This window comes from Serinicoccus sp. JS2-9 (assembly GCF_059025165.1).
Map to the genome: position 1 here is coordinate 2,579,943 of NZ_CM180091.1, position 229,279 is coordinate 2,809,221.

Genomic DNA, 229,279 nt, shown 5'->3' on the forward strand with positions numbered 1-229,279 from the left:
TGCTGCTCCTCGCCGTCGCCCTGCCGACGCTCCTCACCCGGGCGTGGCTCTCGGCACCGGTCGTGCTCATCCTCGTCGGTGCGCTGGTCGGGCTCCTCCCCTTCGGCTCGGGGTTCGCCTTCGACCCCACCGATCAGCGCGAGATGATCGAGCACGTCACGGAGCTGACCGTGCTCCTGGCCCTCATGGGTGTCGGCCTCGCGCTGGACCGACCGCTCTCCCTGCGCCGACGTGCCTCGTGGCGGACGTGGGCCGCCACCTGGAAGCTGCTGGGCATCGCGATGCCGCTGACCATCGCGGGAGTCTTCCTGCTCGGCTGGTGGGGCCTGGGGATCGGGGCGGCTCCCGCCCTGCTGCTGGGTGCCGTGCTGGCCCCGACCGACCCGGTGCTGGCCGGGGACGTCCAGGTGGGCGGGCCGAAGATCACCCGGCGCACGGACGGCGAGGAGGAGCTGAGCGACCAGGTCAGCCCAGATGAGATCACCGACGACGACGAGGTTCGTTTCGCCCTGACGTCCGAGGCGGGACTGAACGACGCCCTGGCGTTCCCGTTCGTCTACGCGGCGATCTTCCTGGCGACGATGGGACCGCTCAGCCAGTGGGGCCTGCGCTGGCTCGCCTGGGAGCTGGTCGGCAAGATCGTCCTCGGCGTCATCGTCGGAGTCGGCGTGGGGTGGCTCATGGCCTACCTCGCCTTCCGGTCCCGAGGTCGCGCGCTCCGGCTGGCTGAGCAGGGCGAGTCGCTGCTGGCGCTGGCGGCGATGCTGCTCGCCTACGGCGTCGCAGAGGTGGTCCAGGGATACGGCTTCCTCGCCGTCGTCGTCTGCGCCATGACGATGCGATCACGCGCCCGGCGGCACGAGTTCCACGAGCACATGCACGGCGTGGTCGAGCGCCTGGAGCGCCTGTTCACCCTCATCGTGCTGCTCTTCGTGGGCATCGCGCTGACCGACGGTGCGTTGCAGTTCCTCGACTGGCGTGGGGTGCTGGTGGGCGTCAGCCTGGTGCTGGTCATCCGCCCCGTCGCCGGCTGGGTCGCGTTGGCCGTCGGAGGGTGGCGGCTCGCCGAGCCCGCGCACCGGCCCCTGGCACCGCGTGAGCGCGAGATCACGGCGTTCTTCGGCATCCGCGGCGTCGGCACGCTCTACTACCTCGCGTATGCCCTCTCCGAGACCGCGTGGACCGGCGAACGGTGGCTCTGGGCCACCTGCGTCTTCACCATCGTCCTGTCGGTCGTGCTGCACGGGGTGCTCGTCACGCCCGTCATGTCGCGGCTGGAGCGCGACCGCGCTCGGTTGCGGGACTGAGGTCCGCAGCCGCACGCCTCCGCGATCAGGCGACGTCGACGAGGTCGACGACGAAGATCAGCGTCTCGCCACCCTTGATGGCGTTGCCGGCGCCGCGATCGCCATACCCGAGGTGCGGCGGGATGGTGATCTTGCGGCGACCGCCGACCCGCATGCCGAGCAGACCCTGGTCCCAGCCCTGGATGACCTGGCCGACCCCGGCGGTGAAGGTGAGCGGCTGACCGCGGTTCCACGAGGCGTCGAACTCCTCGCCGGTCGACCAGGCGACGCCGACGTAGTGCGCCGAGATCGTGGAGCCGGCGGTCGCCTCGGCGCCCTTGCCGACCTCGAGGTCCTCGACGACGAGCTCCTCCGGCGGGGTGTCGCCGGGGAAGTCGATCTCGGGCTTGGCCTTCTGGACGCGGCCGAAGGGTGAGTCAGTCATGGATCCTCCTGGTGTCGGTATGACGCATCGTAGGCGAGCGGGCCAGGCTGCCGGAGTGGCAGGCGAGGCTGCCGGTCAGTAGGCGCCGAGGATGTCCACGACGAAGACCAGGTCTTCGCCCTGCAGCTCGTCGCCCGGGACCGCCGTCTCGGCGGCGTCCTCCGCCGGTGCCTCGCCGTAGGCCATGGAGGCCGGGATCACGAGCAGCACGCGGGAGCCGACGGTCTGACCTACCAGGCCCTCGTCCCACCCGGTGATGACCTGGCCGCCACCGACCTGGAACTCGAAGGGCTCACCGCGCCCCTCCATGAGCGAGGAGTCGAACTGCTCGCCATCGGAGAGCTTCACGCCCGTGTAGTGGACCTTGAGGGTCTGCCCGGCCACGACCTCCGGGCCCTCGCCGCGGATGAGCGGCTGCACGACCAGGCGTTCGGGAGCCTCGACGCCCTCGACGTCGATCTGCGCGGGGCTGGTGCCGTCGGCCTCGACGGTGGGCAGGCCCTCCTCGGGCTCGACCTCCTCCCCCTCGGCCTGGGTCAGCGGCTCCCCCGTGGAGACGATCTCGAGGTAGAACAGGAGCGTGTCAGTGGGGCCCACACCCAGCTGGGGATTGCCCATCTCGCCGAAGGCGTCGGCGGCCGGGATGGCCATGAGCAGCTCGTCGCCGACCTGGCTGCCGGGCAGCTGCTCTCGGAAGGCGGGGAAGAGCGCCTCGTCGGAGAGGTCCATCGTCACCGACTCGTCCTCGGTGAAGGTGGAGACCAGCTCGGCGCCGTCGGTCCCGTTGACGGTGAGGTAGCGGACCTGGACCTCGTGGTTGTCGCCCACCTCGTCGCCGTCACCCGCGGTGACCTCGGCCACCTCGGTCGCGCCCGCGACGAAGGGCAGGTCGCCGTCCGCGAAGGGCTCGTCGTCCCAGGTCAACGCGGGAGTCTCACCGTCGGTGTCCACGCCGACGTCGGCCAGGTCGCCGTTCGGAGCGCCGGACGTCGCCGCCGCGTCGTCGGGCCCGCTGGTGCCCGCGGCGTCGGTGTCACCCCCACCGGACTCGGGGCTGCAACCCGCGATCGAGATGAGGGCCGCGGCCGTGGCCGCGGCACACAGGAACCGCTGACGGGAAGAGCGCACGTGCGCGTCCTTTGCTGTCGTCGAAAGGGGGCAACCCTGCCAGACTACCCCGGTCAACCTGGGCGTCAGGTGTGAGGTGCGCCGCCTCGGATGTGGGCGATGAGCTCGTCCACCCGGGGGTCGACGCTGGCGAGCGGGTCCTTGCAGATCACGGTGCGCTGGGCGGCGTCGTTGAGCTTGAGATGGACCCAGTCGACGGTGAAGTCGCGCCGGTGCTCCTGCGCCGCACGCACGAAGTCGCCCCGCAGCCGTGCCCTCGTCTCCGGCGGCTCGGTCGCGGCGCGCCGGACGCGCTCCTCGTCGACGACCGTGCGCGCGGCGCCGGAGCGCTCCAGGATCCGGACCAGGCCGCGGGTGGCGTGCACGTCGTGCCAGGCGAGGTCGAGCTGCTGCAGCCGCTCGTCCCAGGGCTCCAGATCGTGCCGTGTCGCGTAGGAGTCGAGCAGCTTCTTCTTCATCACCCACTCGATCTCGGTGTCCACGAGGTCGAGCCGGTCGGTCTCGATGGCGTGCAGCCCGCGCTCCCACAGCTCCAGCACGTCACGGTATGGCGCAGCCTTCTCCAGTCCCGCGCCCTCGGCATAGCGGGTGACCAGTCCGAGCACCTCGCGCTGCAGCTCCAGGGCGGTCACGGTGCCACCGCGGCGCAGGGCCAGCGCGGTCCGCCCGGTGGGGTCCCGGCTCACCTGGCGGATGGCCTGCATCGGGTTGGCCAGCACCAGGTCGGGCAGCACGGTGCCGGCCTCGAGCATCTTGAGCACGAGGTCGGTGGAGCCGAGCCGCAGCATCGTCGTGGTCTGGCTCATCGTCGAGTCACCGACGATGACGTGCAGCCGCCGGTGCTTCTCCGGGTCGGCGTGCGGCTCGTCACGGGTGTTGATGATGGGCCGGGACCGGGTGGTCGCCGAGCTGAGGTCCTCCCACATGTGATCGGCGCGTTGGGAGACGAGGTAGGTCGCGCGCTGCTCGACCACGTGCAGCCGGCCCGCCCCGGTCACCAGCTGCCGGGTGATGAGGAAGGGCACGAGCAGATCGGTGAGCCGCTCCATGCGGGTGCGCCGCTCGATGAGGTAGTTCTCGTGCGAGCCGTAGGAGTTGCCGCGGCTGTCGACGTTGTTCTTCAGCACGTAGACGGTCGCCTCGAAGCCCTCCTCGGCGAGCCGCTGCTCGGCGTCGTCGGCGAGATCCTGGACGATCGCCTCACCGGCCCGGTCGTGGGCGACGAGGTCGAGCAGATCCGTGCACTCGGCGGTGGCGTACTCCGGGTGCGACCCGACGTCGAGGTAGAGCCGCGAGCCGTTGGAGAGGAAGACGTTGGAGCTGCGGCCCCAGGCCACCACCTTGCGGAAGAGATAGCGAGCCACCTCCTCGGGCGAGAGCCGGGACCCGCCCCGGAACGTGGCGTTGACGCCGAACTCGGTCTCGACGCCCATGACCCGGGTCAGCACGGCCCGATCATCTCCGCCCTCCCCTGGCGCCGGCCCGGTGCGGCGTCACCTCACTCGCCGCCTTTCTGCACGAACCCGTGCACGAACTCGCTGGCGTTGGTCTCCAGGACGCCGTCGATCTCGTCGAGGAGAGAGTCCAGGGCCGCGTCGCGCTGGGTGCTCTGGACCGCCGGGGCGGCGGGCGGTGGCTCGGGCGCCTCCGGGCCGTCCCCGTCTCCCCCGCGGCTGTGCCGGTCGAACTGCTGCTGTGACATGACCTGATCCTAGACGTCCTCGCTCGCCAGCTCGGTGAGCAACGACTCCGCCGAGGTATGCCGTGCCAGCAGCTCCTCCGTCGCGGCCCGGGTGCCGCTGGTCGGCTCCGGCAGCCGCACCCGTCGCGGGGTGCCGCGGCCGTCGAGCACGACCACGGAGTCCCAGGACGCGGCGCGCACTCCCCCCTCCGGGCCGTAGCGCCGGACGCACTCCCCCCGGAACCAGGCGCGGGTGTCGACCGGCGGGTCGGTGACCGCCGACGCGACGGCGTCGTCGCCGACCAGCCGCTCGAGCTGCCCCGCGGCGCGGAGCTTCTGGGCCAGCCCGCGGCCGGGGTCGAGGTCGTGCCACTGGATGTCCATGGCCGCCAGCCGCGGGTCGTCCCACCCGCTGCCAGCCCGCTCCCGGAAGCGTTCGAGGAGGCGCTGCTTGGCGACCCACTCGACCTGACCGGCGGCGTCGGCCGGGTCGCGGCGAAGCGTGTCGAGGACCGACCGCCACCGCCGCAGCACGCCCGCGCTCACCTCGCGGCCGGGACCCTCCCACGCCTCGTGCCCGCTGTCGTGAGCACTCTCTGCCGCCTGCAAATGGGCCTCCACCAGGTCCAGCCCGGTCAGCGCCCGCCCGTCCGCGAGGGGCACGGTCACTGTCAGGGACGGGTCGTGGCTGATGGCCTGGGCGGCGGCGACGGCGTCCGCGAGCGCCAGGCCGTCGAGCAGGCCGGGGTGGGTCTCCACGACCCGCAGCACCGCCGAGAGCGAGCCCACCGCCAGGTAGGTCGTCACGTCCGCCATCGTCGCGTCGCCGACGATGACGTGCAGCCGACGGTGCAGGTGAGGGGTGGCGTGCGGTTCGTCCCGGGTGTTGACGATGGGACGGCGCAGCGTCGTCTCCAGGCCGATCTCGGCCTCGAGGTAGTCGGCCCGTTGCGAGAGCTGGAACCCGGGCCGCTCGCTGGCCTGCCCGAGCCCCACCCGCCCGGCCCCCGCGATGACGGGTCGGGCGACGAGGAAGGGCAGCAGCAGCGCGGCCAGCCGCTCGAAGGGCACCGAGCGCGGCACGAGGTAGTTCTCGTGCGTGCCGTAGGAGGCCCCCTTGCCGTCGACGTTGTTCTTGTAGAGGCGCACCTCGCGCCCCTCCGCGGCGAGCTGGGCCAGGGCTGCGAGCCCGACCTGCTCCCCCGCCCGGTCGTAGCGCACCGCCTCCAGAGGGGTGGTCACCTCGGGCGAGGAGTACTCCGGGTGGGCGTGGTCGACGTAGAACCGTGCGCCGTTGGACAGCACGGAGGTCGCGATCGTGGGGTCGTCCACGTCGGTGAGCTGGGAGCGGTGCGCCAGCGCGCGCGCCATCTCGAAGCCGCGTGCGTCGCGCAGCGGGGTCTCGTCGGCGTAGTCCCAGCCCGCGCCGGCCGGGAGAGCCGCGCCTGCGGGTGAGGCCGCGGCATACGCCTGCACGACCTGGCCGGAGAGCACCATCGGCGTGACCGGTTGCCCCGCCGGGTCCACCTGGGTGCTGGTGATCCCCAGCTCGGTCTCGATGCCCATGACCCGGCTGACTCCCATGGGCGCGATCCTCGCACGGTGGGACCTCGAGCACCGACCTGCGGCGGGGCGTCCCCGCGGTGGCGCGGGTGACGGATCACCAAGTGGCGGCCTGGAGAGCCTCATCGAGCACACCGGGGTGCCGGCCCGGTGGGAAGGGAGGCAAGGAGTCCCAGCGCTCGAAGAGCTGCTCGGCGAGCAGCTGGGCGAAGGAGAGCAGGTGGTCCCAGATCCCGGTCATCGGGACGACGACGTGCTGCCCGCGCACGACGCCGACCACGGTGAGCGCCGAGAACCGCCCCGGTGCTGGAGAGTCGAGATGGCGCCCGATCGTCGGGAAGCCCAGCACGCTCCCTGGGGCACGGCCCTCCAGCACGTGGCTCACGCGAGTCACGCTACCGGTCCGGGGCCGCCCGAGGTCGACGCCGGGGGACGCGTCGGTAGCGTGCCGGGGGTGAGCCCGAGCTACCGCTACGAGGAGGCCGTCGACCGTGCCCGGGGCGCGCTGCCGGCCCCGGTCCTGGAGTATCTGCTCACCGGGGCCGGGGAGGGGCTGAGCGCCGCCGAGGCGGAGGGCGCCTGGCGTCGGCTGCGGCTCCGGCCCCGGGTGCTGCGTGACGTCCGGGAGGTCGACCTCACGGCCCGGGCGCTGGGCGAGGAGGTCGCGGTGCCCTTCGCGGTCGCCCCGACCACCCTGCAGCGTGCCGTGCACCTTGAGGGTGAGGTCGCCATGGCCCGCGCCTGCGCGGCGGCAGACCAGCTGCTCGTCGTCTCCAGCAACGCCGGCTCCCCCTTCGCCGCGATCGGAGCCACGGGTGTCCGGTGGTGGCTGCAGGCCTACCTCACCCAGGACCGGGAGCGCTCGCTGCCCGTGCTGGAGGGCGCGGTGTCGTGCGGGGCGCGGGCCGTCGTTCTCACCGTCGACACCCCGGTGGTCAGCACCAAGAGGTATGCGGGCAGCACGGTCTGGGAGTCCACCGACCCGGCTCTGCTGCGCGTGAACTTCCCGCCCGGCACCGAGAGTGTTCCCGGTGCGCAGAAGGCGGCCGACCTCTCCCCCGACGATCTCGGCTGGCTCCGGGACCGGACCGGGCTGCCCCTGGTGGTCAAGGGCGTGCTGCGCGGCGACGAGGCCCGGCGCTGCCTCGACGCCGGAGCCGCGGCGGTGTGGGTGTCCACCCACGGCGGGCGCCAGCTGGACCGCGTCGTCCCCACGGCCGTCGCCCTTCCCGAGGTGCGGGCCGCCGTCGGCGACGACGCCGAGGTGTATGTCGACGGGGGCCTGCGCAGCGGGCTGGACGTGCTCCTCGCGCTCGCGGGCGGTGCGGACCTGGCCTTCGCCGGACGGGCCCCGGTGCTCGCGCTGGTCGAGGGCCAGGAAGGTGTCAGGCAGTGGCAGGACACGTGGCGCTCGGAGCTGGAGGAGGCGCTGCGCCTGGCCGGGGAGTCTTCGGTCGCCAAGCTGCGCGAGGCGGGTCTCCTGGGGTGAGACGATGACCGGATGAGCGCGACGACCACCCCGACCCGAGCCACCAGCGCGACCAGCCCGCGGCGTCTCTTCGGCGTCCTCGCCGTGGCCGAGGCGGCCACCTGGACGCTGCTGCTGCTCGGGATGCTCGGCAAGTACGTCCTCGACCTCGGAGCCCTGGGTGACCTCGGGGTGCGGATCGGCGGCGGGCTGCACGGCTTCGTCTTCCTGGCCTACTGCCTGGTCACCCTGCTCGTCGGCGTGGACCAGCGGTGGGGTCCCGCGCGGATCGTCACCGGGTGGGTGAGTGCGGTCGTGCCCTACGCGACGATCCCCTTCGAGCGCTGGGCGGACCGTCAGGGCCTGCTCGGTCCGACCTGGCGGCTGCGCGCCGAGCCCGCGGACGGGTCGGTCGGGCGCGTGGTCGCCTGGGTCGTGCGGCACCCGGTGCCCGCGGCGCTGGTGGGGATCGTGCTCGTCGCCGCGGTCTTCAGCGGCCTGCTGGCGCTCGGCCCACCAGACGAGTGGTTCGCCGCCTGAGACCCATCGGGCGTCGCGAGTGGTTGCTCTCCGCCCCACCGAGCGTCGCGAATGGTTGCTCTCGTCGCCTCAGGCGTCGACCCGCGGTCGCGGCACTCCGGTGACGATGTCGAGGTCGAGGGTCGTCGACGTCGCCAGGACCGTGAGGGCCCGGGAGCGGGTGCGGCCGGTCTCGTGGTCGACGGCCGTCAGCACGTAGCGTCCCGGCGGTGGCAGACCGATCTCGTAGTGCCCGTCCTCGTCGGTGTGCGCCGTGCCCACGAACTCCCCGGAGTGCTTGATGAGGGAGATGAGCACGCCCTCCATCGGCGCCCCGTCGTCGAGGATGCGACCGGACAGCAGCAGCCGTTTGGCCATCATCACGTCCTCCTGGTGGCCGACGGCGAGCTCGACCAGGGCGGACTGCGGTGCCCAGCCGTCCGCGGAGACCACCAGCAGGTAGGGGCCGGGCCCGGGCAGCGCCAGGGTGTAGCGGCCGTTGTGGTCGGTCCGTCCCCAGTCGATGTGGCGTCCGTCCGGGCGCAGCACGGTCGCCACGGCCTGTCGCAGCGGTCGGCCCTGCGGCCCGACGACGTGGCCGCGCACCAACAGCTCGGGCAGCTCGCCACCCAGCTTGACCTCGGTCCGCTCCCCCACCGGCGCGGCCGGGTCGCCCTCGGAGACGTCGGCAAGCGCGCGCTGGGGGCGCCGGATGAAGGCCGCGATGAGCGCGCCACCGAGTGAGGCTCCCGCACCCGCCCAGAAGATGAGCTGGTATGCCTCGAAGCGCGGCGCCTGCTCCCCGCTCGCCGTGGTGATCATCGAGGCGGCGAAGACCGCCGCGACCAGCGCCGACGCCGAGGACGTCCCGAGCGACCGCAGCAAGGTGTTGAGGCCGTTGGCGGACGCGGTCTCGGTGATCGGCACGGCCCGCATGATGAGCGTCGGCATCGCGGCGAAGGCGAGCGCGGTGCCGAGCGAGGCGATGCTGGAGGTGAGCACGACCTCGAGCACGCTGCGGTGCAGCAGCGAGCGCCCGATGAAGCCGATGGCGATGGTCACGGCACCGGCGATGAGCACGGCCCTGGGGCCGAAGCGGGTGATGAGGCTGGCGGACACCGGCGACATCGCCACCATGAGCAGGCCGGACGGCAGCATGACCAGCCCGGTCGAGATGACCGAGAGCCCGAAGCCATATCCGGTCTCGGCCGGCATCTGCACCTGCTGGGCCGAGGTGAGGAAGTTGGCGAACATCGCGAAGCCGATGAGCACCGAGGCGGCGTTGGTGAGCAGCACCGTGCGGCGGGTCGAGGTGCGGATGTCGACCAGCGGCTGCCCCACCCGCAGCTCCCAGGGCACCCAGGCCGCGAGCACCAGCCCCGCACCGGAGAGCAGGCTCAGCGTGATCGGCGAACCCCAGCCCCAGCTGCCCGCCTTGCTCACGGCCAGCAGGAAGCAGGTCAGGGCGACCGACAGCAGCAGCGCACCGACGTAGTCGAAGCGTCCGCGGGTCTTGACGGTCGACTCCGGGACGACGAGGTGCACCGCGACGAGCATGACGATTGCGAACCCGCCGGAGACGTAGAACAGCGCGTGCCAGTCGAAGTTCTGATAGATCAACCCGGCCAGCGGCATACCGATCGCGCCGCCGATGCCCAGCGTCGCCGACATGAGCGCGACGCCGGAGCCGACGCGCTCCGCCGGCAGGTGGTCGCGCATGATGCTGATCCCGACGGGCACGAGGCAGGCCCCGAGGCCGCTGAAGGCCCGCCCCGTGACCACGAGCGCGAGGTCGGCGGAGAGCGCCGAGATGACCGACCCGGCGATGACCGCCCACATGCAGACGACCAGCATCAGTCGTTTGCCGAACATGTCGGCGAGGCGCGAGACGATCGGCGTGCCGACCGCCGCGGTGAGCAGGGTGACAGTGACCAGCCAGGACGCGTTGTCGCTGGTCGTGTCCAGGATCTCGGGGAAGTCCGGCAGCAGCGGCAGCACCAGCGTCTGCTGCAGCGAGACCAGAGTCCCGCAGAACGCGAGGACGACGATGATCGCCGTGGTCCGGGTGCTCTGGGAGGCGCTGCGCTCCGGCTCGGACGGGGTGCTGGTGCGTTCGTCTGCGGGGGCGCTCACCCGCCGATCCTAGGCCACCCTCACCGCTCGCCGAGGTCGACCGAGCGGCCCGGGTGAGTGCCTGTGGCATCGCCCACGAGGGTCCGGATGTAGGTGATCCGCTCGCCCTTCTTGCCCGAGATCCGGGCCCAGTCGTCCGGGTTGGTCGTGTTGGGCAGGTCCTCGTTCTCCTTGAACTCGTCGAGGTAGGCCTGCTCCAGGTGCGCCTCGGTGAGGCCCTCCTCCCCGAGCGTGAGGTAGTCCTTGATCGCCAGCTTCTTGGCGCGGTCCACGATGTTGTGCACCATCGCGCCCGAGGCGAAGTCGCGGAAATAGAGGACCTGCTTGTCGCCGCCGGCGTAGGTCACCTCGAGGAAGGCGTTGGCCGGCGACACGGCATACATCCGCCCGACCACACCGTCGATGAGGGCACCGACGGCACGCTCCGGGTCGCCGCCGTGGGCCTCCACGGCGGAGGTATGCAGCGGGATCCCAGGGGTGAGGTACTTGCCGAAGATGTCGCGGGCACCGTCGGCGTCGGGCCGCTCGATCTTGATCTTGACGTCGAGCCGGCCCGGGCGCAGGATCGCGGGGTCGATCATGTCCTCCCGGTTGGAGGCACCGATGACGATGACGTTGTCGAGCCGCTCGACCCCGTCGATCTCGGCGAGCAGCTGGGGCACGATCGTCGTCTCGACGTCGGAGGACACCCCCGAGCCGCGGGTCCGGAACAACGACTCCATCTCGTCGAAGAAGACCACCACGGGATCACCCTCGGCCGACTTCTCCCGGGCCCGCTGGAAGATGAGGCGGATGTGCCGCTCGGTCTCGCCGACGTACTTGTTGAGCAGCTCCGGACCCTTGATGTTGAGGAAGTAGCTGCGGGCGACGGCGCTCTCGTCCGAGCCGCGCTGCGCGGCCGCCTGCCGGGCCAGGGACGCGGCCACCGCCTTGGCGATGAGCGTCTTGCCGCAGCCGGGAGGGCCGTAGAGCAGGACGCCTTTGGGCGGTCGCAGCTGGTGGCTCTCGTAGAGCTCGGCGTGGAGAAACGGCAGCTCGACCGCGTCGCGGATCTGCTCGATCTGCCCGGTGAGCCCGCCGATGTCGTCGTAGGAGATGTCCGGCACTTCTTCGAGCATGAGCTCGGTGACCTCGGGCCGCTCGATCCGCTCGGTCACGAAACCGGTGCGGGAGTCCAGCAGCAGGGCGTCGCCGATGCGGATGGGCTCCTCGAGCACCGTGCCGGCCCGACGCGCGATGCGCTCGTCCTCGCCGCGCACCACGACCGTGAGCCGCCCGTCGTCGAGCACCTCCTTGCAGAGGACGACGTCACCGGCGCGTTCGTAGTCACCCACCCCGACGACCGACTGGGCCTCGTTGAGCAGGACCTCGCGTCCTGGGCGCAGCTCGGCGGTGTCGACCTCGGAGGAGATGAGCGTCCGGATCCGCCGCCCGGAGACGGACACGTCGGCGGTGCCGTCTCCGACAAGGCGGAGCACCAGCCCCATGGTCAGCGGCGGGGTGGCGAGGGCGTCCAGGTCCTCGCGCAGCCCGACGATCTGAGCCTTGGCGCTCTTGAGCGTGGTGGTGAGGGCGTCATTCTGAGCCTTGAGCTCGGACACCCGGCTGGACAAGGTCTGCACCTGCTGCTGCAGGTGCCGCTCGCGGCTCGTCGTCTGCTCGGTCACGCTGGGTCCCCCTCGTCGGGCCGGGTCCGCGCCGCGGTCGCCTCGGCATCGCGCCGGGTGCGGCGCAGGCGCTTGTCGGAGACGGGACGTTCGCCGAGGTCCGCAGGGCCCCAGTCGCCGTCAGCCGGTGTGTAGTCCTCACCGTAGGCACCCGGTGCCGGGCGCTTCTTGCGCAGCGGCGCCTCGGTGTCGGGGGCCAGTCGACGCAGCGTGAGCAGGAAGCCGGTGTGCCCGTGCATCCGGTGCTCGGGCCGGACCGCCAGGCCCTCAAGGTGCCACCCGCGCACGAGGGACTCCCACGCCTGCGGCTCGGTCCACCCCCCGGCGACCCGGGCGGTCTCGGCGACGCGGGAGAGCTGGGTCGTGGTGGCGACGTAGCAGATGAGGACTCCGCCGGGGGCGAGCGCCTGGGCCACCACCTCCAGGCAGTCCCACGGGGCGAGCATGTCGAGCACGACCCGGTCGACGGTGCCCGGCTCCACCGCCGGCGGTAGCGCCTCGACGAGGTCGCCGACGGTGACGGTCCACGCCGGGTGGTCGGCGCCGAAGAAGGTGCGGGCGTTGGCGCGCGCGATGTCGGCGAAGTCCTCGCGCCGCTCGAAGCTGAGCAACCGTCCGTGCTCGCCCACCGCCCGGAGCAGCGACAGGGACAGAGCCCCCGACCCGACCCCGGCTTCGACCACCGTCGCACCCGGGAAGATGTCGGCATACGTGACGATCTGCCCGGCGTCCTTGGGATAGACGACCTGGGCGCCGCGTGGCATGGACAGCACGAAGTCGGAGAGCAGCGGGCGCAGCGCGAGGTAGTCGGCGCCCGACGTGTGCCGGACGACCGAGCCGTCGGGGGACCCGATGAGGTCGTCGTGCTTGACGTGGCCGCGGTGGGTGTGGAACTCCTTGCCCTCCTCGAGCGTGATCGTGTGCAGCCGGCCCTTGGGGTCGGTCAGCTGCACACGGTCGCCCGCCCGGAAAGGTCCGCGCCGCAGTTCGGCGCCTGTCGGCCTGCTCACCGGGTCAGTCTACGAGCGACCACCGACGACATCGTGGGCGCTCACCACACCCCACGGGCGCCCGTCGGCGTCCAGCAGCGCGAGGATCCCCGAGCCGCTGGAGCGCATCACGTCGATGACGCCGTCGAGCCGGGCCTCAGGGTCCATCGGGACCGCCCACCCCTCCGGCAGCCGCACCCCGACCGCCGACGCCGGAGTGGCGGGCCACGCCTCCCGGGGCACCTCCTGCAGCGCCGGTGGGTCGACCAGACCCTCCGGCTGACCGTCGGGACCGAGCAGCACCCAGAGGGGGTGATCGTTCCACGGGACCGTGTGCAGCAGCGCGTCCGTCTGGACCAGGCCGGGGCGGTGGGCGGCCTCCGAGACGCTGCGGCGCGAGGCCTGCAGGCCCTGCCGCCCGACCCGGATCGCCTGGCTCGCGCCCCGCCACAGGAAGAGCCCGATGAGGCCGGCCCAGGCCAGCCGGGTGATGCTGAGCTCGGCGCCCTGCAGCAGCGGTGGCACGACGACGTAGAGGCCCACCAGGACGACGACGAGGCGGCCGAACCACCCGGCGACCATGGTGCCCAGGTGCCGGTTGCCGGAGACCGCCCACACCAAGGACTCCAGCAGGTAGCCACCGTCGAGGGGCAGCCCCGGGATGAGGTTGAAGACGGCGACGAAGGTGTTGGCCCACGCCACGGCATACGCGAGCAGCAGGACGACGCCGATGTCGCCGCCGCGCAGTCCTGACACCAACCACCAGCCGAGCAGCGCGAGCGCCGCGTTGGACAGCGGCCCCACCACCGCCACCGCGGCGCTGCGGCCGGGGGTGCCTCCGGCCCCGTCATGGGCGGTGTGGCCACCCCAGAAGTCCGCGACGATCCGGGACACGCCGAAGCCCACCCGTTGCGCCATGAGGGCGTGCGCGGCCTCGTGGACCAGCACCGAGACCAGGAGGAGCACCACGAAAGCCAGGGCGACGACGAAGCTCAGCGGCCCGAGCTCGGGCATGATCCGCGACACGGTCGGGCCGAAGAGGGCGACCATGAGGATCGCGACGAGGATCCAGCTGCGGCCGAGGTAGATCGGGACGCCGGACAGCGTGCCGATGCGCCAGCCCGGTGATCTGTCCATGGCGGCGAGCGTAGCCGCCCTGTCTGACAGACCTCACCGGCCCGGCGGACCTGTCGGTGCTGCTGCGTAGAGTGCAGCACCATGGATCAGGCGGTGCAGACCCGGGCGTTGTCGCCCTCCCGTGCCGCCGACTTCATGCAGTGCCCGATGCTCTACCGCTTCCGGGTCGTCGACCGGTTGCCCGAGCCCCCGAGCGCGGCCGCCGCGCGGGGCACCCTCGTCCACGCCGTCCTCGAGCGGCTCTTCGACCTGCCCCCTCAGGAGCGCACTCCCGACGCTGCCGTCTCGCTCGTCCCCGGCGAGTGGACCCGGATGCTCGAGGCGGAGCCCACGCTGGCCGAGCTGGCGCAGGAGGAGACCTGCGGCGACGCCGAGACGCTGCTGCAGAAGTGGTTCCGCCTGGAGGACCCGACCCGCTTGGAGCCCGCCGAGCGCGAGCTCTACGTCGAGGCCGACCTGGACGGCCTGGTCATCCGGGGGTATGTCGATCGGCTGGACGCGGCGCCGGACGGCCGGTTGCGAGTCGTCGACTACAAGACCGGGCGGGCGCCGTCGGAGACCTTCGAGGGCCGCGCGCTGTTCCAGCTCAAGTTCTACGCGCTGGCCCTGTGGCGCAGCCGAGGCGTGCTGCCCTCGCGCCTGCAACTGGTCTATCCACGGGACGGCACCGTGCTCTGGATCGACCCGACCGAGGCCGAGCTGCTCGCCACCGAGCGCAAGATCCGGGCGCTGTGGGCGGCGATCGAGCAGGTCGCCCGCAGCGGTGACTGGACTCCCCGACGTGGTGCGTCTTGCCGCTGGTGCGCCCACCAGGCGGTCTGCCCGGCCTGGGGCGGCACCCCGCCCGCGCTGCCGGAGCACGCCACCCAGCTGGCGCTGGACCCGCGGTCGGCCGGACGCACCAGCGCCCGGGCCGACGACGGGGACTGAACCCCTGCGCTCAGCCGGCCGGAGTGCCGTCGTCGCGGCGTCGCAGGTAGCGCTCGAACTCCTTGGCGATCGCATCACCCTGGGCCTCGGGCAGGTCGGCGGTGTCCTGCGCCTCCTCGAGCTGGCGGACGTAGTCGGCCACCTCGTCGTCGGTCGCGGCCAGCTCGTCGACGCCACGCTCCCACGCCTGGGACGCCTCGGAGACGGCGCTGTCGTCGATGACGCAGTCGAGCAGCTCCTCGACCTGCCCCAGCAGGGCGAGCGAGGCCTTCGGCGAGGGCGCCCCTCCGGCGTAGTGCGGGACGGCCGCCCAGCAGGACAGGGTGGGAAGGTCGTGCTGGCGGGCCTCGTCGGAGAGCACGCCCACGATGCCGGTGGGTCCTTCGTAGGTGCTGCGCTCGATGTCGTCGCTCTCGGCGAGCAGGTCGGCGTCCTCGGAGGTGACGCTGACGGGGATGGGACGGGTGTGGGGGACGTCCGCGAGCAGTCCTCCCAGGACGACGAGCAGCGTCGAGCCCTGGTCCAGCAGATAGCGCAGCAGCTCGCCCGCGAAGGTGCGCCACCGCACCGAGGGCTCGATGCCGAGGATGAGCAGCACGTCGCGCCCCACCGGGGTGTCCCTGGCGAGCATGACCCGCGTCGTGGGCCACCGGATCATCCGTCGGCCGTCCACGCTGAGCACCTGCGGCCGGTTGACCTGGAAGTCGTAGAACTCCTCGGGGTCCACCGCGGCGACCACCTCGGCGTCCCAGACGCGGGCCAGGTGTTCGACGACCCCCGAGGCGCACTCTCCGGCGTCGTTCCACCCCTCGAAGGCGGCGATGACGATCGGGTCGCGCAGCTCACCGGTGTCGTGCAGCTCGATCATGTCTCACCTTCCTCGGGCCCCGCGTGCTCGTCGGCGTGCGACCACCCTACGTGTCGACCGATAGCGTGGGCCGGGTGACGCGCCACGACCAGCACCGGACAGACCTGCCCGCCGCCGTGCTCTGGGACATGGACGGCACGATCGTGGACACCGAGCCCTACTGGATCGCCGAGGAGTACCTCCTCGTCGAGGCCGCCGGCGGGACCTGGTCCGACGCCGACGCGCACGATCTCGTCGGCCAGGACCTGCTCACCTCGGCCCGGATGATCCTGGAGCGCACGCCGGTGCAGGGCACCCCGGAGGAGGTCGTGCGCCACCTCTTGTCCGCCGTCGTGGACCGGATGCGTCAGCACGTCCCCTGGCGCCCGGGCGCGCGCGGACTGCTCGCCGCGGTCGGGGCCGCCGGCGTGCCGAGCGCCCTGGTCACGATGTCGTGGACCGAGCTGGCCGACGTGCTCGTGCAGCAGCTGCCCGAGGGCACCTTCGCCGCGGTCGTGACCGGTGACCAGGTGAGCCGTGGCAAGCCGCACCCCGAGGCCTACGTGGAGGCGACCCGCCGACTGGGCGTCGACCCCGCGCACGCGATCGCGATCGAGGACTCCCCCACCGGTGCGACCGCCGCGACCGGCGCCGGCGTGCCGACGCTGGTGGTGCCGCATACCGTCCCCGTGCCCGAGATCCCCGGCGCCCTGCACACCGGCACCCTCGCTGGGCTGACCCTCGGCGACCTCGGTGCCGTGGTCCGGCAGCTGGGCTCAGAGCTGCACCCCGAGCAGGGCGTCGACGGCCGCGACCACGAGGCCTGAGGCGGGCTCCCCGGCGGCCACATTGGTCGCCCAGGCGTCCACCGCCGCCAGCGCGCCCGGCGTGTCGAGGTCGTCGGCGATCCTCGCGCGCATCTGCGTGACGGTCTGCCGACCCAGCGTGGTGATCGAGTCGTGCGCGGCCATGTCCGCGGCGTGCTGCCAGAGCAAGAGCCGGTCCTGCGCCTCCCGCAGCAAGCCGTCGGTCCACTGCCACTCGGTGCGGTAGTGCTGGGCGAGCAGGGCCAGGCGGATCGCCATCGGGTCGACCCCGGTGGACCGCAGCCGGGAGACGAGCACCAGGTTGCCCCTGCTCTTGCTCATCTTCTCGCCGTCGAGTCCGACCATGGCCTGGTGGACGTAGGCCCGGGCGAAGCAGTCGTCGCCGCACAGCGCCGCGGCCTGCACCGCGCTCATCTCGTGGTGCGGGAAGACGAGGTCGGTGCCCCCGCCCTGCACGTCGAAGGCCGGCCCGAGGTAGCGCTGGGCGATCGTGGAGCACTCGATGTGCCAGCCCGGTCGACCCTGCCCCAGCGAAGCGCCGTCCCAGTGCGGTTCGCCCTCGCGTCCGGCGCGCCAGAGCAGCGGGTCGAGGGGGTCGCGCTTCCCCGGGCGCTCAGGGTCGCCGCCGCGCTCGGAGAAGACCTCCAGCATCTCCTCGCGGCTCCAGCCCGAGACCGCGCCGAAGCTGGGCTGCGTCGACAGGTCGAGGTAGACATCGCGGCGCTCGGCCCCGGCGACGGTCACCTGGTCGTCGGGGACGTCGACGCGGTATGCCGTGCCTGCCGCGAGCAGCCGCTCCACCGCCGTCACGTCGTCGGGGATCCCCTCGACGGCGCCGACGTAGTGGTCGGGAGGCAGCACCCGGAGTGCCTCCATGTCGGAGAAGAACAGCTCGATCTCCCGCGCCGCCAGCTCATCCCAGCCGACGCCGTCGCGCTCGGCCCGCTCCAGCAGCGGCTCGTCCACGTCGGTGACGTTCTGGACGTAGGTGACGTCGAGCCCGGCGTCGCGCCAGACCCGCTGGAGCACGTCGAAGGTCACGTAGGTCGCGGCGTGCCCCAGGTGGGTCGCGTCATAGGGCGTGATGCCGCAGACGTAGAGGCGCGCGGTGCCGTCCTGCCCGTCGACAGGCACCTGCTCGCCGGTCGCCGTGTCGTGCACCCGCACGACCGAGCCGTCGTGGTCGAGCGAGAGGCGGGGGACGTCGGTGGTCGACCAGGTCTTCACAGCGGCGAGCCTAACTGTCGGCCCCGACCGTCCCGAGCGACGCCCCTGCGACGCGTTGACGGCCCAGGGTCGCCGGCATGGGGCGAGTCCTACCAGAGCGGCCAGGGCAGGGGATATCGCTCCTGCGGGGGCATCGGAAGCACCCCGGCCGCGAGCAGATTCGCCACCCGTCGACGCAGCGCCACGACCTCGGGCACCGACAGCAGCTCGCCCAGCCGGGCCGCGTCACCCGCCGGGACCGGCTCCTCCGGGTGGTGCCCGGTCGGGCTGGGCGTCGCCCCCACCCGGTCCAGGGCTGCAGTCAGCCGCTCGAGCCGCGCCAGGTCGTCCGGTGCCACCGGCTCGCCGGCGAAGCCCCACAGCACCGTCCGCAGCTTGTCGTCCTCGTGCAGCGCCAGGCCGTGGTCGAAGCCGCGCAGGCGCGACCGGGTGTCGAGCGTCAGGTGCGCCGCCTTGCGGTCGGCGTTGTTGAGCACCACGTCGAGGGTGGCCATCGTGCGCAGCGCCGGATCGTCGGCGTGGGCCACGAGCACCGCCGCGCCGTCCTCCGCTTCCCCGCTGACCACCGCTCGCCAGCCGGGCGGCAGCTCCTCGGAAGCCATGACCTCCACCAGACCGGCCGCCGGGTCGGCCAGCCGCTCCGGCTCCTGCTCGACCCACAACTGCAGCGAGCCCCTGCCGAGCGGGCCGTCACGCAGCACGGTCGGCGGCACCAGGTCGAAGCCCCCGACCCGGGAGATCACGTAGGCCGCCGCCTCCCGGGCGGCGAGGCTCCCGGGTGGGAAGTCGTGCAGCGGCCGCTCGCCGCGGGCCGGCTTGTGCACGGCTCGGTGCCCCGTCTCCTCTCCCGCACCGTCCAACAGGTCGACGAGGAGGGTAAGGTTGGAGGCCTGCGTCAGGACCCCGATCGGCTCGATCGTCGCGGTCTGCAGCAGCGCGAGCGCCGCGTCGTCCTGCACGTCAGCGGCGGTAGCCGTTGGCGCGGGGGCAGATGTGGCCCGAGGGGTCCAGGGGCTGCCCGCAGAAGGGGCAGGAGGGCCGCCCACCCTCGATCGAGGAGGTGCAGCGCAGCGCGAACGCCCGCGCCGGGCCCGGGGCAAGGACCACCCGCAACGACTGCGGCGGCATACCCGACCAGGGAAACTCCACCGCCTGGTCCGACTCGGCCTCGCTCTCCAACTCGGCGAGATCGTCGACGCTGGGGCGGTCGAAGGCCTCCAGCACGACCTTGCGCCGCCCCGCCTCCCACGCCACGGACAGTCGCTGCACCCGGAAGTCGTCCTCGATCGGGGTGTCGAGGGGCGCGTTGTCGGTGAAGGAACCGGCCGCGTCCTCGCTGCCGTCGGGACCGGCCACGTCGTCGAGCATCTCGGCGAGTGACTCACCAAGTAGCCTGACCTGCTCCTTCTCCAGCGACACGGTCATGACGCGGGAGCCCTCAGTGGCCTGGATGAAGAAGGTGCGCTGGCCGGGTGGGCCCACGCTGCCGGCGACGCAGCGCTCCGGCGGATCGAAGACGTGCTCGGACATGCCCTCAGCCTACGTCGCCGACGGCGTCGACCCCGCCTGACCCGAGCCGCCGCCGACGTCCGCGTCGCCGGAGGCGCCCTCGGCGGTGAGGCGCGCCACCAGACCGCCGAGGTCGACGGGGTCGGTCCCCGTGTCGTTGGTGCGCAGCACGAAGGGCCGGCGAGAGGTCCGGTGGACGATGCTCAGCGAGGCCGGATCGACGACGATGCGCTGGAATTCGTCCAGCGGCGTCGCGAGAGCATCGGCGAGCACGGCCTTGATGACGTCACCGTGGCTGACCGCGACCCAGACGGCGCCCGGCCCGTGCTGGGCCTCGACCCGGCCGTCCCAGGAGCGGATCGCCTCGGTCGCCCGCGCGGCCATCTGGCCCATCGACTCGTGCGCGAAGACGTCGTCGACCGGGAAGGTCACGGCGGAGGGCTGGTCCTGGACCTGCGTCCACAACGGCTCCCCAGCGAGTTCCTTGAGGGGTCGCCCCGTCCACGCGCCGTAGCGCGCCTCGCCCAGGGCCTCCTCGGTATGCCGTGCCACCTCTCGCCCTGCTGGCTGTGCGGCGAGCACCGCAGCCGCGGTCTCCTGGCAGCGTTGCAGCGGGCTGGCGACCACCGCGGCTAGCGACACGCCGGCCAGGCGAGCACCGGCCGAGCGGGCCTGCTCGCCCCCCTTCTCGTCCAGTCCGATCCCCGGGCTCCAGCCCGCGAGGACCCCGTCGGCGTTCGCCTGGGTCCGCCCGTGCCGCACCAGGATGCAGATCGCCATCAGGAGGCTCCTTCAGCAGGCTCCGGTGCGGTCTCGAGGCGGGAATGCGCCTCGACCGCGGCCTCGAGCCCAGCCATCCGGGCGTCGAGGTCGGCGCCCCAGGGCGCGACGGTCAGGGTGGTGATGCCGGCATCGCGATAGCGACGCATGCGCTCGGTGATGCGGTCGACGTCACCGAGCAGGCTGGTGTCGTCGACGAACTGAGCGGGCAGGGCCTCGGCGGCCTCCGCCCACTTCCGGGCGAGGTAGAGCTCCTGCACCCGGGCCGCCTCGGCCTCGTAGCCCATCCGGCAGGCGAGCTGGTTGTAGAAGTTCTGCTCCTTGCTGCCCATGCCCCCGACGTAGAGCGCCGGGTAGGGGCTGACCGTGCGGGCGCAGGCCTCGAGATCGTCACCGACCGCCAGGGCGACGGTCGCATCGCTCTCGAACGGGTTCGGTGGCGGCTCGGCCCGCTGGTCCAGGCCCGCCCGCAGGTGGGCCCGCTGCTCGGCGAAGAAGTCCGGGGCCACGAAGACCCCGAGCCACCCGTCGGCGATCTCCCCCGCGAGCTCGAGGTTCTTCGGGCCGACGGCCGCGAGGTAGATCGGCACCTGGGGTCGGTGCGCGTGGGTGAGGCGCAGCGGCTTGCCCGGGCCGTCCGGCAGCGGCAGCGTGAAGTGCTCTCCGTCGAAGACGACCGGTCGGTGCCGCAGCGCGGTGCGCACGATGCTGGCGTACTCGCGGGTGCGGGCCAGCGGCTTGGCGAAGCGGACGCCGTGCCAGCCCTCGGAGACCTGGGGTCCGCTCACGCCGAGGCCGAGGCGAAAGCGACCGCCGGACAGACTGTCCAGGCTGACGCTGGCCATGGCGGTGGCGGCCGGACTGCGTCCTGGGATCTGCAGCACCCCCGCGCCGAGGCCGATGCGTTCGGTCTGCGCCGCGAGGAAGCCGAGGATGCTCACCGCGTCCGGGCCATAGGCCTCGGCGACCCAGGCGACGTCGACGCCGAGCTCGTCGGCGCGCCGCACCAGCGCGAGGTTGTCCGCGTCGCGGCCCTGCCCCCAGAAGCCGCAGCTGAGTCCGAGCCGCACCCCGTCAGGTCCTCGGAGACTCGTCGACGTCGTCGTCCTCGTCGTCGAGGCCCAGATACTGCTCGTCCGCCTCGACCTCTTCGTCGTCGTCGATCAGGTCGATGTCGTCGTCCTCGTCGTCGTCCTCATCGAGGTCATCGTCATCGTCATCGTCATCGTCATCGAGGTCGTCGTCGTCCTCGTCATCCTCATCGAGGTCGTCGTCGTCCTCCTCGTCATCGTCGTCCTCGCTCTCGGAGGCGAGGTCGTCGTCGTAGACCTCCAGCGGCGTCACCTCGCCGAAGGCGTCCATGAGGGCGTCGTCGTAGGCGGTGAAGGCCTCGGCGATGCGCTCGTAGGCCTCGACGACCGCGGGGTCGTCGTCGCCGCGGCTGACCGCTGCAGTCTCCAGATGTGTCTGGAGGGCGGCGACGAGGGTGGACAGGGCTGCACGGGGGTCAGCGGTCATGAGGTGACGGTAGCGCGAAAGTGGCTCCGGCGGCGCGGTTTTTCCACGTCGCGACGCGCAGGTGCCTATGCTGTCGCTCGATGGTCGAGTACGAGTACCGCGAGCTCACCTTCCACCGCGACCAGGGCCGGGGTGAGGTGCGTCAGGCCCTGACCGAGCATGCCGAGTACGGCGCCTGGGAGCTAGCCCGCGTCCGGGTCTACCTCGGCGGCGTTCGCAAGGTCATGCTGCGCCGCAAGATCATCCGCGTGCGCCGCACCGCCTGACCCCACCCCCTCCATCCCCGACTGGCCGCGCGATATGCCGTGACCGGCCGCGCGGTATTTCGTGACCGACCGCGCGGTATGCCTCGACCGACCGCGCGATATGCCTCGACCGACCGCGCGGTATGCCGTGACCGGCCACGAGCTCTGCGGCTAGCAGTCGGCGACCAGCTGGCCCAGGACGCGGGTGCCGAAGCGGATCGCGTCGACCGGCACCCGCTCGTCGACCCCGTGGAACATCCCGACGAAGTCGAGGTCCTCCGGCAGGCGCAGCGGCGCGAAGCCGTAGCCGGTGATACCGAGCCGCGACAGGTGCTTGTTGTCGGTGCCGCCGGACAGGCAGTAGGGCAGGACGTGGGCGCCGGGGTCCTCCTTGAGCAGCGCTCGCTTCATCGAGTCGACGAGCTCCCCACTGCTCGGAGCCTCCAGCGCGACGTCCTTGTGCTCGATCTCCACCTCGACGTGCTCACCTGCCAGCTCGCGGACGGTGTCGAGCAACTCGTCCTCGTGCCCGGGGAGGAAGCGGCAGTCCAGCGATGCGGAGGCGGTCTGCGGGACGACGTTCATCTTGTAGCCCGAGTCCAGCATCGAGAAGTTCGAGGTGTCCTGCAGCGTCCCCTCGACGAAGCGCCGCGCGCCACCCAGGCGCTGCAGCACCTCCTCGATCGACTCCTCGCTCCACGGCTCACCGGTGACCTGCGCGACCCCGTCGAAGAGCTCACGCACGGAGGCGATGTAGGTCCGTGGCCAGGTGTGGGCGTCGATGCGGGCGATCGCCTCGGCCAGCCGGACGATGGCGTTCTCGGGGTTGGGCACGGAGCCGTGGCCGGCGCGCCCCTGGGCATGCAGCCGGAGCCACGCGATGCCCTTCTCCGCCGTCTGCAGCAGGTATGCCCGTGTCGGCGCCCCGGTCGCGTGGTCCGGGAGGGTGATGCTGAAGCCACCGACCTCGCTGATCGCCTCGGTGCAGCCCTCGAACCATTCGGGGTGCTCGGCGACGACGTGCCCCGCGCCCTTCGTGCCCCCGGCCTCCTCGTCGGCGAAGAAGGCCCACACGATGTCGCGCGGTGGCTTCTCGCCCGACCGCGCGAGCTGCCGCAGCGTGGCCAGCAGCATGGCGTCCATGTCCTTCATGTCGACCGCCCCGCGACCCCAGATCATGCCGTCCTTCTCTTCGGCGGCGAACGGGTCGACGGACCAGTCCTTGGCCTCGGCGGGCACGACGTCGAGGTGACCGTGGAGCACCAGGCCGGGACGAGAGCTGTCCCGACCTGGAGTCCGCACCACCACGCTGACCCGCTCCGGGTGGTCGGCCGGAGCCGTCACCTGAGGATCGAGACCCACCTCACGGAGCAGCTCCACGACATACTCCGCAGCGGCGCGCTCCCCCGGCCCGCTGCCGTCGCCATAGTTGCTCGTGTCGATCCGGATGAGCTCCTTGCAGATCCGGACCGCCTCCTCCTCGGCGGTGCTGGAGGGGTTGAGGTCGTGTTGGGTCGAGGGCATGACGCCACACTAACCAGCCCGGGACTGGGCAGCCCGGGGAGGATCGGTCCAGGTGGACCGATCCTCACGGGTATGCCGTGCATCCTCAGTCGATCTCGGGATCTCGTCCGCCGCTCCCCACAGGGACGGGACCGGCGTGCGGCTCACTCATGCTCCTCCGCGAAGAGCTCCAGGTGGCGACACTCGCGGCACCGGAAGGCGCGCACCAGGACGCGCTCGGAGCCCATCGAGCTCCAGCCACCGAACAGGCCGGTGTCGCGCGCCCCGGCGACCCAGCGGACATACCCCTTGGCGCCTTCCCCGGTGTCGGCGAGGAATCCCTCGTCGAGGAGCTGGTGGCTGCCGCAGGCGGTGCACGTGGAGCGGGCGCGCTGCCACTGGTCACCGGCGCCGCCCGCGCCGAGGCGGTGCATGCCGTCGGCAGGCACCGCCTCGGCACCAGGCTCGTCGCTCACGCGCGGCTCATCCCGGCGAGCTTGCCCTCGATGCACTCGACGAACTGGCCGAGCAGCTTGTCCGAGACGCTCTGCATAACACCCCGGCCGAACTGCGCGGGCTTGCCGGTGATGTTCATCAAGGTCGTGACGTCGGCCTTGGTGCCCGACCCCTCCGGCTCCAGCTCCAGGGTGACGGTCGCCGACGCGTTGCCGAGACCGCGCATACCCTTGCCGAGGCCCTCGATCACCGCCCGATGCGCCTCGTCGTCGCGCTCCAGGAACTTGCCCTCGCCCTGGTAGGTGACGCCGATCGGCCCCAGCTTGACCTTGACGTTGCCGGTGAAGGCCTCCTCGGTCGCCGAGGTGACGGTCGCGCCGGGGAAGCAGTTGCCGACCTCCTCGAGATTCATGAGCAGCGCCCAGGTGTCCTCGGGCGAGGCGTCGACGGTGAAGGTGTGGTGCAGCTCCATCGCCATCGCGTCACGCCCCTGCCGCAGCGAGCACCGCGCGCCGGGTCAGCACCCCAGCGACGTGCTTGCGGTAGTCGGCCTGGCCGTTGAGGTCCGAGGGCGGGTCGGTGCCCTCGCCCACCTGGGCGCACACCTCGGCGATCGCGTCTGCCGTGGCCTCCTTGCCGACGAGCGCCTGCTCGACGCCACTGGCACGCAGCGGGGTCGCGCCCATGTTCGTCAGCCCGACCTTCGCCTCGGCGATGGTGCCGTTCTCGACGCGCACGGCCGCCGCGATGCCGATGATCGCCCACTGGTGCGAGACCCGCACGAACTTCTCGTAGTGCGCGCCCCACCCGGTGTGCTTGGGGATCTCGACGGCGACGAGGAGCTCGTCCTCACCGACGGCGGTCTCGAAGAGGTCGACGAAGAAGTCGCTCCCCTCGACGGTGCGCTCTCCGTCCTGACCGCGGATGACCATGCGGGCATCGAGCGCCAGCACGGGGGCTCCGACGTCCCCGGCCGGGTCGGCGTGCACCAGCGCACCGCAGACCGTGCCGCGGTGCCGGATCTGCGCGTCGGCGACCTCGGAGAGGGCGTCGTGGAGCAGCTCCAGGTGCTCGGAGACCAGGTCGGAGTCGAGGACGTCCTGGTATGTCGCCCCCGCGCCGATCCGGATGGCGTCACCGGTGTCGGTGACCCCCTTGATCTCTTCGATGCCGGAGATGTCGACGATGATCCCCGGCGCGTTAAGCCGCATCCGCAGCACCGGCAGCAGCGACTGCCCGCCGGACATCACCTTGGCCTCGTCGCCGTGCTCGGCCAGCAGGCCGAGCGCCTCGTCGACCGTCGACGGGGCGGCGTAGTCGAACTCTGCGGGGATCATGCCTGACCGCCTTCCTGCTCAGCACCGGCCGTGGTGCCCGGATCGTCCTGGTTGGGCTCGCCCTCGGCGAAGTGGCCGGCGGCGTCCTCCGCGGTCTCGCTCCGCGCACCAGCGTTCCCATCCTGGATGGCTCGCCACACCCGCTCCGGCGTGCACGGCATGAGGATGTCGTCGACGCCGAACTGCCGGATCGCGTCGAGCACGGCGTTGACCACCGCCGGGGTGGAGGCGATGCAGCCCGCCTCGCCGACGCCCTTGACGCCGAGGTCGTTGGACGTCGCGGGCGAGGTGGTGCGGTCGGTCACGAAGTTGATCGTGTCGGCGGTCGTCGGCAGGGTGTAGTCCACGAACGAGCCGGAGACCAGGGTGCCCTGATCGTCATACACCGCCTCCTCCCACAGCGCCTGGGCGATGCCCTGGACCAGCCCGCCGTGCACCTGGCCCTCGACGATGAGCGGGTTGACGACGTTGCCGATGTCGTCGACGCAGACGTACTTGCGCATCGTCGACGCGCCGGTCTCCGTGTCGATCTCCATCGCGCACAGGTGGGTGCCGTGCGGGAAGGAGAAGTTGACCGGGTCGAAGGTGGCGTCGGCGTCCAGGCTCGGCTCCATGCCGTCGGGCAGGTCGTGCGCGGCGAAGACGGCGAGCGCCAGCCCCGCGAGTCCGATGCCCTCCTGGTCGGCGCCGGCACCCTTGACGGTGAACTTCCCGTCTGCGAACTCCAGGTCGTCGACGTTGGCCTCGAGCTGGTATGCCGCGAGCGGCTTGGCCTTCTCGATCACCTTCTTGGCGGCGTTGATCACCGCCTGCCCGCCGACCACGAGGGAGCGGGAGCCGTAGGTGTCCAGGCCCTTGTGGCTGATCTGGGTGTCCCCATGCAGCACCTCGACGTCCTCGAAGGGCACGCCGAGCTGGTCGGCGACGATCTGGCTCCAGGCCGTCTCGTGCCCCTGCCCGTGGGCGGAGGAACCGGTGATGACCTCGACCTTGCCGGTCGGCAGCATCCGCACGGACGCGTGCTCCCAGCCGCCGGCGCCGTAGTCGAGCGAGCCCAGCACCCGCGAGGGCGCCAGACCGCACATCTCGGTGAACGTCGAGATGCCGAGACCGAGCTGCACCCGGTCGCCGCTCTCCCGCCGCTGCTGCTGCTCGGCCCGGAGCTCGTCATACCCGAAGAGTTCCTTGGCGCGCTCGGTGGCCGCCTCGTAGTTGCCCGAGTCGTACTCCAGCCCGCACACCGTGGTGAACGGGAACTCGTCGTGGGTGATCCAGTTCTGCTCCCGGACCTCCATCGGGTCGCGGCCGAGCTCGAGCGCGAGCTCGTCCATGATCCGCTCGATGGCGAAGGTCGCCTCCGGTCGCCCCGCACCGCGGTAGGCGTCGGTCCACGTCTTGTTGGTGAAGACGTTGGTGCAGGCGAAGTGGTAGGCGGGGAACTTGTAGATCGAGTTGAACATGAACGCGCCGAGGATCGGCACACCTGGCGTGACGAGGCCGAGGTAGGCGCCCATGTCGGCGAGCAGCTCGACCTTGAGGCCGGTCACGGTGCCGTCCTGCTTCGCCGCGAGCGTGAGCTTCTGCCACTGGTCGCGCCCGTGGTGGGCGGAGAGCAGGCTTTCGCTGCGCGTCTCGGTCCACTTGCAGGGCTTGCCGGTATGCCGCGCCACCAGGAAGGTGATGACCTCCTCCGGGGTGACCTGCAGCTTGCCGCCGAAGCCTCCGCCCACGTCGGGCGCGATGACGCGCACCTTGCCCTCGTCGACACCGAGGGTCATGGCGAGCATGAGGCGCAGGATGTGCGGCACCTGGGTCGCGGACCACATGACGAACTGCTCGCCGGTCGGGTCGACGACGGTGGAGCGGGGCTCCATGAAGGCGGGGATGAGCCGCTGCTGGCGGAACTCCCGCTCGACGACCACGTCGGCGTCGCGGATCGCTGCCTCGACGTCCTCCCCGGTCCCCGCCTCGGCGGAGTCGAAGATCCAGGTCGCGGACCGGTTGGTCCCCAGGTCGGGGTGGGCCAGGGTCTCGTCGGCGGCGGCGGCCTTGAGGTCGAGCGCGGCGGGGAGCTCGTCGTAGTCGACGTCGACCAGCTCGGCGGCGTCCCGTGCCGCCGCGGCGGTGCGGGCGGCGACCACGGCGACGATCTCACCGGAGAACGACACCCGGTCCACGGCGATCGCCGGGTGCGGCGGGGCCTTCTGGTCGGGGGTGATCGGCCAGGCGCAGGGCAGGCTGCCCTGCACGTCCTTGACGTCCTCGCCGGTCAGCACCGCGATGACGCCCGGCGACTCCTTCGCCGCCGTGGCGTCGACCCCGGTGATCCGGGCGTGCGCGACCGGGCTGCGCACCATGGCCAGGTGCAGCATCCCCTGCAGCTGCAGGTTGTCGGTCCACTTGGTGCGGCCGGTGATGAGCCGCTGGTCCTCCTTGCGGCGGCGGTCCTTGCCAACCTCACCCGTGGGCGCGTCAGCGACGTCTGTGACCGGCCTGTCGTCGACGGCAGTCATGCCTGCTCACCTCCGGTGGCGACGGTCTCCCGCTGGCCCGAGGCCTGGAGCACCGCCTTGACGATGTTGTGGTAGCCGGTGCACCGGCACAGGTTGCCCTCCATGCCTTGGCGCACCTCGGCCTCGGTCGGCTGGGGGTTGTGCTCGAGCAGGTCGGTGGCCTGCATGATCATGCCGGGGGTGCAGTAGCCGCACTGCAGCGCGTGGCAGTCGCGGAAGGCCTCCTGGACGGGGGTGAGCGTCTCCCCGTCGGCCAGCCCCTCGATCGTCGTGACCTCGTGGCCATCGGCCTGGACCGCGAGCACGTTGCACGACTTCACGCTGCGGCCGTCCAGGTGCACCGTGCAGGCCCCGCAGTTGCTGGTGTCGCACCCGACCACGGTCCCCGTCTTGCCGAGGGTCTCGCGGAGGTAGAAGACGAGCAGGGTGCGGGGTTCGACCTCGTCGGTGTATGTGGTGCCGTCGACTTTCACGGTGATCTTCATACGGCTCTCCCGTCGGGAAGCTGGGGACGTCATTGTCCCTGCCGATCCTGCCGTGACCCAGGTCACTCCGCAACAGATGTCTGACAGGTGTCCAGAGAATTCACGCGGTACGCCTGTGGCTGCCTTCGACGAAAGCACCAGGAGGTCCTCACGCCCGCTGTCGCAGGACGCGGGCCTGTCAGACCGTCGCGGCAGACTCCTGAGAGTGTGCAGGAGTGGGGACGGACACGGTGGAAGGAGTGGGGAAGGTGGAGGGGCATGAGGTGGGATTGGTTTGGGCGTGGTCGGTCGCGATGGCGGTGGCGATCTCCTTCTCGGTGATCGCACTCGCTCAGGCTTGGGTACGGAACAGGCTGACGTCGCGGTTCACCGATGATCCGTTGGAGCTCGCGCACCCATGGACGCGAGTGGCCTTCGTCATCCCTGCCACGGGATACCTCGCGGCACTGGCGCTCGGGCTTGCTTTGTCCGGCCTCGAGATCCCGGTAGTCATGCGTGTTGTCCTTGTGGCGTCAGACTTCACCGTGTTCAGCGCAGCAACGATTGTCGGGCTGCTCGTCTGGCCGAGGTCCGAGGAAGCGGAGCGCGGCATGTCCCCACAGGATGTGGTCGAGCGATCCATCGTGAGCGGGCTCACGATGACCCAGCCCCTTCTGGCCCAGTCCTTGGACCGCGCCGCGTCGGAGGCGGAGTCGGCGGACAGGGAGCTGGCGGGACTGCCAGAGCCTCTGGCCACGTATTTCCGATCAGCGCAGGCAGGACCCCCGCCCAGACTGCGCAGCATGTCTCGCGACGCTCGAGGCCCGTATGCTGCCATCTCCACCAACGACGTCCTCACGCATGCGCACTGGTCCCTGCCGGCAACCTTCGGCGTCGCAGCCGTAGGCGTCGTCCTGTCCATGCCTCTGGGCTGGAGGTTCGTGGCCCTCAGCATCGCGAGCGCAGTGTGTGTCGCCGTGCTGCTCTATCAAGCGGCGCGCGGTCACCTTGTCCACCGCGCGCAGAAGGCCGCGCTGACATCTGAGCGGGCGCACCGGGCTTCGGAAATACTCGCTGGACTCGGGAAGCCACTCCCACGGTGGCGTGTCATCTTCAGCCGGAGTGAGCGTGAATGGCGCCGGACGTATCGCGCAGCGGTTCGCCGCCGCCGCCCCAGCGCAGGGCGATGATCTCCGAGGCGATGCTCACGGCCGTCTCCTCTGGGGTGCGTGCCCCCAGGTCGAGGCCGATCGGGCTGTGGAGACGGGAGAGCTGCTCGTCGGTCACGCCCACCTCGCGCAGTCGGGCCAGCCGGTCGTCGTGGGTGCGGCGCGAGCCCATGGCGCCGATGTAGGCCAGTTCGGGCGCGTCGTCGCCGAGGAGCACCTGGAGCAGGGGCACGTCGAACTTCGGGTCGTGGGTCAGGACGCAGGCGACCGTGCGACCGTCGAGCGCGTCCTGCGCGACCTGCTCCTCGACATACCGGTGCGGCCAGGAGACCACCACCTCGTCGGCCTCGGGGAAGCGGCTCGCGGTGGCGAAGACCGGGCGCGCGTCGCAGACGGTCACCCGATAGCCGAGGAAGGTGCCGATGCGCGCGACGGCGGCGGCGAAGTCGATCGCGCCGAACACGAGCATGCGAGGGCGGGGAGCGTAGGACGCGACGAACACGCGCATGCCCTCGCCCCGGCGCTCGCCGTCGGGGCCGTACTCCAGGGTGGCGGTGCGACCCTGGGCGAGCATGCCGCGGGCGTCGTCGGCCACGGCGGCGTCGGCGCGGCCGCTCCCCAGCGTGCCGCCGACCGGCTTTCCCTCGGGTCGGACCACCATGCGTCGACCCAGGTGGCCGGCGTCCGGATGGGCCACCACGGTGGCGACGGCGACGGGCCGGGCCTCGATGTCGGCGGCCACCTCGCCCAGCTCGCGGAAGTCCCCGCGTGAGACCCGCTCGACGTAGATGTCGAGGATGCCGCCGCAGGTGAGCCCCACGCCCATCGCCTCGTCGTCGGACACGCCATACCGCTGCAGGACGGGAGTGCCGGAGGCGATCACCTCGCGCCCGAGCTCGTAGACGGCCCCCTCCACGCATCCTCCCGAGACCGACCCGACAGCCTCACCGTCGGCGCCGACCAGCATCGAGGCACCCGGCTGCCGGGGCGCCGACTTCCACGTCCCGACGACCGTCGCCATCGCTGTGGTCTCGCCCGACTCCCACCACGGCAGCAACCGGTCCAGGACGTCTCGCATGCGGCTCAGAATGTCATGCGTGTCCCGGTCCGTCCTGGCACAGCCGCCGGGTAGGGCTCACCGCCCGAGCTCGCGAGCGTGAGCGTCCCGTGGGAGTCGGGGACGGTGCCGAGTCTCACGGGACCGATCTCGGGCGCTGTCCGCCTCAGGCTCGCTCAGGCCTCGGCGATGCGGTCGAGCACTTCCACGAAGGCGGCGAGCGAGTGCCCGGCGACCAGCTCGTCGACGTGCGGGAGCGCCGCGACGATCCCCGCCTGCACCGGCTCGTAGCCGGCCTTGCCGCGGTGCGGATTGACCCAGATGACACGGTGGGCCAGGGCGCGCAGCCTCCGCAGCTGCTCCCCCAGCGCCTCGGGGGCCTGCCGCTCCCAGCCGTCACTGAAGATGACGACCACTGCTCCGCGGGCCATCCCGCGTCGTCCCCAGCGGCGCAGGAAGACCTCGACCGCCTGCCCCAGGCGGGTGCCGCCGGACCAGTCCGGGACGGTCTCCCCGGCGGCCAGCAGCGCGCGGTCCGGATCGCGCTCCCGCAGGGCCCTCGTGATGTGGGTCAGCCGGGTGCCCACCGTGAAGACCTCGGTGGTGTGGGGGCTGGCCTGGACGACGGTGTGGGCCAGCCGGAGCAGGGCATCGGCGTAGCCGCTCATCGAGCCAGAGACGTCGACCAGCAGGACCACACGACGGCGTCGGATCGCCTTGTCGCGCAGCCGGATCCGCGTGGGCTCCCCCAGGTTTCGCAGGTGCGCGCGGACGGTGGCCCGACCGTCCACCTCCCCCCTCCTGCTGGAGGTATGACGTCTTGCCGGCCGGGTGGGTGGCCGCGGTTTCAGCGTCGCGAACTGTCGGCGCAGGGCGGCCCGGTCTGCCGGCGCCAGACCGGCGACGTCCCGGTGGCGCAACACCTCCTCTGTGGAGGCGGCGGCCCGCACGACCTGCTGCTCCTCATCTCCTGAGTCCCCGTCTCCCCCAGGCTCTTCCAGCGAGGCCTGCACCGTCGTCGGCCGTGGAGAGTCCTGCGAGCTGACGGAGTGCATCGGGCGTCCGCCGAACCACCCGGTGAACACCTGGTCGTAGGCCCCGAGATCCGCCGGCGACGCGGTGAGCGTGGCCCGCCCCGCCCAGTAGACGCCTCGTCGATCGCCGAGACCTGTTGCGGCACAGGCTCTGAGGAAGGTCCGCTCCCGATCCGCAGTGACGGGCAGTCCGGCCGCTCGGCACGCCCGCGCGAAGCCGCCCAGGGTCTGCCCGACGCTCCACCCCGGCGCCTGCTCCGACGGTTCGCTCACGGCATACCCGTCAGCGGGTGAGCATTCGGTCCAGGGCGACCCTGACCCGTTCGGTGTCCTCGCGATACTTCACCGCGGCACCCATCGTCGCGGCAGCCACCTCGGGATCGAGCCGGCTCTGCCCGAGCGCGGTCAGAGCACGCACCCAGTCGAGCGTCTCGGCGACACCCGGCGGTTTGACGACCTCGTCGTCGGAGCGGACCTGCTGCACCAGCGTCACCACCTCCCGCGCCAACGTCTCCTCGACCTCCGGAAGCCGCGCCCGGACGATCGCCAGCTCCCGCTCCAGGCCGGGGTGCTCGATCCAGTGGTAGAGGCAGCGCCGCTTGAGCGCGTCGTGCAGCTCGCGAGTGCGGTTAGAGGTCAGCACGACGAAGGGCGGCGTCGCGGCCGCGACCACGCCGAGCTCGGGGATGCTCACCGACCACGTCGAGAGCACCTCCAGCAGGAACGCCTCGAACTCGTCGTCGGCCCGGTCGATCTCGTCGACGAGCAGCACGCACGGCGCCTCGCGCAGCGCCCGGAGCACCGGCCGGGCCTGGAGGAAGCGCTCGTCGAAGAGCTCGGCCTCCAGCTCGCCCGCGTCCCGCCCCTCCCGCCCGAGCGCCTCGACCGCGCGCAGGTGCAGGATCTGCCGCGGGAAGTCCCAGTCGTAGAGCGCCTGGCTCGCCTCGATCCCCTCGTAGCACTGCAGCCGGATCAACGGCACGTCCAGCAGCTGCGCGATCGCCTCGGCCAGCGCGGTCTTGCCGGTCCCGGGCTCCCCTTCCAGAAGCAGCGGCCGTTGGAGCGTGTGGGCCAGCCACGTCACCGTGGCGAGCCCGTCGTCCGCGAGGTATGCCGTCTCCGCCAGCGCGGCGCTCAGCGTGTCCGGGCTGGTCAGGGCGTCGGCGTGCATGTGCGCCAGCATTGCGGACGGCTTCCGCGTTGTCCATGGCGGGTGGTTGCGGGCTGGACGCCAGGGCGCTTATTGTCTTAGTCAAAAGTGACACAGAAGGGAATGGGGACATGTTCTGGTTCGTCCTGGCGATGTGTCTGGGAGTGCCGCTCGTCGGCTATCTGACGCGCCGCTCAGACGCGCAGCGCCAGCTGCAGCCCCTGCGCGCCGCCGGATGGGAGCCGGATCACCCGGTGCTCGGGCGCGCGCGGGCAGCACTGGCCCGGCAGCAGATCTTCATGACCACGGGGGCGGGGCTCGGAGCCCTGCTGACGCTCTTCGCCCTGGAGGCCGCTGCCGAGCCGTCGACCTACGGGCTGCTGGGTTTCGGCTTCGTCACCGGAGCCATCCTCGGCAACGTCGCCGGTCATCTGTCTGGTGGCCGGATCGTGCCGGGACGCCGGGTGGCCGAGGCTGCGCCACGCAGGCTCGGTCACTACCTCGGCCGGGCGCACCTGGTCGCCCTCGCCATCTGGGCCGTGGTGTCGGCGGTCTGCGTGCCCTGGTCGCTCCAGCGCGCCGGCTCGGTGCCGGGCGGGGCCGCGTGGGTGGTGCCTGCCGCCCTGCTGGTGGGGGCCATCTGGCTGCTGATGGTGGCCGTCATGGCCGTGGCCGTGCTGCGCCGCCCCACCAGCGCTCGAGCCGAGGGCGACCTAGCCTGGCAGGAGTGGCTGCGGGCCAGGGTGCTGGGCGACCTGGCCGGCTCCGTGTGGCTGTCGGTGTGCAGCGTCGGCGGGGCGTTGTGGATCGCCCTCGTCGAGGGATCCGCATCAACGCTGGCTCTGGAGCTCGCAGGGTGGATCACCAGCCTCGCAGTCGTCGGCCTGGTGGCCTATTGGATGGCTCGCCTGGTCATCCCTACCGCGGTCAAGGAGGCGCTCGCATGCTGATCTCGATCGACCCCGACCTCAGCACACCGGTCTTCGAGCAGATCGTGGAGCAGGTCGTGGCCGGCGTTCGCGCAGGCGACCTCGTCCCGGGCGAGAAGCTGCCCCCGGTGCGCCAGCTCGCCGGCGACCTGGGCATCGCCCCCAACACGGTGGCGAAGGCATACCGGCAGCTCGAGGAGGAGGGGCACGTGGAGACCCGTGGCCGCGGCGGCACCCTGGTGCGCGACGAACTCGCCCCGACTCTGCCCAGCCGCGGCGCCGCCGAGGACTTCGTGCGCGCCGCCCGCGCGTCCGGGCTCGACCTCTCCCAGGCGATCGGGCTGCTGCGCCGCAGCTGGTGAGCGGCGCGTCCGAGAGTCGCCGTGGCCAGGCGCCCCTAGTCTGACGTCGTGCCCAGCCGCAGCAGAACCGCTAGGTATGCCCGCCGCCGCTCCCGGCGGATGGCGAAGGTGGAGCACGACCTCACCGCCGAGCAGTGGGCCGCGCTCGTGGATGCCTGGGGCGGCTGCGCCTACTGCGGCGCCACCGACGGTGCCCTGCAGAAGGACACGATGCTGCCGATCTCCCGCGGTGGCCGCTACACGCTGGCCAACGTCGTGCCGGCATGCCGTTCCTGCAACGCGAGCAAGTGCAACGCCGAGCTCACCGGGTGGATGCGACGCACGAAGCTCGACGAGCGCGGGTTCCTGTGGCGACAGCACGAGGTCTTCGCGTCCCTGTCTGCCACGGCTGCGCCGGGGATCCACACCACGGAGGGAGGGGCCGCGCAGCCTCTCGATCCCGTGACCCCGCGCCCCTGATCTGGCGTCAGCGCACGCTCGCTGGCGTGTCCACGTCCTCACCGCTCGCCAGGTCGCCGCACTCCACCAGCGCCGGGCGGGAGCGACGCAGATAGGCGCGCGCGCCCGAGTCTCCGCGCGCATCCGCGAGCACCGGCTGCCAGTGCTCCTGACCCAGCGCCACCGGATGACCCGGCACGCTCTGGTATGCCGCTCGCGCCAGCGTCGAGGGGCGCGCCCCTCCTTCGTCGATGAGGCGGGCCACCACGTCGCCGCCCACGTCGGGCAGGTCGACGAGATGCACCACGGCGAGGAGAGGCACGGTCCGACCCCGGGAGACGAGCGACGTGAGCCCGGCCCTGAGCGACTCCCCCATGCCCTGCTCCCACGTGCCGCAGAAGGAGGTGGCGACCTGCGGCATACCCGCATCATCGAGGACCGCATCGACGCGCTCGGACTCGGCGCCGGTGACGACGAGCACGTCCCCGCACCCCCCATCCAGCAGCGCGCGCGCCGACCGCACCACCCACGCCTCGCCGTCGGTCTGCGCCAATGCCTTGGGGCCGCCGTAGCGGCGCCCTGCCCCGGCCGCGAGAAGCAGTCCGGTGATGCGGGTCGCAGGTGTCGCCATGGCTGTCAGTGTGCCCCGTCATGATGGAGCCATGACCAGCGAGGTGAAGCTGACCGGCACGCTGCACTGCTGCGACGATGCCGACACCGCGGTGGTGCGTCACGCTGCTCCCGAGCACATCCGGCCCAGCCGGGCGGAGCCGGGCTGCCTGGCCTTCGACCTGCACGAGACGGCTGAGCCTGGGGTGTGGCGCGTGGCCGAGCGGTTCGTGGACCGTGGCGCGTTCGAGGCGCACCAGCGTCGGACGCGAGGGAGCGCCTGGTGGTCGGCCACCGGTCATCTCAGGCGTGACTTCGCGGTCACCGGCATCCCCGAGGACACCAGCGTGCCCCTTGCTCCCACCTCTGGCCGCGTGCAGGTCGGTCTGTCCTCCCTCCCTGACGCCCTGCGGCACGATCCGGTGGTCGTCCTCGACGGAGGCCTCGGCACGCATCTGGAGAGGCGCGGGCTCGACGTCTCCGGTGTGCTCTGGTCGGCATCGTCGAGGTGAAGGCCCTCATCGCGGAGCTGGCCGCAGCGGCCACCCCGGCTGCCCTCAGTCTTACCGTCCGCGACGGTGTCCTCGGCGACGGCACGCCGATCGAGGAGACTGCGCCGCTGCTGGCGGACAGCACTCTGGTCGCGGTAGGAGTCAATTGCTGCACGGTGCCGGATGCCCTGGGGACGCTGAGGATCCTCCGCGAGCGGACCGACCTGCCGCTGCTGGCCTATCCGAACAGCGGCGAGAGCTGGGACCACGACACCAGGACCTGGCGTGCAGGCGCGGGCTCGGTGGAGCAGAGCGATCTCGTGGCCGCGGCTCCCGAGCTGCTCGCGACCGGGGTGCGCCTCCTCGGTGGCTGCTGCCGGGTCGGCCCGGAGCAGATCGCTCGCCTCGCCGAGGCCGCACGCCGGGACGGTGTGTCTGGCGCGTACGGCAGGATGCAGACATGAGCATCGTGGTGGACCTGGACGACCTGGCCGAGGCGATCAAGAAGCACGCGACGGCATACCTCGTGCTGTCCGGCGGGGACCGACCGCACGTGGGAGAGGTCGCGATCTCCATGCGCGACGGCGTGCTGGTCGCCCAGGCGCCGGGGCGGACGGCGCAGCGGACCGTCCCTGATCGCCCGGCGGTGACGCTCCTGCTGCCGCCCGTGCAGACTGGCGGATACAGCCTCATCGTCGACGGCCAGGCTGCCATGTCCGCAGCCGAGCTCATCATCGAGCCGAGCCATGCCGTGCTCCACCGCAGGCCGCGCGAGGACTCACCGCCCTCGGCGACCGGGTGCGGCAACGACTGCCAGCCGCTGGGATCGGACGACGAGGGCGCCCGGTGACCGACCCCCATCGCCCCCGGCCCGCCGCAGACGTGGGGCCGATGACGGTCCGCTATCCGTCGACCACCTTCCCGGCGCCGCCACCCTTCAGCCTCGACCTTCCCGGCGACTGGCACCCGGTGACGGTGCCGGACGCGGAGCTGTCGGCGCGCTCGCCCCGCACCAGCTCCGGCTTCCACGCCAACGTCGTCGCGCGCGCCCGGCGGGTGGCGCCGGCGCCGGACGATGCGACCGCCTATCTGCGCCGGGAGGTCGTCGGTGACCTGCTGCGGGGCCCGCACGAGGTGCTCCGGACCGAGCTCCTGGGCCGCCTTGATCACCCCGCCCAACAGGACGGCCATGAGGTCAGCATCCCCACGTCGGCCCGGGCGGAGGAGGCGTGAACACCGGAGACGCGGCGCCCGCGGAGACGCACAGACAGACCATCGTCGACGAGGACTGGTATGCCGCAGAGCTCGACGGCCGCACCTGGAGCGACTGCACCTTCCGTGAGGTGGACCTGACCGAGGCCGTGACGTCGGGATGCCGTTTCACCGACTGCACCTTCGACCGGTGCCGGTTCAACGCCTCGGTCCACCGGCAGACGGCCTTCGTCGCGTGCACCTTCACCGACACCTCGTTCTTCGACGCCACCCTGGAGGGCTGCCGCCTCGACGGGAGCAGCTTCGCCGGGTGCGACCTACGGCCGATCACGGTCTCCGGCGGTTCCTGGTGGGGGGTGTCACTGCGGGGGGCCGATCTGCGCGAGCAGGACCTCTCCGGCCTTCGGCTCATCGAGGCCGACCTCACCGAGGCCGACCTGCGCAAGGCCACCCTTCGCGGCAGCGACCTCACCGGAGCGTTGCTGCGGTCAGCCCGCCTCGAGGAGGCCGACCTGCGGGGGGCCACGCTCGTCGGCGCGGACCTCACCGAGACCGCCGTCCGCGGCGCCCGGCTTGACCTGGCCGGAGCTCTGGCCCTCGCGGAGTCCCTGGGGGCCCGGATCGACGCCTGAGTTGGCACGCGTCGGGGTGTGCCGGCGGGTACGCTCGTGCGTTTGTGACCACCCCCGCCTCCACGACGCTCGCGCCTGCCCCGGCGCGCGCCTACTGGAGGCTGCTCGCCGCCGGCTTCCGCCAGCAGAGCGCCTACCTGGGGGCCGCGCTCGGGGGCCTGGTCGCCAACGTGACGTTCGGCTTCCTCAAGGCCGCCATCCTGCTCGCGACGCTCGCTGCCGCAGGCGGGACGCTGGGCGGTTACGACACCGGCCGGATGCTCGCCTACGTCTGGCTCAGTCAGGCGATGCTCGGGCTCATCAACGTCTATGGGCGTGACGTCCTCGGCGAGCGGATCAGGTCAGGCGACATCGCCGTCGACTTCCTGCGCCCCCTCGACCTGCAGCTCGCCGGACTCTCGACGTACCTCGGCAGCCGCCTCTTCACCCTGCTCCCCCGCGGTCTGCCCACCCTGACGGTCGGCCTGCTCACGACCGGCTTCGTCCTGCCACGCGGCGCCTGGCCCTACCTTCTCGGAGCCGTCAGCGTCCTGCTCGCCATGGCCATCTCCTACCTGTGCGTCTACGCCCTGAACATGACGGCGCTCTGGCTGGTCGAGATACGCGGGTTGCAGGTCGGCTACGGCATCATCGCGAGCTTCTGCTGCGGGCTCTACATCCCGGTCGGCATCTTCCCCGACTGGCTCGAGACCATCGCGCGGCTGACGCCCTTCCCATCGATGCTGATGACGCCGATCGAGATCCTCTCCGGGTATGCCGTCGGCAGCGACGCGCTGCGTCTGGTCGCCGCCCAGGTCGGCTGGGTCGCGGCCGTCGCCCTGCTCGGCCACCTGCTCACCCGCGCCGGCCGCCGCCACCTGGAGGTGCAGGGTGGCTGAGCCGAGCACGCTGCGGGCGGACGCGACGGCATACCGTGCGGTGCTCGCGTCCCGGATCCGGGCGCAACGGAGCTATCGCACCTCCTTCCGGCTCGACCTCATCGGCGCCGGGCTCATCACGCTCGTGGAGTTCGGCGAGGTGTGGGTCCTCTTCGGGCAGGTCGACGCGATCGGTGGTCTGACGCTCGCCTCGGTCATGCTCGTCTTCGGGCTGGCCGAGATGACGTTCAGCCTCGCCGACCTCCTCGTGGGCCACGTCGACCGGCTCCCGCCCTACATCCGAGCCGGCACCATCGACGTCTTCTACCTGCGGCCGCAGCCGGTGCTGGCCCAACTCATCACCAGTGACCTGGACCTGCGACGGCTCGCGCGGGTCGCCGGTGGGGCGGTGATCCTCGGCCTCGGGCTGACCGTGAGCGGCGTCGAGTGGACCCCCACCAACGTCGCCCTGCTCGCGCTCACGATCCCGACGGCGACCGCGATCTACGCCGCGATGTTCGTCACCGCGGGTGGCCTGCAGTTCTTCCTCGTCAACGGTGCCGAGACGACCAACGCCTTCGTCTACGGCGGTCGGTATGCCGCCAGTCAGCCGGCGTCGGTGTGGCCGCGATCGCTGCTCCTGGTCTTCGGCCTCATCTTCCCGGTGGTCTTCACGGGCTATCTGCCGGCACTGTGGCTGCTGGGTCTGCCCTTCCCCTTCGGCCTGCCGGCATGGGTGGCGTGGCTGACGCCGGTCGCCGCGCTCTGGGCGTGGGCGCTGGCGCTGACGTGCTGGCACTGGGGCATGCGGCACTACCAGGGAGCGGGCGGATGAGCAGGTCGGTGGTGGAGGTCGGCGGACTCACTCGTGACTTCGTCGTGCGCTCGCGTGGGAGCCGCCTCCGGGGCCGGCGCGTGCGCGCCGTCGACGACCTGACGTTCCGGATCGAGCGGGGCGAGGCGGTCGGCTACATCGGCGCCAACGGAGCCGGCAAGTCGACGACGATCAAGATGCTCGCCGGCATCCTCGTGCCGACCTCCGGCGAGGTGCGGACCTGCGGCCTGCGTCCCGTGCAGGAGCGGCGGGCGCTGGCCCGGCGGATCGGCGTCGTCTTCGGGCAGCGCTCCCAGCTGTGGTGGGACCTGCCGGTGGAGGAGTCCTTCCGGATCCTCGCGGCGATCCACCACCTCGGCCGCGAGGCCGAGCGGTCCCGCACGGACGAGCTGGTGGAGCGGCTGGAGATGGGATCCTTCCTCGACACCCCCGTGCGTCAGCTCTCGCTCGGGCAGCGGATGCGCGCCGAGGTCGCGGCTGCGCTGCTGCACTCGCCGGAGCTGGTCATCCTGGACGAACCGACGATCGGCCTCGACGTGCTGTCCAAGCAGCGGCTCCGGGAGTTCCTCATCGAGGAGCGGCGCGAGCACGGCACCACGCTGCTGCTCACGACGCACGACATGGGCGATGTCGAGCGCCTCTGCCCGCGGGTGCTGGTCATCGACGACGGCCGGCTGGCCTACGACGGCTCCCTGACCGGCTTGTCGCGGACCGCCGGTGCACGACGGGTGCTCGTCGTCGACCTGGAGCGGCCCACGGACGACCTGCACTGCATACCGCACGCCGAGCATCTGAGCAGCGAGGGGCAGGGGCTGCGGCAACGGCTGGCCTTCGACCAGGAGCGCACCACGGCCGCTGCCGTGCTCGCGGCGGTGTCCGAGCTCAGCGAGGTGCGAGACCTCGCGATCGAGGAGCCCGACATCGAGGACGTCGTGCGCCGGATCTACGCCTCCCGGCGGTGAGGCGCCCACTCACCACCCATTCCTGGAGACGGCGAAGCCCTCGGCGCTGACCTGTGTCAGAGCCGAGGGCTGCTCGGTCGGTCGGTGTCCGGAGGGGGACTTGAACCCCCACGCCCGTTAAGGGCACTAGCACCTCAAGCTAGCGCGTCTGCCATTCCGCCACCCGGACAGGTGTGCTGCTGCGGCACTCGTGGGAAGTGCGCAACGACCGACAAGGTTAGCACGCTCACGAGGGTGGATCACGCCAGTCCGGGGGGTCCGCGACGTGCAGCGCGGGATCGTCCTCGGCGAAGGATCGCACCGGTCCTGGTGACGTCCGGGGCCCCTCGAAGCGCACGGTCACCACGCCACGCCCGCTCCCCCACACCCAGCCGGTGCCGTGCTCGTCGTGGCGCACGTCCTGACCTGTCCGCCACCCGGGCAGCAGACGCCCGGCCACCGCCCGGGGCCGCTCCACCTCGGTGCCGTCATGACGTGTCGTCACCTCGGCGTTGACCGCCTGCTCGGTCCCCTCCACTTCCTCCGCGTCCGGCAGGTCGTCCACGGCCAGACTGACCGCATCAGGCAGCGCCACCTGCTCGGCGAGAGGGTACGCCGTCTCGAACGCCAGCTCCTCCTGCGCGTGCACGGTGAGTCCCGCGACGCCGAGCCCCAGCAGCCGCAACCCCGAGCTCACGTCCACCGAGCCCAGCAGCCGTCGGCCCTCCCGGAGGATGACGGACTCGTCGCCGGTCGCGAAGGGCAGGGTGCCCGACCGGGTCTGGGTCGTGAAGTCGTGCTGGCGCGCCTTGACGGTGATTGTGCGGGCGAAGACACCGGCGGTGACCATCCGTCGGGCCAGGCCACCTGCCATCCGGGCCAGCTCGGCCTCCAGGGCCTCTCGGTCGGCCACGTCCGTCTCGAAGGTCTCCTCCACGGAGATCGACTTCGCCTCGCGTTCCACCACGACCGGCCGGTCGTCCTCGGCCTGCGCGAGCCGGTGCAGAGCCGTCCCGTGGGCCGTCCCGAAGATCGAGACGAGGTCGGGCTCGGCCATGCGCGCGAGGTCGGCCACGGTGTCCACGCCGAAGGTGTGCAACCGGGCCGCCGTCGCCGGACCGATCCCGGGGATCGCCCGCACGGAGAGGGTATGCAGTACACCCAGCTCCTCCCCCGGCCGCACCACGGTCACGCCGGCGGGTTTGTCCATCTCGCTGGCGAGCTTGGCCATCATCTTGCTCGGAGCCAGCCCGATCGACGCCGTCAGCCCTCCGGTGGCCTCCGCGATCTGCGACAGCAGCACGTGGCACCACTCGGCAGGCTCCTCCGCGTCCCAGCCGAGCGGTCCTGCGGGCGGCGTGAGATCGACATACGCCTCGTCGACCGAGACCTGCTCCACCAGCGGTGACTGCTCCCGCAGGATCGCCATGACGACCTCCGAGCTCGCGCGGTAGGCCGCGAACCGCCCGGAGAGGAAGGCCGTCCCGGCCGGGCAGCGCCGCCGGGCCTCGATCGTCGGCATCGCCGAGCGCGCGCCATACCGCCGCGCCTCGTAGGACGCCGTGGCGACGACTCCGCGTCCGCCGAGCCCGCCCACGATCACCGGTCGACCGCGCAACGACGGCTTGTCGCGCTGCTCCACCGCCGCGAAGAAGGCGTCGAGATCGAGGTGCATGATGCACCGTCGCGCGTCGCCCGGCGAAGTCACGCCGACCACTGTGTCACGCTCCACCGACACGCCCTTGATGGCCTCCCTGCGGCGTGCGGGTGTCGGTGCGGCGGGTTAGGTTCGGGGCATGAGTCTTGAGCGCACGACCGCACCGCACCCGACCGAGATCCTGCCCGCCGCGCCCGCGGAGCTGCAGGTCACCAGCGAGGACTTCAGCGACGGCGAGGCGCTGCCGCAGAGCGCCGGCTACGGCCAGGGCAACGTCTCCCCGCAGCTCTCCTGGAGCGGCGCGCCGGAGGGCACGAAGTCCTACCTGCTCGTCTGCCACGACCCGGATGCCCCCGTGGTGGGTGGCTTCGACCACTGGGCGATCCTCGGGATCCCCGCCGACGTCACCAGCTTGGCCTCCGGCGCGGGCGAGTACGGCCAGCAGCACGGCTCCGGCGCCCTAACCCTGGCCAACGACTTCGGCACCAAGGACTGGGGCGGCTGCGCCCCGCCCGAGGGAGACGTGCCCCACCGCTACGTCTTCACCGTCTGGGCGCTCGACACCGACAACACCGGCCTGGACGCCAACAGCTCCGTGGCCAAGGCGCAGTTCACCACCCTCGGCAACATTCTCGCGCGGGGCTCGATCACGGGGACCTACCAGCTGTGACGCTGGAGTGGACCCCCGCACTGGATAGGCCTGAGCTGCTGGCCGATCCCGTCGTCACCGCCCTGGGGCAGATGCGTGTCGCTGGCGTCGTCGAGGTCGACCACATCGAGGTCGCCGAGATCGACCCCGACCAGGCCGACACCGCCGTGCTCGTCGAGGCGATGGGGTGGGACCTGGAGGACATGGCCAACTGCATCGTCATCGCCGGCTCGCGCAGCGGCGAGGAGCGCGTGTGCGCGGCGCTCGTGCTCGGGCACACCCGGGCCGACGTCAACACGACGATCCGCAAGGCGCTCGACGTCCGCAAGTGCTCGTTCATGCCCATGGACGACGCGGTGGCCCGCACCGGGATGCAGTACGGCGGCATCACCCCCGTCGGGCTCCCGGACGACTGGCCGGTGCTGGTCGACGCCCGGGTGCTGGACCGCGAGGAGATCGTCATCGGGTCCGGCCTGCGACAGAGCAAGCTGCGACTGCCCGGTTCGCTGACGCGCAGCCTGCCGGGGGTCCAGGTCGTGGACGGCCTCGCGCTGGAGATCAGCACCTGACCGCAAGCCAGATGGTCACGTGAGAGTCGGACCCCTTGCCGACGCTCACGGGACGTTCCTTCGAGCGATCGGTTGACCAGATGTCGACACCGACGGACACGACGATTGAGGACCGCAGCGCCTAGCGCCCCCCGCTCGTAGGCCTAGGCGTCAGCATGCTGCTGACGCCCCTCGCACCCGCCGGCTGGTCGGCGAGTGCCTGCCGGTCGACGGCGTCGGCATGGCCACCACTATCGTGCCTGGCGCTCGGGTATGCCGTGGGGTCACCCGCCTCGGCGAGCGGTCGGCACGCACCCTGGCCATCGAGGCCGGTATGCAGAACTCCGGCCTGGCCTCGGGCCTCGCCGCCACCTTCTTCACCCCCGTCGCGGCCCCGCCCGGCGCGGTTCAGCGGCGACGATACCGGTCCACCGTGGTGACGTAGGGGATCTCGACGATCTGATCGGCGCCGGCGCCGGGGAACTGCCGGGCGAGCGCGGCCTCCACCGCGCCGTCGATGCCGGCCCGCTCAGCCGCCGTCCCTTCGAGGTAGTAGGACCGGGTCCGGACCTGCAGCCGCAGGTCCTCCAGTGGCCGCCGCTCGGACCACCGCACGAGATCCCGCTCGCGAGGCGCGAAATCACCACCCGGAGGCACCGCCTTCACCCCTCCGGCCGGCTCGGGCCGCCAGGCTCGCAGGCTGGCGTGCATCGCCGCCTCGACATCGGCCATCCAGGGGACGGTGCTGTCGAACATGTTCCACACCATCCCCAGCACGCCGCCCGGGCGCAGCACCCTGTGGGCCTCCCTGCCTGCAGCATCCGGGTACGTCCAGTGCCAGGCCTGGGCGTAGGTAACGAGGTCGATGCTGGTGTCCTCCAGCCCCGTCTCCTCACCCGTGGCAGCAACGACGCGCACTCGCGGCAGCACCCGGGCCAGCGTCGCGCACATCGCCGCCGACGGCTCCACGGCCACGACGCGGTGGCCCCGCCCCACCATCGCACGCGTGAGCTTGCCGGTCCCCGCGCCGACGTCCGCCACGTCCAGCCCGGCCCCCGGCGCCAGCAGCTCGACGGCGGCGTCGGGGTAGCCGGGCCGCAGCCGCTCGTAGTCGTCGCCGCCCTCGGCGAAACTCCCGACGACCCGACTCATGCTTCGGGCGCCGGCTGGAGGTACCCGGCGACGAGCTCGGTCACGCTGGCGATGTGGAGAAAGTCGCGATCCGCTCGCGATAGACCAGATGTTCCTGGTGAGTTCGGGCGCTGTGACAGAACTCCAGCACCTGCGGCGGGCAGGTGAGAAAGAGGTCGGACGGCGACCGTTCGATGCGCCGCACGCACCGGACCACCCCCGGGTCACCTGCGGCGAGCCGGGCCCAGACCGAGTTGTCGACCAGGTAGTCCGTCAACGGGGCTCACGACGGCGATCCGGATCCACCACGGGCGCACCGAGCTCCTCCTCGAGATCGGTCAGACGCGCGATCCCGTCGACCATGTCACGCTTCTGCTTGGCCGCGATGAGCCGGCGCAGCGCCAGGTCCAGGACGGCGCGGTTCGACCGCTCACCGGTGAGGGCACGCGCCCGCTCGATCAGTTGCGGATCAAGATCGACACTCGTCACCGCCATGATCGACCACCCTTTCTATATCACAAACTATATAGCACGAGGACGCAACGCCCAGAAAGCGACGGCGGATGCGGCGGCGACGTTGAGGCTGTCGACGCCCCCGCCCATGGGGATGCGCACGGTCAGGTCCGCCGCCTCGACGGTCCGCCTCGACAGGCCGTCGCCCTCGGTGCCCAGCACCAGGGCGAGGCGCTCTGGCGGGTCGGCCTCGAGCTGCTCCAGGCTCACCGCGTCGTCGGCGAGCGCCAGCGCGGCGACGGTGAACCCCATACCCCGCAGTGTCTCGACCCCACCCGGCCACGGGTCGATCCGGGTCCACGGCACCTGGAAGACCGTGCCCATCGAGACCCGCACCGCGCGGCGGTAGAGCGGGTCCGCGCAGCGGGGGGTCACCAGCACCGCGTCCACCCCGAGCGCCGCCGCGGACCGGAAGGCCGCGCCCACGTTGGTGTGGTCGACGACGTCCTCGAGCACGGCCACGCGGCTCGCTCCGGTGACGACCTCGGCCACCGGAGGCAGGTCGGAACGGTGCATCGCCGCGATCGCGCCCCGGTGCAGGTGGAAGCCCGTCATCTGCTCGATCACCTGCGGACTCCCGACATACACCGGTATGTCGTTCGCCAGCGCCGGCTGGACCAGCTCGGTCAGCTCGGTGGCCCAGCGGGGTGTGAGGAGCAGCGAGCGCATCCGGTGACCGGCGGCGAGGGCGCGGCGGATCACCTTGTCGGACTCGGCGAGGTAGAGGCCCTTCGCGGGCTCGAGGACGCGGCGCAGCGCGACGTCGGTGAGCTGGAAGTAGTCGCGCACCCGCTCGTCGCGGGGGTCGTCGATCCAGGTGGCGCCGTCGGGGATCGCAGGAGGGTCGGTGCTCATGTCAGGAGCAGGTTGACGATGGCGATGGTGCCGATGACGACGATGACGCCGCGGAGCAGGTTCGGCGGCATCCGGCGGCCGACCCGCGCACCGATGACTCCCCCGAGCAGCGAGCCGATGCTGATGAGGAGCACCACCACCCAGTCGACGAGCTCCGGCGCGACGACGAGGAAGACGAGCGCGGCGACGAGGTTGGCGATCGTCGCCAGGACGTTCTTGATCCCGTTGATCTGCTGCAGCGACAACGGCAGCAGGATGCTCATGATCCCGAGCAGGAGCACCCCCTGGGCGGCGCCGAAGTAGCCGCCGTAGACCCCGGCGGCCAGGATGCCGACGATGAGGGCCACCCACCGCCCGGTCGTGATCCGCTCCGCATGCTGCTGCGCGGCCCAGCGCTGCAGCCGGGGACCGAAGACGACGAGGAGCAGCGCGACGAGGATGAGCGCCGGCACGATCGCCTCGAAGGCCGCAGGCGGCAGCCAGAGCAGCAGCAGGGCCCCGATGACCGAGCCCACGAGGCTGGCCGGGCCGAGCCGCTTCAGCATCGGCCCGAGGCTGCGCAGCTCGTGGCGATAGCCCCACGTGCCGGTCAGGCCGCCCGGGACCAGGCCGAGGCTGTTGGAGACGTTGGCCGCCACCGGCGGGTAGCCGAAGAAGAGCAGGGTCGGGAAAGTGACGAGGGTGCCTGACCCGACGATGGTGTTGATGGTCCCGGCCGCCAGGCCCGCGAGGATGATCGCGACGACCTCGAAGACGGTCACCGGGGGGCGTGCTCCCCGACGCCGAGGCCTGCGCGCTCCCCAGGCTGCGCGGCGCGGGCGGCCCACCGGTCGCCGTGGCGGTCCACGACGAGCGGTAGGCCGAACGTCCGGGACAGGTTGTCGGCCGTGAGGGTGACCTCGATCGGTCCGGCGGCGACGACACGGCCCTCGTTCAGCATGAGGATGTCGGTGAAGCCCGGAGGAATCTCCTCGACGTGGTGCGTGACCAGGACCATCGCCGGAGCCTCCACGTCCTGGGCCAACAGGCTGAGGCGCCCCACGAGATCCTCCCGCCCGCGCAGGTCGAGCCCGGCGGCGGGCTCGTCGAGCAGCATGAGCTCCGGATCCGTCATGAGCGCGCGCGCGATCTGCACCCGCTTGCGCTCCCCCTCCGACAGGGTGCCGAAGCGGCGGGTCGCGAGGTGCGCCACCCCGAGCGCCCCCAGCAGCTCGGCGGCGCGGGCCTCGTCGGTCTCGTCATACTCCTCGCGCCAGCGGCCCAGCACGCCGTAGGCGGCGGTCACGACGACGTCGCTCACCCGCTCCTCGTCGGGGATGCGGTCGGCCACCGAGGCGCTCGAGACACCGATGCGCGGGCGCAGCTCGAAGACGTCGACGGTGCCCAGCACCTCGCTCAGCACGCCGGCCACCCCAGTCGTGGGGTGCATCCGGGCGGCGGCCAGCTGCAGCAGGGTCGTCTTGCCGGCGCCGTTCGGGCCGATGACGACCCAGCGCTCCCCCTCCTCGACCGACCAGTCCACGCCCGTGAGCAGGTCGGTCGTGCCGCGGCGCACACCGACGCCGGCGAATTCGAGGACATCGCTCATGGCGGTCCACTCTAGTCGGCGCCCACGTCCTAGCATCGCCCCCATGCGCGACCACGAGCTGCCCGCGAGCTGCCGCGTCGCCCTGTGGGCCACCACCGCCTTCGCCGGCCGGATCGACGTGGCCCAGGTGGCGGTCCGGGCTCTGCCGGACCTCGACGACTGCACGGGCCTGGAGGAGCCGCTGGCGATGTGGCAGAGCCTCGGCGAGCGGGCCGTCCTCGTGGCGCTCCCCCGCCCCGGCGACCTGGCCGGTATGCCGCGTGCCGGGGCCGAGCTGCAGGCGGCGGCGGCCGTCGCGCAGGAGTGCGTCTTCATCCCCGGGCTCGGCGGCGCGCTGGTGCCGACGGTCGAGCCGTTCGGGCCGGAGGGCGACCAGGGATGGGCGGCCCGGTGGCAGACGTATGCCGCAGAGCCTTACCCGACGCACCGGGTGGAGGCGCTGGACCTGGGTCAGGTCGAGCTCTCGCTGCGGACAGAACTGGCCGACCGGACCGAGGAGCTGCTGGCCGCGGGAGCGACTCCGTTCGGTGCCCCCACCGAGCGCGGGCTGGGGCGGGTGCGAGCGGCCCAGGACGAGGACTGGGGCCTGCCGCCGGGGATGCCGGGGCGGGCGGCGCGGCTGATCAGTCTCGCCGGAACCGTGCTGACCATGGCCGACGCCGGGCTCGACCCGGCCCTGGAGTCGGTGGACCTGGCGAGCACGAGCGCGCGTGGGCATACCCTGCGCCGGCTGCAGTCCCAGGCCGCCACCGCCCTGGCCGACGCGACCAACCTGGCGGTCCTGCACCTGGCCGGGTGGCGCTGAGGCTTGACCTTTCCCTGACCAACCCTTTGCCACGTCCAGACCATCTGCAGACCCCCTCCTGACCCACGCCGCCCTAGCGTCAGGGGGACACGTTCACATCTCGGACACCGTCTTCGTGCAGGCCGTCTGCAACACCTTCCTGAGCTCGGGGATCGCCGTCGACAGCGACTGGGGTCCCAACACCCAGCGAGAGGTCACCACGCTCAAGAACCGGCTCGGGGTCAGCGGGGACCTGCAGAGCAACCGGACCGCGGTCAACAAGCTGCTCCGGGGCATCGCCCTGCACGGCTCCCGCGACCAGGCGATCTGACGGTATGCCGCGCGATGCCGCCCAGCTGACCGGGCGGCATCGCGCGGTGAGTCAGTCGGCGACGGCGAGGAGGGCCTCGCAGGCGTCCGCGCAGGCCCGGCACGCATCGGCGCACGCCTGGCAGTGGTCGTGCTCGTGCGAGCCGCACTCCTGCGCGCACTCGCGGCAGGTGGCGATGCAGGCGCGCACGATCTCCTCCCAGCTGTCGCCGTTGGGGCCGGGGCGGGAGAGCACGTCAGCCGTCGTGCGGCAGATGGCGGCGCACTGGGTGCAGAGGTCGATGCAGCGGACCATGTCGGTCACGTGCTCGCCACGCAGGCACGCGTCGGCGCAGGTGCCACAGGTGCTCGCGCAGGAGGCCGCCGCGTCGATGGCGGCCCGGAGCTCGGCCTGGTCGAAGGAGTCGCGGGAGGGGTGCATGGAGAGGATGTCGCTCATGCACCGACGGTAGGGCGCGGCCGCGGAGGCAGCGACCCGGAACGACGCGTCAGCCGACCTCGGGGAGGTCCGGCATACGACCCTCCAGCACGGCGCGGTAGACCTCGACCGTGCGCTCGGCGACGGTGGTCCAGCTGAACTGCTCGACCGCGCGGGCCCGACCGGCCTCTCCCCGACGGGAGGCCTCCTCACCGTCCGAGCAGGCCTCGACGAGCGCGCGACCCAGGTCGGCGACGAAGCTCTCCTCGTCCCGGGGAGTGCCGGTGCCGTCGTCGTGCTGGTCGATGGGGACGAGCCATCCGGTCTCCCCGTCGACCACCACCTCGGGGATGCCTCCGGTGGCGGTCGCGACGACGGCGGCGCCGCACGCCATGGCCTCGAGGTTGACGATGCCGAGCGGCTCGTAGACCGAGGGGCAGACGAAGACGGTGGCGTGCGACAGGACGGCGATGACCTTGTCTCGCGGCAGCATGTCGTCGATCCAGACCACCGGTGCGGCACCCTCGCCGCGGTCGTCCCGGAGCTGGTCGACGAGCCCGATGACCTCGGTCTTGATCTCCTCGGTGTCCGGTGCTCCGGCGAGCAGCACCACCTGGACGTCGTCGTCGAGGGCGCGCAAGGCCTTGAGGAGGTAGGGCAGCCCCTTCTGCCGGGTGATGCGACCGAGGAAGACCACGGTGCGGGCGTGCGGGTCGATGCCCTGGGAGCGCACGAACTCGGCGGCGCCCTCCGAGGTGTCGCGTTGCCACAGGTCGGCGTCGATGCCGTTGTGCACGACGTGCACCCTGTCGGGGTCGACCGAGGGATAGGCCTTGAGGATGTCCCGGCGCATGCCCGCGGACACCGCGATGATGCCGGCGGCACTCTCGTAGGACACCTTCTCCGCCATCGAGGAGACGCCGTAGCCGCCGCCGAGCTGCTCGGCCTTCCACGGTCGTAGCGGCTCGAGACTGTGGGCGCTCACCACGTGCGGGATCTCGGCCAAGAGGCCGCCCAGGTGCCCGCCCATGTTGGCGTACCAGGTGTGGCTGTGCACGAGGTCGGCTCCGCCGGTGGCGACGTCGCGCGCCATGAGCAGATCGACGCCGAGCGTGCGCAACGCACCGTTGGCGTCGGTGAGGTTTTGCGGCACGGCATACCCGGTGGTGTCGGGCTCGTCCTCTGGCTCGTCGAAGGCTCTGACCTGCACCTGCGTCCCCTCCAGGGAGCGCAGGGCCCGGGTCAGCTCGGCGACGTGGACGCCGGCTCCCCCGTAGACGTTGGGCGGGTACTCGCGGGTGAGGATGTCGATGCGCACCCCTCCAACCTAGCCGTCAGACCCTCCCCTCGCCACGCGTTGACGTAGCGTCTAGGTTGGTGCCATGGCAGCGCAACGAGGCACTCGACTGAAGGTCCTGGCGATCGTGCTGGCGGGGGGCGAGGGGAAGCGGCTCATGCCGCTCACCGCGGATCGCGCCAAGCCGGCCGTCCCCTTCGGCGGCATCTACCGGCTCATCGACTTCGCCCTCTCCAACATCGTCAACTCCGGCTATCTCAAGATCGTGGTGCTGACGCAGTACAAGTCGCACAGTCTGGATGCCCACATCACCAAGACGTGGCGGATGTCTACCCTCCTGGGCAACTACGTCGCACCGGTCCCGGCCCAGCAGCGGCTCGGCAAGAGCTGGTTCGCCGGGTCGGCCGACGCGATCTACCAGAGCCTCAACCTCGTCCACGACGAACGCCCCGACATCGTCGTCGTGGTCGGTGCCGACCACGTCTACCGCATGGACTTCGCCCAGATGGTGCAGCAGCACGTCGACACCGGCGCCTCGTGCACGGTGGCGGCGATCCGCCAGCCGATCAGTCTGGCCGACCAGTTCGGCGTCATCGACGTCGACCAGGAGGACCCACGGCGCATCCACGAGTTCCTCGAGAAGCCCCAGGACCCGCGGGGTCTCCCGGACGCCCCGGACGAGGTGCTCGCGTCGATGGGCAACTACGTCTTCACCGCGGACGCATTGGAGGCCGCGGTGCGCGCCGACGCCCTCAACGAGGGTTCCAAGCACGACATGGGGGGCGACATCGTCCCGGCGTTCGTCGAGAAGGGCGATGCCTGGGTCTACGACTTCAAGGACAACGAGATCGCCGGGGCCACCGACCGGGACCGCGGCTACTGGCGCGACGTGGGGACCCTCGACTCCTACTACGAGTCCCAGATGGATCTCATCTCCGTGCACCCGGTCTTCAACCTCTACAACGAGGCCTGGCCGATCTACACCACCCACGGTCCCCATCCGCCCGCGAAGTTCGTCCACGGGTCAGGTGACCGCGTCGGGCACGCCGTCAACTCGGCGGTCTCCCCCGGCTGCGTCATCTCCGGCGCGACGGTCAGCGACTCGGTCCTGTCCCCCGGCGTCACGGTGCACAGCTTCAGCCACGTGACGGGGTCGGTGCTCATGGACCGCGTGGAGATCGGGCGGTCCTGCCAGATCCACCGCACCATCATCGACAAGGGTGTGTTCGTCCCGCCCGGCGTCCACATCGGCGTGGACCACGACCACGACCGGGCGCGAGGCTTCGCTGTCACCGACTCCGGCATCGTCGTCGTCGGCAAGGGCACGGTCATCACCGGCTGATCCGGCTCGCGGCAGCAGACGGCAGCGCGGGCGGCTGGTGCCGCCCGCGCTGCCGTCGTCCGGGTGGGTGAGGTCCGGCGCTCAGAAGCCGGTGGCGTGGAAGCCGCCGTCCACGTGGACGATCTCGCCCGTCGTGGCGGGGAACCAGTCGGAGAGCAGCGCGACGCACGCCTGGGCCGCGGGCACCGGGTCCTTGACGTCCCAGCCGAGGGGCGAGTGCTCGCTCCACCTCGCGAACTGGTCGAATTCCGGGATCGACTTCGCGGCCGTCGTCGAGATCGGTCCGGCGGAGACGAGGTTGCAACGGATCCCCTTCGGCCCGAGATCGCGCGCGAGATAGCGGCTGGTGGCCTCGAAGGCGGCCTTGGAGACCCCCATCCAGTCGTAGACCGGCCAGGCGTACTGCGCGTCGAAGGTGAGTCCCACGACGCTGCCGCCTTCCCGCATCCGGGGCAACGCGGCCACGGCGAGTGCCTTGAGCGAGTAGGCGCTGACCTGCATGGCGGTCGCGACGTCCTCCCACTGGGCACCGAGGAAGTCGAAGGCTCCCTGCGGGGCGAAACCGATGGAGTGCAGGACGCCGTCGATGTGGTCCAGGTGCTCGCCGACCCGGTCGGCCAGGCTGTCGAGGTGCTCGGTGTCCTGGACGTCGAGCTCGAGGACCGGTGCCTCCCGCGGCAACCGGCGCGCGATCGCCTGGGTGATCCGCATGGTGCGCCCGAACGACGTCAGCACGACCTCCGCGCCCTGCTCCTGGGCCAGTCGGGCCACGTGGAAGGCGATGGAGGTGTCCATGAGGACACCGGTGATCAGGAGCTTCTTTCCCTCGAGCAGCATGAGCGGAACTCTAGTGCGTCGCTCGCGGCCCCCGGCCCCTGCTCCCGCACGTGTCGCTCAGTGCCCCATCCCGAGCCCACCGTCGACCGGGATGACCGCCCCGCTGATGTATGCCGCGTCCGGCCCGGCGAGGAAGCGAACCACCCCGGCCACCTCCTCCGGCGCCGCGAAGCGCCCCGACGGGATCCCGGCCAGGTAGCTCTTGCGCCGGTCCTCCGGCAGCTGCTCGGTCATCTCGGTCTCGATGAAGCCCGGGGCTACGACGTTGGCGGTAATCCCGCGTCCGCCCAGCTCACGGGTGATGGAGCGGGCCAGGCCGACCAGCGCGGACTTGGAGGCGGCGTAGTTGGCCTGCCCCGGCGAGCCGTAGAGTCCCACGACCGAGGAGATGAGGATGATGCGGCCGGCCCGCGCCCGGATCATGCCCTTGGAGGCGCGTCGCGCGCAGCGGAAGGCACCCGCCAGGTTGGTGTCGACGACGTCGTCGAAGTCCTCGTCGCTCATCCGCATGAGGAGGGTGTCCCTGGTGATGCCGGCGTTGGCGACGAGCACGTCGACGGGGCGGCCCAGGATCTGCTCGGCCTCGGTGAAGGCGGCGTCGACCGAGGCGGAGTCGGTCACGTCGCAGCGGACGCCGCGCAGCCCCTCGGGCGGCTCGCCGCTGCGGTGGGTGATGACGACATCGTCGCCCGCCTCGGCGAAGGCGCGGGCGATCGCGAGCCCGATCCCCCGGTTTCCCCCGGTGACCAGAACGGCTGACGGTGAGCGGTGGGTGCTGGTGGGATTCGTCACCCGGACACCGTAGCCGTATCGTGGAAGGGTGCCCACCACCTCCTCCCCCCACGGCAAGACGCGACGCCCCGCGCAGGCTGTGACGAGTGCGCGACGCTCCGTGGAGCAGGACAGGTCACGCCGGATGCGGCAGTACCTCATCGCGATGGTCATCCGCACGGTCGCCTTCCCGGTGGCGGTGTGGGCGTTCATGACCGAGCGGTATGCCATCGCCTGGGTGGCGGCCTTCCTCGCGATCGTCATCCCGAGCTTCGCGGTGATGATCGCCAACGCGGTCGACCAGCGGCAGGCTCCTCGCACCGACCGGCCGCAGTCGCCGACGCGCCGGCTCGGCCCGGCTCCGCAGCGTCCGGCCGAGGAGTCGGCTGACGCCGCCCAGGTGCTCCGCGGTGAGGTCGTCGGCGGTGTGGTCGTGGGTGGAACGGTGGCGGCCGAGGGTCGGGCCACGTCCCCCGACGAGTCCGCCGGTGCCTCGCGGTCGTGACCGGCCCCGCCACCCCCGAGCTCGTCTGCAGCGCCAAGGCCTGCCGGCACACGGCCGTGCACGCGGTCGTCTGGCGCAACCCGGCACTGCATACCTCCGATCGACGCAAGGTGTGGCTCGCCTGCGAGGACCACGTCGACCACCTGCGTGACTTCGTGCAGCTGCGCGGCTTCCTGCTCGAGGTGATCGGCGTCGAGGCGCTCACCGAGGCGGACGGCTGACGTGTGGCGGGTGCTGCGTCGGCCCCGGTGGGTGGGCTACCTCGCCCTCGCCGTGGTCTTCGGGGTGATCACGAGCCTCCTGGGCCTGTGGCAGTGGACCCGGCACGAGGAGCGGCTGGAGCGACGAGCCCTGGTCGAGGCGAACTACGGGGGTGAGGCCGTCCCGCTCGACGACGTCGTGCCGGATGGAGCGCCGCTCGACCCTGCGGATCGGTGGACCCGCGTCAGCGCCAACGGACGGTATGCCGCGGCCGATCAGCACCTCGTGCGCAACCGTCCGCACGAGGGTGTCTACGGGTACGAGGTCCTGGTGCCGCTGCTGCTGGACGACGGGACCGCGGTCGCGGTGGACCGCGGCTGGGTCCGCAACGCGGCGACGGCGCAGGCGCTGCCCGAGGTGCCCGCCGCCCCCGAGGGACCGGTGCGGGTGACGGGGTGGCTGCGACCCTCCGAGCCCGATCTGGACCGGGAGCCGGTCGAGGGGCAGCTCGCCTCGATCGATCTGGCAGGGCTGGAGGAGGAGACCGGCCTGTCCTTGCGCGGCGGCTATGTCGTCCTGGAGGCCGAGTCGCCGGCGCCTGCTGCGCGACCGGAGCCGTTGGAGCCGCCCGACACCGGCCTCGGCTCGCACCTGGCCTACGCCCTGCAGTGGTGGCTCACCGTCCCCGTCGGCCTCGTCCTCGTGCTCGTCATGGCTCGCCGCGAGGCCCAGGACGAGACCAGGGCTGTGGGGCGGACGTCGCCGGACGACACAGCAGCAGATCGACGCCCTCGGAAGGTTCGTATCTGGGACGAGGAAGACGCCTGACAGCCGCACCGGACGCGCGTTGGTCACGCACCGGACGCGCGTTAGTCACGAACTGGCGTCACCAACGCGCGTCCGGTGCGTGACTCACGCGCGTCCGGTGCGGGGGTTGGGTCAGTCGCGGAACTGGGTGCGGTAGAGCGCGGCGTAGAGGCCGCCCTCGGCGAGCAGCTGCTCGTGGGTGCCTTGCTGGACGATCTCGCCGTGCTCCAGCACCAAGATGAGATCGGCGTCCCTCACCGTCGAGAGCCGGTGCGCGATGACGAGGGAGGTCCGGCCCTGCAGCGCCTCGTCCAGGGCACGCTGCACCGCGGCCTCCGACTCGCTGTCCAGGTGCGCGGTCGCCTCGTCGAGCACCACCACCGCCGGTGACTTGAGCAGCAGCCGCGCGATCGCCAGCCGTTGCTTCTCGCCTCCGGAGAGCCGGTGCCCCCGGTCACCGACCACCGTGTCGAGGCCATCGGGCAGCCGCCGCACCAGGTGCGCGATCTGCGCCCCCTCGAGGGACCGCCAGATCTCGACTTCCGTCGCCTCCGGCCGGGCGTAGAGCAGGTTGGTGCGCACGGTGTCGTTGAACATGTGCGCCTCCTGCGTCACGACCCCCACCGTGTCGCGCAGCGAGTCGAAGGTCGCCTCCCGCAGATCGACTCCCCCGATCCGCACCGCTCCTGCCGTCGGGTCGTAGAGCCGCGTCACCAGCGTCGTCAGCGTCGTCTTGCCGGCGCCCGAGGGCCCGACCAGCGCGACCATCGACCCGGCCGCGACGTCGGCGCTGACGTCCCGCAGCACCTCATGCCCGTCCAGAGTCTCGGCCTCCGGACGCTGCTCCAGGGACGCGATCGACACCTCGTCGGCGGCGGGGTAGGCGAAGCGCACCCGGTCCAGCTCGATCCCCACGGGGCCGACCGGGATCGGACGTGCCTGCTCGGACTCGCGCACCAGCGGTCTCAGATCGAGCACCTCGAAGATCCGCTCGAAGCTCACGAGGGCGGTCATGATGTCGACGCGCACGTTCGACAAAGCCGTCAGCGGGGCATACAGGCGGGACAGCAGGGCGGCCATGGCGACCAGCGTCCCGAGGGTCAGCTCGCCGGCCACCACCATGACCCCACCCAGCCCGTAGACCAGCGCCGTCGCCAGCGCCGCCACCAGGCCCAGTCCGGCCATGAAGAAGACGCGGTTCACGGAGATCGACACGCCGGCGTCGCGCACGTCGGCCGCGCGCTCGGCATACTCCTCGTCCTCGGTCGCCGGACGCCCGAACAACCGCACGAGCAGGGCCCCGCCCACGTTGAAGCGCTCGGTCATGCGAGCCTGCATGTCGGCGTTGAGCCCCATCTGGGTGCGGGTCAGCGCGGACAGCCGGGCGCCCATGAAACGGGCGGGCACGATGAACAGCGGCACGAGCAGCAGCGCCAGCACGGTGATCTGCCAACTCATCGACAGCAGCGCCGCGAGGATGAGCACCATCTGGACCAGGCTGCTCACCAGACCGGAGAGGATCGAGGTGAAGGCGGTCTGCGCGCCGATGACGTCGTTGTTGAGCCGTGAGACCAGCGCCCCGGTCTGGGCCCGCGTGAAGAAGGCGATCGGCTGGCGGAGCACGTGGGCGAAGACCTCACGTCGCAGGTTGTAGATCAGCCCCTCACCGATCTGCGACCCGAACCAGCGCGTCACGACGGTGACGACCGCCTCCAGCACGGCCAGCCCGGCGACGACGATCCCGAGCCGAATCACCAGATCCCGGTCCCCCGGGGTGACCCCGTCGTCGATGATCCGCTGCAGCAGCAGCGGCACCGCGGTCACCAGCGCACCGGCCAGGACGGTCAGGGCGAGGTATGCCGCGATCCGGCCGACGAACGGCCGCCCGTAGGACGCCACGCGCCGGGCGGTCTCGCGTCCGATGTGGTGGTCGCGGACGCTCTGGTCCTTGGCGAAGCTGCGGAAGGCGCCTCCGCGCATCCCCATCGTCATCCGATCACCTCCGTCCGTCGCGGGTCAGGCGAGGGCGATGAGCTCCTCGTAGTCCCGGCCCCACAGGTCCTCGACACCGTCGGGCAGCAGCAGCACGCGCTCGGGCTCGAGCGCCTGCACGGCACCTTCGTCGTGGCTCACCAGGACGACCGCGCCCTCGTACGAACGCAGCGCGGCCAGCACCTCTTCCCGCGAGGCCGGATCGAGGTTGTTGGTCGGCTCGTCGAGCAGCAGGACGTTGGCCGCGGACACGACGAGGATCGCCAGCGCCAGCCGGGTCTTCTCCCCGCCGGACAGCACCCCAGCGGGCTTGTCGACGTCGTCACCGGTGAAGAGGAAAGAGCCGAGCACCTTGCGCGTCTCAGTCTCGTCCAGGTCGGGCGCGGCGGACTTCATGTTCTCCAGCACGGTGCGGTCGACGTCGAGGGTCTCGTGCTCCTGGGCGTAGTAGCCGAGCTTGAGCCCGTGACCGGGCACGACCCCACCGGTGTCCGGCGTGTCGATCCCGGCCAGCAGCCGCAGCAGCGTGGTCTTGCCGGCGCCGTTGAGCCCGAGCACCACGACCTTGGAGCCTCGGTCGATCGCCAGGTCGACGTCGGTGAAGATCTCCAGGCTGCCGTAGGAGCGGGACAGCCCCCCGGCGGTCAGCGGAGTCTTCCCGCACGCGGCCGGCGTCGGGAAGCGCAGCTTGGCGACCCGGTCGGACTGCCGCTCACCCTCCAGCCCGGCCATCATCTTCTCGGCCCGGCGCGCCATGTTCTGCGCCGCGACCGCCTTGGTGGCCTTGGCCCGCATCTTGTCGGCCTGGGCCAGCAGTGCCGCGGCCTTCTTCTCGGTGTTGGCGCGCTCCCGGTGCCGCCGCCGCTCGTCCGCCTCCCGCTGGGCCAGGTAGGTCTTCCACCCCATGTTGTAGACGTCCATCACCTGTCGGTTGGCGTCCAGGTAGAACACCTTGTTGACGACCGTCTCGATGAGGTCGACGTCGTGCGAGATGACCATGAGTCCGCCGGTGTGCGCCTTGAGGTGCTCGCGCAGCCAGACGATGGAGTCGGCGTCGAGGTGGTTGGTCGGCTCGTCCAGCAGCAGCGTGTCGGCGCCGGAGAAGAGGATCCGGGCGAGCTCGATCCGCCGCCGCTGACCACCCGAGAGGGTGCGCAGCGGCTGGGTGAGCACCCGGTCCGGCAGGCCCAGACTGCTGGCGATCGACGCGGCCTCGGACTCGGCGGCATACCCGCCCTTGCTGGTGAACTCCGCCTCCAGCCGCGCATACCGCGTCATCGCCTTGTCGCGCGCCTCGCCCTCCCCGAGCGCCATGGTCTCCTCGGCGGCACGCATGCCGCGCACCACCTGATCCAGGCCGCGCGCCGAGAGGATGCGGTCGCGGCCGAGCACGTCGAGGTCACCGGTCCGCGGGTCCTGCGGCAGGTAGCCGATGTCACCGCGGCGGGTGATCGTGCCCGCGACGGGCTGGCCGTCCCCGGACAGGATCTTCGTCAAGGTGGTCTTGCCCGCCCCGTTGCGCCCCACGAGGCCGACCCGGTCCCCCGCGCCGACGCGGAACGTGACGTCCTCCATGAGCAGCCGGGACCCGACGCGGATCTCGACTCCGGACGCGCTGATCACGAGGCTTCCTCCTGCACGGGTGGCGGGCAGCCTGGACCTGGCTGCGCGGGGTGGGTATGCGGCGCGCCCGGCACAGCGGCTACGGCTGCGTTCACGGGGGCCGGGTCGCTAGTCTACGCGCTAGGCCTTGGTCGTCCGACCAGTGCCGCAGCACCGAAAGGCAGCACGGATGACCTTCAGGGAGAACGCCAACATCGGCTCCGGCCGGGCGAGCCGTGGCGGCGGTGGCGGAGGGATGGCCGTCGGCGGTGGCCTGGGCGCCCTGCTGCTCGCGCTGGTCGTCATGCTCTTCGGTGGTGACCCGGGTCAGATCTTGGGCGGCGGCGAGACGCAGCAGCAGCCGCAGTCGGAGAACGTCGACCTCGCGGAGTGCCAGACCGGCGCCGACGCGAACGCCGACGTCGACTGCCGGATGAAGGCGACGATGGTCTCGCTCGAGGACTACTGGACTCAGGTCCTGCCCGACGCCGACCCGACCAACGCCATCCTCTTCAGCGGGCAGGTGCAGACCCAGTGCGGGGCCGCCACCAGCGCCGTGGGGCCGTTCTACTGCCCCCTCGACCGGCGGATCTACCTCGACACGACCTTCTTCAACCAGCTGGAGGGCCAGCTCGGCGCGGACGGCGGCAACTTCAGCCAGATGTACGTCCTCGCGCACGAGTACGGCCACCACATCCAGAACTACACCGGCGCGCTGCAGTACTCCCAGCAGGATCCGCGCGGTCCCGAGTCAGGTGCCGTCCGGGTCGAGCTGCAGGCGGACTGCTTCGCCGGTGCCTGGACGGGCAACGCCACCCAGACCGAGGACTCCGAGGGCAACGTCCTGCTCGAGCCCCTCACCCGCGAGGACATCGAGTCCGCGCTCTCGGCGGCTGCTGCCGTCGGCGACGACTCGATCCAGGAGCGGATGCAGGGGCAGGTCTCACCGCATACCTGGACCCACGGCTCGTCCGAGCAGCGGATGGGCTGGTTCATGCGCGGCTACGAGTCCCGGGACGCCAACCAGTGCGACACGCTCAACGCCGCGAGCGTCGACGACCACTGAGCGGCGGCCAGCTGTGGCGTGAGCGAGGTCACAGCACGATCGCAGGAATAGCTCTCCCATAACCGCTCGTTGGGATGGGCGGTGCCGCAGCGCAGGTATGCGCGTGAGCGACGCGGCGCCGGTCCGCCTGCGGCCACGATGGCCGACTCGCCCCCCAACGGAAGGTCCCACCTCGTGCTGTCCAGACTGCGCCGGGTCTCCTTCGGCACCCAGGTCCTCATCGGCCTGGTGCTCGGAGTCCTCCTCGGCCTCGTCGCCCGCTCGACCGGCGCCAGCGCCGACAACCCCACCTGGCTGTCGGAGACGCTGGCGATCATCGGTTCCTCCTTCGTCAGCCTGCTGCGCACCATCGTCCCGCCGCTGGTGTTCCTCGCCATCGTCTCCTCGATCGCCAACCTGCGTGAGGTGACCAACGCCGCCCGGCTGGCCTGGCAGACCCTCCTGTGGTTCGCCATCACGGCCCTGGTCTCCGTCTCCATCGGTATGACGGTCGGCTGGCTGGTCGACCCGGCTCGCGGCGCCGGGGTCACCGAGGCCGATGCCGCTGCGCCATCCAGCACGGGCGGGTGGCTCGACTTCCTCACCGGCCTCATCCCCGCGAACGCGCTCGGCATCTACGCCCGGGAGGGCGACCAGGGCGTGAGCCTCAACTTCAACGTCCTGCAGATCCTCGTCCTCGCCATCGCCGTGGGCATCGCCGTGGTCAAGGTGGGCAAGGACGCCGACCCCTTCCTGGCGTTCACCCGCTCGGCCCTCAGCGTGGTCCAGAAGGTCCTGTGGTGGGTCATCCTGCTCGCGCCGATCGCCACCGTCGGCCTGCTGGGCAACGCCATCGTGTCCTACGGCTGGGAGACCATCGGCTCGCTGGGCCGGTTCACCCTCGCGATCTACGTGGGCCTGCTGCTCGTCGTCGGGGTGCTCTACCCCGTCCTGCTGCGGGTGCACGGTCTGTCGGTGAAGCAGTTCTTCACCGGTGCCTGGCCCGCGATGCAACTCGCCTTCGTCTCCCGCTCCTCGATCGGCACGCTGCCGGTCACCCAGGCCGTCACCGAGCGCAACCTCGGGGTGCCCCGGGCCTACTCCTCCTTCGCGGTGCCGCTCGGCGCCACGACCAAGATGGACGGGTGCGCCGCGGTCTATCCGGCCATCGCCGCGATCTTCGTGGCGGAGTTCTTCGGTATGCAGCTCGGCGTCACCGACTACCTGCTCATCGCGATGGTCTCGGTGCTCGGCTCGGCCGCCACCGCCGGAGTCACCGGCGCCACGGTCATGCTCACGCTGACGCTGTCGACCCTCGGCCTGCCCCTGGAGGGCGTGGGTCTGCTGCTGGCCGTCGACCCGATCCTCGACATGGGCCGCACCGCGACCAACGTCACCGGCCAGGCGCTGGTGCCGACGATCGTGGCCAAGCGCGAGGGCATCCTCGACCAGGAGACCTACGACGCTCCGCGCACCGGTCAGCCCTGGGCGCGTGACGACGCGGACGCGCAGGTCCCGGCGGGCGCCTCGGCCTGACCGACCCGCTCGGCCCGAGGCCGGCCCGGCATCACGCCGGGCCGGCCTTCCGCCCGTCGGCCGAACCGGACGTCGCGCATGGTTGCTCCAACCCTCACCGAACGTCGCCTCTGGTTGCTCGCGCCGAGCGGCCCCCACCATTCGCGACGCTCGGTCGGGTGGAGGGCTACTATTCGCGACGCTCGGTCGGGTGTGAGGCAACCATTCGCGACGCTCGGTGGGATGAGGGTCAGGCGTTGTGCACCGTGACGCGGACGGCGCGGCCGCGGCGGATGGCCTCGTCCAGGACAGCGCGTCGCGGGTCGGGAAGGTCCCAGAGCTCGCGTACGGGTAGCTCACTCATCCACGCCCATGGCTCTCGCGCCACCCCGGTGAGCACGTCGGCAGCCAGGGTGCGGTCGCCGCCGAGCACCAGTCCGCCGAGCACCAGTCCGCCGACCGTCACCCCGCCCTGCCCAGGTATGACGTCGCTCGCCTCGAGCAGGCGCCGCGCGTGGCCGACGACGGCCTCGACGAGGGCGTCGGCCTGGTGTCCGCGTCGCCGGGCGTAACGTTGCTGGCTCCACCCGCCGGCCGCCGTCCGGGACTGGACGTGCCGGGTCCCGACCTTGTGCGCGAAGAGTTCTCCGTCGTCAGAGACGAGCGCCACGGCATACCCAGCGCGGCGGACCAGCAGGACGAGCAACGGCGGCGGGACGGCCCACTCCCCCAGTGACACCCCCTCGACGGCGTCACGCCACCCGGTCAGCCGCCCCCACGAGCCGTCCTCGGCGCGCAGCTGCCAGGGGACCGTCGCACTCGGTTCCCCTCGACCGACCGATGCGGTGACCTCTCCGTGCGAGGCCCCGAAGCGCTCCACCCACCCGGCGAGTCGCTCCGGAGGGACCTCCACCTCACGGGTGCTCGTCACCGCTGCTCCGTCCGTCCAGGGTCGTCGCCCGCGGCCGCGTCACCCGCAGCCGCCGGCCCGGTCGGGAGCGGCTGGGCACGCGCTCGCGCGATCGGATCAGACGTTGAAGCCGAGCGCCCGCAGCTGCTCGCGACCGTCCTCGGTGATCTTGTCCGGGCCCCACGGGGGCATCCAGACCCAGTTGATCCGGTGCGAGGTCACGAGCCCCTCGAGGCTCTGCGCGACCTGGTCCTCGATGACGTCGGTGAGCGGGCATGCCGCCGACGTCAGCGTCATGTCGATGACGGCGTGGCTCGCGGCGTCGACGGTCACGCCGTAGACGAGACCCAGGTCGACGACGTTGATCCCGAGCTCGGGGTCCACGACGTCGCGCAGCGCCTCCTCAAGGTCGGCGACGTTGGGCGGGGTGGTGGTGGTCATGCTTCCTCCCGAAGAGGTCGGTGTGGTCGGTGGTCAGGGGCCGAGCAGCGGACGCCCCTCACGGAGCGGCACCGCCGGGGTGGCTGGCGCCGGAGATGTCGACCCCGGCGCGGGCCAGGGCGTCGAGATAGGCCGTCCACGGCAGCAGCGCGCACTTCACCCGGGCGGGATAGCGCGCGACGCCGGCGAAGGCGACGCCGTCGCCGATCTGCTCGGGGTCGCCCGGGTCCTGCCCCTTGCTGGTGAGCATGGCGTGCAGGTGACGGTAGGTCTCCAGCGTGTCGGCCACCGGCTCGCCGATGGCCTCCTGCGCCAGCATCGAGGCCGACGCCACGGAGATCGAGCACCCGAGCGCGTCGTAGGACAGATCGGACAGGACCGGTGTGCCGTCGGTCGCGCCACCGGTCACCGTGCCGAGGTGCACCCGCAGGCTGATCTCGTCGCCGCAGGTCGGGTTGACGTGGTTGACCTCGACGTCGTAGGGCTCGCGCAGCCCGGCGTGCTGGGGCCGCTTGGCATGGTCGAGGATGAGCTCGCCGTACAGGTCCATCAGGCGCTCTCCCCCATCCCGAAGATCCCGGGCACGCGGTCCAGCGCGGCCGCGAAGGCGTCGATCTCCTCCAGCGTCGTGTAGACGCCGAAGCTCGCCCGGGTCGAGGCCGGCACCCGCAACCGCCGGTGCAGCGGCCAGGCGCAGTGGTGGCCGGTGCGGACCGCGACCCCGGAGTCGTCGAGCACCTGACCGACGTCGTGCGGGTGCACCCCGTCGACGACGAAGGCCACGGCGCCGATGCGCCGCGCCGGGTCCTCGGGCCCGAGCACCCGGGCCCAGGGGCGCTCCCCCAGCACCTCGAGGGTATGCCGCATCAGCTGCTGGTCGTGCGCGTGCACCCGGTCCATCCCCACCTCGCTGAGGTAGTCGAGTCCGGCGGCCAGGCCGACGGCCTGGGCAGCCATGGGCACGCCGGCCTCGAACTTCGTCGGCGGCGGCGCCCAGGTGGACCCCTCCATCCGGACCACCTCGATCATCGAGCCGCCGGTGAGGAAGGGCGGCATCGCCTCGAGCAACCCGCGCCGGGCCCAGAGCACCCCGACCCCGCTCGGCCCGAGGGTCTTGTGGCCGGTGAAGACCAGCGCATCCACCCCGGAGTCCGGCGCCGTCAGCGCGGTGATGTCCAGGTGCGGCGCCGACTGGCAGGCGTCGACCACGACGAGCGCACCCGCGGCGCGCGCGGCGGCGAGCACGGGCGAGTCCGGCCCGAGGTCGTTGAGCGTGCCCAGCACGTTCGACACGTGCGTCAAGGCCACGACCTTCGTCCGCGCGCCGATCACCTCGGGGAGTGCCGTCGTGTCGAGCTCGCCGTCGTCGGTCACGCCGATCCAGCGCAACGTGGCGCCGGTCCGGCGGCACAGCTCCTGCCACGGCACGAGGTTGGCGTGGTGCTCCATCTCGGTCACCACGACCTCGTCGCCCGGCCCGAGCCGGAGCCGGTCGGCCCACTGCGCAGAGGCGCCGTCGAGCGCGCCGGGCGCCGCCGCGTTGGAGAAGGCGTAGGCCAGCAGGTTGAGCCCCTCGGTGCCGTTCTTGGTGAAGACGACCTCGCCGGGGTCGGCCCCGAGGAAGCGCGCCACCGTGGCCCGCGCGCCCTCGAAGGCGTCCGTCGCCTCCTCGGCCAGCTGGTGCGCGCCGCGGTGGACCGCGGCGTTGTGCCGCTCGTAGAACTCCCGCTCCGCGTCGAGCACCACCCGCGGCTTCTGCGAGGTGGCGCCGCTGTCGAGGTAGACGAGCGGCCGATCACCGCGGACACGGCGCGCGAGCAGGGGGAAGTCGGCCCGCACCCGGGCGACCTCCACCTCACTCAACGGCTGCGCCGCGGCGATCGTCGTCATACCGTGCTCGCTCCTCAGGCGCCCGCGGCGGTGAGGAAGCGGTCGTAGCCCTCCTCCTCGAGCCGCTCCGCGAGGTCGCGGCCACCGGACTCGGCGACCCGGCCGTTCACGAAGACGTGCACGAAGTCGGGCTCGATGTAGCGCAGGATCCGGGTGTAGTGCGTGATGAGCATGACGCCCAGCCCGGTCTTGTCCTTGACCCGGTTGACGCCCTGGGAGACCACCTTGAGCGCGTCGACGTCGAGCCCGGAGTCGGTCTCGTCGAGGATCGCGATCTTGGGCTCGATGAGCTCCATCTGCAGGATCTCGTGGCGCTTCTTCTCACCGCCGGAGAAGCCCTCGTTGACGTTGCGCTCGGCGAAGGCCGGGTCCATCCGGAGCGACTCCATCGCGCCCTTGACGTCCTTGACCCAGTGCCGCAGCTTCGGGGCCTCGCCGTCGATGGCGGTCTTGGCGGTCCGCAAGAAGTTGGACACGGTCACGCCGGGGACCTCGACGGGGTACTGCATCGCCAGGAACAGCCCGGCCTGCGCGCGCTCGTCGACGCCCATCTCCAGGACGTCCTCACCGTCGAGCAGCACCTGGCCGCCGGTGACGGTGTACTTCGGGTGCCCGGCGATGGCGTAGGCCAGGGTCGACTTGCCGGACCCGTTGGGGCCCATGATCGCGTGGGTCTCGCCGGAGTTGATGGTCAGGTCGACGCCCTTGAGGATCTCCTTGGCGGAGTCCTCGGTCTCGACGCTGACGTGCAGGTCCTTGATCTCCAGGGTGGTCATGCTTCTCCTTGTTCGGTCCGGTCAGGTATGTCGTGGGGCCCGGTGGCGGGCGCCGTCACCCGCGGCTCGCGGGCTGGGTGTCGCGGAGGGTCACCAGCACGCTGCCGGCCTCGTCCACGGTGATCTCGTGCACGGCGATCGGCACGGTCGCCGGCAGCTGGACCGGCTCGCCCGTCGTCATGTCGAACTGCGAGCCGTGCAGCCAGCACTCGATGAGCTGGCCCTCCACCTCACCCTCGGCGAGGCTGACGTTGGCATGGCTGCAGGTGTCGTCGACCGCGTGGAGCTCGCCGGCCGAGTCACGGGCGATGGCCACCCGACGACCCTCGATGTCGGCCACGACGGCCCCCACCGAGGTAGGGAGCTCATCGACGGCGCAGATGCGCACCGGCTCGCTCATCCGAGGTCCTGTGACGGCTGGCTCCCCATGGTGAGCGAGAGCTCCTCCTCGATGGCGGCCATGAGCGGCTCCACGACCTCGGGCACGCCGATCTTGGCGATGATGTCGGCGAAGAAGCCGCGCACGACGAGGCGGCGCGCCTCGTCCTCGGTGATCCCGCGGGACATGAGGTAGAACAGCTGCTCGTCGTCGAAGCGACCCGTCGAGCTGGCGTGGCCAGCCCCCTCGATGTCGCCAGTCTCGATCTCGAGGTTCGGGACCGAGTCGGCGCGGGCGCCGTCGGTGAGCACCAGGTTGCGGTTGAGCTCGTAGGTGTCGATGCCCTCGGCCTCGGCCCGGATGAGCACGTCGCCGACCCAGACGGTGCGGGCGGTCTCGCCCTGCAGCGCGCCCTTGTAGGTCACCAGCGAGGTGCACCGAGGGGCGTTGTGGTCGACGAACGAGCGGTGCTCCAGGTGCTGACCGGCGTCAGAGAAGTAGACCCCGAGCAGGGTCGCGTCCCCGCCGGGACCGGCATACCGGACGTTGGAGTTCATCCGGACGATGCCGCCGCCGAGGGAGACCGCGATGTGCTTGTAGGTCGCGTCGCGACCGACGAGGGCCTCGTGCTGGGCCAGGTGCAGCGCCTCGTCGTCCCAGCGCTGGAGCGAGACCACGGTGAGCTCGGCACCATCACCGACGAGGACCTCGAGGTTGCCGGTGTGGTCCGTCGCGCCGGTGTGGTCGAGGATGACGAGTGCCTTGCTGTGCGCGCCCGCCTCCAGGACGTGGTGCGCGTTGCTGCGTCGGCCCGCGCCGCGACCGGCGATGTCGACCCGCACCGGGGTGGACAGCTCCGCCTCGGGGGCGATCGCCAGGTGCAGCGCCTCAGCCGTGTTCGCCGAGGCGACGGCCGCGCCGCGATCCTCGGGCACGAGCACGGTGCCGCGCGGGGCCTGTCCCGGCGCCAGCGTGGACACGCTCACCTGCTCACCCGCCTGCACGGCATACTCCGCGGCGGCGTCGCCCTCGCGGTCGTCGGTGGCGGTGTCGCTGAAGACGTTGCCGAGCCGGTCGACGGGGGTGAAGCGCCACTCCTCCTCGCGCCCGGTCGGCACGCCGAAGTCGTCCACGTCGAAGGACCGGGTGCGAGCGGCGCGGCTCTGATCGGGGATGCGGTGCTCCCCGCCGATCTGGGCCTGCGGGTCGCTGTGGGTGGTGGTGTCTTCTCCGATGAGAAGCGACATCAGCCGACTGCTCCTTCCATCTGCAGCTCGATGAGGCGGTTGAGCTCGAGGGCGTACTCCATGGGCAGCTCGCGGGCGATCGGCTCCACGAAGCCGCGCACGATCATCGCCATGGCCTCGGTCTCGGACAGGCCTCGGGACATGAGGTAGAACATCTGGTCCTCGGACACCTTGGAGACGGTCGCCTCGTGTCCCATCTGGACGTCGTCCTCGCGGACGTCGACGTAGGGGTAGGTGTCGGACCGGGAGATCTGGTCGACCAGCAGCGCGTCGCAGACCACGGAGGACTTGCTGTGGTGCGCGCCCTCGTTGATCTGGACCAGGCCGCGGTAGGACGAGCGGCCACCACCGCGCGCCACCGACTTGCTCACGATGGTCGAGGAGGTGTGCGGGGCGGCGTGCACCATCTTGGAGCCGGCGTCCTGGTGCTGGCCCTCGCCGGCGAAGGCGACGGACAAGGTCTCGCCCTTGGCGTGCTCGCCGAGGAGGAAGACCGCGGGGTACTTCATCGTCACCTTGGAGCCGATGTTGCCGTCGATCCACTCCATGGTCGCGCCCTCCTCGCAGGTGGCGCGCTTGGTGACGAGGTTGTAGACGTTGTTCGACCAGTTCTGGATCGTGGTGTAGCGCACCTTGGCGTTCTTCTTCACCACGATCTCGACGACCGCGCTGTGCAGGCTGTCGGTCTTGTAGATCGGCGCCGTGCAGCCCTCGACGTAGTGCACCGAGGAGCCCTCGTCGGCGATGATGAGCGTCCGCTCGAACTGGCCCATGTTCTCGGTGTTGATCCGGAAGTAGGCCTGCAGCGGGATCTCGACGTGCACGCCCTTGGGGACGTAGATGAACGAGCCGCCGGACCACACCGCGGTGTTGAGCGCGGAGAACTTGTTGTCACCGGCGGGGATCACCGAGCCGAAGTACTCGCGGAACAGCTCCTCGTGCTCACGCAGGCCGGAGTCGGTGTCGAGGAAGAGCACGCCCTGCTCCTCCAGGTCCTCACGGATCTGGTGGTAGACGACCTCCGACTCGTACTGCGCCGCGACACCCGCGACGAGGCGCTGCTTTTCCGCCTCCGGGATGCCGAGCCGGTCGTAGGTGTTCTTGATGTCCTCTGGCAGGTCTTCCCAGCTCGTGGCCTGCTTCTCGGTGGACTTCACGAAGTACTTGATGTTGTCGAAGTCGATGTCCGACAGGTCAGCGCCCCAGCGCGGCATGGGCTTCTTGTCGAAGAGGCGCAGCGCCTTGAGCCGCTGCTCCAGCATCCACTCCGGCTCGGACTTCTTGCCCGAGATGTCGCGGACGACGGCCTCGGAGAGGCCGCGCTGCGCGGAGGCGCCGGCCTCGTCGCTGTCGGCCCAGCCGTACTCGTACTTGCCCAGATCCTTCAGGCCTGGGTTGAGCTCCTCGATGTTGGTGCTCATCTCACGTCCTCTCGTCGGCGGGGTGTGTCACAGGTGGTGGTCAGGTGGCGGGCGGCGCGGATGCATCGCCGTCACCCGGGGTCTCGTCGCGATCGCTCGACCGTCTCGGTATGACGAACGGCGGGGCGGTCGCTCTTTCTTCCGCGCTCGGCGGTCCGGTGCCGAGCGCGCCGGTCGGCACGAAGGTGGTGCAGACGTGCTCGCCGCCCGCGAGGGTGGCCAGCCGCTGGACGTGCACGCCCAGGATCCGGGCGATCGCCCGGGTCTCCGCGTCGCAGAACTGCGGGAACTCCACGGCGACCTCGCGCACCGGGCAGTGGCCCTGGCACAGCTGCAGGCCGGCCAGGCCGGTCCCCTGTCCGACCGGCCGGGTGGACGCGGCATACCCTTCGGCGGACAACGCCCGCGCCAGCGCAGTCGTGCGGGTCTGCAGGTCATCGGTGCCGGCGGCGGTCACGGCTTCCTCGACGACAGCGCGCAGCCGGCCCTCCAGCTCGCGGATCTGGGTCTCGGCGAATCCCTCCACCGCCTGCGAGCCGACCTGGTCGGCGAGGAAGTGCAGGGCCGCGTTGGCGACACCGTCGTAGCTGGTGGTGAACTGCTCCTGGCCCAGCGCGGTGAGGACGTAGGCCCGGGCCGGACGACCGCGCCCCCGCTTGCCCGGGGGTGGGCCGTCGTGCTCGGCGATGAGGCCGGCCTCTTCCAGGGCGTCCAGGTGTCGTCGCACGGCCGCCGGGGTGAGACCCAGGTCCTGGGCGAGCACGCTGGCGGTGACCGGCGCCTGCTCCCCCACGGCGCGGCGCACGCGGTCCCGGGTACGGGACTCGTCGTGCACGTGGTCGTGCACCTGCGCCAAATTCACCATGTCAGTGTGACGTATTCACGGCCCCGACCGAAAGGTAGGTGACCCTCACCTAGACTCGTCCGTCGTGACCGCCTCAAGACCCGCCCTGATGATGGACGGCGTGACCCGTCGCTTCGGACGGACCGAGGCGCTGCGCGGGCTCTCCTGGACCGCCCTGCGCGGCGAGGTGACCTGTGTGCTCGGACCCAACGGCGCGGGCAAGACGACGGCGGTCGAGATCGCCGTGGGCCTGCAGCGGCGCGACGCCGGGGAGGTCCGGGTGCTGGGCACGGACCCCTGGGCGGCGTCGGCAGAGCACCGGGCGCGCGTGGGGGTCATGCTCCAGGACGGCGGCCTGCCGCAGGCCGTCGCCCCACGAGCCCTGCTGCGGCACCTGGCCCGGTTCTGGGCCACCCCCACGGACGTCACCGCGCTGTCCCGACGCCTGGGTGTCGACGCCTTCGCGCTCACCCCCGTGCGCCGGCTGTCCGGTGGCCAGCGACAGCGCGTCGCCCTGGCTGCCGCACTCGTGGGTCGCCCGGAGGTCGCCTTCCTCGACGAGCCGACCGCCGGGCTGGACCCCCACGCCCGCCGCGAGGTCCACGCCCTCATCACGGAAACGGCGGGGGCCGGGACGGCGATGGTCGTCACGACCCACTCCTTCGAGGAGGCCGAGCGCCTCGCCGACCGGGTCGTGGTCATCGCCGCAGGCCGGGTGGTGGCCGAGGGCAGCGTGGCGCAGGTGGCTGGAGGGCCGGGGCGGGGGCTCGAGCGCGCCTACTTCGCCCTCACCGACGGTGACGCGGCATGAGCGCCGGATCACCTGACGGCGTCGGAGAGGCAGACGGCATGGGCACGAAGCACCCTGACGTTGCTGGAGCCGCGGCCGCACCCTCGGCCAGCCCCGTCGCACCCCCGTTGCGACGGGTGCTCGCCCAGGCCGGCTTCGAAGCCCGCGGGCTGCTCCGACACGGGGAGCAGCTGCTCGTCTCGATGGTCCTGCCCGTGCTGGCCCTCGTGGGACTCGCCCTGTCGCCGTATCCCCCGCTGGCCGTCGGGCCGTGGGACGGGGTCGCGCGCATCGACGTGCTGGCGCCGGGAGTCCTGGCGCTGGCGGTGCTGTCGACGGCCTTCACCGGTCAGGCCATCCTGCTCGGCTTCGAGCGCCGGTGGGGCGTGCTGCGGCTGCTCGGCACAACGCCGCTCGGTCGAGGTGGCCTGCTGCTCGCCAAGGCCCTGTCCGTCCTCGTCGTCCTCGCGGTGCAGCTGGTCGTCATCGGGGCCATGGCCGTGGCCTTGGGCTGGCGCCCCGACCTCACAGGCACGCTGCCCGCCCTGTTCGCGGTCGTCCTCGGCGCCGCGGCCCTGGCCTCGCTCGCGGCCTGCCTCGGAGGCTCGCTGCGCGCGGAAGCGGTGCTCGCCCTCGCCAACCTCGTCTGGGTCCTGCTGGCCGCCGGTGGCGGCGCCCTGCTACCCCCGGAGGCGCTGCCCGGTGCGCCGGTGGTCGCCCTGCTCCCCACCGCTGCGCTCGGCGACGCGCTCCGCCAGGCCTTCGTCCATGGCGGCTGGGACGGCCCCGCCCTGCTGCTGCTGCTCGCGTGGTGTCTGGTCGGAGGCGCGGCCGCCCGGTTCCTGCTGCGCTGGTCCGACTGACCGCGTCCGCCGGCTCAGCTCCGGCCGTCCGCCGGGGCGGACACGGCATACATCTTCTCCACCGTCATGGCGGCGACGGCGCACAGGGCCGCGGCCCCCACGAGGTGGAGCGCCACGGCGACGACCGGCAGCCCGGTGAAGTACTGGTAGTAACCCACGGCCCCCTGGAGCAGGACCACCACGCTCAGCACCCCCAGCATGACCATCACCGCCCGGGGCCAGCGCGAGCGGAGTCCCCGCACCAGCGCGAGCACCAGCGTCCCCACGAGCAGATAGACCGGCAGCACGTGCGCCCGCGTCACCCAGTAGGCGTCGAAGGCGTGCCGAGCCACGTCGCCGGCGTCGCCGGAGTGTGGCCCGGTGCCGGTCACGAGCGTCCCGAGGTAGACCGCGGCGAAGGCGCTCACCCCCAGGACCGCCCCTGCGGCGCGCATCCCGGAGCCCCGCCCGGCCTGCCCTGAGCGCTCGGCGCGGGCGACCTCCGGGAGGGTGACCCGCCGGACCCGGTTGACCAGGACCCCGCCGAGGGCGATGAGGACCGCCGAGACGAGGAAGTGGATCCCGACCACCCACGGGTTCAGCCCGGTGAGGACCGTGACGCCCCCGATGACCGCCTGGACCGGGATACCGAGGCCCATGACCAGCCCCAGCACGAAGAGATCGCGGTGCCGGCGCCGGATCCGCCACACCGCGAGGAAGGTGAGCACCGCCACCGCGACGAGCACGAAGGTCAGCAGCCGGTTGCCGAACTCGATGTAGCCGTGCACCCCCATCTCCGGCGTGTTGGTCCAGGACTCGTCGGTGCAGCGCGGCCAGGTCGGGCAGCCCAGCCCGCTGGCGGTGAGCCGGACCAGACCGCCGGTGAGGATGAGCAGGGAGTTGGCCACGAGCGAGGCCCAGGCCATGGTGCGCAGCCACCGGCCCGGTGCCGGCGGCGCGATGCGGTCGACGACCCGGGTCGGGTATGCCGTGCGCGGCCGATGGGTCGTCGTCATCGCAGCGCGAAGTACAGGAGGGGGTCGACCGCCACGCCGAGGAAGAGCAGCGTGAGATAGCTGATCGAGTAGTGGAAGAGGCGCATCGCCCCGAGGGCCGGCCCGGTGACGCCGGCGCGGGCTCGCGCGAGGAGCCGGTGCGACTCGAGCACGAAGAGTCCGCCGGAGAGGACGGCGACCACGGTGTAGACCCAGCCCATCGGCGCCACCGGGATGAGGGTGAGCGACGTGAGCACGGTGACCCAGGCATACCCGACCACCTGGCGACCGACCGCGACGTCCTCCGCGACGACCGGCAGCATCGGCACCCCGGCGGCCGCGTAGTCCTCCTTGAACCGCATGGACAGCGGCCAGTAGTGCGGCGGCGTCCAGAAGAAGACGACGAGGAAGAGGATGAGCGCCGAGAAGGAGAGGCTGTCGGTCACGGCCGACCAGCCGATGAGGACCGGCATGCATCCGGCCACCCCACCCCAGACGATGTTCTGGCTCGTCCGCCGCTTGAGCACGATCGTGTAGAACACGACGTAGAGGGTGATGGCCCCCAGGGCGAGCCACGCCGACAGCCAGTTGACCACCAGGCCGAGCCACAGCACGGCGGCGACGCCGAGCACCACCCCGAACGCGAGCGCCTGTGCGGGGCGGATCGCGCCGGTGACCAGCGGCCGCTTCGAGGTGCGGTCCATCCGGGCGTCGATGTCGCGGTCCAGGTAGCAGTTGAGGACGTTCGCGGACGCCGCGGCCAACGTGCCCCCGACTAGGGTGGCGACGATGAGCCACACCGCGGGGACCCCGCGCTCGGCGAGGAACATCACCGGGAAGGTCGTGACCAGGAGCAGCTCGATGATGCGCGGTTTGGTCAGCGACACGTAGTCGCGCAGGACCACGCGCCACCCGCGCCCACCTCGGGCCTCTGCCGGCCGCCCACGCGGGGACCGTGCGAAGCGAGGATCGAGCGTGGTCACGAAGGTCCTTCGAAGAGCGGCAACAAGGTCGGCGGGAGGGGCACCCACAGGAGCCATGGTACGCGGCGACCGGGGCCCGCCGGGGCCGGGTGGGGAGACCCCCCGGCCCCGGTCGACGCCACGGCAGGAGGGACTAAGGTCGGGGGTATGCAGGGCACGACGGGGTCGTGCCCTGGCCACGAGCCCTCGCCACGTCAGGAGCTGAATCAGTGAGTACCTCCACCGAGACCTTCACCGCCCGCCGCGACGAGTCGCTGGCGCGGCCCGTGTGCGACCAGGTGGGGTGGTCCGACGCCGACGTCAGAGCGGTGGACACGGCCCGTCTGCTGGCGGCCGACGCCGTGGAGAAGTGCGGCAGCGGGCACCCGGGGACGGCGATGAGCCTGGCCCCACTGGCTTACCTGCTGTACCAGAACGTCATGGTCCACGACCCGTCCGATCCGTACTGGCTGGGGGCGGACCGTTTCGTGCTGTCGGCCGGGCACTCCTGCCTCACCCAGTACATCCAGCTCTACCTGTCCGGGTACGGGCTGGAGCTGGACGACCTCAAGGCGCTGCGCACCTGGGGCTCCAGGACGCCCGGTCACCCGGAGGTGCACCACACCCCCGGCGTCAACATCACCACCGGTCCGCTCGGCTCCGGCCTGGCCTCCGCGGTGGGCATGGCCATGGCGCAGCGTCGCCAGCGCGGCCTGCTGGATCCGGACGCGCCGGACGGTGAGTCGCCCTTCGACCACCAGATCTGGGTCATCGCCTCCGACGGCGACATCATGGAGGGCGTCTCCTCCGAGGCCTCCTCGCTGGCCGGTCACCAGGAGCTCTCGAACCTCACGGTGATCTACGACCAGAACTTCATCTCGATCGAGGACGACACCGACATCTCCTTCAGCGAGGACGTGGCGGCCCGCTACGAGGCGTACGGGTGGGCCACCGAGGTCGTGGACTGGCGCCTGACCGAGCCTTACACCGAGAACGTCGACGAGCTCTTCGCCGCCCTCCAGGCGGCCAAGGCGCGCACCGACCGGCCGACCCTGGTGCTGCTGCGCACCATCATCGCCTGGCCGGCCCCGGACGCGCGGGACACCGGCGCGGCGCACGGCTCCGCCCTGGGCGCCGAGGAGATCTCGGCCACCAAGCAGCTGCTCGGCTTCGACGCGCGGCGCACCTTCGAGGTCGAGGACGAGGTGCTGGCCCACGCGCGCCGGGTCGCGGACCGTGGCCGCGAGGCGCATCAGGTCTGGGACGAGCGCTACGACGCCTGGCGGGCGGCCAACCCGGAGCGCGCCGCGATGCTGGACCGCGTGCGCGCCCACGAGCTACCGGCGGGTCTGGACGCGGCCATCCCGACCTTCGAGGCCGACGCCACGGGGATGGCCACCCGGAAGGCCTCCGGTGCCGTGCTCGACGCGATCGCCGAGGTCATGCCAGAGCTGTGGGGTGGCTCCGCCGACCTGGCCGGGTCCAACAACACGACGATGTCCGGCGTGCCCTCGTTCGTGCCCAGCAGCAAGGCCACCGACATGTTCCCCGGCGACGAGTACGGCCGGACGCTGCACTTCGGCATCCGCGAGCACGGTATGGGCATGATCCTCAACGGCATCTGCTTGGAAGGGCTCACCCGCCCGTACGGCGGGACGTTCCTGACCTTCTCCGACTACATGCGCCCGTCGCTGCGACTCGCGGCGATCCAGCAGATCAACCCGATCTACGTCTGGACCCACGACTCCATCGGCCTGGGTGAGGACGGTCCCACGCACCAGCCGATCGAGCACCTGGCAGCCCTGCGGGCGATCCCGGGGCTGGACGTCGTCCGGCCGGCTGACGCCAACGAGACGGCCGTGGCCTGGCGCACGGTGCTCGGCATCACCGACCACCCCGCTGCGCTGGTGCTGACCCGGCAGAACGTCCCGACCTTCTCCCGCACCGAGATGGGCTCGGCCGACGGGACGGCCCGGGGCGGTTACGTGCTCGTCGACGCGGTGGGCGGCTCCCCCGACGTCATCCTCGTAGGCACCGGATCCGAGGTGCAGCTGGCGGTGCAGGCGCGGGAGCAGCTGGAGGCCAGCGGCGTCCACACCCGGGTGGTGTCGATGCCGTGCCGCGAGTGGTTCGACGCCCAGGACCAGGCCTACCGCGACCAGGTGCTGCCCGGCTCCGTGCGCGCCAGGGTCAGCGTCGAGGCGGCGGTGGCGCAGGGCTGGCGCGAGGTGGTCGGCGACGCCGGCCGCATCGTCTCGCTCGAGCACTACGGCGCCAGCGCCGACTACCAGCGGCTCTACCGCGAGTTCGGCATCACCGCCGACGCCGTGGTCGCCGCGGCCCGTGACTCTATCGAGGACGCCTCCGGCACCCCGGTCCCCGGTGGTGCCCAGGTGCTGGACCCCAGTGGGCCTGAGGCCCCCGGCGCCTGAGGGAACGCACCGCTTCCACACACCCCAGACCTGAAGGAGAGCACCATGAGCACCGAGAGCACCCGCACCACCCTCCACGACCTCGCCGACGCGGGCGTATCCGTCTGGCTCGACGACCTCAACCGCCCGATGATCACCAGTGGCGACCTGCAGTCCTACATCGACCGCGGCGTGCTGGGGGTCACCACCAACCCGACGATCTTCGCTAGCGCCCTGTCCGAGGGCGACGCCTACGACGACCAGATCGCGAGCCTGGCCTCCGACGGGGCCGACGTCGACGCCGCCGTCTTCGCCCTGACCACGGAGGACGTCCGCAACGCCTGCGACGTCTTCCTCCCGGTCTACGAGCAGACCGACGGCCGGGACGGCCGGGTGTCCATCGAGGTCGACCCGGGGATGGCCAAGGACGCCACGGCCACCGCTGAGATGGCGCAGCGCCTGTGGCGGGAGATCGACCGGCCCAACCTGTTCATCAAGATCCCGGCCACCGTCGAGGGGCTGGGAGCCATCTCGCAGACGCTCGCCGAGGGCATCAGCGTCAACGTCACGCTGATCTTCTCCCTCGACCGCTACCGGGGGGTGATGAACGCCTACCTGACCGGCCTGGAGCAGGCTCGCGAGCACGGCAAGGACCTGTCCACGATCCGGTCCGTCGCCAGCTTCTTCGTCTCCCGGGTGGACTCCGAGATCGACGACCGGCTCGACGCGATCGGCACCGAGGAGGCCGAGGCGCTCAAGGGCAAGGCCGGGCTGGCCAACGCCCGGCTGGCCTACCAGGCCTTCGAGGAGGTCTTCGGCACCCCCCGCTGGCAGAACCTCGCCGACGACGGTGCGCACGTCCAGCGCCCCCTGTGGGCCTCGACCGGTGTCAAGAACCCGGACTACGAGGACACCATGTACGTCACCGGGCTCGTGGCACCCCACACCGTCAACACCATGCCGGGCAAGACCCTCGAGGCGACCGTCGACCACGCCGAGCTGCAGGGTGACACGGTCACCGGTGGGTATGCCGAGGCGCAGCAGGTCCTCGACGATCTCGAGCGCGTCGGCGTCTCCTACGCCGAGGTGGTCGAGGTGCTGGAGGTCGAGGGTGTCGACAAGTTCGAGAAGTCCTGGAGCGAACTGCTTGAGACCGTCGAGGAGCAGCTCTCCGCGAGCGGTGACGACACCGCCGGGAAGGACGCATGAGCACCCTCACCGTGACCGCCACCGGGGCGGCGGCCGAGGCGGTGGCCGCGCACCTGCCCGCCCTGGTGGAGGAGTCCTTCGCCTCCCGGCTCTTCGACCAGGACGCCACACTGTGGGGTCCCGAGGCCGAGGACGAGGCCGGCAAGCGCCTGTCGTGGGTCGGTCTGGCCCGCTCCTCCCGGCCGCTCGTCGGTGAGGTGGAGGCGCTGCGGGAGGAGCTGCGCGAGCGCGGGGTCACCCGCGTCGTCCTGTGCGGCATGGGCGGGTCGTCGTTGGCTCCCGAGGTCATCACCGCGACCGCCGGGGTCCCGCTGGTGGTGCTGGACAGCTCCGACCCGGACATGGTGCGCGCCGCCCTCGCCGAGGACCTGGAGCACACGGCTGTCGTGGTGTCGTCCAAGTCGGGCTCGACGCTGGAGACCGACAGCCAGCGCCGGGCCTTCGTGCAGGCCTTCACCGACGCCGGGATCGATCCCACCGACCGGGTGGTCGTCGTCACCGACCCCGGCAGCCCGCTGGACGAGCAGTCGCGGGCCGACGGCTACCGCGTCGTCAACGCCGACCCCGACGTGGGGGGGCGCTACTCCGCCCTCACCGCCTTCGGTCTGGTCCCCTCCGGCCTGGCCGGGGTCGACGTGGGCGCGCTCCTCGACGAGGTCGAGGAGGTGGCCGATCTCCTCGCCGAGGACGACGAGGCCAACCCGGGCCTCCGCCTCGGCGCGGCGCTGGGTGGCACCGAGCCGTTGCGCGACAAGCTGCTCTTCACCGACGCCGGGTCGGGCATCGAGGGGCTCGGCGACTGGGCCGAGCAACTGATCGCCGAGTCGACCGGCAAGCAGGGCACCGGAGTCCTGCCCGTCGTCACGCCCCCGGGTTCGGAGCCCACGGCCGGCATCCAGGACCTCTCCGACTGCACCGTCGTGGTGCTCACCGGTGAGGACTCTCCGGACGTCGACGGGTCCGGGCCGCCCTCGGCCGGGTCCCGGGTGGACGTCGCGGGGTCGCTCGGTGCGCAGCTGCTGCTGTGGGAGGTCGCGACCGCCGTCGCCGGGCGGCTGCTCGGCATCAACCCCTTCGACCAGCCCGACGTCGAGAGCGCCAAGCAGGCGGCCCGCGACATCATGGCGGAGGGGACCGGCGGCGGTGAGCAGGCCCGCCTCACCGACGGCGCGGTCGAGGTGCGCACCGGCGGGGGCGACTGGCTCCCCGCGGACGCCACCTCTGTCGCGGACGCGGTGAGCGCCCTCCTGGACCAGCTGGACGCCCAGCGGGGCTACCTCGGCGTCATGGTCTACCTCGACCGGGTCGAGCACGCCGATCTCAGCGAGGTGCAGGCCGCGCTGGTGCGACGCACCGGCCGACCGGTCACCTTCGGCTGGGGGCCGCGCTTCCTGCACTCGACCGGGCAGTACCACAAGGGCGGGCCGGCCCAAGGGGTCTACCTCCAGGTGACCGGCACCCCGGGGGAAGACCTCGAGGTGCCCGGCAAGGACTACACCTTCGGGCAGTTCATCGCCGCCCAGGCTGCCGGTGACGCCGCGGTGCTGGCCGACCACGACCGACCCGTGCTGCGCCTGCACCTCACCGACCAGTCGGTCGGCCTGGCCCAGCTGCGTGACGTCCTCACCTCGTGAGCGGCTCCCCCACGCCGGTCACGGCGGAGAGCAACCCGCTGCGCGACCCCGACGACAAGCGCCTGCCGCGCATCGCGGGGCCGTGCAGCATGGTGATGTTCGGCGTGACCGGCGACCTGGCACGCAAGAAGCTCATGCCGGCGATCTACGACCTCGCCAACCGCGGCCTGCTGCCCCCCGGCTTCTCCCTGGTCGGCTTCGCCCGCCGCGACTGGGAGGACCAGGACTTCGCCAAGGTGGTGCACGACTCGGTGCGTCAGCACGCGCGCACCGAGTTCCGTGAGGAGGTATGGCGCTCGCTCGCGGACGGCTTCCGCTTCGTCCCCGGCTCGTTCGACGACGCCGAGGCCTTCGAGCTGCTCGCCCGCACCGTCGACCAGCTCGACGAGGAGCGCGGGACCGGTGGCAACCACGCGTTCTACCTCTCGATCCCCCCGTCCTGGTTCGCCGCGGTCTGCACCCAGCTGCAGGAGTCCGGGTTGTCCGACCCCCGCCCCGGCACGTGGCGGCGGGTGGTCATCGAGAAGCCGTTCGGGCACGACCTGGAGAGCGCGCAGGAGTTGAACTCCATCGTCGAGGGTGTCTTCCCGCCGGACGCGGTCTTCCGGATCGACCACTACCTGGGCAAGGAGACGGTCCAGAACATCCTGGCGCTCCGCTTCGCCAACCAGCTCTTCGAGCCGATCTGGAACGGGAACTACGTCGACCACGTGCAGATCACCATGGCCGAGGACATCGGCATCGGCGGTCGGGCCGGCTACTACGACGAGGTCGGAGCCGCCCGGGACGTCATCCAGAACCATCTCCTCCAGCTGCTGGCGCTCACCGCGATGGAGGAGCCGGTCGCCTTCACGGCCGACGCGGTGCGGGCCGAGAAGGAGAAGGTGCTCGCCGCGGTGAGCCTGCCGCCGGACCTGGACACCGCGACCGCCCGGGGTCGCTACTCCGCGGGCTGGCAGGGCACCGACAAGGTCGAGGGCTACCTGGACGAGGAGGGCGTCGACCCCGCCGCCGACACCGAGACGTATGCCGCGCTGCGGGTGGACGTCCGCACCCGCAGGTGGGCCGGTGTGCCGTTCTACCTGCGCACTGGAAAACGGCTGGGCAAGCGGGTGACGGAGATCGCCGTGGTCTTCCGCCGCGCACCGCACCTGCCCTTCACCTCGACGGCGACCGAGGAGCTCGGGTCCAACGCGATCGTCATCCGGGTGCAGCCGGACGAGGGGATGACGATGCGCTTCGGCTCCAAGGTGCCGGGCAGCCAGATGGAGGTGCGCGACGTCACCATGGACTTCGGCTACGGCAGCTCCTTCACCGAGTCCAGCCCGGAGGCCTACGAGCGTCTGATCCTGGACGTCCTGCTCGGGGAGCCCCCGTTGTTCCCCCGCCACGCCGAGGTGGAGCAGTCGTGGCGGATCCTGGACCCCGTCATCGACCACTGGGCCGCGAGCGAGGACCCCCCGCAGGACTACCCCGCAGGCACCTGGGGCCCGCCGGACGCCGATGAGCTCATGCGTCGCGACGGACGTGAGTGGAGGCTCCCGTGATCGTCGACCTGCCCGGAACCACCGCTGGTGATGTGGCCAGCAACCTCGTCCGTCTGCGCAACGACGTCGGCGCCATGGCCATGGGGCGGGTCCTCACGCTCCTGGTGATCGTGGACGAGGACGTGGCCGACGACGCGCTGGAGATGGCCAACGAGGCCACCCGCCAGCACCCGGCCCGCATCCTCGCCGTGGTCAGCTCGACCGCTCGTGGCCGCAGCCGGCTGGATGCCCAGATCCGTGTGGGCGGAGACGCCGGAGCCTCCGAGATCGTCGTGCTGCGGCTCTACGGCGAGCTCACCCGGCACGGCCCGGCCGTCGTGACCCCGCTGCTCCTGCCCGACTCCCCCATCGTCGCCTGGTGGCCGGGTGGAGCCCCGTCCGACGTGGCCGGCTCACCCTGGGGTCAGATGGCGCACCGCAGGATCACCGATGCGGCGGCCGGGGACGTCACCCCGGCCAACGAGCTGCGCCGCCGGGCCAAGCACTACCGGGCCGGGGACACCGACCTGACCTGGACCCGCATCACCCGGTGGCGCGCTCTGCTCGCGGCCGCGCTGGAGACCGAGCCCTACGAAGCCGTCGAGTGGGTCACGGTGGCGGGTGAGCCGGAGTGCCCCAGCTGCGACCTGCTCGCCGGATGGCTCGCCCAGGCGCTGAACTGTCCTGTCGAACGCGTGCGGACGCCCGTGGGCAGCGGTGTGCAGAGCATCCGGCTCCAGCGGCCTTCCGGACCGGTGGACCTCGTCCGTAGCGAGGACGGAGCGGACACCGCGATGCTCAGGGCGGTGGGGAGCCAGCCGAGGCTGGTGGCGCTGCACACCCCCAGCGCCTCCGGAGCCCTGGCCGACGAGCTGCGCCGCCTGGACCCGGACGAGGTCTACGCGCGCGCCCTGTGCGGCGGGCTTCCCGCCATCCGACGGGGTAGCACACGCAGCGAAGCCGTCCGGGCCGGCCAGAGCCCACCAGCGGACTGACCTCGGCGGCTCCCGAGGTCGGGGGCACCCGGGACCGGGTGGTGCGGTGGACTCAGCCCCCCGAGGAGGATCCGCCGTAGCCGCGGTCCCGCAATCGACCGAGAGCCTCGTCCAGGAGCGCTGCGCCGTCCGTGGCGCTGCGCCGCTCCTTGACGTAGGCGAGATGCGTCTTGTAGGGCTCGGTTCGAGGCGCCTCAGGTGGGTTGTCGGCGTCACGCCCCGCCGGGAGACCACAGCGCGGGCAGTCCCAGGTGTCCGGGACCTGCACCTCACCGTGCTCGGCGAAGCTGGGTTGGGTGAGGTGGCCGTGGGCGCACCAGTAGGTCACGGTGAACCGGGGGGCGGAGTCACCGCGCTCGCTCTCCCCCATGGGCCCTGACCCCACCCGGGACCCGCGGATCGCATTGGTGTTGACCATCGTGGTGCCTCTCTCGCCGTCGGGACGCAACGGGGTGAGCCTACTCCCCCGGTGCCGCCCCACCACGGAAGGGCGGGCCCACGCGGGTCAGCTGAAGCGGACGAGCACCCCGAGCCCGACGATCACCGCGACCCAGATCAGGGCCATCGCGACGGTGATCCGGTTGAGGTTGCGCTCGGCGACCGAGCTCCCGCCCAGGCTGCTGCTCATCCCGCCGCCGAACATGTCCGACATGCCTCCCCCACGGCCCTTGTGCATGAGGATCAGCAGCACCAGAAAGCAGCTGGTGATGACCAGCAGGGCGTCCAGGAACCAGCGGACGTACTCCACGTGGGCACACCTCGTCGTCGGAGTTGACACGGACAGCGACGGCGACCGGATCACCATCTGATGCCCCGGGCCGGAGCCTCCGGGGCATCAGACAGCGTATCTCAGCCGGGCGGCTGGGCCGAACCGCGGCTCAGCCCGTGGTGCCCGCGTGCTGCTGGTAGCGGCAGATCGAGGAGAAGTCGTCGACCGAGAGCGAGGCACCGCCGACCAGCGCACCGTCGACATCCTCCCGGGCCATGATCTCGGCTACGTTGGCCGGCTTGACCGACCCGCCGTAGAGCACCCGCAGCCCGTCGGCCACGTCCTGTCCCACCAGGTCGGCCACGGTCGCACGGACCGCGGCGCAGACCTCCTGCGCGTCGTCGGGCGTGGCCACCTCGCCGGTGCCGATCGCCCAGACCGGCTCGTAGGCCACGACCACCCGGGCGACCTGCTCGGCGTCCAGGCCTTCCAGCGCCGCACGGAGCTGGGTGACCACGTGCTCGACGTGCTGCCCGGCCTGTCGCACCTCGAGCGGCTCGCCGACGCACAGGATCGGGCTCAGCTCGTGCCGCAGGGCGGCCCGCACCTTGGCGGCCACCATCTCGTCGGTCTCCTGGTGGTAGTCGCGTCGCTCGCTGTGGCCGACCACGACGTAGGTGCACCCGAGCTTGGCGAGGAAGGCACCGGAGATCTCGCCGGTGTAGGCCCCTTCGTCGTGCTCGCTCAGGTCCTGACCGCCGTAGCCCAGGGCCAGTCCGTCCCCCTGGACCAGGGTCTGGACCGACCGTAGGTCGGTGAACGGTGGCACGACGACGACCTCGACGGCGGCGTAGTCGTGCTTGCCGTCGCGCAGGGTCCAGTCCAGCTTCTGCACCATGTGCGTCGCCTGGAGGTGGTCGAGGTTCATCTTCCAGTTGCCCGCCATCAGCGGGGTCCGCGAGCTGCTCGCCATGTCCTCAGTCCTCCAACACCTGTAGTCCGGGGAGCTCTTTGCCCTCGAGGTACTCCAGGCTCGCCCCACCACCGGTGGAGATGTGGCCGAAGTCGTCCTCGGCGTGGCCGAACTCCCGCACCGCGGCAGCGGAGTCTCCGCCACCGACCACGGTCATCGCGCCGTCCGCGGTGCGCTCCACCAGGGCCTGCGCCACCGCACGGGTGCCCGAGGCGAAGGGCTCCATCTCGAAGGCGCCCATCGGGCCGTTCCAGAAGATGGTCCGGGCGTCGGCGAGGCGCTCGATGAAGAGCCTCTCGGAGTCCGGCCCGATGTCCAGCCCCATCCGGTCGGCGGGGATGGCGTCGGCCGGGACGACCTCGTGCGCCGTCTCGGCGGAGAACGCGTCGGCCACGACGACGTCCGTGGGCAGGACGATCTCGACGCCTCGCTCCTCGGCGGTCTCCAGGTAGCCCTTGACCACCTCGACCTGGTCCTGCTCCAACAAACTGGTCCCCACCTCGTGGCCCTGGGCCTTGAGGAAGGTGAAGACCATCCCGCCTCCGATGAGGAGCCGGTCCGCGACGGTGATGAGCGACTCGATGACGCCCAGCTTGTCGCTGACCTTGGCGCCGCCGAGGATGACGGCATAGGGGCGGGCCGGGTCCTCGCGCAGCGCTCGCATGATCTCGACCTCGGAGCGCACGAGGCCGCCCGCCGCGTGCGGCAGCAGCCGCGCGACGTCGTAGACGGATGCCTGCGCACGGTGGACGACCCCGAAGCCGTCGGAGACGTAGGCGTCGGCGGGCTCGGCGAGCGCGCGGGCGAAGTCGGCCCGCTCCTGCTCGCCCTTGGCGGTCTCCCCCGGGTTGAACCGGAGGTTCTCCAGGACGAGGACGTCGCCGTCGGACATCCCGGCCACCGCCGCGGCGGCGCGTGGCCCGACGGTCTCCTCGACGAAGTCGACCGTCACGTCGTCACCCAGGAGCTCGTCGAGCCGACGCGCGACCGGGGCCAGGGAGTAGGCCGGGTCCGGCGTGCCCTTGGGCCGACCCAGGTGGGCACACACGACCACGCGTGCACCCTGGGCGGTCAACGTCGAGATCGTGGGCACCGAGGCGCGCACCCGGCCGTCGTCGGTGATGGTCTCGCCGTCCAGCGGGACGTTGAGGTCGCTCCGGACCAGCACCGTGCGTCCGGACAGCCCGCCGAGCTCCTCGCTCAGCTGCTCGATCGTCCGCATCAGAGCTTGCTGCCCACCAGGGCGACGAGGTCGACCAGACGGTTGGAGTAGCCCCACTCGTTGTCGTACCAGCCAACCACCTTGACCTGGTCGCCGATCACCTTGGTGAGCCCGGCGTCGAAGATGCAGGAGGCGGGGTGGGTCTCGATGTCCTTGGACACGATGGGGTCCTCGGTGTAGGTCAGTATGCCCTGAAGCGGGCCCTCTGCCGCCTTCTTGACGGCCGCGTTGACCTCCTCCACGGTGACCTCACGGCTCGTCTGGAAGGTGAGGTCGGTCGCCGAACCGGTCGGCGTCGGGACCCGCAGCGCGTAGCCGTCGAACTTGCCCTTGAGCTCGGGCAGGACCAGGGCGACAGCCTGAGCGGCCCCGGTCTTGGTCGGGACGATGTTGAGCGCCGCGGCCCGCGCCCGGCGCAGGTCCTTGTGCGGGCCGTCCTGCAGGTTCTGGTCCGCGGTGTAGGCGTGGATGGTCGTCATCAGGCCCTTGACGATGCCGAACTCGTCGTTCAGGACCTTGGCCATCGGGGCGAGGCAGTTCGTCGTGCACGAGGCATTCGAGATGATCGTGTGCGCGTCCGCGTCGTAGTCCTGCTCGTTGACGCCCATCACGACGGTGATGTCCTCGTTCTTGGCGGGGGCCGAGATGAGGACCTTCTTCGCTCCGGCGTCGATGTGCGCCCGCGCCTTGGTGGCGTCGGTGAAGATGCCCGTCGACTCCACGACGACGTCCGCACCGAGCTCGCCCCAGGGCAGCGCCGAGGGGTCCTTCTCGGCGAAGCTCTTGATGACGGTCCCGTCGACGCTGATCTCGTCCTCGCTGGCGGTCACCTCGCCCTCCAGGCGCCCCAAGATCGAGTCGTACTTCAGCAGGTGGGCCAGGGTGTGGTTGTCCGTGAGGTCGTTGACGCCCACGATCTCGATGTCGGCCCCGGAGGCCAGCACGGCGCGCGTGAAGTTGCGGCCGATGCGACCGAAGCCGTTGATACCTACGCGAACGGTCATGGAAGAACCTCTCCTCGATGAATTGCTGCGGCACGCCCGATGCGGACCGCTCGGTCAGACGCCGTCGTCCTGCTCCCAACCTATCCGCACCTCCCCCCGGGTTCCAACCGGCGGTTGACCCGGGTCAGTCGTCCAGCATGTCCGCGGTGAGATTGGCCTCGGTGCCCTCGATCCCGAGCTCCTCGGCACGCTTGTCGGCCATCGCCAGCAGTCGCCGGATACGGCCCGCGACGGCGTCCTTGGTCATCGGCGGGTCTGCGAGCTGCCCCAGCTCCTCGAGGCTGGCCTGCTTGTGCTCCAGGCGCAGCGCCCCGGCGACACGAAGGTGCTCGGGGACCTGCTCTCCCATGATCTCCAGGGCCCGCTCCACACGGGCACCGGCGGCGACGGCCGCCCTGGCCGACCGGCGCAGGTTGGCGTCGTCGAAGTTGGCGAGCCGGTTGGCGGTGGCCCGGACCTCACGCCGCATCCGCCGCTCCTCCCAGGCCAGCACCGCGTCGTGAGCCCCCAACCGGGTGAGCATCGCCCCGATCGCGTCACCGTCGCGGATCACGACCCGGTCCACCCCACGCACCTCCCGCGCCTTGGCCTGGATCCCGAGCCGGCGCGCCGCACCCACCAGTGCCAGGGCCGCCTCCGGCCCCGGGCACGTCACCTCCATCGCCGAGGACCGGCCGGGCTCGGTGATCGAGCCGTGCGCGATGAAGGCACCACGCCACGCCGCCTCGGCGTCGCACACCGAGGCACCGACGACCCGAGGCGGCAGTCCCCGGACCGGCCGGCCGCGGTGGTCGATCAGCCCGGTCTGGCGTGCCAGCGCCTCACCGTCGGAGGTGGCGCGCACGACATACCGCGTCTGCTTGCGCAACCCGCCGGGGCTCATGACGACCAGCTCGCTGCTCGAGCCGTAGACCTCGGCCATGAAGGTCCGCAGCCGGCGGGCGCTCTGCGCCGTGTCCAGCTCGGCCTCGATGACGATCCGACCGCCCACGATGTGCAGGCCCCCGGCGAAGCGCAGCATCGTGGAGACCTCCGCCTTGCGGCAGCAGGTCCGAGTCACGGGCAGCCGGCTCAGCTCGTCCTTGACCTTCGCGGTCATCGCCACGGCGCTGATCCTCCTCGGTCGGTCCGTCGGTCGGTCGGTGGCCGGACGATGCTCGGCCGACCCCGGCAGGTTACCCCCTGGTAACTGTCCTGGCGTCACAAGCCCTCCTCTGCCATGACGTCACGATAGGCGGCGGCCAGCCGCAGCGTGTCGTGGATGCCAGGGTGCCCCATCTTGCCAACCGTCGTCACCACCAGTCGTCCCCCGACCTGCTTGACGGCCGCCTCGAGCGCGGCCCGATCCTGCGCGGTGCGCAGCACCTGCGGGTCGGCGATGACGTGGTCGAAGGTCAGCCCCGGGGCGTGGGCCGCGATGGTCGCCACGTGCTCGGCGACGGAGTAGCCGGCGGCCTCGCCGTCGTGGAGGCTGACGTTGAGCGTGAGGATGCGACGGGCTGGCGTGTCCTGGAGCGCCTGGCGCAGCTCGGGCACGAGCAGGTGCGGCATGACGGAGGTGAACCACGACCCCGGGCCGAGGACCACCAGGTCGGCCAGCGTGATCGACTCCAGCGCCTCCGGGCAGGCCTGCGGAGCCTCCGGGATGAGTCGCACCGAGGTGACCTTGCCGGGATGGCTCGCGACCTTGGACTGGCCGCGCACCGTGACGACCGCGTCCGGATCGCCCTGGCCGCCCTGCAACGTGGCCTCGATGTCGAGCGGGTCGAGCGCCATGGGCAGGACCCGGCCCCGGGTGTTGAGCAGCCGACCCACGAGGTCGAGCCCGCGCACCTTCTCCTCGGGTCGGAGGTCCCAGAGGGCGGTGATGAGCAGGTTGCCCAGGGCGTGGCCACCGAGGTCCCCGTCGCCCCCGAAGCGGTGCTGCAGGACCCCGGACCACTGGTGTCCCCACGAGGTGTCCTCGCACAGGGCCGCGAGGGCCATCCGCAGGTCTCCTGGCGGGAGGATGTCGAACTCCTCACGCAGCCGACCGCTGGAGCCGCCGTCGTCGGCGACGGTCACGACCGCGGTGATCGCTTCGGTGAGGTGCCGCAGCGCGTGCAGGGAGGCGGAAAGTCCGTGGCCGCCACCGAGCGCGACGACACGAGGGCCGCTCACTCGCGCCCCAGGTCGCGATGGAAGGTGGACAGCTGCGTGTCCTGGTCCTGCAGGTCGGCCAGCCGCAGGGCCAGCTCCTCGGCGGTCGCCACCGACCGGTGCTTGCCGCCGGTGCAGCCCACCGCCACCGTGACGTAGCGGCGCCCCTCCGCCAGATACCCGGCGACCGCCGTGCGGAGCAGCGCCTCGGCGTGCTGCACGTACGTCTGGGCCAGGTCCTGTCCGAGCACGAAGTCGCGGACCTCGCTGTCCTTGCCGGTGTAGGCGCGCAGCTCGGGGATCCAGTACGGGTTGGGCAGGAAGCGCAGGTCGAGGACGACGTCGGCGTCCAGGGGGATGCCGTACTTGAAGCCGAAGGACATCACCGCCAGCCGCAGCCGGACGTCGACGTCCACGGCCAGCAGGTCGTCGATCTTCGCCGACAGCTCGTGCACGTTGTAGTTGGAGGTGTCGATGACCAGGTCCGAGTTGGAGCGCAGGTCACCCAGCATGCGCCGCTCCCGGCGGATGCCGTCGAGCAGCAGCCCCTCGCCCTGCAGCGGGTGGGGCCGTCGCACCGCCTCGAAGCGCCGGACCAGCGACTCGTCGCCGGAGTCGATGAAGATGACCCGGGGCTGCCAACCGCGATGCTCCAGCACCTCGAGGGCGCCGGCGAGCTCGGTCGTGAAGTCCCGGCTGCGCACGTCGACCACGACGGCTACGCGCTGTCTCTGAGGGTCGTCCGCCGTGGCCTCCATGAGCTGGACGATCATGGCCGGCGGGAGGTTGTCGACGACGTACCACCCCCGATCCTCGAGGACGTCCGCCGCCGTCGTCCGGCCGGCACCGGACATCCCCGTCAGGATGACGACCTCGGCCCGCCGGGTGACGTCCGCGGCGCTGGGCGCGTGCTCCCCCACGTCTGGTGGCGATCCCGTCACGGTCGGACTCCTTCGCGGCTCCGGGAGGCGCGCCCGGCGTCGGTCACCGGGTCAGTCGAGCACCTCGCCCGTGCTCAGGTTAACGGCCGGGTCAGGTGTCTCGCCCGCCAGCCGCTGCGCGATGACCTCGGCCAGGGCCGGCCCGACGCCGGGAACCTCCTGCAGGGCCGCCGGGTCGGCGGCGCGCACCGCCTTGACGGACCCGAAGTGGCGCAGCAGCGCCTGCTGCCTCGCCGGACCGAGGCCCGGGATCCCGTCCAGCGCGCTCGCCGTCATGCTGCGGGAGCGGCGCTGGCGGTGGAAGGTGTTGGCGAAGCGATGCGCCTCGTCCCGGACCCGCTGCAACAGGTAGAGCGCCTCGCTCGTGCGGGGGAGCACGATCGGGAAGGGGTCGTGCTGATCGGCCGACCACACCTCTTCCAACCGCTTGGCCAGACCCACCACCGGGAGATCGCCGGCCCCCACCTCCGCCAGGGCCGCCTGCGCGGCCCGCACCTGCGGGGCCCCGCCATCGACCACGACGAGATTGGGTGGGTAGGCGAACTTCGCCGGTCGTCCGTCCTCGTCGGTGCCAGGTGCGGGAGCCTGCGCCAGGTGCCGGAAGCGCCGGGTCAGCACTTCGTGCATCGCCGCCGTGTCGTCCCCCGTCCCCTGACGCACGATGAACCGCCGGTACTCGCTCTTCCGGGCCAGGCCGTCCTCGAAGACCACCATGGAGCCCACGACGTCGCTGCCCTGGACGTGACTGATGTCGAAGGACTCGATGCGCAGTGGCGCATCCTCCAGCTCGAGCAGTTCCTGCAGCTCCTGCAGGGCTTGCGACCGCAGGGTCAGGTCGCCGGACCGGGCGACCTTGTGCCGGGCGAGCGCCTGCTCGGCGTTACGACCGACGGTCTCCATGAGGGTCCGCTTGTCCCCGCGGCGTGGCACGCGGACCGCCACCCGGGACCCGCGCAGACCGGCCAGCCACTCCTCGACGTCCGGATGGCCTTCGGGGAGCACCGGGACCAGTACCTCGCGGGGGACCTCCTCCCCCCGCTCGCCGCCGTAGACCTGCTGCAGCAGGTGCTCCACAATCGAGCCCAGATCCTCGGCACCCTTCTCGCTCACCCAGCCGCGCTGTCCACGGACGCGCCCGCCGCGTACGTGGAAGACCTGCACCGCGACCTCCAGCTCGTCCTCGGCCAGGGCGTAGACGTCGGCGTCCGTGGCGTCGGGCAGCACGACGGCTGAGCGCTCCAGCGCGCGGGTGAGAGCGCCGACGTCGTCCCGCAGCCGGGCGGCCGTCTCGAAGTCGAGCTCCTCCGCCGCCCGCCGCATCCGTTCCTCCAGGCCCCTGACGAACCGGGCGGTGTCTCCTGCCATGAAGGCGCAGAAGTCCTCGGCGATCCGTCGGTGCTCCTGCGCGTCCACCCGGCCCACGCACGGCGCCGAGCACTTGTCGATGTAGCCCAGGAGGCAGGGCCGACCCACCTGTCCCGCCCGCCGGAAGACTCCGGCGGAGCAGGTCCGCACGGGGAAGACCCGCAGCAACGTGTCCAGCGTCTCCCGGATGGCCCAGGCGTGGGTGTAGGGACCGAAGTACCGCGTCCCGGCTCGCTTGGTACCCCGCATCACCTGGGCCCGCGGGAACTCCTCCCCCAGGGTCACCGCGAGGTAGGGATAGGACTTGTCGTCGCGGTACTTGACGTTGAACCGGGGGTCGAACTCCTTGATCCAGGAGTACTCCAGCTGCAGCGCCTCCACCTCGTTGCGGACCACGGTCCACTCCACGCTGGCCCCGGAGGTCACCATCTGCCGGGTGCGCGGGTGCAGAGCCGAGAGGTCCTGGAAGTAGGACGTCAGCCGGGATCGCAGCGATCGTGCCTTGCCGACGTAGATGACCCGGTGGTGCTGGTCGCGGAAGCGGTAGACGCCCGGGTCCGTCGGGATCTCCCCGGGTGCGGGCCGGTAGCTCTGGGGGTCAGCCACGGATCAGCGGGGTCATGCGGTCGACCGCCGGTCCAGCCCGAGCACCGGGGCGAGGAAACGGCCGGTGTGGCTCTCCGGGATGATGGCGACGTCCTCGGGCGCTCCGGCTGCCACGACGGTCCCGCCGCCGCGCCCACCCTCGGGCCCCATGTCGATGATCCAGTCGGCGCTCTTGATCACGTCGAGGTTGTGCTCGATGACGAGGACGGTGTTGCCCTTGTCGACCAACCCCTGGAGCACGCCCAGGAGGCGCTGGATGTCCTCGAAGTGGAGGCCCGTCGTCGGTTCGTCCAGGACGTAGATCGTGCGTCCCGTCGAGCGCTTCTGGAGTTCGGAAGCCAGCTTGACCCGCTGCGCCTCGCCGCCGGAGAGCGTGGTCGCGGGCTGCCCGAGCCGGACGTAACCGAGCCCCACCTGCACCAGGGTCGTGAGGTGGCGGGCGAGCACGGGCACCGCGGCGAAGAAGTCGGCGGCCTCCTCGATCGGCATGTCCAGCACGTCCGCGATCGTGCGTCCCTTGAAGTGCACCTCGAGGGTCTCGCGGTTGTAGCGCCGGCCGTGACACACCTCGCAGGGGACGTAGACGTCCGGAAGGAAGTTCATCTCGATCTTGAGCGTGCCGTCACCGGAGCAGGCCTCGCACCGGCCCCCCTTCACGTTGAAGGAGAAGCGGCCGGGCTGGTAGCCGCGTACCTTCGCCTCGGTCGTCGTCGCGAAGAGCTTGCGGATGTGGTCGAAGAGCCCGGTGTAGGTGGCCGGGTTGGACCTCGGGGTCCGCCCGATCGGGCTCTGGTCGACGTGGACCACCTTGTCGAGCTGGTCCAGGCCCTCCACGCGGCGGTGCCGCCCTGGCACGTGGCGGGCGCCGTTGAGCTGGTTGGCCATGACCCGGTAGAGGATGTCGTTGACCAGGGTCGACTTGCCCGACCCGCTCACGCCGGTGATGGCGACGAGGTTGCCCAGCGGGAAGGCGACGTCGATCTCCTGCAGATTGTGCTCACGGGCCCCCCGGACGACCACCTCGCGGCCGTTCTGCGGGCGCCGCTGCTCCGGCGTGGCGATGGCCCTGCGCCCCGAGAGGTACTGCCCGGTGAGCGAGCTCGGGTGGCGCAGGAGGTCCGTGACGCTGCCGCTGTGCACGACGTGCCCACCGTGCTCCCCGGCCCCGGGTCCGATGTCCACGACCCAGTCCGCCGTCGCGATGGTGTCCTCGTCGTGCTCGACGACGATGAGCGTGTTGCCCAGGTCACGCAGCCGGGTCAGGGTCTCGATGAGGCGTCGGTTGTCGCGCTGGTGCAGCCCGATGCTCGGCTCGTCCAGGACGTAGAGCACCCCGACGAGCCCCGACCCGATCTGGGTCGCCAGCCGGATGCGCTGCGCCTCCCCGCCGCTCAACGTGCCCGCCGGCCGGTCCAGCGAGAGGTAGTCGAGGCCGACGTCGAGCAGGAAGCCCAGCCGCGCGTCGATCTCACGGCTCACCTGACCCGCGATCGCGGCCTCGCGCTCGGTGTAGTCGACCGAGGTGAGGAACTCGGCACACTGGTCGATCGGCAGCGCGCAGACCTCGGCGATGCTCTTGCCACCGACCAGGATCGCCAGGATCTCCGGCTTGAGCCGGGCACCGCGACAGACCGGGCAGGGCACCTCCCGCATGTAGCCCTCGTAGCGTTCGCGGCTGCTCTCCGACTCCGTCTCCCCGTGCTTGCGCTTGACGTAGGGGATCACGCCCTCGAAGCCGGTGGAGTAGCTGCGCTCGCGGCCGAAGCGATTCTTGTAGCGGACGTGCACCTTGTGCTTGTAGCCGGTGAGGATGGCGTCCCGGGCACGGCCCGGCAGCTCCCGCCAGGGGACGTCCAACCGGAAGTCGAGATCGTCCGAGAGGCCCCCGAGCACGCGGAGGAAGTAGTCGCTGAGCCCGGACGCGGTCGACCATGGCACCAGGGCCCCACCGAGGATGCTGAGGTCCTCCCGCACGACCAGCTCGGGGTCGACCTCCAGCTCGACGCCGATGCCGGTGCACTCGGGACAGGCTCCGAAGGGGCTGTTGAACGAGAAGGACCGGGGCTCCACCTCGTCGATCGACAACGGGTGATCGTTGGGGCAGGCCATCCGCTCGCTGAACCGCCGCTCGCGCGGCAGCGGTTCGCCCCGCTCGTCGACGGGGCGGGGCCGGTCCGCCGAGGTCGCCTCGGCGTCGGGCCCGCTCACGTCGTCGCGGACGTCCACGAACTCGGCCACCATGACGCCGCCGGCCAGGGACAGCGCGGTCTCGACCGAGTCGGTCAGCCGGCGGGCGTAGGCCCGGTCCACCTCCTGCGCGTCCCCCTTGGTGACGAGTCGGTCCACGACGACCTCGATGCTGTGCTTGCGCTGCTTGGCCAGGGTCGGCGGCTCCGTGAGCGAGACGAGCTCCCCGTCGACGCGGGCCCGCGCGAACCCCTTGGACTGCAGCTCGGCGAAGAGGTCGACGAACTCGCCCTTGCGTCCACGCACCACCGGAGCGAGCAGCTGGTAGCGGGTGCCCGCCGGCAGCTGCAGCATCCGGTCCACGATCTGCTGCGGAGTCTGTCGCTCGACCGGCTCCCCGCAGACCGGGCAGTGCGGTCGACCGACACGGGCGTAGAGCAGCCGGAGGTAGTCGTAGACCTCGGTGATCGTCCCGACCGTCGAGCGTGGGTTGCGGTTGGTCGACTTCTGGTCGATGGACACGGCCGGCGACAGTCCCTCGATGAAGTCGACGTCCGGTTTGTCCATTTGACCGAGGAACATCCGGGCGTAGGCCGACAGCGACTCGACGTAGCGGCGCTGTCCCTCGGCGAAGATGGTGTCGAAGGCGAGCGAGGACTTGCCGGAGCCGGACAGGCCGGTGAACACGACGAGCGCGTCCCGGGGGATGTCGACGGACACGTCCTTGAGGTTGTGCTCCCGGGCGCCCTGGACGACCAGTCGGTCGTGGCGTGCCCGGGAGACGGCGGAGGAGGCAGACTTGGGCACGTGTCCACTGTAGGTGTCCTCACCGACACACCTCGCTCGCACCGGCTTTTCCGTGAGGGCAACTGCATAGGTATGCTGACCCCTACATATTTTCCTCGCCGGGCCAGAGCTGCCCCGCGCGTGCAGTCCAGGCTCGCTGCTCCTCGCGCGGCGGCCCCGTTCCGAAACCGGTGATCCCATGACAGAGACGATCTCCTCGACCTCCTCTGCCCTTCGTCCCGTTCCGGGAGCGGCCCCCCAGGGCCTCTACGACGGCGCTCACGAGCACGACAACTGCGGCGTGGCCTTCGTGGCCACGCTCGACGGCGTGCCTCGCCACGACATCGTGGCCCAGGCCCTGACCGCCCTGCACAACCTCGACCACCGCGGTGCGGTCGGCAGCGAGGAGAACACCGGCGACGGTGCGGGCATCCTCACCCAGGTGCCCGACGCCTTCCTGCGGGAGGTACTCCCCTTCGAGGTTCCGGAGGCGGGGCACTACGCCGTCGGGATCATCTTCCTGCCCGCGGACGGCCTCGCGGACGAGGTGGCCGCGCAGGTGGAGCAGATCGTGACCGACGGCGGGCTCCGGGTCCTCGGGTGGCGCGAGGTCCCGGTGGTCAGCGACATGATCGGACCGACGGCGCTGTCCGTCATGCCGGTCATGCGCCAGCTGGTCGTCGGCGCGGGCGAGGAGAACCCGGGTGAGCACGGCATCGAGCTCGAGCGACGTGTCTGGCTCGCCCGCAAGCTCATCGAACGCCGCACCACGGCATACCCGGTCTCGCTCTCGACCCGGACCATCACCTACAAGGGCATGCTGACGACCGATCAGCTCCCGGCCTACTTCCCGGACCTGCGCGACGAGCGGTACGCCAGCGCGCTGGCGGTCGTGCACTCGCGCTTCTCCACCAACACCTTCCCGTCCTGGCCGTTGGCCCACCCGTACCGCGTCATCGCCCACAACGGCGAGATCAACACGGTCAAGGGCAACCGCAACTGGATGCGCGCGCGCCAGTCGGCGCTGCGCAGCGACCTCTTCCCGGGGCCGCTCGCGGACGCGCTGCCGATCTGCACCCCCGACGCCAGCGACTCCGCCACCTTCGACGAGGTCGTCGAGCTGCTCAGCCTCGGGGGACGGTCGCTGCCCCACGCGGTCCTCATGATGATCCCGGAGGCGTGGGAGAACAACCACGAGATGGAACCGCGGCTGCGGGCCTTCTACGAGTACCACTCGATGCTCATGGAGCCGTGGGACGGTCCGGCCAACCTGGTCTTCACCGACGGGACCCAGATCGGCGCGGTCCTGGACCGCAACGGGCTGCGCCCCTCGCGCTACTGGGTGACCGACGACGGGCTCGTCATCCTCGGCTCGGAGTCCGGCCTGCTCCCCATCCCGCCCGAGCGGGTCGTGCGCAAGGGCCGGGTCGCGCCCGGACGGATGCTCCTCGTCGACCTGGAGCGCGGTGAGGTCCTCGATGACGACGTCGTCAAGGAGGAGCTGGCGACGCGGCAGCCCTACCAGGAATGGCTCGACGACCAGCTGGTGCGGATGGAGAGCCTGCCCGACCAGGTGCACGTCCGGCATACGCACGCCTCGGTCACGCGCCGGCAGCAGATCTTCGGCTACACCGAGGAGGAGCTGCGCATCATCCTGGCCCCCATGGCCCAGACCGGCATCGAGCCGATCGGGGCGATGGGCACGGACACGCCGATCGCCGTCCTCTCGGACCGCCCGCGGCTGCTGTTCGACTACTTCATCGGTGCCTTCGCCCAGGTGACGAACCCGCCGCTGGACGCGATCCGCGAGGAGATCGTCACCTCCCTGGGCTCGTCCAGCGGCCCCGAGCCGAACCTCCTGGAGGAGACCCCGGCCCACGCCAAGCAGGTCGTGCTCCCCTTCCCCGTCATCGACAACGACCAGCTCGCCAAGCTGCGCCGGATCAACGTCGAGGGTGACCACCCGGAGTTCGCCCCCGTCGTCGTGCGCGGTCTCTACCGCGTCGACGGAGGGGCCGAGTCGCTCCAGGCGCGGCTGGAGGAGATCTGCGCGGAGGTCGACGAGGCCGTCGAGCGCGGTGCCTTCTTCGTGGTCCTCAGCGACCGGCACGCCAACCGGGAGCTGGCGCCCATCCCCTCGCTCCTGCTCACCAGCGCCGTGCACCACCACCTGGTCCGCAACAACACGCGCACCCAGGTGGGGCTGCTCGTGGAGGCGGGCGACGTCCGCGAGGTGCACCACGTGGCGCTCCTGGTGGCCTACGGCGCGGGCGCGGTCAACCCCTACCTGGCCATGGAGACGGTGGAGAACCTGTGCTCCGCCGGTCAGGTCCTGGACGGGCTGCACCCCGACGTCGCGATCCGCCAGCTCATCAAGGCGCTCGGCAAGGGCGTGCTCAAGGTGATGTCCAAGATGGGCATCTCGACGATCGCCTCGTACCGCGGCGCACAGACCTTCGAGGCCGTCGGCCTGTCCCGGGACGTGGTCGACCGCTGGTTCACCGGCACCGTCAGCCAGATCGACGGCGTCGGGCTGGACGTCATCGCCGAGGAGGTCGCCCGGCGGCACTCCCGGGCCTACCCCCTGTCCGGCATCCCGCCCTACCACCGCAGCCTCGAGATCGGCGGCGAGTACCAGTGGCGCCGGGAGGGGCCACCCCACCTGTTCTCCCCCGAGGCGGTCTTCCGGCTCCAGCACGCCACCCGCCAGGGCCGGTACGACGTCTTCCGCCAGTACACCGACCTGGTCGACGACCAGGCGGCCGACCTCATGACCCTGCGCGGCCTGTTCCGGCTGCGGTCGGACCGCGACCCGATCGACGTGGACGAGGTCGAGCCGGTCAGCGAGATCGTGCGCCGCTTCGCCACCGGGGCGATGAGCTACGGCTCCATCTCGCAGGAGGCCCACGAGACTCTCGCGATCGCCATGAACCGGCTCGGCGGGAAGTCCAACACCGGTGAGGGCGGCGAGGACGTCGAGCGGCTGCTCGACCCGGAGCGCCGGTCGGCAATCAAGCAGGTGGCCTCGGGACGCTTCGGTGTCACCTCCCCCTACCTGGTCCACGCCGACGACATCCAGATCAAGATGGCGCAGGGGGCCAAGCCCGGCGAGGGGGGCCAGCTTCCTCCGGGCAAGGTCTACCCGTGGGTGGCCAAGACTCGGCACTCGACACCAGGCGTGGGCCTCATCTCCCCTCCCCCGCACCACGACATCTACTCGATCGAGGACATCAAGCAGCTCATCCACGACCTCAAGAACGCGAACCCGAAGGCCCGGGTCCACGTCAAGCTGGTGAGCCAGATCGGCGTCGGAACCGTCGCGGCCGGCGTGTCCAAGGCGAAGTCCGACGTCGTCCTCATCTCCGGGCACGACGGCGGCACGGGCGCCTCTCCCCTGACCTCGCTCAAGCACGCGGGGACCCCGTGGGAGCTCGGTCTGGCCGAGACCCAGCAGACCCTCCTGCTCAACGGCCTGCGCGACCGCATCGTCGTGCAGTGCGACGGCCAGCTGAAGACCGGCCGGGACGTGCTCGTCGCGGCGCTGCTGGGCGCGGAGGAGTACGGCTTCGCCACCGCACCGCTCGTCGTCTCGGGCTGCATCATGATGCGGGTCTGCCACCTGGACACCTGCCCGGTCGGGATCGCCACGCAGAACCCGGAGCTGCGGGAGCGCTACACCGGGAAGGCCGACTACGTCGTGAACTTCTTCCAGTTCATCGCCGAGCAGGTGCGCGAGATGCTGGCCGAGCTCGGCTACCGCAGCCTGGACGAGGTCATCGGGCGGGCCGACCTGCTGGACACCTCGGCCGCGGTCGAGCACTGGAAGGCCGACGGCCTGGACCTCGCGCCGATCCTGCACCTGACCGACGTGCCCGCAGCGGCCGCACGGCGCTGCATCACCACGCAGGATCACGGTCTGGACGCCGCTCTCGACAACCAGCTCGTCGAGCTGGCCGCCCCGGCGCTGGAGGACGGGACCCCCGTCAGCGGGGCGTTCCCGATCACCAACGTCAACCGCACGGTGGGCACCCTCCTGGGCCACCACGTGACGGTGAACGCCGGACCGGACGGCCTGCCGGACGGAACCATCGACCTGACCCTCACCGGGTCCGCCGGGCAGTCCCTCGGCGCCTTCCTCCCCCGCGGCATCACGCTGCGGCTGGTCGGAGACGCCAACGACTTCGTCGGCAAGGGACTGTCGGGTGGCCGGATCGTCGTGCGTCCTCCCGAGGAGGCACCCTTCGTCGCCCGTGACCAGGTCCTCGCCGGCAACGTCATCTGCTACGGCGCCACCGGCGGGCAGGTGAACCTGCGCGGCACCGTCGGTGAGCGCTTCTGCGTCCGCAACTCCGGCGCCACCGCGGTGGTCGAGGGGGTGGGAGACCATGCGCTGGAGTACATGACCGGCGGACGCACGCTCATCCTCGGACGGACGGGCCGCAACATCGGGGCCGGCATGTCCGGTGGCACGGCCTTCGTCCTCGATCTCGACCACGGCCGGATCAACCCGCTCGCCGCGGCCCAGGGCGACCTGGTGCTCGCCCCGCTGCGGGAGACCGACCACGTGGACGAGGTGCGTTCCCTCATCGAGGAACACCTCGAGCTGACCGGCAGCACGGTCGCCGCGGCCGTGCTCGACGACCCAGACTGGGTGGACCGGGTCACCGTCGTGACCCCTCGCCAGTACGCCAGCGTCCAGCGCATCCGCCGCGAGGCGGAGGAGCGCGGCGACGACCCCAACGGACCCCACGCGTGGTCGCTCATCCTGGAGGACTCCCATGGCTGATCCCAAAGGCTTCCTGACCCATCGAGAGCGGGAGAACCGGCCTTCCCGCCCCGTCCCCGTCCGGATCATGGACTGGCACGAGGTGCACGGCGAGCAGGAGACGTCGATCCTGCAGCGGCAGGCCAGCCGCTGCATGGACTGCGGCATCCCGTTCTGCCACACCGGCTGCCCGCTGGGCAACCTCATCCCCGAGTGGAACGACCAGACCCGGCGGGCGAACTTCGCCGAGGCCATCGAGCGGCTGCACGCCACCAACAACTTCCCGGAGTTCACCGGGCGGCTCTGCCCGGCCCCGTGCGAGACCTCGTGCGTCCTGGGCATCAACCAGCCCCCGGTGACGATCAAGCAGATCGAGGTCTCCATCATCGACCGGGCCTTCTCCAACGGTCGGGTGACGCCGCAGGAGCCCGAGTGGCTCTCCGGCAAGACGGTGGCCGTCGTCGGCTCCGGCCCCGCGGGACTCGCGGCCGCGCAGCAGCTGGGCCGGGCCGGGCACACCGTCGTGGTCTACGAGCGTGCGGATGCCGTGGGCGGGTTGCTGCGCTACGGCATACCCGAGTTCAAGATGGAGAAGGCGGTGCTGGACCGCCGCCTGGTGCAGCTGCGCGGCGAGGGGATCCGCTTCCTCACCGGCGTCACCATCGGTGGCGACGGACCGGACGACCTGAGCCTGGACGAGCTGCGTGAGCGGTTCGACGCCGTGGTGCTCGCCACCGGCTCCACCGTGCCGCGCATGCTCCAGGTGCCCGGCGCCGACCTGGACGGCGTGCACGCAGCGATGGACTTCCTCGTGCCCGCCAACAAGGAGGCCCTGGGAGCCGAGCGCGGGATCGACGCCGAGGGCAAAGACGTCGTCATCATCGGTGGCGGCGACACGGGCGCGGACTGCCTGGGCACGTCGCACCGGCACGGCGCCCGCTCGGTGCTGCAGCTGGAGATCATGCCGACGCCACCCTCCGAGCGCCCCGAGGACCAGCCCTGGCCCACCTACCCCATGCTCTACAAGGTGACCGAGGCTCACGAAGAGGGTGGTGACCGGTCCTACGGCGTCTCGACCGTGGAGGTGCTCGGCGACGAGTTCGGCGCCGTGCGCGGCCTGGTCATGGTCGACGGGGCCTTCGTGGACGGTCGCTTCGAGCCGCACGAGGGCTCCGAGCGCGAGATCCCCGCGCAGCTCATCCTGCTCGCCATGGGCTTCGTCGGTCCGGACGACAGCGCGGCGCCCGCCCAGGCGCTGCCGCGGACCCCGCGCAACACCTACGAGCGGGACGCCGCCTTCGCGACCCCGCTTGAGGGCGTGTATGCCGCGGGTGACTGCGGCCGTGGCCAGTCGCTGATCGTCTGGGCGATCGCCGAGGGCCGCGCCTGCGCGGCCGCGGTGGACGCCTACCTCACCGGCTCCACGACCCTGCCGGCACCGATCCGCCCGACGGACCGTCCCCTCGCCGTCTGACCGGACGCACGCTCTGCGCCGAGGGGCGCCCGCTGTGCGTGACCGGCCGCACGCCCTGCGCGCAGCGGGTGCGCCGGTCACGGGGGGGAGGCGCAGCGCGTGCGGACAGTCCACGTTCTAGGGTGGGCTCCGTGATCCACGACGACCTCACCGGCCACGTGAGTGGCTCCCGCCAGACATGGACGGTCGACCTCGGCTCCGCGACGGTGCGCAAGTGCAGCGTGGGCCCGATGGACAACAACGTCTACCTCATCACCTGCTCCGCGACGGGCGAGCGGCTGCTGGTGGACGCCGCCGACGACGTCACCCGCATCCTCGACCTCCTGAGGGAGGACTCGGGGGACGTCGTCGCCGACCACGGCACGCTGAGCCAGGTGGTGACGACGCACCGGCACGCCGACCACCACCGGGCGCTGGCGGCGCTCGTCGAGGCCACCGGCGCCCGCACGCTCGCGGGCGTCGCCGACGCCGACGACCTGCCGGTGCCGGTCGACACCCGCCTGCGCGACGGCGACACGGTCCGCGTCGGTGACCTCGTGCTCGACGTCATCGGGCTGCGCGGGCACACCCCGGGATCGGTGGCGCTGGCCCTGTCCACCGCGGCCGACAGCACGACCACGCTGCTCTTCACCGGCGACAGTCTCTTTCCTGGAGGGCCCGGCAAGACCGGCTCACCGGAGGACTTCACCCGCCTCATGAACGACCTGGAGCGCCGGGTCTTCGACGTCTTCGACGACGCCGTGGTGCTGCCGGGTCACGGCGACAACACCACCCTCGTCGCCGAACGCCCCCAGCTGACCCGCTGGCGGGAGCGCGGCTGGTGACAGCCCCCTCCTCGGCGGCGGGGCAGGGTGCTTCGGCGCGCCCTCCGGTCCCCCCGGTGGTGCTCGTCCTGCTGGCCGTGGCCTCGGTGCAGTTCGGCGGGGCACTGGCCGCCACCCTGCTGCCGCTGGTCGGTGTCCTCGGCTCGGTGGCGCTGCGACTGACCCTGGCCGCCGCGCTGTTGTGGGCCTTCGTCCGTCCCCGCGTCCGCGGGCGCAGCCGGGCCGACTGGGGCGTGGTCGCTCTCTTCGCCATCGCCCTGACCTGCATGAACCTGGCGTTCTACGGCAGTCTCACCAGGCTCCCTCTCGGCGTCGCCGTGACGATCGAGTTCCTCGGGCCGCTGCTCCTGGCGGCTGCCACCTCCCGCCGCGGCCAGGACCTCGCCGCCGTGGGGGCGGCCCTCGTCGGCGTCGTGCTCATCTCGGAGGCCGTGTCCGCCCCGTGGGGCGAGCTCGACGTCGTCGGTATGCTGCTCGCCGCCACGGCCGGAGCGTGCTGGGCCGCCTACATCGTGCTGAGTCGGCGCACCGGCGCCCGCTTCCCCGGGCTCGACGGGATCGCGATCTGCCTGGCGCTGGGTGCCGTCGTCACCCTGCCGCTCGGACTCGCCACGGCTGGAGTCGCGCTCTTCAGCCCGGATGCTCTGCTGCGCGGACTGGGGATCGCCATGCTCTCCTCCGCCATCCCCTACAGCCTGGAGTTGCTCGCCCTGCGCCACCTGGCCTCCGGGACCTTCGGGGTGCTCCTCAGCCTCGAGCCCGCCGCCGCAGCGTTGGCCGGGCTGCTCGTGCTCGGACAAGTGCTGAGCGCCCCGCAGCTCGCCGGGATGGCGCTCGTCGTCGTCGCCAGCGTCCTCGTGCTGGGACGACCTCCGCGCCTGGGCGGTCGACGTCGGCGCGCCAGCCCCGACCTCGTCTAGCGCCGCCGCCGCCCTCGGCGCGTCAGTCGGAGCCTGGCCGGGACCCGGTCCGGTCCTGCGGTGAGCCGTCGTGAGCGCCGCCCTCGCCGCTCGCCGCGTTCGGGTGCTTGTGGTGCTGACCCCCACCCAGGAGACCGACCTCGTTGATGTCGAGACGGGACTCGTCGCTGTCCGGGGTGATGCCCTTGGCGGCGTCGACGCGGGACTTGACGAGGCTCGCGATCGCCGTGACGCCGAGGATGCCCACGATGGCGGTCAGGGACAGCCAGATCGGGATATCGGGGACGTCGAAGTGCTCGCCTCCGTTGAGGAAGGGGAGCTCATTCTCGTGCATCGCGTGCAGGATGAGCTTGACCCCGATGAAGGCGAGCAGCACCGAGAGTCCGATCCCGAGGTAGACCAGACGCTTGAGCAGGTCGCCCAGGAGGAAGTAGAGCTGGCGCAGGCCCATGAGCGCGAAGACGTTCGCCATGAGCACGAGGTAGGGCTCCTGGGTCAGGCCGAAGATCGCCGGGATGGAATCGAGGGCGAAGAGCAGGTCCGTGGTGCCGAGTGCGATGATGACGATCGCCATCGGCGTCAGCACCCTCTTGCCGCTCTCCACGACGCGCAGCTTGGTGCCACCGTCCCACGACTGCGTGACGGGGAAGTGACGCTCGACGAAGCGCAACAAGGCGTTCTCTTCGTACTCGTCCTCCTCGTCGTCATGCCCGAGGTTCTCCATCGCCAGCTTGATCGCGGTGTAGATGAGGAAGGCACCAAAGATGTAGAACACCCAGGACCAACGCTCGATGGCTGCGGCCCCCACGAGGATGAAGATCGCCCGCATCCCGAGGGCCATCACGATGCCGACCATGAGCGCGAACTGCTGGTACTTCCTCGGCACGCCGAACTTGGCCATGATGATGAGGAAGATGAACAGATTGTCGATCGATAGGGAGTACTCGGTCAGCCATCCGGCGAAGAACTCTCCGGCGTACTGGCCCCCGGAGGTGACCAGCACGCCCAGGCCGAAGAGGATCGCCAACCCGATGTAGATCGACAACGCCACCGACACCTCGCGGCGGGACGGCTCATGGGGCCGCCGGCCCAGCACGACCAGGTCGAAGGCGAAGACGAAGGTGGTGAGGACCAGGGTGACGGTCCACACCCATCCAGGCACATCCATGCGTGAGCGCTACCTTCCGATCTTCCCCACCGGCGAACCTCCCCATGATGACACAACGTCAGCCGGTGGCCTCGCGCATCTGACGGAGCTCCTTCTTCAGGTCCCCGATCTCGTCGCGGAGCCGGGCTGCGAGCTCGAAGTGCAGGTCGGTCGCGGCCTGGTGCATCTGCTCGGTGAGCTCGTGGATGAGGGAGGCGAGCTCGGTGGCCGGAAGGTCCTCGGTGGACCGCCGCTCGATCGCCGTGGTCCCGACAGCCGCTGCGCCCGCCGCGCCGCGGCCCCGGCCACCGCCCTTCCCGCGGGACTGGCTACGCCCGCTGCCCATGAGCGCTGCGGTGTCGGCGTCCTCGCGCTCCAGCATGTCCGTGATGTCCGCGATCCGCTTGCGCAGCGGCGTGGGGTCGATGCCCTGCTCGGCGTTGTAGGCCAGCTGCTTCTCCCGTCGGCGGTTCGTCTCGTCGATCGCCTCCTGCATGGAGGGGGTGACGCGGTCGGCATACATGTGCACCTGGCCGGAGACGTTACGGGCGGCGCGCCCGATGGTCTGGATGAGCGACCGGGTCGAGCGCAGGAAGCCCTCCTTGTCGGCATCCAGGATGCTGACCAGCGACACCTCCGGTAGGTCCAGGCCCTCTCGGAGCAGGTTGATCCCGACCAGGACGTCGTACTCCCCCAGCCGTAGCTCGCGGAGCAGCTCGACCCGGCGCAGCGTGTCCACCTCGGAGTGGAGGTATCGCACCCGGACGCCCTTGTCGAGGAGGTAGTCGGTGAGATCCTCCGCCATCTTCTTGGTGAGGGTCGTGACCAGGACGCGCTCGTCGCGCTCGGTCCGCTGCCCGATCTCGTGCAGCAGGTCGTCGATCTGGCCCTTCGTCGGCTTGAGCACGACCTCGGGGTCCACGAGCCCGGTCGGGCGGATGATCTGCTCCACCACGCCGCCGTCGGCCTTGGCCATCTCGTAGTCGCCGGGTGTGGCCGACAGGTAGACGGTCTGACCGATCCGGTCCAGGAACTCCTCCCACTTCAGCGGCCGGTTGTCCATCGCGCTGGGGAGCCGGAAACCGTGGTCGACCAGGGTCCGCTTGCGGGACATGTCGCCTTCGTACATCGCCCCGATCTGAGGCACGGTGACGTGCGACTCGTCGATGACGAGCAGGAAGTCCTCCGGGAAGTAGTCCAGCAGACAGTTGGGGGCCGACCCTGACTCCCGTCCGTCGATGTGGCGGGAGTAGTTCTCGATACCCGAGCAGGACCCCACCTGCCGCATCATCTCGATGTCGTAGGTGGTGCGCATCCGCAACCGCTGGGCCTCGAGCAACTTGCCCTGCCGCTCGAAGGTCTCCAGCTGGGTCGCCAGCTCGCTCTCGATCCCCGAGATCGCGCGCTCCATGCGCTCGGGGCCCGCCACATAGTGCGAGGCCGGGAAGACATACATCTCCTGCTCCTCGCGCACGACCTCTCCGGTGAGCGGGTTGAGGGTGTAGAGACGGTCGATCTCGTCACCGAAGAACTCGATCCGCACGGCCAGCTCTTCGTACTGCGGGATGATCTCGACGGTGTCTCCCCGCACCCGGAAGGTCCCGCGCGAGAAGGCCATGTCGTTGCGGGTGTACTGCATCGTGACGAACCGGCGCAACAGCTCGTCCCGGTCGACGACGTCGCCGACCTTGAGCCGCGCCATCCGATCGACGTACTCCTGCGGCGTGCCCAGACCGTAGATGCACGAGACCGAGGCCACCACCACGACGTCGCGTCGCGTGAGCAGCGAGTTGGTGGCGGAGTGGCGCAGCCGCTCCACCTCGTCGTTGATCGAGGAGTCCTTCTCGATGTAGGTGTCCGTCTGCGGGACGTAGGCCTCGGGCTGGTAGTAGTCGTAGTAGCTGACGAAGTACTCCACCGCGTTGTGCGGCAGCAGCTCCTTGAACTCGTTGGCCAGCTGCGCCGCGAGCGTCTTGTTGGGGGCCATGACCAGCGTCGGGCGCTGCACCTGCTCGATCATCCACGCGGTCGTCGCCGACTTGCCGGTGCCCGTGGCGCCCAGGAGGACGATGTCCTCCTCGCCCTGCCCCACCCGCGCGGCGAGATCGGCGATGGCCGCCGGCTGGTCGCCGCTGGGCTGGAACTCGGAGACCACGCGGAAGGGGTTGACCGTGCGCTGCAGGTCGGTGATCGGTCGCATGGTTCTACGGTACGCGCGCGGTCCGACAGACCTGTCCGCGGCGATGTCGACGGCCGCGATGCTGAAGGCCCGGGCGGCATCGCCGCCCGGGCCTTCGATCGATCACCGGTGCCGGTGGGTCCGGCGCTCCGTCACGTCTGGCGTGGGGCGTCCGCGGGATCCGGCACGCCCTCCATCTCCTGAGCCTCGTAGGCGAGCTCACGCGCCATGACCTTGCGCTCGATCCGATCACGCTCCCGGTCCTCGGCGATGAACGCCTTGACCAGGGAGATGCACATCCCGATCATCACGAGGGTGAACGGCGCGGCCGTGATGATGGCCATGGTCTGCAGCGAAGCGAGCCCGCCACCCTCGACCCCGGCAGCGGCGCCAGCCACGATGAGAACCGCGGCGATCGCGCCCTCGAGCAGCGCCCACATGACGCGGCTCCACACCGGCGGGTTGGGGTTGCCGCCATTGGCGATCATGTCGACCACGAACGAGCCGGAGTCCGAGCTCGTGACAAAGAAGATGATGATCATGATGATCGCGAGACCGGCGAGGAACGGTCCGCCCGGCAGGCCGTCGAGCATCTGGAACAACGCCTCATTGGTGGACACCGAGCCGTCGTCGCCGATGAGGCCGCCCCCGCCGAAGATCTCGCGGTGCAGGGCGGTCCCGCCCATGATCGTGAACCACGCGGTGGTGAGCAGCGTCGGGACGAGAAGCACACCGGTGATGAACTCGCGCACCGTCCGGCCCTTGGAGATCCGGGCGATGAAGATGCCGACGAACGGGGACCAGCTGATCCACCAGCCCCAGTAGTACGTCGTCCAGCTGCCCAGCCAGACCGGGCCCTCCTCCTGGTAGGCGAAGGTGGAGAAACTCATCGAGAAGAAGTTCTGCAGGTAGTAGCCGATCGACTGGACCATGTCGTTGAGCAGGAACAGCGTCGGACCGGCGACGAGCACGAAGACGAGCAGCAGCCCGGCGAGCGAGAGGTTGATGTTGGACAACCACTTGATGCCCTTGTCCACACCCGAGACCACGGAGGCGGTGGCGATCACCGTGATGCTGGCGATGAGCGCGACCTGGAGCCAGGCGCTGCTGCTGTCGACGATGCCTATGAAGTTCAGACCCGCGGAGACCTGCGCGACGCCGAAGCCGAGCGAGGTCGCGACGCCGAAGAGGGTGCCGACGATCGCCACGATGTCGATGAGGTCACCGATCCAGCCCTCGGCGCGATCGCCGAGCAGGGGCTTGAGGGCATACCGGATGGAGACCGGCAGCTTGCGGCGGTGCACCGCGTAGGCGACGCCGAGGCCGACGATGATGTAGATCGCCCAGGCGTGCAGACCCCAGTGCAGGAAGGTGCGGCCCATGGCGGCGTTGGCCATGTCCGCGGCACTGCCCTCCTCGGTGCCCGGGGGCGGCCCGGCGAAGTGGAACAGCGGCTCGGCCACGCCCCAGAACATCAGGCCGATACCCATGCCCGCGCTGAACAGCATCGCGAACCACGACAGGTAGCCGAACTCGGGCTCTTCGTCGTCCTTGCTCAGCTTGATGTCACCGTACTCGCTGATCGCCAGCCAGATGGCGAAGATCACGAAGACGAAGGTCAGCAGGACGTAGTACCAGCCGATGGTGTTGACGACGTACTCGTTGGCCTTCGCGAGGCCGTTGTTCATGCTCTCCGGCCAGATGACGGCGGCCAGCACGAAGCCGATGATGATGGCCGAGGAGGGCACGAAGACCCGCAGGGCCAACCCTCCGGACTGGGCGGTGGCCAGCTCCTCGGACGTGTCGGTCGAGGTGGTCACGGATCGCCTCTCTTTCGGTTGATCGATGAGGGGTTTGCGTATGTCGAAACTCAGTCAAAAAAAGGGCAAATGTCACCGTAGCACAGCGAATTTCCAGGGAAATGTGAAAGGGCCCGACACCTCGTGAGGTGTCGGGCCCTCGGCCGTCCCGAGCAAGCCGCTCAGACTGGGCGGTCCCGTCCGGAGGGTTGTGCGATCAGTTGCCGGTGAGCTTCTCGCGCAGGGCGGCCAGAGCCTCGTCGGAGGCCAGGGTGCCGCCTTGGTCGTCGTCATCCTGCTCCGGCTGGGCCGAGGAGTAGGACGCGGACGCCGGGGCAACCTCGACACCGGCGGAGGAGTCGGCCTCGGAGGCGGCCTCCACCTGCGCCTTGTGCGCCTCCCAGCGCTCGTGGGCGTCGGCGTACTCCTTCTCCCACTTCTCCCGCTGCTCCTCGAAGCCCTCGAGCCACTCGTTCGTCTCGGGGTCGAAGCCCTCGGGGTACTTGTAGTTGCCCTGGTCGTCGTACTCCGCGGCCATGCCGTACAGCGTCGGGTCGAACTCGGCGGCGACCGCCTCGTTGGCCTGCTTGAGCGACAGCGAGATGCGGCGGCGCTCCAGGTCGATGTCGATGACCTTGACGAAGACCTCGGCGCCGACGGTGACGATCTGCTCGGGCAGCTCGACGTGACGCTCGGCCAGTTCGGAGATGTGGACCAGGCCCTCGATGCCGTCCTCGACACGCACGAAGGCGCCGAAGGGCACCAGCTTGGTCACCTTGCCCGGCACGACCTGGCCGATGGCGTGGGTGCGGGCGAAGGTCTGCCACGGGTCCTCGAGCGTCGCCTTGAGGGACAGCGAGACGCGCTCGCGGTCCATGTCGACGTCCAGCACCTCGACGGTGACCTCGTCGCCGACCTCGACGACCTCGCCGGGGTGGTCGATGTGCTTCCAGGACAGCTCGGAGACGTGCACCAGGCCGTCGACGCCGCCACCGAGGTCGACGAAGGCGCCGAAGTTGACGATGCTCGAGACGGTGCCGGTGCGCACCTGGCCCTTGCCGAGCTCCTTGAGGAAGGTCGTGCGGACCTCGGACTGGGTCTGCTCCAGCCAGGCGCGACGAGACAGGACCACGTTGTTGCGGTTCTTGTCCAGCTCGATGATCTTGGCCTCGATCTCCTTGCCGACGTAGGGCTGGAGGTCGCGGACGCGACGCATCTCCACCAGCGACGCCGGGAGGAAGCCGCGCAGGCCGATGTCGAGGATGAGGCCGCCCTTGACGACCTCGATGACGGTGCCGGTGACGACGCCGTCCTCCTCCTTGATCTGCTCGATCGAGCCCCAGGCGCGCTCGTACTGCGCACGCTTCTTGGACAGGATGAGGCGGCCTTCCTTGTCCTCCTTCTGGAGGACCAGGGCCTCGACCTCGTCACCGACGGTGACGACCTCGGACGGGTCGACGTCGTGCTTGATGGCCAGCTCGCGCGAGGGGATGACGCCCTCGGTCTTGTAGCCGATGTCGAGCAGGACCTCGTCACGGTCGACCTTGACGATGACCCCCTCGACGATGTCGCCGTCGTTGAAGTTCTTGATCGTCGCGTCGATCGCGGCGAGGAGTTCCTCCTCAGAACCGATGTCGTTGACAGCGATCTGGGAGCTGGCCTTCTCGGCCGTGGTGGCAGTCATGTAGTAGGGACTCCGATTGTGGACACTGGGTATGGATGATGGCTGTGCTCAGTGATCGGGCCGACCGGCTGACGCCGGGCAGCACGAAACGCACGAGTCGTGCCTCCCCAGGGTATCGGCGGCTCTGCGCCAGGTCAAAAGCGGTGCGCATGCGCAGGGCACACTGGCGGTATGCCGGAGCACAACTCAGGAGCAGCACCTCCCTCCCCCGACCGGGTGGTCCGCCGACCGGTCGCCCATCCGGACTCCGTCACCGCCAGCCGGGCCTGGTGGGACGCCGAGGCCGAGCAGTACTACGCCGACCACCGCGCGGATCTCGGCGACACCGAGCTCACCTGGGGGCCGGAGGGCTGGACCGAGGCCGACCTGGGGCTGCTGGGGGACCTCGCCGGGACGGATGTCCTCGAGGTCGGTGCGGGAGCGGCGCAGGGGGCCCGCTGGTGCGCGGAACGAGGCGCCCGTGTGGTGGCGACCGACCTCTCCGCGGGGATGCTCGCGGTGGGGCACCGCATCGACGCGGAGGTGCGCGGCCACGGAAGCCCGGCGCCGACGGCATACCTCCAGTGCGACGGAACCCGGCTCCCGCTCGCCGACGCCTGCATGGACCGCGTCATCACCGCGCACGGCGTCCTGGCCTTCGTGCCCGATGCTGCGGCCGCGCTGCGCGAGTGGGCCCGGGTGCTGCGCCCCGGCGGACGATGCGTGTTCTCCCTGCCCCACCCGTTCCGCTGGACGCTGCCCGACTCCCCCGGTGCGGACGGGTTGGTGGTCCGGCAGAGCTACTTCGACCGGTCGGCCTACGTCGAGGAGACGGCCGACGGAACCGTGACGTATGCCGAGCACCACCGCACCCTCGGTGACCTCGTGCGGGGGGTGCGCGGCGCCGGCCTCGTGCTCGTCGATCTCGTCGAACCGACGTGGCCGGACGGGCTCGAGCGGGTCTGGGGCGGGTGGAGCCCGCTGCGGGGCCGGATGATCCCGGGGACCGCCATCATCGTGGCGGAGAAGCCGTCCCGGCTCACGTAGGGGCAAGGTCACAGTTTGGTGACAAAGGTCTGATCCCGGGCCGATGCGGCCTAGGGTGAAGTCCCGTGGACGGGCGATGAGGCCCCCCGACTGTGAGAGAGGCATCACATGCGTAGGAAGACCCACCTGAGGGCAGTGGCAGCGCTGTCCGCCGTGGCCCTGTTGGCCGCGTGCGGCGGCGACGGCGACGACGAGGGCGCGGAGGACACCACCTCCGCCGAGGAGACCGAGGCTGAGGAAGGCACCGACGACGACGCTGCCAGCAGCGACGGCGGCGAGGCCACCAGCGAGGCCCCCATGGCCGGCGGCGACGGCAACACCGGCGACACCTTCACCTTCGGCTACGTCCTGCCGGAGACCGGCCAGCTGGCGTTCCTCGGACCGCCCCAGATCGAGGCGCTCGGCCTGGCCATCCAGGACATCAACGACGCCGGTGGCGTCCTGGGCAACGAGGTCCCCGACCCCATCGCCGGTGACGAGGCCGGACAGGACGCCGCGGCCCAGCAGGCCGCCGACCGCATCCTGGCCGAGCAGCCCAGCGCCATCATCGGCGCTGCCGCGTCGGGCATGTCCCTGGCGATCGTGGACCGGGTCACCGGTGCGAACGTCATGCAGTGCTCGGGCTCCAACACCGCGCCGACCTTCACCGACTACGACGACAACGGCCTCTACGTGCGCACCGCGCCGTCGGACGCGCTGCAGGGTCCGGTGCTGGCCAACACCATCGTCAACGACGGCTACAGCAACGTCGCGATCGTCGCCCGTGCGGACGACTACGGCGCCGGCCTGGCCGACGCGACGGCGACCGCTCTGGAGAACGCCGGGGCCACGGTGGCCCTCAACGAGGACTACGACCCGCTGGCGCGAGAGTTCAACGCCGTGGTCTCCTCGGTGGAGGCGGCCCAGCCCGACGCCGTCGTGGTCATCGCCTTCGAGGAGGGCGGCCAGATCCTGCAGGGGATGTTCGAGGCCGGGCTCACGCCCGACGCCGTGGGTGTCTACGGCGCCGACGGCATCCGCTCGGCCGACCTCGGCAGCATCGTCAACGAGTCCGACCCGACGGTGATCGCCGGGATGAAGGGCACCGCACCGGCGTCCGCGGACAACCCCGACTTCATTACCCGGCTGCAGGAGTTCGCGCCGGATCTGGAGGAGACGCAGTTCGCGCCGCAGGTCTACGACTGCGCGGTCACCCTGGCCCTCGCGGCCGAGGCCGCAGGCTCGGTCAACGCCGCCGACTTCAAGAGCGAGGTCAACGGCGTGACGATGGAGGGCACCGCCTGCACGTCCTTCGAGGAGTGCAAGGGGCTGCTGGAGAACGGTGAGGACATCGACTACAACGGCATGAGTGGTCCGCTGGACTTCACCGACGCCGGCGAGCCGAGCACCGCCACCATCGAGGTCTACGAGTTCGACGACGCGGGAGAGCTCACCACGGCCGAGACCGTGGAGTCCAACCCGTCGGAGTGAGGTGAGTCGGCCGGGCCCCTCGGGGCCCGGCCACTCCCCGACCGCACGGCAACGGCCCGGCGCCCATGAGGGTGCCGGGCCGTTGGCCGTCGTGGCGCGGGAGTGGGCTCAGCCGTCGATCCGCGCGAGGGTCCCGAGGTAGAGCTCGATCACCTTCGGGTCCGTGGCCAGCTCCTCCCCGGTCCCGGTGTAGGCGTCCTGGCCCTGGTCGAGGACGTAGGCGCGGTCGGAGATCTCCAGGCACTGCCGGGCGTTCTGCTCCACCATGAGCACCGAGACCCCGGAGGAGTTGATGCGGGAGACAGCCTCGAAGACCGAGTCCTGCATGAGAGGAGACAGCCCGGCCGACGGCTCGTCGAGGAAGAGCACGTGGGGGTTGGTCATCAGGGCTCGCCCCATCGCGACGACCTGGCGCTCACCACCGGACAACGACCCGGCGCGCTGCGCCCGCCGGTCGGCGAGCAGAGGGTAGAGGTCGCTGACGTCGCCGAAGCGCTCGTCGAACTCCTTGGGGCGCAGGTAGATGCCCATCCGGAGGTTCTCCTCGACGGTGAGCGACGGGAAGACGTTGTTATTCTGCGGGACGTAGCCCAAGCCGTCCTCGACCAGCTTGTGCGCGGGGCGCGAGGTGATGTCGGTGCCCTGCAGCATGACGCGACCGGACCGGATCGGCACCAGCCCGAACATCGCCTTGATGAGCGTGGACTTCCCGGCACCGTTGGGTCCGATGATGCCGACCAGCTCCCCCGGTCGCACCTCGACGGTGCACCCGCGCAGGATGTCGACGTCAGGGATGTAGCCAGCGACCAACTCCTCGGTCCACAGGACCGGCTCCGCACTCTCCGCGGCGCTCTTTTCGGCGTTTTCCTGGGCCTCGCTCACGACTCGGACTCCTTCTCCTCGTGCAGCGCCCGGTGGCTCCCGAGATAGGCCTCGATGACGGCCTCGTCCTTGCGGATGTCGTCCGGGCGACCCTCGGCGATGACCTTGCCCTGGGCGAAGCAGACGACCCAGTCGCTGATCGACATGATGACGTCCATGTCGTGCTCGACGAGGACGATCGTCATACCCTCGTCGCGCAGCGCCTCGATGTGCCCGAGGAGCGACTGCGTCAGGGCGGGGTTCACGCCCGCCATCGGCTCGTCCAGCAGGATCATCTGCGGGTCGACCATGAGGGCACGCGCCATCTCCAGCAGCTTGCGCTGGCCGCCCGACATGGTCCCGGCGAACTCGTCGCGCATGTGGGCGAGGTTGAAGCGATCCAGGAGCTCCTCGGCCCGCTCCTGGATCTCGGTCTCCTGCGCCGACCAGCTCGGCCGCAGCAGAGACGCGAGCATCCCCTCCCCCCGCTGGCCGGTGGCGCCCAGCATGAGGTTCTCCAGGCTGGTCAGGCGGGTGAGCGCCTTGGTCAGCTGGAAGGTGCGCACCATCCCTTGCCGCGCGATGCGGTAGGACGGCTTGCCGCTGATGTCCTTGCCGTCGAAGGACCACGTCCCGCTGTCGGGGCTGTCGAAGCCGGTGATGAGGTTGAAGAAGGTCGACTTGCCCGCGCCGTTGGGGCCGATGAGGGCGGTGATGGTGCCCCGCTGCACCTCGAGGTGCTCCACCTCGACGGCCCGGACGCCGCCGAAGAACCGCGTCATGTCATCGGCGACGAGGATGGCGTCCGGCTTGGCGACTCCGGGCCGGTTGTCGACGTCACGCAGGGCCTCGGCGGCGCGCCGGGCACCCACCGAGAGCTCGTGCTCGGCGGCGCGGTCCGCGTCGTGGGCGGCGGCGCGCTCGGTCACGAGGTCGGGCGACTGGTCATCGGACATCGAGGCGCAGCTCCTTCTGGTTGCCGATGAGGCCGGCGGGCCGGAACATCATGAGCAGCATGAGCCCGAGGCCGACCGCGGCGAACCGGACGGCTCCGATGTCGCTCGGCACCAGGATGCTGCCCGGGATCCACCCGGCGGACATCGCGCTGCGGAGGAAGGCATCGAGGAAGGTGAGCAGGAACCAGAAGACCACCGAGCCGATGATCGGCCCGACGACCCGGCTGGCCCCGCCCAGGATCATGATGGTCCAGAGATAGAACGTGATGATCGGGATGAAGGCATCAGGGGTGATCGCCTGGCTGTTGATCGCGAGCAGCGCTCCCGCCAGGGCACCGAGCACGCCGCCCAGCACCAGGGCCTGCATCTTGTAGGCGAAGACGTTCTTCCCGAGGCTGCGGGCTGCCTCCTCGTCCTCCCGGACCGCCCGGAGGACACGCCCCCAGGGGCTGTGGATCAGCAGCCACACGAGTGCTGCGGCCAGGAAGGTCGCTCCCCAGGCCACCGTCATGAGCCACAGGGCACGTTCGCTGAAACGCAGCGGTCCGAGCTCGAGCGGTCCACCGAAGGGGTTGAGGTCGTAGAACCCGTTCGCGAACTGCACCAGGCCGTAGACCCCACCCGTCACCGGCTCGGCGAAGGAGGACCGGTAGAGGTAACGCAGCACCTCGGCGGCAGCGATCGTGGCGATCGCGAGATAGTCGCCGCGGAGGCGGAGGGTCGGGATGCCGAGGATGAGTGCCAGCACGACGGCACAGGCCATCCCGACCAGCACCCCGGCCCACAGCGGGATCCCCAGCGACAGCACCGAGATGGCCGTGCCGTAGGCCCCGACCAGCATGAAGCCGACCTGGCCGAAGTTGAGCAGCCCGGTGTAGCCGAAGTGCACGTTGAGCCCGATCGCCGCCAGGGCGTAGATGGCCGCCTCGGGACCCAGGGCACCCCGGATGGCCACCGACAGCACGGAAAGGAAATCCATCGTCGTCTCCTCAGCCGACCCGCTCACGGCGGCCCAGGATGCCCTGGGGTCGCACGAGGAGCACGATGATCATGACCAGCAGGGCCCACATGTAGGCCAGCGAGGCCGGGAACCACAGCGTCGACAGCTGGGACACCAGGCCGATGACCAGCGATCCGAGCATGGCGCCGTAGGCACTGCCGAGCCCGCCGAGGATGACGCCGGCGAACATCAGCAACAGCAGCTCGAAGCCCATCTCGCTGTAGATCGCCTGCGTCAACCCGAAGAAGACGCCGCCGATGGCCGCGAGCGCACCACCGAGGACCCAGACCACGAGGACGACCCGTTGCACGTCGATCCCGGAGGCCTCCGCCAGATCGCGGTTGTCGTTGACGGCGCGCATGGCCGTCCCGATACGCGTGCGCTGCAGCATGACCGCCACCGCGATCATGATGGCGAAGGCCAGGACGGTGATGATGAGGTCGCGTGGCGTGATCCGGACCGGCCCGATGTTCCAGGCCGTCTGCAGGGAGTACTCGTCGTACTGCTGCCGCCGCGACCCGAAGATGATGAGCACGAGGTGGCGGAGCAGGAGCGACAGGCCGATGGCGACGATGAACATCTGGATCAGGCCGGCGCCCCGTCGACGCAGGGGCCGCCAGAGTGCCACCTCGAAGCCGCCCGCGACGGCCCCACCGACGGCCATGGCCAGGACGGCCGCCAGGACGATCGGCAGGTTTCCGGGCGCGGTGCTCAGGAAGTAGGCGGCCACCGCCCCGATGGTCACGAACTCGCCGTGGGCGAAGTTGATGAGCTTGGTGGTGCCGAAGACCAGGGACAGTCCGACGGCGGTGATGGCGATGATGGCCCCGAACTTGATCCCGTCGACCACGAGCTGCAGCACCCGCCCGACCGGGAGCCCGCCTCCGCCGGTGTCCGCCTCGCCCGTCCCCAGCTGGAAGATGACGCCCTGCGAAGCGCCGGGGCGCACCGTGACCCCGTCGAGGACGTCTCCGCCCTCCGCCCTCGGGACCACGCCGTCCGGGAGTCCGGAGGTGTCGAGCGTCACGGTGTAGGAGCCTGGGCCGGGGAGCGGGACGGACCACGTACCCTCCCCGTCGGTCGTGGCCGAGCCCACCTCGGCGCCGTCCTGCGTCACCGTGATCGTGACCCCCTCCAGGGGTTCACGGTCCGGGTCGCGCAGGGTCCCTTGCACCGACTCGTCGGCCTCGTCGGCCGACGTCGAGACGGCATCGGGCCCGGCCGCCGGAGCAGCGGGGGACGGCGCCGCGACAGCAGGCCCCGCGACGACGAGGACGCCGAAGAGGATGGCAGCGATCGCTGCCCACAGACGGGCGGTCACGGGATCTCCTTCGATGCGGACACCCGGGAGTAAACCACAGGTCGTCGTCCCTGCCTAGCACGGTTCGGTCACATTCCCTCTTGACGCAGCGGGCCCCTGCGTCAACCGGGAGGCACCGGAGCACGCAGGCCCGAACAGGTGGTCCCGGCAACGTCGGCGACCACGTCGGCCTGGGACGCACCGGAGGCCTCAGTGGGCCGCGTCGTGCCAGCTCCGCCCCAGCCCGACGCTCACGTCGAGCGGCACGGTGAGATCGGCGGCCGAACCCATCTGCGTGCGCACGATGCGCTCCACCTCGTCCTGCTCGCCCGGTGCCACCTCGAGCACCAGCTCGTCGTGCACCTGGAGCAGCATGCGGGACGCGAGTCCCGCCTCATCCAGCGCGCGCTCGGTGCGCAGCATGGCGACTTTGATGATGTCGGCGGCCGAGCCCTGGATGGGGGCGTTCAGAGCCATCCGCTCGGCCATCTCCCTGCGCTGACGGTTGTCGCTCGTGAGGTCGTGCAGGTGCCGACGGCGTCCGAGGATGGTCTCGGTGAACCCGGTGCGCCGCGCCTCGGCCACGACGTCGCGCAGGTAGTCACGCACGCCACCGAAGCGCTCGAAGTACTCCTCCATGAGCTCCTTCGCCTCACCGGTGGTGATCCCCAGCTGCTTGGACAGCCCGAAGGCGGACAGCCCGTAGGCCAGTCCGTAGCTCATCGCCTTGACCTTGGAACGCATCTCCGCGGTGACGTCTGCCTGGTCGACCCCGAACACGCGGGCTCCCACGAAACGATGGAGGTCCTCTCCCTCGCGGAAGGCCTGGATCAACCCGTCGTCGCCGGAGAGGTGGGCCATGATCCGCATCTCGATCTGGCTGTAGTCCGCGGACATGAGCGAGGCGTAATCCAGGCCGGTCTCCCGGTCCGTGCCGACGACGAAGATCTCCCGGATCCGGCGACCGGCGGCGGTCCGGATGGGGATGTTCTGGAGGTTGGGCTCGGTCGAGCTCAAGCGCCCTGTCGCCGCGATCGTCTGCTGGAAGGTCGTGTGCACCCGGCCGTCGTCGGCCACGGACGAGATCAGCCCCTCCGCGGTGACCCGCAACCGGGTGGTGTCTCGGTGCCGCAGGAGCGCCTCGAGGAAGGGATGCTCGGTCTGGGCGTAGAGCCCGGCCAGGGCGTCGGCATCGGTGGTGTAGCCGGTCTTCGTGCGTCGTGTCTTGGGCAGTCCCAGCGTCTCGAAGAGCACCGTCTGCAGCTGCTTGGGCGAACCCAGGTTGATCGTGTCGTCGCCGATGGCGTCCCAGGCATCCTGCTGGGCCCGGCCCATCGCGTCGGCGAACTGCTGCTCCAGCCCCTCGAGAGCCGGCAGGTCGACCGCGATCCCGACGCGCTCCATCCGCCGCAGCACCCCCACGAGCGGCAGCTCCACGTCGCGCAGGAGGTGCTGCTCCTCCTCGTCCGCGAGCTCCTCGTCCAGCGCGTCGGCGAGGTCGTGCACCGCCCGGGCCCGCACCATCGCCGACCTGGCCGCGGCGGCCCGGGCGTCGTCGCCCCCGTCAGCGTCGAAGCTGAGCTCCAGCTCGCCCTGGGACGAGGCACCGCTCTCCTGCTCGCCAGACTCCTCGCCGTCGGCCCGCAGCTCCCTCTTGAGGTAACGCAGGGACAGGTCGGCGAGATCGTAGGAGCGCTGGTCGGGCCGGGCGAGATAGGCCGCGAGGGCCGTGTCGCTCACCACGCCCTCGACCATCAGGCCTGCCACCTCCAGACCAGCGATCGCCTCCTTGCCTCCGTGGACGGCCTTGGCCTGCTCGGCGTCGGACAGATAGGTGCGCAGCGCGACCTCGTCGGCTGGATCCAGGTCCTGAAGAGCGAGGTATGCCGCGTCCTCGGGACCGGCCAGCGCCAGCGCCGTCGCCTCCCCCGGGCCTGCCGCCGTGCGGGGCTCCGCGTCGACGACGACGGCCAGTCGTGCGTCGCTGGTGGCGTGCCGGTCCAGCCAGCCGGCGACCTCACCGGCACCGAGGACGTCTCCGGCCACCGCGATGCCTTCGTCCGCCTCGGTCTCGGCCGACTCCAGCGTGGCGAAGAGCCGGTCGCGGAGGACCCGGAACTCGAGCCCGTCGAAGACCCGGTGCACCTCTTCGCGGTCCCACCCGCGGGCCTGCAGCTCGGCGATGGTGACCGGCAGCTCGACATCGCCCACGAGCTGGTTGAGGCGTCGGTTGCGGATGACCTGGTCCAGGTGGTCCCGCGTGGCCTGCCCCGCCTTGCCGGTCAGCTGGTCCGCATGGTCGACGATGCCTGAAAGGTCACCGAACTGCCCCAGCCACTTGGCCGCCGTCTTCGGGCCGACGCCCGGGACCCCGGGCAGGTTGTCGCTCGACTCCCCCACGAGGGCGGCGAGGTCGCTGTAGCGCTCCGGGAGCACGCCATACTTCTCCTGCACCGCCTGGGGAGTCATCCGGGCCAGGTCGGACACCCCCTTGCGGGGATAGAGCACCGTGGTCCGCTCGTCCACCAGCTGCAGCGCATCGCGGTCCCCGGAGCAGATGAGGACCTCCATCCCGTCCTCCCGGGCCTGGGTCGTCAGGGTCGCGATCACGTCGTCGGCCTCGAAGCCGGCCACCTCGACGTGGCTGATCCGCAACGCGTCGAGCACCTCCTTGATGAGGTCCACCTGGCCCTTGAACTCGTCCGGGGTGCTCGAGCGCCCGGCCTTGTACTCGGCATACTCGTCGCTGCGGAAGGTCTGGCGGGAGACGTCGAAGGCGACTGCGAGGTGCGACGGCGCCTCGTCCCGCAGCACGTTGATGAGCATCGAGGTGAAGCCGTAGACGGCATTGGTGCTCTGGCCGGTCGTCGTCGAGAAGTTCTCGACCGGGAGCGCGAAGAAGGCCCGGTAGGCCAGCGAATGTCCGTCCAGCAGCAGCAGTCGACTCACGCATGGCAGCCTATGTCGTATGACTGACAGTCCGTCGCCGCCCTCCGCCGCCGTCGACCCCGCCCAGGTCCCACGGGGCGATCTCGCCGAGCGGATGGGGATGGAGCTGGTGCAGGTCGGCGCGGACCGGACCGTCGCCACGATGCCGGTCGCGGGCAACACCCAGCCCTACGGCCTGCTGCACGGTGGCGCCTCGGCCGCCCTGGCCGAGACGGTCGGGTCGGTCGCCGCAGCGGCTCATGCCGGGCCTGGTCGCATCGCGGTGGGCGTCGACCTCAACGCCACGCACCACCGGGCGGTCCGCGACGGCCTCGTGACCGCCGTCGCCACCCCGCTGGCTCTCGGCCGCTCGGTGGCGTCCTACGAGATCGTCGTGACCGACGACCGGGACCACCGCGTCTGTACGGCGCGGCTCACCTGCGCGCTCAGAGACCGCCCACCGGCATCCTGACCGCACCCGCGCCGTAGCCTGCAGCCATGGACGGTCTGTTCCCCGGTGCCGGCACGGTCGTCAACATCATCGCCGTGCTCGTCGGCGCCACGCTCGGCATGGCCGTCGGGCACCGCCTCCCGGAACGGGTCCGCACAGTGGTCACCGACTGCCTCGGACTGCTGACGCTGGTCGTGGCCATGCTCTCCGCCTTCGAGGTGACCAGCCCCGTCCTCATCGAGACGGTCGGCGAGGGAGTGCCGGTCCTGATCGTCCTCGGCTCGCTGCTCATCGGCGGGATCGTGGGATCGCTGCTGCGCATCGAGGAGCGGTTGGAGTCTCTCGCGGGCGGGGTGCAACAGCTGGTGCGCCGGTATGCCGGCGGCGACGGCGGGTCGGCCGCGCGGGAGCGGTTCATCGAGGGCTGGCTCACGGCGTCGCTGCTGTTCTGCGTCGGCCCGCTCACCATCCTGGGCTCGCTGTCCGACGGACTCGGCCGGGGCATCGACCAGCTCGTCCTCAAGTCGGCCCTGGACTTCTTCGCCTCGTTGGCCTTCGCCTCGACGTTCGGTGTCGGGGTCCTGCTGTCCGTCGTCTCCATCGCCGTCGTGCAGGGCGGCCTGACCGTGGTGGGCTTCGCGCTGGGCGAGGTCGTGCCGGAGGCACACATCGCCGCGCTCACCGCGGTCGGCGGCCTGCTGCTCGTCGGCATCGCGCTGCGGCTGCTGTCGATCCGGCAGGTCCCTGTCGGCGACCTGCTCCCCTCGCTGGTCGTCGCACCGCTGCTGGTCTCCGCCGTCGCGGCGCTCACCTGACCGAGAGAGTCCCTCGACGCCGCACCCGACGTGGTCGGCCATGCCTTCTCGTGGCCACGCACGGAGAGGGCAGGGTCGACAACGGCTACTTCTTGCCCGGCATCCCGGAGATGACGGCGTCGGCCACCTCGCGCATCGAGAGCCGCCGGTCCATCGCCGCCTTCTGGATCCAGCGGAAGGCGTCGGCCTCGCTCAGCTTGAGCTGGCTCATGAGCAGGCCCTTGGCGCGGTCCACCCGCTTGCGGGTCTCGAACCGCTCGCCCAGGTCGGCGACCTCCGACTCCAGCGCCTTGCGCTCGGCCCACCGGGCCCGGCCGATGTCGATCGCCGGGAGCACGTCGGCGGCGCTGAACGGCTTGACGACGTAGGACATGACACCCGCATCGCGAGCCCGCTCGACGAGGTTCTTGTCGCTGAAGGCGGTGAGCATGACGACCGGGGCCAGTCCGTCGCGCCCGATCTGCTCCGCCGCGGAGATGCCGTCCATGCCCGGCATCTTGATGTCCATGACGACGAGGTCCGGCTTCACCTCCCGGGCCAGCGCAATCGCCTGCTCCCCGTCGGCGGCCTGACCCACGATCTCGTGCCCGGCCTCGGCGAGCATCTCCGCGAGGTCCATCCGGATCAGGGCCTCGTCCTCGGCCAGCAGGATGCGAAGCCCCGTCTCCGGACCGGGCAACGCCTCGGCCCCCTCCTTCTCGTCCTCGGCCCCGGCCGCAGCCGGTGCCCCCTCCCCGTCGCCGTCAGCGGACTGAGCGCCGACGCCACCCACGGTGGCCTCCGTCGTCTCGTCCGGTCCGGCGGTCTCCTTGCGTGCATCGTTCACGTCGTGAACCCTATCTGTCGGCATCGGGTCCGGCCAGCAGACGCGGGCCGGGCGGTGGTGCCGGGAGCGGGACTTGAACCCGCACGCCCTTGCGGGCAGAGCATTTTGAGTGCTCCGTGTCTGCCATTCCACCACCCCGGCGGGCGGGCGCGCCGTGGCGCCGCGAGAAGAGCCGTACCAGCATACCGGCCGGCTCGCCCCGGTCTGGCCCCTCACCCCTCCGGCTGTGGATCGTGCCGGTAGGCGGGTGCGTCGCCGAGGATGGCATCCCCGACCCGGTGCATCCGCAGCGCGTTGGTGGTGCCGGACTGCCCGGGAGGCGACCCGGCCACGATGACGACGATGTCGCCCTCCTGGCACCGCTCCTCGCGCAGCAACGTCTCCTCGACCTGCTTGACCATCTGGTCGGTGTGCCACACGAAGGGGACGATGAACGTCTCGACCCCCCAGGTGAGCGCCAGGCGGGACCGGGTGTGCTGCTCGGTCGTGAAGGACAGCATCGGCGTGCCGGGCCGCACCCGGGCCATGCGCATCGTCGTGTCGCCGCTCTTGGTGAAGGTGACGAGGAACTTCACCTGGTCACCCAGCGCGTCGGCCAGCGAGATCGCCGCGCGCGTCACCGCACCGCCCGGGGTCTTGGGCTTGGTGACGATCGGTGCGATGCGGTGCAGCCCGTGCTCCTCGGTGCTCTCGATGATGCTCGCCATGGTCTCGACCGCGCGGATCGGCCACGCTCCCACGGATGTCTCACCGGACAGCATGATGGCGTCGGCACCGTCGAGCACCGCGTTGGCGCAGTCGCTGGCCTCGGCGCGCGTCGGCCGCGGGTTGTCGACCATCGACTCCAGGACCTGGGTCGCCACGATGACCGGCTTGGCCTTCTCGCGGCACAGCTGGATGGCGTCCTTCTGGACGAGGGGCACCTGCTCGAGCGGCAGCTCGACACCGAGGTCACCGCGGGCCACCATGACGCCGTCGAAGGCATCCACGATCTCGGTGAGGTTCTCGACCGCCTGCGGCTTCTCGATCTTGGCGATGATCGGCAGCTGGCGACCCTCCTCGTCCATGATGGCGCGGACGGCGTCGGCGTCCGCCGCCGACCGGACGAAGGAGAGGGCGACGAAGTCCACCCCGGTCCGCAGCGCCCATCGCAGATCCTCCTCGTCCTTCTCCGACATGGCGGGCACGCTGACCGCGGCCCCGGGCAGGTTGATGCCCTTGTTGTTGGAGACGACGCCGCCGACGACGACCTCGCACTCCACGTCGGTCTCGCTCACGGCGGTGGCGCGCAGCATGACCTTGCCGTCGTCGATGAGCAGGTCGTCACCGATCTCGACGTCGCCGGGCAGGCCGGCGTAGGTCGTGCCGACCTCCGTGGGGCCACCGGGCACGTCGCGGGTCGTGATCGTGAAGGTGTCGCCGCCGGCCAGCGTCACGGGTCCACCGGCGAAGGTGCCGGTCCGGATCTTGGGACCCTGCAGATCGGCCAGGACCGCCACGGCGTGGTCGGTCGCGTCGCTGGCCTCGCGGACGCGGATGTAGCGCTCGTAGTGCTCCTCGTAGGAGCCGTGGGAGAGGTTCAGCCGCGCCACGTCCATACCGGCGAGGACGAGAGCCTCGATCTGCTCGTAGGAGGCGGTAGCGGGACCCAGGGTGCAGACGATCTTGGCTCGACGCATGCCGCCTACCTTAATGGTCTCAGGTGTGGTGGTTGACACCCCCTGCCGCTGCGTCAGGAGTGGGCGTCCAGGACGTCCTCGACGGTGCTGCTGCCGTCCATCAGCGCCTGCATCTCCTCGGCCGTCAGCTGCTCGCCGTCGATCGTCACCGTGGGGGTCCCGCTGACGCCGTCGCGGTTGGCGCGCTCCTGCATGGCAGCGACGTAGTCGCCATAGCGGTCCTCGGCCAGGCAGCTGCCGAAGGTGTCCAGATCGTCCCCGGTGATGCCCGCCTCGCCGGCGAAACCGAGGAGCTCGTCATCGGTCCACCCGGTGCCCTCTTCCGCCGGCTGGCCGGCGAACACCGCCTCGTGGAAGGGGAGGAAGGCACCCTCGTCGTCGGCGCAGAGCGCCGCGTTGGCCGCTCGGGTCGAGGAGTCGTTGCCCAGGCCGGAGTCGAGGAAGGACATGATCGTGTAGGTCACGTTGAGCTCGCCCGCCTCCGCCCGGTCGGCGAGGTCCTCGCCGATCGCCGCCTCGAGACGACCGCACCACGGGCACTGGAAGTCCTCGTAGACCCGCACCTGGGGCACGTCCGCCTCGACGCCCGGCCCGATGCTGACGCCCCCGCCCTCGGCCAGCACGCTGGAGCTTCCGCCGGCCTGCAGGTCACTGTCCCTGGTGACCGCCCAGAGGACCAGCCCACCGACGAGGGCGACCACGAGCACGACCACGGCCGCGATGAGAGCTGTCGGTGGCCCGCCCGGACGGTCGGGCGATACCTTCGGGGCTGGGGGGCGTGGCATACGTCAGAGGCCTTTCTGCAGGAGACGGTCGAGGGACAGCAGGGTGCGGGGACGGACGACCAGCCAGGCGGCGAGGAGCAGGAACCCGAGGTCGCGGACGATGTCGGCGAGGTATGCGGTGTCCTCGGGCGCGACCGGGCCGCCGGTGCCGAAGCAGCCACAGTCGATAGCCAGCCCTCGCGCCCACGCGGACACGATGCCAGCGACGAAGACGACGAGGAGGGCCGCCGTGGCCGCCGCGCTCGCTCGGGTCAGCAGCCCCACGAGCAGCAGCGCCCCGAGCGCCAGCTCGACCACCGGCAGCAGGATCCCGATGAGGCGAGAGACCTCATACCCGAAGAGCTCGTAGGCGAGGACGTTCTGGACCGATCCGGTCAGGTCGGTCACCTTGCTCCAGCCGGCGTAGAGCATGACTCCGGCCAGGGCGAGCCGGACCACCAGGCCGGCGAGGTCCAGGCTCGTGACCCGGCGCTCGCCGCGCGTCTGGAGGGCGTGCGAGGTCACCGCTCCCGGACGCCCTGGGCGAGCTCTTCGGTGAGCCGTGCCAGCGCCCCGGTCGAGGGGTCGTCGGTCAGCGCGCGCACCAGGGCGGACCCGACGATGACGCCATCGGCGTAGCCGGCCACCTCGGCGGCCTGCGCCCGCGTGCTCACCCCCAGCCCGACGGCCAGCGGCAGCTCCGTGACGGCACGGGTCCGGTCGATGAGCGCGTGCGCGCCCCCACCCACCGCGTCGCGGACCCCGGTCACGCCCATGGTCGAGGCGACGTAGACGAAGCCGCGACAGGCGGCGGCGGTCATCGCCAGCCGGTCGTCGGTCGAGCTCGGCGCGACCAGGAAGATCGGGCACAGCCCGCGGGCGGCGGCCGCCTCCCGCCAGTCGGTGGCCTCGTCGGGGATGAGATCCGGGGTGATGATGCCGGCGCCTCCAGCCTGACCGAGCTGGTCGGCGAACCGGTCCACGCCCCACCGCAGCACGGGATTCCAGTAGGTCATGACGACCGGGACGGCGCCCTCGTCCCGGACGGCGGCGACGACCTCGAAGACGTCCGAGAGACGGAAGCCCGCCGACAGGGCGCTGCTGGCGGCACGCTCGACCACCGGACCGTCCATCAGCGGGTCGGTGTAGGGCACTCCCACCTCGACGACGTCGGCGCCGTGCCGCACCAGGATGCGGACCGCCTCGATCGACCGGGTGAGGTCGGGATAGCCAGCGGGCAGGTAGGCGACCAGGGCCGCCCGATCCTCGACCCGGGCGGTCGCGAAGACGGAGTCGAGGGGGTTCACGCGGTCTCCCCGTCGGTCTCGGCCCGGCCGTCCTCGTCGAGGAGGCCGAACCACCGGGCAGCGGTGTCGACGTCCTTGTCCCCCCGCCCGGAGAGGTTGACCAGCACGGTCGCGCCCGGACCCAGGTCGGGGCCGATCCGGAGGACCCCGGCGAGCGCGTGGGCGCTCTCGATCGCCGGGATGATGCCCTCGGTGCGACACAGCAGCTGGAAGGCCGCCATGGCCTCCGCGTCCGTGACCGGCAGGTAGCGAGCCCGCCCGGTGTCGTGCAGGAAGGCGTGCTCCGGGCCGACCGAGGGGTAGTCGAGACCGGCCGAGACCGAGTGGGTCTCCAACGTCTGACCGTCCGCATCCTGCAGGACGTAGGTGGCCGCACCGTGCAGCACGCCGGGCTCACCACCGGAGAAGCGTGCCGCGTGCCGCCCGGTCTCGACGCCCTCTCCCCCGGCCTCGAAGCCCCAGAGCGCGACGTCGGGGTCCTCCCGGAAGGCGTGGAAGATGCCCATGGCGTTAGATCCCCCACCGACGCAGGCGCACACGGCGTCCGGCAGACCCCCGATCGTGTCCTCCACCTGCTTGCGCGCCTCCTCTCCGATGACCGAGTGGAAGTCACGCACCATGGTCGGGAACGGGTGCGGCCCCGTCACGGTGCCCAGCAGGTAGTGGGTGTGCTCGACGTTCGTCACCCAGTCGCGCATCGCCTCGTTGATCGCGTCCTTGAGCGTGGCGCTGCCCGTGGGCACGGCCACGACCTCGGCACCGAGCAACCGCATCCGCGCGACGTTGAGCGCCTGCCGCTCGGTGTCCACCTGGCCCATGTAGACGGTGCACTCGAGCCCCATCAGGGCGGCGGCGGTCGCCGCCGCCACGCCGTGCTGCCCCGCGCCCGTCTCGGCGATGACCCTCCGCTTGCCCATCCGGACGGTGAGCAGGGCCTGACCGAGCACGTTGTTGATCTTGTGGGATCCGGTGTGGTTGAGGTCCTCCCGCTTGAGGAAGACACGGGGCCCGCCCGCGTGGGCCGCGAACCGCGGCACCTCCGTCAGCGGGCTCGGCCGGCCGGTGTAGTCGCGCTGGAGCCGGTCGAGCTCGGTGCGGAAGTCAGGGTCGGCCATCGCGGCCAGACGCGCCTCGTCGAGCTCCTCGAGCGCGGCGACCAGGGCCTCCGGCACGAAGCGGCCGCCGAACTCGCCGAACCGAGCCGCGCGGTCTGGTGTCGCCGCACTCATCGGCGGCCACCTCCGCGCGCCTGCAGGGCGCCGCCGCGCAGCGCCGGGTGGGCGCCGGCCGCCACCAGCTCGGCGACCGCCTCGCGGGGCGTCCCGACCGTGACCAGGGCCTCTCCCACGAGCACCGCCTGGGCGCCGGCCTCGGCGAAGCTCATGACGTCCAGGGGCCCACGCACGCCCGACTCGGCCACCGCGACGCAGCCGGAGGGCACCCGAGGGGCCAGCCGGGCGAAGGTGCCGCGGTCGACCTCCAGCGTCTTCAGGTTGCGGTTGTTGACCCCCACGATCCGAGCCCCCGCAGCCAGGGCGCGATCGAGCTCCTCCTCGTCGTGCACCTCGACCAGGGCCTGCATGCCGAGGGACTCGGTCCGCTCCAGGAGACCGACGAGCTGGTCCTGGTCGAGTGCCGCCACGATGAGCAGCACCAGGTCAGCACCGTGCGCGCGCGCTTCCCAGACCTGGTAGGGATCGACCACGAAGTCCTTGCGCAGGACCGGGACCTCGACCCGGGTCCGGACCGCGTCGAGGTCGGCGAGCGAGCCGCCGAAGCGTCGCCCTTCGGTCAGGACGCTGATGACGCTGGCGCCGCCCGCGGCATAGTCCGCAGCCAACGAGGCCGGCTCCGCGATGGCGGCCAGAGCACCCTTGGACGGGCTGCTCCGCTTCACCTCCGCGATGACGTGGATGCCGTCGTGACGGGTGAGGGCACCCCAGGCGTCCAGCGGACCGGTTGCGGCCGCCGCCAGGTCCTTGACCTCCTCCAGCGGCACGTCCACGCGCCGATCAGCCAGATCCTCGCGGACCCCCTCGATGATCTCGTCAAGCACTGTGCGCACCCGCCCAGCGTAGACGGCCTGTGCCGGAGTCCCGGCACGGACCCTCAAGGTCTCAGCCGTGGGCGCGGTCGGGGTCCTCGCCCATCCCGGCACGGTCGAGCAGATACCAGGCCAGCGCACCCGCGACGCCCACGGCGAGGCCGACCCACAGCAGGACATCCGGCTCGAAGACGACACCCCAGCAGGCGACCAGCGTGCCCACCAGCATCAGGGCCACCCCGACCCAGGCGGCGACGCTGTGTCCGTGGCTGTCCTCGTGCATGTGGTGCTCCTTGACTGGGGATGTGTATCCGGCCCGGCCACCCGGGCCGCCTGCCTCCATTGTGCCAGCACCCCCTCGGCACCGGCGTCGCGGACGCGCCGGTGGCGCCGGGCCCGCGACTCAGGCTCCGGTCTGCTGCGCGGCCCAGGAGGCGTGCATCCGGGCATACACTCCCTCCCGCTGCACGAGGTCGCGGTGGTGCCCGAGCTCGACGACGCGGCCCGCGTCGACCACCACGACGACGTCAGCGGCCTCGGCGGTGGAGAGCCGGTGCGCGATGGCCACCGACGTGCGCCCCCGCGTCAGTCCCTCCAGCGCCCGCTGCACCCGGACCTCGGTGGACGGGTCGACCGCGCTGGTCGCCTCGTCGAGCACGAGCAGGTCCGGGTCCGCGAGATAGGCCCGGGCGATGGCCACGAGCTGCCGCTCCCCCGCCGACAACGACTCTCCGCGCTGACCGACGGCGGTGGCCAGGCCGTGCGGGAGGCCCTCGACCCACGCGTCCAGGCCCAGCTCGGTGATGGCCAGCGCCAGGTCCTCGTCACTCGCCTCGGGACGCCCAAAGCGGATGTTGTCCGCGAGATCGGCGTCGAAGAGGAACCCCTCCTGCGGCACGAGGACGACGCGTTGCCTGAGGCTGGCGAAACTCACCTCACGCAGGTCCGTGCCATCGAGCCGGACGACGCCCTGGCTCGGATCCATGAGGCGGGTCAGCAGCTTGGCCAGCGTCGTCTTGCCGGATCCCGTCTGCCCCACCACGGCGACCCGGGTGTGCGGCGCGATGGTGAGGTCGACGTCACGCAGCACCGGCGGTCCCCCGGGATAGCTGAACCACACGTCCTCGAAATCGACCGTGATGGGTCCCCGGTCGAGGTGCACCCCCTCCTCGCCCGGGTCCGCGACGTCGGCCGGCGTGTCGATGACCCCGATGACACGACGCCAGCCGGCGACGGCATTCTGCATCTCGTTGAGGATCTCCGTCGCCATGAGCACCGGCTGGGTGAAGAGGTTGACCAGGAAGAGGAAGCCGAGCAGCTGGCCCAGCGACACCTGGTCGCGGGTGGCCAGGACCGTGCCGACCACGAGCACCACAGCCGTGGTGATGCCGGCGAACGCCTGCCCGGAGACGAACGCCATCACCGAGCGGATCTGCGCTCTGATGGCCGACGACCGGTGCGCCTCGATCGCCGCGTCGATCCGCGCGGCGGTGCGATCCTCCACGCCGTAGGCCCGGATGGTGGTCGCGCCCACGATGGACTCGCCGATCGACCCGAGCAGGTCGCCGACCCGCTCCCGGACCGTGCCGTAGGCGCGTCCCAGGATCGGCTGGAACCGCCGCACGAGCACGACGAGCGGGACGAAGCACAGGTAGACGACGAGCGTGAGCAGCGGGCTGTAGAACAGCATCAGTCCCGTGGCGAGCAGGATCTGGGCCGTGCTCACGAGCAGCATGAGGCCACCGAACTGCACGAACATCGAGATCGTGTCGACGTCGCTGGTCACGCGGGACACGAGCGCGCCGCGACGCTCCGTGCTCTGGGTCAGCACGGACAGGTCGTGGATGTGCCGGAACGCCTTGAGCCGCAGCGTCGCCAGCCCGGACTCGGCAGCGGTGAAGAGCCGCACGTTGACGACATACTGCGCCAGCGAGGTGAGGAGCACCACGCCCGCCGCGACGGCGATCGCACGGACGACGTAGCCGACATCTACTCCCTCAGGGGCGTTGATCCCGTTGTCGGTCGTCTGCTGCACGACGAAGGGGATGACGACGCGCCCCACCGTGGCGACGACTGCCAGGGCGACGGTGACCAGGAGCCCCGTGCGCAGCTCCGGTGAGAGCTGCAGGCCGCGACGGAGGGTGGCCAGGGTCCCGAGCTCCCCCTGTCCGTCGATCCGGCTCGATCCTGGCTCGGTGGGGGCGCTCACGACCCGGCCTCCTCGTGCCGGGCGACCGCGTCGCGCTCCGCAGCCTCCCGGGCGTAGGCGTGGACCAGGTCGGCGTAGCCCCGGCAGCGGTCGACCAGCTCGTCGTGGGTGCCGCGGTCGAGCACCTCGCCGTGCTCGACGTAGACGACCTCGTCGGCCAGCAGGATGGTGGCCATGCGGTAGGCGACCACGAGGACCGTCATCCCGCCCCGGGCCTCGCGCAGACCGGCGAGCACCGCCTGCTCGACGGACGGGTCGACCGCGCTCGTCGCGTCGTCGAGCACGAGCAGCCGAGGTCGGCGCCAGATCGCTCGGGCGAGGGCGATCCGTTGCCGCTGCCCGCCGGAAAGCGTGCCTCCCCGCTCACCGATGACCGTGTCGAGGCCCTGCGGGAGATCGCGCACGAAGCCGTCGGCCTGGGCCACCCGCAACGCCTCCCAGACCGTGGTGTCGACCGTGCCCCGGTCCTCGGCGCCGAGATCGTCCCCCAGCGTGACGTTGCCCCGCACGGTGTCGTCGAACATGAAGGTCTGCTGGGCCACCAGGGTCGCCACGGCAGGGACCTCTCCCTGAGCCAGGTCACGGACCTCGGCATCGTCGAGCCGCACCGACCCCGCGTCGGTGTCCACCAGCCGGAGGGCCAGGTTGGTCAGCGTGGTCTTGCCGGAGCCGGTCGGGCCGACGAGGGCGACGGTCCGACCCGAGGGGATGTCCAGGGAGACCCCTCGGATGGTCGGTCGTTCCTCACCCTCGTGCGCGTAGACGACGTCCTCCAGGCTCGACGTGGCGGCGGCGGTCGAGCGAGGAAGGCGGGCCGAGCCGTACGGCATACCTCCCTCGGCGCGGAGCACGTGCTGCACCCGGTCGTGGCCGACGACGGTCCGCGGCAGCTCGGCGAGGACCCAGCCGAGCGCGCGGACCGGGAAGGCCAGGACGGAGAAGAGATAGGCCATCTGCACGACCTGGGCCGCGCCCAGCTCGCCGCGGGACACCTGCCAGGTGCCGACCCCGAGCACGGCCAGGGTGCCCAGCGTCGGGATCGCCTCGATGACCGGCTCGAAGACGCCCCTGGTCCGCCCCACGAGGATGAGGGCGTCGCGCAGCTCGTGCGTCACGCGGGCGAAGCGGGCGGTCTCCTGCTCCTCACGCCCCATGGCCTTGACGACCAGCCCGGCGTCGAAGGACTCGTGCGCCACCTCGGCGACCTCGGCCCGCAGCTGCTGCGCCCGGGTGATCCGGGGTGACATGACCCGCTGGAAGACGAGGTTCGCCAGGAACAGGCCGGGAAACACGAGCAGCCCGATGAAGGCGAGGAAGGGGTCGACCAGCACCATCATCGTGCCGGCGATGACCAGCATGAAGAGCACGCCGATCGCCATGGGCAGCGGGTTGAAGACCTGCCAGGTCGCCTCGACGTCGGCGTGGGCGTTGGAAAGCAGCTGACCGGAGGGGTGCGCGTGGTGCCAGGACAGCGGCAGCCGGAGGTACTGCCGCGTGACGCCGCGACGGTAGGACGCCTGGAGGTTGAAGCCCGAGATCGTGGCGTAGACGCGTCGCAGGATCACCCCGAGGACGTTGACGGCCAGCACTGCGAGCAACAGCCCCAGGATCGTCCACAGCTGGCCGGCGCGCACCTCCCCTGCGTCCACCGCCGGCGTGACGATGGTGTCCGTCACCCAGCCGATCGCCCAGGCGGTGCCCACCGTCGCTCCCGCCCAGAGCACCGAGCCCACGACGGCGACGCCGAACGGCCGGCGCTGCGCGACCATCCCGCCCCAGATGATGCGCAGTCCGCGCCGGAGCACCGCGCGGCTGGCGACAGGGCGGGGCACCGGATCAGTGGCGGTGGACATGCCGAGGAGGACCTCCAGACGAGGTGAAGAGGGGTGGACGACGCCAACTCCCTATCCAATCACGACACACCGACAGACCTGGTCCGTGGTGAGATGAGGTATGCCTCACCACCTCCGAGACCTCGTCGCCGACACCGCCACCCGGCTCGGCGGCGACGCCCCCACCCTCTGCTCCCCGTGGCGTGTCCGTGACCTTCTCGCGCACCTGATCGTGCGGGAGTCCCGCCCGGATGCCCTGCCAGGCATCGGCCTGCCCGTGCCCGCCCTGCAGCGGCATACCGAGTCGCTGCAGGAACGCACGGCCGCGCAACCCTTCGGACAGCTCGTGGACCAGGTCCGGCACGGGCCGGCGGCGCTGTGGCCCACCCGGATCCCCGCCGTTGACCGCGCCGTCAACCTCGGTGAGTTCAGCATCCACCACGAGGACATGGTCCGGGCCCAGCAGGAGTGGGAGCCGACGCCCCTCCCGCCGGCGGCGCAAGAGGGTCTGTGGCGCACCGTGCGGATCGCCGGGCGGATGCTCTACCGCACCGCCCCGACCGGCATCGTGCTCGTCGCTGACGGGCACGGCAGGGTGGCCCTACGGCGTCCGCCCGAGGGCGCCGGGACAGTCGTGCTGCGCGGGACTCCGCTGGAGCTGACGCTGCACGCCTTCGGCCGCACCGAAGTGGCACGGGTGCGCTCCGAGGGCGACGATCGTGACCGCGACGCCCTGGAGCAGCACCGCCGGTCAGCCTGAGCGCAGGCTCCTGCGCCAGACTGGGCCCATGAGCAACGCGCGGGAGCAGGCCCGTGCCGCGGGCCACTTCGTCCTCGACCCCGTCCTCGACGAGATGCGTCCCGGAGCCCTGCGCACCCGGCTGCTGCGGTTGCGCGTCCGCATCTGGCTCATCGCCCAGGCCGCCGTGGGCGCCACCCTCGCGTGGTTCGTCGCCCATGACCTCCTCGGGCATCCGCTGCCGTTCTTCGCCCCCATCACCGCCATGGTGTGCCTCGGGCTCACGTACGGCGACCGGGTGCGGAGGATCATCGAGCTGACCTTCGGCGTGGCCATCGGGGTCGCGATCGGCGACCTCTTCGTCCACGTCTTCGGCAATGGCCTGTGGCAGATCCTCGCCGTGGTGACCGTCGCCATGTCGCTCGCCGTGCTGGCCGGCGCGGGGCAGCTGCTCATGATGCAGGCGGGCATCCAGGGGGTGATCATCACCACGCTCGTCGCCGGTGAGGGCGAAGCCTTCAGCCGATGGCTGGACGCCGCGGTCGGTGGCTCGGTGGCCCTCCTCATCGCCATGCTCGCGCCCGTGCGCTCCACGACACAACGGCCGCGGGAGCGCATCATCACCCTGGTGGGCCACCTGGCGGAGGTCCTCACCGACACGGCCCAGAGCCTGCGCAACCGGGACGTCGGTCGCGCGACCCGCGCTCTCGAGACGGCGCGCGGTCTGTCCACCGAGCTCGAGAGCCTACGCACCACCACCGCCGAGGCGGCCGCCGCGGCCCGGCTGGCCCCCTTGCTGTCCGGTGTCCACCGGGACGAGGTGCGGGAGATCCAGGCGTTGCTGCAACCCCTCGATCTGGCCATCCGCAACGTGCGCGTGCTGTCCCGACGTGCCGAGGCCGCGGTCGGGGCCCGCGAGTTCGTCCCCGACACCTACATCGACATGGTCGAAGGGCTGGCCGAGGTCACGGCCGTCATCCAGGAGCAGCTCGAGGAACGCGAGCCCCTGGACGACGCCCGGGAGGACCTGGTCCACCTGGCGCGCCAGTCCACGTGGAGCCATCCGCGCGCCGAGCTGTCGGCCGAGGTGCTGCGGGCGCAGGTGCGCTCGACCGTCGTGGACCTGCTCACGCTGTCAGGCATGTCCCTCGCCGACGCCCGACGCCGGGTGCCGCCGACCAGGGATGAGATGGACCCGGAGGGCTAGCTGCGCCGCTGATGGTGCGCGACGAGCGCCGCCAGCCGGGACGCCTCACGCCGGGCCCGCTCGCCGTCCGCGCGCTGGATCGCCATCACCGCGACCTCGTCGGTGTCGGTGAGCTCCAGCACCGCCCACGGGGCACCCCCGGAGAAGCCGACACCGACGATCTGCGCCCACTCCAGCTGGTGCCGCTGCACCAGGTTGACCACCGTGAGCCCGGTGCGCGTGGGGACCGCGCGGATGACGGCATACCGCCAGAGGAAGCCGCCCAGGGCCAGACCGAACACGCCCACGAAGACCCGGTTGAGCAGGTCCATCGTCGCGGTGGCCCCGGTGTAGGCGGGCGCGAGGAACGCGACCAGGCCGAAGACCACCACCGAGGCGAGGGCGCTCCCTCGCGCCACCCAGGCCCCGGTGAGGGGTCGAAAGGTGGCGTAGGGATCGGCGGCGCGGTTCGAGGGGGTCACCGCACCAGCGTACGGTCCCCCTCCGCCGGTCCTGCGCCGGTCACGGCACCCTGCGGACGCTCGTCCCGCGCGGCACGGGACCACACGATGAAGCCCCAGAGCACGAGGCCGCCGTACACCGCATACATCACGGCAGAAGGGTAGTAGCCGCTGTGCCACAGCAGCGGCACGCCGACCAGGTCCACGGCGATCCACACCAGCCAGAAGTCGACCCATCCCCGCGCCATCGCGTAGGTCGCGAGCATGGAGCCGACGAAGATCCAGGCATCGGTCCAGTAGTACCAGCGCGGTGCCGGCCATCCGGCACCGATCTCGGCGAAGACCCACTGGGTGAGGACGATGAGCAGCACCGCCGCGAGGAGGTATGCCGTGCGCTCCCGCAGGGTGGCCCAGCGCGGCGTGATCGCCGGCTCACCCTTCGCGCGGCCCTTGCGGGACTGCTGCCAGCGCCACCAGCCGTAGACGCTGGTCGCGATGAAGAAGACCTGGCGCGCGGCCTGCCCGAAGAGACTGTGCTCCTGGGGGTTGCTGAACCACACGCCCATGAAGACGGTGAAGAGCAGCAGGTTGCCGATGATGCCGACGGGCCAGGCCCAGACGGTGCGGCGCATGCCGAGGATCGCGGAGGCGAAGCCGAAGCCGTTGCCGACGACCTCCCGCCAGGCGATCGGGTGGCCGAACACGGTGAGCTCGGCGAAGAAGATGTCGTTCCAGACGTCCACAGGTGTTCCTCTCAGGTGGCGAGAGGGACCATCCCCCACGCCGGGGTGTGGGCGCCGGGGGTGTGCGTGAAGCGGACGAGACGACCGGACGTCGCCGGGGCACGGGCCGGACGCCCGCGCACCACCGCCGTCGGAACGGCTCGCGTGCTGCCTCCCATCCAGACTGTGACTGTCGGTCCTGGAGTTTCACCAGGTCAACCGACCGCTGGCTGCGGCCGGGTCGCGGACTCTCACCGCCGGCTCGGAATTTCACCGACCCCGGAGCACGTGTGCAGCACGCAGTCTAGCGCGGCGGGTGACCGCAGACGGCGCGGGCGGTCACGGCATATCGTGCGGGCGGTCACGGCATACCGCGCGGGCGGTCACGGCATATCGCGCGGCCGGTCACCGCATACCGCGCGGCCGGTCACGGCATATCGCGCGGCCGGTCAGGGGTGGGGGTGGTGGTGGCGGGCGGCCTCGTCGCGGAGGCGCGCGATGGCTCCGCCGACGTCGTCGGCGCCGAAGACCGCCGAGCCGGCCACGAAGACGTCGGCCCCCGCCTCGACGCACCGGCCGATCGTGTCGTCGGCCACGCCGCCGTCGACCTGGATCCAGATCTCACCACCGCGCCGGCGCACGGCCTCGCGCACCGCCTGCACCTTGGGCAGCTGGTCGGCCATGAAGGACTGGCCCCCGAACCCCGGCTCGACGGTCATGACGAGCACCATGTCGACCTCGTCGAGCAGCTCCTCGTAGGGCTCGAACGGGGTGGCCGGCTTGAGCGCGAACGCCGCGCGCGCCCCCTCCGCCCGGATCGCCCGTGCGGTCGCCACCGCGTCGGCGACCGCCTCGATGTGGAAGGTCACCGACCGGGCCCCCGCCTCGGCATACCCCGGCGCCCACCGGTCCGGATCCTGGATCATGAGGTGGCAGTCCAGCGGCACCGGGCTCACCCGCGCCAGCGCCTCTACGACCGGGCGCCCGAGCGTGAGGTTGGGCACGAAGTGGTTGTCCATGACGTCGACGTGAGCCCAGTCGGCCGTGCCCATCCGGTCCAGCTCGGCCTGCAGGTTGGCGAAGTCCGCCGACAGGAGAGAGGGACTGATCTGTAACGACGCGGCGCTCATGGCGGCCAGACTAACGGGCACCCCGGCCCCTCCGGCGACCGCCTCAGCGCCGTCGCAGCAGGGCCACGAACATGCCGTCGGTGCCGTGCAGGTGCGGCCACAGCTGCGCCCACGGGCCGTCCCCGGTGTCCGCGAGGACCCCACCGACCCGGTCGCGCAGCAGCGGGCGCACGTCCTCGGCGACGACGTCGTCGCGACCCCTGAGCACGTCGCGCACGACCAGCTCGGTCTCGGCCAGGTGCGGCGAGCAGGTGGCATAGGCCACCAGCCCTCCGGTTCGGGTCGCGTCCAGCGCCGACCCGAGCAGCGCGCGCTGCAGCGGTCCCAGGGTGGTGAGGTCCTGCGGCGACCGCCGCCACCGCGCCTCGGGGCGGCGCCGGAGGGCTCCCAGACCCGTGCACGGCGCGTCGACGAGCGCGCGGTCGTAGCGCCCTGGCTCCTCCTGCCCCACCTCGCGACCGTCCCCCACGGTCACCTCGACGCTCGAGCCCGCCTGCACGGCCCCCACGAGGGTATGCCGCACCAGCTCGGCCCGGTGCTCGCTCACCTCGTTGGCCCGCAACGAGGCGCCGCGCTGCGCGGCGAGGGCGGCGAGCAGGCCGGCCTTGCCGCCTGGCCCGGCACACAGGTCGAGCCAGCGGGCATCGGCGCCCTCCAGGGGAGCCTCGACCAGGGCGAGCGTCAGCAGCTGCGAGCCGGCGTCCTGGACGGCGGCCCGACCATCCCGCACGGGCCCCAGGCCACCGGGATCTCCCACCGGCAGCTCCCAGGCGGTGGGGGCGATCGTCGCCGGAGACGCCCCCGCCGAGGTCAGCTCGTCGTCGGTCACCAGGCCGGGCCGGGCGGCGAGGATCACCGGGCCGGGGGCGTTGTGCGCCTCCAGCAGCTGGGGCAGCTCCCGGTCAGCCTGCTCGGCCCCCCGAGAGGCGACGAGCGCGGCCCGCAGGGCCCGGACCACCCACTCCGGGTGGGAGTGCTCGACCGCCAGCCGCGGCACGGTGTCGTCCAGGCCCGCCGTCACCTCATCGACCCAGGCGTCCCGGTCCTGCCCGCTCACCCGGCGCAGCACCGCGTTGGTGAAGCCGCCCGCGCCCTGACCCACGTGCTGGCGCGCCAGCCCGACGGTGGCGCTGACCGCCGCGTGGTCGGGCACCCGCATCCCGAGGAGCTGGTGCACCCCGAGCCGGAGGACGTCGAGCACCGGAGGGTCGATCCGGGCGGCCGGACGCTCCGCGGCTCTGGAGATGACGGCGTCGTAGAGGCCCCGCAACCGGATCGTGCCGTAGGTGAGCTCGGTCGTGAAGGCGGCATCGCGACCGTCCAGGTCGGCGGCCCGGATCGCCGCCGGCAGGACCAGGTTGGCGAAGGCGTCGTCGCTGCGCACCCGGCGCAGCACCTGGTAGGCGACCTCGCGCGCCGGGTCGCCCCGCCGCGCGCGTTGCGACGGAGCCTGGGCGGAGCGCTGCCGTGGGCCCCGACGGCGCCCCTCGCCGCCTGCACGCCCTCCCCCGTCGTCTCGCCTGGGGGCGTCACGTCCTGACCGGCGCTCCCGCTCAGGCATCGAAGCACTCCCCTTGCTCCGGACGCACACCACGGGCCCAGTCGGTGGCGGGCATCGACCGCTTCCCCTGCGGCTGGACCTCCCCGAGCCGGACCGGCTCCGAGGCGGTGCCGACCCGGACCTCGCGGCGCTCGACGTGAAGCTCCCCCGGCGCGAGCGCACCGCTCCCGGCCGCGTGGCCTGCCGAGTCGGCAGGACCGGGGGTCAGCGGTGCCACCTTGAGGCGCTCGCCGCGGAAGGTCGTCCACGCCCCCGGCGCCGGTGTACAGGCACGGACCAGCCGGTCGACGGCATACCCCGGGCGGGTCCAGTCCACCCGGGCATCAGCCACCTCGAGCTTCGGCGCCAGGCTCACCCCGTCCGCCGGCTGCGGCTCGGCGACCAGGGTGCCCGTCGCCAGGCCGTCGAGCGTCGCGACGAGCAGCGACGATCCCGCCACGGCGAGCCGGGCAAGCAGGTCACCGCTGGTGTCCCGCGGGCGGATCGTCTCGGTGAGCCGACCCAGCACCGGGCCGGTGTCCAGCCCTTCCTCGAGCACGAAGGTCACCGCGCCGGTGACCTCGTCGCCGGCGCGCACCGCGTGCTGCACGGGCGCGGCTCCCCGCCACGCCGGCAGCAGCGAGAAGTGCAGGTTGATCCAGCCGTGCTCGGGCAGGTCCAGCAGTGTCGGCGGCACCAGCTGGCCGTAGGCCACGACCGCGCACACCTCAGGCGCCCAGGAGCGCAGCTGGTCCTGCGCCTCGGGGTCGCGCAGGCCTCGCGGGGTGGCCACGGGTATGCCGTGCTCCTGCGCCACCGCGCGCACCGGCGAGGGACGCAGGGTCCGACCGCGGCCGGCGCGCGCATCGGGCCGGGTGAGGACCCCGACCACGTCATGCTCGGAGGCCAGCAGGGCACGCAGGCTGGGCACCGCCGGGCCCGGGGTGCCGGCAAAGACGACTCTCACGCGGGCGGGTCAGCCCCGACGCTGGGGGTCGGACTCGTCGACCTCGACGACCTCTGCCTCGCCCGAGGACTCGTGGAAGTTCTTGCCGTCCACCCGCAGCTCGACGACCTCCTCGCCCTGCTCCCGCAGCAGCTCGTGCCGGTCGCGCCGACGCCGGCCCTGCTCGATGGGGTCGGGCACCGGCGCGGCGGCGATCAGTCGCTGGGTGTACTCCTCCTGCGGGTGCTCCATGATCTGCTCCCGCGGCCCAGCCTCGACCACCCTGCCGTTCTGGAGCACGACCACCTTGTGGGCCAGCAGGTCGATGACGGCCAGGTCGTGGCTGATGAAGAGGCAGGCGAAGCCGAACTGCTCCTGCAGCTCGGCGAAGATCTTGAGGACCCGGGCCTGGACGGACACGTCGAGCGCCGAGGTCGGCTCGTCGGCCACCAGGAGCTCGGGGTCCAGCGTCAGCGCGCGGGCCACGGAGATGCGTTGCCGCTGCCCGCCGGAGACCTCGTGGGGATAGCGGTTGTAGACCTCGCGCGGCAGGTGGACCGCGTCCAGCAGCTCGTAGACCTTCTGCTCGCGCGACTTGCGGTCCCCCACCTTGTGGACGACGAGCGGCTCGGCGATGCACTCGCCGATCGGCAGTCTGGGGTTCAGCGAGGCGGCCGGATCCTGGAAGATGACGCCGATGCGCTTGCGCAGGGGCTTGAGCTGGCGGCGGCTGAGCTGGGTGATGTCCTCTCCGAGGAGGCGGAACTCGCCCCCGGCCGCCGGGATGAGGCCCAGCGCGCACCGTCCGATGGTGCTCTTGCCGGAGCCCGACTCGCCCACCAGGCCGACGATCTCCCCCTTGCGCACGTCGAAGCTGACGTCGTCGACCGCGCGGAAGGGCGACTTGCCGAGGCGTTGGTACTCGATGACGAGGTTCTTCAGCTCGATCGCCAGGGGGGCGTCCTCGTCGACCTGCTCGTTGACGCTGATGCCCATCTGGCCGCGCCCGGCACCCATCCTCGGGACGGACCCGAGCAGCATCTGCGTGTAGTCGTGCTGAGGGTGGAGGATGACCTCCTCGGCGGTCCCGCGCTCGACGATCTCACCCTTGAACATCACCGCGACGCGGTCGGCCATGTCGGCGACGACGCCCATGTTGTGGGTGATGAGCAGGATGCCGGTGTTGAGCTTGTCCTTGAGGGAGCGCAGCAGGTCGAGGATGTCGGCCTGGACGGTGACGTCCAGCGCCGTCGTCGGCTCGTCGGCGATGATGACCTTGGGGTCGCAGCTGATGGCGATGGCGATGACCACGCGCTGCCGCTGGCCACCGGACAGCTCGTGCGGATACTTCTTCATCTGCCGCTCGGGCTCGGGTATGCCGACCATCCCGAGGAGCTCGATGGCGCGGGACCACGCGTTGGCGCCGCGGGCGACGCCGTGCAGCTCCATCGACTCCACCATCTGGGTGCCGATGGTCAGCACCGGGTTGAGTGCCGTCATCGGCTCCTGGAAGACCATCGCGACGTCGTTGCCGCGCAGCCGCCGCATCGCCGACTCGGTCAGCCGGCCCACCTCGTGCCCGGCGACGTCGACCTGGCCACCGATGGTGGCGTTGCGGGGGAGCAGCCGCATGGCGGTCATCGAGGTGACCGACTTGCCGGAGCCGGACTCCCCGACCAGCGCCACGACCTCACCGGGGCGCACCCGGAGGTCCACGCCCTTGACGGCGTGCACGCTGCCGAACTCGGTCTTGAACCGCACATCGACGTCGGAGAAGGAGAGGACGACCTCCTCGCCCTCGGTGGGAGTGCCGGACCCGGTGTAGACGGGCTCGCCGGAGTTGCTCTGCGTCGTCGTGGTCATCAGTCGGCAGTCCTGTTCTGGCGGGGGTCGAAGGCGTCGCGCAGACCGTCGCCGAGGAAGTTGACGGACAGGGCGATGGCGAGGATGAGCAGGCCCGGCCACCAGAACAGCCAGGGCCGGGTGAGGAAGGCGTTCTGGTAGGTCGAGATGAGCAGACCCAGCGAGGTGTCTGGCGACTGCACCCCAAAGCCCAGGAAGGACAGGGCCGACTCGAGCAGGATCGTGGTCGCGATGGTCAGCGTAGCGCTGACGATGATCGTGCCGACGGTGTTGGGCAGGATGTGCTTGAAGATGATGCGACCGGAGTTGGTGCCGATGGCCTCGGCCGCGGTGACGAACTCGCGCTCGCGCAGCGAGAGGACCTCGCCGCGCACCAGCCGGGCCAGCCCGGTCCAGCTCACGAGGCTGAGGACCAGGGCCAGGGGCCAGATGCCACCACCGGCCATCTTGCCCAGCACCGCGGCCAGCACCAGCAGCGGGATGACGATGAACAGGTCGGTCACCCGCATGAGGATCGCCTCGACCCACCCGCGGTAGAAACCGGCGATCGCGCCGATGAGGGTTCCGACCAGGGTCGCCAGGATCCCGACGGTGAAGGCCACGATGAGCGAGCGCTGGGTGCCGCGCATCGACAGCGCGAAGTAGTCCTTGCCGATGGTGTCCTGGCCGAAGGGGTGCTCCCCCACCTGGAAGGGCCACAGGCGCAACGTCGGCGCGCCACCGTCGATGGCGGTCCCCGCCTCCCAGTAGTTCTTGTCCCACCAGCCCGGCAGCCAGCCGTAGCCGATGGAGGTGAACGCCATGGCGGCGACGAACAGCAGCATCACCAGCGAGACCATGGCCCCGCGGTGCCGGAAGAACCGGCGCCGCACGAGCTGCCCCTGCGAGTAGGACTTCTGCGACAGGTCCAGCTGCTTCTCGACGGAGAAGCGTTCCTCGACGCTGGTCGCCGCCGGGGTGTGGTCGGCCGGTTCGTCCGGACGGGTGGGGTCGCTCATCGGGTGGTCCTCCCAGGCTGGTGGTCGGCGGTCGTGGGGGCGGTGGGGTGCTGCATGCCGCTCACCGCCGGATCCGCGGGTCGAGGAAGGCATAGGCGATGTCCGCCATCATGTTCATGAGCACCGCCGCGCCCCCTGCGACGAGGTAGTAGGCCATGACGGGGTTCGGATCGACCAGGTCCAGACCGGAGGCGAACATCGCCCCGAGGCCGCGCCAGCCGAAGATCGTCTCGGTGATGACCGCACCGCCGAGCAGGGAGGCGAAGTCGAAGGCGACGATGGTCGTGATGGGGATCAGCGCGTTGCGCAGCGCGTGCTTGGTGTAGACGACCCGGTCCGACAGGCCCTTGGACCGGGCGGTGCGGATGTAGTCCTGGTTGATGGTCTCCAGCATCGAGCCACGCGTGTAGCGGCTGTAGGCGGCGATCGAGATGAGCGTCAGGACGATCGTCGGGAGCACCAGCTGCACCCCCCAGTTGAAGACTCCCTCCCAGAAGGTGCCCTCGAAGCGCTCCGGGATGATGCGGTTCTCCCCGATGGTGCTGACGGGACGGTTCCCGGTCATCTCCAGGAAGCCGTTCCACGCGCGGAGCAGCTGATCCATGAAGACGAGGAAGCCCATGCCGACGGCGGTGCCGATGCAGACCCAGATCGCGGTCCGGCGCTCGTAGCCCCCCATGAGCCAGCCCACCGCGGCCCCCACGGCGACCGTCACGGCGAGCAGGGCCAGGATGACCCACCAGCTGGACGGGTCGTCCAGGATCGGCCCGGTCACGAAGTAGGACACCAGGCCGAGCGCCACGGTGACGAGCCCGGCATACATCACCTTGCGGTTCTGCAGACCGACCGTCATCACGAGCATGAAGCCGAGCGCGGCCAGGCCCCCCAGCAGGATGAGCGGCAGCCCGAGGGCCGGGTAGATCCACCAGTCGACCCGGTCGAACCAGAAGATGGCCGCGAGCAGGACGACCGAGGTGATGAGGAAGGTCAGCGCCTGTCGCCGCAGGTCACCCCCCAGCACCGAGGCGACCAGCAACCCGAACACGAGCGAGATCACCACCATGACGACCGTCGTCACGCTCGGATCTGCCATCCAGTTGTTGAAGCGGATGGCGCCGAAGTCCTTGAGCAGCACCGCTGCCCAGAAGACCGGCAGGGAGAAGAAGAGGAAGGCGAGGAAGGTGATGACGTAGTCGAAGCCGGAGTACTGCCGGATCGCCGAGAGCACACCGAGGGCGACTCCGATGAAGATCGCCAGGAAGGTCGCGATCGTCACCAGACGCAGACTGGCGCCGGCCGAGTCGAGCAGCAGGCTGTTGACGTTGGCACCGTCCCGGGTGGTCCCGAGGTCGCACTGCAGCACGACGCACCGGCTCACCCCCGACAGCCACCCGAGATAGCGCTGGTACCACGGCAGATCCAGCCCCATGTTCTCGGTGCGCGCGTCCATCAGCTGCTGACGGTTCTCCCGCCGCGACTCGCGCAGGTCCTCGAGTGGATCACCCGAGTTGATCGTGAGGACGTACATCAACACAGATCCCAGGAACAGGATGAGCGCCGAGACGGCGATCCTGCGGAGGATGAACTGGAGCACGAGAAGAACCTTCCTGAGGACTCACGGCGGTGTGGCGTCGACGGAACTGTAGCGCGTCGGTCGGGGGGGTGGTCACGTCGGCGCTGACGTGCACGCGTCCCGGCGACGCAAGGGACGGTGGGTGGGGACGCGCGACGGGGCGGGAGGGCGTTGCCCTCCCGCCCCATGCTGCCTCAGTCGTCGTGACCGGCCAGGAGCCGGCGCGACGGACGGGGAGCGTCCAGCGTCAGCTGGCGCGCACCCACTGCTCGGCGTTCCACGAGACACCGGTCTGGACGGACGTCGGCATGACGTTCTCCAGGGTGCTGTCGTAGCCCGTCACGCCCGGGTGGGCGAAGAGCGGGATGCCGTGCAGGTTGTCCCACAGCAGCTTCTCGATGACCTTCACCTGCTCCAGGTGCACCGCCGGGTCGTTCGACGTGGCCAGGGTGTCCCAGGCAGCGTCGACCTCCTCGTTGGAGAAGCCACCGAAGTTCTGGCCACCGTCGGTCGAGAAGATCGGCTGGCCGGAGGCCACCTGACCGGAACCGGCCCAGGCGAACAGCGCGATCTCCCAGTCGCCGGTCTCCAGCGGGCCACCGGCCTCGAAGAAGGTCGAGTCGCCGGCGTCGACGATCTCGAAGCCCGCCTCGTCACAGGAGGCCTTGATCGCGCTGACCTCCTCGGTGCGACGCTGGTTGGGGGCGGAGTAGCCGATCCGGACCTCGACCGGGGTCTCGAGCCCGGCCTCCTCCAGCTTGGCCGCCGCGCCCTCGATGTCGACCTGGTCGTAGCGACCGTCGTAGGCCGCGTCCACGACCTCCTGGTAGTCGTCCATGAACGGGAACTTCTCGCGGAGGTTCATGACCTCGGCGCTCTCGTTGATGGGCTTGATCAGGTTGTCGACGATGTTCTGCCGCGGCACGCACATCGCGAACGCCTCGCGGGCGGCGAGGCCACCGTTGGCGTCGTTGAAGGGCGAGTCCTCGGCGAAGTTGTAGTCGAGGTGCTCCCACGTCATCTCGTCGGTGCTCTCGACCGCGATCGAGTCGCCCATGCCCTCGAGCTGCTGCTTGGTGTCGACCGTGGCCTGCGGCTCGATGACGTTGATGTCACCGTTCTGCAGGGCCTGCACGTGGGTCTCCGGGGCGGCGAACTTGAAGACCAGGTTGCCGGTCGCCGGGGCCGGTCCGTAGAAGGACTCGTTCGGCACCAGCGCGAGCTGGCTGCCGGTCTCCCACGCCGCACCCTGCAGCGTGTAGGGACCGGAGGAGGGCACCAGGGCCTCGTCCTCGATCTGGTAGTCGGGGAAGAGCCAGCCGGTGTTCCAGAACTCCGAAACCTCGGCGACCGTCTCGGTCTCACCGTCGAGGATGGCCTGCGCCAGGGCGTCCGGCTCGAGGCCGGCCTGCTCGGCGGCGACGTGCGAGGGCTTCGCGGCCGCGACGACGAGCTCCCAGTCCGGGTAGGGCTCGGGGTAGACGACCGTGAAGGTCTTGCTGCCCGGCTCGGTCTCCGGAGCCTCGGGGACGTACTTGCCAAAGGTGTCCGACACCGGGTCGAAGCCGAGCGCGTCGGCACCGCCCAGGCCCTCCGGGTTCGAGGAGGCCCACTCGAGCAGGTAGTCGTTCGCGGTGACCGGCGTGCCGTCGGACCAGACGGCGTCGTCGGAGATGGTGTACTCGACGGTCAGCGGGTCCTCAGAGGTCTGCTCGTAGGAGCCGAAGTGCTCGTTCGGGTAGATCGTGCCGTCGGTGCCCCAGTACCAGAAGCTCTCCTGGAGCTGGTTGTTGACGACCGAGTTGTAGGTCGAGTTGGTCGCGGAGGTGTCGCCGTTGAAGGCGTTGTACTCCTCGGCACCGCTGGAGAACGAGACGGAGTCGTCGTTGGTGGTGATGTCACCGAGGTCCGCCTTGGCGGTGGAGCCGGTCTCGCCACCCATGTCGTCACCCGAGGTCTCGCCCGAGTCGTCACCGGCAGCGGCGCTCTCGTCGGCACCGTCACCCTCGTCGGAGCCGCCCTCGGCAGCGGTGTCGTCGTCAGTACCCGTGTCGGACGTGCAGCCGGCCAGCGCCAGGGCACCGGCCGCCACGACGGCCATGGTCGCGCGCCTGATCTTCAATGTTCCTCCTAGTGAATGGGCATCGTCCGGGGAGTCGGGCCGTCCCGGCCTGACCCAGCGCGACGACGCACCTGGGGTTACGAGATGAAATTTAGGCATGCGCCCGCGTGCGATGCCACTGTCGTGCCCACACGGTGACGTGATCGTTACCCTTTTGAGACTTACGTAGCGGTGACGCTACGTCAATCCGACCGCCACCCCGAAGGCGCTCACCTGAGCGGGTCCTCGGCCTCCACGACGATCCGGACGGCCTCGGTGGCCTTGCGCGCGCTGCGCTCGGCCCGGACGCGGCGCACGGCGCCCGCGAGGCTCCCCGGACTCGTCTCGGCCACGGTCGCCCAGGCCGCGGGGCCACCGCCGTCCTGAGCGGATCCTGAGCCGCTGCCCAGCACCTCCTGCCCGGTGGCTGCGATGGCCGTCGCCACCTCGCGGACGGCTGGCCCAGCACCGCGGAGCACGGCGTGCCGGCGGGCCGGTGGGAGACCCAGCTCGACCCGTTCAGCGAGCTCGCGCGCGGCCAGCCAGGCCGGATCCCACCGCACCAGGGCCTCGACCGCCGGGATGGACGCATGTGGGGGGACCCCGGCGAGCACCACCGATGCACCGTGCCGAGTGGTCCGGGCCAGGGCCGCCGCCGTGCACCAGCGACGCAGCGCCTCAGGCTGGGCCTCCAGCGAGGCCCGCTCCAGCAGGCGCCAGCCGTCGAGCAGCGCGACCGCCGCATAGCCGGCGGGGCACCACGGCTCGGCTCCTGGGGTTGCCACCACGAGTGCCGGTGCCTCGTCGACCTCGGGCACGACGTGGTCACCGCCGGAGCTGATGACGCTGACCCCCGGGAAGGCTCGGCCCAGCTCCTCGGCGGTCCGTCGTTCACCGACCCCCGTCACCCGGGTGCGGGTGGATCCGCACCCGAGGCACTGCCGCTCACCCACCGCCTCGGCACCGCACCATCGGCACGCGGCCACGCCGCCCGAGCCCGGGCTTCCGACCGGACCCTGGCACCGGACGCAGCGCACCTGCGTGCGGCAGTCCTGGCAGGCCAACCCCACGACATACCCCTGCCGCGGCACCTGGACCAGCACCGGGCCCGCCTCGAGCCCCGCCTTGAGGGTCCGCCACGCCAGGCTGGGGATGCGGGCCGTCCGGGCCGCCGGGTCGCGGTCCTGCTGGTGGCCCTCCCCGGCCACCACCACCCGGGGCGCACACGCGCGGAGAGTATCGGCCCGGGACACCACCGACGCGACCGCGCCGGCGGCCACCCAGGCCTGCACGGCGACGCTGCGGGCGTAGCCGCCGAGCAGCAGGGCGGCTCCCTCCTGCTCGGCCCGAAGCCGGAGCACCTCACGGACGTGCGGGTAGGGGGCCCGCGGCTCGTGGTGGAGGTCGTCGCCCTCGTCCCAGCACACCAGCAGGCCGAGGTCGCGGACGGGGGCGAAAGCGCTGGCCCGGGTGCCGACGACCACCGGCGCCTGCCCGCGCAGGACCCGGAGGAACGCGCGGTACCTCGCCTCCGGCCCGAGGTCGGCCGTGAGGCGCACCACATCATCGTCCGCGACCACCTGCTCCAGAGCGGTCAGCACGCGGTCGACGTCGCGCCGGTCCGGGACCACCACGAGAGCCCCGCGGCCCCCGTCCACGGTGGCGGCGACCGCATCCGCTACCGCGTCGGGCCAGTCCGCACCGGGACGTCGGGTCGGCAGCGCCAGCCAGGACGCCGCCGGCGCCTCTCCTCCGCGAAGCCGCCGCAGGAGCGCACCTCCGGCCGGGTAGGCCTCCCACGCCGCCGGGTGGCGCCGCTCCTCGGTGCGGGCTGCGGGGTCACGCTCCGACCGTGGGGCCGAGGCTGCCTCCGTGGACTCAAGGTCCTCCTCGGGGCCGCCTCCTGGGCCGCCAGGCACCGAACGCTCGGCGCGCGCGTGGCGCGCCGGGACGGCCAGCCGGAGCGTGTCGGACAGCGTGCCGCCGTAGTGGTCGGCCACCGCCCGCGCCAGCTCCGCGACGTGCGGGGTCAGCACGGGCTCCGGGCTCACGACCGAGCGCAGCGGCGTCAGCCGACCGCTGTGCTCTGCCTCGTCGGCCCGCCCGAGCAGGAACCCGTCGTGGTCCCGACCAGCGAGTCGGACCCGGACCCGCGCGCCTGGCACCGCAGCCGCGTCCAGGTCGGCGGGTACGGCGTACTCGAACGGCCGGTCGAGGTGCGCCAGCGGCGTGTCGACGGCGACCGTGGCCACCGGTGCCCGCTCCGCGAGCGGTCGATCGGAGGCGGGGCCCGCCCGCCGCCGCCGCGGGCAGGGAGCGGGCACCAGCTCGAGCTGCTCGCCCCTCCCGGGCGCGTCGGCCTCGGGCGACTCCGGGGTCACACCGCCGCGCGCAGAGCGTCGACCCGATCCAGCCGCTCCCAGGTGAAGGCATCCTCCACGCCTGGGGCGCTGGTGCGGCCGAAGTGCCCGTAGGCCGCGGTGGGCCGATAGATCGGTCGCAGCAGGTCGAGCTGGTCCACGAGGGCGGCGGGCCGCAGGTCGAAGACCTCGGTGACGGCGCGCTGGATGGTGTCGACCGGGACCGCCTCGGTGCCGAAGGTCTCGACGTAGAGGCCGACGGGGCGGGGGTAGCCGATAGCGTAGGCGACCTGGATCTCGCACCGGCGTGCCAGCCCCGCGGCCACGACGTTCTTGGCCACCCAGCGCATGGCATACGTGGCGCTGCGGTCCACCTTGGAGGGGTCCTTGCCGGAGAACGCCCCGCCCCCGTGCCGGGCCATGCCACCGTAGGTGTCGACGATGACCTTGCGGCCGGTCAACCCGGCGTCCCCCATGGGCCCACCGATGGTGAAGACTCCGGTGGGGTTGACGAGCATGCGGTAGCCATCGGTCTTGAGGTCGACGCCGGCCTCGTGCGCCGCCGCCAGCACCGGCGTGATGACACGCTCGCGGATGTCGGGGGTGAGCTGCTCCTCGAGGTCGATCCCCGTCGCGTGCTGCGTGGAGAGCACCACCGTGTCGAGCCGCACCGCCCGGTCCCCGTCATAGGCGATGGTCACCTGCGTCTTGCCGTCCGGGCGGAGGTAGTCGAGCTCTCCCGAGGTGCGGACGGTGCTGAGCTGCTCGGCCAGCCGGTGCGCCAGGAAGATGGGCAGCGGCATCAGCTCGGGCGTGTCGTCGCACGCGTAGCCGAACATGAGCCCCTGGTCCCCTGCTCCTTGGTGGTCGTAGTCGTGCGCGCCGTCGTCACCACGGGTGGACACCGCGTCGTCGACCCCCGTCGCGATGTCGATCGACTGGTCACCGATGGAGATCTCGACGCCGCAGGTGCGACCGTCGAAGCCCTTGTGCGAGTTGTCGTAGCCGATCTCGAGGATCGTCTCCCGGACCAGCTGGGCGATGTTGGCGTAGCCGTCCGTGCGGACCTCTCCGGCGACGTGCACCAGCCCGGTCGTCACCATGGTCTCCACCGCCACGCGCGACTGCGGGTCCTGGCGGAGCAGGTCGTCGAGGATCGCGTCGCTGATCTGGTCGCAGATCTTGTCCGGGTGCCCCTCGGTGACGGACTCGGACGTGAACAGACGGGTCATGCGATGAGGCTCCTTCGCGGGGTGGCACACGGAGTGCGGTGCAGCGGCTGCTGGCTGTCGCGAGTCTACGGCCGAGGGGCGACAGACCTGGTTCAGGGCAGGGCCGGCGCCACGGCGTCCCAGATCGCCTCGGCGACGTCCCGCTTCGGTCCGGGCCCCACGGTGACGACGGCGTCGTCGGCCTGTCCGGGCCACAGCAGGTGCGCCGTGCTGTCGTCCTGACCGAAGGTGGTGTCGACCCCGACCTCGTTGGCGACGAGCAGGTCGCACCCCTTGCGCTCCAGCTTGGCGCGCGCCAACTGGAGGACGCCGCCGGTGGCATCGCCCGTCTCGGCGGCGAACCCGACGAGGAAGGGCCGGGCGGCGTCACCCCGGGAGCGCACCAGGCCGGCCAGGATGTCGGGGTTGCGGACCAGCTCGATCATGGGCGCCGAGCTCTCCTCCCCGTCGGCGTGCGACTTCTTGATCTTGGTGTCGGCGTAGGTCGCCGGTCGGAAGTCCGCGACCGCAGCCGCCATGACGACGGCGTCCACCCCGGCGCCGACGAGAGCGCCCAGCGCCTCCTGCAGCTCCAGCGCGGTCTCGACCGGCACCACGTCGCACCCCTCCGGCGCCGGCAGCGCGACGTTGGCGCTGACCAGGCTCACGCGGGCGCCCCGGCGCGCCGCCGCAGCGGCGACGGCATACCCCTGCTTGCCGGAGGACCGGTTGCCGAGGAAGCGGACCGGGTCCAGCGGCTCCCGCGTGCCCCCGGCCGACACGACGACGTGCCGCCCGGCGAGGTCACCCGCGCCGCCGGCCGCCGTCATCTGCTCCCGGTCCACCGCGGCGAGGGCCGCGGCCACGATCTCCTCCGGCTCGGGAAGCCGCCCTGGTCCGGTGTCGGTTCCCGTGAGCCGCCCCGACGCGGGCTCGACGACGCTGACCCCGCGCTCTCTCAGCTGCGCGACGTTGGCGACGGTCGCCGGGTGGGTCCACATCTCGGTGTGCATGGCCGGCGCCAGCACGACCGGGCAGCGGGCCGTGAGCAGGGTGTTGGTCAGCAGGTCATCGGCGAGCCCGTGCGCGGCACGGGCCAGCAGGTCCGCGGTCGCCGGAGCGACCAGGACCAGATCGGCCTGCTGACCGAGCCGGACGTGCGGGACGGACGGCACGTCGTCCCAGACCTCCGCGGAGACGGCGCGGCCGCTCAGCGCCTCCCAGGTGGCGGCACCGACGAAGTGCAGGGCCGCCCCGGTGGGCACGACCGTGACCTCGTGACCCGCCTCGGTGAGCAGGCGCAGCACCGAGCAGGCCTTGTAGGCGGCGATTCCCCCGGCCACGCCGAGCACGATGCGCATGGGTCGCAGGCCTGTCGCCGACGTCGCCGGGTCAGCTCTCCGGGGAGCTCGTGTGCAGCTTGCCCTGGTCGACCTCGTGGAGGGCGATCGACAGCGGCTTGTCGGTGGCGTCCGCCTCGACGAGCGGGCCGACGTACTCCAGCAGGCCCTCGCTGAGCTGGGCGTAGTAGGCGTTGATTTGGCGGGCCCGCTTCGCGGCGTAGATCACCAGGGCGTACTTGCTGTCCGCCCGCTGGAGCAGGCTGTCGATCGGCGGGTTGGTAATGCCGTCGGGGTGGGCGATGGTGCCGGTTCCACTCACGTTCGTCTCAGTCCTTCGCTTGGGGGTCGACCATCAATGATACGAGTTCCGCGGAGGCCCGGGCGACATCGTCGTTGACGATGGTCACATCGAACTCCGGAGCGGCAGCCAGCTCGGTCCGCGCGGTCTGGAGCCGACGGGTGCGCTCCGCCTCGGACTCGGTGCCGCGACCGACCAGCCGCTGCACCAGCTCGTCCCACGAGGGCGGGGCCAGGAAGACGAAGAACGCCTCCGGCATGGCGGCCCGGACCTGGCGGGCACCCTGCAGATCGATCTCCAGCATCGTGGGGCGTCCGGCGGCCAGGGAGTCCTCCACCGGACCACGCGGGGTGCCGTAGCGGGCCCGTCCGTGCACCGTGGCCCACTCCAGCAGCTGCCCCTCCTGCTCGAGGCGGTCGAACTCCCGGTCGTCGACGAAGAAGTAGTGCTCCCCGTCCACCTCCCCCGGTCGGGGCCGCCGGGTCGTGGCGGACACCGAGAGCCAGACCTCCGGATGGTGCTCGCGGACGTGGGCGGCGACCGTCCCCTTACCGACCGCCGTCGGCCCGGCGAGCACCACGAGGCGCCCGCCGGCCGGTCCTGCAGGACGCGGGCGACCGTGCGCTGCCTGCGCGCTCAGCGGCCGTCGAAGTGCTCGAGGAGCTGGTGCACCTGGTTGGCGCCCAGCCCGCGGACCCGCCGGCTCTCGGAGATCCCGATCTCCTCCATCAGCTGCCGGGCCCGCACCCGACCGACGCCGGGCATGGACTCCAGCAGCGCCGAGACCTTCATCTTGCCGATGACGTCGTTCTCCTTGCCCTCGGCGATGACGTCCTGGAGAGAGCCCTGGGCGTTCTTCAGGCGGTTCTTGACGGCTGCGCGCTCGCGTCGAGCGGCGGCCGCCTTGGCCAGCGCGTCGGCGCGCTGCTCGGGCGTCAGCTCGGGAAGGGCCACGGTCCTACTCCTTGTCGGTCGTCGCAGGTGAACCCTGCTGCGTCGAACATAGCGATCCGGTCGGCGCTCTGCCAACCCTGCCCGCCTGCTCAGGGCCTGAGCGCGGAGCGCAGCCGCTGCGTCCACCCGTCCACCGCCGTGGCCAGGGCCCCCGCCTCCGGGCCGGCCGTCAGCACACCCCTGCTCACCGGCACGAGCACGCGCCCGGCGCACCCGGAGAAGCGTCGCGCGACGTCCGCGGCGTCGGCGCCCTGGGCACCCACCCCCGGGGCCAGGACCGGTGCCCGCGACGCGGCCAGATCGAGCCCGGCGGCCGCGACGTCGACGGTGGCACCGACGACCACGCCGACGTCACCGCAGGCGAGCTGACCGGCGTTGTCCCGGGCGACCTCGGCGAGGACGCGCTGCGCGACGGTCGGAGAACCCGCCTCCTGCACCTGCCCTCCCTCGGGGTTCGAGGTGCGGACCAGCACCCACACCCCCCGACCTGAGGCCCGCGCCATCTCGACCGCTGGGCGGAGCGGCGCATACCCCAGGTAAGGACTCAGGGTGACCGAGTCGGCGGCCAGGGGGGAGCGCTCGGAGAGGTAGGCCTCGGCATACCCGTCCATCGTCGACCCGATGTCGCCGCGCTTGGCGTCGAGGACGCTGAGCAGGCCGCGCTCGCGGCATCCGGCGAGCACCTCTTCCAGCACCGCCACCCCGGCCGACCCGTGGCGCTCGAAGAAGGCCGCCTGCGGTTTGACCGCCGCGCAGCGCCCCGCGGCGGCGTCGAGCACCCGAGCGGAGAAGTCCCGGACCCCGGCCGCGCTGTCGGGCAGGCCCCAGTCGGCGAGGAGCCGGGCGTGCGGGTCAAGGCCGACGCAGAGCGGGCCGTGGGCGGCGATCGCCCGCGTGAGACGGTCGCCGAAGCGGGTCGCGGTCATGTCTTCTCCTCCGGTGGGTGGCGGTCGGCCTGCATGGCGAGCTCGCCCTGCAGGCGGTGCAGCAGGGTGGGGTCGGCCCACAGCGCCGTGCCGAGCATCACCGAGCCGGCACCGGCGCCGAGAGCAGCGCGAGCGCTGGCGGCGTCGTGGACACCTCCGGCGGCGACGAGGGGGACGGCGGGCCAGCGTTGCTCGGCGGCGGCCTCGGCCAGAGCCCGCACACCAGCCCGGCAGACCGCCGCGGTCGACGGTCCGGACCACCACCGGCCGGGCGCCAGGGGGACGGAACCGCACACGACCAGCGCCCCAGCGCCCCCGGCCACCGCCCCGCGGGCCACCGCGACCAGGTCGGGCTGCAGCGCGGACAGCCGCGCCAGCAGGAGCAGGTCACGCGGCGCCTCCTCCCGCACCCGCGCGAGCACCTTGAGGGCGTGCTGGTCGTCGCCTCCCCGCAGGTCGACCTCCACGGCGCCGACGGCATCGCCTTCGAGGCTGCGGCACAGCCTGCCGACCACCGCGGCCGCCTCCCCCGGTGCGCCGCCGCGGACGCAGACCGCCGCCCGCAGGGAGCGCCCCGCCGCCCAGCGCAGCCGGTCGATCGCCGAGGTCAGGTCGATGCCCGGGGCGCCGGCGTGCTCGACCCCTCCGACGCCCACGGCGTGCACCGTCCGTCCCCCGCGAGCGGTGCGGCCATCCAGGACGACCGGACCGACCGGCACGAGCACGTCGTCGAGCGGCCCGAACCGCAGCAGGCCTCGTGGGTCACTGACCGCCCCGGGCGCGAGCCAGAGGACCGGCAGCCGCTCACCGCGCCGCATCGAGCCACCACTCCCCCGGGACCACCGGGCCCTCGAGGCACGCGCGCAGCGCCCGGGCGCCGCGACCGTCCTCCACCACGACGTCGCACTGCCCGCACACTCCGGTGCCGCACACGACACCGGAGCCAGGGTCGAGCGCCGTCATCCGCACCGGCCGACCGGCCGCGACGGCCACCGGGACCACCTGGTCCAGCACCCGTCGGGGACCGGAGGCGAAGACCACGGCGGGGGCCTCGGCCCGGTCCGCGTCGGCCCCGTCGAGCGCACGGGCCACGGCGGATCCGACCTGGGACGGGGAGGTCAGCACGAGGGACGCAGCCCCGCGCCGCAGAGCCGGGAGGTCGAGATGGCGATCGGGGTCGTCTGCGGACAGGACGACGTGCGCGGGGCAGCCTCGGTCGCGCAGCAGCGTGCTGAGCCAGCGCAGCGGCACGGCGGACCTTTCGTGTCCGACGAGAAGCGTGGGGACCGGCTGACGAGGCAGCGAGAAGCCCTGCCCCAGCGGGGCGAGGAGCCGCAGCCGGGCACCGGTCACCAGTCCGTGCCCCTCCTCGAGCACGAGATCGACGGACGTGCCGTGGACCGGATCGAGAGTGACCCCGGCCACCCAGTGCACCGCGGGGAGCAGCTGCCCCTCCGCCGGGTCGGCAGGCAGGACCACGAGCTGCCCCGGACGGCACCCGTCCCACGCCGGGTCGGCGGGGACGGCCAGGCTCACGACGTCGTAGGTCCCGGTCGCCCGCACGAGCGTGACCTGCCCGTCGACGACGCGACGGGGTGACCGGCCGAGCACCGCCCCACCGCTCACCCGGTCGCGCCGACCCGGCCGTAGAGGTCGAGGGCGCGGGCGTGCTCCTGCAGTGGGGCGACGCCCAGTGGCCCCTGCCGCATGGCCTCGATCCCGAGCACGGCGACGGACAGCTGCTGCACCGTGGTGATGATGGGCTTGTCCAGCGAGGTGGTGGCGGCACGGATGGCATACCCGTCGGCCCGCGCGTCGCGCCCGGACGGGGTGTTGATGACCATGTCGACCCCCCCGGCGGCGATCCGGTCGACGATGGTCTCGACGACGTCGGTGCCGTCTCCGCTGACGGCGTCGGCGCCCGGCGCCTGCAGACGCTGCCCCTCGCTGTGCTTGCGCACCACCTCGGCGGGGATGCCGTTGCGCCGCAGCACGTCGGCGGTGCCCTCCGTGGCGAGCACGGAGAAGCCGAGGTCGACCAGCCGCTTGATCGGGAAGATCATCGAGCGCTTGTCCCGGTTGGCGACGGAGACGAAGACCGTGCCCTCGGTCGGCAGGCTCGAGCCTGCCCGCAGCTGGCTCTTGGCGAAGGCGGCCCCGAACGCCGCGTCGATGCCCATGACCTCGCCGGTCGAGCGCATCTCCGGACCGAGGATCGAGTCGATGGCCTGGCCGGTCTGGGTGCGGAACCGACGGAACGGCAGGATCGCCTCCTTGACCGAGAACGGAGCGTCCGCCGGAAGGGCACCGCCATCCACGTCGTGGGGCAGCACGCCCTCGGTCCGCAGCTCGGAGATGCTGGCGCCGAGCATGACCCGCGCCGCGGCCTGGGCGAGCGGCACGCCCGTGGCCTTGGCGACGAAGGGCACGGTGCGGCTGGCGCGCGGGTTGGCCTCCAGGACGTAGAGGACGTCCTGGGCGAGGGCGAACTGGACGTTGATGAGCCCGCGCACGCCGATCGCGTCCGCGAGCGCGCGGGTCGCCTCGCGCACCGCCTCCAGCTCGGAGCGGCCCAGGGTGAACGGCGGCAGCACGCAGGCCGAGTCGCCGGAATGGATGCCGGCCTCCTCGATGTGCTCCATGATGCCGCCGACGTAGAGCTCGGTGCCGTCGTAGAGCGCGTCGATGTCGATCTCGACCGCGGTGTCGAGGAAGCGGTCGATGAGGACCGGGTGCGCCTCGTCGTCGCTCGCCGCCGTCGCCCGGCCGACGTAGGAGGTGAGGGAGTCGTCGTCGTAGACGATCTCCATACCGCGGCCGCCGAGCACGTAGGACGGACGCACGAGCACGGGGTAGCCGATCTCGTGCGCCACGTCGAGCGCGTCCTCGACGGAGTATGCGGTGCCGTGTCGGGGCGCGGTGAGGCCGGTCTCGGCGAGCACCCGGCCGAAGGCCCCACGGTCCTCAGCGAGGTGGATCGCCTCCGGGGAGGTGCCGACGATCGGCACCCCCTCGGCCTTGAGCGCCGCGGCGAGGCCGAGCGGCGTCTGCCCGCCGAGCTGCACGATCACCCCGCCCAGCGGGCCGGCCTGCCGCTCCGCGTGCACGACCTCGAGGACGTCCTCGAGGGTGAGCGGCTCGAAGTAGAGCCGGCTGGAGGTGTCGTAGTCGGTAGAGACCGTCTCGGGGTTGCAGTTGACCATGACCGTGTCGAAGCCGTGCTCGCGCAGGGTGAGCGAGGCGTGCACGCACGAGTAGTCGAACTCGATGCCCTGCCCGATCCGGTTGGGCCCCGAGCCGAGGATGAGGACGGCCGGACGCTCCCGCGGCGCGACCTCGGTCTCCTCGTCGTAGGAGGAGTAGTGGTAGGGCGTCTCCGCCGCGAACTCGCCGGCGCAGGTGTCGACGGTCTTGTAGACCGGGCGCACCCCGAGCGCGTGCCGGACGCCGCGCACGACCGCCTCCTTGAGACCGGTGAGCTGCGCGAGCTGGACGTCGGAGAAGCCGTGCCGCTTGGCCAGCCGGAGCAGCTCGGGCGTGAGCTGCCCACCGGCAGAAGCGCGGGCCTGGTCCCGGACCTGGGCGGCGATGGCGTTGATGAGCTCGATCTGGTCGAGGAACCACGGGTCGATCCCCGTCGCGTCGTGCACCTCGGAGACGCTCACGCCGCCGCGCATGGCCTGCTGCACGAGCACGAGCCGGCCATCGGTCGGGATCCGCGCCTGGTCGAGGAGGGCCAGCGCCATCTCCCGGGTCGGCATCTCCTCCTCGCGCCAGTGGAAGGCCGTGTGCTTGGCCTCGGTCGAGCGCAGGGCCTTCTGCAGCGCCTCGGTGAAGTTGCGGCCGAGGGACATCGCCTCCCCCACCGACTTCATCGTCGTCGTCAGCGTCGCGTCGGCGAGCGGGAACTTCTCGAAGGCGAAGCGGGGCACCTTGACGACGACGTAGTCGAGCGTCGGCTCGAAGCTCGCCGGCGTCTGGCGGGTAATGTCGTTGGGCACCTCGTCGAGGGTGTAGCCCAGCGCCATCTTGGCGGCGATCTTGGCGATCGGGAAGCCCGTGGCCTTGGAGGCGAGCGCCGAGGAGCGGGACACCCGGGGGTTCATCTCGATGACGATGATGCGGCCGTCCTCGGGGTTGACCGCGAACTGGATGTTGCAGCCGCCGGTGTCGACACCGACCTCGCGGATCACCGCGATACCGATGTCCCGCAGCCGCTGGTACTCCCGGTCGGTGAGGGTCATGGCCGGGGCGACGGTGATGGAGTCACCGGTGTGCACCCCCATGGGGTCGAGGTTCTCGATCGAGCAGACGACCACGACGTTGTCGGCGCGGTCGCGCATGACCTCGAGCTCGTACTCCTTCCACCCCAGGATCGACTCCTCGAGGAGCACCTCGGTGGTCGGGCTGTCCTGCAGGCCGGCTCCGGCGATCCGGCGCAGGCTCTCCTCGTCGTGGGCGAAGCCGGAGCCCAGGCCACCCATGGTGAAGGACGGGCGCACGACGACCGGGTAGCCGAGGTCGTTCGCCGCGGCGAGGACCTCCTCCATCGTGTGGCAGATGGCCGACCGGGCCGACTCGGCGCCGCAGCGCTCGACGACACCCTTGAAGGCCTGCCGGTCCTCGCCGAGCTGGATCGCCTCGACGTTGGCGCCGATGAGCGGTGCGCCCAGCCGCTCCAGCGCGCCCGACTCGTGCAGCGCGATCGCCGTGTTGAGGGCGGTCTGCCCGCCGAGGGTGGCGAGCACGGCGTCGGGGCGCTCGCGCTCGATGATCGACTCGACGATCTCCGGGGTGATCGGCTCGACATAGGTCGCGTCGGCCACGCCGGGGTCGGTCATGATCGTCGCCGGGTTGGAGTTGACGAGGACGACCCGGATGCCCTCCTCGCGCAGGACGCGGCAGGCCTGGGTGCCCGAGTAGTCGAACTCCGCGGCCTGGCCGATGACGATCGGGCCGGACCCGATGACGAGGACGCTGCTGATGTCGTCGCGCTTGGGCACGCTCAGGACTCCTGGGACGGGGTGGCGGAGGCGGAGGTCTCCTGGGTGGGGTGGGTGCTCGTGGCGGCGGCACCGGTATGCCGTTCCAACAGGTCGACGAAGCGGTCGAAGAGATACTCGGCGTCGTGCGGCCCGGCGGCGGCCTCAGGGTGGTACTGCACGCTGAAGGCGGGCACGTCGACGCAGGACAGCCCTTCGACCACGTCGTCGTTGAGCGCGACGTGGTCGCAGCGGACCGGGCCGTAGGGGGTCTGGGCCGGCTCGTCGGTCGGGACCCCCTCGGGCCAGGCGATGGCGAAGCCGTGGTTGTGGCTGGTGACCTCGACCTTGCCCGTGGTGCGGTCGAGCACCGGTTGGTTGATGCCGCGGTGGCCGAAGGCCAGCTTGTAGGTGCCCAGCCCCAGGGCTCGGCCCAGCAGCTGGTTGCCGAAGCAGATCCCGAAGAACGGGATGCGGTGTCCGAGGACCTCCCGCAGCAGCTCGACCTCGTGCTCCGCGGTCGCCGGGTCACCGGGTCCGTTGGAGAAGAAGACACCGTCCGGCTCCAGGGCCAGCAGCTCCTCGGCGGTGGTCCGGCTCGGCACCACGTGGACCTCGATGCCGCGCTCCGCCATGAGTGCGGGCGTCATCCCCTTGATGCCCAGATCGAGCGCCGCCACGCGGAACCGCGTCGCGGTCCCCTCGGGCGGGGACACGACATACGCCTCGGGGGTGGAGACCTCCGCCGCGAGCGCCGAGCCGGCCATCCGGGGCGCCTCCGTGACGGTGCGGAGCAGCTCGTCGGCAGAGGCGGCGGCGGCCTGGCCGGAGAAGATGCCGACGCGCATCGCGCCGCGGTCGCGCAGGTGACGGGTCAGCGCCCGGGTGTCGACCCCACTGATGCCGACGACACCGGCGTGCTCCAGCGCCTCCTGCAGGTCTCCCTGGGAGCGCCAGTTGGACGGGCGCAAGGCGGGGTCGCGGACGACGTACCCCGCGACCCAGATCCGCTGGCTCTCCATGTCGGTGGTGTTGACCCCGGTGTTGCCGATATGCGGGGCGGTCATCACGACGACCTGCCGGTGGTAGGACGGATCGGTCAGGGTCTCCTGGTAGCCGGTCATGCCGGTGCAGAACACCGCCTCGCCCACCGTCTGGCCGGTGGCGCCGTAGGCCTCGCCACGGAAGGTGCGGCCGTCCTCGAGGACGAGGAGGGCAGGCGTGGGTGTGCTCGTCATACGTCTTCCTCGTGGTCGCGTTCCTCGGTGCTCCGGGGCCTCGCTCATCCTTCGCTCGTGTCCTCGCACTGTCGTCACCGCTCCTCATCCCCCCAGACCAGACCCTCGCGCTGCGTCACGGCACCGCGGAGCATGGTCAGGTGGACGGCTCCGGTCAGCTGCCGACCGTGCCAGGGGTTGTTGCGGGCGAGCGACCGGGACCGGGCCCGGTCGACGGTCGTGGTGCGGGTCGGGTCCACCAGCGTGAGGTTGGCCGGGGCGCCCGGCCGGATGCCCTGACCCTGGTCGGTGAGCCGCGCGATCCGGGCCGGTGCCGAGGACATCGCGCGGGCCACGTCGGTCCATCCCATGCGCCCCTCGGCGACCATGACGGTCGACACCACCGGCAGCGCCGTCTCCAGGCCGAGCATGCCGAAGGCCGCGTCGGCGAAGGCGTGCTCCTTGTCCTGCCGGACGTGCGGTGCGTGGTCGGTGGCGACCGCGTCGATGGTGCCGTCGGCCAGCGCCTCGCGCAGGGCGAGCGTGTCCTCCGTCGGGCGCAGCGGCGGGTTGACCTTGAAGGTCGGGTCGTAGCCCGTGAGCAGGTCCTGGGTCAGCATGAGGTGGTGCGGCGTGACCTCGGCCGTGACGTCGATGCCCTGGGCCTTGGCCCAGCGGATCACCTCGACGCTGCCCGCAGTCGAGACGTGCGCCACGTGGACCCGGGAGCCGGTGTGCCGGGCCAGCATCACGTCGCGCGCCACGATGGTCTCCTCGGCGACCGACGGCCACCCGGGCAGCCCCAGCCGGCCGGAGAGCTCACCCTCGTGGCAGCAGGCCGTGCCGTCGGCGAGCCGGGGGTCCTGACTGTGCTGGGACACCACCCCGTCGAAGGCCTTGACGTACTCCAGCGCACGGCGCATGAGCCGTGCGTCGTGCACGCATCTGCCGTCGTCGGAGAAGACCCGGACCCGGGCGCGGGACCGGGCCATGAGCCCGAGCTCGGCGAGCTCCTCCCCGGCCAGGCCCTTGGTGACGGCGCCGACCGGGCGCACGTCGACATACCCGGCGCGTCGCCCCAGGTCGAGCACCGTCTCGGCGACCTCGGCGGAGTCGGTCACCGGGGTGGTGTTGGCCATGGCGAGCACGGCGGTGAAGCCGCCGACCGCTGCTGCCTGGGAGCCGGTCTCGACGGTCTCGGCGTCCTCGCGGCCCGGCTCCCGGAGGTGCGTGTGCAGGTCGACCAGTCCCGGAAGGAGCACGAGCCCGTCGGCGTCCAGCCGCTGTGTCTCCTGGGGCGCGTCCGAGGCGGCGTCCGGCCCGGCGGCGCGGATGGTGCCGTCGACGACGAGCACGTCCGCGGTCCCCTCCCCGACGACGTCGGCGCCCTGGATGAGGATGGGGGGCGTGGCGCTCACAGTGTGTCTCCTTCGCCGACGAGGAGGTGGTAGAGGATCGACATGCGCACGGCGACACCCGCGCTCACCTGGTCCAGGACCAGCGAGCGGGCGAAGTCCGCCGCGTCCGCCGAGATCTCCAGGCCGCGGTTCATCGGGCCGGGGTGGCAGATCACCGCGTGGTCCGGGAGGAGGCCGAGGCGGCGCGGCGTGAGTCCGTAGGTGACGGCATACTCCTTGGCGGTCGGGAAGTAGCCGCCGCTCATCCGCTCGCGCTGGACCCGCAGCATCATCACCGCGTCGACCTGCGGCAGCACGGCGTCGAGGTCGTAGGACACGTCGAAGCCGTCCGCCTCGGCCCAGCCGGAGACGCCGCTGGGCATGAGCGTCGGCGGCGCCACCAGGGTGATGTGCGCCCCGAGGGCACGCAGGCACAGCAGGTTGGAGCGCAGCACCCGGGAGTGCGTGAGGTCGCCGACGATGGCGACGTGCCGCCCGGCGAGGTCGCCGAGCGCCTTGCGGAGCGTATAGGCGTCGAGCAGCGCCTGGCTGGGGTGCTCATGCGTGCCGTCGCCCGCGTTGACGATAGAGCACGAGGTCCAATCCGCGATCTGCGCCGGGGCGCCGCTCGCCGGGTGCCGGATGATCATCATATCGACACCCATGGCGTCGATCGTGAGAACGGTGTCGCGCAGCGACTCACCCTTGGAGACCGACGTGCCCTTGCCGGTGAGGTTGATCGTGTCGGCGCTCATCCACTTCCCGGCGATCTCGAAGGAGGCCCGGGTGCGGGTGGAGTCCTCGAAGAAGAAGTTGATGATGGTGCGGCCGCGCAGCGTCGGGAGCTTCTTGACCTGGCGGTCCTGCACCTCGTGCATCGAGACGGCCGTGTCGAGGATGGCGGTGATCTCCTCGGCGGTGAGGTCGGCGATGGAGAGCAGGTGCTTCACGCGATCCACACCCCCTCGACGTCGTCGGTGGCCGAGAGCCGCACCATGACCCGCTCGGACCTCGAGGTGGGGAGGTTCTTGCCGACGTAGTCGGCCCGGATGGGCAGCTCCCGGTGACCTCGGTCGACGAGGACGGCGAGGCGGACGGTGCGCGGACGGCCGAGGTCGGCCAGCGAGTCGAGCGCCGCGCGGACGGTACGGCCGGAGTAGAGCACGTCGTCGACCAGGACCACCACCTTGCCGTCGATGCCCTCCTCGGGCACGCTCATCGGCTCCGGGGCGCGGGTCGGCTGGGTGCGCAGGTCGTCGCGGTACATGGTGATGTCGAGCGACCCGGTCGGCACCGACGCCCCCTCGACCACCCCGATGGCCTCGGCCAGCCGGGTGGCGAGCGGAACGCCGCGGGTGGGGATGCCGAGCAGGACCAGGTCCGCAGAACCCTTGTTGGCCTCGAGGATCTCGTGGGCGATCCGCTTGAGCGCCCGCTGGATGTCGTCGGTGGTGAGGACCTCACGTCCTCCGGGCGACCCAGCAGCCGGGGTGCTCTCCTCCGGTTCGGGCTCACGGGCAGGGCTCATCGATCCCCACTCTCCTTCCCCGCCTCACAGGACGGTGGTTAAAGGACGTGTCGGTTGTCGAGGATGCTACCGCCACTCCCGCCTGGCGCCGCAGCCGCCCCCACGCCCTCCACCCCGCCACCCCTGACTGGCCGCGCGGTATGCCGTGACCGACCGCGCGGTTTGCCGTGACCGACCGCGCGGTATGCCGTGACCGACCGCGCGGTTTGCCGTGACCGACCGCGCGATATGCCGCCGCCGTGGAGTTATCCACAGTTCCGTGACCTCCGGCAGCGACGGATCGGCATACCCGTCCAGGATCGGTGGCATGGAACTGACAGGAGTGCCGGACATCTTCACCCTGCAGGAGGCTCGCACCGCCGGACATACCCGGTCGGGGCTGGAGCGCGCGGTCGCGGCCGGGTCGGTCACCTGGCTCTGCCACGGCTGGTATGCCCGGACGCGGCACGGCGAAGCGCCACTGGTCGAGGAGTGGGAACAGCACCATCGGGACCACCTCGCTCAACTGGATCTCGAGCTCCGCCGTCGCCCGGGGCACGCGGCGAGTCATACCAGCGGGGCCCTCGTGCATGACCTCGCGGTCAGCATCGCGCCCGACACCCCGGTGGACGTGACCGCAGTCCGGCGAGCTCCGGTGTCCCGACGCGAGAGAGACCTCGGAGTCCACAGCGCTCGGACGAGCACGCCGGCGACGACCGTCGACGGCAGGCTGGTCACCACGCTGCCGCGCACCGTGGCCGACTTCCTCCGGGTGCGCACCCTTCCGCACGGGCTCGCGCTCCTGGACGACGCGTTGCGCCGGGATCGCATCGACCTGCTGAGCGTGCGGCAGGAGCTGGATGCGCAGCGACGCTGGCGCGGCCGTCCGAAGGCCCTCGCCGTCGTGAAGCTCGCCGACCCGCGGCGGGAGTCGTGGGCCGAGTCGTACAGCTTCGGCCAGCTTCACCTTCACGGCATTCCCATCCCGCTGCACCAGGTCGACATCCTCGATGAGCAGCAGAACTGGCTGGCCCGCGTCGACGGGTTGTGGCCCGCAGAGGGCGTGGTCGGAGAATGCGACGGCCGATCGAAGTACTTCCTCCGTGACCCCGGCGACTCACGCCCGACCGAAGAGATCGTCCGCGAGCGGTTGGAGGCGGAGCGCCGACGCCAGGCGCCGATCGAGGCTCTCGGCCTGCCTTTCGTGCGGTGGACGCCGGATGAGGTGCGCGACGATCCCGACCGGGTCCGTGGGCGCGTCAGGCGCGCCTTCGCCAGCGCTCACCCTGAGCAGTTCCGCGGGTATGCCGTCTGGCAGGGAGAGGCGCGCCGGCTCCCCTTCTCGGTCGAGACGCCCTCGGTGAGCGAGGAGGACCTGCGATATCCGCGGCGGCCGCGTCGGCGGCGGTGACCGCACACCGCGCGGGCGGTCACGACAAACCGCGCGGCCAGTCACGGCATATCGCGCGGGCGGTCACGGCATATCGCGCGGGCGGTCACGGCATATCGCGCGGGCAGTCACGACATACCGCGCGGCCAGTCACGACATACCGCGCGGCCAGTCACGGCATATCGCGCGGCCGGTCAGAGGAGGGTGGGCTTGACCTCGGAGATGCGGGCGAGCAGTCCGTTGACGAAGCCCGGGGAGTCGTCGGTGCTCATCGTCTGGACCAGCTCGACCGCCTCGGAGACGGCGACCATGTCCGGGACCTCGTCGTTCCAGAGGATCTCCCAGGTGCCGACGCGCAGCGCGGCGCGGTCGACGGCAGCCATCCGGTCCAGGCTCCAGCCCTGCGACCAGGTCGACAGGATCTCCTCGATCTGGGTCCACTGCGAGAGCACGCCGCGGACGATCTCGACGGTGTAGTCCGGCAGCGGGTGCTGCGTCGTCGGCGCCTCGATCCGCTGCTCCAGCAGCTCACCGACGTTGACGCCGCGTTGCTCGGCCTCGAAGAGCAGCTCTAGGGCCCGCTTGCGGGCGCGGGTACGCGCCGCCATGCGTCAGTTCACGCGGCCGAGGTAGGACCCGTCGCGGGTATCGACCTTGACCTTCGTGCCGGTCTCGAGGAAGAGGGGCACCTGGATCTCCGCGCCGGTCTCCAGCGTGGCCGGCTTGGTGCCGCCGGTGGATCGGTCGCCCTGCAGGCCCGGGTCGGTGTGGGTGATCTCGAGGACCACCGAAGGCGGGAGCTCGACGTAGAGCACGCGTCCCTCGTGCTGCGCGATCATCGCGCGGTTGTTCTCGAGCAGGAAGTTGGCCGCGTCGCCCATCGCCTCGGGCGAGACCGGGACCTGCTCGTAGGACTTCTCGTCCATGAAGATGTAGTCGGTGCCGTCGTGGTAGAGGTACTGGTAGTCCGACCGGTCGACGGTCGCCGTCTCCACCTTGGTGCCGGCGTTGAAGGTCTTGTCGACGATCTTGTTGGTCAGGACGTTCTTGAGCTTGGTCCGCACGAAGGCCGGCCCCTTGCCGGGCTTGACGTGCTGGAACTCCAGCACCTGCCACAGCCCGTTGTCCATGTCGAGGACCATGCCGTTCTTCAGGTCGTTCGTGGTTGCCACGCGTGTCTTCCTTCGGTATGCCGATCAAGCGAACTCAAACCCGCGCAAGTCTACCTGCGGCGGGCACCGGCTCGTCCTCCCGGCGGGGAGCGACGGCATACCCCACACTGAGCGGTATGAAGTGGCGCACCGCCCTGGCGCTCCCCGCCGCCGCACTCACGGCGCTCGCGGTGCGGGACCTCACGCAGAAGTCGCACGCGATCCTGCGCAACTACCCCGTCATCGGGCACGCCCGCTACCAGCTGGAGAAGCTCGGGCCCGAGCTGCGGCAGTACATCGTCACCGGCAACGACGACGGTCGGCCGTTCAGCCGCGACCAGCGGCGCTGGGTCTACGCCAGCGCCAAGCAGGAGAACCCCTACTTCGGCTTCGGCACCGACAACGACGTGGAGCGCGACGAGGGCTACGCCATCCTCAAGCACGCGACCTTCGCCGAGGTCGCCCCGGCGGTGCACCCCCACGCCGGCGAGAGCACCGACCTGCCCTGCGCCAAGGTCCTCGGCGCCGCGAGGCACCGGCGGCACGCGTTCCGCCCCCGCTCCACGATCAACGTCTCGGCGATGAGCTACGGCTCGCTGTCCGGCCCCGCCGTCGAGGCGCTCAACCAGGGCTGCCGGGAGGCCGGGGCGCTGCACAACACCGGCGAGGGCGGGATCAGCGCGCACCACCAGCACGGCGGCGAGCTGATCTTCCAGATCGGCACCGCCTACTTCGGCTGTCGCGACGAACGCGGCCGCTTCGACCTGGCGCGACTGCGCGACCTGGTCGCGCAGAACCCCGTCCGCGCCCTCGAGGTCAAGCTGTCCCAGGGCGCCAAGCCCGGGCTGGGCGGGCTGCTCCCGAAGGACAAGATCACCGAAGAGATCGCGGCGATCCGCGGGATCTCGCGCAACCGGGACTGCCACTCCCCCAGCCGGCACGCGGAGTTCGGCGACGTCGACAGCATGCTCGACTTCGTCGAGCTGCTGGCGGAGGAGACCGGCCTGCCGGTCGGCATCAAGTCGGCGGTCGGCGACCAGCAGCTCTGGGTCGACCTCGCGCGCCTCATGGAGCGCGGCGACCGCGGCGTCGATTTCGTCACGGTCGACGGCGGCGAGGGCGGCACCGGCGCCGCCCCGCTCACCTTCTCCGACTCCGTCGCGCTCCCGTTCCGGGTCGGCTTCCCGCGGGTGTATGCCGAGTTCGCCCGCCGCGGCATCGCCCAGGACGTCGTCTTCGTCGGCGGCGGCAAGCTCGGGCTGCCCGACAACGCCGCCGTCGCCTTCGCCCTGGGCGTCGACCTGTGCGGCGTCGCTCGGGAGTCGATGATGTCGATCGGCTGCATCCAGGCCCAGCGCTGCCACGACGACCACTGCCCCACCGGCGTGGCCACCCAGAATTCCTGGCTCACGCACGGCCTCGACCCGGACCTCAAGTCGGCCCGCGCGGCCAACTACCTGCGGTCCTGGCGTCGGGAGATGCTCAAGCTGGCCCAGGCCTGCGGGGTGGTCCATCCCGGCCTCATCCGCAGCGACATGGTCGAGATCCTCCTCGGTCACCGCAGCGCGACGCCGCTGTGGCAGCAGGTCGGCTACGACTCACCCGACTGGGGCCTGCCGAGCACCGCCCAGGTCGAGCAGCTGCGGGCGCTCATGGGCGCGGCCCCGCGCGGCGGGTCAGCCGAGCCCTCCGCCACCGCGCGCCCGTGAGGCCGGGCCGGGGCGTCAGCGGCTGGCGCTGACGGCGGCGTAGGCGGCCACCAGATCCTCCTCGCTCGGCCCGACGAGCCGGGTCGGCCGAGCCAGGCCCTCCAGCGCCACGAAGCGCAGGGTCGAGCCCCGGGTCTTCTTGTCGCGCGCCATCGCGGTGCGCAGCTCGTCCCAACGACCGGGGCGGTATGCCGTCGGCAGCCCCACGGCGTCCAGCACCGCTCGGTGCCGCGCCAGGAGGGGGGCGTCCGTCACCCCCGCACGGTGCGCCAGCTCGGCGACGTAGACCATCCCCACGGCCACCGCGTCGCCGTGCCGCCAGGTGTAGTGCTCGACCTGCTCGATCGCGTGGGCGAAGGTGTGGCCGTAGTTGAGGATCTCGCGGAGCGAGGACTCGGTGAGGTCGGCCGCCACCACCTCGGCCTTGACCTGCACGGCCCGGGCGATGAGCTCGAGGGTCAGCCCGGGGTCGGCGGTCGGGTCCACGGCGGCGGCCGGGTCGGCCTCGACCAGCTTGAGAATCCGAGGATCCGCGATGAACCCGCACTTGATGACCTCGGCCAACCCGGAGACGTAGTCGGGCCGCGGCTGGGTCGCCAGCCAGTCGGGGTCGCACAGCACCTCGACCGGCGGGTGGAAGGCTCCGACGAGATTCTTGCCCTCCTCGGTGTTGATCCCGGTCTTGCCGCCGACGGCGGCGTCGACCACGCCGAGCAGCGAGGTCGGGACCTGCACCACCTCGACCCCGCGCAGCCAGCTGGCCGCCACGAAGCCCGCGAGATCCGTGGTCGCCCCACCGCCCACGCCGACGACGAGATCACTCCGCGTGAAACCCGCCCGACCGAGGGTCCCCCACAGCTCGGCCAGCACCTGGACCGACTTGGCGGCCTCCGCGTCCGGCACCGGCGCGAGCAGCGGACTCGCCCCCGCGGCAGCCAGCACGTCGGCGGCCGCGCCGGCCAGCTCCCCGCGGCCCTCCTGGTGCACCACGAGCACCCGGCGCCCCTCGCCCGCGTGCTCCGCGAGGCGGTCCAGGACCCCGGGGCCGAGGCGCACGGCATACGGCTGCGCCCCGCCCACCTCGACGACGCGCCCGCTCACCGCAGCCACTCCTGGACCTCGTCGGCCACCTGCTCGGGCGTGCGCCCGGCGGTGTCGGCGCGCAGCCCGGCGAGCGACTCGTAGGTCGGGCGGCGAGCGTTCATGAGCCGGGTCCACGAAGCCCGCGGGTTGACGAGGAGCAGCGGTCGGGAGGAGTCGAAACCCACGCGGGTCGAGGCGTCCGCGATGCCCACGTCGAGGAAGACGACCCGGTGACCGCCCTCCCGCAGCGCGTCGGCGACCGGCTCCTGCATCACCGCGCCGCCGCCCAGGGCGAGCACGCCGTCCTCCTCGGTGAGGGCCCGGACCACCTCGGCCCGCTCCAGCGCGCGGAAGGCGGCCTCGCCGTCCTGGACGAAGATGTCGCTGATGGCCCGCCCCTGCGCCGCCTCGATCGCCGCGTCCGTGTCGTGCAGCGCCACGCCGAGCCGCTGCGCCAGCACCCCGCCGACGGTCGTCTTGCCGGACCCGGGCGGGCCGATGAGCACGACCGCCGGACTCACAGCGGCTCCGTGGCCGGCGTGCGCTGGTGCTCCGCGATCGCGGCGAGGTAGGCCGCGTGGTTGCGCGCCACCTCGCTCACCGAGTCCCCACCGAACTTCTCCAGGACGGCCTCCGCCAGCACCAGCGCGACCATGGCCTCGGCCACCACGCCGGCTGCGGGGACGGCACAGACGTCGGAGCGCTGGTGGATGGCGGTGCCGGCGTCGCCGGTGGCGGTGTCGACCGTGCGCAGGGCGCGAGGGACGGTGGAGATGGGCTTCATCGCGGCCCGCACCCGCAGCACCTCGCCGGTGCTCATCCCGCCCTCGGTCCCGCCGCTGCGCAGGGTGGCGCGCCGGACCAGTCCGTCGTCACCGCGGTCGATCTCGTCGTGCGCCTCGCTGCCGCGGCGGGCCGCAGTGCGGAACCCCTCGCCGACCTCGACGCCCTTGATCGCCTGGATCCCCATGAGGGCCCCCGCGAGGCGGGCGTCGAGGCGGCGGTCCCAGTGGACGTGCGAGCCGAGGCCGGGCGGCAGGCCGTAGACCACCACCTCCACCACGCCGCCGAGGGTGTCGCCGGCCTCCTTCGCGGCGTCGACCTCCGCGACCATGGCCGCCGAGCGCTCCGTGTCGAGGGTCCGCACCGGGTCGGCGTCGACCCGGTCGACGTCCTCGGGCCGGGGCAGGTCATCGAGGATCGGAGCGTCGTCGTCCGCGGAGGCCAGCCCGGCGCGCCCGATGCTCACCGTGTGCGAGACGAGCCGCACCCCCACGGTCTGCTCCAGGAAGGCCGCGGCCACCGCGCCGAGCGCCACCCGCGCCGCCGTCTCCCGCGCCGAGGCCCGCTCCAGGATCGGCCGGGCCTCGTCGAAGCCGTACTTCTGCATCCCGACGAGGTCGGCGTGCCCGGGCCGTGGCCGGGTGAGGGAACGGTTGCGCGCGAGCTCCTGCGGGGCGCCCACGTCGTCGGCCCGCTGCAGCGCGTCGTCGCCCACCGGCTCCGGGCCCATGACCTCCTGCCACTTGTGCCACTCGGTGTTGTCGATCTGCAGGGCCAGGGGTGACCCGAGGCTCAGCCCGTGCCGCATGCCGCCGAGGAAGTGCAGCCGGTCGGCCTCGAAGGACATCCGTGCCCCCCGGCCGTAGCCCAGGCGGCGCCGGGCCAGCGCACCCTCGACGGCCGTGCGCTCGATGCGCACGCCGGCGGGCAGACCCTCGATCACGGCGGTGAGGGCAGGGCCGTGCGACTCCCCCGCGGTCAACCAACGAAGCATGCCGAGCATCTTCCCATGCAGCGCCGACACCCCCGCGACGCACCCGGGCATCGTCCCGGCATACCCGCCCGAGCTCAGCCCGCGAGCATCGACGGGCCGACGAGCAACCCCAAGAGCGCGCCCAGCATCATCGCGGGACCGTAGGCGAAGTGGCCCCGCCAGCTCACCCGCCGCGCCACCAGGAGCCCCAGCGCGAACAGCCCGCCCACGAGGAAGCCGGCATAGATCCCGACGATGGCCTCGGCCCACCCGAACCAGCCGAGCGCCGCACCCAGCACCACCGCGAGCTTGACGTCCCCCAGCCCCAGCGCCAGCGAGCCTCGGGCCAGCGACAGCAGGGCGATGAGCAGGTAGAAGCCGCCGGCGGCCAGCCCCGCGAGCAGCGCCCGCAGCAGCGGGTCGACACCCCCGCCGACCAGCGCCGCGACCGGCAGCCCCACGGCGAGGGTGCCCATCGTCGGCCACATGATCCGGTCGGGCAGCCGGTGCACGTCGAGGTCCATCGCCGCCAGGCAGACCGTCGCCAGCACCACGACGAGCAGGGTGGCGGTGAGCGCGGTCGCGACCAGCCAGGTGGGCACCGCGTCGTCGGGCACCTGCCAGATGCGGTGCATCACGGCGCCCGCGCTCAGCCCCAGCGCCACCGGCACCCACCAGCGGCGCCCCGGTGAGGGCATGTCCAGCTCGTCCGGCTTGCGATAGGTCGTGTCGTGCAACCAGCGCGCCACAGGCACGCCGAGCACCCCCACGACCACCGCCACGAGGGAGGGCAGGACGAGGTCGGTCACCGGGGACCGTCCAGGTGCGGCGCGAGCGCGCCCGCCATGGCCTCCACGGGCGCGGCCCGTCCGGTCATCAGCTCGATCTGTCGCGCGGCCTGATGCAGCAGCATGCCGGTACCCCTCACGACCGTGACCCTACCGGCGCTCACTGCCGCGACCGCACGGGCCAGGGCGCTCGGCCACGGGGCGTAGCTCACGTCGAGCACGACCGGCGCGTCCCCCGACCCCGGGTGCAGCGCCGGGGCGGGTGCGGTGCCGGGCAGCGTCCCGACGAGGACGTCGACCTCACCCCCGCCCAGCGGTATGCCGTCCGCGAGCCTCCCGACGCTGGTCTCGAGCTCGAGCCGCTCCAGGCAGGCACGGGTGTCGGGCCGGACGTCGTCGCGCACGAGCAGGCGCACCTCGCGGACGCCGAGCGCCCGCAGCGCGAGGACCGTAGAACGGGCCGTGGCGCCGCCTCCCAGGACGACCGCGCGGCGGGGTGCCGGCGCGCCGGCCTCGACCAGCGCGGTGGCCAGGCCGTGGACGTCGGTGTTGTCGGCATACCACCCGCCGTCGCGCGGCAGCAGCGTGTTGGCCGCCCCGGCGAGGACCGCCACCTCGCTGGCGTCGTCGGCGACGGCGAGCGCCTCCTCCTTGCCGGGCATGGTGACCGAGAGCCCGGCCCACTCGGGGCCGAGCGCCCGGACGTGCCGTGCGAGGCCACCACGGGGCACCTCCGTGCGGTCATAGCTCCAGCCGGTGAGCCCTAGGGCGGCGTAGGCCGCCCCGTGCAGCACCGGTGACAGTGAGTGGGCCACGGGTGACCCGATGACGCCGGCCCGCCGGGTCAGCACTGGTCCGGGTTGTCCTCGCACCACTGCAGGAACAGCTCCTGGTTGACCAGGTGCTCCTCGTAGGTGTCGGCGAAGCGCGTCTCACCCGTCGACGGGTCGACGGTGACGAAGTAGACCCAGTCACCAGGCTCGGGGTTGAGCGCCGCGTCCAGCGCGGCCTCCCCCGGGCTGTTGATCGGCCCGGGCGGCAGGCCCGGCGTCCCGTAGGTGTTGTAGGGACTGTCGTTGGCGCGCTGCTCCTCGGTCGTGCCAGCGAGCCCGCGCTCCTGGTAGATGAAGTGGACGGTCGAGTCCATCTGCATGTAGCCGTTGGTCTCGGAGTTGCCCTCGAGCCGGTTCTCCATGACCCGCGCGATTCGCGGCAGGTCCTGGGCGAACTGCCCCTCACCCTGCACGATGCTCGCCTTGATGACCACCTCGCGCAGGTCCGTCTCGGGTATGCCGAGCTCATCGTAGGTCTGCACGCCTCGGTCGATCATCGCCTGGAGCTGCTCCTGCGGCGTGGTCTCGGGGGTGAACTCGTACGTGCTGGGGTAGAGGAAGCCCTCGAGCTCACCCTCGGCTGCGGCCGGAAGGTCCAGGCTCGCCGGGTCGACCGCCTCGTAGTCGGCGACGTCGTGCTCGGTCCCCTCGGCGAGGACCTCGAAGGTCTCGGCGACCCAGAGACCCTCACGGACCGTGACGCCGTCGAACTGGCGGTACTCCGGGTCGAGCAGGCGGTCCAGCGCCGCATCCGAGCTCATCTGGTTGGCCATCCGGTAGACCCCGGGCTGGATCGACGAGGAGTCCGGGTTGGCCGACAGCGCCGCGGTGAAGATCTCGGCCGAGCCGACGACATCCTCATCGACCAGGATCTGGGCGATCTGCTCCCCCGCGGCTCCCTGCGGGATCTCGATCATCACCTCGCCGGTGCCCTCGCCCTCGTAGTCCGTGGCGGAGGAGCCGCCACCCCCGAGAGAGACCTCGGGCAGGATGGAGCGCACCGCTCCGAAGGAGTAGACCGAGGCCACGACCACGACGACCGCGGCGAGGATGAGCGCGAAAGCCTTGAGCACCGGGTTGCGCCGCTTGCGCCGGCGCGGACGGAACATGTGCGCCTCGGGGTCGGGCTGGGGGTCGACGATCTCGTCCGCGAGGGACTCGTCGTACTCCGGGGTGCGCCCCAGGCCGAGCACGCTGTCGTCGTAGCGCGCGCCGGGTCCGCGCGCGTCGTACTCGTCCCAGTCGTCGTGCCCACCAGGTGGCTGGCTCATCTGAAGTCCTTCGCGTCAGGGTCGCGAGACCGTCGTGCCCGGGGCTTGCGCGCCTTCAGGGGTGCGCCGGCGGGACGGCCGGCACGGCGCGAGTCCAGGGCTCCCTGGAGGATAAGCACCGCCGCGGCCTGGTCGACGACGCCACGCTGGTCCCGTCCGGCCACGCCGCTGGCGTGCAGCGCCCGGTGGGCGTCCACCGTGGACAGTCGCTCGTCCCACAACCGCACCGGCACCTCCAGGCACCGTTGCAGCCGCTCAGCGTACCGGCGCGCCCGCTGCGCGGCCACTCCTTCGCCCCCATCGAGGGACCGTGGCAGCCCGACGACCACCGTGACGGCACCTCGCGCGCGGGCCTCGTCGGCGATCTGGGTCAGGTCCCGCTCGGCGTCGTGGTCCCGGGCGAGGGTGGCGACGGGGTGGGCGAGAAGGCCGAGCGGGTCGGACGCGGCCAGGCCCACGCGGGCCTCGCCCACGTCCACCCCGAGGAGCACGCCCTCGGTGGCCTCGCCGCCGTCCTCGCTCACGCGCGCAGCGCGTCCTCGACCGCGGTCAGCGCCGCGCCGGTCTGGCTGGGGTCCTGACCGCCGCCCTGGGCGAGGTCGTCCTTGCCGCCTCCGCCGCCGCCGAGGGTCTGGGCGGCGACCTTGACGAGCGCACCGGCCTTGACGCCCCGCTCCCGGGCCGCCTCGTTGGTGGCCACGACCACGACCGGCCGTCCGCCGGACGCACCGGTGAGCGCGACCACCGCGGGCCGGTCGCCGCCGAGCCGGGCCCGCAGGTCCGTGACGAGGCGGCGCAGATCGTCCGCGGCCGCGCCGTCGCCGGCGTCGTGACCGAGGTAGGTCACGCCCGCGACGTCCCGAGCCTGCTCGACCAGCCCTGCCGCCGCGGACAGCACCTGGCTGGCCTTGGCCTGGGCGATCTGCTTCTCGGCGTCCTTGAGCCGCGTCATCAGCTGGGCGACGCGGTCCTGGAGCTCGTCCGGCCGGACCTTGAGCGTGTCGGTCAGCTGGTTGACGATGACGTTCTCGCGGGCGAGGTGCTGATAGGCGTCCGCCCCCACGAGGGCCTCGACCCGGCGCACGCCGGAGCCGATCGAGGCCTCGCCCATGATCTTGACCAGCGAGAGCTGGGCGGAGTTGAGCACGTGCGTGCCACCGCACAGCTCCAGGCTCCAGGGGCCTCCGACCGAGACCACCCGCACGACGTCGGGGTAGCGCTCGCCGAAGAGCGCCATCGCGCCCATCTCGCGTGCCTCGGCGAAGCTCATCTCCGCCGCGCTGACCTGCAGGTCGTCCATGAGGCGCTCGTTGATGCGCGCCTCGACGGCGGCCAGCTCTGCCGCGTCCAGCCCGCGGGTCGCCCGGAAGTCGAAGCGGAGCCGCCCGGGCGCGTTCTCCGAGCCGGCCTGGGTCGCGGTGTCGCCGAGCGTCTCGCGCAGCACCTTGTGCACGATGTGGGTCGCGGTGTGGGCCCGGGACACCGAGGCCCGTCGGAGCACGTCGATCTCGCTCGACGCGGTCTCGCCGACGGCGATCTCCCCCTCCCGGAGTCGGCCACGATGGACGACCAGACCCGGGATGGGCCGCTGCACGTCGGTCACCTCGAAGAGGCCGCCGCCCGCCAGCCGGATGGTCCCGTGGTCGGCGAGCTGACCTCCGGCCTCGGCGTAGAACGGGGTGCTCCCGAGGACCAGCTCCAGCTCGGCCCCGTGCTCGGCGTCCGCGCACTCCACGCCGGCCCGGTCGACCTCGACCCCGCCGGAGAACACCGCCGCGACGGGCGCCTCGCCCGACATCGCGTCATACCCGGTGAACTCGGTGGCCGCCCCGAGGCGGTCGGCGACGGAGCGGTATGCCGTGGTGTCACCACGCCCGGACTTGCGCGCCCGCGCGTCGGCCTTGGCGCGCTCGCGCTGCTCGGTCATGAGGCGGCGGAAGCCGTCCTCGTCGACCGAGAGCCCCTGCTCGGAGGCCATCTCGAGGGTGAGGTCGATGGGGAAGCCGTAGGTGTCGTGCAGCGCGAAGGCCTCGGCGCCGCCGAGGCGGGTCGACCCGGACTTCTTGGCCTGGGCCACCGCAGAGTCGAGGATGGAGGTCCCGCTCTCGAGGGTGCGCCGAAAGGCGTCCTCCTCGGCGTAGGCGACCTCCTGGATCCGGCCCCACTGCTCCTTGAGCTCGGGGTAGGACTTGCTCATGACGTCCTTGCTCACCGGCAGCAGCGCGGGCAGGGCCGGGTCGTCGACGCCGAGCAGTCGCATCGAGCGGACGGCACGGCGCAGCAGGCGCCTCAGGACGTAGCCGCGGCCCTCGTTGCCGGGGACCACGCCGTCGCCCATGAGCATGAGGCCGGAGCGGACGTGGTCGGCGACGACGCGGAACCGCACGTCGTCGTCGTGGTCCTCGCCGTAGGTCTTGCCGCACATCTCCTCGGCACGCTCGATGACGGGGTAGACCTCGTCGATCTCGTAGAGGTTGTCCACGCCCTGGAGCAGGTAGGCGACCCGCTCCAGACCCATGCCGGTGTCGATGTTCTTGCTGGGCAGCTCCCCGACCACGTCGAAGTCGGTCTTGGAACGGACCGCCGAGAGCTCCTCCTGCATGAAGACGAGGTTCCAGATCTCCAGGAAGCGGTCCTCGTCGATCGCCGGACCGCCGTCGGGGCCGTACTCCGGCCCTCGGTCCACGTAGATCTCGCTGCAGGGACCGCCCGGGCCGGGCACCCCGGTCGACCAGTAGTTGTCCTCCAGGCCCCGCTCCTGGATCCGCTCACGCGGCAGCCCGGCGACGCGGCTCCAGATCTCGATGGTCTCCTCGTCGCCCTTGAGCGCGGTGACCCAGATCGACTCCGGGTCGAAGCCGAGGCAGCCGTCGTCCTGCGAGCCGGTGATGAACTCCCAGGCGTAGGCGATCGCGCCTTCCTTGAAGTAGTCGCCGAAGGAGAAGTTGCCGTTCATCTGGAAGAACGTGCCGTGGCGGGTGGTCTTGCCGACCTCCTCGATGTCGAGGGTGCGCACGCACTTCTGCACGCTCGTGGCGCGCTTCCACGGCGGGGTCTGCTGGCCCGTCAGGTAGGGGATGAACGGCACCATGCCGGCCACCGTGAACAGCAGCGTCGGGTCCTGGCTCACCAAGGAGGCGCTGGGCACCACCGCGTGCCCCTTGCTCTCGAAGAACGACAGCCAGCGGCGGCGGATCTCGGCGGTTTCCATGATCTCCTCGACGGACGGAAGGCGGGCCTATCCACTCTAGACGACGCAGCCCTCGCGCCCCCGCACCCCATCACCCCCGATCGGCAGCCCCGTCTGCACGCTCCGGCAGCCCCGTCTGCACGCTCCGGCAGCCTCGGGTATGCGGTCAGTCGCGGTCCCGGGGCGCCCCCCGGATGATCCGGCGCAGGTCGCGCCAGCGCGGGCCCAGCCGCTCCTCCCACCCGCGCGTGGTGGGCTGGTAGTAGTCGGCCTCCACCAGGTCGTCGGGCAGGAACTGCTGCTGCCCCACCCCGGCCGGCTCGTCGTGGGTGTAGCGGTAGCCCTCGCCGTGACCGAGGCGCGCGGCCCCGGCATACCCCGTGCCCCGCAGGTGCGGCGGGACGGGTCCGCCCTTGCCCGCCCGGACGTCCGCGATGGCGGCGTTGATCGCCGCGTAGGCGGCGTTCGACTTCGGCGCGAGCGCGTTGTGCACGACCGCCTGCGCCAGGATGATCCGCGCCTCCGGCATGCCGATCTGCGCCACCGCGTGCTGGGCGGCGACCGCGGTCTGGAGGGCCGTGGGGTCACCCATGCCGACGTCCTCGCTGGCCGAGATGACGATGCGCCGGGCGATGAAGCGGGGGTCCTCCCCCGCCTCGAGCTGCCGGGCCAGGTAGTGCAGCGCCGCGTCGACGTCGGAGCCTCGCATCGACTTGATGAAGGCGCTGGCGACGTCGTAGTGCTGGTCACCGGCCCGGTCGTAGCGCACTGCAGCCTGCGCCATGGCCTGCTCGACCTGGGCGAGGGTGATCTCCGTGACGTCGTCCTCGCGCCCCGCCGCCCGGTCGTCGGCGGCCACGCCGGCCGCCGCCTCAAGCGTCGTGAGAGCCCGGCGGGCGTCGCCCCCGGCCATGCGGACGACGTGCTCGGTGGCCTCCTCGGCCAGCGTGTGGGCACCGCCCAGACCACGCTCGTCCTCCAGCGCCCGCCCGATGACCCCACGCACGTCGTCGTCGTCGAGCGAGGTGAGCGTCACCAGGACCGACCGGGACAGCAGCGGCGCGATGATGGAGAAGGAGGGGTTCTCGGTCGTCGCGGCGACGAGGATGACGGTGCGGTTCTCCACCCCGGGCAGCAGGGCGTCCTGCTGGGCCTTGGTGAAGCGATGGATCTCGTCGAGGAAGAGCACCGTCTGCCTGCCGTGCAGCGAGCGCTCCTGGACGGCCTGCTCCATGACGGCGCGCACGTCCTTGACCCCGGCGGTCACGGCAGAGAGCTCGACGAAGGTCCGGTCGGCGGCGTGGGCGACGAGGTGGGCCAGGGTCGTCTTGCCGGTGCCCGGTGGCCCCCACAGGATCGCCGACAACGGTCCGGCCGCTCCCCCGCTGCCCTCGATGAGCCGGCGCAGCGGGGAGCCCTGCCGCAGCGCGTCGCGCTGGCCCACCACCTCGTCGAGGGTGCGGGGTCGCATCCGGACCGCGAGGGGCGCGAGCAGCGCCCCGCTCGCGTCGGACGCGCTCGGATCGCTTGCGGCGGAGGTGAACAGGTCCGTCACGCCTGTCAGGCTAACCCCGTGCCCCGACAGACCCCGCCTCGGCAGGTCACCCACGCCGAGCTGCTCGAGCGCTCGGCCGCCGACCCGTGGGTGCGCTGGTGCCTCCCCGATCCCCTGCCCGGCGAGGCGTGGGTGCACGACGACGTCGCGGTGGTGCAGCGGCGAGGGCACCGGCCCGGTTTCTGGATCGCTCCCCTCCCCTCCGGTATGCCGTCACGCACCGAGAGCGACCGCGTCCGGTCGGCGCTCACGGGGCTCCGCGACGGCGACCACCTCAGGCGTCTCGGCGCCCGCTCGGTCTCCGTGCCACAGGCCCATGCCGCGATGGCGCACGCCGTCCTGGACCTGGCCGACGGAGGCGACTGGGAGTGGCGCTGGACCGAGGACGAGCCGCCCGTCGACGCCCGCGAGCGACACGTCATACCCCTGGACGACCGGGAGGACGAGGCCGAGCTGCGCGCCTTCACCGAGCGGCACAACCCGCGGGTGTGGACCGAGATCGGGACCGGTCGGGTCCACCGATGGGTCGGGCTGCGCGACCCCGCGGGCGACCTCGTCGCGATCGGCGGGGCCGAGCGGGAGGCGACCGGCATCCCCCACCTGGCCGGCATCGTGACCGCGCAGCACCGGCGCGGCGAGGGGTTGGCGTCGGTCGTCTCGGCGGCCCTGACCCGATGGTCCCTGGCCGAGCACGGCGTGTGCACGCTGGGGATGTTCAGCGACAACGCCGCTGCCCGGGCGGTCTACGACCGGCTCGGCTACCGCACCGCCCGCGCCTGGCACTCGCGGATGCTCACCTGACGACCTCCTCGGCGTGTCGCGCACAGGACAGTCATGCCCTGCTGCCTGTCGCTCGCCCGCACGTGCATCACGCAGCAGGCACCCTGCAGCAACACAGCCCTGGACCTCCGGCTCACTGCTGTGCCGACTCCTGCTCCGCCGCAGCCGGGCTACTCGGCGCTTGCCTCGTCCGGCTCCGGCTCGGCGTCCACGCCGGCCTCCGCGCGCTGCTCGGGCGTGATCGGGGCCGGCGCGGCGGTCAGCGGGTCGAAGCCCCCGCCGGACTTGGGGAAGGCGATGACGTCGCGGATCGAGTCGGTGCCGGCGAGCAGCGCCACGATCCGATCCCAACCGAAGGCGATGCCGCCGTGCGGGGGCGCGCCGAACTTGAAGGCCTCGAGGAGGAAGCCGAACTTCTCCTGCGCCTGCTCCGGCGTCAGGCCCATGATCGCGAAGACCCGCTCCTGGACGTCGCGGCGGTGGATACGGATCGACCCGCCGCCGATCTCGTTGCCGTTGCAGACGAGGTCGTAGGCATACGCCAGGGCTGAGCCCGGGTCCGACTCCAGGGTGTCGAGGAACTCCGCCTTCGGCGAGGTGAAGGCGTGGTGCACGGCGGTCCAGGCGCCGGCGCCGACGGCCACGTCGCCGGAGGCCACCGCGTCGGAGGCCGGCTCGAAGAGCGGCGCGTCGACCACCCAGAGGAAGCTCCAGGCGCCCTCGTCGATGAGCTCGCAGCGGCGCGCGATCTCGCCCCGGGCCGCGCCCAGCAGGGCCCTGGAGGGCTTGGTCGCACCGGCGGCGAAGAAGACGCAGTCACCCGGCTCGGCGCCGACGTGGGCAGCCAGGCCGTCCCGCTCGGCGTCGGAGAGGTTCTTGGCCACCGGCCCACCGAGCGTGCCGTCCTCGGCCACGGTGACGTAGGCCAGGCCCTTGGCCCCGCGCTGCTTGGCCCACTCCTGCCAGGCGTCGAACTGGCGCCGCGGCTGACTGCCACCGCCGGGCATGACCACGGCGCCGACATACTCGGCCTGGAACACCCGGAACGGCGTGTCCGCGAAGTAGTCGGCGCACTCGGTGATCTCGACGCCGAAACGCAGGTCGGGCTTGTCCGAGCCGTAGCGACGCATCGCCTCGGCGTAGGTCATCCGCGGGAAGGGCGTCGTCAGCTCCACCCCGATGGTGCGCCAGACCGCGGCGGCGACCGCCTCGCCGAGCTCGATGACGTCGTCCTGCTCGACGAAGCTCATCTCGATGTCGAGCTGGGTGAACTCCGGCTGCCGGTCGGCGCGGAAGTCCTCGTCGCGGTAGCACCGGGCGATCTGGTAATAGCGCTCCATCCCCGCGACCATGAGCAGCTGCTTGAACAGCTGCGGGCTCTGCGGCAGGGCGTACCAGCTGCCCGGCTGCAGCCGCGCGGGCACGAGGAAGTCGCGTGCCCCCTCGGGCGTGGACCGGGTGAGCGTGGGGGTCTCGATCTCGACGAAGTTGCGCTCGGCGAGCACGGTGCGTGCAGCGGCGTTGACCTTCGACCTCAACCTGAGGTTCTGACCCGCCGCGCTGGCGCCGGGCCGGCGCAGGTCGAGGTAGCGGTGCCGGAGCCGCGCCTCCTCGCCGACACTGACCCGCTCGTCGATCTGGAAGGGCAGCGGCGCGGCCTCGCTCAGGACCTCGATCTCGGCGGCGACGACGTCGATGCCGCCGGTGGGCAGCTCGGGGTTGACGTCCTTCTCGGCGCGGTCGGTGACCTCGCCGGTGACCTTGACGCAGTACTCGCTGCGCAGGTCGTGGGCGGTCCCGGTCAGGACCTCGTCGCGGGCCACCACCTGCACGACACCACTGGCGTCGCGCAGGTCGATGAAGGCCACGCCGCCGTGGTCGCGGCGCCGGGCCACCCATCCGGTGAGGGTCACGGTGGTGCCGACGTGCTCGGGCCGCAGGGTGCCGGCCTCGTGGGTGCGAAGCATGATCTCTCTCCTCTCGGCGCGGCACGCCGGAGAGGGTGGAGGACCACCGCCCGGCGATGCCGCTGTGGGCAGCCCGGGAGGTGTGGGCGGGGGCCAGGTCGCGGTGCCACCACACCTTTGCCGAGGAGTCCTCGGCCTCTGCTCGTCGGTCTCGCCGGACGCGCGGCGCCGGTGGCGAAGGAACTGCCGCGGTATGCCGTCGGCCCCCGTCACCGGCGGGTCGTCACCCCGCGCCGGACGCGCCGCCCAGTCTACGCCGTGTCAGGATGAAGCATGACCAGGGACAGCCAGCCCTCGACCGCCGACGCCGAGGCCCCGGCGGGCCCTGGCAGTCAGCCCCTCGCCGAGCCGGGCGGCTCCCCCGAAGCGCCCCCTGACTCCCGACGTCGGCTGCCGGTGCGGGCGATGCTGTCCCTCGCGGTCGCGCTGCTCTGGGCGACCCATGTCGTCGCGTCCTGGGGCGGCGGATACCAGCTCGTCAGCCAGGGGGTCGCCGAGCAGGAGCTCCAGGACGGCACGGTCCGCTCCTACGTGCTCTCCGAGGAGCGCCCAGGCGCACCGTCGGGCCTGGCCACCTGGTGGCAGCGGACCGAGGTGCACACGACCTCGGACCAGGACCGTCTCGACCGGGGCGACGTCACGGTCATCTATGCACCCTCCGGCGCGCGGCCGAGGATCGTCGTCCCGGAGTATGGCCTCCCCGAGGTCGGGAGCTACTTCCAGCTCACCGCCGAGGACGCCAGCTGGTTCGAGCAGGAGCTGGAGGAGCAGGTGGGTGAGCCTGCGAGCACGCTCTGGACCGGCAGGGTGGGGCAGGTCGCTCTCGTGAGCGGACTCCTGCTCGTCGGCGGGGCCCTCATCCACCTGGTCAGCGGGACGCGACCACGCCACGGCACCCGATGGTTCTGGTTCTGGGTGCTCGGCCTGCCCGGGGGCCTCGGCGTTCTCGCCTACGCGCTCTGGGAGATCGGCGGCTGGCGCGACCATCGGGCACCGACCCCGGACACTGTGACGAACCGCGGTGGCTACGGCGTCGTCGTGCTGCTGGTCGGGGGCGGCCTGCTCATCATGACCACCCAGGTGATCTTCCTTCTCATGGGAATCTCGGTCGTCCCGCTCTGACCTGCCCGGTCAGCCCCGCCCCGCCAGCTCCGCCCCGCATTCGACCACCGCTTCTCGCGCACCGGCGCGAGAACCCATGGTCGAATTCTGAGGATGAGTCGCGTCAGCGCTGGTCGCGGGTATGCAGCGCCAGGACCGAGATCATCATCGGTCCGTTGCGCACCTGGCCTCCCAGCACCGCCGCGACGGCGTCGGAGAGCGTGACCCAGCCGCACGGCATACCCGCCTCCTCGCCCTCCCGCGCGTGCCGGTCGGCCTGCGGCACGTCCGACAGACCGGTCGCGACGAAGACGTGGATCGTCTCGTCCAGACCGCCGGGCGAGGGGGTGAAGCTGACCAGCGGCTCCCAGTGCTCGGCCCGCAGGTCGGCCTCCTCGGCCAGCTCGCGGCGGGCGGCCTCGACCGGGGGCTCCCCCTCCACGTCGAGCAGCCCGGCGGGGATCTCCCAGTCCTCGGTGCCGATGGGGTGGCGGTACTGCCGGATGACGAAGAGCTCCGGCTCCCCGCGGTCCTCACGCACCGCGAGCACGGCGACCGCGCCGGTGTGGTGGACGTACTCGCGAGTGGCGAGACCGTCCTCCAGCTCGACCTCGTCACGGAGCACGTCCCACACCGCGCCGTGGACGGCGACCTCGCTGCGACGCACCGGCCGAGGCCCGGGCAGGTCGACGAGCTCGCTCCGCGCGAGCCGTCCGGCGCCGAGCGTCATGCGCGGGCCGCGGGCAGCTCGTGCTGGCGCGGCCTGCCCTCGACCTCGACCAGCCGCTGGCTGCGCTGGGCGTCCAGCGCCGCCTCGACCAGCCCGGCGAAGAGCGGGTGCGCGTGGTCGGGCCGCGACTTGAACTCCGGGTGCGCCTGGGTCGCGACGTAGTAGGGGTGCGTCTCGCGGTCCAGCTCGACGAACTCGACGAGGGTGCCGTCCGGGGACAGGCCGCTGAAGACCAGGCCCGCCGCGGCGAGCTGCTCGCGATAGCCGTTGTTGACCTCATAGCGGTGCCGGTGCCGCTCGGTGACCTCGGTCTGGCCGTAGGCCTCGGCGACCACCGACCCGTCGGCCAGCACCGCGGGGTAGGACCCGAGCCGCATGGTGCCGCCCAGGTCGCCGGCGCCCTCGACGAAGGACTTCTGCTCCTCCATCGTCGCGATGACGGGAGCCTCACTGTCGGGGTCGAACTCGGTCGAGCTGGCGCCCTCGATCCCGGCGACGTGCCGGGCGTGCTCGATGACCATGGCCTGCAGTCCGAGGCAGATGCCGAGCGTCGGCACCTGCCGCTCGCGGGCCCAGCGCAGCGCGCCGATCTTGCCCTCGATGCCCCGCACGCCGAAGCCGCCGGGCACGAGGATCGCGTCGACCCCACCGAGCGCCTTGGTGGCCCCGGCCTCGGTGCGGCACTCGTCGGAGGCGACCCACCGGATGTCGACTCCGGCGTCGTGCCGGAAGCCGCCGGCGCGGATCGCCTCGGTGGTCGACAGGTAGGCGTCCGGCAGGTCGACGTACTTCCCGACCAGCGCGATCTCCACCCGGTGCTCCGGCTCGTGCACCCGCTCCAGCAGCGCGTCCCAGGCCGACCAGTCGACGTCCCGGAAGGGCAGGCCGAGGTGGCGCACGACATACGCGTCGAGCATCTCCCGGTGCAGCACCTTGGGGATGTCGTAGATCGACGGCGCGTCGACGGCCGCGGCGACCGCGTCGGCGTCGACGTCGCACATCATCGAGATCTTGCGCTTGATGCCGGTCGGGATCTCGCGGTCGGCGCGCAGCACGAGCGCGTCGGGGGTGATGCCGACCTGGCGCAGCGCGGCGACGGAGTGCTGGGTGGGCTTGGTCTTCAGCTCGCCGCTCGGCGCGAGGTAGGGCACGAGCGAGACGTGGAGGAAGAAGGAGTTGGCGCGGCCGATGTCGTGCCGCACCTGCCGGGCGGCCTCGAGGAACGGCAGCGACTCGATGTCGCCGACGGTGCCGCCCACCTCGGTGATGATGATGTCGGGGCGCTCGTCGTCGGGGCGCTCGGCCGCCGCCCGCATCCGGGCCTTGATCTCGTTGGTGATGTGCGGGATGACCTGCACCGTGTCGCCCAGGTAGTCCCCGCGCCGCTCCTTGGCGATGACGTCGTTGTAGACCTGCCCGGTCGTGACGTTGGAGCGGCCCCACAGGTCGGTGTTGAGGAAGCGCTCGTAGTGGCCGATGTCCAGGTCGCACTCTGCGCCGTCCTCGGTCACGAAGACCTCGCCGTGCTGGAACGGGTTCATCGTGCCCGGGTCCACGTTGATGTAAGGGTCGAGCTTCTGCATCGTCACCCGCAGCCCCCGGCTGCGGAGCAGGAACCCCAGGCTGGAGGCGGTGAGCCCCTTGCCGAGCGAGGAGGCGACGCCTCCGGTCACAAAGATGTGTTTCGTCGTCTCCGCCACGGGCTTGCAGTCTACGTCACCGTCTCCCGGCTCCAGCACACCCCGTCGGTATGTCGCACACCTCGCCTCGGCAGGGGTTCGGCAGGGCCTGGGGCCCCGCCCTCCCGCCAGAGAAAGGGTGGCGCGCTCCCGTCGAGTGGACGCCCGTGCTGCCCAGGCACGCCGCTCGCTCAGCGCTCGCGGCTGCGTCCGGACGCCAGGACCTGGACGTACGCGGAGTGGGCGGCCGCCACGGCGTCAGCGACCGAGGGCAGCTGCTGCACACGCTCCAGGGCCAGCGCGGACAGCTCCTCGCGTCGGTCCGGATCGGCGAGCAGGTCCGCGAGCGCCGCGGCGAGCGCGGGCACCACGGCCTGGTCGGTGCCGTCGACCAGCACGCCGGCTCCCCCGAGCACGAGGGACGTGCCTCCGACGTCGGTCGCCACGATCGGGGCACCGGCGGCCAGCGCCTCCTGCAGAACGAGCGGCTGCCCCTCCCAGACCGAGCTGGAGATCACCACGTCCGCCGCCGCCAACAGGTGGGGCACGTCGTCGCGGCGACCCAGCCACCGGACCTCCCCCGGAGCGGTCGTGGCGAGCTGGCGCAGGTCGGCCTCCTCCGGGCCCTCGCCGACGACGACCAGGACCGGGAGGTCCGGACGTGCCTGGACCGAGTCGGTCGACCCCGTCACAGCAGGTCGTGTCGTCGGTCCGTAGGACTCAGGGGTTGCCGGTCCGGCGCGGTCGCGCAGCAGGTGGTGGTAGGCCGAGATCGCCGCGCCGATCCGCTTCTGCGGTGCCAGCCGTCCAGCGGTGAGCAGCACCAGTCGGCCCGGGTCGAGGCCGAGCTCGTCGCGCAGGTCGCGCCGGGCTCGAGCGCGGGCGGCCGGGTCGAGCGGTGTGACGTCGGCGGGCACCACGGCGAGGGCCGTGGCGCGAGCACCTCGGGCCATGGCGCGACGGACGAGGTCCGGAGAGACGCCGAGGACGAGGTCGGCGCGCCGGCACACCAGCCGCTCCAGAATCGCGTAGACGGCTCCGGCCCGGCCTGCGGGCGGACCGTTGTGCGAGGTGACCACCACCGGCGGGCCAGCACCTCGCCGGGAGAGCACGACCGCCGCCCCGGCGCGGACCCCGTGGGCGTGCACGACGTCGGCCTCGTCGACGGCCCGCCGCAGACGGCGTCGAACCGGTCGGGTCAGCCCGCCGCGCGCCTGGCTACCCAGGGCCACCTCGACCACCCGCGCGCCGGTGTCCGCGAGCTCGAACCGGTGCGCCACCTCGGACGGGCAGGCCACGGTGATGTCGTGCCCGTCGGCGACCAGGCCGGCGGCCAGCTGGCGCACGTGCTGGCCCACGCCGCCTCCGACCACCGCCGCGACGAGCAGGACCCGCGCGGGCGCGGCCGTCTCCTGCGACGAGGATCGGTGCGGCTGGACCGATCCTCCACGCTCGATCGGCTCCCCCCGGTGAGGATCGGTGCGGCTGGACCGATCATCACCAGGGTCAGGCCGAGCCGTCGCCGCGGGTCGGGACCGCTGGAGGCGAGCCCGGATCACCGACCACGTCTGCCGGTCGAGCAGGGCGATCGCCAGGACGACCCCGCCCACCGCGAGCAGACCTCGGCAGGCGCCCCACAGCACGGCCCCCGCCCAGCCTGCCGGCGCCACGGGCACCCACGCGCCCGCGGCCACCCCGACTCCCGCACCGAGCAGCGCCACCAGCAGGGCGCGACCCAGCCCGCGCAGCGACTCCCGGCCCCACGCCTCGCGGACCAGGACGGCGAGCGCGATCCCGGCGATCGTCATCCCGATGCTGGAGCCGACCGCGAGCGCCACCAGGATCTGGCCGATCGTCTCCGCCGCCCCCGTGAGCACCAGCAGCAGCGGGACCACACCAGCGACCGCCCACCCGAGGACCGCCCCGACCGCGGCGGCGCGGGGCCGGTGCGCGGCGTAGAGCGCGCGGGTGCAGACCGCGACGAGCGCGAAGCCGACGAGCCCCGGCGCGAGCGCCCCCAGGGTGGCGGGCAGCGCCTCCAACGTCGCCCGGCCCGCCGAGTCCCGTCCCCGGTCCAGGGCGAGGAAGACGGTGCCGACCTCCGCGCGAGCTGCCACGATCGCCCCCGTCCCTGCGACACCGGCGACGACCCCAGCGAGGACGGTATGCCGCAACGTCCGGGCCGCGTGCGGGCGAGCGTCGGTCAGGCGCGGGAAGGCGGCGGTGGCCAGCGGCACGACGAGCACGGCGTAGGGCAGCAGGTAGACGGTCTGGGCATAGTTCCAGACCGCGATGCCGCCCACGCCAGAGCGGCCGGTCAGGAGCAGCACGACGACGGTGAAGAGCTGCTGGGCGCCGACCGCGGCCAGCCCCGCCACGGCCAACGCCCCTGCCACCCGGCCCGCGCCGACGGGAAAGCGCAGCGTCGGCCGCCACCGAATGCCGAGGCGGACGGCCGGCACGAGCAACGGCAGGCTGAGGGCGGCCACCCCCAGCGTCGTCCCGCCGGCCAGCAGCACGAAGGACCGGGTGGGGAGGTCGGCGAGCGGCGCCGTCGCATCGTGGAGCGCGCCGAAGGCGAGGTAGACGGCGATGACGACGACGCTGGACAGCAGCGGGGCGAGGGCCGCCGCGACGAAGCGCCGGTGCGCCTGCAGCACCCCGGTCAGGACGATGCCGAGGCCGTAGAGCACGATCTGCGGAGCGAAGAGGAGCAGCATGAGCCGCCCCACCTCGCGGGCCTGGTCCGGGGCACAGCTTGCCCCCGAGGAGTCTGTCGACGCGTCGCCACCGAGCAGCACGGCGGCGATCGGCCCCGCCGCGAGCGCCACGAACAGGGCCAGCGGCAGCAGGACGACCAGGCTCCAGCCGAGCAGGGCCGAGGCCGTGCGGTCGGCCAGGTCCTCCTCGCCGCGGCCGAGGTGGCGGGCGACCAGGGGCACGGCGACCGCGGCGAGCGCCCCGCCGGCGGCGATCTCGAAGAGCACGTTGGGGAGCTGGTTGAGGGTCGCGTAGACCTCACCGACGCAGGTCACCCCCACCGCGTGCGAGAAGGCGACCCAGCGTGCCACCCCGACGACGCGGGAGAGCAGCGTCAGCACCGCGACCGTGCCGGCCGCGGCGAGCAGCCCCTGCGCCCCGAGCCGCCCACTCGGGCCGCCGCTCACGCCCGGCCCCACCGGTCCAGCTCCCGGAGCACCGGGGTCCGCTCGATCACCTGGGTGAAGCTGACCTTTTCGCTGAGGAGCGTCAACCCGACGACGGCCCCCAGAGCCAGGCCCCGGCCCCTGCCGCCGAGCCGCTGTGCCGCGGCCAGACCCACCGCGGCGCCGAGCGCGTTGGCCCCCGTGTCACCGAGCATCGACGCACCCGCGAGATCGTCGGGGAGCACCACGCTCCCGGCGCCAGCTATCGCCGCCGCAGCAGGATGTGCCCCCAGCGGCAGCGCCAGCGCCAGGCCGACCTTGAGCGCCCGGCCCGGCCGGAGGTCGAAGAGGTTGGCGAGGTTGGCGCCGCCTGCGACCAGGGCCGCGCCGGCGAGCGAGGGCATACCGAGTGGTCGCCCCACACGGCGGTCCGACCACAGCACCGACACCAGACCCGCCTCCACGAGGACCACGACCTTGATCGCTCCCGTGGTCACCTGGCCCCGACCCAGCGCGGCGAGGTGGCCCCGGAGCCCTTTGGCGGCACTGCCCCCACCCAGGTCGTCCAGCGCACCGACGGCGCCCGCCTGCAGCACCGCGCAGGCGGCGGGCGGGTCGACGACGACGAGCGGGAGCGACGTGCCGACCGCGAGCGCGACGCCCTCGGTCAGCGTCACCGGGTCTCCCCGGTGGTTGGTGCGCTCCCACCGGGCGCTGCCGCCGAGCCACCGTCCGCGGCGGTGCAGCCCGCGCAGGACGGCGGTGCCTGCGGCGCCGAGCAGCGCCGTCGCCACCGGCGTGGCGGCCGCATGCGCTCCTGTCACGGCGCCGTGCTGGCATCTGGGTCGTCGACAGCGCCCTCCGCGGCGTCATCCACGGACCCTTCGTCCAGGTCGACGGCGTTGGCGTCCTCGTCCAGGTCGTCGCCGGACTCGTCGACGGGCGGCTCGACCGGGACCGGGTCCGTGATCGGGGCGTCCCCCGGGGTGGGGTCGTTGGCCACCCGCAACGGTGGGGCGGCCGGCACCGGTGCCTCAGCTCCCTCACCGAGGCCGTACTGCCCGGCTTCCTCCTGCATCTCCCAGGCGAGCGCCAGGGCAGCCGCCACCTGTCCGCCCGCTCCCTCCAGGTCATCAACCGTCGAGGCATCCGCCCGGAGCGAGGAGGACTCCCGCACGGCCTGCACCAGAGGGTCAAGGCCTCCTCCGGGCGACGCGGCACCCTCCTCGGTCCCCGCCGTCGCGACGACGAGCGGCACGTCCAGCTCGACCAGCGCGGCGACGAGGTCGAGCCGGCGCTCGAGGGCGGCACGAGCCTCGGCATCCTCCGGCTCCTCCGCCAGGACGGAGAGCCCGCCCCCGACCACCAGCAGCGCCTCCGGGGGACGACGGTCGGTGACCTGACCACCGCCCTCGACCCAAGTGAGGTCCAGCAGGCCCTCCTCCTGCAGCCGCTCACCCGCCGCGAGCCAGGAACCGAGCTGACCCTCCTGGTCGGCCCCCGCCAGCGTCGCCGCGAGGATGCCGCCGAGCGTCAGCTCACCGTCCACCTCGGGCACCACCAGGCCGGCGGCCAGCTCGTCGAGGAAGGCCGACGCCTCGTCCCCCGAGCCCGGCTCCACCTCCCACGCCGCGTCCAGGTCCGCCTCGAGCACGACCGCCCCGCCCGCCTCCTCGACGCGGTCCTGCGCGAGCGCGACGTGGTCGCGATCCGCGCCCGGGAGCACGACCACACCGATCCGCGACCCGGACAGCGTGCCGCTCACCCCGCGCGCGCCCAGCAGCTCGACGGTCTCGTCCTTGGCGTCCGCGCGGGCGTCCGCCGCCTCGAGCTCGGTGCGCAGCTCGGTGCGTTCGGTGCGCAGCTGGGCCACCTCCTCGTCCAGGGTCTCGGAGATCCCCTCGCGCAACGGGCCGGCGCCCAGCACGATCCCCACGGCCAGCGCGATGAAGACCGCGACCAGCGACACGAGGTGGTAGCGGAAATCGATCACGAGAACAGCCCTTCGACCCAGGCCCAGACGTCGTCCCATCGTACGGCGAGCACCCCGAGCAGAGCCCGACCGCCAGGCGTCACCGCGAGCGCCACCAGCAGCGCGAACAACCCCGCCAGCACCAGCCAGACGAGCGACACCGTGGGGATGCGCGAGCGGTAGAGCAGGCTCACCCCCTTGGCGTCCACCAGCTTGCTGCCGACGCGCAGCCGGGTGAGGAAGGTGCTGGCCATCCCCTGCCGCCCCTTGTCGAGGAACTCCACCAGCGTGGCGTGCGTGCCGACCGCGACGATGAGCTCCGCGCCGAGCTCGTCGGCGAGCAGCATCGCGATGTCCTCGCTCGTGCCCGGCGCGGGCAGCACGACGGCGTCGCTCACCCCGAGGGCCTCGACCCGCTCCAGCCCGGGTGCCCGGCCGTCGCGGTAGGCGTGGACGACGAGCTCGGCGCCGCTCGTCAGCGCGGCGTCCGACACCGAGTCCATGTCGCCCACGATGAGGTCCGGTGTATGCCCCATCTCGAGGAGGGCGTCGGCCCCGCCGTCCACCCCGATGAGCACGGGGCGGGCCTCCCGCAGGAAGGGTCGAAGGGTCTGGAGATCTTCCTTGTAGTGATATCCACGCACCACGACGAGCGCATACCGCCCGGTGAAACTCGTGCGAAGGTCGGGGACACCGATGCCGTCCAGCAGCAGCTCCCGCTCGGCCCGGACGTACTGCATGGTGTTGTGGGAGAACTTCTCGATCTGCTCCGAGAGGTTGCCGCGCGCCGCCTCGTGCTGCTCGGCGATGAGGTCCTCGTCCATCCGGCTCCCCCGGCCGAGCACCTGGCCGCCCACGCGGAGCTCGTCCCCGACGACCGTGGCGCTCGCGCCCTCGGAGACCTCCATCGCGGTCGGCCCGACGCGGTCCAGCAGCGGGATCCCCGCCTCCAGCAGGATCTGCGGCCCCATGTTGGGGTAGGCCCCGGTCGTCGACGCGGCCGCGTTGACGACCGCCGCGGGGGCGCAGGCGACGAGCGCGTTGGCGCTCACCTGGTCCAGGTCGGCGTGGTCGATCACGGCGATGTCACCCGCCTGGAGCCGCGCCGTGAGCTTCTTGGTCCGGGGGTCGACGCGCGCGGTCCCGGTGATGGGGACCGTCGGGTCGGGGTGCCGGGTCCGGCGGGCGCTGCTCATCCGGCGTCCATCGTCGCACGCCGCGACAGCAGCTCCCGGGCGTGCTCGAGGGCCGCGTCGGAGTCGGAGACCCCGCCGAGCATGCGGGCCAGCTCGGCCTCGCGGTCCGCGCCCTCGACGGCCACCACGCCGCTGCGGGTGACCTGTCCGTCACTGCTCTTGCGCACGACGAGGTGCCGGTCCGCCTGGGCCGCGACCTGTCCCAGGTGGGTGACGACCACGACCTGCGCGTGCCGGCCCAGCCGGGCCAGACGGGCTCCCAGGTCCAGGGCGGCCGCGCCACCGACGCCGGCGTCCACCTCGTCGAAGACGTAGGTCGGCACGCTGCCGTCGCCGCACACGAGCTCCAGGGCCAGCATGACTCGGGAGAGCTCACCACCGGAGGCGGCGCGCGTCACCGAGCGGGAGGGCGCACCGGTGTTGGCCGCGAGACGGATCTCGACGACGTCCAGCCCGTGCCGGGCGGCGAGCGCCCGCCCTCCGTCGGGGAGCGGCACGCTGTCGTCGTGAGCGGCCTCGACCGATCCGGGCTCGCTGTCGACCGGCTGTGGCCGACTGGCGGGAGGATCGGTCCGCGGCTGGCGCAGCTCCACCGACACCTCCACGGTGGCCGACCCCATGGCCAGGTGCGCGAGCTCGGCGGTGACCTCCTGCCCGATCCGCTGCGCGGTCGTCCGCCTCACCTCCCCCAGCGCGGCCCCCGTCGCGCCGACCCGGGAGCGGAGGTCGGCCAGCTCCTCACGCAGCCGCGCCAGGTCGTCCTCCGAGACGTCGAGCGACGCGAGCTCCCGGGCCGCCTCCTGGGCGAACCGCAGCACCTCCTGGGTGCTGGGGCCGTAGCGCCGCAGCAGGGTGGTGAGCTCCGCGCGCCGGCCGTGCACCGCGTCCAGACGCTCGGGATCGACCTCGATCCCGCCGGCGTAGGTCGCGAGGTCCGGCGCGAGGTCCGCGGCGAGATAGCTCAGCTCCTGGATCCGGCGCAGCAGCGCCGCCAGGTCGGCGTCGTGCTCCGCAGCGGTGCCCAGCGCCGCGCTCGCCTCGGCGAGCAGGCCGGTGACCGAGGGCGTGTCGACGGCTCCGGTCACGGGATCGCCCCCGACGAGGGCGTCGTGGCCGGCGAGGGCGGCTGCCCGCAGCTCCTCGGCGTGGGTGAGCCGGTCCGACTCGGCCCGGAGCTCGTCCTCCTCTCCCTCGGCCGGGTCGACCTGCTCGATCTCCTCCAGCGCCGTGCGCAGCGCCCCCACCCGCAGCGACCGGTCCGCCGCCGAACGCTGCAGCTCGGCGAGCCGGTCCCGGGCGGTCAGCCACGCGGCATACGCCTCGTCGTAGTCGGTCCGCGCCGAGGCGACCGCCTCACCCCCCGCGAGGTCGAGGAGCAGCCGGTGCTGGTCGGCGTCCCGGAGCCGCCACTGGTCGGCCTGGCCGTGTACGGCGACGAGGTGTCGGCCGACCTCGGCGAGCACCGAGACGGGAGCGGCGCGTCCACCGACGCTGGCTCGCGAGCGTCCCTCGGCCGCCACCGAGCGCACCAGGATGAGGCCCTCGTCGGCGTCACCGCCGGCCTCGTCGACGCGCCGCGCCGCCGGGTGGTCCGGTGCGACGTCGACCTCGCCCTCGACGACCGCACGGTCGGCGCCGGCCCGCACCAGGCCAGGGTCTGCGCGTTCACCCAGCAGCAGACCGAGCCCGCTGACCACCATGGTCTTCCCCGCACCGGTCTCGCCGGTGATGACGTTGAGGCCGTCCACGAGGTCGACCTCGGCCTCCTCGATCACCCCCAGCTGCTGGATCCGGATGCGCCGCAGCGTCACGCCTCGCCCCCGGACCCTCCGGCGGGGCCCCGCCACCCCGTCACGGGGAGTGCGAACTTCGCGACGAGGCGGTCCGTGAACGGGCCGGTGCCCAGCCGGGCCAGCCGGACCGGGGTCCCGGAGCGGCGAACCTCGATGCGTGCGCCGGGTGGCAGCTCGACCGTGCGGCGCCCGTCGCACCACATGACTCCGGTGACGTGGTTGTGCGGCACGACCTCGACCGCGAGGTGGGTGTCCGGTCCGAGCACCACTGGTCGGGCGAAGAGGGCGTGCGCCGAGATCGGCACCACGAGCAGGGCCTCGACGTCGGGCCAGACCACCGGCCCACCGCCGGAGAAGGCGTAGGCGGTCGACCCCGTCGGCGTGGCCATGACCACCCCGTCGCACCCCCAGGTCGACAACGGCCGGCCGTCGACCTCCACGGCCAGCTCGAGCATCCGCTCCCGGGCCGACTTCTCCACGCTGGCCTCGTTGAGCGCCCAGTTGCGGCACACGATCTGGCCCTCGTGCAGCACGTCGACCTCGAGGGTCATCCGCTCCTCGACGTGGTAGTCGCGATGGACGATGCGGGCGATGATCGCCTCGATGTCGTCCTTCTCCGCCTCGGCCAGGAAGCCAACCCGACCCAGGTTGACCCCGAGCAACGGCGTGCCCGCCGGCCGGGCCACCTCCGCGCCCCGCAGGATCGTGCCGTCCCCGCCGAAGACGACGACCAGCTCGCACCCCGACGCGTCCACGTGGGCCGGCACCGGGCTCTTGAGCGCGACCACCTCGGTGTCGGTGACCACCTGGTGGGTCGGCTCGGACTCGGGGACCACCTCGACCGTGATGCCGTGGGCACCCAGCCGCTCCGCGAAAACGGCTGCCAGGTCGGGGACGTCGGAACGGGTCGGATGGGTCACCAGCATGATCCGTCGCGTCATCGGTCCTCCTCCTGCGTCAGAGCCCTCGCCCGCGCCGCCAGGACGTCCGGCGCGGGGCCACAGCCCATCATGCCGTCCGGACGGTCCTCGCCCGGCCTCGGGTGGACGCCGTGCCGCAGCCACCAGAGATATTCGACGTTGCCGTGCCCACCCCGCACCGGCGACCGTTCCAGCCCCTGGGGGCACAGCCCGCACCCGCGGGCGCGGAGGTCGAGGTCGACCAGCACCTGGTGCCGGGCCGCGCCGGAGCGCACGACACCGCCCTTGCCCAGGGCGGTCCGTCCGACCTCGAACTGCGGCTTGACCAGGAGCACGAGGTCGGCCCCCGGCTGGGTCAACTCCGTCAGCACCGGCAGGACCAGCTGGAGGGAGATGAAGGACAGGTCGCCGACGAGCAGCTCGACCGGTCCGCCGAGGTCTGCCGCCGCCACGTCGCGCACCGAGACACCTTGCAGGTCCGTGACCCGGGGATCCCGCGCCAGCATCGGGTCGAGCTGGCCCTGGCCGACGTCGAGGGAGATGACCGAGCGGGCGCCGTGCTCGAGGAGCACCTGGGTGAACCCACCGGTGGACGCGCCGACGTCCAGGCAGCGTCGGAAACCGGCGTCGACGCCGAAGGTCCGCAGCGCGTGCTCCAGCTTGAGCGCGCCGCGGCCGACCCAGCCGCGCCGGATCCACTCCGCGTCACCCCCCGACCCGGTGCCCTCGAGGGTGATCCGCTGGCCGTCGACCGGATGCGAAGGTCGGGTGGTGACGTGGCCGTCCACGAGCACCAGCCCCGACCGCACCAGGGTCTGAGCCTGGCTGCGCGAGGGCGCCAGGCCCCGGGAGACGAGGGCGACGTCGAGCCGCTGGCTCACCTGGGTCCTGGTCGGGCACTGCCGGGCGGGTCGGGCTCGGGCGAGGTCAGCCTGGTCTGCAGTCGGCGGTGCGCCTCGGAGAGCGCGTCCACCTGGTCGGCGTCCTCGTCGGCCAACGTCTCGTCCAGGGTGCGCAGCGTCTGATCCACCTGGTCGTCACCCGTGGCGGGGCGCCCCTGGCCCACCGGGGCCTCGTGATGGTCGGCGTGGCCGTCGGTGCCGTGCTCAGTCATCGTCGCTCCAGAGGTGCTGCAGGTCGGAGATCGTGCCCACGACGTCGTCAGGCCGGTGGTCCTCCACCGCGTGCTCGGCCTCCTCACGCGTCGACACCCCGGTGAGGACCAGCGCGCTGCGCAGACCCACGGCCCGGGCGCCGGCAATATCCGTGTCGAGGCGGTCACCGATCATGAGCGCCTCCTCTCGAGGCACGTCCAGCCGGGCCAGGGCGACCTCGTAGGCGGGCGCGTGCGGCTTGCCGGTCACCGTCGGCCTCTCACCGGTGGCGTGCGCCAACGCCGCGACCAGCGACCCGTTGCCGGGGGCCAGCCCACGCTCGGTCGGCAGGGTCGCGTCGTCGTTGGTCGCCATCCAGGTGGCGCCGGCACGGATCCGGTATGCCGCCTCCGCCAGCTCCGGCACGCTCACCGTGGGGCCGTAGCCCTGGACGACCGCGCCGATGGTCTCGGCCCGCCCGGCGGCATCGAGCTCGCGCGCCTCCTCGTGGGAGCAGGGGTCGAAGCCGGCCTCCCGCAGCGCCTGCGCGACCCCCGGACCGCCGACGGCCAAGATCCGGCCGTCCTCGAGCAGGTCCGCCCGCTGCCGAGCCAGCACATCAGCCGCCACCTGGGAGGCCGTGAGCACGTCGTCGGCCCCGGCGGGAACCCCGAGGGAGGCCAACTGCTCGGCGACGTCCTGCGGTGAGCGGGACGCGTTGTTGGTCATGAAGAGCACCCGCACCCCCGCCTGCCGGGCGCTCAGCAGCCCGTCGACGGCACCGGGGCAGGGTTCCTGGGCGCGGTAGACGACACCGTCCAGGTCGCAGAGGATGCCCCGGACCAGAGTCACGGCCTGCCCTCGGTCTCCCGGGGCGCGTCGGTGCCGCCATGCTCATCGCCGTCGCCGCCCTGGCTGTCATCGTCGTCGTCGAGGTCGACCACCCAGGGCTCGACGTCCCCGCCGAGGAGCTCGACCGCGTCGGTCTCCCCGTGAGCGTCCGCGACAGCCGCCCGCGTGTACCACTCCTGGGCGTCCGCCGCCCGGCCGTCGGCCTCCAGCGCTGCGGCGTAGGCGTAGCGCAGCCGCGCCGCCCAGGGCTCCTTGCCGGTGCCCGACATCACGAGATCACGCAGGTGGAGCACTCCGGCGGCGTGCTGCCCCAGGTCGCCCCTGGCGCCGGCGACCACGATGGCCAGCTCGATCTGCTCGGCGCGGCCCAGCCGGGCGGCTTCGGGTGTCGCGGCCAGGTCCAGCGCCCGCTCCGGGCGGCCCAGTCCGCGCTCGGTGTCGGCGATGAGCGGGAGAAGGTGGTCGCTGCCCGACAGTCGGCGCGCGGTGCGGAACTCGGCCAGAGCCTTGCTCCACTCGCCGCGGCGGTAGTGCACCACCCCGAGCGTCTCTCGCACACCTGCGACGCGCCCGGCCCGCCGCGCCGCCGTCTGCGCGTGCTCCAGCGCGAGATCGAAGTCCTCGGCATCCAGCGCGCGGCCCACCATGACCAGGTGGCCTCCGACACCCTCGGCGTTCTCCTTGCTCAGGGTCCGCAGCTCTGAGCGCAACGAGCGGTCCAGCCCGCCGGCATCCACCCCTTCGGGCAGCTCCGGCTCGCGCGGCCGAGGTGGACGGTCCTCGCGCGGCGCCCGACGCCCCTCTCGATCATCGGACCACCCGCGTCCCTCACGGTCGTGTCGCCGGGGACCCCGCCGTTCGTCCGCACCGCTGGTGCGTCGCGGGCCCCCGCGGTCCCCGCGCCACCCCGAGCGGTCGTCGCGCCCGCGGTCGTCCCGTCCTCGGTCGTCGCGTGGACGCCCCGCTCGCGGCCCGCCCGGGCGTCCGCCACTCCCGCTGCGCGCCTGCCGGTTCCGGTCACGGTCCTTGTCCTCCACGCTGGATCCTCTCTCCTGGACGCGTCCCTAGTCTGCCAAAGGCAGCGGGATATGACGAAGGGCCTTGGCCTGCACCGCGTGGTGCTGGCCAAGGCCCTTCGTGCTAAAAGAAGTCCGGCGGTGTCCTACTCTCCCACACTGTTTCCGGTGCAGTACCATCGGCGCTGTCAGGCTTAGCTTCCGGGTTCGGAATGTGGCCGGGCGTTTCCCTGACGCTATGACCGCCGTAACGTGGTCGACCCTGTGGGTGTCCCTGTGTCACAACATGGTTGGTGTTGTTGTGGTGGGGGTGTGGTTGTGGGTCGGGAACCGTGCAGTGGACGCGAGCATTGTGTTTGTGTGTGTGTTGTTAAGTTGTCGGCTTATTAGTACCGGTCAGCTCCGCACATTGCTGTGCTTCCACGTCCGGCCTATCAACCCAGTCGTCTAGCTGGGAGCCTCTCCACCCCGGTGGGGTGTTGGAAACCTCATCTTGAAGTGTGCTTCCCGCTTAGATGCTTTCAGCGGTTATCACGTCCGAACGTAGCTAATCAGCGGTGCCCTTGGCAGGACAACTGACACACCAGAGGTTCGTCCATCCCGGTCCTCTCGTACTAGGGACAGCTCTTCTCAAGTTTCCTCCGCGCGCAGCGGATAGGGACCGAACTGTCTCACGACGTTCTAAACCCAGCTCGCGTACCGCTTTAATGGGCGAACAGCCCAACCCTTGGGACCGACTCCAGCCCCAGGATGCGACGAGCCGACATCGAGGTGCCAAACCATGCCGTCGATATGAGCTCTTGGGCAGGATCAGCCTGTTATCCCCGGGGTACCTTTTATCCGTTGAGCGACGGCGCTTCCACAAGCCACCGTCGGGTCACTAGTCCCGACTTTCGTCTCTGCTTGACATGTCTGTCTCACAGTCAAGCTCCCTTGTGCACTTACACTCGCCACCTGATTGCCAACCAGGCTGAGGGAACCTTTGGGCGCCTCCGTTACTCTTTGGGAGGCAACCGCCCCAGTTAAACTACCCACCAGGCACTGTCCCTGATCCGGATCACGGACCGAGGTTAGACATCCAGAACGACCAGAGTGGTATTTCAACGATGACTCCACGACCACTGGCGTGGCCGCTTCATAGTCTCCCACCTATCCTACACAAGCCGTACCGAACACCAATACCAAGCTATAGTAAAGGTCCCGGGGTCTTTCCGTCCTGCTGCGCGTAACGAGCATCTTTACTCGTAGTGCAATTTCGCCGAGTTCGCGGTTGAGACAGTGGAGAAGTCGTTACGCCATTCGTGCAGGTCGGAACTTACCCGACAAGGAATTTCGCTACCTTAGGATGGTTATAGTTACCACCGCCGTTTACTGGCGCTTAAGTTCAGAGCGTCACCCACGAATGAGTTAACCCGTCCCCTTAACGTTCCAGCACCGGGCAGGCGTCAGTCCGTATACATCGTCTTGCGACTTCGCACGGACCTGTGTTTTTAGTAAACAGTCGCTTCTCCCTGGTCTCTGCGGCCGTCAACGCTAACCCGCAAAGGGGTTTCACGTCTACGGCCCCCCTTCTCCCGAAGTTACGGGGGCATTTTGCCGAGTTCCTTAACCACGATTCACTCGATCGCCTTGGTATTCTCTACCTAACCACCTGAGTCGGTTTGGGGTACGGGCGGCTCGAACCTCGCTAGGAACTTTTCTTGGCAGCATAGGATCACCCTGCTTCCCGCATACGCGGTCACGATCAAGCCTCGGGCACTGATGGGGCGGATTTACCACTCCCCGGCCCTGCGCTCTTCGACGTGGACAACCATCGCCACGCGGAGGCTACCTTCCTGCGTCCTTCCATCGCTTACCTACTACCGGCTCGGGTCACGCGTTCCACCACCCGGCCCCACACCCGAAGGTGTGAAGCTATGGACGGCTTCAGGCGCTTAGCATCACCGGATTCAGTACTGGGCGGTTCTTCGCCGGTTCCGGAATATCAACCGGATGTCCATCGACTACGCCTGTCGGCCTCGCCTTAGGTCCCGACTTACCCAGGGCAGATTAGCTTGACCCTGGAACCCTTGGTTATTCGGCGGAAGAGTTTCTCACTCTTCATTCGCTACTCATGCCTGCATTCTCACTCGTGCCGGATCCACACCTCGATCACTCGGATGCTTCACTCCCGGCACGACGCTCCCCTACCCACCAACACGCCTGAACACCACCACAAGTGGAGGTGCTGAGCAATAATGTTGGTGCCACAGCTTCGGTGGTGTGCTTGAGCCCCGCTACATTGTCGGCGCGGAATCACTTGACCAGTGAGCTATTACGCACTCTTTCAAGGGTGGCTGCTTCTAAGCCAACCTCCTGGTTGTCTTCGCAACTCCACATCCTTTCCCACTTAGCACACGCTTAGGGACCTTAGCTGGTGATCTGGGCTGTTTCCCTCTCGACTACGAAGCTTATCCCCCGCAGTCTCACTGCCATGCTCTCACTTACCGGCATTCGGAGTTTGGCTGACGTCAGTAACCCGGTAGGGCCCATCAGCCATCCAGTAGCTCTACCTCCGGCAAGAAACACATGACGCTGCACCTAAATGCATTTCGGGGAGAACCAGCTATCACGGAGTTTGATTGGCCTTTCACCCCTACCCACAGCTCATCCCCTCAGTTTTCAACCTAAGTGGGTTCGGGCCTCCACGCGGTCTTACCCGCGCTTCACCCTGGCCATGGGTAGATCACTCCGCTTCGGGTCTAGACCCAGCGACTCATACGCCCTGTTCGGACTCGCTTTCGCTACGGCTTCCCCACACGGGTTAACCTCGCCACTGAGCACTAACTCGCAGGCTCATTCTTCAAAAGGCACGCCGTCACCCACCAACAGGCAGGCTCCGACGGATTGTAAGCGCACGGTTTCAGGAACTATTTCACTCCCCTCCCGGGGTACTTTTCACCTTTCCCTCACGGTACTTGTCCGCTATCGGTCACTAGGGAATATTTAGGCTTAGCAGGTGGTCCTGCCAGATTCGTACGGGATTTCTCGGGCCCCGTACTACTCGGGAAGATGTCACACGCAGTCACGGATGTTTCGGCTACCGGGGTCTCACCGTCTACGCCAGGCCTTTCCAGACCTTTCACCTACACCACGCGATTTCTCACTGCGCACCAGGCGGATAGACCCGGTACGAACACTCCCACAACCCCACGACTGCAACCCCTACCCGGTATCACACAGCCGCGGTTTAGCCTCATCCGCTTTCGCTCGCCACTACTCACGGAATCACATGTTGTTTTCTCTTCCTGTGGGTACTGAGATGTTTCACTTCCCCACGTTCCCTCCACACACCCTATACATTCAGGTGCGGGTGACCAGCGATGAAACTGGCCGGGTTTCCCCATTCGGACACCCTCGGATCACAGTCTGGTTATCGACTCCCCGAGGCTTATCGCAGATTCCTACGTCCTTCTTCGGTTCCTAGTGCCAAGGCATCCACCGTGCGCTCTTAAAAACTTAACAAAACAAGCCACAAAGATGCTCGCGTCCACTGTACAGTTCTCAACCAACAACCAGCCACCACCAGGCACAACCAGCCACCACACACCCCCACCCACCACACACACCGCAGTGCACGTCGTGGGACACGGAGCGGGTATGACCGAACCCAGCAGCCCCAGCCACCGAAAAACCCGACCACCACCCAGACCGAGAACCCACAAAGCTCCCAACCCAGACAGGGGTCCGATCCTTCAGGACCCAACAGCGTGTTTGCACCCACCCCACCAGCAGCACCCACCCCTTTCCCCACCCACACCCCCACAACAGTGAGGGCAGCAGGCCGTACTCAGATCCAGGCACCACCAGCACAGGGCCGGCGACAGTTCCTTGATGTTCCACCCAGAGCAACCCCGGGCACCACACGCGGGCACCAACGAGGCCACCACACACACCCCGACCAGCTCCTCCCACCCACACAGGGCAGAAGTCACCACGAGGCACATGCTTGAACGGTGTGCTCCTTAGAAAGGAGGTGATCCAGCCGCACCTTCCGGTACGGCTACCTTGTTACGACTTAGTCCCAATCACCAGTCCCACCTTCGACAGCTCCCTCCCACAAGGGGTTAGGCCACCGGCTTCGGGTGTTACCGACTTTCGTGACTTGACGGGCGGTGTGTACAAGGCCCGGGAACGTATTCACCGCAGCGTTGCTGATCTGCGATTACTAGCGACTCCGACTTCATGGGGTCGAGTTGCAGACCCCAATCCGAACTGAGACCGGCTTTCTGGGATTCGCTCCCCCTCACGGGATCGCAGCCCTTTGTACCGGCCATTGTAGCATGCGTGAAGCCCAAGACGTAAGGGGCATGATGATTTGACGTCATCCCCACCTTCCTCCGAGTTGACCCCGGCAGTCTCCCATGAGTCCCCAACCACCACAAAGGGTGTTGCTGGCAACATGGAACGAGGGTTGCGCTCGTTGCGGGACTTAACCCAACATCTCACGACACGAGCTGACGACAACCATGCACCACCTGTACACCAGCCACAAAGGGAAACCACATCTCTGCGATCGTCCGGTGTATGTCAAGCCTTGGTAAGGTTCTTCGCGTTGCATCGAATTAATCCGCATGCTCCGCCGCTTGTGCGGGCCCCCGTCAATTCCTTTGAGTTTTAGCCTTGCGGCCGTACTCCCCAGGCGGGGCGCTTAATGCGTTAGCTGCGGCACGGACCCCGTGGAATGGGACCCACACCTAGCGCCCAACGTTTACGGCGTGGACTACCAGGGTATCTAATCCTGTTCGCTCCCCACGCTTTCGCTTCTCAGCGTCAGTAATGGCCCAGAGACCTGCCTTCGCCATCGGTGTTCCTCCTGATATCTGCGCATTCCACCGCTACACCAGGAATTCCAGTCTCCCCTACCACACTCTAGCCTGCCCGTACCCACTGCAGACCCGGAGTTAAGCCCCGGGCTTTCACAGCAGACGCGACAAACCGCCTACAAGCTCTTTACGCCCAATAATTCCGGACAACGCTCGCACCCTACGTATTACCGCGGCTGCTGGCACGTAGTTAGCCGGTGCTTCTTCTGCTCCTACCGTCACAAAAGCTTCGTCAGAGCTGAAAGAGGTTTACAACCCGAAGGCCGTCATCCCTCACGCGGCGTCGCTGCATCAGGCTTCCGCCCATTGTGCAATATTCCCCACTGCTGCCTCCCGTAGGAGTCTGGGCCGTGTCTCAGTCCCAGTGTGGCCGGTCACCCTCTCAGGCCGGCTACCCGTCGTCGCCTTGGTAGGCCATTACCCCACCAACAAGCTGATAGGCCGCGAGTCCATCCACCACCAAAAAATCTTTCCACACCACACCCATGCAGGCAGGTGTCCTATCCAGTATTAGACGCCGTTTCCAGCGCTTATCCCAGAGTGGAGGGCAGGTTACTCACGTGTTACTCACCCGTTCGCCACTAATCCCCCGTGCAAGCACGGGATCATCGTTCGACTTGCATGTGTTAAGCACGCCGCCAGCGTTCGTCCTGAGCCAGGATCAAACTCTCCGAAAAAAACCAAAACCCATAACCATGAGCATCGGAAAGCCAGACAACCCGGCAAAAACACCACAACCAGACACCCGGGGGCGGGCACCCAGCCATGGCAAAACAAAACATGGCATCAAAAAACAAACACGCTGTTGAGTTCTCAAGAATCGGACACACACCATAATCCGGTGCTCTCGCACCGCGATGTCCGGGGCTTTCTTCAAGGCTACGCATCTCGACTTCTGACAGTCAAATCCGCGCTGAGAGTCAATCTCAGACGAGATGATGCGTGGTGCCAGACCCGGGACCGGCCACCTCTCGGTGTCCGTGCCTCCCTGTCGGTGCGGCGAAGACCTACTCTAGGACACGGTTGACGTGCACGACAAATCCGCTGGTCAGGGAGCCTTTCGGGCTGCCGCGAGACTCTTGCGGCCGCGGCGCAGCAGGGCCACCTGACCATGCAGGAAGTCGTCGTCGGCCAGCACCCGCTCCACGTCGTCGGTCCGGGCGTTGTTGATGCTCACCCCGCCGTCGCCGACCAGGCGTCGGGCAGCGCCCTTGCTGTCGGCCAGCCCGCACGCCACGAGGGCGTCGACGAGGGTCGACCCCGGGGTGACCTCTCCCCCGGGCAGCTCAGCCGTGGCGTCCCGGAGCGTGTCTGGCTCGAGGGCCGACGGATCACCCTTCCCGAACAGCACCTGGCTGGCGGCCTGCACCTGCGCCGTCGCCGCGGCCCCGTGGACCAGGGTCGTCACGTCGCCGGCGAGGGCGCGTTGGGCCTCCCGCAGGTGGGGTCGCTCACGCGCCGACTCCTCCAACGCGGCGACGTCCTCGGGTCCTCGGTCGGTGAAGACGCGCAGCAGCTTGCCGGTCTCGCTGTCCGCGACGTTGATCCAGTACTGGTAGAAGGCGTACGGGCTCGTCATGTCCGCAGAGAGCCAGACCGCGTTGCCCTCGGACTTGCCGTACTTCGTGCCGTTCTCGTCGGTGATGAGCGGGGTGGTCAGCACCTGGACCGCAGCCCCCTCCACGCGGTGGATGAGGTCTACGCCGGCGGTGAGGTTGCCCCACTGGTCCTGGCCTCCGGTCTGCAGCGTGCAGCCGAACTCGCGGTAGAGGTGCAGGTAGTCCAGCCCCTGGAGGAGCTGGTAGCTGAACTCGGTGTAGGAGATCCCTTCCTGGCTCTCCAGCCGTGCCGCGATCGCGTCCTTCCTGATCATCTGGTTGACCCGGAAGTGCTGACCCACGTCCCGCAGGAAGTCGAGCGCGCTCAGGGGCGCGGTCCAGTCCAGGTTGTTGACGAGGATGGCCGGGTTGTCACCGTCGAACTCGAGGAAGGGACCCACCAGTCGTTGGATCCGCGCCACGTTGGCGGCCGCCTCGTCCTTGGTCTTGAGGGTGCGCTCGGACGTGGGCTTGGGGTCCCCGATAAGACCGGTCGATCCCCCGACCAGACAGATCACCCGGTGTCCGGCGCGCTGCAGGTGACGCAGGACGATGAGCTGGACGAGGTTGCCGAAGTGGAGCGAGGGCGCCGTGGGGTCGAACCCGCAGTAGACAGTGACCGGTCCGTCGTCGAGGTCGGCGCGCAGCGCGGCCTCGTCGGTGGTCTGCGCCACCAGACCGCGCCACTGCAGCTCGTCGAGGATGTTCGTCACCGCTCCGGGTCCTTTCGTCAGGGGGCGTGACCGGCCGGTCACCCAGGGTGCTCAGCCTACGCGGCGGGGCGAGGCCCGGTATGCCGAGACCGTCGCCTCTCCGTCGGTCCAGAACCGCCACGGGAAACGCTCCCCGGACCCTCCCTCGCCGCTCACTCCCACGCGCGGTCCTTGCCGCACCGTGCCGGGTGTCGAGCCCGACCTCGGACGGGTGGCGTCGTCGGGGCGATGCAGGCATACCGCGGCCCCTGGCGACAGCAGATCCAGCCCGTCATGCTCGGCACCCAGCCCCAGGGCCCGGGCGAGGTTGCCCGGCCCCCGGGCCAGGTGGCTGTCCGGGACCGGAGTGCTCCGCCCCGCCTCGCGGCGGCCACGGGCCTCGGACCGCCCGTGCACGACCTCGCCGGCGCGCAGCAGCACCGCCGCCGCCTCACCCACCGAACCGGACACGATGTTGACGCACCGGTGCACGCCGTAGCTGAGATAGACGTAGAGGTGACCCGCCCGGCCGAACATCACCTCGGTGCGGGGGGTGGGACCCCGGAAGGCATGCGAGCCGGGGTCCTCGGTGCCGGCATACGCCTCCACCTCGGTGAGCCGGACGGTGACCCCGCCGTGGGTGAGCAGAGAGCCGAGCAACGCCGGTGCCACGTCGAGGACCGGCGCGCCGAGCGCCTCCCGGGTCCACCGCCGCGGCACGGGACTCGACCGCTCAGCCGCGGATCGCCGGCATGTCCGCGACCCAGTGGCGCAGGCGGGCGACCTGCTTGAGCAGGTGCGCACGCTGCTCGGTGACCCGCACCGGCGCCGTGCCACCGAGCGCGTTGCGCGAGGCCAGCGAGCCGGGCACGGTGAGCACGCTGCGGACCCCGGCATGGAGGTGGTCGCTGATCGTCGCGAGGTCGTCGTCGGAGAGATCCTCGAGGCCGATGCCGCGCTCCTCGCAGTGCCGCACGCACGCCCCGGCCACCTCGTGCGCGACCCGGAAGGGCACGCCCTCACGCACCAACCACTCCGCGACATCCGTCGCGAGCGAGAAGCCCTGCGGCGCCAGCTCCTCCATCCGCTCCGGGTGGAAGGTCAGGGTCGCGACCATCCCGGACACGGCCGGCAGCAGCACCTCGAGGGTGTCCACGGCGTCGAAGACCGGCTCCTTGTCCTCCTGCAGGTCCCGGTTGTAGGCGAGCGGCAGCCCCTTGAGGGTCGCCAGCAGCCCCGCCAGGTCGCCGATGAGTCGGCCGGACTTGCCCCGGGCCAGCTCGGCGACGTCGGGGTTCTTCTTCTGCGGCATGATGCTCGACCCGGTCGAGAAGGCGTCGTCCAGCGTGACGAAACCGAACTCCGCGGTCGCCCAGAGGATGACCTCCTCGGAGATCCGGGACAGGTCGACCGCCGTCATCGCCATGACGAAGGAGAACTCCGCCGCGAAGTCGCGCGCCGCGGTGCCGTCGATGGAGTTCTCGACGGCGTGCGGCATCCCGAGGTCGTGGGCGACGGACTCGGGGTCCAGACCGAGGGAGGACCCGGCGAGGGCGCCGGAGCCGTAGGGAGACACGCCGGCACGACGGTCCCAGTCGACGAGACGCTCCACGTCGCGCAGCAGGGCCCAGCCGTGCGCCTGGAGGTGGTGGGCCAGGAGGACCGGCTGGGCGTGCTGCAGGTGCGTGCGGCCCGGCATCGCGACCTCGGGGTGAGCGGCCGCCTGGTCGACGAGGGCCTGCACGACGTCCAGGACCTTCGCGCCCAGGAGCCGTGCCTGATCGCGAAGGTACATCCGGAACTGCGCCGCCACCTGGTCGTTGCGCGAGCGCCCGGCCCGCAACCGACCCCCGACCTCCGGCCCGACCCGCTCGATGAGCCCGCGCTCCAGAGCGGTGTGCACGTCCTCGTCGCCCTCGGCCGGGGGGAAGGCCCCCGAGGCGACGTCGGCCCGCAGCCGCGCCAGCCCGTCGAGCATCGTCTCCAGGTCGGCGTCCGACAGCAGCCCCGCACGGTGCAGCACCCGCGCATGCGCCCTCGACCCGGCCAGGTCGTAGGGCGCCAGGCGCCAGTCGAAGTGCGTGCTCTTGCTGAGGGCTGCCAGGGCATCGCTGGGGCCGCCGGTGAAACGGCCTCCCCACAGGCTCACAGTCATGGCGCCATTGTCCCTGACGGACTGGTCAGGTCAGTGCTCGGGCTCGGCGGCCAGCGCGAGCAGGCGGTCGGCCGTCTCCGGGCCGCCGTCGGGCTCGGTCGTGATCACGAGGATGGTGTCGTCGCCCGCGATGGTGCCCAGGATGTCGGGGGCATCGCTGCGGTCGATCGCCGAGGCGAGGAACTGCGCGGCCCCCGGCGGGGTCCGGAGCACCACCTGGTTGCCGACCGAGCGGGCGCTCACGAGCAGCTCCTGGCACAGGCGGGCGAGGCGGGCGCTGACCTCGACGACGTCCTGGGCCGGACGAGGGGTGACGTCGCCTCCGAGCCCGGGGACGGCATACACGAGATGGCGGCCCTGACGGACCTTCACCGCCTCCAGGTCGACGAGGTCGCGGGAGAGCGTGGCCTGGGTGACGCTGATGCCGTCCTCGGCGAGCAGGTCGAGCAGCTGCCCCTGCGACCCGACGGCGTGCCGTTCGAGCAGGTCGGTGATCCGCTGGTGCCGCGCGGCGCGGGTCATGGGGATGGACGTCACGGTGCAGGAGTATACCGACCCGTGCATGAGTATGCGGTCGGTCGGCTCAGGCCCCCAGCTCGCGCAGGAGCGCCACCGCCGCATCGCCCCGGGAGCGTTGGAACGCTCGCAGCGTGGGCAGCCCAGGTGCGGCGGGCCGGCGTGCGGCGTCGAGCAGGAAGCCACCGAGACCCGCGAGCACGCCGAGGACGTCCTGGCGCGTCGCACCCAGCGACTCGATGCGGGGCAGGTGCGGAGCCAGGTCGACCTCGCCCACCGCGCGCACGTCGATGAGCAGCGAGGCCGCGTCGAACCACGGCGCTCCCCTGCTCGCCCACGGCCAGTCGACCACCGTGACCCGGCCGGAGGGATCGACGAGCAGGTTGTCCGCCCGGGTGTCCGTGTGCGCGATCGCCGTCCCCGACAGCCGGTCGACGGTCCGCTGCGACAGCGCGTGGAGGTCAGGCATCCGCTGCGCCACCCAGGGGTCGAGGTCGGCCGGAGGGTCGTCCAGGAGGCGCGACCAGCAGGCGAACTCCCCCGACAGCTCCTGCGCGAGGTCCGGCCAGGACGCCGGCGCCTGGTGCCCGGCCACCTCGACGAGCGCGTCGAGCGTCGCGGTCAGGTCCGCGTCGGTCCAGGGTGCCGCGGGGTGGCGCCCCTCGACGTCCTCGGTCATGACCGCCACCCAGGTGCCGTCGTCCAGGTCGGCCAGCAGGGCCGGCGCCACCGACACTCCCTCCTCGGCGAGGCTGCGCAGCACCTGGATCTCGCGCCGGTGCAGCCCGGGGCTGTCCGGGTTCTGCTCCGTGCTCACCGCCTTGACGAAGGCGCGCCTCCCGTCGGCGGCCACGATCCGGTCGGCGGATCCCGGGGAGAAGCCGGCCGTCTGGGAGCGGGCCGCCACGACCGGTGCCCCGAGGGTCGCCTGCGCCCAGGCGTGCAGGTGCGGCGGCAGCTCGTGCCAGGCCAGCCGGGTGCCGAAGTCGGTCATCTCAGCCGGCGACGGGATCCGCCGGTCCCCAGGGTCGCAGCCGGAGCATGCGGGCCCCGTCGGGGAGGCCCTTGTCGGCGCGGCGCCGCAGCTCGGCGACGTCGTCGGCGCCCGCCCGCACCATCCGGCCGGAGTAGGCGTCGAGGTCGCCGTGGGCCAGCGCGAGGAAGAGCTCCACGACGTCGTCGGGCGAGGTCCACTCGGTGCGGTCCGCGTGCATCCGCATCGAGTGCGTCATGTCGGTCTCCACCACACCGGGGGCGAGGTCAAAAGCGAGCACCCCGTGCTCCTCCCCCGCCACCGCCGTGCCGCCGGTCAGGCGGGCGAGCGCCGACTTGGAGGCGTGGTATGCCGTCAGGACCGGGCTCTCCCGGGTCCCGGACCCGGAGTTGAGGTTGACGACGCGACCGCCACCGGCGGAGATGAGGTGCGGGACGACCGCGCGGGTGAGCAGGTAGGGACCGCGGACGTTGGTCACCATGACCTGCCACCACTCGTCGACATCCGACTCCCACAGCGGCTGCTCGGTCTCCACCAGCCCGGCGTTGTTGACGAGCAGGTCGATCCGGCCATGGCGGTCGACCACCTGTGCGACGGCCCGCTCGACCTGGTCGGCGTCGGTGACGTCGCACGGCATGCCCTCCGCGCCGTCGGCGACCGCCCCGGAGCGGGACAGGCCCACGACCACCCAGCCGTCGGCGAGCAGGGCGCGGGCGAGCAGGTCACCGATGCCGCGGGACGCTCCGGTGACGACGGCGACGCGCGTCCCGGTCACCGCTGCACCGCCCCGTGGTCGGCGCCGGCGCGCTGCACTGCCGCGTCGCGGGCCGCGTTGACCTCCTCGGTCGTCAGGGTGCGGTCCGGGGCGCGGAAGTGCATCCGGAAGGCCAGCGAGTGACGATCGGCGCTCACCTGGTCGCCGGAGTAGACGTCGAAGAGCTCGATGCGCTCCAGGAGGTCGCCGGCGCCGTCGCGCAGGGAGCCCTCGACCGCGCTGTAGCGCACGCCGCGCGGCACCTCGAGCGCCACGTCGGAGGTCGCGAGGGCATGGGTGGACAGCGGGGCGGCCTGGGTGCGGTGGTCGCTGGCGCGGATGAGCACCTCGAGGTCCAGCTCGGCCGCGCTGGTGCGGGGCGGCAGGCCGAGGCGCTGGACGACCTGCGGGTGGAGCTCACCGGCCCATCCGACGCGGGTGCCGTCGGCGAGCGTCAGCTCGACGCAGCGGCCCGGGTGGAAGGGCGCCCGCTCGCTCATGTGCCGCTTCATCGACACCCCCAGCGCGTCCGCCACGGCGTGCGCCCACCCGACGACGTCGACGACGTCGACCGGTCGGCCCTGGCCCCACCAGCCCGCACGGTCGGCCTGCCCTGCCGCCATGACCGCGACGTGCCAGGGCTGGACCGGCACCGCGTCGCGGATGTCGGCGAGGACCTCGTCGGAAGGCAGCTCACCCACGCCGGGCACCGGCGCCAGCCGCTCGCCCTCGGGCAGCGTCACGGTGTCGATCTCGAAGAGCGCGACGTCACGGCTGCCGCGAGACACGTTGCGGCGCAACGCATCCGGCAAGGTCTGGAGGAGAGCCGTTCGCATGAGGGGCGCCTCGTCGGAGAGCGGGTTGGCCAGCCGGACCGCCTGCCGGTGCGGGTCGTCGTCGGCCAGACCCAGCTCGTCGAAGCGGGAGGCGCCGACGAAGGGGTAGGTGAGGACCTCGTGCAGCCCTTGCCCGGCCAGCGCGGTCGCGACGGCCCGGCGGGAGCGCTGGCCGTGGGTGAGACCGCGCCCGCCGACGGCACGCGGCACGACCGAGGGGATCTTGTCGTAACCGTCGATCCGCGCCACCTCCTCGACGAGCGTGGCGGCGTCGGTGAGGTCCGGGCGCCAGTTCGGTGGGGTGACGGTGACGTGTCGGCCGTCCCCGCCGTCCGCGGACTCCGGCCCGGACACCGTGCAGCCGATCATGGCGAGGACCTCGCGGACCCGCCCGAGGTCGTAGTTGACGCCGACGTAGCGGGTGGGCATCGTCAGGTCGAGCTCGATCGAGGGGCGCTCGACGCGGTGGTCGATGTCGGTGATCGCTGCGTCGGCGGTGCCGCCACCGTGCTCGACGAGCAGGTCGACGGCCAGCTGCGCGGCGGCCGCCGTCACGTCGGGGTCCACCCCGCGCTCGAAGCGCTTGGCCGCCTCGCTGGACAGCTTGTGCCGCCGGGACGTGCGGGCCACCGTGCGGGCGTCGAAGTGGGCCGACTCGATGAGGACGTCGGTCGTGACGCCCGGCGTGACCTCTCCGTCCTCCCCACCCATGACGCCGGCGAGGGCGAGGACGCGCTCCCCGCCGTCGGTGATGAGCAGGTCCTCGGGATCGAGCGCGCGGTCGACGTCGTCGAGCGTGGTGAGCCGCTCGCCCGGCCGGGCCCGCCGCACCACGATCGGGCCGGTGAGCGTCGCCAGGTCGAAGGCGTGCAGCGGCTGCCCCAGGGCGAGCATGACGTAGTTGGTGACGTCGACGGCCAGGCTGATCGGTCGCATCCCGGCCTCGGTGAGCCGCTGCGCCATCCAGCGCGGCGTCTGTCGGGACAGGTCGATCCCGCGCACGATCCGGGCCAGATACCGGTCGCAGCCGGCGACCCCCTCGAGCGGCGCCTCGTCGGCCAGCCGCACGGCATACCCCTCGGTCGAGCTGTCGCCCACGTCGACCGGGAGCGCCGCCGGGTCGGTGAAGGCGGCGCCGGTGGAGTGGGAGTACTCGCGCGCGATCCCGCGCAGGGAGAAGCAGTAGCCGCGATCGGGGGTGACGTTGACCTCGACGGTCTCCCGGTCCAGCCCGAGGACGCCGATGAGGTCGTCGCCCGGCGCGAGCCCGGCGACGACGTCGTCGTCGAGCAGCCGCGGCAGGACGAGGATGCCGTCGTGGTCCTCGCCGATCCCCAGCTCGCGGACCGAGCAGATCATGCCGGCCGAGACGTGGCCGTAGGTCTTGCGGGCGCTGATCGTCAGCGGGCCCTGGGGCGTCGGCAGCGTGCCGCCGGGGAGGATGACCGCAACGAGGTCGCCGGGCGCGAAGTTGTGCGCACCGCAGACGATGCCCTGGGGCTCACCGGTGCCGTTCGAGGAGCCGACGTCGACCTGGCACCAGTTGATCGTCTTGCCGTTCTTCTGCGGCTCGGGCGTCATCTCCAGGACGCGTCCGACGACGAGGGGCCCACCCACACCGCTGGTGTGCAGACCCTCCTCCTCGAGCCCGACCGCGACGAGGTCGGCGGCGATCTGCTCGCCGGTGACGCCCTGGGGCAGCGTGACGTAGTCGCCGAGCCAGTCGACCGGAACCCGCATCAGATCTCCATCCCGAACTGCGCGTTGAAGCGCACGTCTCCCTCGATCATCTCCCGCATGTCGGCGATGCCGTGGCGGAACATCGCGGTCCGCTCCACGCCCATCCCGAAGGCGAAACCCTGGTAGCGCTCCGGGTCGACCCCAGCCGCGCGCAGCACGTTGTGGTTGACCATGCCGCAGCCGCCCCACTCGATCCAGCCGGTGCCGCCGCAGGTCCGGCACGCCGTGTCCTCGCCCCGGCAGACGAAGCAGCGGAAGTCCATCTCCGCGCTGGGCTCGGTGAACGGGAAGAACGCCGGGCGCAGCCGGCTGACGATCCCGGGGCCGAACATCGCCTCGGCCAGCCGGTCGAGGGTGCCCTTGAGGTGGGCCATGGTCAGGCCCTCGTCGATGGCGATGCCCTCGAGCTGGTGGAAGACGGGGGTATGCGTGGCGTCCAGCTCGTCGGTGCGGAACGTCTTGCCGGGGACGGCGACGTAGAGCGGCACCCCGCGGTCGAGCAGGGACCGCGCCTGGGTGGGCGAGGTGTGCGTGCGCAGCACCAGCCCGGCCTTGGAGGGGTCGACGAAGAAGGTGTCCTGCATCTGCCGGGCAGGGTGGTCCTTGTCGAAGTTGAGCGCGTCGAAGTTGAACCACTCGGCCTCGACCTGCGGCCCCTCGGCGATCTCCCAGCCCAGGCCCACCATGGCGTCGGCCATCCGCTCGGCGGTGACGGTCAGCACGTGGCGCCGGCCGAGGGGGCGCCGGCCCGGAGCGACGGTCAGGTCCATGGCCTCCTCGACGAGGATCCGCTCGTCGCGCTCCGCCTCCAGGATCTCCTGACGCTGCGCGAGGGCCTGGTTGACGCGGCCGCGGGCCTGACCGACGCGCTTGCCGGCGTCGGCCTTCTCCGGGCCGGGGAGAGAGCCGATGGACCGGTTGGCCAGGGCGAGCGGCGACCGGTCTCCGGCGTGCGTCAGCCGGGCCTCCTTGAGCTGCTCCAGGTCTGCGGCCTGCTCGATGGCGCCCAAGGCGGCGCCGACGTGGCCCTCGATCGTCTCGGGCGCGAGGTCGGAGGCGTCGGATGTGGCCGAGGCGCCCGAGGTGGCGGACGCGCCGGACGTGCCCGCGCCGTCGGACGCGCCGGTCTCGCTCGCGCCGCTGGATGCGCCAGCACGCTCGGCGCGGTCGGGAGAAGGCATACCGTCGGTCGGGTCGGGAGCATCGGGTGCGGACACGGCCGCCAGTCTAGGTGCGACGTTCGGCAGGCCTCGACCGGGTTTCTCCTCCCACCGAGCGTCGCGAAGGGTTGCTGACGTCCCGACCCGGGGAGGATCGGTCCACCCGCACCCATCCTCACCGCACACCCCGTCCCGACCCGGGGAGGATCGGTCCACCCGCACCCAACCTCACCGCATACCCCGTCCCGACCCGGGGAGGATCGGCCCACCCGCACCTATCCTCACCAACGTGGCCGGGCGGCTCGGTTGGCCCCCCTCTGTGGACAACGGACTCACCCGTGCCGCAGAACTGCCAAGGTGCTGACCATGACCTTCGACCAGCGCGAGCCGTTCCTGTGGAAGATGGCCCGGAGGCATGGCATCTCCGATCGACGCCTGCGCTCGCCCGAGTTCCGCCGGCTGGGCTACGGGGTCTACATCAGCGCGGAGGTCACGGTGGATGCCCTCGTCGAGGCCAAGGCCGCGGTGCTGGTGGGCGGCTCTCACTCCTTTGCCTCTTTCCACCAGGCCGCCAAGCTGTGGGGAGGCGTCGTCCCCCAGACCGACCTGCTCCACTCGAGCGTTCCGGAGAAGTGGTCACGAACGGCGCGGAGGGACGCACAGGCGCACGCCTCGCAGCGCACGCCGTGCCAGTTCCGCGGGGTGCCCGTGACCGGCCCGGAGGACACCTTTCTCGACCTGGCCGCGGAGCTCGGCCTGGTCGACCTCGTCGTGCTGGCGGACTCGCTGATCCGACGCCGACGGACCACCCAGGATGCCCTCGTGGCTGCGACGCAGGCCTCACCATGCAGCGCGCCACGACACGCACTGCGTGCGGCGTCGCTGGCACGGGCGGGCGTCGACTCGCCGATGGAGACTCGCGCTCGCCTGCTGCGGGTCCTCTCCGGGCTGCCCGAGCTGGAGACGGACATCCGGTTCTATGACCACCAGGGAGAGCTGAGAAGACGCCTCGACGCCGGTGACCGTGCCACGAAGACCGCGGTCGAGTACGACGGGCGGCACCACATCACGCGCGAGGAGCAGTGGGAGGGCGACCTCGATCGACGTGAAGGCTTCGAAGACGACGGCTGGCGCATCGTGACCCTCATCTCCCCCGACATCTACCAGCGCCCCGGTCGGACCGTGGATCGCCTGGCCCGCATCTTCCGTGATCGCGGTATGACGTTCGGGTCCGTCTCCGATGAGTGGCGCCGGTACTTCCCGGGTCACGGCGCAGCCTGACCCAGCCCGGGGAGGATCGGTGCAGCCGGACCGATCCTCATCGCATACCCGCCGCCCGCCCGGGGAGGATCGGTGCAGCCGGACCGATCCTCACCGCACACCCGCCGCCCACCCGGACCGATCCCTGTCAGGGGGTGCGCCCCTCAGCGTCCTCGAGCCGAGGCGGAGGCGTGCAGGCAGACCGTGGCTGCCATGGCCAGGTTGAGCGACTCGGCGCGGGTGATCGGGATCGAGACCACCTCGTCGCAGGCCTGCCGCACCGCCGTCGGCAGCCCCCAGGCCTCGTTGCCCATCACCCACGCGTGCGGGCCCGTCAGGTCCGCCTCGGGCAACATCACCGATCCTGCTCCGTCGGCGGCCAGCAGCCGGATCCCCCGCTCGCGGCACGCCGCCAGCAACTCCTCCGCCGGCGTCCCGATGCTCACCGGCAGGTGGAAGAGCGCCCCGACCGTCGAGCGCACCACCTTCGGGTTGTGGACGTCGACCGACGAGCCGCTCACCAGCACCGCGGCCGCCCCGAAGGCGCTCGCTCCGCGCAGCACCGTGCCGGCGTTGCCGGGGTCGCGCACGTGCGCGAGCACCACTGCGACGTCCCCTGGCCCCACGGCGTCCAGCGCGGCGTCCAGCGGCACGTCCACCCGGTCGGCGACGGCCACCATCCCCTGCGGCGTCCCGGTGTCGGCCATCGCCGCGAGCACCTCGTCGGTGCACTCGCGCACCGGCACCTGGGCCGCGTGCGCCGCCGCCACGATCTCGGTATGCCGCCCGCTCGCCTCCGCGGTGACGTACAGCGCGCGGGCGGAGCCGTCGGCATACCGCAGCAGTTCCCGCACCGCCTGCGGACCCTCGACGAGGAACCGTCCGGTGCGGTCGCGGACAGCACGACGCCCCAGCGCGGCGACCTGCCGGACGCGCTCGCTGCGAGGGTTGCTCAGCAGGGATGCGTCGGGGTGCGCCATGCGCCGGGGCGTCGGAGCGTCCGGCTCAGGCCGCGGACTCGGCCTTGTCGCCCGCGGCGGGCACGTTGGCCTTCGCGAGCCCGACGAGGGTGGCGAACGCCGCCTCGTCGTTGACCGCGAGCTCGGCGAGCATGCGGCGGTCGACCTCGACACCAGCGGCCTTCAGGCCCTGGATGAAGCGGTTGTAGGTCATGCCGTTGGCGCGGGCGCCGGCGTTGATCCGCTGGATCCACAGGCGACGGAAGTCACCCTTCTTGGCCCGGCGGTCGTTGTAGCTGTAGACCAGGCTGTGGGTGACCTGCTCCTTGGCCTTGCGGTAGAGCCGGCTGCGCTGCCCGCGGTATCCGCTGGCGCGCTCGAGGACGACCCGACGCTTCTTGTGGGCGTTGACCGCCCGCTTCACGCGTGCCACGTGACTTCTCCTTGACTAGTTCTGGGGGATGCGTTCGAGTGAGGCGAGGACCTCGGCTCAGAGGCCGAGCATCTTCTTCACCTTGCGGACGTCGGAGTCCGCGACGGGCTTGTCGTTCGCGAGGCGACGGGCCGCCTGGGAGGTGCGCTCCTGGAACTTGTGCACGTGGCGCGCGCGCTGGTGCATGATCTTGCCGGAACCGGTGACGCGGAACCGCTTCTTGGCCCCGCTGTGGGTCTTCATCTTCGGCATGGGCCGATCTCCTTCTTGCTGTGGTGCTCGTCCCGCCCGGGTCTGCCCGGGCGGGCGTCGGTCTGCGTGGTCAGGGCGTTGGGCGCCCGTCCTTCACTGGGGGTCTGGTGCGGTCTGCGCCTCGGGCTCGGCGGCCTGGGAGTCGGTGTCGCGGGTCCGCTCCGCATCACGGCGCCGGGCCTGACGGACCTGGGCCTTCTTCGCGGTCGGACCGAGCACCATGACCATGTTGCGGCCGTCCTGCTTGGGCGCGCTCTCGACGTGCCCCAGCTCGACGATGTCTTCGGCCAGCCGCTGCAGCAGCCGGAAGCCGAGCTCGGGCCGCGACTGCTCGCGGCCACGGAACATGATGGTCACCTTGACCTTGTCGCCAGCCTTGAGGAAGCGCTCGACGTGGCCCTTCTTGGTGCCGTAGTCGTGGTCGTCGATCTTCGGGCGGAGCTTGATCTCCTTGATGACCGTGTTGACCTGGTTCTTGCGTGCTTCCCTGGCCTTCATGGCGGCTTCGTACTTGTACTTGCCGTAGTCCATGAGCTTGGCGACCGGCGGACGCGCCTGCGGGGCGACCTCGACCAGGTCGAGGTCGGCCTCGGCCGCCAGTCGCAGCGCGTCCTCGACGCGCACGATGCCGACCTGTTCCCCGTTGGGGCCCACCAACCGCACTTCCGGCACCCGGATGCGGTCGTTGATGCGAGGCTCGCTGATGTGCCTGCTCCTTCGTCGTCGTGTCGTGACAACCCCGGGCACCAGAAAGGCCTCCTGGCACCGGGTGCGCAAGAGGCCTCGTCCATCGGTCCCGCCGCGTCAGGTGGGGCGCGCCACGATTTGCCGTGACGACCGCCAGCCGCAGCACCGCCAGCAGGCGGTGGACCGGTCCGACCCGGCGACCCAGAGGTCGGCGCGGGTGGGGGCACGAAGCCCCTCTTGCACGTCAGGACGCGGGCACGAAAGCACAACGACCTGACTGGTCTGTCTCCATGGTAGCAGAGGCGCGAGGTCACCCGGGCTGCTCGCGCGAGCGGGTGCGACGCGCCCGGGGCACCCTTAACTTGAACCATTCAAGTAAACCTGCTCGGATGAGGGTATGCCGTCAGCACCGCCACAGACTCCCCCGCCGGAGCTGGTCGCTGCGCTGCGGGGCGCGGGTCTGCGCGTGACGGCGCCGCGCATCGCCGTGCTGGAGACCCTCTCGGAGCACCCGCATGCCGACGCCGCGGCGGTCGTCGAGCAGACCCGCGAGCAGGCGCAGGGCGTCTCGGTGCAGGGGGTCTACGACGTGCTGGCCGCCCTGACCAGCGCCCGGCTGGTCCGCCGGATCCAACCGGCGCACGCGGTCGCCCGCTACGAGCTGGACCTCGGAGACAACCACCATCACGTCGTCTGCCGCGGGTGCGACGACCTCGTCGACGTGCCCTGCGCCGTCGGCTCCGCTCCGTGCCTCGACCCCACCCCGGCCGAGGCCGTCGGCTTCGCGGTCGACGAGGCCGAGGTCATCTACTGGGGCCGCTGCCCCAGCTGCCAGTCCGCAGACAGCCCTCAGGTCGACCACCCCAGCACCACCGCAGCCGCCGCGAGGACCGCGGCGAGCGCACTGCATACCCCCCAGATGTCAGCACCCACACCGAAGGAGAAGGCATGACCGAGCACCACCCCGGGTACGTCAACGCCGAGCACAGCGGCGAGGGACCGGCCCCCGCCGGCTCCACGACCAGCAACGGCGCGACCAACCCTTCCGACCGCAACAGCCTCTCGGTCGGCCCCAACGGGCCGCTGCTGCTGCACGACGTGAGCCTCATCGAGTCGCTGGCGTCCTTCGACCGCGAGAAGGTGCCGGAGCGACTGCCGCACGCCAAGGGCTCCGGGGCGTTCGGGACGTTCGAGACCACCGAGGACGTCACGGCCTACACCAAGGCCGCGATCTTCCAGCCCGGCGCAAGCAGCGAGGTGATTTCGCGCTTCTCCACCGTCGCGGGTGAGCAGGGCTCCCCCGACACCTGGCGCGACGTCCGCGGCTTCTCGGTCCGCTTCTACACCGACGAGGGCAACCTCGACATCGTCGGCAACAACACGCCGATCTTCTTCGTGCGCGACCCCATGAAGTTCCCCAACTTCATCCGCTCCCAGCGGCGCACCCCGGACAGCGGTCTGCGCGACCCCAACATGCAGTGGGACTTCTGGACCGCCAACCCCGAGTCCTCGCACCAGGTGAGCTACCTCATGGGTGACCGCGGGCTCCCGAAGACGTGGCGGGAGATGAACGGCTACTCCTCGCACACCTACATGTGGGTCAACGAGGCCGGTGAGCGCTTCTGGGTGAAGTACCACTGGCACAGCGACCGGGGTGTGGAGAACATCGGCAACGACGAGGCCGACCGCCTGGCCGGTGCCGACGCCGACTTCCACCGGCGCGACCTCTTCGAGGCGATCGAGCGCGGCGACCACCCGAGCTGGACCCTCTCGGTGCAGGTCATGCCCTACGACGAGGCCAAGACCTACCGCTACAACCCGTTCGACCTCACCAAGGTCTGGCCGCACGCCGACTACCCGCTCATCAAGGTCGGCACGATGACGCTGAACCGCAACCCGGAGAACTGGTTCGCCCAGATCGAGCAGGTCGCGTTCAGCCCGTCCAACCAGGTGCCTGGCACGGGCGTCTCGCCGGACAAGATGCTGCTCGCCCGCGTCTTCTCCTACCCGGACGCGCAGCGGCACCGGATCGGCGCCAACTTCACCCACCTGCCGGTGAACCAGCCGAAGGTCCAGGTCAACGCCTACCAGTTCGACGGGCCGATGGCCTACCTGCACTCGGGCAGTCAGCCCACCTACGCCACCAACGCCTACGGGCGTCCGTGGTCGGACCAGACCGGCCCGGTCGAGAACGGCTGGGAGGCCGACGGCGAGCTCGTACGTCAGGCCTACGACCTGCGCGAGGACGACAGCGACACGGGTCAGGCCAGCATCCTCGTGGGCGAGGTCTACGACGACGCCCAACGCGAGCGGCTGGCGCAGACCGTCGGCGGCATGATGGGTGCCTGCGCGCCGGAGGTCCGCGAGCGGGTCTACGCCTACTGGCGCGCCATCCACCAGGGCGTCGGCGACCGGATCGCGCAGATCGCGGGTGAGGGCTCCGGCTCCGAGGAGGACGCGATGCCGGAGTCGGTGCGCGAGCCCGAGGGCGACCTGGTCGGCGGGCACCGCTGAGCCCACCGCGCTGAGAGCAGGCAGCCTCGCCTGAACACCGCACCCGTGCCCCCTTCGTCGCCGCCGCGGCGAAGGGGGCGCGCGGCGTCCGCGCGGAATTCGACCATGGGTTGTCGCGCCAAGGCGCGAGAACCCGTGGTCGAATTCCACGGTTGGGCCGGGCTGGATCGGGAGGAGTCGCTCAGGCGCCGGCGGTGGCGAGCCGGAAAGCGACCGCGTCGATCCGGGCCCGTGTCTCGGCGTCGGTCGCGAGCCGCTCACCCACCCGGGTCACCAGCGCCTGCACCTGCACCTGGGTCAGGCCAGGACGCAGCGCCAGCTCGACCGTCAGCGCCCCGTCGGTGCCCGACAGCCGGTGACCGGCGATCTGCGTCTCCGCGCGCACGGCGCTCGCCACGGCAGCGGCGACGTGCTTGTCCTCGTGCGCCGGCGCCCAGCGCCGGGCCATGGCCAACGCCCAGACCATCGAGCTGGTCAGGGTGTATGCCGTGCCGGTCGCCTCGGTGGTGGCGCCCGCCTCGGCGGTGGCGCCGGTCTGACCCGGCGCAGCGGCTGTGGGCAGATCCAGGGTGATGACGTCGCAACCCTCCTGCACGGCCGCCAGGGCCGCACGCTGTGCCGTGACGGGGACGGGCCGGGCGGCCGGGTCCCACGCGGCCAGCGCCGCCGTGCTCGTGAACGCAGGCAAGGCCCGTTGCCCGTCCGGGGCGACCAGGGTCACCGAGGCCATGTCGCTGCTGGCGTCGGCGGGCAGACCGGAGGAGTCGTCCACCTCACCCGCCACCGCGACGATCGGGACGACGAGCCGGGCCGCTGCCACCGCGGCGACCACGCGGGCCGTCGACGCCTCCGGATCGGCCAGTAGCGCCAGCAGAGCCGGGTCCGCCTCCCCGGTGTCACCGTCGAAACCGGTGCCGGTCAGCGTCCGCCCCGACCACGGGACCCCGGCGGTGTCCGCACCCTGCCCGGGGTTGTGCTTGGAGAACCGGTGCGTCATCGGCATACCTCCAACGCCTCGGGGAGCGTGAAGGCGCCGTCGTGGAGCGCGGCCCCGAGCACCGCGTGGCGCACGCCCAGGGCCGCGAGCCCACGCAGGCGCCGCAGGTCGTCGAGCTCGGCGATGCCACCGGAGACGGTCACGTCGGCGGCGACGAGACCGGCCACCGCCGCGAAGAGGTGCAGGTCGGCGCCGGCGCGGCGCCCGTCGCGGGAGGCGTCGGCCACGAGCAGATGGGTGATCTCGCCCTGCACCACTCGGGGATGGCGCGCGAGGACCTGCGGGACGGGCCCCAGCCGCAGGTCGGTGCCGCGCGAGACCACCTCGCCGCCGCGGACGTCGACGGCGACGACGAGCCGCTCTCCGAGCAGCCGGTGGGCGTCGGTCACGAGCTCCGGCTCGGCGAGCGCCGAGCTGGCAAGCACGACACGCTGCGCCCCCGTGGCGGCGGCCCAGGCCAGCGCTTCCCGATCGGTGAGGCCTCCGGACAGCTGCACCGGCACCGGCAGGTCGTCGATGAGCCGCCCCAGCAGCTCCGGCGTGCCGCCTCGGCCGAAGGCGCGGTCGAGGTCGACCAGGTGCACCCACTCGGCGCCCTGGTCCACCCAGCCGCGCGCCACGGCGGCCGGATCGTCGTCGGCACCGTCGGTCACCTGGGCGGCACGCCCTGCGGCGACGTCGACGGCGGGCAGCAGCGTCAGCGGCGGGAGACCCCCAGGGCCGCCCGGCGCGCCCGGCCCGGTCACGAGGGGGCGCCCAACTCGTGGCGCAGCCGCACCGAGTCGCGGACCGCGTCGTCGAACCACCCCACCTGACGCCGATCAGGGGTATGCGTGGTCGCTCCCTCGACGGCGTCGGCCGCGTCGGGGTTCTCCAGGAGGCGCGCGCCCGGGAGTCCGAGCGTCGCCATGACGGCCTGCAGCATGCGGGCGGGACGCACGTGCGTCTCGTGCAGCAGCTCGACCAGCTCGTCCCGCACGTCTCTCCTGCCCGCCTCCCCGGTGCCGGCGCCCGCGACCGTGACCACCTCGGCCGGTCCGGCCAGCTCCAGGCCCGGGGGCCGCAGCAGACCGGACTCGGGCTCCCACACGACCCACCGCGTGGCGCGGCGCCTACCCCGGGGATGCACGGTGAGCACCGCCCGGTCGTCGATGACGAAGAAGCCCAGCCCCGGCCCCGCCTTGGGCGCGAGCGCGCGCGAGGCGAGCACCAGGGGCCCGTCGTCGTAGGGCGGCTCGGCGGCGGAGGGCCCACGCAGCAGCACGGTCGTCCACCGGTCGCCCGGCACCACCGTGACGGGCACGACCGTCCCGGCGACCCAGACGTCGACCTCGGCACGCGGCCCCGCGGCCAGGAGCACGCCGGTCGGGGCGGTCTCCGTCGCCCGCTGCGTCGCCGAGGCGTCGGCGCCTGCCAGCGTGCGTCGGTCCGGGGTCACGCGCACATCCTACGGATCGCCGGTGGCTCCGTCGGCGTCGCCACGACGGCGCTGCCGCGTGTCGCGGTCACGACCGAACGGGTCCTGGCGGGGCCGGGGGAAGCGCTGCGGCGAGCGCGGGGCCTCGGTGCGGCGTGGGCGGCCGAAGGCGTCGGTGCGCTGGTCGCGGGCCCTGGGGGTGCGGGTGCCGCTGCTGGGGCCGAAGCGTCCCGAGTCGGCACCTCCCGTCGCCCGCTCTGCCGTGCGGGCCGGCGGGCGGTTGCCGAAGAGCACCCGGTCGACCACGGTCCGGGCGTGCCGCCCGGTGCGCCGCCAGTCCTGCGCCAAATCACCGCCGTGTCCGGGCTCACGGCGCATGACCCGCGCCATACCCTCGGCGTCGCGGGCATCGCTCGGGACGCTGTCGACCGGGCGCCCGCGCCAGACGATGCCGGCGTCCCGCAGCTGGGACGCGGTCGTCCATGCGTCGAGCAGCTCGGCCGCGTCGCCGCTGCTGAGCAGGTCGGCCTGCACGGCGGCGCGGAGGGCCTCGGTCGTGCTCGTCGTGCGCAGCCCCGGATGCTCGTGCGCGTGCTTGAGCTGAAGCAGCTGCGCCACCCACTCCACGTCGGTCAGCCCGCCCAGCCCCAGCTTGAGGTGGGTCCGGGGGTCGGCGCCTCGTGGCAGCCGCTCCCCCTCCATCCGGGCCTTGAGCTTGCGGATCTCGAGCACGGCCCGCTCGTCGATGCCGCCCTCGGGCCAGCGCAGGGGGTCGATGAGCTGCACGAAGCTCTCCCCGAGGTCGGCGTCACCGGCGACCGGGCGGGCCCGCAGCAGCGCCTGCGACTCCCACCCTGCAGACCACCGCTCGTAGTAGCTGCGGTAGCTGGCGAGGCTGCGCACCAGCGGCCCACCCTTGCCCTCGGGCCGCAGATCGGCGTCGAGCTCGAGGACCGGGTCCGGCCCGGTGCCGGCCAGACCCTTGCGCAGCTCGGCGACGATGTCGGCGGCCTGGGCCGCCGCCAGCTCGCCGTCGGCGCCGGGCAGCGGGTCGTAGACGTACATCACGTCGGCGTCGCTGGCGTAGCCGACCTCGCGGCCGCCGAGCCGTCCCATGCCGACCAGCAGCATGCGCTGCGCGGCCTCCTCCTCCCGGCGCGCCAGCACCCGTCGGGTCGCGACACCGAGGGCCGCCTCGAGGTAGGCGTCGGTGAGGTCGCTCAGCGCCTCGCGCACGCGCGGCCCGTCCCACCCCGCCGCCAGGTCGCCGAGCACCACCCGGACCAGCTCGCGGGCCCGGACCGAGCGCACCGAGGCGAACGCCCCCTCGGCGCTGTCCTGCCGCTTGGCGGCCGCGGTCATCCGCGCGACCAGCGTCCCCCGGTCCGGGGGCACCAGCTCGTCCTCGTCGCCGAGCAGCGACACCGTCTCCGGGCTGCGGATGAGCAGGTCGACGGCATACCGGCTGGAGGAGAGCACCCGGGCCAGGCGCTGCGCCGCGCTCCCCTCGTCACGGAGCATCCCCAGATACCAGTGCGTCGTGCCGAGCGCGTCGCTGATCTGGCGGAAGGCGAGCAGCCCGGCGTCCGGGTCAGCCCCGTCGGCGAACCAGGACAGCATCACCGGCAGCAGGTGCCGCTGGATCGTGGCCCGGCGGCTGACCCCCTCGGTGAGCGCCTCCAGGTGACGCATCGCCCCGCCCGGGTCCCGGAAGCCGAGGGCGGCCAGCCGGGCGCGCGCCGCCTCCGGCGACAGCCGGGCCTCGTCGTGGGAGAGCCGCGCCACCGCCGAGAGCAGCGGGCGGTAGAAGAGGCGTTCGTGCAACCGACGCACGTCGCGACGGACCGCGCGCCACCGCTGCACGATCGCCTCGTCGGCCTGCCCGCGCTCCCCCATCGACCGCCCGAGCCGGCGCAGGTCCTGCTCGCCCGTCGGCATGAGGTGGGTCCGGCGCATCCGGTGCAGCTGCACGCGGTGCTCCAGGCACCGCAGCAGCCGGTATGCCTCGTCCAGGACCGCGGCGTCGTCGCGTCCGACATAGCCCCCGTCGCGCAGCGCGGCCAGCGCCTCTAAGGTCGTCCGCGACCGCAGCGTCTGGTCGGAGCGGCCGTGCACCAGCTGGAGCAGTTGGACGCTGAACTCGATGTCGCGCAGGCCCCCGGGACCGAGCTTGATCTGGCGCTCCACCTCCTCGCGCTTGACGTGCTGCTCGACCCGTCGGCGCATGGCCTGCACGTCGTCGACGAAGTGGTCGCGCCCCGAGGCCTCCCAGACCATCGGCTCCACGAGCTCCATCCACCGCTGACCGAGCTCGGCGTCCCCGGCGACGACGCGGGCCTTGAGCAGGGCCTGGAACTCCCAGGTCTTGGCCCAGCGCTGGTAGTACTCCCGGTGCGAGGCCAGCGAGCGCACCAGCGGCCCGTGCTTGCCCTCGGGCCGCAGCGCGGCGTCGACCTGCCACAGCGATCCTTCGGCGGTGGAGTCGCCGCAGATCCGCATGAGCGCGCTCGCCAGCCGGGTGCCCACCCGGAGCGCCTCCTCCTCGGGGGCTCCGTCGCGCGGCCCGGCCAGGAAGATGACGTCGACGTCGGAGATGTAGTTGAGCTCGCGTCCTCCGGTCTTGCCCATGCCGATGACGGTGAGAGCGCAGCACGCGTCCTCGTCCACCTCGGCCCGGGCGAGCAGCAGAGCGCCCTCGAGGGCCGCCGAGGCGAGGTCGGCCAACGCCCCGCCGACCGCGGGCATCAGCGCGACCGGGTCCTCGGCGGTCAGGTCGGCGGTCGCGACCCGGAGCAGCTGACGGCGGTAGGCCACGCGGAGCGCGTCGGCGCCCGGGCGACCCTCCAGACCGCGGACCGCCTCGACCACGTCTCGCGGCTCGGTGGACAGCCCCTCGGCGACGTCGGCCACCTGCTCCGGGTGGCGCAGCAGCGACTCGCCCAGCGCCACCGAGCCGCCGAGCAGGGCCAGGAGTCGCTGCCGGGGCAGGCCCCCCTCGCGCACGACCGGGATCGCGAAACCGTCGGTGCGCTCGCCGGAGGCCCCGGTCGTGCGCGGGTCGAGCAGCCGCACGAGCAGCAGCAGGGCGGCGTCCGGGTCGGCGGCGCGGCCGAGATCGGTGACGAGCGCCGCGACGTCGACCGGGTCGTCCCGGTCCGGCCCCGGAGCCTCGCCGAGGCGCCCTAGGACCTCGGTCATCATCCGGCCGGCCCGCTCGCTCTCCTGGAAGCCGGCGCGGGCCAGCTCGCCCGTCCCGAGCGGGTCCGCCGAGCCTCGCCCCCCGCGGGACGGGGGGCGCCCGGGGGTGCCCTCGGTCGGGGTCGCGGGCGTCACGGCATACCCCTCAGAGGTGGAGCAGGTAGCGGTCCAGCTCGAACTGGGTCACCTGGGACCGGTAGTCGCCCCACTCCTGCCACTTGTTGCGCAGGTAGAAGTCGAAGACCTGCTCCCCCAGGACGTCGGCGACCAGCTCGGACTCCTCCATGACGGCGACCGCCTCGCCGAGGCTCTGCGGGAGCGGGTCGATGCCCATCGCGCGACGCTCGGAGTCGGTCAGCGCCCAGACGTCGTCCTCGGCCTCCGGCGGCAGGTCGTAGCCCTCCTTGATCCCGCGCAGGCCGGAGGCGAGCACGAGCGCGTAGGTGAGGTAGGGGTTGCAGGCCGAGTCGATCGAGCGCACCTCGATGCGGCGCGAGTGGCCCTTGCCGATGGAGTACATCGGGACGCGGGCCAGGGCGGAGCGGTTGTTGTGACCCCAGCAGACGTGCGCCGGCGCCTCGCCGCCACCCCAGAGCCGCTTGTAGGAGTTGACCCACTGATTGGTCACCGCGCAGATCTCCCGGCTGTGCGCCAGCACGCCCGCCATGAACCGGCGCCCGGTCTGGGAGAGCTCGTAGTTGGCACTCGGCTCGTAGAAGGCGTTGCTGTCGCCCTCGAAGAGCGAGACGTGGGTGTGCATGCCCGAGCCGGGGTGTATCGCCAGTGGCTTGGGCATGAAGGTGGCGAAGGCCTTCTCGTGCAGCGCCACCTCCCGGACCACGGTGCGGAAGGTCATGATGTTATCGGCCATCGACAGCGCGTCGGCGTAGCGCAGGTCGATCTCCTGCTGGCCCGGCCCGCCCTCGTGGTGGCTGAACTCCACCGAGATGCCCATCTGCTCGAGCATCTCGATCGCCGCGCGCCGGAAGTCGTGGCCGTCGCCGCGGGCGACGTGGTCGAAGTAGCCCGCCTGGTCCACCGGCTGCGGCCCCACCGACGCCTCGTAGGGCTCCTTGAAGAGGTAGAACTCGATCTCGGGGTGGGTGTAGAAGGTGAAGCCCTCGGCACCCGCGCGGTCCAGGGAGCGGCGCAGGATCTGCCGGGAATCGGTGGCGGCGGGGCTGCCGTCGGGCATGTTGATGTCGCAGAACATGCGGGCGGTGCGGTCGCGCCACGGGAGCACCTGGAAGGTGTCGGCGTCGGGCTGGACGATCATGTCCGCCTCGTAGACCCGGGTGAAGCCCTCGATGACGCTGCCGTCGATGCCGATGCCCTCGGTGAACGCCTGCTCGAGCTCGGCGGGGGCGACCGCCACCGACTTCAGCGTCCCGAGGAGGTCGGTGAACCACAGCCGGACGAACCGGATGTCCCTCTCCTCGATGGTGCGGAGGACATACTCCTGCTGGCGGTTCATGGACTCATCCTGCCCCATCGTCGAGGTCGGCGGTGGCCCGGGCGTAGTCGTCCGCGAGCCGCCCCAGATCGGCCCGGTGCTCGCTCATCCGGCAGCCCGAGCCGCCCCGACGCAGGGCGACGCCCTCCTCGTCCCAGTGGGGCAGCGCGCGGGCCAGCAGCTCCGGCGGCAGGTCGCCGTCGCAGTTGGTGACCCGCCACCAGGTGACGTTGCCGCCCCAGTGCCGCATGACCGAGCCCACCTGCCGTGGCCCCGCCCCGACCAGCGCCCCGAGATCGCCGTAGGACACGACCCGCCCCGGAGGCACCTGCTCGACCGCCCGCAGCACGCGCTCCACCAGCACCTCGTCCACGCGGTAGACGCTACCGGTCGGCACCGACAAGTCCCGGATGTGCGCCGGACGGGGAGGTCTGTCGCGGCGACGGCATACGCTGGCCGGCATGAGCGATCTCACCGTCGGGTATGCCGCGATGCTGGAGCAGTTCCACCCGTCCGAGGCGGTGGCGCTCACCGCGGCGGCGGAGGAGCACGGCTTCTCCGGGTGCATGGCGGCCGACCACTTCGCGCCGTGGGTGCCGAGCCAGGGGCAGTCGGCCTTCGTGTGGAACGTCCTCACCGCGGTGGGCGAGCGCACGACGGGTGACCTGGGGCCCGGGGTGGTGTGCCCGAGCTTCCGCTGGCACCCGGCGGTCGTCGCGCAGGCTGCCGCGACGCTGGAGGCGATGTATCCGGGCCGCTCGTGGCTGGGGGTCGGCGCCGGGGAGGCGCTCAACGAGCACGTGCTGGGCGGCTACTGGCCGGAGGCGGGCGAGCGGTCGCGCCGGATGTTCGAGGCGGTCGAGCTCATCCGGCAGCTCTTCGACGCCTCGCTCGCGGGCAAGGACACCAAGTGGTCCGGCGAACACTTCCGGATGGAGACCACTCGGCTGTGGACCATGCCCGAGGCGGCCCCACCGATCCTGGTCGCGACGGCCGGGCCCGTCAACGCGAAGAAGACCGGCCGCCTGGCCGACGGCATCATCACGGTCGGCGCGCCCCCGGAGAAGATCGAGATGCTGCTCGGCCGGTTCGCCGACGGGGCTCGGGAGGCGGGCAAGGACCCGGACGCCATGCCCAAGGTGCTGCAGCTGCACCTGTCGTGGGCGCCGACCGACGAGCAGGCGCTGGACAACGCCATGACCGAGTGGCCCAACGGCGGCATGAAGTTCGGCAAGGCCGACATCCGCTCACCCCACGACTTCGCCGCGATGGCCCAGCTGGTGCGGCCCGAGGACTTCGAGGGCCGGATGGTCATCTCCAGCGACCCGGACGTGCACCGGCAGCACATCCAGAGCCTGATCGACCTCGGCTTCGACCGGGTCTACCTCCACAACGTGGGTCGCAACCAGGCCGAGTGGCTGGAGGTGTTCGGCGCCGAGGTGCTGCCGAAGCTCCACCGCTGACCGGCAGCCTCGCCTGCGCACTCCGGCAGCCTGGTCTGCGCACTCCGGCAGCCTGGTCTGCGCGCTCCAGCAGCCTGGCCCGTTCAGTCCTTGTCGTTGAAGGGGTTGTTGTCCCAGTTGTCGTCCTCGCGGTCCTCGTCGTCCCACTTCTCGGTCTTGTCGGCCGCGATCTCGTAGGCGCGGGAGGCGTCGGCCTCGCTGTCGTAGGGCCCCATGAGGTCGGCGCTGCGGGCGCGCTCCGGGTCGTCGCCCTGCTCGACCTGCCCGGTCTTGGTGTTGAACCAGTACTGCATACGTGCCTCCAGTCGCCCGTCCGTCGTGGATCGCGCCGCGCGGCGTCGCCCGCCACCCGGCACCTAGACTGCACCTTATGCCGACGCTCACCCCGATCGCCCCCGGACGTGTCAGCCCGCGTCTGCCCGTGCCCGCCTCGATCGCGCGGCCGGAGTATGTGGACCGTCCGGCACCGACGCCGTTCCGCGGCTCCGAGGTCAAGGACGCCGAGACCATCGAGGCGATGCGGGTCGCCGGGCGGCTCGCCGCGCAGGCGCTGCAGCTGTGCGGCGAGATGGTCCGGCCCGGCGTCACGACCGACGCCATCGACCGCGCGGGCCACGAGTTCCTGCTCGACCACGGCGCCTACCCCTCGACCCTGGGCTACCGCGGCTTCCCCAAGTCGCTGTGCACCTCCATCAACGAGGTCATCTGCCACGGCATCCCCGACGACCGCGAGCTGCGCGACGGCGACATCTGCAACATCGACATCACGGCATACATCGGCGGCGTGCACGGCGACAACAACGCGACCTTCCTCTGCGGGGAGGTCGCGGAGGAGACGCGGCTGCTCGTCGAGCGGACCGAGGAGGCGCTCTCCCGGGCGATCAAGGCAGCGCGGCCCGGGAGGGCGATCAACGTCATCGGTCGCGTCATCGAGAGCTACGCCAGCCGCTTCGGGTATGGCGTGGTGCGGGACTACACCGGGCACGGGGTGGGCGAGGCGTTCCACTCCGGGTTGGTCATCCCCCACTACGACGCGGCGCCGGACTACGCGACGATCATCGAGCCCGGGATGACCTTCACGATCGAGCCGATGCTCAACCTCGGCACCCCGGACTGGACCGAGTGGGCGGACGGGTGGACGGTGCTCACCGCGGACGGGCGACCCTCCGCGCAGTTCGAGCACACACTGCTCATCACCGACGAGGGCGCGGAGATCCTCACCCTTCCCTGATCGGGGTCCGGGTGTCGCGCCGGGTGACGTTACGGCATACTCCCGGAAGGTCTGTGACGACGAGGGAGGACACCATGGCGAAGAAGCACGGTCTGGGCATCGACATCGGCGGGAGCGGTATCAAGGGGGCCCCGGTCGACCTGAAGGCGGGCGAGTTCGCGACCGACCGTCAACGCATCCCGACGCCGGAGGAGTCGACGCCCGAGGCGGTGGCCGAGGTCGTCGCCGAGATCGTCGAGCACTTCGAGGACGAGATCGGCAAGAAGCAGCCGGTGGGCATCACGGTCCCTGCCGTCGTGCACCACGGCACGGTGCGGACCGCGGCCAACATCGACCAGTCCTGGATCGGCACCGATGCCGACGCGCTCTTCACCGAGCGGGTTGGGCGGCAGGTGCACGTCGTCAACGACGCGGACGCCGCGGGCGTCGCGGAGATGCACTACGGCGCGGGGCGGGGCAACGACGGCGTCGTGCTGCTGACCACGCTCGGCACCGGGATCGGCACCGCGCTGTTCATGAACGGCGAGCTGCTGCCCAACACCGAGCTCGGCCACCTGGAGCTGGACGGGCACGACGCGGAGACGCGCGCCGCGAGCAGCGCGCGGGAGAACGAGGACCTGTCGTGGGAGGACTGGGCCGAGCGGCTGCAGCGCTACTACTCGCACGTGGAGGACCTGCTCTGGCCGGACCTCATCATCGTCGGCGGCGGCGTGTCCAAGAAGGCGGACAAGTATCTCCCGTTGCTGCACACCCGCGCGCCGATCGTCCCGGCTCAGCTCAAGAACGACGCCGGCATCATCGGTGCGGCCTGGCAGGCGCAGCACCTGGGCTGACGGGGCCGGTCTGCCGGGCTGCCGCGCCCGAACACGACCCCGCGCTCGCTCACCAGGAGGTATGCCGTGGGCGCCCCTCGTCATACCCGGCAGCGCCCTGGATGCCGACCACCGCTCGCGTGTGGAACTCCCCGATCGAGCGCGCGCCGGCGTAGGTGAACGCGGAGCGGACACCGGAGACGATCTGGTCGATGACGTCCTCGACGCCAGGACGGTCCGGGTCGACGAACATCCGCCCCGAGGAGATGCCTTCCTCGAAGAGCGCCGACCGGGCCTGGTCGAAGGCCGAGAGATCCTTGGTGCGGTACCGGACCGCGCGAGCGGACGCCATACCGAAGGACTCCTTGTAGAGCCGCCCGTCGGCGTCGCGGATAAGGTCGCCCGGCGACTCCAGCGTCCCAGCGAACCACGAACCGACCATGACCGAGGCCGCCCCGGCGGCGAGGGCGAGGGCGACGTCGCGCGGATACTTCACCCCGCCGTCGGCCCACACGTGCGCGCCGAGCTCCCGGGCGGCGTCCGCGCACTCGAGCACCGCGGAGAACTGCGGCCTCCCGACCCCCGTCATCATCCGGGTCGTGCACATGGCCCCCGGGCCGACGCCCACCTTGATGATGTCGGCCCCGGCCGACACGAGATCCTCCACCCCGGTCCGGCTCACGACGTTGCCCGCAGCGATCGCGACCCGCACCCCGGTCTGCGCCTCGTGCGCGTCGCGGGCGGCGACGACGGCGGGGAGCGCGTCGATCATCTTGTCCTGGTGGCCGTGCGCGGTGTCCACGACGAGGACGTCGGCGCCCATGGCGAGCAGCTCGGTGGCCTTGGCCGGCACGTCCCCGTTGATCCCGACCGCCGCGCCGATGCGCAGCCGCCCGTCGGCGTCGAGGGCGGGGGCGTAGATGCCGGAGCGGACGATGCCCTTGCGGGTGAGCACGCCGACCAGGCGTCCATCGGCGACGACCGGAGCCATCCCCGCTCGGGTCTCCTCCAGCTGGTCGAAGGCGGTGCGTGCCTCGACGCCGTCCTCAAGGATCACGCGCGGCGCCTGCATGACGTCACGGACGGAGGCGAAGCGGTCGACCTCCTCGGTGTCGGGCTCGGTGACGATGCCGACCGGTCGCCCGTCCTCGACGACGACCGCGGCGTGGTGCGCCCGCTTGGACATCACCGAGAGCAGCTGCGACACCGGTGCCGCGGGGTCGATCGCGATCGGCGTCTCGTAGAGCGGGTGGCTCGCCTTGACCTCCTCGATGGTGCGGCGCACCTGCGGCAGCGGGATGTCCTGGGGCAGCACCGCCATACCACCGCGCCGGGCCACCGTCTCGGCCATCCGCCGACCGGCGATCGCGGTCATGTTGGCCACGACGAGCGGGAGCGTGGTGCCGGAGCCGTCGGCGGTGCTCAGGTCGACGTCGAGGCGCGAGGTCACCGACGACCGGGAGGGGACCATGAAGACGTCGCTGTAGGTCAGGTCGTGCCCGGGCTCGGTGCCGTTGAGGAACTCCACGGGCGCCAAGGATACGGCCCGGTGCCTAGAGTGAGGTATGCAGATCACGCACCTGGGACATGCCTGCCTGCTCGTCGAGGTCGCCGGGGAACGCATCCTCATCGACCCGGGCAACTTCTCCGCCTTCGAGGATCTCACCGATCTCACGGCGGTCGTCGTCACGCACCAGCACGCCGACCACCTCGACCAGGAGCGCGCCGAGGGGCTGCTCGCCGCCAACCCGGCGGCGCGGGTGCTGCTGGAGGCCGAGACGGCAGGCGTGGTGTCGGATGCGGGGTATGCCGATCGCGTCGAGATCCTCTCCGCCGGTCAGACGGTGCAGCTCGGGAAGGGCGGGGTGAGGCTCACCGGTGTGGGCGAGCGGCACGCCGAGAACCATCCCTACGTGCCTCGGGTGGGCAACACCGGCGTGCTAGTGCGGGCCGAGGGCGAGCCCGTGCTCTACCACCCGGGCGACGCGCTGGACGGGGAGCCGGGCGAGGTGGATCTGCTGTGTGTGCCGGTCAGCGCGCCGTGGGGCAAGGTCGCGGAGGCCATCGCCTTCGTCCGCCGGATCGAGCCGCGCCGTGGGGTCGTCCCGATCCACGACGGCCTGCTCAACGAGCGTGGCCGGACGATGTATCTGCACCACATCGGCAGCTTCGGCGCCGACGGGGGCGTCGAGGTGCTGGATCTGCGCGGCGCCGGCCCCACCCCCGCACCGGACGTGCGTTAGTCACGGTGCCGAGACCTCCTCTTCGCACCGGACGTGCCTGAGTCACGCGGGCGAGCCCCTCTCCTCTGCACCGGACGTCCGTTGGTCACGCAGCCGGACCGGAGCGAGGATCCAAGCGGCGACGCGCACTGCTGCGTGGGTCGCTCAGCCGATGCCCGCCGCGCCGAAGGCCAGGCCGAGCAGGTAGGTCGCGATCGCTGCGGCATACCCGATGAGCAGCTGCCGCACCCCACGCGCCAGGGGCGAGGCGCCGGAGAGCACGCCGACCACGGCGCCGGTCACCAGCAGCGCCAGGCCGACGAGCAGCATCGCGATCCCCGCGGCGACCAAGCCGGTCGCACCGAACAGGTAGGGCAGCACCGGGATCAGCGCGCCGGAGGCGAAGAAGCCGAAGCTCGCGAGCGCCGCGCCCCACGGGTTGAGGACGGCTTCCTGGTCGTCCGCGTCGGTGGCCGCGGCGGGCACGGCGTCATCGGGCGCCCTTCCCGCGCTCTTGACCTGGCCCAGCACATCGGCCGCCCGGGCCCGCGCATGGTCACGGTCCATGCCGCGGGCGCGGTAGACGAGCTCCAGCTCGTTCGTCTGCAGATCCAGCTCGCCGAGCGCGCGGTGGGTGCCGCTGGCCGGCTGCGAGGCCGAGAGCAGCTCGCGCGCGGAGCGCACGGAGATGTACTCCCCCGCCCCCATCGACAGCGCCCCGGCGAGGAGCCCGGCCATCCCCGCCGCCAGCACCACGGCACCCGACACGCCCGTGCCGGCCATGCCCATGATCAGCGCGAGGTTGGAGACGAGCCCGTCGTTGGCCCCGAAGACCGCGGCCCGGAAGTTGCCCGACAGCTGCAAGCGGCCTCGCGCCGCGAGCCCGCGCAGCACCTCCTCGTGGACCTGCTCGTCGGCCGCCATGGAGCTGGCCGCGTCCTGCTCACCGGCGTACTGGTTGTCCGACTTTGACCGCTGCAGGAGTGCGAGCACGAAGACCATGCCGAAGCGGCGGGCCAGCCAGGCCTGCACCCGGTGGCTGAGGTTGGCGCGGGGCGGCGGCTCGGCGTGCTCCCCCAGCAGGTCGATCCAGTGGCCGGCGTGCCGCTCCTCCGCCTGGGCGAGAGAGAGCAGGATGTCGCGTTCCTCGCCCTGCCGCCGCGCCGCGACGTCCCGGAAGACCCGGATGTTGGCCCGCTCGTCGGCCAGGTGGCGACGCCAACGTCGGATGTCGGAGGGCGCGGGATCGCGGGTGGTCACGACGGCCGAGTCTACGTTCGCGCGCCGACCCACCCCTAACTCGACCACTGCTCTCGGGCCGGTGCACGTAAACCTGTGGTCGAATTTCACGGTCAGGCCGGGTATGCCCACCGTCGCGTTCCCACGTCAGGTCGGTCGGCGGCTACCATCGCCTGCGTGGATGAGTCGGCCAGGCGGCCGCGGCGGGTACCTCGGTGACCCGTCGAGGAACGTCCGGGCTCCACAGGGCAAGGTGATGGCTAACGGCCACCCGGGGTGACCCGCGGGACAGTGCCACAGAAAGCAGACCGCCCACCGCCCCGGTGGTGGGTCAGGGTGAAACGGTGGTGTAAGAGACCACCAGCACGCCAGGTGACTGGCGTGGCTCGGTAAACCCCACCTGGAGCAAGACCAGATATGTGCGTGTCCGAGGGCTGCCCGCCCGAGCGCACGGGTAGGTCGCTGGAGGTATGCGGTAACGCAGACCGGAGATGGATGGTCGCCACCCTCGCAGTGCCGGCGACGGCGCGAGGGGACAGAACCCGGCGTATCGGCCGACTCATCCACCCCACACTTTCTGAGCTGCCGCTGACGTCCCGATCTGGACAGATTCTGGGCAACCGGTTCCAGAATTCTCTGTCCAGAACGTGGGGTCGCGGGATCAGCGGGCGTCGAGCAGCGCCGAAAGCGCCCGCGCCACCCCGTCCTCGTCGTTGGTCCTGACGACCTCGTCGGCCACGGTGATCACGTCGGCGTGCGCGTTGGCCACCGCGTGGGCCCGGCCGGCCCACTCCAGCATCGGTATGTCGTTCGGCATGTCCCCGAACGCCCAGACCTCGGTGGCGTCGACCGGCCGGCGCTGCTCGGCGCACCAGGTCGAGATGGCCAGGGCCTTGGTGACGCCGCTGGCGGTGACCTCGGCCATCCGCACCGCGCCGGAGTGGGCCACCTCCGCCCGGTCGCCGACGACCTGCGCCACCCGCGCGCTCAGCTCCTCGGTCTCCCAGCCGTCGTGCCGGACGAGGATCTTGCCGGCCGGCTCGGCCGCCAGCTCACCCAGGCTCCCCCGCAGCCACTCGCCGTCGATCCGTCCGCTGGCCCGCTCGAAGTCGGGCTCCCGCGCGAAGCCGCGCAGCGACTCGGTCGCGAGCTGCGCACCCGGCACACCCTCCTTGATGTCGTGGAGCAGCCGGCCGGTGAGGTCGGCACCGATCAGCCGGTGGCCGACCACCTCGCGGCGGGCGACGTCATAGGTGAACGCGCCGTTGCCGCAGAGCGCGAGACCGGTCACGCCGAGATCACCGAGCTCGTGCATCCACCGCGGCGGACGCGCCGTGACGAGCACGACCACGATCCCCGCCTCGGCGCAACGGTCGAGCACCTCACGCGTGAACCCCGAGACGGTGCCGTCGCTGCGCAGCAGAGTCCCGTCGCAGTCGGTCGCGACGACCCGGGGCTGCGCCGATCCGGTCACTCGCCGTCCCGTCCCACGATCCGCAGGTCGACCTCGCCCTCGAGAATGTCGGCACGCTCCACCCGGACGGTCACCGCGCTCCCGAGGCGCGCCGTGCCCGACGCGACGTCGCTCACCGGCGGGTCGAGCAGCTGTACCGCGACGCGGCCACCGTCGATCCCGTCCACCACGACAGCCTCGAAGTCCTCCCCCACCCGGTCGCGCAGCACCGCCGCCTCGACCGCGGTGACGCACGCCCGGTCGACGGCCTTGGCGCGCCGACCCGTCTCCTCCATCACGTCGGGCAGCTCCGGCAGCGCCTCCCTCGCCCAGGTCGGCACCTCCCGCCCCGCCGAGAGCGCCTCGCACACAGCCAGGCCGAAGCGGTCCACCAGCCGGCGCAACGGCGCCGTGACGTGGGCATAGGGCGCCGCGATCGCCGCCTGCACCTGGTCCTCCTGCGACGGCAGCTCGCCGTCGAAGGCGGTGTAGCCCGCGCCCCGGAAGAGGAACGTCGCCGCAGTGACGATCGCCAGGTGCTTGGTGTCGCTCCTGTCGAGCGTGCGGAGGAACTCGCCGTACGGCATATCCTCCGGCCACTGCGCGCCGAGCGCCTCGACCTCCCGCCGGAACCGGTCCACTGCCCCCTCGGTCGGCACCGGCATCGTGCGCAGGATCCCCACGCCGCCGTCGAGCATCATCCGCGCCGCGACCATGCCGGTGAGCAGGGAGATCTGGGCGTTCCAGTCCTCGGCGGGCAGCAGCGGGCGCAGCGACAACTCGTAGTCGCAGCCGGAGTCCTCGCTGCCCATGGCCACCTCCTGCTCGGGCATCGGCAGGCTCGCGCCCCCGCGCGCCAGCTCGCGGGCGATCCGCAGCTCCCCGACCTCCTGGAGCAGCAGCAGCGTCTCCTCCGCCTCACCGGAGTCGACCAGCCCCTGCACCTCGTCATACGTGTAGCGCCGCCGCGAGCTCACCATCGCGCGGTAGAGCTCGGCGCTCTCCCGCTCCCCCTCCGCGGTGAGCCGGATGTCCCAGAGGTATGCCGGTCGCACGGCATCGGGGAGCAGGCTCGCCGCCTCCTCGCTCAGGGCGGGCGGGTGCAGCGGCACGCGGGTGTCGGGGCAGTAGATCGTCTGCCCTCGCAGGCGGGTCTCGGCGTCCAGCGCGCCACCCTCGACGAGGAAGGCGGGCACGTCGGCGATCGCGTAGCGCACGCGGTAGCCCTCGCCCTCGCGGGCGATGTGCATCGCCTGGTCGAGATCCATGGAGCCGGGCGGGTCGATGGTGATGAGCTCGAGTGCCGTCTCGTCCCTCTCGGGCAGCGCAGGGTCGGCCACCCCGCTCTCGACCTCGGCCAGCGCGGCCTCGGGGAAGGTCTGCCGCACCTCCAGGTCGTCCCGGATCTGGGCGAAGGCCTGCGTCAGCAGCCGCCCCGTCTCCGACACGGACGGGTCGCAGGCCAGGGACGTCGCTCGCTCCACCATGGCGCACACCCTACGTGCCGCCTCCGACACTCGCGCGAGGCTCGTCTACCCTGGCGCGGTGCTGATCCTGCTGCCGCCCTCGGAGTCCAAGCAGACCCGCACCAGGGGTGCCGCGCTGCGCCCCGAATCCCTGTCCTCCCCCGGGCTCACCGAGCCCCGGGAGCAGGTGGCCGCCGCGCTCGCGCAGGTCAGCGCGGGGCCGGACGCGGCCAAGGTCCTGGGGGTCAGCGCCACCCTCACCGACGAGATCGCCCGTAACACGCGCCTGGAGACAGCGCCCACGCTGCCCGCCCGCGAGCTCTACTCCGGCGTCCTCTACGACGCCCTTGACCTGGCCTCCCTCGACTCCAGCGCCGCCCGTCGCGCCACCTCGCGCCTGCGGGTCGTCTCGGCGCTCTACGGCGCGGTCCGGATGACCGACCGGCTGGCGCCCTACCGCCTCTCCATGGGCGTCAACCTCCCCGGCGTCGGCCCTCTCGCCGGCTTCTGGAAGGCCTACCTCGACCCGGTCCTCTCCGACGCGGCCGGGCGCGGGCTGGTCATCGACTGCCGCTCCAGCACGTATGCCGCCGCCTGGGTCCCGTCCGGCGAGGTCGCCCGGCGATGGGTCCAGGTAAGGGTGCCCGGTGCCACCCACATGGCCAAGCACACCCGCGGCTTGGTCGCCCGGGCCCTGTGCCAGGAGGCCGCCGACCCGCGGCGCCCGCAGGCCCTCGTCGACCTGCTG

Annotated in this window: 205 protein-coding genes, 2 tRNA genes, 3 rRNA genes, 1 other RNA gene, 1 pseudogene and 1 riboswitch (2 of these 213 only partly in view); of the genes and pseudogenes, 58 read left to right on the plus strand and 154 right to left on the minus strand. The window is 71.5% G+C overall.

What is annotated here, in order from left to right; genetic code table 11:
- A protein-coding gene (locus AC5PYY_RS12495; RefSeq protein ID WP_493897133.1) for a cation:proton antiporter crosses the window boundary here: on the plus strand, positions 1-1,307 show its 3' portion. Its footprint begins 37 nt before the window's first position; the window shows 1,307 of its 1,344 coding nt (coding positions 38-1,344); the start codon falls outside the window, past its left edge; the stop codon is at positions 1,305-1,307.
- Between the two features lie 25 nt (positions 1,308-1,332).
- Here AC5PYY_RS12495 and AC5PYY_RS12500 read toward each other — a convergent pair whose 3' ends face one another.
- The 6 genes from AC5PYY_RS12500 to AC5PYY_RS12525 all read right to left on the minus strand — a co-directional run bounded on the left by AC5PYY_RS12500 (position 1,333) and on the right by AC5PYY_RS12525 (position 6,488).
- Positions 1,333-1,731, minus strand: coding sequence for an FKBP-type peptidyl-prolyl cis-trans isomerase (locus AC5PYY_RS12500; protein ID WP_493897134.1), 399 nt, complete (start codon positions 1,729-1,731; stop codon positions 1,333-1,335).
- 75 nt (positions 1,732-1,806) lie between these two features.
- Complete coding sequence (locus AC5PYY_RS12505) at positions 1,807-2,859, minus strand: FKBP-type peptidyl-prolyl cis-trans isomerase (protein WP_493897135.1); 1,053 nt, start codon at positions 2,857-2,859, stop codon at positions 1,807-1,809.
- A 65-nt stretch (positions 2,860-2,924) separates the two neighbouring features.
- Entirely contained in the window at positions 2,925-4,292 is a 1,368-nt protein-coding gene (pafA, locus tag AC5PYY_RS12510; protein ID WP_493899373.1) for a Pup--protein ligase, read from the minus strand.
- A 65-nt stretch (positions 4,293-4,357) separates the two neighbouring features.
- On the minus strand, positions 4,358-4,561 hold the full coding sequence (locus AC5PYY_RS12515) for a ubiquitin-like protein Pup (protein ID WP_493897136.1): 204 nt from the start codon (positions 4,559-4,561) through the stop codon (positions 4,358-4,360).
- 9 nt (positions 4,562-4,570) lie between these two features.
- A complete protein-coding gene (gene dop, locus AC5PYY_RS12520) occupies positions 4,571-6,124 on the minus strand; it encodes a depupylase/deamidase Dop (protein ID WP_493897137.1) in 1,554 nt (517 codons plus the stop codon).
- Positions 6,125-6,200: 76 nt separating this feature from the next.
- On the minus strand, positions 6,201-6,488 hold the full coding sequence (locus AC5PYY_RS12525; protein WP_493897138.1) for a hypothetical protein: 288 nt from the start codon (positions 6,486-6,488) through the stop codon (positions 6,201-6,203).
- Positions 6,489-6,557: 69 nt separating this feature from the next.
- Between AC5PYY_RS12525 and AC5PYY_RS12530 the strand changes: the two genes are divergently transcribed.
- On the plus strand, positions 6,558-7,592 hold the full coding sequence (locus AC5PYY_RS12530; protein ID WP_493897139.1) for an alpha-hydroxy acid oxidase: 1,035 nt from the start codon (positions 6,558-6,560) through the stop codon (positions 7,590-7,592).
- Between the two features lie 12 nt (positions 7,593-7,604).
- Positions 7,605-8,111 carry a DUF3817 domain-containing protein gene (locus AC5PYY_RS12535; RefSeq protein ID WP_493897140.1) on the plus strand — a complete coding sequence of 169 codons (507 nt, stop codon included), beginning with the start codon at positions 7,605-7,607 and terminating at the stop codon, positions 8,109-8,111.
- Between the two features lie 69 nt (positions 8,112-8,180).
- On the opposite strand, the gene AC5PYY_RS12540 is transcribed toward AC5PYY_RS12535, so the two are convergent.
- Genes AC5PYY_RS12540 through AC5PYY_RS12555 form a run of 4 tightly spaced genes read right to left on the minus strand, consistent with a single transcriptional unit; the run spans position 8,181 to position 14,016 of the window.
- A complete protein-coding gene (locus tag AC5PYY_RS12540) occupies positions 8,181-10,223 on the minus strand; it encodes an MFS transporter (protein ID WP_493897141.1) in 2,043 nt (680 codons plus the stop codon).
- A 20-nt stretch (positions 10,224-10,243) separates the two neighbouring features.
- Positions 10,244-12,004 (minus strand): proteasome ATPase, encoded by a 1,761-nt coding sequence (gene arc, locus AC5PYY_RS12545; protein ID WP_493899374.1) that lies wholly within the window; start codon positions 12,002-12,004, stop codon positions 10,244-10,246.
- On the minus strand, positions 11,887-12,900 hold the full coding sequence (locus AC5PYY_RS12550) for a tRNA (adenine-N1)-methyltransferase (RefSeq protein WP_493897142.1): 1,014 nt from the start codon (positions 12,898-12,900) through the stop codon (positions 11,887-11,889). The genes arc and AC5PYY_RS12550 overlap by 118 nt, the downstream gene beginning before the upstream one ends.
- 9 nt (positions 12,901-12,909) lie before the next feature.
- Positions 12,910-14,016 (minus strand): site-2 protease family protein, encoded by a 1,107-nt coding sequence (locus AC5PYY_RS12555; RefSeq protein ID WP_493897143.1) that lies wholly within the window; start codon positions 14,014-14,016, stop codon positions 12,910-12,912.
- Between the two features lie 81 nt (positions 14,017-14,097).
- Between AC5PYY_RS12555 and AC5PYY_RS12560 the strand changes: the two genes are divergently transcribed.
- The gene (locus AC5PYY_RS12560) at positions 14,098-14,946 is read left to right on the plus strand and encodes a RecB family exonuclease (protein ID WP_493897144.1); all 849 of its coding nucleotides are present in this window, start codon (positions 14,098-14,100) and stop codon (positions 14,944-14,946) included.
- A gap of 10 nt (positions 14,947-14,956) precedes the next feature.
- Here AC5PYY_RS12560 and AC5PYY_RS12565 read toward each other — a convergent pair whose 3' ends face one another.
- Positions 14,957-15,814, minus strand: coding sequence for a PAC2 family protein (locus AC5PYY_RS12565; protein WP_493897145.1), 858 nt, complete (start codon positions 15,812-15,814; stop codon positions 14,957-14,959).
- Between the two features lie 74 nt (positions 15,815-15,888).
- Here AC5PYY_RS12565 and AC5PYY_RS12570 point away from each other — a divergent pair, with 74 nt between their 5' ends.
- Positions 15,889-16,620: an HAD family hydrolase gene (locus AC5PYY_RS12570; RefSeq protein WP_493897146.1), complete on the plus strand. Its 732-nt coding sequence runs from the start codon at positions 15,889-15,891 to the stop codon at positions 16,618-16,620.
- On the opposite strand, the gene mshC is transcribed toward AC5PYY_RS12570, so the two are convergent.
- From mshC to AC5PYY_RS12600, 6 genes are all read right to left on the minus strand, one after another.
- Positions 16,570-17,847 carry a cysteine--1-D-myo-inosityl 2-amino-2-deoxy-alpha-D-glucopyranoside ligase gene (gene mshC, locus AC5PYY_RS12575; RefSeq protein ID WP_493897147.1) on the minus strand — a complete coding sequence of 426 codons (1,278 nt, stop codon included), beginning with the start codon at positions 17,845-17,847 and terminating at the stop codon, positions 16,570-16,572. The genes AC5PYY_RS12570 and mshC overlap by 51 nt on opposite strands.
- Before the next feature lie 89 nt (positions 17,848-17,936).
- Positions 17,937-18,806 carry an SCO1664 family protein gene (locus AC5PYY_RS12580; protein ID WP_493897148.1) on the minus strand — a complete coding sequence of 290 codons (870 nt, stop codon included), beginning with the start codon at positions 18,804-18,806 and terminating at the stop codon, positions 17,937-17,939.
- Position 18,807: 1 nt separating this feature from the next.
- The gene (locus AC5PYY_RS12585; RefSeq protein WP_493897149.1) at positions 18,808-19,377 is read right to left on the minus strand and encodes a DUF3090 family protein; all 570 of its coding nucleotides are present in this window, start codon (positions 19,375-19,377) and stop codon (positions 18,808-18,810) included.
- A gap of 9 nt (positions 19,378-19,386) precedes the next feature.
- Entirely contained in the window at positions 19,387-20,136 is a 750-nt protein-coding gene (locus tag AC5PYY_RS12590; protein WP_493897150.1) for an MSMEG_4193 family putative phosphomutase, read from the minus strand.
- Positions 20,136-21,206, minus strand: a complete 1,071-nt coding sequence (locus AC5PYY_RS12595; RefSeq protein WP_493897151.1) for an LLM class F420-dependent oxidoreductase — start codon at positions 21,204-21,206, stop codon at positions 20,136-20,138. The genes AC5PYY_RS12590 and AC5PYY_RS12595 overlap by 1 nt, the downstream gene beginning before the upstream one ends.
- A 4-nt stretch (positions 21,207-21,210) precedes the next feature.
- Positions 21,211-21,654 (minus strand): hypothetical protein, encoded by a 444-nt coding sequence (locus AC5PYY_RS12600; protein WP_493897152.1) that lies wholly within the window; start codon positions 21,652-21,654, stop codon positions 21,211-21,213.
- 80 nt (positions 21,655-21,734) lie between these two features.
- On the opposite strand from AC5PYY_RS12600, the gene AC5PYY_RS12605 reads away from it, so the two are divergent.
- Entirely contained in the window at positions 21,735-21,920 is a 186-nt protein-coding gene (locus AC5PYY_RS12605; protein WP_493897153.1) for a DUF5703 family protein, read from the plus strand.
- A 150-nt stretch (positions 21,921-22,070) separates the two neighbouring features.
- Here AC5PYY_RS12605 and AC5PYY_RS12610 read toward each other — a convergent pair whose 3' ends face one another.
- From AC5PYY_RS12610 to AC5PYY_RS12650, 9 genes are all read right to left on the minus strand, one after another.
- Entirely contained in the window at positions 22,071-23,423 is a 1,353-nt protein-coding gene (locus AC5PYY_RS12610; protein ID WP_493897154.1) for a M20/M25/M40 family metallo-hydrolase, read from the minus strand.
- A 143-nt stretch (positions 23,424-23,566) separates the two neighbouring features.
- A complete protein-coding gene (locus tag AC5PYY_RS12615) occupies positions 23,567-23,878 on the minus strand; it encodes a hypothetical protein (protein ID WP_493897155.1) in 312 nt (103 codons plus the stop codon).
- A complete protein-coding gene (locus AC5PYY_RS12620; protein WP_493897156.1) occupies positions 23,875-24,330 on the minus strand; it encodes an SRPBCC family protein in 456 nt (151 codons plus the stop codon). Before AC5PYY_RS12620 ends, AC5PYY_RS12615 begins: the two co-directional genes overlap by 4 nt.
- A 10-nt stretch (positions 24,331-24,340) precedes the next feature.
- The gene (locus AC5PYY_RS12625) at positions 24,341-25,195 is read right to left on the minus strand and encodes an FAD binding domain-containing protein (protein ID WP_493897157.1); all 855 of its coding nucleotides are present in this window, start codon (positions 25,193-25,195) and stop codon (positions 24,341-24,343) included.
- Positions 25,192-27,708, minus strand: a complete 2,517-nt coding sequence (locus AC5PYY_RS12630) for a xanthine dehydrogenase family protein molybdopterin-binding subunit (RefSeq protein ID WP_493897158.1) — start codon at positions 27,706-27,708, stop codon at positions 25,192-25,194. Before AC5PYY_RS12630 ends, AC5PYY_RS12625 begins: the two co-directional genes overlap by 4 nt.
- The gene (locus tag AC5PYY_RS12635) at positions 27,705-28,193 is read right to left on the minus strand and encodes a (2Fe-2S)-binding protein (RefSeq protein ID WP_493897159.1); all 489 of its coding nucleotides are present in this window, start codon (positions 28,191-28,193) and stop codon (positions 27,705-27,707) included. The genes AC5PYY_RS12630 and AC5PYY_RS12635 overlap by 4 nt, the downstream gene beginning before the upstream one ends.
- 1,092 nt (positions 28,194-29,285) lie before the next feature.
- Positions 29,286-30,419, minus strand: a complete 1,134-nt coding sequence (locus AC5PYY_RS12640; protein ID WP_493897160.1) for an XdhC family protein — start codon at positions 30,417-30,419, stop codon at positions 29,286-29,288.
- A 155-nt stretch (positions 30,420-30,574) separates the two neighbouring features.
- Positions 30,575-31,705 (minus strand): vWA domain-containing protein, encoded by a 1,131-nt coding sequence (locus AC5PYY_RS12645; protein WP_493897161.1) that lies wholly within the window; start codon positions 31,703-31,705, stop codon positions 30,575-30,577.
- A 10-nt stretch (positions 31,706-31,715) separates the two neighbouring features.
- Positions 31,716-32,603 (minus strand): AAA family ATPase, encoded by an 888-nt coding sequence (locus tag AC5PYY_RS12650; RefSeq protein WP_493897162.1) that lies wholly within the window; start codon positions 32,601-32,603, stop codon positions 31,716-31,718.
- Between the two features lie 110 nt (positions 32,604-32,713).
- Between AC5PYY_RS12650 and AC5PYY_RS12655 the strand changes: the two genes are divergently transcribed.
- From AC5PYY_RS12655 to AC5PYY_RS12665, 3 genes are read left to right on the plus strand one after another with little or no spacing between them, the layout of a single operon-like run.
- A complete protein-coding gene (locus AC5PYY_RS12655; RefSeq protein WP_493897163.1) occupies positions 32,714-33,532 on the plus strand; it encodes a hypothetical protein in 819 nt (272 codons plus the stop codon).
- Positions 33,526-33,873 carry a GntR family transcriptional regulator gene (locus AC5PYY_RS12660; RefSeq protein ID WP_493897164.1) on the plus strand — a complete coding sequence of 116 codons (348 nt, stop codon included), beginning with the start codon at positions 33,526-33,528 and terminating at the stop codon, positions 33,871-33,873. The genes AC5PYY_RS12655 and AC5PYY_RS12660 overlap by 7 nt, the downstream gene beginning before the upstream one ends.
- Positions 33,874-33,921: 48 nt before the next feature.
- A complete protein-coding gene (locus AC5PYY_RS12665) occupies positions 33,922-34,332 on the plus strand; it encodes an HNH endonuclease (protein WP_493897165.1) in 411 nt (136 codons plus the stop codon).
- A 7-nt stretch (positions 34,333-34,339) separates the two neighbouring features.
- Here the strand turns inward: AC5PYY_RS12665 and AC5PYY_RS12670 are convergent, their stop codons facing one another.
- Positions 34,340-34,942 (minus strand): nucleotidyltransferase family protein, encoded by a 603-nt coding sequence (locus AC5PYY_RS12670; protein ID WP_493897166.1) that lies wholly within the window; start codon positions 34,940-34,942, stop codon positions 34,340-34,342.
- Positions 34,943-34,973: 31 nt separating this feature from the next.
- Between AC5PYY_RS12670 and AC5PYY_RS12675 the strand changes: the two genes are divergently transcribed.
- From AC5PYY_RS12675 to AC5PYY_RS12710, 8 genes are read left to right on the plus strand one after another with little or no spacing between them, the layout of a single operon-like run.
- Positions 34,974-35,432, plus strand: coding sequence for a putative quinol monooxygenase (locus AC5PYY_RS12675; RefSeq protein WP_493897167.1), 459 nt, complete (start codon positions 34,974-34,976; stop codon positions 35,430-35,432).
- Positions 35,429-35,875 (plus strand): homocysteine S-methyltransferase family protein, encoded by a 447-nt coding sequence (locus tag AC5PYY_RS12680; RefSeq protein WP_493897168.1) that lies wholly within the window; start codon positions 35,429-35,431, stop codon positions 35,873-35,875. Before AC5PYY_RS12675 ends, AC5PYY_RS12680 begins: the two co-directional genes overlap by 4 nt.
- Entirely contained in the window at positions 35,872-36,261 is a 390-nt protein-coding gene (locus AC5PYY_RS12685) for a hypothetical protein (RefSeq protein ID WP_493897169.1), read from the plus strand. The genes AC5PYY_RS12680 and AC5PYY_RS12685 overlap by 4 nt, the downstream gene beginning before the upstream one ends.
- Positions 36,258-36,644 carry a hypothetical protein gene (locus tag AC5PYY_RS12690; RefSeq protein WP_493897170.1) on the plus strand — a complete coding sequence of 129 codons (387 nt, stop codon included), beginning with the start codon at positions 36,258-36,260 and terminating at the stop codon, positions 36,642-36,644. The genes AC5PYY_RS12685 and AC5PYY_RS12690 overlap by 4 nt, the downstream gene beginning before the upstream one ends.
- Positions 36,641-37,255, plus strand: a complete 615-nt coding sequence (locus AC5PYY_RS12695; protein WP_493897171.1) for a pentapeptide repeat-containing protein — start codon at positions 36,641-36,643, stop codon at positions 37,253-37,255. The genes AC5PYY_RS12690 and AC5PYY_RS12695 overlap by 4 nt, the downstream gene beginning before the upstream one ends.
- A 44-nt stretch (positions 37,256-37,299) precedes the next feature.
- On the plus strand, positions 37,300-38,133 hold the full coding sequence (locus AC5PYY_RS12700) for an ABC transporter permease (protein ID WP_493897172.1): 834 nt from the start codon (positions 37,300-37,302) through the stop codon (positions 38,131-38,133).
- Positions 38,126-38,947, plus strand: a complete 822-nt coding sequence (locus AC5PYY_RS12705; RefSeq protein WP_493897173.1) for an ABC transporter permease — start codon at positions 38,126-38,128, stop codon at positions 38,945-38,947. The genes AC5PYY_RS12700 and AC5PYY_RS12705 overlap by 8 nt, the downstream gene beginning before the upstream one ends.
- On the plus strand, positions 38,944-39,909 hold the full coding sequence (locus AC5PYY_RS12710) for an ABC transporter ATP-binding protein (RefSeq protein WP_493897174.1): 966 nt from the start codon (positions 38,944-38,946) through the stop codon (positions 39,907-39,909). Before AC5PYY_RS12705 ends, AC5PYY_RS12710 begins: the two co-directional genes overlap by 4 nt.
- A gap of 85 nt (positions 39,910-39,994) precedes the next feature.
- Here AC5PYY_RS12710 and AC5PYY_RS12715 read toward each other — a convergent pair.
- Positions 39,995-40,078: transfer RNA gene (locus AC5PYY_RS12715), tRNA-Leu, on the minus strand.
- Between the two features lie 57 nt (positions 40,079-40,135).
- On the minus strand, positions 40,136-41,563 hold the full coding sequence (locus AC5PYY_RS12720) for a DNA polymerase IV (RefSeq protein ID WP_493897175.1): 1,428 nt from the start codon (positions 41,561-41,563) through the stop codon (positions 40,136-40,138).
- A gap of 121 nt (positions 41,564-41,684) precedes the next feature.
- Between AC5PYY_RS12720 and AC5PYY_RS12725 the strand changes: the two genes are divergently transcribed.
- From AC5PYY_RS12725 to AC5PYY_RS12735, 3 genes and pseudogenes are all read left to right on the plus strand, one after another.
- Entirely contained in the window at positions 41,685-42,215 is a 531-nt protein-coding gene (locus AC5PYY_RS12725) for a YbhB/YbcL family Raf kinase inhibitor-like protein (RefSeq protein ID WP_493897176.1), read from the plus strand.
- Entirely contained in the window at positions 42,212-42,763 is a 552-nt protein-coding gene (locus AC5PYY_RS12730) for a YbaK/EbsC family protein (protein ID WP_493897177.1), read from the plus strand. The genes AC5PYY_RS12725 and AC5PYY_RS12730 overlap by 4 nt, the downstream gene beginning before the upstream one ends.
- A 280-nt stretch (positions 42,764-43,043) precedes the next feature.
- Positions 43,044-43,151, plus strand: a pseudogene (locus AC5PYY_RS12735) (bile acid:sodium symporter family protein); the annotation flags it as partial.
- Here the strand turns inward: AC5PYY_RS12735 and AC5PYY_RS12740 are convergent.
- The 5 genes from AC5PYY_RS12740 to AC5PYY_RS12760 all read right to left on the minus strand — a co-directional run bounded on the left by AC5PYY_RS12740 (position 43,151) and on the right by AC5PYY_RS12760 (position 46,829).
- The gene (locus tag AC5PYY_RS12740) at positions 43,151-43,894 is read right to left on the minus strand and encodes a class I SAM-dependent methyltransferase (protein WP_493897178.1); all 744 of its coding nucleotides are present in this window, start codon (positions 43,892-43,894) and stop codon (positions 43,151-43,153) included. The pseudogene AC5PYY_RS12735 and the gene AC5PYY_RS12740 overlap by 1 nt on opposite strands.
- 252 nt (positions 43,895-44,146) lie before the next feature.
- The gene (locus AC5PYY_RS12745) at positions 44,147-44,368 is read right to left on the minus strand and encodes a type II toxin-antitoxin system VapB family antitoxin (protein WP_493897179.1); all 222 of its coding nucleotides are present in this window, start codon (positions 44,366-44,368) and stop codon (positions 44,147-44,149) included.
- 27 nt (positions 44,369-44,395) lie between these two features.
- On the minus strand, positions 44,396-45,241 hold the full coding sequence (locus AC5PYY_RS12750; protein ID WP_493897180.1) for a TrmH family RNA methyltransferase: 846 nt from the start codon (positions 45,239-45,241) through the stop codon (positions 44,396-44,398).
- Complete coding sequence (locus tag AC5PYY_RS12755; RefSeq protein ID WP_493897181.1) at positions 45,238-46,002, minus strand: sulfite exporter TauE/SafE family protein; 765 nt, start codon at positions 46,000-46,002, stop codon at positions 45,238-45,240. Before AC5PYY_RS12755 ends, AC5PYY_RS12750 begins: the two co-directional genes overlap by 4 nt.
- Positions 45,999-46,829 (minus strand): ABC transporter ATP-binding protein, encoded by an 831-nt coding sequence (locus AC5PYY_RS12760; RefSeq protein WP_493897182.1) that lies wholly within the window; start codon positions 46,827-46,829, stop codon positions 45,999-46,001. Before AC5PYY_RS12760 ends, AC5PYY_RS12755 begins: the two co-directional genes overlap by 4 nt.
- A gap of 43 nt (positions 46,830-46,872) precedes the next feature.
- Between AC5PYY_RS12760 and AC5PYY_RS12765 the strand changes: the two genes are divergently transcribed.
- Both AC5PYY_RS12765 and AC5PYY_RS12770 read left to right on the plus strand, forming a co-directional pair.
- Positions 46,873-47,634, plus strand: coding sequence for an Rv1486c family protein (locus AC5PYY_RS12765; protein WP_493897183.1), 762 nt, complete (start codon positions 46,873-46,875; stop codon positions 47,632-47,634).
- A gap of 115 nt (positions 47,635-47,749) precedes the next feature.
- Positions 47,750-47,944, plus strand: a complete 195-nt coding sequence (locus AC5PYY_RS12770) for a hypothetical protein (protein ID WP_493897184.1) — start codon at positions 47,750-47,752, stop codon at positions 47,942-47,944.
- Between the two features lie 51 nt (positions 47,945-47,995).
- On the opposite strand, the gene AC5PYY_RS12775 is transcribed toward AC5PYY_RS12770, so the two are convergent.
- Both AC5PYY_RS12775 and glgA read right to left on the minus strand, forming a co-directional pair.
- Entirely contained in the window at positions 47,996-48,382 is a 387-nt protein-coding gene (locus AC5PYY_RS12775; protein WP_493897185.1) for a four-helix bundle copper-binding protein, read from the minus strand.
- 49 nt (positions 48,383-48,431) lie between these two features.
- Positions 48,432-49,679, minus strand: a complete 1,248-nt coding sequence (glgA, locus tag AC5PYY_RS12780) for a glycogen synthase (RefSeq protein ID WP_493897186.1) — start codon at positions 49,677-49,679, stop codon at positions 48,432-48,434.
- Between the two features lie 64 nt (positions 49,680-49,743).
- On the opposite strand from glgA, the gene glgC reads away from it, so the two are divergent.
- Positions 49,744-51,000: a glucose-1-phosphate adenylyltransferase gene (glgC, locus tag AC5PYY_RS12785; protein WP_493897187.1), complete on the plus strand. Its 1,257-nt coding sequence runs from the start codon at positions 49,744-49,746 to the stop codon at positions 50,998-51,000.
- 81 nt (positions 51,001-51,081) lie between these two features.
- On the opposite strand, the gene fabI is transcribed toward glgC, so the two are convergent.
- Both fabI and fabG read right to left on the minus strand, forming a co-directional pair.
- Positions 51,082-51,837 carry an enoyl-ACP reductase FabI gene (fabI, locus tag AC5PYY_RS12790; RefSeq protein ID WP_493897188.1) on the minus strand — a complete coding sequence of 252 codons (756 nt, stop codon included), beginning with the start codon at positions 51,835-51,837 and terminating at the stop codon, positions 51,082-51,084.
- A gap of 57 nt (positions 51,838-51,894) precedes the next feature.
- The gene (gene fabG / locus AC5PYY_RS12795) at positions 51,895-52,629 is read right to left on the minus strand and encodes a 3-oxoacyl-ACP reductase FabG (RefSeq protein WP_493897189.1); all 735 of its coding nucleotides are present in this window, start codon (positions 52,627-52,629) and stop codon (positions 51,895-51,897) included.
- A 28-nt stretch (positions 52,630-52,657) separates the two neighbouring features.
- Between fabG and AC5PYY_RS12800 the strand changes: the two genes are divergently transcribed.
- Genes AC5PYY_RS12800 through AC5PYY_RS12810 form a run of 3 tightly spaced genes read left to right on the plus strand, consistent with a single transcriptional unit; the run spans position 52,658 to position 54,142 of the window.
- Positions 52,658-53,113 carry a DUF3099 domain-containing protein gene (locus tag AC5PYY_RS12800; protein WP_493897190.1) on the plus strand — a complete coding sequence of 152 codons (456 nt, stop codon included), beginning with the start codon at positions 52,658-52,660 and terminating at the stop codon, positions 53,111-53,113.
- Positions 53,110-53,334, plus strand: coding sequence for a hypothetical protein (locus AC5PYY_RS12805; RefSeq protein ID WP_493897191.1), 225 nt, complete (start codon positions 53,110-53,112; stop codon positions 53,332-53,334). The genes AC5PYY_RS12800 and AC5PYY_RS12805 overlap by 4 nt, the downstream gene beginning before the upstream one ends.
- 10 nt (positions 53,335-53,344) lie before the next feature.
- Positions 53,345-54,142 carry an SURF1 family cytochrome oxidase biogenesis protein gene (locus AC5PYY_RS12810; protein WP_493897192.1) on the plus strand — a complete coding sequence of 266 codons (798 nt, stop codon included), beginning with the start codon at positions 53,345-53,347 and terminating at the stop codon, positions 54,140-54,142.
- Between the two features lie 111 nt (positions 54,143-54,253).
- Here AC5PYY_RS12810 and AC5PYY_RS12815 read toward each other — a convergent pair whose 3' ends face one another.
- Both AC5PYY_RS12815 and AC5PYY_RS12820 read right to left on the minus strand, forming a co-directional pair.
- Positions 54,254-56,113 carry an ABC transporter ATP-binding protein gene (locus tag AC5PYY_RS12815; protein ID WP_493897193.1) on the minus strand — a complete coding sequence of 620 codons (1,860 nt, stop codon included), beginning with the start codon at positions 56,111-56,113 and terminating at the stop codon, positions 54,254-54,256.
- 24 nt (positions 56,114-56,137) lie between these two features.
- A complete protein-coding gene (locus AC5PYY_RS12820) occupies positions 56,138-57,736 on the minus strand; it encodes an ABC-F family ATP-binding cassette domain-containing protein (protein WP_493897194.1) in 1,599 nt (532 codons plus the stop codon).
- A gap of 169 nt (positions 57,737-57,905) precedes the next feature.
- Between AC5PYY_RS12820 and ypfJ the strand changes: the two genes are divergently transcribed.
- Together ypfJ and AC5PYY_RS12830 are read left to right on the plus strand one after the other, a co-directional pair.
- Complete coding sequence (gene ypfJ / locus AC5PYY_RS12825) at positions 57,906-58,781, plus strand: KPN_02809 family neutral zinc metallopeptidase (protein ID WP_493897195.1); 876 nt, start codon at positions 57,906-57,908, stop codon at positions 58,779-58,781.
- 138 nt (positions 58,782-58,919) lie between these two features.
- On the plus strand, positions 58,920-60,296 hold the full coding sequence (locus AC5PYY_RS12830; RefSeq protein WP_493899375.1) for a dicarboxylate/amino acid:cation symporter: 1,377 nt from the start codon (positions 58,920-58,922) through the stop codon (positions 60,294-60,296).
- Positions 60,297-60,525: 229 nt separating this feature from the next.
- Here AC5PYY_RS12830 and AC5PYY_RS12835 read toward each other — a convergent pair whose 3' ends face one another.
- The 9 genes from AC5PYY_RS12835 to AC5PYY_RS12875 all read right to left on the minus strand — a co-directional run bounded on the left by AC5PYY_RS12835 (position 60,526) and on the right by AC5PYY_RS12875 (position 68,204).
- Entirely contained in the window at positions 60,526-61,206 is a 681-nt protein-coding gene (locus tag AC5PYY_RS12835; RefSeq protein ID WP_493897196.1) for an acVLRF1 family peptidyl-tRNA hydrolase, read from the minus strand.
- A gap of 96 nt (positions 61,207-61,302) precedes the next feature.
- A complete protein-coding gene (locus tag AC5PYY_RS12840; RefSeq protein WP_493897197.1) occupies positions 61,303-61,626 on the minus strand; it encodes a metal-sulfur cluster assembly factor in 324 nt (107 codons plus the stop codon).
- A 58-nt stretch (positions 61,627-61,684) separates the two neighbouring features.
- Positions 61,685-62,176, minus strand: coding sequence for a Fe-S cluster assembly sulfur transfer protein SufU (gene sufU, locus AC5PYY_RS12845; RefSeq protein ID WP_493897198.1), 492 nt, complete (start codon positions 62,174-62,176; stop codon positions 61,685-61,687).
- Complete coding sequence (locus AC5PYY_RS12850) at positions 62,176-63,516, minus strand: SufS family cysteine desulfurase (RefSeq protein ID WP_493897199.1); 1,341 nt, start codon at positions 63,514-63,516, stop codon at positions 62,176-62,178. The genes sufU and AC5PYY_RS12850 overlap by 1 nt, the downstream gene beginning before the upstream one ends.
- A gap of 14 nt (positions 63,517-63,530) precedes the next feature.
- On the minus strand, positions 63,531-64,292 hold the full coding sequence (gene sufC, locus AC5PYY_RS12855) for a Fe-S cluster assembly ATPase SufC (RefSeq protein WP_493897200.1): 762 nt from the start codon (positions 64,290-64,292) through the stop codon (positions 63,531-63,533).
- A 55-nt stretch (positions 64,293-64,347) separates the two neighbouring features.
- Positions 64,348-64,692 (minus strand): non-heme iron oxygenase ferredoxin subunit, encoded by a 345-nt coding sequence (locus AC5PYY_RS12860; protein WP_493897201.1) that lies wholly within the window; start codon positions 64,690-64,692, stop codon positions 64,348-64,350.
- Positions 64,689-65,918: a Fe-S cluster assembly protein SufD gene (gene sufD, locus AC5PYY_RS12865; protein ID WP_493897202.1), complete on the minus strand. Its 1,230-nt coding sequence runs from the start codon at positions 65,916-65,918 to the stop codon at positions 64,689-64,691. Before sufD ends, AC5PYY_RS12860 begins: the two co-directional genes overlap by 4 nt.
- A complete protein-coding gene (sufB, locus tag AC5PYY_RS12870) occupies positions 65,918-67,339 on the minus strand; it encodes a Fe-S cluster assembly protein SufB (RefSeq protein WP_493897203.1) in 1,422 nt (473 codons plus the stop codon). The genes sufD and sufB overlap by 1 nt, the downstream gene beginning before the upstream one ends.
- Before the next feature lie 40 nt (positions 67,340-67,379).
- Positions 67,380-68,204, minus strand: a complete 825-nt coding sequence (locus AC5PYY_RS12875) for a helix-turn-helix transcriptional regulator (RefSeq protein ID WP_493897204.1) — start codon at positions 68,202-68,204, stop codon at positions 67,380-67,382.
- Positions 68,205-68,292: 88 nt separating this feature from the next.
- Between AC5PYY_RS12875 and AC5PYY_RS12880 the strand changes: the two genes are divergently transcribed.
- A complete protein-coding gene (locus tag AC5PYY_RS12880) occupies positions 68,293-68,994 on the plus strand; it encodes an ABC transporter ATP-binding protein (RefSeq protein ID WP_493899376.1) in 702 nt (233 codons plus the stop codon).
- A gap of 38 nt (positions 68,995-69,032) precedes the next feature.
- A complete protein-coding gene (locus AC5PYY_RS12885; RefSeq protein ID WP_493897205.1) occupies positions 69,033-69,836 on the plus strand; it encodes an ABC transporter permease in 804 nt (267 codons plus the stop codon).
- 14 nt (positions 69,837-69,850) lie between these two features.
- Here the strand turns inward: AC5PYY_RS12885 and AC5PYY_RS12890 are convergent, their stop codons facing one another.
- Both AC5PYY_RS12890 and AC5PYY_RS12895 read right to left on the minus strand, forming a co-directional pair.
- Positions 69,851-70,831: a COX15/CtaA family protein gene (locus AC5PYY_RS12890; protein WP_493897206.1), complete on the minus strand. Its 981-nt coding sequence runs from the start codon at positions 70,829-70,831 to the stop codon at positions 69,851-69,853.
- On the minus strand, positions 70,828-71,793 hold the full coding sequence (locus AC5PYY_RS12895) for a heme o synthase (protein WP_493897207.1): 966 nt from the start codon (positions 71,791-71,793) through the stop codon (positions 70,828-70,830). The genes AC5PYY_RS12890 and AC5PYY_RS12895 overlap by 4 nt, the downstream gene beginning before the upstream one ends.
- A 209-nt stretch (positions 71,794-72,002) precedes the next feature.
- On the opposite strand from AC5PYY_RS12895, the gene tkt reads away from it, so the two are divergent.
- Genes tkt through AC5PYY_RS12920 form a run of 5 tightly spaced genes read left to right on the plus strand, consistent with a single transcriptional unit; the run spans position 72,003 to position 79,547 of the window.
- Positions 72,003-74,204 (plus strand): transketolase, encoded by a 2,202-nt coding sequence (gene tkt / locus AC5PYY_RS12900; RefSeq protein WP_493897208.1) that lies wholly within the window; start codon positions 72,003-72,005, stop codon positions 74,202-74,204.
- Positions 74,205-74,249: 45 nt separating this feature from the next.
- Entirely contained in the window at positions 74,250-75,392 is a 1,143-nt protein-coding gene (gene tal, locus AC5PYY_RS12905) for a transaldolase (RefSeq protein ID WP_493897209.1), read from the plus strand.
- A complete protein-coding gene (locus AC5PYY_RS12910; protein WP_493897210.1) occupies positions 75,389-77,026 on the plus strand; it encodes a phosphoglucose isomerase-related protein in 1,638 nt (545 codons plus the stop codon). The genes tal and AC5PYY_RS12910 overlap by 4 nt, the downstream gene beginning before the upstream one ends.
- Positions 77,023-78,573, plus strand: a complete 1,551-nt coding sequence (gene zwf, locus AC5PYY_RS12915; protein ID WP_493897211.1) for a glucose-6-phosphate dehydrogenase — start codon at positions 77,023-77,025, stop codon at positions 78,571-78,573. Before AC5PYY_RS12910 ends, zwf begins: the two co-directional genes overlap by 4 nt.
- A complete protein-coding gene (locus AC5PYY_RS12920) occupies positions 78,570-79,547 on the plus strand; it encodes a glucose-6-phosphate dehydrogenase assembly protein OpcA (RefSeq protein ID WP_493897212.1) in 978 nt (325 codons plus the stop codon). The genes zwf and AC5PYY_RS12920 overlap by 4 nt, the downstream gene beginning before the upstream one ends.
- A gap of 52 nt (positions 79,548-79,599) precedes the next feature.
- On the opposite strand, the gene AC5PYY_RS12925 is transcribed toward AC5PYY_RS12920, so the two are convergent.
- From AC5PYY_RS12925 to uvrA, 10 genes are all read right to left on the minus strand, one after another.
- Positions 79,600-79,965 carry an RNA polymerase-binding protein RbpA gene (locus tag AC5PYY_RS12925; RefSeq protein ID WP_493897213.1) on the minus strand — a complete coding sequence of 122 codons (366 nt, stop codon included), beginning with the start codon at positions 79,963-79,965 and terminating at the stop codon, positions 79,600-79,602.
- An 87-nt stretch (positions 79,966-80,052) separates the two neighbouring features.
- Entirely contained in the window at positions 80,053-80,295 is a 243-nt protein-coding gene (secG, locus tag AC5PYY_RS12930; protein ID WP_493897214.1) for a preprotein translocase subunit SecG, read from the minus strand.
- Positions 80,296-80,425: 130 nt separating this feature from the next.
- Positions 80,426-81,229, minus strand: a complete 804-nt coding sequence (gene tpiA / locus AC5PYY_RS12935; protein ID WP_493897215.1) for a triose-phosphate isomerase — start codon at positions 81,227-81,229, stop codon at positions 80,426-80,428.
- Between the two features lie 4 nt (positions 81,230-81,233).
- The gene (locus tag AC5PYY_RS12940) at positions 81,234-82,451 is read right to left on the minus strand and encodes a phosphoglycerate kinase (RefSeq protein ID WP_493897216.1); all 1,218 of its coding nucleotides are present in this window, start codon (positions 82,449-82,451) and stop codon (positions 81,234-81,236) included.
- Positions 82,451-83,455 carry a type I glyceraldehyde-3-phosphate dehydrogenase gene (gap, locus tag AC5PYY_RS12945; RefSeq protein ID WP_493897217.1) on the minus strand — a complete coding sequence of 335 codons (1,005 nt, stop codon included), beginning with the start codon at positions 83,453-83,455 and terminating at the stop codon, positions 82,451-82,453. The genes AC5PYY_RS12940 and gap overlap by 1 nt, the downstream gene beginning before the upstream one ends.
- 124 nt (positions 83,456-83,579) lie before the next feature.
- On the minus strand, positions 83,580-84,560 hold the full coding sequence (gene whiA, locus AC5PYY_RS12950; RefSeq protein WP_493897218.1) for a DNA-binding protein WhiA: 981 nt from the start codon (positions 84,558-84,560) through the stop codon (positions 83,580-83,582).
- Between the two features lie 95 nt (positions 84,561-84,655).
- The gene (locus AC5PYY_RS12955) at positions 84,656-85,615 is read right to left on the minus strand and encodes a gluconeogenesis factor YvcK family protein (RefSeq protein WP_493897219.1); all 960 of its coding nucleotides are present in this window, start codon (positions 85,613-85,615) and stop codon (positions 84,656-84,658) included.
- Positions 85,612-86,535 (minus strand): RNase adapter RapZ, encoded by a 924-nt coding sequence (gene rapZ, locus AC5PYY_RS12960; protein WP_493897220.1) that lies wholly within the window; start codon positions 86,533-86,535, stop codon positions 85,612-85,614. The genes AC5PYY_RS12955 and rapZ overlap by 4 nt, the downstream gene beginning before the upstream one ends.
- A 51-nt stretch (positions 86,536-86,586) precedes the next feature.
- Positions 86,587-88,506 carry an excinuclease ABC subunit UvrC gene (gene uvrC / locus AC5PYY_RS12965; RefSeq protein ID WP_493897221.1) on the minus strand — a complete coding sequence of 640 codons (1,920 nt, stop codon included), beginning with the start codon at positions 88,504-88,506 and terminating at the stop codon, positions 86,587-86,589.
- A gap of 12 nt (positions 88,507-88,518) precedes the next feature.
- Positions 88,519-91,500, minus strand: a complete 2,982-nt coding sequence (gene uvrA / locus AC5PYY_RS12970) for an excinuclease ABC subunit UvrA (RefSeq protein WP_493897222.1) — start codon at positions 91,498-91,500, stop codon at positions 88,519-88,521.
- A 178-nt stretch (positions 91,501-91,678) separates the two neighbouring features.
- Here uvrA and gltB point away from each other — a divergent pair, with 178 nt between their 5' ends.
- The 4 genes from gltB (at position 91,679) to AC5PYY_RS12990 (ending at position 99,462) form a co-directional block, all read left to right on the plus strand.
- Complete coding sequence (gene gltB / locus AC5PYY_RS12975) at positions 91,679-96,265, plus strand: glutamate synthase large subunit (RefSeq protein ID WP_493897223.1); 4,587 nt, start codon at positions 91,679-91,681, stop codon at positions 96,263-96,265.
- Positions 96,258-97,718 (plus strand): glutamate synthase subunit beta, encoded by a 1,461-nt coding sequence (locus AC5PYY_RS12980; RefSeq protein ID WP_493897224.1) that lies wholly within the window; start codon positions 96,258-96,260, stop codon positions 97,716-97,718. Before gltB ends, AC5PYY_RS12980 begins: the two co-directional genes overlap by 8 nt.
- A 131-nt stretch (positions 97,719-97,849) precedes the next feature.
- Positions 97,850-98,542 (plus strand): MBL fold metallo-hydrolase, encoded by a 693-nt coding sequence (locus tag AC5PYY_RS12985; protein ID WP_493897225.1) that lies wholly within the window; start codon positions 97,850-97,852, stop codon positions 98,540-98,542.
- A 56-nt stretch (positions 98,543-98,598) separates the two neighbouring features.
- A complete protein-coding gene (locus AC5PYY_RS12990; RefSeq protein WP_493897226.1) occupies positions 98,599-99,462 on the plus strand; it encodes an EamA family transporter in 864 nt (287 codons plus the stop codon).
- A 22-nt stretch (positions 99,463-99,484) separates the two neighbouring features.
- Here the strand turns inward: AC5PYY_RS12990 and AC5PYY_RS12995 are convergent, their stop codons facing one another.
- The 4 genes from AC5PYY_RS12995 to rpsA all read right to left on the minus strand — a co-directional run bounded on the left by AC5PYY_RS12995 (position 99,485) and on the right by rpsA (position 106,271).
- Positions 99,485-100,630: a TerC family protein gene (locus AC5PYY_RS12995; protein ID WP_493897227.1), complete on the minus strand. Its 1,146-nt coding sequence runs from the start codon at positions 100,628-100,630 to the stop codon at positions 99,485-99,487.
- A gap of 58 nt (positions 100,631-100,688) precedes the next feature.
- Positions 100,689-102,809, minus strand: coding sequence for an excinuclease ABC subunit UvrB (gene uvrB / locus AC5PYY_RS13000; protein WP_493897228.1), 2,121 nt, complete (start codon positions 102,807-102,809; stop codon positions 100,689-100,691).
- A gap of 131 nt (positions 102,810-102,940) precedes the next feature.
- Positions 102,941-104,608: a BCCT family transporter gene (locus tag AC5PYY_RS13005; protein WP_493897229.1), complete on the minus strand. Its 1,668-nt coding sequence runs from the start codon at positions 104,606-104,608 to the stop codon at positions 102,941-102,943.
- 196 nt (positions 104,609-104,804) lie between these two features.
- The gene (gene rpsA / locus AC5PYY_RS13010; RefSeq protein WP_493897230.1) at positions 104,805-106,271 is read right to left on the minus strand and encodes a 30S ribosomal protein S1; all 1,467 of its coding nucleotides are present in this window, start codon (positions 106,269-106,271) and stop codon (positions 104,805-104,807) included.
- Positions 106,272-106,442: 171 nt separating this feature from the next.
- Here rpsA and AC5PYY_RS13015 point away from each other — a divergent pair, with 171 nt between their 5' ends.
- Entirely contained in the window at positions 106,443-107,297 is an 855-nt protein-coding gene (locus tag AC5PYY_RS13015; protein ID WP_493897231.1) for a class I SAM-dependent methyltransferase, read from the plus strand.
- Positions 107,298-107,405: 108 nt separating this feature from the next.
- Entirely contained in the window at positions 107,406-108,767 is a 1,362-nt protein-coding gene (locus AC5PYY_RS13020) for an ABC transporter substrate-binding protein (protein WP_493897232.1), read from the plus strand.
- 108 nt (positions 108,768-108,875) lie between these two features.
- Here the strand turns inward: AC5PYY_RS13020 and AC5PYY_RS13025 are convergent, their stop codons facing one another.
- The 5 genes from AC5PYY_RS13025 to polA form a co-directional block, all read right to left on the minus strand.
- Complete coding sequence (locus tag AC5PYY_RS13025; protein ID WP_493897233.1) at positions 108,876-109,649, minus strand: ABC transporter ATP-binding protein; 774 nt, start codon at positions 109,647-109,649, stop codon at positions 108,876-108,878.
- A complete protein-coding gene (locus AC5PYY_RS13030; RefSeq protein WP_493897234.1) occupies positions 109,646-110,584 on the minus strand; it encodes an ABC transporter ATP-binding protein in 939 nt (312 codons plus the stop codon). The genes AC5PYY_RS13025 and AC5PYY_RS13030 overlap by 4 nt, the downstream gene beginning before the upstream one ends.
- The gene (locus tag AC5PYY_RS13035) at positions 110,574-111,563 is read right to left on the minus strand and encodes a branched-chain amino acid ABC transporter permease (protein ID WP_493897235.1); all 990 of its coding nucleotides are present in this window, start codon (positions 111,561-111,563) and stop codon (positions 110,574-110,576) included. Before AC5PYY_RS13035 ends, AC5PYY_RS13030 begins: the two co-directional genes overlap by 11 nt.
- Before the next feature lie 10 nt (positions 111,564-111,573).
- Positions 111,574-112,905 carry a branched-chain amino acid ABC transporter permease gene (locus AC5PYY_RS13040; RefSeq protein WP_493897236.1) on the minus strand — a complete coding sequence of 444 codons (1,332 nt, stop codon included), beginning with the start codon at positions 112,903-112,905 and terminating at the stop codon, positions 111,574-111,576.
- A 189-nt stretch (positions 112,906-113,094) separates the two neighbouring features.
- The gene (gene polA, locus AC5PYY_RS13045; protein ID WP_493897237.1) at positions 113,095-115,833 is read right to left on the minus strand and encodes a DNA polymerase I; all 2,739 of its coding nucleotides are present in this window, start codon (positions 115,831-115,833) and stop codon (positions 113,095-113,097) included.
- A gap of 19 nt (positions 115,834-115,852) precedes the next feature.
- On the opposite strand from polA, the gene AC5PYY_RS13050 reads away from it, so the two are divergent.
- Together AC5PYY_RS13050 and AC5PYY_RS13055 are read left to right on the plus strand one after the other, a co-directional pair.
- Complete coding sequence (locus tag AC5PYY_RS13050; RefSeq protein WP_493897238.1) at positions 115,853-116,284, plus strand: hotdog fold thioesterase; 432 nt, start codon at positions 115,853-115,855, stop codon at positions 116,282-116,284.
- A gap of 26 nt (positions 116,285-116,310) precedes the next feature.
- Positions 116,311-117,078: a DUF554 domain-containing protein gene (locus AC5PYY_RS13055; RefSeq protein ID WP_493897239.1), complete on the plus strand. Its 768-nt coding sequence runs from the start codon at positions 116,311-116,313 to the stop codon at positions 117,076-117,078.
- Positions 117,079-117,163: 85 nt separating this feature from the next.
- On the opposite strand, the gene AC5PYY_RS13060 is transcribed toward AC5PYY_RS13055, so the two are convergent.
- The 11 genes from AC5PYY_RS13060 to AC5PYY_RS13110 all read right to left on the minus strand — a co-directional run bounded on the left by AC5PYY_RS13060 (position 117,164) and on the right by AC5PYY_RS13110 (position 127,760).
- The gene (locus AC5PYY_RS13060; RefSeq protein ID WP_493899377.1) at positions 117,164-117,757 is read right to left on the minus strand and encodes an ANTAR domain-containing response regulator; all 594 of its coding nucleotides are present in this window, start codon (positions 117,755-117,757) and stop codon (positions 117,164-117,166) included.
- A 202-nt stretch (positions 117,758-117,959) separates the two neighbouring features.
- Positions 117,960-118,045 (minus strand) — tRNA-Leu (locus AC5PYY_RS13065).
- A gap of 71 nt (positions 118,046-118,116) precedes the next feature.
- Complete coding sequence (pyk, locus tag AC5PYY_RS13070) at positions 118,117-119,583, minus strand: pyruvate kinase (protein ID WP_493897240.1); 1,467 nt, start codon at positions 119,581-119,583, stop codon at positions 118,117-118,119.
- Positions 119,584-119,636: 53 nt separating this feature from the next.
- On the minus strand, positions 119,637-120,296 hold the full coding sequence (locus tag AC5PYY_RS13075) for a DsbA family protein (RefSeq protein ID WP_493897241.1): 660 nt from the start codon (positions 120,294-120,296) through the stop codon (positions 119,637-119,639).
- A gap of 75 nt (positions 120,297-120,371) precedes the next feature.
- Positions 120,372-120,872, minus strand: coding sequence for a MauE/DoxX family redox-associated membrane protein (locus AC5PYY_RS13080; protein WP_493897242.1), 501 nt, complete (start codon positions 120,870-120,872; stop codon positions 120,372-120,374).
- The gene (gene trpA, locus AC5PYY_RS13085) at positions 120,869-121,654 is read right to left on the minus strand and encodes a tryptophan synthase subunit alpha (protein ID WP_493897243.1); all 786 of its coding nucleotides are present in this window, start codon (positions 121,652-121,654) and stop codon (positions 120,869-120,871) included. Before trpA ends, AC5PYY_RS13080 begins: the two co-directional genes overlap by 4 nt.
- Complete coding sequence (gene trpB, locus AC5PYY_RS13090) at positions 121,651-122,883, minus strand: tryptophan synthase subunit beta (protein ID WP_493897244.1); 1,233 nt, start codon at positions 122,881-122,883, stop codon at positions 121,651-121,653. Before trpB ends, trpA begins: the two co-directional genes overlap by 4 nt.
- Positions 122,880-123,719, minus strand: coding sequence for an indole-3-glycerol phosphate synthase TrpC (trpC, locus tag AC5PYY_RS13095; protein ID WP_493897245.1), 840 nt, complete (start codon positions 123,717-123,719; stop codon positions 122,880-122,882). Before trpC ends, trpB begins: the two co-directional genes overlap by 4 nt.
- Before the next feature lie 52 nt (positions 123,720-123,771).
- Positions 123,772-123,981 carry an HGxxPAAW family protein gene (locus AC5PYY_RS13100; RefSeq protein WP_493897246.1) on the minus strand — a complete coding sequence of 70 codons (210 nt, stop codon included), beginning with the start codon at positions 123,979-123,981 and terminating at the stop codon, positions 123,772-123,774.
- A 120-nt stretch (positions 123,982-124,101) separates the two neighbouring features.
- A complete protein-coding gene (locus tag AC5PYY_RS13105; RefSeq protein WP_493897247.1) occupies positions 124,102-125,907 on the minus strand; it encodes an ABC transporter ATP-binding protein in 1,806 nt (601 codons plus the stop codon).
- Complete coding sequence (locus AC5PYY_RS13110) at positions 125,904-127,760, minus strand: ABC transporter ATP-binding protein (protein WP_493897248.1); 1,857 nt, start codon at positions 127,758-127,760, stop codon at positions 125,904-125,906. The genes AC5PYY_RS13105 and AC5PYY_RS13110 overlap by 4 nt, the downstream gene beginning before the upstream one ends.
- Before the next feature lie 100 nt (positions 127,761-127,860).
- Between AC5PYY_RS13110 and AC5PYY_RS13115 the strand changes: the two genes are divergently transcribed.
- Positions 127,861-128,499 (plus strand): TIGR03085 family metal-binding protein, encoded by a 639-nt coding sequence (locus tag AC5PYY_RS13115; RefSeq protein ID WP_493897249.1) that lies wholly within the window; start codon positions 127,861-127,863, stop codon positions 128,497-128,499.
- Between the two features lie 28 nt (positions 128,500-128,527).
- A complete protein-coding gene (locus AC5PYY_RS13120; RefSeq protein ID WP_493897250.1) occupies positions 128,528-129,685 on the plus strand; it encodes an FUSC family protein in 1,158 nt (385 codons plus the stop codon).
- Here AC5PYY_RS13120 and AC5PYY_RS13125 read toward each other — a convergent pair.
- From AC5PYY_RS13125 to pyrR, 23 genes are all read right to left on the minus strand, one after another.
- Positions 129,682-130,146: a PH domain-containing protein gene (locus AC5PYY_RS13125; RefSeq protein WP_493897251.1), complete on the minus strand. Its 465-nt coding sequence runs from the start codon at positions 130,144-130,146 to the stop codon at positions 129,682-129,684. The two genes, AC5PYY_RS13120 and AC5PYY_RS13125, sit on opposite strands and share 4 nt — an antisense overlap.
- Entirely contained in the window at positions 130,143-130,868 is a 726-nt protein-coding gene (gene pnuC, locus AC5PYY_RS13130; RefSeq protein ID WP_493897252.1) for a nicotinamide riboside transporter PnuC, read from the minus strand. The genes AC5PYY_RS13125 and pnuC overlap by 4 nt, the downstream gene beginning before the upstream one ends.
- A gap of 140 nt (positions 130,869-131,008) precedes the next feature.
- Positions 131,009-131,139: riboswitch (FMN riboswitch) on the minus strand.
- 157 nt (positions 131,140-131,296) lie between these two features.
- A complete protein-coding gene (rpe, locus tag AC5PYY_RS13135; RefSeq protein WP_493897253.1) occupies positions 131,297-131,977 on the minus strand; it encodes a ribulose-phosphate 3-epimerase in 681 nt (226 codons plus the stop codon).
- A gap of 43 nt (positions 131,978-132,020) precedes the next feature.
- The gene (locus AC5PYY_RS13140; protein ID WP_493897254.1) at positions 132,021-133,538 is read right to left on the minus strand and encodes an RsmB/NOP family class I SAM-dependent RNA methyltransferase; all 1,518 of its coding nucleotides are present in this window, start codon (positions 133,536-133,538) and stop codon (positions 132,021-132,023) included.
- Positions 133,531-134,484: a methionyl-tRNA formyltransferase gene (fmt, locus tag AC5PYY_RS13145; protein WP_493897255.1), complete on the minus strand. Its 954-nt coding sequence runs from the start codon at positions 134,482-134,484 to the stop codon at positions 133,531-133,533. The genes AC5PYY_RS13140 and fmt overlap by 8 nt, the downstream gene beginning before the upstream one ends.
- A gap of 9 nt (positions 134,485-134,493) precedes the next feature.
- Positions 134,494-136,326 (minus strand): ABC transporter ATP-binding protein, encoded by a 1,833-nt coding sequence (locus AC5PYY_RS13150; RefSeq protein ID WP_493897256.1) that lies wholly within the window; start codon positions 136,324-136,326, stop codon positions 134,494-134,496.
- The gene (locus AC5PYY_RS13155) at positions 136,326-137,324 is read right to left on the minus strand and encodes an ABC transporter permease (protein ID WP_493897257.1); all 999 of its coding nucleotides are present in this window, start codon (positions 137,322-137,324) and stop codon (positions 136,326-136,328) included. Before AC5PYY_RS13155 ends, AC5PYY_RS13150 begins: the two co-directional genes overlap by 1 nt.
- Positions 137,325-137,385: 61 nt before the next feature.
- Positions 137,386-138,918 carry an ABC transporter permease gene (locus tag AC5PYY_RS13160; protein ID WP_493897258.1) on the minus strand — a complete coding sequence of 511 codons (1,533 nt, stop codon included), beginning with the start codon at positions 138,916-138,918 and terminating at the stop codon, positions 137,386-137,388.
- Between the two features lie 226 nt (positions 138,919-139,144).
- The gene (locus AC5PYY_RS13165) at positions 139,145-141,019 is read right to left on the minus strand and encodes an ABC transporter substrate-binding protein (RefSeq protein WP_493897259.1); all 1,875 of its coding nucleotides are present in this window, start codon (positions 141,017-141,019) and stop codon (positions 139,145-139,147) included.
- Between the two features lie 209 nt (positions 141,020-141,228).
- Positions 141,229-143,379 (minus strand): primosomal protein N' family DNA-binding protein, encoded by a 2,151-nt coding sequence (locus AC5PYY_RS13170; protein ID WP_493897260.1) that lies wholly within the window; start codon positions 143,377-143,379, stop codon positions 141,229-141,231.
- Positions 143,376-144,590 (minus strand): methionine adenosyltransferase, encoded by a 1,215-nt coding sequence (gene metK / locus AC5PYY_RS13175; protein WP_493897261.1) that lies wholly within the window; start codon positions 144,588-144,590, stop codon positions 143,376-143,378. The genes AC5PYY_RS13170 and metK overlap by 4 nt, the downstream gene beginning before the upstream one ends.
- Positions 144,591-144,682: 92 nt before the next feature.
- A complete protein-coding gene (gene coaBC, locus AC5PYY_RS13180; RefSeq protein ID WP_493897262.1) occupies positions 144,683-145,930 on the minus strand; it encodes a bifunctional phosphopantothenoylcysteine decarboxylase/phosphopantothenate--cysteine ligase CoaBC in 1,248 nt (415 codons plus the stop codon).
- Positions 145,931-145,961: 31 nt separating this feature from the next.
- The gene (gene rpoZ / locus AC5PYY_RS13185; protein WP_493897263.1) at positions 145,962-146,231 is read right to left on the minus strand and encodes a DNA-directed RNA polymerase subunit omega; all 270 of its coding nucleotides are present in this window, start codon (positions 146,229-146,231) and stop codon (positions 145,962-145,964) included.
- 7 nt (positions 146,232-146,238) lie between these two features.
- Positions 146,239-146,790, minus strand: a complete 552-nt coding sequence (gmk, locus tag AC5PYY_RS13190; RefSeq protein ID WP_493897264.1) for a guanylate kinase — start codon at positions 146,788-146,790, stop codon at positions 146,239-146,241.
- Positions 146,791-146,846: 56 nt separating this feature from the next.
- A complete protein-coding gene (mihF, locus tag AC5PYY_RS13195) occupies positions 146,847-147,164 on the minus strand; it encodes an integration host factor, actinobacterial type (RefSeq protein WP_493897265.1) in 318 nt (105 codons plus the stop codon).
- 89 nt (positions 147,165-147,253) lie between these two features.
- Positions 147,254-148,090 (minus strand): orotidine-5'-phosphate decarboxylase, encoded by an 837-nt coding sequence (gene pyrF, locus AC5PYY_RS13200; protein ID WP_493897266.1) that lies wholly within the window; start codon positions 148,088-148,090, stop codon positions 147,254-147,256.
- Positions 148,087-148,908: a hypothetical protein gene (locus tag AC5PYY_RS13205; RefSeq protein ID WP_493897267.1), complete on the minus strand. Its 822-nt coding sequence runs from the start codon at positions 148,906-148,908 to the stop codon at positions 148,087-148,089. The genes pyrF and AC5PYY_RS13205 overlap by 4 nt, the downstream gene beginning before the upstream one ends.
- Positions 148,895-149,716 carry an iron-sulfur cluster-binding protein gene (locus tag AC5PYY_RS13210; RefSeq protein ID WP_493897268.1) on the minus strand — a complete coding sequence of 274 codons (822 nt, stop codon included), beginning with the start codon at positions 149,714-149,716 and terminating at the stop codon, positions 148,895-148,897. The genes AC5PYY_RS13205 and AC5PYY_RS13210 overlap by 14 nt, the downstream gene beginning before the upstream one ends.
- On the minus strand, positions 149,713-153,093 hold the full coding sequence (gene carB, locus AC5PYY_RS13215) for a carbamoyl-phosphate synthase large subunit (RefSeq protein WP_493897269.1): 3,381 nt from the start codon (positions 153,091-153,093) through the stop codon (positions 149,713-149,715). Before carB ends, AC5PYY_RS13210 begins: the two co-directional genes overlap by 4 nt.
- A 2-nt stretch (positions 153,094-153,095) precedes the next feature.
- A complete protein-coding gene (carA, locus tag AC5PYY_RS13220) occupies positions 153,096-154,310 on the minus strand; it encodes a glutamine-hydrolyzing carbamoyl-phosphate synthase small subunit (RefSeq protein WP_493897270.1) in 1,215 nt (404 codons plus the stop codon).
- A gap of 74 nt (positions 154,311-154,384) precedes the next feature.
- The gene (locus AC5PYY_RS13225) at positions 154,385-155,707 is read right to left on the minus strand and encodes a dihydroorotase (protein ID WP_493897271.1); all 1,323 of its coding nucleotides are present in this window, start codon (positions 155,705-155,707) and stop codon (positions 154,385-154,387) included.
- Positions 155,704-156,636 carry an aspartate carbamoyltransferase catalytic subunit gene (locus AC5PYY_RS13230; RefSeq protein ID WP_493899378.1) on the minus strand — a complete coding sequence of 311 codons (933 nt, stop codon included), beginning with the start codon at positions 156,634-156,636 and terminating at the stop codon, positions 155,704-155,706. The genes AC5PYY_RS13225 and AC5PYY_RS13230 overlap by 4 nt, the downstream gene beginning before the upstream one ends.
- Positions 156,633-157,214 (minus strand): bifunctional pyr operon transcriptional regulator/uracil phosphoribosyltransferase PyrR, encoded by a 582-nt coding sequence (pyrR, locus tag AC5PYY_RS13235; RefSeq protein WP_493897272.1) that lies wholly within the window; start codon positions 157,212-157,214, stop codon positions 156,633-156,635. The genes AC5PYY_RS13230 and pyrR overlap by 4 nt, the downstream gene beginning before the upstream one ends.
- Positions 157,215-157,521: 307 nt before the next feature.
- Between pyrR and AC5PYY_RS13240 the strand changes: the two genes are divergently transcribed.
- Positions 157,522-158,604 (plus strand): hypothetical protein, encoded by a 1,083-nt coding sequence (locus AC5PYY_RS13240; RefSeq protein WP_493897273.1) that lies wholly within the window; start codon positions 157,522-157,524, stop codon positions 158,602-158,604.
- 173 nt (positions 158,605-158,777) lie between these two features.
- On the opposite strand, the gene nusB is transcribed toward AC5PYY_RS13240, so the two are convergent.
- On the minus strand, positions 158,778-159,191 hold the full coding sequence (nusB, locus tag AC5PYY_RS13245) for a transcription antitermination factor NusB (RefSeq protein ID WP_493897274.1): 414 nt from the start codon (positions 159,189-159,191) through the stop codon (positions 158,778-158,780).
- 3 nt (positions 159,192-159,194) lie between these two features.
- Positions 159,195-159,755 carry an elongation factor P gene (efp, locus tag AC5PYY_RS13250; RefSeq protein ID WP_493897275.1) on the minus strand — a complete coding sequence of 187 codons (561 nt, stop codon included), beginning with the start codon at positions 159,753-159,755 and terminating at the stop codon, positions 159,195-159,197.
- Positions 159,756-159,871: 116 nt separating this feature from the next.
- On the opposite strand from efp, the gene AC5PYY_RS13255 reads away from it, so the two are divergent.
- Positions 159,872-161,443 (plus strand): glutamate synthase-related protein, encoded by a 1,572-nt coding sequence (locus AC5PYY_RS13255; RefSeq protein WP_493897276.1) that lies wholly within the window; start codon positions 159,872-159,874, stop codon positions 161,441-161,443.
- Positions 161,444-161,458: 15 nt separating this feature from the next.
- On the opposite strand, the gene aroB is transcribed toward AC5PYY_RS13255, so the two are convergent.
- The 9 genes from aroB to AC5PYY_RS13300 all read right to left on the minus strand — a co-directional run bounded on the left by aroB (position 161,459) and on the right by AC5PYY_RS13300 (position 171,919).
- The gene (gene aroB, locus AC5PYY_RS13260) at positions 161,459-162,544 is read right to left on the minus strand and encodes a 3-dehydroquinate synthase (protein WP_493897277.1); all 1,086 of its coding nucleotides are present in this window, start codon (positions 162,542-162,544) and stop codon (positions 161,459-161,461) included.
- Positions 162,541-163,047, minus strand: coding sequence for a shikimate kinase (locus tag AC5PYY_RS13265; RefSeq protein WP_493897278.1), 507 nt, complete (start codon positions 163,045-163,047; stop codon positions 162,541-162,543). Before AC5PYY_RS13265 ends, aroB begins: the two co-directional genes overlap by 4 nt.
- On the minus strand, positions 163,044-164,303 hold the full coding sequence (gene aroC, locus AC5PYY_RS13270) for a chorismate synthase (protein WP_493899379.1): 1,260 nt from the start codon (positions 164,301-164,303) through the stop codon (positions 163,044-163,046). Before aroC ends, AC5PYY_RS13265 begins: the two co-directional genes overlap by 4 nt.
- A gap of 74 nt (positions 164,304-164,377) precedes the next feature.
- On the minus strand, positions 164,378-165,091 hold the full coding sequence (locus AC5PYY_RS13275) for a prepilin peptidase (protein WP_493897279.1): 714 nt from the start codon (positions 165,089-165,091) through the stop codon (positions 164,378-164,380).
- Positions 165,088-165,945, minus strand: a complete 858-nt coding sequence (locus AC5PYY_RS13280) for a shikimate dehydrogenase (RefSeq protein ID WP_493897280.1) — start codon at positions 165,943-165,945, stop codon at positions 165,088-165,090. Before AC5PYY_RS13280 ends, AC5PYY_RS13275 begins: the two co-directional genes overlap by 4 nt.
- Entirely contained in the window at positions 165,915-167,174 is a 1,260-nt protein-coding gene (gene mltG, locus AC5PYY_RS13285) for an endolytic transglycosylase MltG (RefSeq protein WP_493897281.1), read from the minus strand. The genes AC5PYY_RS13280 and mltG overlap by 31 nt, the downstream gene beginning before the upstream one ends.
- The gene (gene ruvX, locus AC5PYY_RS13290; protein ID WP_493897282.1) at positions 167,171-167,698 is read right to left on the minus strand and encodes a Holliday junction resolvase RuvX; all 528 of its coding nucleotides are present in this window, start codon (positions 167,696-167,698) and stop codon (positions 167,171-167,173) included. The genes mltG and ruvX overlap by 4 nt, the downstream gene beginning before the upstream one ends.
- Positions 167,695-170,385: an alanine--tRNA ligase gene (gene alaS / locus AC5PYY_RS13295; protein ID WP_493897283.1), complete on the minus strand. Its 2,691-nt coding sequence runs from the start codon at positions 170,383-170,385 to the stop codon at positions 167,695-167,697. The genes ruvX and alaS overlap by 4 nt, the downstream gene beginning before the upstream one ends.
- A 145-nt stretch (positions 170,386-170,530) precedes the next feature.
- Entirely contained in the window at positions 170,531-171,919 is a 1,389-nt protein-coding gene (locus tag AC5PYY_RS13300; RefSeq protein ID WP_493897284.1) for a replication-associated recombination protein A, read from the minus strand.
- Between the two features lie 18 nt (positions 171,920-171,937).
- Here AC5PYY_RS13300 and AC5PYY_RS13305 point away from each other — a divergent pair, with 18 nt between their 5' ends.
- Complete coding sequence (locus tag AC5PYY_RS13305) at positions 171,938-172,720, plus strand: GNAT family N-acetyltransferase (RefSeq protein ID WP_493897285.1); 783 nt, start codon at positions 171,938-171,940, stop codon at positions 172,718-172,720.
- Positions 172,721-172,869: 149 nt separating this feature from the next.
- On the opposite strand, the gene aspS is transcribed toward AC5PYY_RS13305, so the two are convergent.
- Positions 172,870-174,666, minus strand: coding sequence for an aspartate--tRNA ligase (gene aspS / locus AC5PYY_RS13310; RefSeq protein WP_493897286.1), 1,797 nt, complete (start codon positions 174,664-174,666; stop codon positions 172,870-172,872).
- 273 nt (positions 174,667-174,939) lie between these two features.
- Here aspS and AC5PYY_RS13315 point away from each other — a divergent pair, with 273 nt between their 5' ends.
- Positions 174,940-175,788 carry a hypothetical protein gene (locus AC5PYY_RS13315; protein ID WP_493897287.1) on the plus strand — a complete coding sequence of 283 codons (849 nt, stop codon included), beginning with the start codon at positions 174,940-174,942 and terminating at the stop codon, positions 175,786-175,788.
- 103 nt (positions 175,789-175,891) lie between these two features.
- Here the strand turns inward: AC5PYY_RS13315 and AC5PYY_RS13320 are convergent, their stop codons facing one another.
- The 23 genes from AC5PYY_RS13320 to pheS form a co-directional block, all read right to left on the minus strand.
- Positions 175,892-176,497, minus strand: a complete 606-nt coding sequence (locus tag AC5PYY_RS13320; RefSeq protein ID WP_493897288.1) for an NUDIX domain-containing protein — start codon at positions 176,495-176,497, stop codon at positions 175,892-175,894.
- Positions 176,494-178,197: a CTP synthase gene (gene pyrG, locus AC5PYY_RS13325; RefSeq protein ID WP_493897289.1), complete on the minus strand. Its 1,704-nt coding sequence runs from the start codon at positions 178,195-178,197 to the stop codon at positions 176,494-176,496. The genes AC5PYY_RS13320 and pyrG overlap by 4 nt, the downstream gene beginning before the upstream one ends.
- A gap of 170 nt (positions 178,198-178,367) precedes the next feature.
- Positions 178,368-181,343, minus strand: coding sequence for a lipid II flippase MurJ (locus AC5PYY_RS13330; RefSeq protein WP_493897290.1), 2,976 nt, complete (start codon positions 181,341-181,343; stop codon positions 178,368-178,370).
- The gene (locus AC5PYY_RS13335; protein WP_493897291.1) at positions 181,340-182,146 is read right to left on the minus strand and encodes a hypothetical protein; all 807 of its coding nucleotides are present in this window, start codon (positions 182,144-182,146) and stop codon (positions 181,340-181,342) included. Before AC5PYY_RS13335 ends, AC5PYY_RS13330 begins: the two co-directional genes overlap by 4 nt.
- Entirely contained in the window at positions 182,143-183,315 is a 1,173-nt protein-coding gene (locus AC5PYY_RS13340; RefSeq protein WP_493897292.1) for a copper transporter, read from the minus strand. The genes AC5PYY_RS13335 and AC5PYY_RS13340 overlap by 4 nt, the downstream gene beginning before the upstream one ends.
- Positions 183,312-184,490, minus strand: coding sequence for a putative cytokinetic ring protein SteA (gene steA / locus AC5PYY_RS13345; protein ID WP_493897293.1), 1,179 nt, complete (start codon positions 184,488-184,490; stop codon positions 183,312-183,314). The genes AC5PYY_RS13340 and steA overlap by 4 nt, the downstream gene beginning before the upstream one ends.
- Positions 184,487-186,301 (minus strand): DNA repair protein RecN, encoded by a 1,815-nt coding sequence (recN, locus tag AC5PYY_RS13350; protein ID WP_493897294.1) that lies wholly within the window; start codon positions 186,299-186,301, stop codon positions 184,487-184,489. Before recN ends, steA begins: the two co-directional genes overlap by 4 nt.
- The gene (locus AC5PYY_RS13355; RefSeq protein ID WP_493897295.1) at positions 186,298-187,224 is read right to left on the minus strand and encodes an NAD kinase; all 927 of its coding nucleotides are present in this window, start codon (positions 187,222-187,224) and stop codon (positions 186,298-186,300) included. Before AC5PYY_RS13355 ends, recN begins: the two co-directional genes overlap by 4 nt.
- Positions 187,221-188,084 carry a TlyA family RNA methyltransferase gene (locus tag AC5PYY_RS13360; RefSeq protein ID WP_493897296.1) on the minus strand — a complete coding sequence of 288 codons (864 nt, stop codon included), beginning with the start codon at positions 188,082-188,084 and terminating at the stop codon, positions 187,221-187,223. Before AC5PYY_RS13360 ends, AC5PYY_RS13355 begins: the two co-directional genes overlap by 4 nt.
- A complete protein-coding gene (locus AC5PYY_RS13365; RefSeq protein ID WP_493897297.1) occupies positions 188,081-188,317 on the minus strand; it encodes a hypothetical protein in 237 nt (78 codons plus the stop codon). Before AC5PYY_RS13365 ends, AC5PYY_RS13360 begins: the two co-directional genes overlap by 4 nt.
- Positions 188,310-189,149: an HAD-IIA family hydrolase gene (locus AC5PYY_RS13370; RefSeq protein WP_493897298.1), complete on the minus strand. Its 840-nt coding sequence runs from the start codon at positions 189,147-189,149 to the stop codon at positions 188,310-188,312. The genes AC5PYY_RS13365 and AC5PYY_RS13370 overlap by 8 nt, the downstream gene beginning before the upstream one ends.
- Complete coding sequence (locus AC5PYY_RS13375; protein ID WP_493897299.1) at positions 189,146-189,886, minus strand: tetratricopeptide repeat protein; 741 nt, start codon at positions 189,884-189,886, stop codon at positions 189,146-189,148. The genes AC5PYY_RS13370 and AC5PYY_RS13375 overlap by 4 nt, the downstream gene beginning before the upstream one ends.
- Positions 189,887-190,298: 412 nt before the next feature.
- Positions 190,299-190,415 (minus strand): 5S ribosomal RNA (gene rrf / locus AC5PYY_RS13380).
- 116 nt (positions 190,416-190,531) lie between these two features.
- A 23S ribosomal RNA gene (locus tag AC5PYY_RS13385) occupies positions 190,532-193,669 on the minus strand.
- A gap of 504 nt (positions 193,670-194,173) precedes the next feature.
- Positions 194,174-195,707 (minus strand): 16S ribosomal RNA (locus AC5PYY_RS13390).
- Together the 16S, 23S and 5S rRNA genes form the textbook arrangement of a ribosomal RNA operon.
- Positions 195,708-196,078: 371 nt before the next feature.
- Positions 196,079-197,341 carry a tyrosine--tRNA ligase gene (gene tyrS, locus AC5PYY_RS13395; RefSeq protein WP_493897300.1) on the minus strand — a complete coding sequence of 421 codons (1,263 nt, stop codon included), beginning with the start codon at positions 197,339-197,341 and terminating at the stop codon, positions 196,079-196,081.
- Between the two features lie 51 nt (positions 197,342-197,392).
- Entirely contained in the window at positions 197,393-198,040 is a 648-nt protein-coding gene (locus AC5PYY_RS13400; RefSeq protein ID WP_493897301.1) for a DNA-3-methyladenine glycosylase, read from the minus strand.
- Positions 198,041-198,053: 13 nt separating this feature from the next.
- Complete coding sequence (argH, locus tag AC5PYY_RS13405) at positions 198,054-199,475, minus strand: argininosuccinate lyase (RefSeq protein WP_493897302.1); 1,422 nt, start codon at positions 199,473-199,475, stop codon at positions 198,054-198,056.
- A 30-nt stretch (positions 199,476-199,505) separates the two neighbouring features.
- The gene (locus AC5PYY_RS13410) at positions 199,506-200,003 is read right to left on the minus strand and encodes an arginine repressor (protein WP_493899380.1); all 498 of its coding nucleotides are present in this window, start codon (positions 200,001-200,003) and stop codon (positions 199,506-199,508) included.
- A 55-nt stretch (positions 200,004-200,058) separates the two neighbouring features.
- Entirely contained in the window at positions 200,059-200,985 is a 927-nt protein-coding gene (locus AC5PYY_RS13415) for an aminoglycoside phosphotransferase family protein (protein WP_493897303.1), read from the minus strand.
- Between the two features lies 1 nt (position 200,986).
- The gene (locus AC5PYY_RS13420; RefSeq protein WP_493897304.1) at positions 200,987-201,760 is read right to left on the minus strand and encodes an SDR family NAD(P)-dependent oxidoreductase; all 774 of its coding nucleotides are present in this window, start codon (positions 201,758-201,760) and stop codon (positions 200,987-200,989) included.
- Positions 201,757-204,315 (minus strand): phenylalanine--tRNA ligase subunit beta, encoded by a 2,559-nt coding sequence (gene pheT / locus AC5PYY_RS13425; protein ID WP_493897305.1) that lies wholly within the window; start codon positions 204,313-204,315, stop codon positions 201,757-201,759. The genes AC5PYY_RS13420 and pheT overlap by 4 nt, the downstream gene beginning before the upstream one ends.
- Complete coding sequence (pheS, locus tag AC5PYY_RS13430; protein WP_493897306.1) at positions 204,315-205,532, minus strand: phenylalanine--tRNA ligase subunit alpha; 1,218 nt, start codon at positions 205,530-205,532, stop codon at positions 204,315-204,317. Before pheS ends, pheT begins: the two co-directional genes overlap by 1 nt.
- 309 nt (positions 205,533-205,841) lie before the next feature.
- Here pheS and AC5PYY_RS13435 point away from each other — a divergent pair, with 309 nt between their 5' ends.
- Positions 205,842-206,756 carry a putative endonuclease domain-containing protein gene (locus AC5PYY_RS13435; protein WP_493897307.1) on the plus strand — a complete coding sequence of 305 codons (915 nt, stop codon included), beginning with the start codon at positions 205,842-205,844 and terminating at the stop codon, positions 206,754-206,756.
- Between the two features lie 143 nt (positions 206,757-206,899).
- Here the strand turns inward: AC5PYY_RS13435 and AC5PYY_RS13440 are convergent, their stop codons facing one another.
- The 4 genes from AC5PYY_RS13440 to infC form a co-directional block, all read right to left on the minus strand.
- A complete protein-coding gene (locus AC5PYY_RS13440) occupies positions 206,900-207,715 on the minus strand; it encodes a TrmH family RNA methyltransferase (protein ID WP_493897308.1) in 816 nt (271 codons plus the stop codon).
- Positions 207,716-207,740: 25 nt separating this feature from the next.
- Complete coding sequence (gene rplT / locus AC5PYY_RS13445; protein WP_493897309.1) at positions 207,741-208,127, minus strand: 50S ribosomal protein L20; 387 nt, start codon at positions 208,125-208,127, stop codon at positions 207,741-207,743.
- Between the two features lie 57 nt (positions 208,128-208,184).
- On the minus strand, positions 208,185-208,379 hold the full coding sequence (gene rpmI, locus AC5PYY_RS13450; protein WP_493897310.1) for a 50S ribosomal protein L35: 195 nt from the start codon (positions 208,377-208,379) through the stop codon (positions 208,185-208,187).
- A gap of 93 nt (positions 208,380-208,472) precedes the next feature.
- Positions 208,473-209,033 (minus strand): translation initiation factor IF-3, encoded by a 561-nt coding sequence (gene infC / locus AC5PYY_RS13455; RefSeq protein ID WP_493897311.1) that lies wholly within the window; start codon positions 209,031-209,033, stop codon positions 208,473-208,475.
- A 430-nt stretch (positions 209,034-209,463) separates the two neighbouring features.
- Here infC and AC5PYY_RS13460 point away from each other — a divergent pair, with 430 nt between their 5' ends.
- On the plus strand, positions 209,464-210,018 hold the full coding sequence (locus tag AC5PYY_RS13460; RefSeq protein ID WP_493897312.1) for a Fur family transcriptional regulator: 555 nt from the start codon (positions 209,464-209,466) through the stop codon (positions 210,016-210,018).
- Positions 210,015-211,580: a catalase gene (locus AC5PYY_RS13465; RefSeq protein WP_493897313.1), complete on the plus strand. Its 1,566-nt coding sequence runs from the start codon at positions 210,015-210,017 to the stop codon at positions 211,578-211,580. Before AC5PYY_RS13460 ends, AC5PYY_RS13465 begins: the two co-directional genes overlap by 4 nt.
- 181 nt (positions 211,581-211,761) lie before the next feature.
- Here the strand turns inward: AC5PYY_RS13465 and AC5PYY_RS13470 are convergent, their stop codons facing one another.
- Genes AC5PYY_RS13470 through AC5PYY_RS13495 form a run of 6 tightly spaced genes read right to left on the minus strand, consistent with a single transcriptional unit; the run spans position 211,762 to position 219,018 of the window.
- A complete protein-coding gene (locus AC5PYY_RS13470; protein WP_493897314.1) occupies positions 211,762-212,583 on the minus strand; it encodes an SseB family protein in 822 nt (273 codons plus the stop codon).
- Positions 212,574-213,323, minus strand: a complete 750-nt coding sequence (locus AC5PYY_RS13475) for a 1-(5-phosphoribosyl)-5-[(5-phosphoribosylamino)methylideneamino]imidazole-4-carboxamide isomerase (protein ID WP_493897315.1) — start codon at positions 213,321-213,323, stop codon at positions 212,574-212,576. Before AC5PYY_RS13475 ends, AC5PYY_RS13470 begins: the two co-directional genes overlap by 10 nt.
- Complete coding sequence (locus AC5PYY_RS13480; RefSeq protein WP_493897316.1) at positions 213,320-214,015, minus strand: hypothetical protein; 696 nt, start codon at positions 214,013-214,015, stop codon at positions 213,320-213,322. Before AC5PYY_RS13480 ends, AC5PYY_RS13475 begins: the two co-directional genes overlap by 4 nt.
- Before the next feature lie 9 nt (positions 214,016-214,024).
- Positions 214,025-217,327 carry a bifunctional [glutamine synthetase] adenylyltransferase/[glutamine synthetase]-adenylyl-L-tyrosine phosphorylase gene (locus tag AC5PYY_RS13485; RefSeq protein ID WP_493897317.1) on the minus strand — a complete coding sequence of 1,101 codons (3,303 nt, stop codon included), beginning with the start codon at positions 217,325-217,327 and terminating at the stop codon, positions 214,025-214,027.
- Positions 217,328-217,337: 10 nt separating this feature from the next.
- The gene (locus AC5PYY_RS13490) at positions 217,338-218,666 is read right to left on the minus strand and encodes a glutamine synthetase family protein (protein ID WP_493897318.1); all 1,329 of its coding nucleotides are present in this window, start codon (positions 218,664-218,666) and stop codon (positions 217,338-217,340) included.
- A 4-nt stretch (positions 218,667-218,670) separates the two neighbouring features.
- A complete protein-coding gene (locus tag AC5PYY_RS13495; RefSeq protein ID WP_493897319.1) occupies positions 218,671-219,018 on the minus strand; it encodes an MGMT family protein in 348 nt (115 codons plus the stop codon).
- An 88-nt stretch (positions 219,019-219,106) separates the two neighbouring features.
- On the opposite strand from AC5PYY_RS13495, the gene AC5PYY_RS13500 reads away from it, so the two are divergent.
- Positions 219,107-220,108, plus strand: a complete 1,002-nt coding sequence (locus AC5PYY_RS13500; protein ID WP_493897320.1) for a TIGR03557 family F420-dependent LLM class oxidoreductase — start codon at positions 219,107-219,109, stop codon at positions 220,106-220,108.
- An 83-nt stretch (positions 220,109-220,191) separates the two neighbouring features.
- Here the strand turns inward: AC5PYY_RS13500 and AC5PYY_RS13505 are convergent, their stop codons facing one another.
- Complete coding sequence (locus AC5PYY_RS13505) at positions 220,192-220,401, minus strand: methionine aminopeptidase (RefSeq protein WP_493897321.1); 210 nt, start codon at positions 220,399-220,401, stop codon at positions 220,192-220,194.
- A gap of 77 nt (positions 220,402-220,478) precedes the next feature.
- Here AC5PYY_RS13505 and map point away from each other — a divergent pair, with 77 nt between their 5' ends.
- Both map and ppgK read left to right on the plus strand, forming a co-directional pair.
- Positions 220,479-221,339, plus strand: a complete 861-nt coding sequence (gene map / locus AC5PYY_RS13510; RefSeq protein ID WP_493897322.1) for a type I methionyl aminopeptidase — start codon at positions 220,479-220,481, stop codon at positions 221,337-221,339.
- 74 nt (positions 221,340-221,413) lie between these two features.
- Positions 221,414-222,172 carry a polyphosphate--glucose phosphotransferase gene (ppgK, locus tag AC5PYY_RS13515; RefSeq protein ID WP_493897323.1) on the plus strand — a complete coding sequence of 253 codons (759 nt, stop codon included), beginning with the start codon at positions 221,414-221,416 and terminating at the stop codon, positions 222,170-222,172.
- 49 nt (positions 222,173-222,221) lie between these two features.
- On the opposite strand, the gene AC5PYY_RS13520 is transcribed toward ppgK, so the two are convergent.
- A complete protein-coding gene (locus AC5PYY_RS13520; protein ID WP_493897324.1) occupies positions 222,222-223,679 on the minus strand; it encodes a GuaB1 family IMP dehydrogenase-related protein in 1,458 nt (485 codons plus the stop codon).
- 37 nt (positions 223,680-223,716) lie between these two features.
- On the opposite strand from AC5PYY_RS13520, the gene AC5PYY_RS13525 reads away from it, so the two are divergent.
- Positions 223,717-224,394, plus strand: a complete 678-nt coding sequence (locus AC5PYY_RS13525; RefSeq protein WP_493897325.1) for an MBL fold metallo-hydrolase — start codon at positions 223,717-223,719, stop codon at positions 224,392-224,394.
- A 144-nt stretch (positions 224,395-224,538) separates the two neighbouring features.
- On the opposite strand, the gene AC5PYY_RS13530 is transcribed toward AC5PYY_RS13525, so the two are convergent.
- Positions 224,539-225,633, minus strand: coding sequence for a VIT1/CCC1 transporter family protein (locus AC5PYY_RS13530; protein ID WP_493897326.1), 1,095 nt, complete (start codon positions 225,631-225,633; stop codon positions 224,539-224,541).
- 161 nt (positions 225,634-225,794) lie between these two features.
- Here AC5PYY_RS13530 and rnpB point away from each other — a divergent pair.
- An RNA gene (gene rnpB, locus AC5PYY_RS13535) (RNase P RNA component class A) lies at positions 225,795-226,178 on the plus strand.
- 95 nt (positions 226,179-226,273) lie between these two features.
- Here the strand turns inward: rnpB and AC5PYY_RS13540 are convergent.
- Both AC5PYY_RS13540 and AC5PYY_RS13545 read right to left on the minus strand, forming a co-directional pair.
- Positions 226,274-227,086 carry an HAD family hydrolase gene (locus tag AC5PYY_RS13540; protein ID WP_493897327.1) on the minus strand — a complete coding sequence of 271 codons (813 nt, stop codon included), beginning with the start codon at positions 227,084-227,086 and terminating at the stop codon, positions 226,274-226,276.
- Positions 227,083-228,552, minus strand: coding sequence for an RNB domain-containing ribonuclease (locus AC5PYY_RS13545; protein WP_493897328.1), 1,470 nt, complete (start codon positions 228,550-228,552; stop codon positions 227,083-227,085). The genes AC5PYY_RS13540 and AC5PYY_RS13545 overlap by 4 nt, the downstream gene beginning before the upstream one ends.
- A 58-nt stretch (positions 228,553-228,610) precedes the next feature.
- Here AC5PYY_RS13545 and AC5PYY_RS13550 point away from each other — a divergent pair, with 58 nt between their 5' ends.
- A protein-coding gene (locus tag AC5PYY_RS13550) for a YaaA family protein (RefSeq protein WP_493897329.1) crosses the window boundary here: on the plus strand, positions 228,611-229,279 show its 5' portion. 78 nt of this gene lie beyond the right edge of the window; only the first 669 of its 747 coding nucleotides appear in the window; its start codon is at positions 228,611-228,613; its stop codon lies off the right edge, out of view.

What these genes read in the sequence shown, in the direction of transcription:
- AC5PYY_RS12650 (WP_493897162.1), bottom strand. Translation starts at nt 32,603, where the DNA reads ATGCACGCCGACGCCCTGACCAGCCCGGACACGCTGAGCGCCGCGCTG.
- AC5PYY_RS12860 (WP_493897201.1), bottom strand. Translation starts at nt 64,692, where the DNA reads ATGAGCGAGCCGGTGCGCATCTGCGCCGTCGATGAGCTCCCTACCTCG.
- AC5PYY_RS12710 (WP_493897174.1), top strand. Translation starts at nt 38,944, where the DNA reads ATGAGCAGGTCGGTGGTGGAGGTCGGCGGACTCACTCGTGACTTCGTC.
- AC5PYY_RS12555 (WP_493897143.1), bottom strand. Translation starts at nt 14,016, where the DNA reads ATGGACAGATCACCGGGCTGGCGCATCGGCACGCTGTCCGGCGTCCCG.
- AC5PYY_RS12630 (WP_493897158.1), bottom strand. Translation starts at nt 27,708, where the DNA reads ATGACTGCCGTCGACGACAGGCCGGTCACAGACGTCGCTGACGCGCCC.
- AC5PYY_RS12685 (WP_493897169.1), top strand. Translation starts at nt 35,872, where the DNA reads ATGAGCATCGTGGTGGACCTGGACGACCTGGCCGAGGCGATCAAGAAG.
- AC5PYY_RS13365 (WP_493897297.1), bottom strand. Translation starts at nt 188,317, where the DNA reads ATGACTGAGCACGGCACCGACGGCCACGCCGACCATCACGAGGCCCCG.
- AC5PYY_RS13035 (WP_493897235.1), bottom strand. Translation starts at nt 111,563, where the DNA reads ATGGATTTCCTTTCCGTGCTGTCGGTGGCCATCCGGGGTGCCCTGGGT.
- AC5PYY_RS12775 (WP_493897185.1), bottom strand. Translation starts at nt 48,382, where the DNA reads ATGAGCGACATCCTCTCCATGCACCCCTCCCGCGACTCCTTCGACCAG.
- rpsA (WP_493897230.1), bottom strand. Translation starts at nt 106,271, where the DNA reads ATGACTGCCACCACGGCCGAGAAGGCCAGCTCCCAGATCGCTGTCAAC.
- AC5PYY_RS12635 (WP_493897159.1), bottom strand. Translation starts at nt 28,193, where the DNA reads ATGAAGATCACCGTGAAAGTCGACGGCACCACATACACCGACGAGGTC.
- trpB (WP_493897244.1), bottom strand. Translation starts at nt 122,883, where the DNA reads ATGAGTGCGGCGACACCAGACCGCGCGGCTCGGTTCGGCGAGTTCGGC.
- rpmI (WP_493897310.1), bottom strand. Translation starts at nt 208,379, where the DNA reads ATGCCGAAGATGAAGACCCACAGCGGGGCCAAGAAGCGGTTCCGCGTC.
- AC5PYY_RS12765 (WP_493897183.1), top strand. Translation starts at nt 46,873, where the DNA reads ATGCGCGACCACGAGCTGCCCGCGAGCTGCCGCGTCGCCCTGTGGGCC.
- AC5PYY_RS13155 (WP_493897257.1), bottom strand. Translation starts at nt 137,324, where the DNA reads ATGAGCGACCCCACCCGTCCGGACGAACCGGCCGACCACACCCCGGCG.
- AC5PYY_RS13490 (WP_493897318.1), bottom strand. Translation starts at nt 218,666, where the DNA reads ATGAACCGCCAGCAGGAGTATGTCCTCCGCACCATCGAGGAGAGGGAC.
- coaBC (WP_493897262.1), bottom strand. Translation starts at nt 145,930, where the DNA reads ATGCGCATCGTGCTCGGCGTGGCCGGGGGAATCGCCGCCTACAAGGCC.
- aspS (WP_493897286.1), bottom strand. Translation starts at nt 174,666, where the DNA reads ATGCTTCGCACCCACGAGGCCGGCACCCTGCGGCCCGAGCACGTCGGC.
- ppgK (WP_493897323.1), top strand. Translation starts at nt 221,414, where the DNA reads ATGGCGAAGAAGCACGGTCTGGGCATCGACATCGGCGGGAGCGGTATC.
- pyrR (WP_493897272.1), bottom strand. Translation starts at nt 157,214, where the DNA reads ATGAGCCCTGCCCGTGAGCCCGAACCGGAGGAGAGCACCCCGGCTGCT.
- AC5PYY_RS13355 (WP_493897295.1), bottom strand. Translation starts at nt 187,224, where the DNA reads ATGACGCGACGGATCATGCTGGTGACCCATCCGACCCGTTCCGACGTC.
- AC5PYY_RS12670 (WP_493897166.1), bottom strand. Translation starts at nt 34,942, where the DNA reads ATGGCGACACCTGCGACCCGCATCACCGGACTGCTTCTCGCGGCCGGG.
- AC5PYY_RS12760 (WP_493897182.1), bottom strand. Translation starts at nt 46,829, where the DNA reads ATGAGCGATGTCCTCGAATTCGCCGGCGTCGGTGTGCGCCGCGGCACG.
- AC5PYY_RS12830 (WP_493899375.1), top strand. Translation starts at nt 58,920, where the DNA reads ATGGCCGACTCGCCCCCCAACGGAAGGTCCCACCTCGTGCTGTCCAGA.
- sufD (WP_493897202.1), bottom strand. Translation starts at nt 65,918, where the DNA reads ATGTCGCTTCTCATCGGAGAAGACACCACCACCCACAGCGACCCGCAG.
- AC5PYY_RS12890 (WP_493897206.1), bottom strand. Translation starts at nt 70,831, where the DNA reads ATGACGACGACCCATCGGCCGCGCACGGCATACCCGACCCGGGTCGTC.
- AC5PYY_RS12725 (WP_493897176.1), top strand. Translation starts at nt 41,685, where the DNA reads ATGAGTCTTGAGCGCACGACCGCACCGCACCCGACCGAGATCCTGCCC.
- AC5PYY_RS13140 (WP_493897254.1), bottom strand. Translation starts at nt 133,538, where the DNA reads ATGCCTGAGCGGGAGCGCCGGTCAGGACGTGACGCCCCCAGGCGAGAC.
- AC5PYY_RS12655 (WP_493897163.1), top strand. Translation starts at nt 32,714, where the DNA reads ATGTTCTGGTTCGTCCTGGCGATGTGTCTGGGAGTGCCGCTCGTCGGC.
- AC5PYY_RS13525 (WP_493897325.1), top strand. Translation starts at nt 223,717, where the DNA reads ATGCAGATCACGCACCTGGGACATGCCTGCCTGCTCGTCGAGGTCGCC.
- AC5PYY_RS12585 (WP_493897149.1), bottom strand. Translation starts at nt 19,377, where the DNA reads ATGTCCGAGCACGTCTTCGATCCGCCGGAGCGCTGCGTCGCCGGCAGC.
- AC5PYY_RS13545 (WP_493897328.1), bottom strand. Translation starts at nt 228,552, where the DNA reads ATGGTGGAGCGAGCGACGTCCCTGGCCTGCGACCCGTCCGTGTCGGAG.
- metK (WP_493897261.1), bottom strand. Translation starts at nt 144,590, where the DNA reads ATGACCCGTCTGTTCACGTCCGAGTCCGTCACCGAGGGGCACCCGGAC.
- AC5PYY_RS12995 (WP_493897227.1), bottom strand. Translation starts at nt 100,630, where the DNA reads ATGGATGTGCCTGGATGGGTGTGGACCGTCACCCTGGTCCTCACCACC.
- AC5PYY_RS12625 (WP_493897157.1), bottom strand. Translation starts at nt 25,195, where the DNA reads ATGATCCCCGCAGAGTTCGACTACGCCGCCCCGTCGACGGTCGACGAG.
- AC5PYY_RS13320 (WP_493897288.1), bottom strand. Translation starts at nt 176,497, where the DNA reads ATGACGCTCGGCGCCGGACGGCTCGCGCGGAGCGAGCTCGTCGACCTG.
- AC5PYY_RS13315 (WP_493897287.1), top strand. Translation starts at nt 174,940, where the DNA reads ATGACCAGGGACAGCCAGCCCTCGACCGCCGACGCCGAGGCCCCGGCG.
- AC5PYY_RS12660 (WP_493897164.1), top strand. Translation starts at nt 33,526, where the DNA reads ATGCTGATCTCGATCGACCCCGACCTCAGCACACCGGTCTTCGAGCAG.
- pyk (WP_493897240.1), bottom strand. Translation starts at nt 119,583, where the DNA reads ATGCGTCGAGCCAAGATCGTCTGCACCCTGGGTCCCGCTACCGCCTCC.
- AC5PYY_RS12940 (WP_493897216.1), bottom strand. Translation starts at nt 82,451, where the DNA reads ATGCGGACGATCGAGCAGCTGAGCGAGGAGCTCGGCGGGCTGTCCGGA.
- fabI (WP_493897188.1), bottom strand. Translation starts at nt 51,837, where the DNA reads ATGCTGCTCGAGGGAAAGAAGCTCCTGATCACCGGTGTCCTCATGGAC.
- AC5PYY_RS12840 (WP_493897197.1), bottom strand. Translation starts at nt 61,626, where the DNA reads ATGACCACCACCACCCCGCCCAACGTCGCCGACCTTGAGGAGGCGCTG.
- tpiA (WP_493897215.1), bottom strand. Translation starts at nt 81,229, where the DNA reads ATGGCGAGCAGCTCGCGGACCCCGCTGATGGCGGGCAACTGGAAGATG.
- AC5PYY_RS12875 (WP_493897204.1), bottom strand. Translation starts at nt 68,204, where the DNA reads ATGGTGAATTTGGCGCAGGTGCACGACCACGTGCACGACGAGTCCCGT.
- AC5PYY_RS12910 (WP_493897210.1), top strand. Translation starts at nt 75,389, where the DNA reads ATGAGCACCCTCACCGTGACCGCCACCGGGGCGGCGGCCGAGGCGGTG.
- AC5PYY_RS12500 (WP_493897134.1), bottom strand. Translation starts at nt 1,731, where the DNA reads ATGACTGACTCACCCTTCGGCCGCGTCCAGAAGGCCAAGCCCGAGATC.
- AC5PYY_RS13415 (WP_493897303.1), bottom strand. Translation starts at nt 200,985, where the DNA reads ATGACCGACTTCGGCACCCGGCTGGCCTGGCACGAGCTGCCGCCGCAC.
- AC5PYY_RS12605 (WP_493897153.1), top strand. Translation starts at nt 21,735, where the DNA reads ATGGTCGAGTACGAGTACCGCGAGCTCACCTTCCACCGCGACCAGGGC.
- map (WP_493897322.1), top strand. Translation starts at nt 220,479, where the DNA reads ATGCCGACGCTCACCCCGATCGCCCCCGGACGTGTCAGCCCGCGTCTG.
- AC5PYY_RS12720 (WP_493897175.1), bottom strand. Translation starts at nt 41,563, where the DNA reads ATGCACCTCGATCTCGACGCCTTCTTCGCGGCGGTGGAGCAGCGCGAC.
- AC5PYY_RS13255 (WP_493897276.1), top strand. Translation starts at nt 159,872, where the DNA reads ATGAAGTGGCGCACCGCCCTGGCGCTCCCCGCCGCCGCACTCACGGCG.
- AC5PYY_RS12880 (WP_493899376.1), top strand. Translation starts at nt 68,293, where the DNA reads ATGATGGACGGCGTGACCCGTCGCTTCGGACGGACCGAGGCGCTGCGC.
- AC5PYY_RS12560 (WP_493897144.1), top strand. Translation starts at nt 14,098, where the DNA reads ATGGATCAGGCGGTGCAGACCCGGGCGTTGTCGCCCTCCCGTGCCGCC.
- ypfJ (WP_493897195.1), top strand. Translation starts at nt 57,906, where the DNA reads ATGACCTTCAGGGAGAACGCCAACATCGGCTCCGGCCGGGCGAGCCGT.
- sufB (WP_493897203.1), bottom strand. Translation starts at nt 67,339, where the DNA reads ATGAGCACCAACATCGAGGAGCTCAACCCAGGCCTGAAGGATCTGGGC.
- pheT (WP_493897305.1), bottom strand. Translation starts at nt 204,315, where the DNA reads ATGCGGGTTCCGGTCGACTGGCTCGGCGACTACGTCACGCTGCCCCAG.
- rpe (WP_493897253.1), bottom strand. Translation starts at nt 131,977, where the DNA reads ATGAGCGCCGCGTCGTTACAGATCAGTCCCTCTCTCCTGTCGGCGGAC.
- AC5PYY_RS13020 (WP_493897232.1), top strand. Translation starts at nt 107,406, where the DNA reads ATGCGTAGGAAGACCCACCTGAGGGCAGTGGCAGCGCTGTCCGCCGTG.
- dop (WP_493897137.1), bottom strand. Translation starts at nt 6,124, where the DNA reads ATGGGAGTCAGCCGGGTCATGGGCATCGAGACCGAGCTGGGGATCACC.
- AC5PYY_RS12565 (WP_493897145.1), bottom strand. Translation starts at nt 15,814, where the DNA reads ATGATCGAGCTGCACGACACCGGTGAGCTGCGCGACCCGATCGTCATC.
- pafA (WP_493899373.1), bottom strand. Translation starts at nt 4,292, where the DNA reads ATGGGCGTCGAGACCGAGTTCGGCGTCAACGCCACGTTCCGGGGCGGG.
- alaS (WP_493897283.1), bottom strand. Translation starts at nt 170,385, where the DNA reads ATGGAAACCGCCGAGATCCGCCGCCGCTGGCTGTCGTTCTTCGAGAGC.
- AC5PYY_RS13100 (WP_493897246.1), bottom strand. Translation starts at nt 123,981, where the DNA reads ATGCACGAGGACAGCCACGGACACAGCGTCGCCGCCTGGGTCGGGGTG.
- gap (WP_493897217.1), bottom strand. Translation starts at nt 83,455, where the DNA reads ATGACCGTTCGCGTAGGTATCAACGGCTTCGGTCGCATCGGCCGCAAC.
- sufC (WP_493897200.1), bottom strand. Translation starts at nt 64,292, where the DNA reads ATGACCACCCTGGAGATCAAGGACCTGCACGTCAGCGTCGAGACCGAG.
- argH (WP_493897302.1), bottom strand. Translation starts at nt 199,475, where the DNA reads ATGACTGTGAGCCTGTGGGGAGGCCGTTTCACCGGCGGCCCCAGCGAT.
- AC5PYY_RS12815 (WP_493897193.1), bottom strand. Translation starts at nt 56,113, where the DNA reads ATGACGATGGGGATGCGCGGAGGCGCCTTCCGCAGCTTCGCCAAGGAC.
- AC5PYY_RS12590 (WP_493897150.1), bottom strand. Translation starts at nt 20,136, where the DNA reads ATGGCGATCTGCATCCTGGTGCGGCACGGGCGGACCCAGGCGAACGCC.
- AC5PYY_RS12610 (WP_493897154.1), bottom strand. Translation starts at nt 23,423, where the DNA reads ATGCCCTCGACCCAACACGACCTCAACCCCTCCAGCACCGCCGAGGAG.
- AC5PYY_RS12750 (WP_493897180.1), bottom strand. Translation starts at nt 45,241, where the DNA reads ATGAGCACCGACCCTCCTGCGATCCCCGACGGCGCCACCTGGATCGAC.
- AC5PYY_RS13440 (WP_493897308.1), bottom strand. Translation starts at nt 207,715, where the DNA reads ATGGCGCACCCCGACGCATCCCTGCTGAGCAACCCTCGCAGCGAGCGC.
- AC5PYY_RS13505 (WP_493897321.1), bottom strand. Translation starts at nt 220,401, where the DNA reads ATGCAGTACTGGTTCAACACCAAGACCGGGCAGGTCGAGCAGGGCGAC.
- AC5PYY_RS13050 (WP_493897238.1), top strand. Translation starts at nt 115,853, where the DNA reads ATGACTGACAGTCCGTCGCCGCCCTCCGCCGCCGTCGACCCCGCCCAG.
- AC5PYY_RS13110 (WP_493897248.1), bottom strand. Translation starts at nt 127,760, where the DNA reads ATGTCCACCGCCACTGATCCGGTGCCCCGCCCTGTCGCCAGCCGCGCG.
- mltG (WP_493897281.1), bottom strand. Translation starts at nt 167,174, where the DNA reads ATGAGCCAGCCACCTGGTGGGCACGACGACTGGGACGAGTACGACGCG.
- AC5PYY_RS13115 (WP_493897249.1), top strand. Translation starts at nt 127,861, where the DNA reads ATGCCTCACCACCTCCGAGACCTCGTCGCCGACACCGCCACCCGGCTC.
- AC5PYY_RS12640 (WP_493897160.1), bottom strand. Translation starts at nt 30,419, where the DNA reads ATGCGAGACGTCCTGGACCGGTTGCTGCCGTGGTGGGAGTCGGGCGAG.
- carA (WP_493897270.1), bottom strand. Translation starts at nt 154,310, where the DNA reads ATGACGAGCACACCCACGCCTGCCCTCCTCGTCCTCGAGGACGGCCGC.
- AC5PYY_RS12740 (WP_493897178.1), bottom strand. Translation starts at nt 43,894, where the DNA reads ATGAGTCGGGTCGTCGGGAGTTTCGCCGAGGGCGGCGACGACTACGAG.
- glgC (WP_493897187.1), top strand. Translation starts at nt 49,744, where the DNA reads ATGGCAGCGCAACGAGGCACTCGACTGAAGGTCCTGGCGATCGTGCTG.
- AC5PYY_RS13500 (WP_493897320.1), top strand. Translation starts at nt 219,107, where the DNA reads ATGAGCGATCTCACCGTCGGGTATGCCGCGATGCTGGAGCAGTTCCAC.
- AC5PYY_RS12980 (WP_493897224.1), top strand. Translation starts at nt 96,258, where the DNA reads ATGGCTGATCCCAAAGGCTTCCTGACCCATCGAGAGCGGGAGAACCGG.
- gltB (WP_493897223.1), top strand. Translation starts at nt 91,679, where the DNA reads ATGACAGAGACGATCTCCTCGACCTCCTCTGCCCTTCGTCCCGTTCCG.
- AC5PYY_RS13015 (WP_493897231.1), top strand. Translation starts at nt 106,443, where the DNA reads ATGCCGGAGCACAACTCAGGAGCAGCACCTCCCTCCCCCGACCGGGTG.
- AC5PYY_RS12675 (WP_493897167.1), top strand. Translation starts at nt 34,974, where the DNA reads ATGACCAGCGAGGTGAAGCTGACCGGCACGCTGCACTGCTGCGACGAT.
- AC5PYY_RS12745 (WP_493897179.1), bottom strand. Translation starts at nt 44,368, where the DNA reads ATGGCGGTGACGAGTGTCGATCTTGATCCGCAACTGATCGAGCGGGCG.
- AC5PYY_RS13150 (WP_493897256.1), bottom strand. Translation starts at nt 136,326, where the DNA reads ATGACCACGACGACGCAGAGCAACTCCGGCGAGCCCGTCTACACCGGG.
- AC5PYY_RS12515 (WP_493897136.1), bottom strand. Translation starts at nt 4,561, where the DNA reads ATGTCACAGCAGCAGTTCGACCGGCACAGCCGCGGGGGAGACGGGGAC.
- AC5PYY_RS13435 (WP_493897307.1), top strand. Translation starts at nt 205,842, where the DNA reads ATGACCTTCGACCAGCGCGAGCCGTTCCTGTGGAAGATGGCCCGGAGG.
- AC5PYY_RS13120 (WP_493897250.1), top strand. Translation starts at nt 128,528, where the DNA reads ATGAGCAACGCGCGGGAGCAGGCCCGTGCCGCGGGCCACTTCGTCCTC.
- pyrF (WP_493897266.1), bottom strand. Translation starts at nt 148,090, where the DNA reads ATGACCGCGACCCGCTTCGGCGACCGTCTCACGCGGGCGATCGCCGCC.
- AC5PYY_RS12925 (WP_493897213.1), bottom strand. Translation starts at nt 79,965, where the DNA reads ATGGTCAACACCAATGCGATCCGCGGGTCCCGGGTGGGGTCAGGGCCC.
- AC5PYY_RS12850 (WP_493897199.1), bottom strand. Translation starts at nt 63,516, where the DNA reads ATGACGACGATCGCCGCGGCGCAGCCGTTGAGTGAGGTGGAGGTCGCC.
- AC5PYY_RS13055 (WP_493897239.1), top strand. Translation starts at nt 116,311, where the DNA reads ATGGACGGTCTGTTCCCCGGTGCCGGCACGGTCGTCAACATCATCGCC.
- AC5PYY_RS13460 (WP_493897312.1), top strand. Translation starts at nt 209,464, where the DNA reads ATGCCGTCAGCACCGCCACAGACTCCCCCGCCGGAGCTGGTCGCTGCG.
- AC5PYY_RS12885 (WP_493897205.1), top strand. Translation starts at nt 69,033, where the DNA reads ATGGGCACGAAGCACCCTGACGTTGCTGGAGCCGCGGCCGCACCCTCG.
- AC5PYY_RS13465 (WP_493897313.1), top strand. Translation starts at nt 210,015, where the DNA reads ATGACCGAGCACCACCCCGGGTACGTCAACGCCGAGCACAGCGGCGAG.
- uvrB (WP_493897228.1), bottom strand. Translation starts at nt 102,809, where the DNA reads ATGCGACCGATCACCGACCTGCAGCGCACGGTCAACCCCTTCCGCGTG.
- aroC (WP_493899379.1), bottom strand. Translation starts at nt 164,303, where the DNA reads ATGCTTCGTTGGTTGACCGCGGGGGAGTCGCACGGCCCTGCCCTCACC.
- AC5PYY_RS13030 (WP_493897234.1), bottom strand. Translation starts at nt 110,584, where the DNA reads ATGTCCGATGACCAGTCGCCCGACCTCGTGACCGAGCGCGCCGCCGCC.
- sufU (WP_493897198.1), bottom strand. Translation starts at nt 62,176, where the DNA reads ATGGACCTGTACGGCGAGCTCATCCTCGACCATGCCAAGCGGCCCCAG.
- nusB (WP_493897274.1), bottom strand. Translation starts at nt 159,191, where the DNA reads ATGGCGGCGCGTACCCGCGCCCGCAAGCGGGCCCTAGAGCTGCTCTTC.
- steA (WP_493897293.1), bottom strand. Translation starts at nt 184,490, where the DNA reads ATGAGCAGCGCCCGCCGGACCCGGCACCCCGACCCGACGGTCCCCATC.
- AC5PYY_RS13470 (WP_493897314.1), bottom strand. Translation starts at nt 212,583, where the DNA reads ATGCCGATGACGCACCGGTTCTCCAAGCACAACCCCGGGCAGGGTGCG.
- tal (WP_493897209.1), top strand. Translation starts at nt 74,250, where the DNA reads ATGAGCACCGAGAGCACCCGCACCACCCTCCACGACCTCGCCGACGCG.
- AC5PYY_RS13240 (WP_493897273.1), top strand. Translation starts at nt 157,522, where the DNA reads ATGGAACTGACAGGAGTGCCGGACATCTTCACCCTGCAGGAGGCTCGC.
- AC5PYY_RS12600 (WP_493897152.1), bottom strand. Translation starts at nt 21,654, where the DNA reads ATGACCGCTGACCCCCGTGCAGCCCTGTCCACCCTCGTCGCCGCCCTC.
- AC5PYY_RS12535 (WP_493897140.1), top strand. Translation starts at nt 7,605, where the DNA reads ATGAGCGCGACGACCACCCCGACCCGAGCCACCAGCGCGACCAGCCCG.
- AC5PYY_RS13205 (WP_493897267.1), bottom strand. Translation starts at nt 148,908, where the DNA reads ATGCGGCGCGGTGAGCGGCTGCCGGTCCTCTGGCTCGCGCCCGGGGCG.
- AC5PYY_RS12620 (WP_493897156.1), bottom strand. Translation starts at nt 24,330, where the DNA reads ATGGAGCTGCACCACACCTTCACCGTCGACGCCTCGCCCGAGGACACC.